Origin of the sequence: Eilatimonas milleporae, from assembly GCF_003688555.1 — a bacterium.
Taxonomy (GTDB): domain Bacteria; phylum Pseudomonadota; class Alphaproteobacteria; order Sphingomonadales; family Kordiimonadaceae; genus Eilatimonas; species Eilatimonas milleporae.
The window spans coordinates 115,343-346,028 of record NZ_REFR01000012.1; the positions used below are offsets into that span (position 1 = coordinate 115,343).

The 230,686-nt window shown below is 58.3% G+C and carries 191 protein-coding genes and 5 tRNA genes (2 of these 196 cut by a window edge); 100 read left to right on the forward strand and 96 right to left on the reverse strand.

Annotated features, from left to right (window positions below; translation table 11 throughout):
- The 4 genes from BXY39_RS11840 to BXY39_RS11855 form a co-directional block, all read right to left on the reverse strand.
- A protein-coding gene (locus tag BXY39_RS11840) for a bifunctional enoyl-CoA hydratase/phosphate acetyltransferase (protein ID WP_121939102.1) crosses the window boundary here: on the reverse strand, positions 1 to 911 show its 5' portion. It extends 502 nt beyond the left edge of the window; only the first 911 of its 1,413 coding nucleotides appear in the window; it begins with the start codon at positions 909 to 911; the stop codon falls past the left edge of the window.
- Between the two features lie 151 nt (positions 912 to 1,062).
- Positions 1,063 to 1,599: a DUF3299 domain-containing protein gene (locus BXY39_RS11845; protein ID WP_121939103.1), complete on the reverse strand. Its 537-nt coding sequence runs from the start codon at positions 1,597 to 1,599 to the stop codon at positions 1,063 to 1,065.
- A gap of 58 nt (positions 1,600 to 1,657) precedes the next feature.
- On the reverse strand, positions 1,658 to 3,145 hold the full coding sequence (locus BXY39_RS11850) for an ABC transporter permease (RefSeq protein ID WP_121939104.1): 1,488 nt from the start codon (positions 3,143 to 3,145) through the stop codon (positions 1,658 to 1,660).
- Positions 3,142 to 3,837: an ABC transporter ATP-binding protein gene (locus BXY39_RS11855; protein WP_211332223.1), complete on the reverse strand. Its 696-nt coding sequence runs from the start codon at positions 3,835 to 3,837 to the stop codon at positions 3,142 to 3,144. The genes BXY39_RS11850 and BXY39_RS11855 overlap by 4 nt, the downstream gene beginning before the upstream one ends.
- Before the next feature lie 161 nt (positions 3,838 to 3,998).
- On the opposite strand from BXY39_RS11855, the gene BXY39_RS11860 reads away from it, so the two are divergent.
- Positions 3,999 to 4,919, forward strand: a complete 921-nt coding sequence (locus BXY39_RS11860; RefSeq protein WP_170163804.1) for a pirin family protein — start codon at positions 3,999 to 4,001, stop codon at positions 4,917 to 4,919.
- Between the two features lie 12 nt (positions 4,920 to 4,931).
- Here BXY39_RS11860 and tenA read toward each other — a convergent pair whose 3' ends face one another.
- The 4 genes from tenA to BXY39_RS11880 form a co-directional block, all read right to left on the reverse strand.
- A complete protein-coding gene (gene tenA / locus BXY39_RS11865) occupies positions 4,932 to 5,603 on the reverse strand; it encodes a thiaminase II (protein WP_121939106.1) in 672 nt (223 codons plus the stop codon).
- Positions 5,604 to 5,782: 179 nt separating this feature from the next.
- Positions 5,783 to 7,678: an alkaline phosphatase D family protein gene (locus BXY39_RS11870; RefSeq protein ID WP_121939107.1), complete on the reverse strand. Its 1,896-nt coding sequence runs from the start codon at positions 7,676 to 7,678 to the stop codon at positions 5,783 to 5,785.
- 85 nt (positions 7,679 to 7,763) lie between these two features.
- Complete coding sequence (locus BXY39_RS11875) at positions 7,764 to 10,124, reverse strand: TonB-dependent receptor (RefSeq protein WP_211332224.1); 2,361 nt, start codon at positions 10,122 to 10,124, stop codon at positions 7,764 to 7,766.
- 167 nt (positions 10,125 to 10,291) lie between these two features.
- On the reverse strand, positions 10,292 to 11,056 hold the full coding sequence (locus BXY39_RS11880) for a substrate-binding periplasmic protein (RefSeq protein WP_121939109.1): 765 nt from the start codon (positions 11,054 to 11,056) through the stop codon (positions 10,292 to 10,294).
- Positions 11,057 to 11,412: 356 nt separating this feature from the next.
- On the opposite strand from BXY39_RS11880, the gene BXY39_RS11885 reads away from it, so the two are divergent.
- Positions 11,413 to 11,880 carry a (2Fe-2S)-binding protein gene (locus BXY39_RS11885; protein WP_211332240.1) on the forward strand — a complete coding sequence of 156 codons (468 nt, stop codon included), beginning with the start codon at positions 11,413 to 11,415 and terminating at the stop codon, positions 11,878 to 11,880.
- On the forward strand, positions 11,873 to 14,059 hold the full coding sequence (locus BXY39_RS11890) for a xanthine dehydrogenase family protein molybdopterin-binding subunit (protein ID WP_121939111.1): 2,187 nt from the start codon (positions 11,873 to 11,875) through the stop codon (positions 14,057 to 14,059). The genes BXY39_RS11885 and BXY39_RS11890 overlap by 8 nt, the downstream gene beginning before the upstream one ends.
- Before the next feature lie 99 nt (positions 14,060 to 14,158).
- Here BXY39_RS11890 and BXY39_RS11895 read toward each other — a convergent pair whose 3' ends face one another.
- The 3 genes from BXY39_RS11895 to BXY39_RS11905 form a co-directional block, all read right to left on the reverse strand.
- The gene (locus tag BXY39_RS11895) at positions 14,159 to 15,199 is read right to left on the reverse strand and encodes a universal stress protein (protein ID WP_121939112.1); all 1,041 of its coding nucleotides are present in this window, start codon (positions 15,197 to 15,199) and stop codon (positions 14,159 to 14,161) included.
- Positions 15,196 to 16,914 (reverse strand): cation:proton antiporter, encoded by a 1,719-nt coding sequence (locus BXY39_RS11900; protein ID WP_121939113.1) that lies wholly within the window; start codon positions 16,912 to 16,914, stop codon positions 15,196 to 15,198. The genes BXY39_RS11895 and BXY39_RS11900 overlap by 4 nt, the downstream gene beginning before the upstream one ends.
- Before the next feature lie 123 nt (positions 16,915 to 17,037).
- The gene (locus BXY39_RS11905) at positions 17,038 to 17,247 is read right to left on the reverse strand and encodes a helix-turn-helix domain-containing protein (protein WP_121939306.1); all 210 of its coding nucleotides are present in this window, start codon (positions 17,245 to 17,247) and stop codon (positions 17,038 to 17,040) included.
- Between the two features lie 236 nt (positions 17,248 to 17,483).
- Here BXY39_RS11905 and BXY39_RS11910 point away from each other — a divergent pair, with 236 nt between their 5' ends.
- Positions 17,484 to 18,002, forward strand: a complete 519-nt coding sequence (locus BXY39_RS11910; RefSeq protein ID WP_121939114.1) for a phosphate-starvation-inducible PsiE family protein — start codon at positions 17,484 to 17,486, stop codon at positions 18,000 to 18,002.
- Positions 17,999 to 18,661, forward strand: a complete 663-nt coding sequence (locus BXY39_RS11915; protein ID WP_121939115.1) for a hypothetical protein — start codon at positions 17,999 to 18,001, stop codon at positions 18,659 to 18,661. Before BXY39_RS11910 ends, BXY39_RS11915 begins: the two co-directional genes overlap by 4 nt.
- Before the next feature lie 47 nt (positions 18,662 to 18,708).
- Here BXY39_RS11915 and BXY39_RS11920 read toward each other — a convergent pair whose 3' ends face one another.
- The 4 genes from BXY39_RS11920 to BXY39_RS11935 form a co-directional block, all read right to left on the reverse strand.
- Positions 18,709 to 19,758 (reverse strand): succinylglutamate desuccinylase/aspartoacylase family protein, encoded by a 1,050-nt coding sequence (locus tag BXY39_RS11920; protein WP_121939116.1) that lies wholly within the window; start codon positions 19,756 to 19,758, stop codon positions 18,709 to 18,711.
- Positions 19,758 to 20,663 carry a 30S ribosomal protein S6--L-glutamate ligase gene (gene rimK / locus BXY39_RS11925; RefSeq protein WP_121939117.1) on the reverse strand — a complete coding sequence of 302 codons (906 nt, stop codon included), beginning with the start codon at positions 20,661 to 20,663 and terminating at the stop codon, positions 19,758 to 19,760. The genes BXY39_RS11920 and rimK overlap by 1 nt, the downstream gene beginning before the upstream one ends.
- 24 nt (positions 20,664 to 20,687) lie before the next feature.
- Positions 20,688 to 21,134, reverse strand: a complete 447-nt coding sequence (locus tag BXY39_RS11930) for an ATP-dependent zinc protease family protein (protein WP_121939118.1) — start codon at positions 21,132 to 21,134, stop codon at positions 20,688 to 20,690.
- A 164-nt stretch (positions 21,135 to 21,298) separates the two neighbouring features.
- Positions 21,299 to 21,853 carry a thioredoxin family protein gene (locus tag BXY39_RS11935; protein ID WP_121939119.1) on the reverse strand — a complete coding sequence of 185 codons (555 nt, stop codon included), beginning with the start codon at positions 21,851 to 21,853 and terminating at the stop codon, positions 21,299 to 21,301.
- Between the two features lie 288 nt (positions 21,854 to 22,141).
- On the opposite strand from BXY39_RS11935, the gene BXY39_RS11940 reads away from it, so the two are divergent.
- Genes BXY39_RS11940 through BXY39_RS11950 form a run of 3 tightly spaced genes read left to right on the forward strand, consistent with a single transcriptional unit; the run spans position 22,142 to position 26,274 of the window.
- Entirely contained in the window at positions 22,142 to 23,341 is a 1,200-nt protein-coding gene (locus tag BXY39_RS11940; protein WP_121939307.1) for an acyl-CoA dehydrogenase, read from the forward strand.
- A 33-nt stretch (positions 23,342 to 23,374) separates the two neighbouring features.
- Positions 23,375 to 25,474, forward strand: coding sequence for a 3-hydroxyacyl-CoA dehydrogenase NAD-binding domain-containing protein (locus BXY39_RS11945; protein ID WP_121939120.1), 2,100 nt, complete (start codon positions 23,375 to 23,377; stop codon positions 25,472 to 25,474).
- 17 nt (positions 25,475 to 25,491) lie between these two features.
- Positions 25,492 to 26,274 carry an SDR family NAD(P)-dependent oxidoreductase gene (locus BXY39_RS11950; RefSeq protein WP_121939121.1) on the forward strand — a complete coding sequence of 261 codons (783 nt, stop codon included), beginning with the start codon at positions 25,492 to 25,494 and terminating at the stop codon, positions 26,272 to 26,274.
- Between the two features lie 106 nt (positions 26,275 to 26,380).
- Here the strand turns inward: BXY39_RS11950 and BXY39_RS11955 are convergent, their stop codons facing one another.
- The gene (locus BXY39_RS11955) at positions 26,381 to 29,545 is read right to left on the reverse strand and encodes a TonB-dependent receptor (RefSeq protein WP_121939122.1); all 3,165 of its coding nucleotides are present in this window, start codon (positions 29,543 to 29,545) and stop codon (positions 26,381 to 26,383) included.
- A gap of 398 nt (positions 29,546 to 29,943) precedes the next feature.
- Between BXY39_RS11955 and sfsA the strand changes: the two genes are divergently transcribed.
- The 4 genes from sfsA (at position 29,944) to BXY39_RS11975 (ending at position 33,069) form a co-directional block, all read left to right on the forward strand.
- Positions 29,944 to 30,663 (forward strand): DNA/RNA nuclease SfsA, encoded by a 720-nt coding sequence (gene sfsA, locus BXY39_RS11960; protein WP_121939123.1) that lies wholly within the window; start codon positions 29,944 to 29,946, stop codon positions 30,661 to 30,663.
- 153 nt (positions 30,664 to 30,816) lie between these two features.
- Positions 30,817 to 31,689, forward strand: a complete 873-nt coding sequence (map, locus tag BXY39_RS11965) for a type I methionyl aminopeptidase (protein ID WP_121939124.1) — start codon at positions 30,817 to 30,819, stop codon at positions 31,687 to 31,689.
- On the forward strand, positions 31,667 to 32,407 hold the full coding sequence (gene radC / locus BXY39_RS11970) for a RadC family protein (RefSeq protein ID WP_121939308.1): 741 nt from the start codon (positions 31,667 to 31,669) through the stop codon (positions 32,405 to 32,407). Before map ends, radC begins: the two co-directional genes overlap by 23 nt.
- Before the next feature lie 89 nt (positions 32,408 to 32,496).
- Positions 32,497 to 33,069, forward strand: a complete 573-nt coding sequence (locus BXY39_RS11975; RefSeq protein WP_121939125.1) for an NUDIX domain-containing protein — start codon at positions 32,497 to 32,499, stop codon at positions 33,067 to 33,069.
- 64 nt (positions 33,070 to 33,133) lie between these two features.
- Here the strand turns inward: BXY39_RS11975 and BXY39_RS11980 are convergent, their stop codons facing one another.
- Positions 33,134 to 34,522, reverse strand: a complete 1,389-nt coding sequence (locus BXY39_RS11980; protein WP_121939126.1) for an amidohydrolase family protein — start codon at positions 34,520 to 34,522, stop codon at positions 33,134 to 33,136.
- A 193-nt stretch (positions 34,523 to 34,715) separates the two neighbouring features.
- Here BXY39_RS11980 and purB point away from each other — a divergent pair, with 193 nt between their 5' ends.
- Both purB and BXY39_RS11990 read left to right on the forward strand, forming a co-directional pair.
- Complete coding sequence (purB, locus tag BXY39_RS11985) at positions 34,716 to 36,017, forward strand: adenylosuccinate lyase (protein ID WP_121939127.1); 1,302 nt, start codon at positions 34,716 to 34,718, stop codon at positions 36,015 to 36,017.
- 47 nt (positions 36,018 to 36,064) lie between these two features.
- On the forward strand, positions 36,065 to 36,820 hold the full coding sequence (locus BXY39_RS11990; protein ID WP_121939309.1) for a competence/damage-inducible protein A: 756 nt from the start codon (positions 36,065 to 36,067) through the stop codon (positions 36,818 to 36,820).
- Here BXY39_RS11990 and BXY39_RS11995 read toward each other — a convergent pair.
- From BXY39_RS11995 to BXY39_RS12005, 3 genes are read right to left on the reverse strand one after another with little or no spacing between them, the layout of a single operon-like run.
- Entirely contained in the window at positions 36,781 to 37,920 is a 1,140-nt protein-coding gene (locus BXY39_RS11995) for an ABC transporter permease (RefSeq protein ID WP_121939128.1), read from the reverse strand. The genes BXY39_RS11990 and BXY39_RS11995 overlap by 40 nt on opposite strands.
- Complete coding sequence (locus tag BXY39_RS12000) at positions 37,917 to 38,855, reverse strand: ABC transporter ATP-binding protein (protein ID WP_170163805.1); 939 nt, start codon at positions 38,853 to 38,855, stop codon at positions 37,917 to 37,919. The genes BXY39_RS11995 and BXY39_RS12000 overlap by 4 nt, the downstream gene beginning before the upstream one ends.
- Positions 38,856 to 38,901: 46 nt before the next feature.
- On the reverse strand, positions 38,902 to 40,155 hold the full coding sequence (locus BXY39_RS12005; protein ID WP_121939130.1) for a 3-oxoacyl-ACP synthase III family protein: 1,254 nt from the start codon (positions 40,153 to 40,155) through the stop codon (positions 38,902 to 38,904).
- Between the two features lie 251 nt (positions 40,156 to 40,406).
- Between BXY39_RS12005 and BXY39_RS12010 the strand changes: the two genes are divergently transcribed.
- Positions 40,407 to 40,493: transfer RNA gene (locus BXY39_RS12010), tRNA-Leu, on the forward strand.
- Positions 40,494 to 40,743: 250 nt separating this feature from the next.
- A complete protein-coding gene (locus BXY39_RS12015; RefSeq protein WP_121939131.1) occupies positions 40,744 to 41,979 on the forward strand; it encodes a M24 family metallopeptidase in 1,236 nt (411 codons plus the stop codon).
- A gap of 209 nt (positions 41,980 to 42,188) precedes the next feature.
- Here BXY39_RS12015 and BXY39_RS12020 read toward each other — a convergent pair whose 3' ends face one another.
- The 7 genes from BXY39_RS12020 to BXY39_RS12050 all read right to left on the reverse strand — a co-directional run bounded on the left by BXY39_RS12020 (position 42,189) and on the right by BXY39_RS12050 (position 46,929).
- Entirely contained in the window at positions 42,189 to 43,298 is a 1,110-nt protein-coding gene (locus BXY39_RS12020) for a DJ-1/PfpI family protein (RefSeq protein WP_170163806.1), read from the reverse strand.
- A gap of 293 nt (positions 43,299 to 43,591) precedes the next feature.
- A complete protein-coding gene (locus tag BXY39_RS12025) occupies positions 43,592 to 43,900 on the reverse strand; it encodes a CcdB family protein (RefSeq protein WP_121939133.1) in 309 nt (102 codons plus the stop codon).
- 1 nt (position 43,901) lies between these two features.
- Positions 43,902 to 44,177 (reverse strand): type II toxin-antitoxin system CcdA family antitoxin, encoded by a 276-nt coding sequence (locus tag BXY39_RS12030; RefSeq protein WP_211332226.1) that lies wholly within the window; start codon positions 44,175 to 44,177, stop codon positions 43,902 to 43,904.
- A 257-nt stretch (positions 44,178 to 44,434) separates the two neighbouring features.
- Positions 44,435 to 44,659, reverse strand: a complete 225-nt coding sequence (locus BXY39_RS12035; RefSeq protein ID WP_121939134.1) for a hypothetical protein — start codon at positions 44,657 to 44,659, stop codon at positions 44,435 to 44,437.
- 134 nt (positions 44,660 to 44,793) lie between these two features.
- Complete coding sequence (locus tag BXY39_RS12040) at positions 44,794 to 45,315, reverse strand: hypothetical protein (RefSeq protein WP_121939135.1); 522 nt, start codon at positions 45,313 to 45,315, stop codon at positions 44,794 to 44,796.
- Between the two features lie 270 nt (positions 45,316 to 45,585).
- Positions 45,586 to 46,335 carry a hypothetical protein gene (locus tag BXY39_RS12045; protein ID WP_121939136.1) on the reverse strand — a complete coding sequence of 250 codons (750 nt, stop codon included), beginning with the start codon at positions 46,333 to 46,335 and terminating at the stop codon, positions 45,586 to 45,588.
- A gap of 81 nt (positions 46,336 to 46,416) precedes the next feature.
- Positions 46,417 to 46,929, reverse strand: coding sequence for a hypothetical protein (locus BXY39_RS12050; protein ID WP_121939137.1), 513 nt, complete (start codon positions 46,927 to 46,929; stop codon positions 46,417 to 46,419).
- Positions 46,930 to 48,008: 1,079 nt separating this feature from the next.
- Here BXY39_RS12050 and BXY39_RS12055 point away from each other — a divergent pair.
- Positions 48,009 to 48,446 carry a hypothetical protein gene (locus tag BXY39_RS12055; protein WP_121939138.1) on the forward strand — a complete coding sequence of 146 codons (438 nt, stop codon included), beginning with the start codon at positions 48,009 to 48,011 and terminating at the stop codon, positions 48,444 to 48,446.
- A 265-nt stretch (positions 48,447 to 48,711) separates the two neighbouring features.
- On the opposite strand, the gene BXY39_RS12060 is transcribed toward BXY39_RS12055, so the two are convergent.
- Together BXY39_RS12060 and BXY39_RS12065 are read right to left on the reverse strand one after the other, a co-directional pair.
- Positions 48,712 to 49,503: a TetR/AcrR family transcriptional regulator gene (locus BXY39_RS12060; RefSeq protein WP_121939139.1), complete on the reverse strand. Its 792-nt coding sequence runs from the start codon at positions 49,501 to 49,503 to the stop codon at positions 48,712 to 48,714.
- 1 nt (position 49,504) lies between these two features.
- Complete coding sequence (locus BXY39_RS12065) at positions 49,505 to 49,957, reverse strand: S24 family peptidase (protein ID WP_245999172.1); 453 nt, start codon at positions 49,955 to 49,957, stop codon at positions 49,505 to 49,507.
- Between the two features lie 581 nt (positions 49,958 to 50,538).
- Between BXY39_RS12065 and flgK the strand changes: the two genes are divergently transcribed.
- From flgK to BXY39_RS12090, 5 genes are all read left to right on the forward strand, one after another.
- Entirely contained in the window at positions 50,539 to 52,662 is a 2,124-nt protein-coding gene (gene flgK, locus BXY39_RS12070) for a flagellar hook-associated protein FlgK (RefSeq protein ID WP_121939141.1), read from the forward strand.
- A 23-nt stretch (positions 52,663 to 52,685) separates the two neighbouring features.
- On the forward strand, positions 52,686 to 53,612 hold the full coding sequence (locus BXY39_RS12075) for a flagellin (RefSeq protein WP_121939142.1): 927 nt from the start codon (positions 52,686 to 52,688) through the stop codon (positions 53,610 to 53,612).
- A 182-nt stretch (positions 53,613 to 53,794) separates the two neighbouring features.
- Entirely contained in the window at positions 53,795 to 54,301 is a 507-nt protein-coding gene (locus tag BXY39_RS12080; protein ID WP_121939143.1) for a flavin reductase family protein, read from the forward strand.
- A gap of 410 nt (positions 54,302 to 54,711) precedes the next feature.
- Positions 54,712 to 55,854, forward strand: coding sequence for a DUF2336 domain-containing protein (locus BXY39_RS12085; RefSeq protein WP_121939144.1), 1,143 nt, complete (start codon positions 54,712 to 54,714; stop codon positions 55,852 to 55,854).
- A gap of 13 nt (positions 55,855 to 55,867) precedes the next feature.
- Positions 55,868 to 57,577: a sensor histidine kinase gene (locus BXY39_RS12090; RefSeq protein WP_121939145.1), complete on the forward strand. Its 1,710-nt coding sequence runs from the start codon at positions 55,868 to 55,870 to the stop codon at positions 57,575 to 57,577.
- Between the two features lie 181 nt (positions 57,578 to 57,758).
- On the opposite strand, the gene BXY39_RS12095 is transcribed toward BXY39_RS12090, so the two are convergent.
- The 4 genes from BXY39_RS12095 to BXY39_RS12115 all read right to left on the reverse strand — a co-directional run bounded on the left by BXY39_RS12095 (position 57,759) and on the right by BXY39_RS12115 (position 62,096).
- On the reverse strand, positions 57,759 to 59,237 hold the full coding sequence (locus BXY39_RS12095) for a S10 family peptidase (protein ID WP_121939311.1): 1,479 nt from the start codon (positions 59,235 to 59,237) through the stop codon (positions 57,759 to 57,761).
- Between the two features lie 209 nt (positions 59,238 to 59,446).
- The gene (locus tag BXY39_RS12100; protein WP_121939146.1) at positions 59,447 to 60,205 is read right to left on the reverse strand and encodes an NAD kinase; all 759 of its coding nucleotides are present in this window, start codon (positions 60,203 to 60,205) and stop codon (positions 59,447 to 59,449) included.
- A 297-nt stretch (positions 60,206 to 60,502) separates the two neighbouring features.
- On the reverse strand, positions 60,503 to 61,492 hold the full coding sequence (moaA, locus tag BXY39_RS12110) for a GTP 3',8-cyclase MoaA (protein WP_211332228.1): 990 nt from the start codon (positions 61,490 to 61,492) through the stop codon (positions 60,503 to 60,505).
- Positions 61,493 to 61,733: 241 nt separating this feature from the next.
- Positions 61,734 to 62,096 carry a hypothetical protein gene (locus BXY39_RS12115; RefSeq protein WP_121939148.1) on the reverse strand — a complete coding sequence of 121 codons (363 nt, stop codon included), beginning with the start codon at positions 62,094 to 62,096 and terminating at the stop codon, positions 61,734 to 61,736.
- A 139-nt stretch (positions 62,097 to 62,235) separates the two neighbouring features.
- Here BXY39_RS12115 and BXY39_RS12120 point away from each other — a divergent pair, with 139 nt between their 5' ends.
- On the forward strand, positions 62,236 to 62,865 hold the full coding sequence (locus tag BXY39_RS12120; protein WP_121939149.1) for a DsbA family oxidoreductase: 630 nt from the start codon (positions 62,236 to 62,238) through the stop codon (positions 62,863 to 62,865).
- A 68-nt stretch (positions 62,866 to 62,933) separates the two neighbouring features.
- On the opposite strand, the gene mfd is transcribed toward BXY39_RS12120, so the two are convergent.
- The gene (mfd, locus tag BXY39_RS12125; protein ID WP_121939150.1) at positions 62,934 to 66,434 is read right to left on the reverse strand and encodes a transcription-repair coupling factor; all 3,501 of its coding nucleotides are present in this window, start codon (positions 66,432 to 66,434) and stop codon (positions 62,934 to 62,936) included.
- 10 nt (positions 66,435 to 66,444) lie between these two features.
- Positions 66,445 to 66,933 carry a succinate dehydrogenase assembly factor 2 gene (locus BXY39_RS12130; protein WP_245999117.1) on the reverse strand — a complete coding sequence of 163 codons (489 nt, stop codon included), beginning with the start codon at positions 66,931 to 66,933 and terminating at the stop codon, positions 66,445 to 66,447.
- Between the two features lie 614 nt (positions 66,934 to 67,547).
- Between BXY39_RS12130 and recG the strand changes: the two genes are divergently transcribed.
- Positions 67,548 to 69,635, forward strand: a complete 2,088-nt coding sequence (recG, locus tag BXY39_RS12135) for an ATP-dependent DNA helicase RecG (RefSeq protein ID WP_121939151.1) — start codon at positions 67,548 to 67,550, stop codon at positions 69,633 to 69,635.
- A gap of 39 nt (positions 69,636 to 69,674) precedes the next feature.
- Here recG and BXY39_RS12140 read toward each other — a convergent pair whose 3' ends face one another.
- From BXY39_RS12140 to lptF, 4 genes are all read right to left on the reverse strand, one after another.
- Positions 69,675 to 70,826: an N-acetyltransferase gene (locus BXY39_RS12140; protein WP_121939152.1), complete on the reverse strand. Its 1,152-nt coding sequence runs from the start codon at positions 70,824 to 70,826 to the stop codon at positions 69,675 to 69,677.
- 93 nt (positions 70,827 to 70,919) lie between these two features.
- Positions 70,920 to 72,455 carry a lipopolysaccharide biosynthesis protein gene (locus tag BXY39_RS12145; protein ID WP_121939153.1) on the reverse strand — a complete coding sequence of 512 codons (1,536 nt, stop codon included), beginning with the start codon at positions 72,453 to 72,455 and terminating at the stop codon, positions 70,920 to 70,922.
- A complete protein-coding gene (gene lptG / locus BXY39_RS12150) occupies positions 72,452 to 73,621 on the reverse strand; it encodes an LPS export ABC transporter permease LptG (protein WP_211332229.1) in 1,170 nt (389 codons plus the stop codon). Before lptG ends, BXY39_RS12145 begins: the two co-directional genes overlap by 4 nt.
- A 62-nt stretch (positions 73,622 to 73,683) precedes the next feature.
- Positions 73,684 to 74,874, reverse strand: a complete 1,191-nt coding sequence (gene lptF, locus BXY39_RS12155) for an LPS export ABC transporter permease LptF (protein WP_121939155.1) — start codon at positions 74,872 to 74,874, stop codon at positions 73,684 to 73,686.
- A gap of 224 nt (positions 74,875 to 75,098) precedes the next feature.
- Between lptF and BXY39_RS12160 the strand changes: the two genes are divergently transcribed.
- The 3 genes from BXY39_RS12160 to BXY39_RS12170 all read left to right on the forward strand — a co-directional run bounded on the left by BXY39_RS12160 (position 75,099) and on the right by BXY39_RS12170 (position 77,713).
- Positions 75,099 to 75,635 (forward strand): DUF2141 domain-containing protein, encoded by a 537-nt coding sequence (locus BXY39_RS12160; RefSeq protein WP_170163809.1) that lies wholly within the window; start codon positions 75,099 to 75,101, stop codon positions 75,633 to 75,635.
- Positions 75,636 to 75,738: 103 nt separating this feature from the next.
- On the forward strand, positions 75,739 to 76,734 hold the full coding sequence (locus tag BXY39_RS12165) for a diacylglycerol kinase family protein (protein WP_121939157.1): 996 nt from the start codon (positions 75,739 to 75,741) through the stop codon (positions 76,732 to 76,734).
- A 28-nt stretch (positions 76,735 to 76,762) separates the two neighbouring features.
- On the forward strand, positions 76,763 to 77,713 hold the full coding sequence (locus tag BXY39_RS12170) for a hypothetical protein (RefSeq protein ID WP_121939314.1): 951 nt from the start codon (positions 76,763 to 76,765) through the stop codon (positions 77,711 to 77,713).
- A gap of 52 nt (positions 77,714 to 77,765) precedes the next feature.
- On the opposite strand, the gene spt is transcribed toward BXY39_RS12170, so the two are convergent.
- From spt to BXY39_RS12190, 4 genes are all read right to left on the reverse strand, one after another.
- On the reverse strand, positions 77,766 to 78,974 hold the full coding sequence (spt, locus tag BXY39_RS12175; RefSeq protein ID WP_211332230.1) for a serine palmitoyltransferase: 1,209 nt from the start codon (positions 78,972 to 78,974) through the stop codon (positions 77,766 to 77,768).
- A gap of 5 nt (positions 78,975 to 78,979) precedes the next feature.
- Positions 78,980 to 79,228 carry an acyl carrier protein gene (locus tag BXY39_RS12180; RefSeq protein ID WP_121939158.1) on the reverse strand — a complete coding sequence of 83 codons (249 nt, stop codon included), beginning with the start codon at positions 79,226 to 79,228 and terminating at the stop codon, positions 78,980 to 78,982.
- Positions 79,229 to 79,293: 65 nt separating this feature from the next.
- Positions 79,294 to 80,361: an NAD-dependent epimerase/dehydratase family protein gene (locus BXY39_RS12185; protein WP_121939159.1), complete on the reverse strand. Its 1,068-nt coding sequence runs from the start codon at positions 80,359 to 80,361 to the stop codon at positions 79,294 to 79,296.
- Positions 80,362 to 80,370: 9 nt separating this feature from the next.
- Entirely contained in the window at positions 80,371 to 82,122 is a 1,752-nt protein-coding gene (locus tag BXY39_RS12190) for a fatty acyl-AMP ligase (protein ID WP_211332231.1), read from the reverse strand.
- Positions 82,123 to 82,566: 444 nt separating this feature from the next.
- On the opposite strand from BXY39_RS12190, the gene BXY39_RS12195 reads away from it, so the two are divergent.
- Complete coding sequence (locus tag BXY39_RS12195) at positions 82,567 to 83,826, forward strand: aminotransferase class V-fold PLP-dependent enzyme (protein WP_121939161.1); 1,260 nt, start codon at positions 82,567 to 82,569, stop codon at positions 83,824 to 83,826.
- A gap of 30 nt (positions 83,827 to 83,856) precedes the next feature.
- A complete protein-coding gene (locus tag BXY39_RS12200; protein WP_121939162.1) occupies positions 83,857 to 84,432 on the forward strand; it encodes a regulatory protein RecX in 576 nt (191 codons plus the stop codon).
- Here the strand turns inward: BXY39_RS12200 and BXY39_RS12205 are convergent.
- Together BXY39_RS12205 and BXY39_RS12210 are read right to left on the reverse strand one after the other, a co-directional pair.
- A complete protein-coding gene (locus BXY39_RS12205) occupies positions 84,429 to 85,061 on the reverse strand; it encodes a nucleotidyltransferase family protein (RefSeq protein ID WP_121939163.1) in 633 nt (210 codons plus the stop codon). The genes BXY39_RS12200 and BXY39_RS12205 overlap by 4 nt on opposite strands.
- Before the next feature lie 13 nt (positions 85,062 to 85,074).
- Positions 85,075 to 86,025, reverse strand: a complete 951-nt coding sequence (locus BXY39_RS12210) for an XdhC family protein (RefSeq protein WP_121939164.1) — start codon at positions 86,023 to 86,025, stop codon at positions 85,075 to 85,077.
- Positions 86,026 to 86,261: 236 nt separating this feature from the next.
- Between BXY39_RS12210 and nhaB the strand changes: the two genes are divergently transcribed.
- From nhaB to BXY39_RS12275, 13 genes are all read left to right on the forward strand, one after another.
- Complete coding sequence (nhaB, locus tag BXY39_RS12215) at positions 86,262 to 87,857, forward strand: sodium/proton antiporter NhaB (protein WP_121939165.1); 1,596 nt, start codon at positions 86,262 to 86,264, stop codon at positions 87,855 to 87,857.
- Positions 87,858 to 88,016: 159 nt separating this feature from the next.
- Entirely contained in the window at positions 88,017 to 88,571 is a 555-nt protein-coding gene (locus BXY39_RS12220; protein ID WP_121939166.1) for a cold-shock protein, read from the forward strand.
- 119 nt (positions 88,572 to 88,690) lie between these two features.
- Positions 88,691 to 89,155 (forward strand): DUF192 domain-containing protein, encoded by a 465-nt coding sequence (locus BXY39_RS12225; RefSeq protein ID WP_121939316.1) that lies wholly within the window; start codon positions 88,691 to 88,693, stop codon positions 89,153 to 89,155.
- Positions 89,145 to 89,705: a PaaI family thioesterase gene (locus tag BXY39_RS12230; RefSeq protein ID WP_170163810.1), complete on the forward strand. Its 561-nt coding sequence runs from the start codon at positions 89,145 to 89,147 to the stop codon at positions 89,703 to 89,705. Before BXY39_RS12225 ends, BXY39_RS12230 begins: the two co-directional genes overlap by 11 nt.
- A gap of 119 nt (positions 89,706 to 89,824) precedes the next feature.
- Positions 89,825 to 89,901 (forward strand) — tRNA-Pro (locus tag BXY39_RS12235).
- An 87-nt stretch (positions 89,902 to 89,988) separates the two neighbouring features.
- Positions 89,989 to 90,267, forward strand: coding sequence for an ETC complex I subunit (locus tag BXY39_RS12240; protein ID WP_121939168.1), 279 nt, complete (start codon positions 89,989 to 89,991; stop codon positions 90,265 to 90,267).
- Positions 90,268 to 90,309: 42 nt separating this feature from the next.
- Positions 90,310 to 90,386: transfer RNA gene (locus BXY39_RS12245), tRNA-Arg, on the forward strand.
- 176 nt (positions 90,387 to 90,562) lie between these two features.
- On the forward strand, positions 90,563 to 90,841 hold the full coding sequence (locus BXY39_RS12250; protein ID WP_121939169.1) for a hypothetical protein: 279 nt from the start codon (positions 90,563 to 90,565) through the stop codon (positions 90,839 to 90,841).
- Between the two features lie 186 nt (positions 90,842 to 91,027).
- Complete coding sequence (locus BXY39_RS12255) at positions 91,028 to 91,744, forward strand: helix-turn-helix transcriptional regulator (protein WP_121939170.1); 717 nt, start codon at positions 91,028 to 91,030, stop codon at positions 91,742 to 91,744.
- Positions 91,745 to 91,884: 140 nt separating this feature from the next.
- Positions 91,885 to 92,556 (forward strand): hypothetical protein, encoded by a 672-nt coding sequence (locus tag BXY39_RS12260; RefSeq protein WP_121939171.1) that lies wholly within the window; start codon positions 91,885 to 91,887, stop codon positions 92,554 to 92,556.
- 290 nt (positions 92,557 to 92,846) lie between these two features.
- Complete coding sequence (locus BXY39_RS12265) at positions 92,847 to 93,581, forward strand: cupredoxin domain-containing protein (RefSeq protein WP_121939172.1); 735 nt, start codon at positions 92,847 to 92,849, stop codon at positions 93,579 to 93,581.
- 124 nt (positions 93,582 to 93,705) lie between these two features.
- Positions 93,706 to 96,051 carry a putative bifunctional diguanylate cyclase/phosphodiesterase gene (locus tag BXY39_RS12270; RefSeq protein ID WP_121939173.1) on the forward strand — a complete coding sequence of 782 codons (2,346 nt, stop codon included), beginning with the start codon at positions 93,706 to 93,708 and terminating at the stop codon, positions 96,049 to 96,051.
- Positions 96,052 to 96,118: 67 nt separating this feature from the next.
- Positions 96,119 to 97,372, forward strand: a complete 1,254-nt coding sequence (locus tag BXY39_RS12275) for a hypothetical protein (RefSeq protein WP_121939174.1) — start codon at positions 96,119 to 96,121, stop codon at positions 97,370 to 97,372.
- A 39-nt stretch (positions 97,373 to 97,411) separates the two neighbouring features.
- Here BXY39_RS12275 and BXY39_RS12280 read toward each other — a convergent pair whose 3' ends face one another.
- The 5 genes from BXY39_RS12280 to hspQ form a co-directional block, all read right to left on the reverse strand.
- Positions 97,412 to 98,626, reverse strand: a complete 1,215-nt coding sequence (locus BXY39_RS12280; RefSeq protein WP_121939175.1) for a molybdenum ABC transporter ATP-binding protein — start codon at positions 98,624 to 98,626, stop codon at positions 97,412 to 97,414.
- Positions 98,627 to 98,629: 3 nt separating this feature from the next.
- Positions 98,630 to 99,313: a molybdate ABC transporter permease subunit gene (gene modB / locus BXY39_RS12285; protein WP_121939176.1), complete on the reverse strand. Its 684-nt coding sequence runs from the start codon at positions 99,311 to 99,313 to the stop codon at positions 98,630 to 98,632.
- Positions 99,314 to 99,323: 10 nt separating this feature from the next.
- Positions 99,324 to 100,523: a cystathionine beta-lyase gene (gene metC, locus BXY39_RS12290; protein WP_121939177.1), complete on the reverse strand. Its 1,200-nt coding sequence runs from the start codon at positions 100,521 to 100,523 to the stop codon at positions 99,324 to 99,326.
- Positions 100,524 to 100,591: 68 nt separating this feature from the next.
- A complete protein-coding gene (gene sseA, locus BXY39_RS12295; RefSeq protein WP_121939178.1) occupies positions 100,592 to 101,428 on the reverse strand; it encodes a 3-mercaptopyruvate sulfurtransferase in 837 nt (278 codons plus the stop codon).
- Between the two features lie 173 nt (positions 101,429 to 101,601).
- The gene (hspQ, locus tag BXY39_RS12300) at positions 101,602 to 101,928 is read right to left on the reverse strand and encodes a heat shock protein HspQ (RefSeq protein WP_121939179.1); all 327 of its coding nucleotides are present in this window, start codon (positions 101,926 to 101,928) and stop codon (positions 101,602 to 101,604) included.
- 340 nt (positions 101,929 to 102,268) lie between these two features.
- Between hspQ and queF the strand changes: the two genes are divergently transcribed.
- Complete coding sequence (gene queF / locus BXY39_RS12305; RefSeq protein ID WP_121939317.1) at positions 102,269 to 102,733, forward strand: preQ(1) synthase; 465 nt, start codon at positions 102,269 to 102,271, stop codon at positions 102,731 to 102,733.
- Between the two features lie 37 nt (positions 102,734 to 102,770).
- Here the strand turns inward: queF and queE are convergent, their stop codons facing one another.
- From queE to BXY39_RS12320, 3 genes are all read right to left on the reverse strand, one after another.
- Positions 102,771 to 103,418, reverse strand: a complete 648-nt coding sequence (gene queE / locus BXY39_RS12310) for a 7-carboxy-7-deazaguanine synthase (protein ID WP_121939180.1) — start codon at positions 103,416 to 103,418, stop codon at positions 102,771 to 102,773.
- A 9-nt stretch (positions 103,419 to 103,427) separates the two neighbouring features.
- Positions 103,428 to 104,147, reverse strand: a complete 720-nt coding sequence (gene queC / locus BXY39_RS12315; RefSeq protein ID WP_121939181.1) for a 7-cyano-7-deazaguanine synthase QueC — start codon at positions 104,145 to 104,147, stop codon at positions 103,428 to 103,430.
- 165 nt (positions 104,148 to 104,312) lie between these two features.
- A complete protein-coding gene (locus BXY39_RS12320) occupies positions 104,313 to 105,569 on the reverse strand; it encodes a dicarboxylate/amino acid:cation symporter (RefSeq protein ID WP_121939182.1) in 1,257 nt (418 codons plus the stop codon).
- A gap of 200 nt (positions 105,570 to 105,769) precedes the next feature.
- Here BXY39_RS12320 and BXY39_RS12325 point away from each other — a divergent pair, with 200 nt between their 5' ends.
- Positions 105,770 to 106,342, forward strand: coding sequence for a hypothetical protein (locus tag BXY39_RS12325; RefSeq protein ID WP_147453560.1), 573 nt, complete (start codon positions 105,770 to 105,772; stop codon positions 106,340 to 106,342).
- A gap of 147 nt (positions 106,343 to 106,489) precedes the next feature.
- Here BXY39_RS12325 and BXY39_RS12330 read toward each other — a convergent pair whose 3' ends face one another.
- Both BXY39_RS12330 and BXY39_RS12335 read right to left on the reverse strand, forming a co-directional pair.
- Positions 106,490 to 107,626 (reverse strand): OmpA family protein, encoded by a 1,137-nt coding sequence (locus BXY39_RS12330; protein WP_121939184.1) that lies wholly within the window; start codon positions 107,624 to 107,626, stop codon positions 106,490 to 106,492.
- Positions 107,627 to 108,114: 488 nt separating this feature from the next.
- Complete coding sequence (locus BXY39_RS12335; RefSeq protein WP_170163811.1) at positions 108,115 to 108,948, reverse strand: LytTR family transcriptional regulator DNA-binding domain-containing protein; 834 nt, start codon at positions 108,946 to 108,948, stop codon at positions 108,115 to 108,117.
- A 118-nt stretch (positions 108,949 to 109,066) separates the two neighbouring features.
- On the opposite strand from BXY39_RS12335, the gene BXY39_RS12340 reads away from it, so the two are divergent.
- Positions 109,067 to 109,525 carry a DUF2141 domain-containing protein gene (locus BXY39_RS12340; RefSeq protein WP_170163812.1) on the forward strand — a complete coding sequence of 153 codons (459 nt, stop codon included), beginning with the start codon at positions 109,067 to 109,069 and terminating at the stop codon, positions 109,523 to 109,525.
- Between the two features lie 14 nt (positions 109,526 to 109,539).
- The gene (locus BXY39_RS12345; RefSeq protein ID WP_121939186.1) at positions 109,540 to 111,054 is read left to right on the forward strand and encodes a carotenoid oxygenase family protein; all 1,515 of its coding nucleotides are present in this window, start codon (positions 109,540 to 109,542) and stop codon (positions 111,052 to 111,054) included.
- Between the two features lie 395 nt (positions 111,055 to 111,449).
- On the opposite strand, the gene BXY39_RS12350 is transcribed toward BXY39_RS12345, so the two are convergent.
- From BXY39_RS12350 to BXY39_RS12385, 8 genes are all read right to left on the reverse strand, one after another.
- Positions 111,450 to 111,722 (reverse strand): transcriptional repressor, encoded by a 273-nt coding sequence (locus BXY39_RS12350; protein ID WP_121939187.1) that lies wholly within the window; start codon positions 111,720 to 111,722, stop codon positions 111,450 to 111,452.
- A gap of 94 nt (positions 111,723 to 111,816) precedes the next feature.
- Positions 111,817 to 112,155, reverse strand: a complete 339-nt coding sequence (locus BXY39_RS12355) for a DUF3325 domain-containing protein (RefSeq protein ID WP_121939188.1) — start codon at positions 112,153 to 112,155, stop codon at positions 111,817 to 111,819.
- A complete protein-coding gene (locus BXY39_RS12360) occupies positions 112,152 to 113,759 on the reverse strand; it encodes a PepSY-associated TM helix domain-containing protein (RefSeq protein WP_121939189.1) in 1,608 nt (535 codons plus the stop codon). The genes BXY39_RS12355 and BXY39_RS12360 overlap by 4 nt, the downstream gene beginning before the upstream one ends.
- 6 nt (positions 113,760 to 113,765) lie before the next feature.
- Positions 113,766 to 114,023, reverse strand: a complete 258-nt coding sequence (locus BXY39_RS12365; protein WP_147453562.1) for a hypothetical protein — start codon at positions 114,021 to 114,023, stop codon at positions 113,766 to 113,768.
- A 146-nt stretch (positions 114,024 to 114,169) separates the two neighbouring features.
- Entirely contained in the window at positions 114,170 to 117,553 is a 3,384-nt protein-coding gene (locus BXY39_RS12370; RefSeq protein WP_147453563.1) for a TonB-dependent receptor, read from the reverse strand.
- A 136-nt stretch (positions 117,554 to 117,689) separates the two neighbouring features.
- Positions 117,690 to 118,757, reverse strand: coding sequence for a FecR family protein (locus BXY39_RS12375; RefSeq protein WP_170163813.1), 1,068 nt, complete (start codon positions 118,755 to 118,757; stop codon positions 117,690 to 117,692).
- Positions 118,758 to 118,761: 4 nt separating this feature from the next.
- Positions 118,762 to 119,367, reverse strand: coding sequence for an RNA polymerase sigma factor (locus BXY39_RS12380; RefSeq protein WP_121939193.1), 606 nt, complete (start codon positions 119,365 to 119,367; stop codon positions 118,762 to 118,764).
- Between the two features lie 704 nt (positions 119,368 to 120,071).
- Positions 120,072 to 120,147 (reverse strand) — tRNA-Asn (locus BXY39_RS12385).
- Between the two features lie 217 nt (positions 120,148 to 120,364).
- Between BXY39_RS12385 and BXY39_RS19510 the strand changes: the two genes are divergently transcribed.
- Positions 120,365 to 120,550 carry a hypothetical protein gene (locus BXY39_RS19510; protein WP_121939194.1) on the forward strand — a complete coding sequence of 62 codons (186 nt, stop codon included), beginning with the start codon at positions 120,365 to 120,367 and terminating at the stop codon, positions 120,548 to 120,550.
- Between the two features lie 63 nt (positions 120,551 to 120,613).
- Here BXY39_RS19510 and BXY39_RS12395 read toward each other — a convergent pair whose 3' ends face one another.
- Positions 120,614 to 122,290, reverse strand: coding sequence for an amidohydrolase family protein (locus tag BXY39_RS12395; protein ID WP_170163814.1), 1,677 nt, complete (start codon positions 122,288 to 122,290; stop codon positions 120,614 to 120,616).
- Positions 122,291 to 122,536: 246 nt separating this feature from the next.
- On the opposite strand from BXY39_RS12395, the gene BXY39_RS12400 reads away from it, so the two are divergent.
- The 7 genes from BXY39_RS12400 to BXY39_RS12430 all read left to right on the forward strand — a co-directional run bounded on the left by BXY39_RS12400 (position 122,537) and on the right by BXY39_RS12430 (position 131,392).
- The gene (locus tag BXY39_RS12400) at positions 122,537 to 123,631 is read left to right on the forward strand and encodes a phosphotransferase (RefSeq protein WP_121939196.1); all 1,095 of its coding nucleotides are present in this window, start codon (positions 122,537 to 122,539) and stop codon (positions 123,629 to 123,631) included.
- A gap of 2 nt (positions 123,632 to 123,633) precedes the next feature.
- Positions 123,634 to 124,959 (forward strand): aspartate aminotransferase family protein, encoded by a 1,326-nt coding sequence (locus BXY39_RS12405; RefSeq protein WP_121939197.1) that lies wholly within the window; start codon positions 123,634 to 123,636, stop codon positions 124,957 to 124,959.
- Positions 124,959 to 126,323 (forward strand): sodium-dependent transporter, encoded by a 1,365-nt coding sequence (locus BXY39_RS12410; protein ID WP_121939198.1) that lies wholly within the window; start codon positions 124,959 to 124,961, stop codon positions 126,321 to 126,323. Before BXY39_RS12405 ends, BXY39_RS12410 begins: the two co-directional genes overlap by 1 nt.
- Positions 126,324 to 126,486: 163 nt before the next feature.
- The gene (locus tag BXY39_RS12415; protein ID WP_170163815.1) at positions 126,487 to 128,004 is read left to right on the forward strand and encodes a peptide MFS transporter; all 1,518 of its coding nucleotides are present in this window, start codon (positions 126,487 to 126,489) and stop codon (positions 128,002 to 128,004) included.
- 44 nt (positions 128,005 to 128,048) lie between these two features.
- Positions 128,049 to 129,233: a serine hydrolase domain-containing protein gene (locus BXY39_RS12420; protein WP_170163816.1), complete on the forward strand. Its 1,185-nt coding sequence runs from the start codon at positions 128,049 to 128,051 to the stop codon at positions 129,231 to 129,233.
- Positions 129,211 to 130,254, forward strand: a complete 1,044-nt coding sequence (locus tag BXY39_RS12425) for an alpha/beta hydrolase family protein (protein ID WP_121939201.1) — start codon at positions 129,211 to 129,213, stop codon at positions 130,252 to 130,254. The genes BXY39_RS12420 and BXY39_RS12425 overlap by 23 nt, the downstream gene beginning before the upstream one ends.
- A gap of 10 nt (positions 130,255 to 130,264) precedes the next feature.
- Positions 130,265 to 131,392, forward strand: a complete 1,128-nt coding sequence (locus BXY39_RS12430; protein ID WP_121939202.1) for a DUF819 family protein — start codon at positions 130,265 to 130,267, stop codon at positions 131,390 to 131,392.
- Here the strand turns inward: BXY39_RS12430 and BXY39_RS12435 are convergent.
- Entirely contained in the window at positions 131,341 to 132,687 is a 1,347-nt protein-coding gene (locus BXY39_RS12435) for a spinster family MFS transporter (RefSeq protein ID WP_170163817.1), read from the reverse strand. The two genes, BXY39_RS12430 and BXY39_RS12435, sit on opposite strands and share 52 nt — an antisense overlap.
- A gap of 507 nt (positions 132,688 to 133,194) precedes the next feature.
- On the reverse strand, positions 133,195 to 134,241 hold the full coding sequence (locus BXY39_RS12440) for a LacI family DNA-binding transcriptional regulator (RefSeq protein WP_121939204.1): 1,047 nt from the start codon (positions 134,239 to 134,241) through the stop codon (positions 133,195 to 133,197).
- Between the two features lie 360 nt (positions 134,242 to 134,601).
- Here BXY39_RS12440 and BXY39_RS12445 point away from each other — a divergent pair, with 360 nt between their 5' ends.
- The 6 genes from BXY39_RS12445 to BXY39_RS12465 all read left to right on the forward strand — a co-directional run bounded on the left by BXY39_RS12445 (position 134,602) and on the right by BXY39_RS12465 (position 144,100).
- Positions 134,602 to 136,941, forward strand: coding sequence for a TonB-dependent receptor (locus BXY39_RS12445; protein WP_170163818.1), 2,340 nt, complete (start codon positions 134,602 to 134,604; stop codon positions 136,939 to 136,941).
- Between the two features lie 185 nt (positions 136,942 to 137,126).
- Positions 137,127 to 137,270 (forward strand): hypothetical protein, encoded by a 144-nt coding sequence (locus BXY39_RS19355; RefSeq protein WP_170163819.1) that lies wholly within the window; start codon positions 137,127 to 137,129, stop codon positions 137,268 to 137,270.
- Entirely contained in the window at positions 137,263 to 138,303 is a 1,041-nt protein-coding gene (locus BXY39_RS12450) for a YVTN family beta-propeller repeat protein (RefSeq protein ID WP_170163820.1), read from the forward strand. Before BXY39_RS19355 ends, BXY39_RS12450 begins: the two co-directional genes overlap by 8 nt.
- An 82-nt stretch (positions 138,304 to 138,385) precedes the next feature.
- Entirely contained in the window at positions 138,386 to 140,317 is a 1,932-nt protein-coding gene (locus tag BXY39_RS12455; RefSeq protein WP_170163821.1) for a CocE/NonD family hydrolase, read from the forward strand.
- 26 nt (positions 140,318 to 140,343) lie between these two features.
- On the forward strand, positions 140,344 to 142,608 hold the full coding sequence (locus BXY39_RS12460; protein ID WP_170163822.1) for a S9 family peptidase: 2,265 nt from the start codon (positions 140,344 to 140,346) through the stop codon (positions 142,606 to 142,608).
- Positions 142,595 to 144,100, forward strand: a complete 1,506-nt coding sequence (locus BXY39_RS12465; RefSeq protein ID WP_121939209.1) for a serine hydrolase domain-containing protein — start codon at positions 142,595 to 142,597, stop codon at positions 144,098 to 144,100. Before BXY39_RS12460 ends, BXY39_RS12465 begins: the two co-directional genes overlap by 14 nt.
- 3 nt (positions 144,101 to 144,103) lie before the next feature.
- Here BXY39_RS12465 and BXY39_RS12470 read toward each other — a convergent pair whose 3' ends face one another.
- Together BXY39_RS12470 and BXY39_RS12475 are read right to left on the reverse strand one after the other, a co-directional pair.
- Positions 144,104 to 145,264 (reverse strand): C45 family autoproteolytic acyltransferase/hydrolase, encoded by a 1,161-nt coding sequence (locus BXY39_RS12470; protein WP_281270012.1) that lies wholly within the window; start codon positions 145,262 to 145,264, stop codon positions 144,104 to 144,106.
- A gap of 6 nt (positions 145,265 to 145,270) precedes the next feature.
- On the reverse strand, positions 145,271 to 146,857 hold the full coding sequence (locus BXY39_RS12475; RefSeq protein ID WP_121939211.1) for an alpha/beta hydrolase: 1,587 nt from the start codon (positions 146,855 to 146,857) through the stop codon (positions 145,271 to 145,273).
- A gap of 362 nt (positions 146,858 to 147,219) precedes the next feature.
- Here BXY39_RS12475 and BXY39_RS12480 point away from each other — a divergent pair, with 362 nt between their 5' ends.
- The 7 genes from BXY39_RS12480 to BXY39_RS19730 all read left to right on the forward strand — a co-directional run bounded on the left by BXY39_RS12480 (position 147,220) and on the right by BXY39_RS19730 (position 155,114).
- The gene (locus BXY39_RS12480) at positions 147,220 to 148,524 is read left to right on the forward strand and encodes a sarcosine oxidase subunit beta family protein (RefSeq protein ID WP_121939319.1); all 1,305 of its coding nucleotides are present in this window, start codon (positions 147,220 to 147,222) and stop codon (positions 148,522 to 148,524) included.
- A 12-nt stretch (positions 148,525 to 148,536) separates the two neighbouring features.
- Complete coding sequence (locus BXY39_RS12485) at positions 148,537 to 148,821, forward strand: sarcosine oxidase subunit delta (protein ID WP_121939212.1); 285 nt, start codon at positions 148,537 to 148,539, stop codon at positions 148,819 to 148,821.
- Entirely contained in the window at positions 148,818 to 151,772 is a 2,955-nt protein-coding gene (locus tag BXY39_RS12490; RefSeq protein ID WP_121939213.1) for a sarcosine oxidase subunit alpha family protein, read from the forward strand. The genes BXY39_RS12485 and BXY39_RS12490 overlap by 4 nt, the downstream gene beginning before the upstream one ends.
- 1 nt (position 151,773) lies before the next feature.
- On the forward strand, positions 151,774 to 152,343 hold the full coding sequence (locus tag BXY39_RS12495; RefSeq protein WP_170163823.1) for a sarcosine oxidase subunit gamma: 570 nt from the start codon (positions 151,774 to 151,776) through the stop codon (positions 152,341 to 152,343).
- A gap of 121 nt (positions 152,344 to 152,464) precedes the next feature.
- Positions 152,465 to 153,427: an ornithine cyclodeaminase family protein gene (locus BXY39_RS12500; RefSeq protein ID WP_121939215.1), complete on the forward strand. Its 963-nt coding sequence runs from the start codon at positions 152,465 to 152,467 to the stop codon at positions 153,425 to 153,427.
- Positions 153,424 to 154,566: an alanine racemase gene (locus tag BXY39_RS12505; protein ID WP_121939216.1), complete on the forward strand. Its 1,143-nt coding sequence runs from the start codon at positions 153,424 to 153,426 to the stop codon at positions 154,564 to 154,566. The genes BXY39_RS12500 and BXY39_RS12505 overlap by 4 nt, the downstream gene beginning before the upstream one ends.
- Positions 154,567 to 154,682: 116 nt before the next feature.
- Entirely contained in the window at positions 154,683 to 155,114 is a 432-nt protein-coding gene (locus tag BXY39_RS19730; protein WP_245999127.1) for a hypothetical protein, read from the forward strand.
- 1,070 nt (positions 155,115 to 156,184) lie between these two features.
- Here BXY39_RS19730 and BXY39_RS12520 read toward each other — a convergent pair.
- From BXY39_RS12520 to BXY39_RS12555, 7 genes are all read right to left on the reverse strand, one after another.
- Positions 156,185 to 157,705, reverse strand: coding sequence for a hypothetical protein (locus BXY39_RS12520; protein ID WP_121939219.1), 1,521 nt, complete (start codon positions 157,703 to 157,705; stop codon positions 156,185 to 156,187).
- 141 nt (positions 157,706 to 157,846) lie between these two features.
- Positions 157,847 to 158,695 carry a hypothetical protein gene (locus BXY39_RS12525; protein ID WP_147453566.1) on the reverse strand — a complete coding sequence of 283 codons (849 nt, stop codon included), beginning with the start codon at positions 158,693 to 158,695 and terminating at the stop codon, positions 157,847 to 157,849.
- Positions 158,696 to 158,762: 67 nt separating this feature from the next.
- The gene (locus tag BXY39_RS12530; protein WP_147453567.1) at positions 158,763 to 161,675 is read right to left on the reverse strand and encodes a hypothetical protein; all 2,913 of its coding nucleotides are present in this window, start codon (positions 161,673 to 161,675) and stop codon (positions 158,763 to 158,765) included.
- A gap of 39 nt (positions 161,676 to 161,714) precedes the next feature.
- Positions 161,715 to 165,503 carry a hypothetical protein gene (locus tag BXY39_RS12535; protein ID WP_147453568.1) on the reverse strand — a complete coding sequence of 1,263 codons (3,789 nt, stop codon included), beginning with the start codon at positions 165,501 to 165,503 and terminating at the stop codon, positions 161,715 to 161,717.
- Complete coding sequence (locus BXY39_RS12540) at positions 165,500 to 167,551, reverse strand: hypothetical protein (protein WP_147453569.1); 2,052 nt, start codon at positions 167,549 to 167,551, stop codon at positions 165,500 to 165,502. Before BXY39_RS12540 ends, BXY39_RS12535 begins: the two co-directional genes overlap by 4 nt.
- On the reverse strand, positions 167,548 to 171,393 hold the full coding sequence (locus BXY39_RS12550) for a DUF6603 domain-containing protein (RefSeq protein WP_121939225.1): 3,846 nt from the start codon (positions 171,391 to 171,393) through the stop codon (positions 167,548 to 167,550). The genes BXY39_RS12540 and BXY39_RS12550 overlap by 4 nt, the downstream gene beginning before the upstream one ends.
- A 574-nt stretch (positions 171,394 to 171,967) precedes the next feature.
- Positions 171,968 to 172,927 carry a T3SS effector IpaJ family cysteine protease gene (locus BXY39_RS12555; RefSeq protein ID WP_147453570.1) on the reverse strand — a complete coding sequence of 320 codons (960 nt, stop codon included), beginning with the start codon at positions 172,925 to 172,927 and terminating at the stop codon, positions 171,968 to 171,970.
- Positions 172,928 to 173,798: 871 nt separating this feature from the next.
- On the opposite strand from BXY39_RS12555, the gene BXY39_RS12560 reads away from it, so the two are divergent.
- The gene (locus tag BXY39_RS12560; protein ID WP_121939320.1) at positions 173,799 to 174,860 is read left to right on the forward strand and encodes a PDDEXK family nuclease; all 1,062 of its coding nucleotides are present in this window, start codon (positions 173,799 to 173,801) and stop codon (positions 174,858 to 174,860) included.
- Between the two features lie 159 nt (positions 174,861 to 175,019).
- Here the strand turns inward: BXY39_RS12560 and BXY39_RS12565 are convergent, their stop codons facing one another.
- The 7 genes from BXY39_RS12565 to BXY39_RS12595 all read right to left on the reverse strand — a co-directional run bounded on the left by BXY39_RS12565 (position 175,020) and on the right by BXY39_RS12595 (position 179,991).
- Complete coding sequence (locus BXY39_RS12565) at positions 175,020 to 176,327, reverse strand: type II toxin-antitoxin system HipA family toxin (RefSeq protein WP_121939227.1); 1,308 nt, start codon at positions 176,325 to 176,327, stop codon at positions 175,020 to 175,022.
- Positions 176,324 to 176,677 (reverse strand): helix-turn-helix domain-containing protein, encoded by a 354-nt coding sequence (locus BXY39_RS12570; protein WP_121939228.1) that lies wholly within the window; start codon positions 176,675 to 176,677, stop codon positions 176,324 to 176,326. Before BXY39_RS12570 ends, BXY39_RS12565 begins: the two co-directional genes overlap by 4 nt.
- Positions 176,678 to 177,000: 323 nt before the next feature.
- Positions 177,001 to 177,234 (reverse strand): glutathione S-transferase C-terminal domain-containing protein, encoded by a 234-nt coding sequence (locus BXY39_RS12575; protein ID WP_121939229.1) that lies wholly within the window; start codon positions 177,232 to 177,234, stop codon positions 177,001 to 177,003.
- A 3-nt stretch (positions 177,235 to 177,237) separates the two neighbouring features.
- Positions 177,238 to 177,648 (reverse strand): glutathione S-transferase, encoded by a 411-nt coding sequence (locus BXY39_RS12580; protein ID WP_121939230.1) that lies wholly within the window; start codon positions 177,646 to 177,648, stop codon positions 177,238 to 177,240.
- A complete protein-coding gene (locus BXY39_RS12585; RefSeq protein WP_121939231.1) occupies positions 177,649 to 178,230 on the reverse strand; it encodes a cysteine hydrolase family protein in 582 nt (193 codons plus the stop codon). It abuts the gene before it with no gap.
- A 279-nt stretch (positions 178,231 to 178,509) separates the two neighbouring features.
- The gene (locus BXY39_RS12590) at positions 178,510 to 179,205 is read right to left on the reverse strand and encodes an FG-GAP repeat protein (protein ID WP_170163824.1); all 696 of its coding nucleotides are present in this window, start codon (positions 179,203 to 179,205) and stop codon (positions 178,510 to 178,512) included.
- Positions 179,206 to 179,409: 204 nt separating this feature from the next.
- Complete coding sequence (locus BXY39_RS12595; RefSeq protein WP_121939233.1) at positions 179,410 to 179,991, reverse strand: FG-GAP repeat protein; 582 nt, start codon at positions 179,989 to 179,991, stop codon at positions 179,410 to 179,412.
- 464 nt (positions 179,992 to 180,455) lie between these two features.
- On the opposite strand from BXY39_RS12595, the gene BXY39_RS20120 reads away from it, so the two are divergent.
- The gene (locus BXY39_RS20120) at positions 180,456 to 180,752 is read left to right on the forward strand and encodes an HNH endonuclease (protein WP_170163825.1); all 297 of its coding nucleotides are present in this window, start codon (positions 180,456 to 180,458) and stop codon (positions 180,750 to 180,752) included.
- Here the strand turns inward: BXY39_RS20120 and BXY39_RS12605 are convergent.
- The 3 genes from BXY39_RS12605 to BXY39_RS12615 form a co-directional block, all read right to left on the reverse strand.
- Positions 180,749 to 181,084, reverse strand: coding sequence for a DUF7673 family protein (locus BXY39_RS12605; RefSeq protein ID WP_121939235.1), 336 nt, complete (start codon positions 181,082 to 181,084; stop codon positions 180,749 to 180,751). The genes BXY39_RS20120 and BXY39_RS12605 overlap by 4 nt on opposite strands.
- 318 nt (positions 181,085 to 181,402) lie before the next feature.
- Entirely contained in the window at positions 181,403 to 181,624 is a 222-nt protein-coding gene (locus BXY39_RS12610) for a hypothetical protein (protein ID WP_121939236.1), read from the reverse strand.
- A gap of 67 nt (positions 181,625 to 181,691) precedes the next feature.
- The gene (locus BXY39_RS12615; RefSeq protein ID WP_121939237.1) at positions 181,692 to 183,785 is read right to left on the reverse strand and encodes a ParB/RepB/Spo0J family partition protein; all 2,094 of its coding nucleotides are present in this window, start codon (positions 183,783 to 183,785) and stop codon (positions 181,692 to 181,694) included.
- A gap of 1,104 nt (positions 183,786 to 184,889) precedes the next feature.
- Here BXY39_RS12615 and BXY39_RS12620 point away from each other — a divergent pair.
- The 4 genes from BXY39_RS12620 (at position 184,890) to BXY39_RS12635 (ending at position 192,066) form a co-directional block, all read left to right on the forward strand.
- Positions 184,890 to 185,402, forward strand: coding sequence for an RNA polymerase sigma factor (locus tag BXY39_RS12620; RefSeq protein ID WP_121939238.1), 513 nt, complete (start codon positions 184,890 to 184,892; stop codon positions 185,400 to 185,402).
- Positions 185,399 to 186,496, forward strand: coding sequence for a FecR family protein (locus BXY39_RS12625; RefSeq protein WP_121939239.1), 1,098 nt, complete (start codon positions 185,399 to 185,401; stop codon positions 186,494 to 186,496). The genes BXY39_RS12620 and BXY39_RS12625 overlap by 4 nt, the downstream gene beginning before the upstream one ends.
- Before the next feature lie 349 nt (positions 186,497 to 186,845).
- The gene (locus BXY39_RS12630) at positions 186,846 to 189,563 is read left to right on the forward strand and encodes a TonB-dependent receptor (protein WP_147453571.1); all 2,718 of its coding nucleotides are present in this window, start codon (positions 186,846 to 186,848) and stop codon (positions 189,561 to 189,563) included.
- Between the two features lie 103 nt (positions 189,564 to 189,666).
- Positions 189,667 to 192,066, forward strand: a complete 2,400-nt coding sequence (locus BXY39_RS12635) for a hypothetical protein (protein ID WP_147453572.1) — start codon at positions 189,667 to 189,669, stop codon at positions 192,064 to 192,066.
- Positions 192,067 to 192,092: 26 nt separating this feature from the next.
- Here the strand turns inward: BXY39_RS12635 and BXY39_RS12640 are convergent, their stop codons facing one another.
- The 3 genes from BXY39_RS12640 to BXY39_RS12650 form a co-directional block, all read right to left on the reverse strand.
- Positions 192,093 to 193,928, reverse strand: a complete 1,836-nt coding sequence (locus BXY39_RS12640) for an asparagine synthase-related protein (RefSeq protein WP_170163826.1) — start codon at positions 193,926 to 193,928, stop codon at positions 192,093 to 192,095.
- A 13-nt stretch (positions 193,929 to 193,941) separates the two neighbouring features.
- On the reverse strand, positions 193,942 to 194,706 hold the full coding sequence (locus BXY39_RS12645) for a lasso peptide biosynthesis B2 protein (protein WP_121939243.1): 765 nt from the start codon (positions 194,704 to 194,706) through the stop codon (positions 193,942 to 193,944).
- A gap of 746 nt (positions 194,707 to 195,452) precedes the next feature.
- A complete protein-coding gene (locus tag BXY39_RS12650; protein ID WP_121939244.1) occupies positions 195,453 to 196,124 on the reverse strand; it encodes a hypothetical protein in 672 nt (223 codons plus the stop codon).
- Positions 196,125 to 196,502: 378 nt separating this feature from the next.
- On the opposite strand from BXY39_RS12650, the gene BXY39_RS12655 reads away from it, so the two are divergent.
- The 4 genes from BXY39_RS12655 (at position 196,503) to BXY39_RS12670 (ending at position 199,263) form a co-directional block, all read left to right on the forward strand.
- Positions 196,503 to 197,114 (forward strand): RNA polymerase sigma factor, encoded by a 612-nt coding sequence (locus BXY39_RS12655; RefSeq protein WP_170163827.1) that lies wholly within the window; start codon positions 196,503 to 196,505, stop codon positions 197,112 to 197,114.
- Between the two features lie 2 nt (positions 197,115 to 197,116).
- Positions 197,117 to 198,199, forward strand: a complete 1,083-nt coding sequence (locus tag BXY39_RS12660) for a FecR family protein (protein WP_121939246.1) — start codon at positions 197,117 to 197,119, stop codon at positions 198,197 to 198,199.
- 7 nt (positions 198,200 to 198,206) lie between these two features.
- Positions 198,207 to 198,566: a hypothetical protein gene (locus tag BXY39_RS12665; RefSeq protein WP_121939247.1), complete on the forward strand. Its 360-nt coding sequence runs from the start codon at positions 198,207 to 198,209 to the stop codon at positions 198,564 to 198,566.
- 391 nt (positions 198,567 to 198,957) lie between these two features.
- On the forward strand, positions 198,958 to 199,263 hold the full coding sequence (locus BXY39_RS12670) for a helix-turn-helix transcriptional regulator (RefSeq protein ID WP_147453574.1): 306 nt from the start codon (positions 198,958 to 198,960) through the stop codon (positions 199,261 to 199,263).
- On the opposite strand, the gene BXY39_RS12675 is transcribed toward BXY39_RS12670, so the two are convergent.
- Together BXY39_RS12675 and BXY39_RS12680 are read right to left on the reverse strand one after the other, a co-directional pair.
- Positions 199,255 to 200,379, reverse strand: a complete 1,125-nt coding sequence (locus BXY39_RS12675) for a tyrosine-type recombinase/integrase (protein ID WP_121939249.1) — start codon at positions 200,377 to 200,379, stop codon at positions 199,255 to 199,257. The genes BXY39_RS12670 and BXY39_RS12675 overlap by 9 nt on opposite strands.
- Before the next feature lie 388 nt (positions 200,380 to 200,767).
- Positions 200,768 to 200,841, reverse strand: a tRNA-Cys gene (locus BXY39_RS12680).
- Between the two features lie 302 nt (positions 200,842 to 201,143).
- Here BXY39_RS12680 and BXY39_RS12685 point away from each other — a divergent pair.
- The 4 genes from BXY39_RS12685 to BXY39_RS12700 all read left to right on the forward strand — a co-directional run bounded on the left by BXY39_RS12685 (position 201,144) and on the right by BXY39_RS12700 (position 207,108).
- Positions 201,144 to 201,800, forward strand: a complete 657-nt coding sequence (locus BXY39_RS12685) for a protein-L-isoaspartate O-methyltransferase family protein (protein ID WP_121939250.1) — start codon at positions 201,144 to 201,146, stop codon at positions 201,798 to 201,800.
- 256 nt (positions 201,801 to 202,056) lie between these two features.
- Positions 202,057 to 203,424: a TolC family outer membrane protein gene (locus tag BXY39_RS12690; RefSeq protein WP_211332233.1), complete on the forward strand. Its 1,368-nt coding sequence runs from the start codon at positions 202,057 to 202,059 to the stop codon at positions 203,422 to 203,424.
- 213 nt (positions 203,425 to 203,637) lie between these two features.
- Positions 203,638 to 204,273, forward strand: coding sequence for a DUF2497 domain-containing protein (locus tag BXY39_RS12695; RefSeq protein ID WP_147453575.1), 636 nt, complete (start codon positions 203,638 to 203,640; stop codon positions 204,271 to 204,273).
- A 198-nt stretch (positions 204,274 to 204,471) separates the two neighbouring features.
- Complete coding sequence (locus BXY39_RS12700) at positions 204,472 to 207,108, forward strand: valine--tRNA ligase (RefSeq protein ID WP_121939252.1); 2,637 nt, start codon at positions 204,472 to 204,474, stop codon at positions 207,106 to 207,108.
- A 45-nt stretch (positions 207,109 to 207,153) separates the two neighbouring features.
- On the opposite strand, the gene BXY39_RS12705 is transcribed toward BXY39_RS12700, so the two are convergent.
- Complete coding sequence (locus tag BXY39_RS12705; RefSeq protein WP_170163828.1) at positions 207,154 to 207,897, reverse strand: transporter substrate-binding domain-containing protein; 744 nt, start codon at positions 207,895 to 207,897, stop codon at positions 207,154 to 207,156.
- Between the two features lie 394 nt (positions 207,898 to 208,291).
- Here BXY39_RS12705 and ilvD point away from each other — a divergent pair, with 394 nt between their 5' ends.
- Positions 208,292 to 210,145 (forward strand): dihydroxy-acid dehydratase, encoded by a 1,854-nt coding sequence (gene ilvD / locus BXY39_RS12710; RefSeq protein ID WP_121939254.1) that lies wholly within the window; start codon positions 208,292 to 208,294, stop codon positions 210,143 to 210,145.
- 80 nt (positions 210,146 to 210,225) lie between these two features.
- Here the strand turns inward: ilvD and BXY39_RS12715 are convergent, their stop codons facing one another.
- The 5 genes from BXY39_RS12715 to erpA form a co-directional block, all read right to left on the reverse strand.
- Positions 210,226 to 210,534 carry a DUF1272 domain-containing protein gene (locus BXY39_RS12715; RefSeq protein ID WP_121939255.1) on the reverse strand — a complete coding sequence of 103 codons (309 nt, stop codon included), beginning with the start codon at positions 210,532 to 210,534 and terminating at the stop codon, positions 210,226 to 210,228.
- Between the two features lie 139 nt (positions 210,535 to 210,673).
- Entirely contained in the window at positions 210,674 to 210,916 is a 243-nt protein-coding gene (locus BXY39_RS12720) for a hypothetical protein (RefSeq protein ID WP_121939256.1), read from the reverse strand.
- Entirely contained in the window at positions 210,913 to 212,160 is a 1,248-nt protein-coding gene (locus BXY39_RS12725; protein WP_121939257.1) for a Y-family DNA polymerase, read from the reverse strand. The genes BXY39_RS12720 and BXY39_RS12725 overlap by 4 nt, the downstream gene beginning before the upstream one ends.
- Positions 212,161 to 212,290: 130 nt before the next feature.
- Positions 212,291 to 213,082 carry an exodeoxyribonuclease III gene (gene xth / locus BXY39_RS12730; RefSeq protein ID WP_211332234.1) on the reverse strand — a complete coding sequence of 264 codons (792 nt, stop codon included), beginning with the start codon at positions 213,080 to 213,082 and terminating at the stop codon, positions 212,291 to 212,293.
- Between the two features lie 28 nt (positions 213,083 to 213,110).
- Complete coding sequence (erpA, locus tag BXY39_RS12735) at positions 213,111 to 213,458, reverse strand: iron-sulfur cluster insertion protein ErpA (protein ID WP_121939322.1); 348 nt, start codon at positions 213,456 to 213,458, stop codon at positions 213,111 to 213,113.
- 252 nt (positions 213,459 to 213,710) lie between these two features.
- Here erpA and BXY39_RS12740 point away from each other — a divergent pair, with 252 nt between their 5' ends.
- The 18 genes from BXY39_RS12740 to BXY39_RS12825 form a co-directional block, all read left to right on the forward strand.
- Complete coding sequence (locus BXY39_RS12740) at positions 213,711 to 214,931, forward strand: deoxyguanosinetriphosphate triphosphohydrolase (RefSeq protein WP_121939259.1); 1,221 nt, start codon at positions 213,711 to 213,713, stop codon at positions 214,929 to 214,931.
- Entirely contained in the window at positions 214,928 to 216,679 is a 1,752-nt protein-coding gene (gene argS, locus BXY39_RS12745; protein WP_121939260.1) for an arginine--tRNA ligase, read from the forward strand. Before BXY39_RS12740 ends, argS begins: the two co-directional genes overlap by 4 nt.
- Positions 216,680 to 217,645 carry an SPOR domain-containing protein gene (locus BXY39_RS12750; protein ID WP_121939261.1) on the forward strand — a complete coding sequence of 322 codons (966 nt, stop codon included), beginning with the start codon at positions 216,680 to 216,682 and terminating at the stop codon, positions 217,643 to 217,645.
- Positions 217,642 to 218,679 carry a beta-N-acetylhexosaminidase gene (nagZ, locus tag BXY39_RS12755; RefSeq protein ID WP_121939262.1) on the forward strand — a complete coding sequence of 346 codons (1,038 nt, stop codon included), beginning with the start codon at positions 217,642 to 217,644 and terminating at the stop codon, positions 218,677 to 218,679. The genes BXY39_RS12750 and nagZ overlap by 4 nt, the downstream gene beginning before the upstream one ends.
- A 44-nt stretch (positions 218,680 to 218,723) precedes the next feature.
- Positions 218,724 to 219,374 carry a site-2 protease family protein gene (locus tag BXY39_RS12760; RefSeq protein WP_121939263.1) on the forward strand — a complete coding sequence of 217 codons (651 nt, stop codon included), beginning with the start codon at positions 218,724 to 218,726 and terminating at the stop codon, positions 219,372 to 219,374.
- 39 nt (positions 219,375 to 219,413) lie between these two features.
- Positions 219,414 to 220,241 (forward strand): segregation and condensation protein A, encoded by an 828-nt coding sequence (locus tag BXY39_RS12765; protein ID WP_425458911.1) that lies wholly within the window; start codon positions 219,414 to 219,416, stop codon positions 220,239 to 220,241.
- Positions 220,238 to 221,047, forward strand: a complete 810-nt coding sequence (scpB, locus tag BXY39_RS12770) for an SMC-Scp complex subunit ScpB (protein WP_121939264.1) — start codon at positions 220,238 to 220,240, stop codon at positions 221,045 to 221,047. Before BXY39_RS12765 ends, scpB begins: the two co-directional genes overlap by 4 nt.
- A 72-nt stretch (positions 221,048 to 221,119) precedes the next feature.
- Positions 221,120 to 221,386, forward strand: a complete 267-nt coding sequence (locus tag BXY39_RS12775; RefSeq protein ID WP_121939265.1) for a twin-arginine translocase TatA/TatE family subunit — start codon at positions 221,120 to 221,122, stop codon at positions 221,384 to 221,386.
- Between the two features lie 86 nt (positions 221,387 to 221,472).
- The gene (gene tatB, locus BXY39_RS12780) at positions 221,473 to 222,009 is read left to right on the forward strand and encodes a Sec-independent protein translocase protein TatB (protein ID WP_121939266.1); all 537 of its coding nucleotides are present in this window, start codon (positions 221,473 to 221,475) and stop codon (positions 222,007 to 222,009) included.
- Entirely contained in the window at positions 221,996 to 222,880 is an 885-nt protein-coding gene (gene tatC, locus BXY39_RS12785) for a twin-arginine translocase subunit TatC (RefSeq protein WP_245999140.1), read from the forward strand. Before tatB ends, tatC begins: the two co-directional genes overlap by 14 nt.
- A gap of 30 nt (positions 222,881 to 222,910) precedes the next feature.
- Positions 222,911 to 224,206: a serine--tRNA ligase gene (gene serS / locus BXY39_RS12790; RefSeq protein ID WP_121939267.1), complete on the forward strand. Its 1,296-nt coding sequence runs from the start codon at positions 222,911 to 222,913 to the stop codon at positions 224,204 to 224,206.
- Positions 224,206 to 224,979 (forward strand): 5'/3'-nucleotidase SurE, encoded by a 774-nt coding sequence (gene surE / locus BXY39_RS12795; protein WP_121939268.1) that lies wholly within the window; start codon positions 224,206 to 224,208, stop codon positions 224,977 to 224,979. The genes serS and surE overlap by 1 nt, the downstream gene beginning before the upstream one ends.
- Positions 224,980 to 225,003: 24 nt before the next feature.
- The gene (locus tag BXY39_RS12800; RefSeq protein ID WP_245999148.1) at positions 225,004 to 226,137 is read left to right on the forward strand and encodes a LysM peptidoglycan-binding domain-containing M23 family metallopeptidase; all 1,134 of its coding nucleotides are present in this window, start codon (positions 225,004 to 225,006) and stop codon (positions 226,135 to 226,137) included.
- Positions 226,138 to 226,554: 417 nt separating this feature from the next.
- On the forward strand, positions 226,555 to 226,887 hold the full coding sequence (gene yajC, locus BXY39_RS12805) for a preprotein translocase subunit YajC (protein ID WP_121939269.1): 333 nt from the start codon (positions 226,555 to 226,557) through the stop codon (positions 226,885 to 226,887).
- Between the two features lie 43 nt (positions 226,888 to 226,930).
- Complete coding sequence (secD, locus tag BXY39_RS12810) at positions 226,931 to 228,532, forward strand: protein translocase subunit SecD (protein WP_121939270.1); 1,602 nt, start codon at positions 226,931 to 226,933, stop codon at positions 228,530 to 228,532.
- Between the two features lie 19 nt (positions 228,533 to 228,551).
- The gene (gene secF / locus BXY39_RS12815; RefSeq protein ID WP_121939271.1) at positions 228,552 to 229,523 is read left to right on the forward strand and encodes a protein translocase subunit SecF; all 972 of its coding nucleotides are present in this window, start codon (positions 228,552 to 228,554) and stop codon (positions 229,521 to 229,523) included.
- A 29-nt stretch (positions 229,524 to 229,552) separates the two neighbouring features.
- Positions 229,553 to 229,960: an Mth938-like domain-containing protein gene (locus BXY39_RS12820; RefSeq protein ID WP_121939272.1), complete on the forward strand. Its 408-nt coding sequence runs from the start codon at positions 229,553 to 229,555 to the stop codon at positions 229,958 to 229,960.
- A gap of 324 nt (positions 229,961 to 230,284) precedes the next feature.
- On the forward strand, positions 230,285 to 230,686 hold the 5' portion of the coding sequence (locus tag BXY39_RS12825) for a hypothetical protein (RefSeq protein WP_147453576.1). It continues 339 nt past the right edge of the window; only the first 402 of its 741 coding nucleotides appear in the window; the start codon lies at positions 230,285 to 230,287; its stop codon lies off the right edge, out of view.

Here is a 230,686-nt window from a genome sequence, read left to right on the forward strand (position 1 = left end):
GCGATGTTGATCGCGGCGTCCGTCATATAGAGCGGTTTGTGATAGCTTGGCGCGTCCAAGGCGAAAACATGGCTCATACGCCGTTCCGTGCGTAGCGCCGGGCGGGTGAGAATGGCATGCATCAGTTCGTCTGTGTGCAGCTTGCCTTTCATCAGGGCTTCAAGCGTACCGTCCGCGGACAGCTCCGCGGCTTTTTCCGCGGCGGCATGTGAATGCGGCACGGCCGCGATTTCATAGGGGCCGAGGTCGATATTTTCAGCCTCTGCCGTGGCTCTGATCTTGTCCTCCGGTCCGATGAGGATAGGGGTTATGATCCCGTCCTCGGCCGCGGCTATGGCACCGCCCAGTGAATTGCCGTCCGTCGGATGGACAACACCCACGCGCAAAGGCGCGAAACCGTCTGTCAGCGCCAGCAGCTGTTCATAGCGGGTGACCCGTGTCTCCTTGATTTCCAGCTCCGGGCGCTTCACCCGTTCCCGGGTGATTTTTTCCGCCGGGGCGATCACGGTGGCCTCACCGGTGATGACCGTTTCGCCTGCTTGATTCTGGCAGACGCAATCGAACAGAATTCGGTTTTTATCCTGTTTTGACGTGACGGTTACGCGGGCAATGATGGTGTCACCGACACCGACAGGGCGGTGAAAATTCAATGTCTGCGCGACATAAATGGTGCCGGGGCCGGGCAGTTCGGTCCCCAGCAGGGTGGAAATCATCGAACCGCCCCACATGCCGTGGGCAATCACCTTGTGAAAACGGCTGTTGGCGGCGTATTCCTCATCCACATGCGCGGGATTTACGTCGCCGGACATTGCGGCGAATATCTGGATATCCTGCTGTGTCAGGATATGGGACAGCTCAGCGCTATCGCCGACGGCGATTTCGTCGAACGTCCGGTTCTCGATCAGGCCCATGGTGCTTCCCCTTTACCGATGCGGCGATCGTACCGTTGGATATATGCCCTGCGATTGAGTCGTGCCGCAGTGCAGCATGGTTATCGGTAATAATGGCGCGGGTCACTTTGATCCAGCGCAAGGGGAGGCGAATTTTTGCGCGGCCAGACGCTCAGCCGGCCACGGCGGAGGCCGCGGAAAGCCGGTAGACGAGGCCGTTGTCCTTATCCGTGATCAGATTGAGCGTTCCTTCGATCAGGATCGGCTCATAGGAAAAGGCCACGCCGAAATCAGCCTTGACCTCAATCAGCTGGCTCGGGCCGATGCTGAAGTGAAACGGACAGGACTGCGGATATGCCATCAGGATGAAATGGGTTTGGGTATCGGCGTTCTGCAGGGGCAGCATGAAGCCATTGACCTTGATCCGCTGACCTTCAAGGGCTTTCACGGCCTCGCTGAAATCGGCTTCGAAGGTCCAGCTGTCGGCATCGAATGTTTCGGTGACCTTCGTGGTTGCAAAGGTGGCCCAGGACACAGCGCCCGGCGGCGTCGGGGCGGGTTGCCAGATGCCGTCCGGGTCCAGCAGATCCGGATCGGCATACCCCTGTTCCTGTGGTGGGGGGAAGGCCGCGCTCTCGCGGTGTGCCGGCTCCATGATGGCCAGGATACAGCACAGAAAAGCGGCCATTTTCAAAACGAATCCCATCATTTGGACCAATCCTTATCTTACGGCATACAGTCACGGTCCTGCGACGGGATGGCGAACGTTATGATGCCTGCGCCAATGTTTGCGCGATATCGACGCGGTAAGCCTGTATGGCCGGCAACAGTGCAGCAAAGCCCCCCAGCACAAGTGCGCCGACTATAATCCAGCCTTCGCCGGGAACAAGCCCCATGGCTGTCAGCCCGAAATCCGACAGCCCGGGAACCAGTGCCGCCGCTGCACCGATCGCACCATGGCCGATGACCAGACCGGCAAGCGCCCCGATGCCCGCCAGCAGCATGCCCTCCGTCACGATCTGGGTAAAGACGGCACGGCGGCTGGCACCCATCGTCCGCATCATGGCGATATCGTATCTCCGTTGTGCCATGGCCGACGAAAGGGCGACAAACACGCCGAGCGCAGCCGTTATCATCAGCAATACCGCAAAGCCGCGCACGGCGTCCAGCCCGACCCCGACCAGCGACAACAGCCGGGTCGTTTCAATAGCGGGGACCGCGGCCTGCAGGGCGCTTGCGTCCTCAATCCATTGCGGCAGGCGCAGGGCGGCCAGCGGCGTTGCATAGCGCACAAGCAGAACAGTCACTTCGCGCGCCGGGCCATCCGACACCACGGTGTTTTCCGCCTCATTGCTTCTCAGGCCATGATGTATGTCGGTATGTTGATCTGCAGGGTGGTTTTCCTCCCCGTGACCATCCTCCCCGTGACCATCCTCCCCGTGGCTCTCTTCTCCATGACCATCTTCTCCATGGCTGTCGCTTTCATGATGGTCATCTGCATGGTTGTCATGGTCTTCATGTTCATGGCTATCATCATGGTCATCATGGTCATCATGGTCATCATGGTCATCATGGTCATCATGGTCATCATGGTCATCATGGTCATCATGGTCATCATGGGACTCTGTGCCGATGCCGTGCATGGTCCATATGCTTTCGATCGATGTCAGAATCAGCCTGTCAACCACACTGCCGGTTGCCGGCAGGATGCCGACGACGGTAAACGGTTTCTGTTCATGCACGTGCAGCCGGTCTTCATCGCCGGCAATACCGTGTGCGCTGGCAAATTTCTGGCCCGGTGCAATGCCGAGACGAGCTGCGGCCTCGGCGCCCATGACGGCTTCGAAAGGGGCGTTCCACAACCGGCCTTGCGCGACATCGGCGGCATATTTCCGGGCATAGGCCGGCACGGTTCCGACCAGCCTGAACCCTCGGAAACTATCGCCCAGTGCCAGGGGAAGGGCCTCGGCCACCATGGGGCTTGCCATGATCGTCTCCGCGTCTTCCCATGGAATGTTCCCGGTCGGCACATCGACATGGTAAATGCCCGACAGGATCAATTGCAGGGGACTGCCCTTGGCGCCGACGACAAGATCTATGCCTTCGGCGTCGCGGGTCAGGCGTTCCTGCATCTGAACGGAAAATTTCAGCAGAACCACGATGGTGGCGGCGCCCAGGGCCAGCAGCAGGATATTCAGAACCGTGTTCAGCAGGCGGTCCCGCAAATAGGCAAGGGCCAGCGTAAAGACCGTCATGATATGTCCCCGGATGATCTGTCGTCTGACGGGTCTGTCGTCATGTCCGTATCGCCCAGGTCGAGCACATGACTGAAACGGGACCGAATGCGGTCGTCATGGGTGGCGACGATCAATGTCGCGCCCGTCCGGTCGGCCACGGTCATCAGCAGATCAATGGCCCGCTCGGCATTGCCCCGGTCCAGTGCGGATGTGGGTTCATCGGCGATCAGGATCGGTGCGTTCTGGGCCGCCGCACGGGCGATTGCCGCCCGCTGTGCCTCTCCCTGGCTGAGGGCCCTTGGCTTGGCATCCGCCCGGTGCGCAATGCCGAGACCCTGTATAAGGTCCTCCAGCAGTTTTTCATCCGCGGAACGTTTGGCAAGCGACCGCGCCAGCCGCAGATTCTGGCGCACCGTCAGGGCTGAAATCAGCCGGATATTTTGAAAGACAATGCCGAACAATTGTCCCCGGGCCTGATCGCGGCGTGCCGGCGGCAGGGTTGATATACAGACGCCGTCCACCATCACCCTGCCTTCGCTTGGCGTGATCAGGCCCGTCAGGATATTCAAAAGAGTGGACTTGCCCGATCCCGAAGGTCCCAGCAAAAGACTGTGCTGGCCTTTTTCCAGCGTCCAGCCGGGCAGGGACAGGACGGTCCGGTCACCATATCTGTGCCTGATGTCGCTCACGTCTATGAGGGGGGCGGACATGGGTTGAATCAGCTCTTCCAGATGTTATAAAATAACAGGATCAAACCCGGCCTTCCCGGAAAAATCAAGATGCAAAATCAGGACGATATGGCACCGCCTTGCGCACGGTCCGGCCAGCCTTTTAAAGTACTTTCAGGCATACCTGTTTCGGAGAGTGGATTGTGACATGGCGTGATACGACCCCCCCGGCCTGTGACATTGCGGATACCGGCGATCCGGTGGCATTGGTGGTCACCCCCAAACCGCGCAGCATCGGTGCATTTGACGTGCGTCGGGCCTTGCCGGCCGCAGAGTGCCGAAGCGTCGGGCCATTCGTCTTTTTCGATGAAATGGGCCCAGCCCTTTTGCCGGCGGGCACGGGGCTGGACGTTGCGCCCCATCCGCATATCGGCCTGTCCACCCTGACATGGATGATTGACGGGGAAATCCGTCACCGTGACAGTTTGGGCACGGATCAGGTGATCCGCCCCGGCGAGGTGAACTGGATGACCGCGGGCAAGGGCATCGTACATTCCGAACGGTCGCCGGACACGGCACGGGGTGTGGAAACGCGCATGCACGGCCTTCAGGTCTGGCTGGCCCTGCCGCGGGAGCGGGAGGAAATCGACCCCGGTTTCCAGCATGTGCCCGCAGCCGATATCCCGCGTTTCACGGTGGAAGATGCCGATATCATGCTGGTGGCCGGTCAGGCATGGGACCGCCGGTCGCCTGTCGCGGTTTATTCCGATACGCTTTATGCCGATGTAAGCCTACCGGATGGCGGAACGCTGACGTTGCCGGGCCGCTCAGTGGAGCGGGCGTTCTATATCCTGTGGGGCACTCTTGAAAGTGAAGGCCGGTGTTTCGGTGCTTCTCAGCTTGTGGTGCTGAAGGAGGGGGCGACACCCTCTGTCAGGGCACATGGCGATTGCCGTTTTGCGCTGATCGGCGGCGCCCCCCTGGACGGGGACCGGCATTTGTACTGGAATTTCGTCTCAAGCAGCCGGGAGCGGATAGACCGCGCCAAGACGGATTGGGCGGCACGGCGGTTCCCAGCCGTGCCGGGGGATGATGGTTATATTCCTCTGCCCGGGGCCGGCTAGGCCGGTCTGCCGTCAGCTGCCGATCGGCCATGTTTCCAGTCGGTAGGCGCTGTCCCAGAACATCCATTCATACTGTGTCGACCGCCTGAAGGCTTTCAGCATGGCGTTCCGGCATGTAGCGGACGCTGTTGCCGCGGCCCGGTTGGTGATCGCGATCACGGCTTCCACCGCATCACCGAAGTCAGCGTCCGAATAGGTGTCTATCCATGCCTGGTAAGGGTTGTCCGGGCCGGTTTTGCCGGCGATATACCTGCCAACGTCCCAGTAAATCCAGAAACAGGGCAGAATGGCGGCGACAAGCTCCTCATAGCTACCGGTATGTGCTGTCGACAGAAGAAAATTGGTATAGCCGTAACAGGTTGGTGAGGGGCTTGCCGCTGCCGCCTCGTCCGCCGTGATCCCGAATGTTTCAAAGAAACCGCCGTGCAGCGCACGCTCGACGACCAGGGCCTCCTGCGACGCAAGGGCAAAGCGTTCCATGGCATCCGGCTCGGGGGCCTTCGCTGCCGCTGTCGCCAGGGCCCGGGCATATTGTTCCAGATACAGCGCATCCTGTATCATGTAAAAACGGAAGCGGTCACCCGTCAGGCTGCCGTCCGCAAGGTCCCGGTTAAAGGGCAGATCGTGAATGGCACGACGCAGCGCGGCCGTATCGTCCCACGCGTCTTCGCTGAAAATTGTCATATGATATTTATCCCGACTGTACTGAAATGGATGCAGGTGTACCTAGAGCGGATCGTCCGCCCGTACAGCATGTTTCCGCCTGACTGCGGATAAATGAAAAGCTGCGGCCGGGGCGTCAACTCCGACCGCAGCGTCAAGACTGTCCTCGAAGGCCACTATCAGGCCTTGAGGGCCGATGATCAGACGATCGGTTTGACCGTCATTTCATGAGCACCCGCTTTTGTCACGGCAATGGCGCCGGGCACCAGCGCATAGCGTTCTTCCTTGACGGTGTTGATGAAAAACCACTGGGTGATCGCCTCTGACGGGGTCAGGGTCATTTCCATCCAGCCGCGATGCGTCGTCTGTGTATAGGCCAGTTCGGGGCTGGCTGCATGCAGCGCATCGCTCATACGTTCACCGCTTACGGGCAGATAGGATTCCAGCCCCGGCGAACTGACGGATGCCGTGCCGAACTCCACCGCAACCGGCGCCCCGTCTTTGTCCTTCATATTGAAGGCCCAGGCATTGTGCGTGTCCCCGGCAAGGACGACGGCATTATTGGCATGTGCCTTGATCAGGTCGAACACCCTTTCCCGGGCCGCCGGATATCCGTCCCAGGCATCCAGGTTGAAGGGCATCTGCGCGCGCGCCAGGAACTGCAGCGTACCCACCAGATCGGGTTTGACGAAACTGGGCCTGGAAAAGTCGAAATCCTCTTCCCGCAGTAAGGGCATGCCAACCTTGCCCATCAGCACCTGCTGGCCCAGAATCTGCCATGGTATGCCCTTGTCACGGGAGGCCTGCAGCGTGTCCGCCAGCCAGTCTTCCTGTGTTTCGCCCAGCATGGTGCGGTTTTCGTCGCCCAGTATGCCCTTGCGGAAGGTATCCGTATCCGGCAGATAGGCGAAGCCTTGCGGCAGGGCCTTCGGGTCAAGTCCCTGCAATGTCGGCCAGTCGGTGACGGGCTTTGGCGTACCGTCCCGCATGTCGAAGGGCACGGTGATCTGTCGTATGGCTGCTGCCGGAAGGTCTGCCAGGGCCGATGGGTCCAATACGGCCTTTGGTGCTTCGGGGTCGGAAAAATCAAACGGAATTTGCCGCATCGGCAGGTCCGTCTGATAATCCAGACCTTTTGTACGGCCGATCAGGCGGGTGTCCAGCATGATCAGGCTGGCCAGTATGCCGATATCGAAACGCCGGTAGATTTGTCCGTCCGGTGCGCCTTCCATGCTCGGCCGGTCATCGCGGATGGGCAGCCATTCCCTGTAGGCCTGAATGGCGGCTTTCTTGCGGGCTTCGAACGGGCCGTCTCCTTCATTGTGGTTTTCGGCACCGTCCACCCAGGTGTCGTTGGCGATTTCGTGATCGTCCCAGACGCAGATGAAAGGATGCGCGGCATGCACGGCCTGAAGATCGGGATCGCTGCGGTACAGACCGTAACGCATACGATAATCTTCAAGCTTGATGATTTCATGCGGCGGTTTGACATTGCGGCCCTTTTTCAGGATGGCTTTGTCCGCATACTTACCCTCTTCATATTCATAGATATAATCGCCCAGATGCAGCACGAGCTGGACGGGCCTTTTGGCGATTTCCTTGTAGATATGGAAATACCCTTGCGGATAATTGGAACATGACACCACCGCCATTTTCACGGCGTCCAGATTTTCGTCGGGCAGGGTCAGGGTGCGGCCGGTGATACTTGTCACTCCTTCCGCGATAAAACGGTAATAATAGCGGGTGCGCGGCTCCAGCCCCCTGGCGTCGATCTTAACGGTAAAATCCCGCTGGCGGTTGGTGAAGGTTGTACCCTCCGCCGCAATTTTGGTGAAGGCGGTGTCCCGGGACACCTGCCAGCGAACATCCAGCCGGTTTGAGGTGCCGTCGCCCGGAATCACCCGTGTCCAGATGACGACACGATCGCTTAATGGGTCGCCGCTGGCCACGCCGTGCGTGAAATGGGCCGGTTCATCCGCTTGTACGCCGTAACCGCGTAGGGCCGTCGCACCCAGCGTGGCACCCATGCCGCCCAGTACCGTGCGCCGGCTGATCCCTGTACCCGTCGCATCGGCCCCGCCTGTGAAGATCGTCATGCCTTTCCTCTCCCTGATCGTCGCAGGGTGCCGCCGGACCGTGGATGGTCCGGCGGCACCCTGCCAATGACAATGTTCGTCTATATCAGAAGCGGCCTGTCAGCTGTACGCCGTAAAAACGCGGCGGCCCGGCAACAAAAGTCGGGGTGCCGAAGGCGCCGCCCGTATTGCCCGCATCGATGATATATTCTCTGTCGAACAGGTTGTTGGCATAGAAGTTGACTTCCCACTGGTCGTCTGTCGCGGCGAAGCCGACGCGCAGATTGACCAGATGCACGTCGTTTTCCGAGATATCGAGTCCGGCGACCTGTTGGTTTTCGATCTCGAAAAAGACATCCGACCGGTATGTCCATGTGGCATTTGTGAAAAACTTCACGTCATCCGTGATCGGATAGGAGAACAGCCCCCCGGCTGCCGTCGACCATTCCGGTTGCAGGCGGAAACGGTTGCCGGCGAAAATACCGTTTTCCGGATCATCGTCGATGCTTGCATCAATATAGGCCACGTTGCCGAATAGCTGAAGAAATTCATTCACTTGGCCGCGCACTTCGGCCTCGACACCGAAATTGCTGGCTGTACCGGCATTGCTGGGGCGTGTCACCCCGTCCGGGTCCAGAATGGTGACCTGAAAATTCTCATAATCCTGATAGAATACCGATGCGGCCAGGTCGACCCGGTTGTCAAGGACCCGTGCCTTGAAGCCGGCTTCGTAGTTCCAGACGATTTCCGCCGGAATGAAGGTCGGATCAGCCACCGCATTGCCGTTTTCATCCAGGGTCGAGGCCACATCGATCACATTGGAGCGCCGTCCCTTGGCGACCGTGGCATAGACGCTGGCATCATCGTTGAGTTCATACCGCAGATTGAAGCGGGGCAGGAAAGCGTCAAAGTCGTCTTCAACCGTCAGAACCTGTCCGCCTGTATCAACATTGCCGAAGGCAATCAGGGGCGCGCCCGTGAGAACCGAGTTGGGCAGCCGGGCAAAGGCACCGCTTTCCCGCTCCTCGTAAATGAAACGCAGGCCTGCCGTCACTTCCAGCCGATCCGTCAGGTTGACGGTGGCATCGGCGAAGGCGGAATAAATATCGAAGCTGCCCGTATTGCCGAATTCGGCATCATAGAAAATCGGCGGCTGGCCCTGGGACAGGGTGACGGAGCCGATCGTGCCGTCGGGCGCGACGCAAGGCAGGCCGGGTATGACACCGGCCGCGCATTGCAGAAAGGTGCCTTCCTCCGTCAGGAAGGGGACGCGCTGCTCACCGTCCTCGGTGAAATAGTTGACACCGAAAAAGGCACTGATCCCGTCACTGTCATAATTGGCACGCAGTTCCTGGCTGAACTGATCACCGGTGGCGTCCTCGGCGAATTCGGCGAAGATTGCCTGGCTGCCGTCGGCATCGAACACCTCGACACTGTCGAATTCGCGGTAACCGGTGACGGATGTCAGCGTCCAGTTATCGTTCAAAGCCCATTGCATGGTCAGATTGGCGTCGTAAACTTCCCGGTCGATGCCCAGTTCGTCGTCGCCCAGTACCTCTTCCGAGCGCGGGCCGGCACCGCCCAGTTCGGCAAAGCTGAACGGGTCGGTCGCGCCGCCCGTGGGGGCGAAGACACCGGATTTGAAGCTTGTGCCCGTATCGTTATTCTCTTCGTAATTCAGCACCAGATCGGCGATGAAATTGTCATTGGGGGTGAAACGCAGGCTGCCGCGTACACCAAGACGTTCAATCCCGTTCAGGTCCGGCTGCACGACACCGCCCTCGGATTGGGATCCGGGATCGCCGGCGATGTTTTCAATGAAACCATCGCGCTTGCGGTAGCTGAAAGCGATACGGCCCTGCACATTCTGATTGCCGCCGGTCAGATAGCCGCGGGCCAGATAATTGTCGAAATTGCCATAGCCGACCTGCACTTCGCCGGACACTTCCTCTTCAGGTTTGCGGCTGATGACCGAGACGGCACCGATGGCGGACGCCGTACCGAACAGGGTGGCCTGCGGCCCCTTTGCGACTTCGACCCGTTCAATGTCGAACAGCTCGAAATGCGACCCGCGTGAGCGGGACACGTCCACACCGTTCAGATAAATGGATACGCGCGGTGCAATCTGGGCCGAGCCGCTGTCCGATGTGATCCCGCGGATGACGAAGGCCGGGTTGTTCGGGCTTTGCTCCTGGATGATCAGGCCCGGTGTGATTTCCGATACTTCGTCGAATTCATCGATGTTGAGGTCTTGGAGAAAACGCCCCGTATAGCTGGTGACCGTCACGGGGACATCCCGCAAATTCTGTTCGCGCTTCTGGGTGGTGACGATGATTTCTTCCACCAGGTCGCCGCCGCTGTCCTGTCCTGCGGCCTGTCCGCCTGTCTGGGCGAGGGCGGGGCCTGCGATGATAACGGATAGTAAACTGGCACTGCCTGATAGGCGTGCAAGGATGCTTTTGGGCATGGTTTCCTCCATATTATGGGACGGCCTGACGCATGCCGTCCGGTATTTTGCGATGCAGCATCCCTCTATAGTCAGGGCGGCGTGACATGCGTGACAGCTTGATGAAATTTTCGTGACGTTTCAGAAGGATACGGTCTTTAATGCACGTCTCTGGCGAAGTCCTGTGCTCACTGGTCGATCTTTAAGCTCATCCCGCGCCTGTTCAGGCGGTCAATGGCGTGCCTGATACGGTCCAGAATGGTCGGGTCCGTTGCGATGTGGGCGGCAATGTAAAGCGGCACGCTGTCGCCCACCGTACCGAGAGAGGCAAAATCGCCTTTGTCGAGGCCGAGTGCCTCGACCTGCTTCGTAAACATGTCCGGCACCGCGATGAAATAGGTAAACCGTCCTATTCTCGCCAGGCGCAGAAAAGGCTGATTTTTCTGGTTTTCCATTTTCACGATGCGTTCTTCCGGAATGCCTGCCGCCATCAACACATCGCACTGGATACTGTTCTTCGAGCAGGCAACGGCGTGACCGGATTTCGTCAGGTCATCCACTGTCCGGACATCGCCCATGCGCGGACGGTAGCCATACACTTCAAAGCGTTCCCGCGACAGCTGGTGCAGCCAGTGAAAGGTTTTCTCCCGTTCCGCCGTGCGGGACAGCATCATGATCAACGTGTTTACACGCCCCATGGCTAGGCCGTAGGCCCGGCTCCACGGCATGGCCTGAATACGATACTCCAGGCCGCTTTCCTGCATGATTGTGACGGCATGATCCGCGACAATCCCTGCCGGCTGTCCCTGGTCGTCGGTATAGATATAGGGCATGATATCGGGCCCGACGAGCAGAACGGGCGTCTGCCGATCCGGATCCGCCTCGGCTGCCATGCCGGCGGTCGCACAGGCCATGGCGCCGAAAATCACGGCCGTTAGAAAAACGATACGCATTCGGCCCCCAGCCGCTTCATAAAGGCGTATCCATTATACGCCGCTGATCCACCGCCGTAAGCCAACTTATTGAGTGTATTGCCGCTCATCTTGAAGTGTATCGGGGCAAAACCTTTGTTGAACACACCCAAAGATGTCACATAGTATGTGTATTTATCTCATATGTTATTGTCAGTGTGGCTGGCCCGCTGCTGCAAGTGTGCGAAAGAATATACCGGAATCATGGGTTGGCTTCCGTCCGGGCCGTCTTATATGATGACTTCGAAATCATGTGACCGGTCCGACCGGCGACTTTTCTTTTCGTTCTGTGTTTCCCTTAGTGAAAAACGTGACAAGCTTTGGAGAGAGCCTTGGCTATTGAATTCCGATTGAATGGCGAGACCGTCACGCTTGACGTCGAGCCGGACATGCCCCTCCTGTGGGCCATCCGTGAAAAAGCCGGTTTGACTGGAACCAAGTTCGGCTGTGGTATCGCCCTGTGCGGTGCCTGCACGGTACATCTTGATGGAACGCCGGTCCGGTCTTGTTCGCTGCCGGTTGAAACCGTGGCAGGAAGTGACGTGACCACGATCGAAGGCGGCAGCGGGACTGCGTTTGCCGCAATTCAGACAGCCTGGCGGGAACTGGATGTCGTACAGTGCGGGTATTGCCAGTCCGGGCAGATTATGTCCGCGGCGGCCCTTCTGACGGAAAACCCCGAACCGTCGGATGCCGATATCGATGACGCCATGAGCGGTAATCTTTGCCGCTGTGCCACATATCACCGTATCCGCAAGGCTATTCACCGGGCCTCGGACCTGATGAAGGAGACGGCCGATGCATGACGGCGCCCATACCCCGGATAATGCCCTGCCTGTTTCCCGTCGCGCTTTTCTGAAGGTGGTGACGCTTGCCGCCGGTGGTTTCGCCGTTGGGTGGCGTTTACCGGCAGGTGTGCTCGCGGATGGTGATGATGGCGCGGATTTGAACCCTTTTGTCCGGATCCAGCCGGACAACACGGTCACCGTTGTCATAAAACATCTGGACAAGGGGCAGGGCATCACCACCGGTCTGACCACCATCGTTGCGGAAGAGCTGGACGCGGACTGGTCGCAGATGCAGTTTGAATTCGCACCGGCCAATGATGAACTGTACAAAAATCTTTTCTTTGGCATCCAGGTTACCGGCGGATCCACGGCGATCGCCAACAGCTGGATGCAGATGCGTCAGGCCGGCGCGGCCGCCAGGGCCATGCTGGTCGCTGCGGCGGCTGAACGTTTCGGTGTTCCTGTCGGTGGTCTGCGGGTTGAAAAGGGGCGTGTGACCGATCCGGAAAGCGGGCGCAGCGCCAGCTTTGGCGATCTGGCGACACTGGCGGCGGATCAGGTGCCGCCTGCCGAACCTGTCCTGAAGGACCCGAAAGACTTTACCCTGATCGGCGCAACATTGCCCCGTCTGGACAGCCCGTCAAAAACTGATGGCACGGCCACCTATACCCTTGATGTGACGCGGCCCGGCATGCTTGTGGCACTGGTGGCCCATCCGCCCCGCTTCGGTGCCGTGCTTGCCGCCTTCAACGCGGATAAGGCAAAGAAAATCAGCGGCGTTCGGCATGTTGTTGCAATTCCACGCGGGGTTGCCGTCGTGGCGGATGGCTTTTGGGCTGCGACCAGGGGCCGGGAGGCTCTTGAGGTCCAGTGGGACTTTACCAATGCCGAAATGCGCGGCAGTGCTGAAATGTTGTCCGATTATAAGGAAACCGCCAAAACAAAGGGGGCAAGTGCCCGTCTCACCGGGGATGCCGAGGCGGCGCTCGCCGATGCCGAAGACGTGATCGAGGCCGAATTCGACTTTCCATTCCTGGCCCATGCGACGATGGAACCCATGGACTGTGTCGTCGATCTTAAAACGGACCGCTGCGATGTCTTTAGCGGTGCGCAGATGCCCACGGTCGACCGGCAGATTGTTGCGGGTATTGTCGGCCTTCCACTTGACAAGGTATATGTCCACACCCACTTCGCCGGGGGCAGTTTTGGCCGCCGCGCCGTTCCTGACAGTGATTATGCGGCAGAAGCCGCCATGGTCGCCAAGGCCATTGGCGGTAAGGCACCGGTGAAACTGATTTGGACGCGTGAGGACGACATGCATGGCGGGCGGTACCGTCCGATGAGCTTTCACCGTCTGCGCGGCGGTCTCGACGTTGACGGCAGACTGGTCGCCTGGGATCACCGTATCGTCATGCAGACCTTTCTCAAGGATACGCCCTTTGAGATTCTGATCGAAGGGGGTGTTGACGGCACCTCTGTCGAGGGGGCGCGGGGCTTGCCCTACGACATTCCCAATGTATCGGTGGACCTGCATCTGGTGGACAATGGTGTGACCACATTGTGGTGGCGGTCCGTCGGACATACCCATAACGGTTACGTGACCGAAGTCTTTTTCGACATGCTGGCGAAAAAGGCGGGGCAGGACCCCGGTGATCTGCGCCGCAGCCTGCTCCGGAATCACCCCCGCCATTTACAGGTTCTGGAAACGGTCTTGGACAAGTCCGGCTGGGGTACGCCGCTTGTGGCACGGGCCGGCGCCAGACGTGGCCGCGGTGTGGCTGTGCATGAAAGTTTCAACAGCTTTGTCGCCCAGGTGGCCGAAGTGACGGTGGATGATAACGGACTGAAAGTGGACCGTATAATCTGTGCCGTTGACTGCGGTATCGCCATCAATCCCGATATTATCGTTGCTCAGATGGAAGGGGGCATCGGCTATGGTTTGTCGGCGGCCTTGCGTGAAGCGATCACCCTGACCGACGGTATCGTCGACCAGGACAATTTTGACACTTACGAACCGCTGCGCATCAACGACATGCCCGATATCGAAGTCCATGTCGTTGCCTCGGGCGAAGCACCGACCGGTGTTGGCGAGCCCGGCGTGCCGCCTGTCGCACCGGCCGTCGCCAATGCGATCGCGGATGCGACCGGCCAGCGTTTTTACCGTCTGCCATTCGGCGATGAAATCGGCACGGCCTGATCCGCCAGTGTGATGACGCGCAGGCGATCTGTCTGTCAGACCAGCCTACAAACGGCGATTTTACAAGACGGCATCCGATAAGGGTGCCGTCTTTCTTGTTCAATCCGGTTCTATGGGGCTGACATAGTGGGGCGGTTTCACTGTTACCACGGAGCAGTCGACACTGTTCAGCACGTCTTCTGCCGTATTACCGATAAAAAACCCCGGAACCCCCGTGCGTGCGATGGTCCCGATCACAAGTGTATCGGCGCCAAGGTCCCGCACATGTTCCGGTATAACGCTCCTGGCGATACCACGTTTCAAATGGGGGATCAGGGCGGTCCGGTGATCTTTTCCACCCTCTGTCCAGACGGCGGCCTCTTCAATCAGCCTGTCGAAGGCATTTTCATGGGCCCTCTGGATGTCCCGGACATAGTCGTCGGCGGCTTTGCTGCCGTCCGGCGCGTCAGACCATAGACGGACGCTGGTCTCCCCCGGCGCGTCCCAGGCATGTAGGACATGCAATGCGGCCCCATGGGTCTGTGCGATACGGCTCGCGGTTTCAAGAATATGACGGTTCAATCCGCTCTGATCATCGGCTTCGTCAGTCATGAAGATATCGAGATCGACGGCAGCCAGCACTGTTTTTACCGGCTGACCGCCATGGTTGACGCGAAGCCAAACGGGGCAGGGACATTTTCGCAAAAGATGCTGGTCCATGCTTGTAAAGAAATACCGGTGCAGCCCCTTCGACTCCTCGGCAGTCTTGATCACCATGTTGGTACCATGGGCAAGCGTGTATTTGATCACTTCAAGGAAAGGCTTGCCGCTTCGGATTTCTATATGGGGGTCCAGACCGTGTGCATGACGGGCGGTCAGCCGGCTCACATGCTTGCGATATTCGGCGGTGAAGCTGTTTTCGATGTCTTTCCGCGAAATGCCGGTGGCACCGGACAGTCGGGCGATTTCCGGCGGGATATCCACCACCGCCATGACTGTCAGTTCCGCGTTATGGGCACGCGCCATGTTTGTCGCTGCTTTCAGGGTCCCTTCGTCATGCGCATCCAGCGTACAGACGGCGACAATTTTTTTCATCGGCAGACCGTGGGTTTTACCATCCGTTCCGACAGTCGCCTTACCTTCGGTCTTAAGGCGGTTCACTGGGCGAACTCCTTCTGGCCTTCCGGGTCGGCAATGGCCGGTGTATGAGGCGGTTTGTTTTGGGTAATCAGCAGGGCAGCCTGCGCCGCGGCATCGCGAAACGGCAGAAGAACAAGGTCGGCCCCGGCGCTTTTCAGCCTGTCGGCGGCTGTGCGGCTGTGGGCCGCCACGGCAACGTGTCCTTCGAAATTCAGTCCGTGCAGAGCTGTGATCAGGGATTGCCGGGGGTCGTCATGGGTCAGACCCGTATCGTGGTCCGGTACGGCTGATACGGCCCAACGGACACCGTCAAGCGGCAGATGCGCCAGAAATTCCGGATCGGTCGCGTCTCCGAAGATGGCATCGAAATCCCGGGCGCGGGCATTGCGTACGGCTATCGGACTGAAATCGATGCCAAGCACCCTGAAGCCGGCATCTTTCAGTTCAAGTGCGATGGCAAGACCGTAGCGTCCCAGACCGAAGACAATGGCGTCATAAGCGCCGTCCCCAGGCGTCCAGGCGTCTTCCTTGCCGCCTGCCGTGCGCCGTTCAAACGTTTTCAGAAGCGGGTCGATCAGATCATACAGCTGATGGGAATAGGTGATCATATAGGTGGACGCGGCGATTGTGATCAGGCCAACCAGCGTCACCAGGCCGAGCGCCTGCTCCGTGACATGACCGATGGAAACCCCCATGGCCATGAAAATTAGTGAGAATTCGCTGATTTGCGCCACTGTCAGGCCGGCTAGAAATCCTGTGCGCCTGCGGTATCCCATCGCCCCCATGATCGCCAACACGATCAGTGGGTTGCCGATCAGGACGAAAAGGGCAAAGACGCTGGCCGCGCTGACGCTGGCCCCGAGGATCGACAGGTCCAGTGACGCGCCCAGCGCAATGAAGAAAAACAGCAGCAGAAAATCCCGGAGAGAGGCCAGCCGGGCGGCGATTGCCTCCCGGAAGGAGGTCGAGGCCAATGACACACCGGCAAGCAGTCCCCCCAGTTCCTTGCCAAAGCCCAGATAATAGCCGATTGCCGCAAGGAGCGCCGCCCAACCGATTGCAAAGGATACCATCAGCTCCGGCGCGCGGGACAGGCGTTCGACAAGCGGATTGGCGATAAAGCGGATAAACAGGCCGACAGCGGCCAGCATCATGGCGCCATATCCGAAGACAAGCAGCACGTCGATCAGCGCGGCATTGCCTGCCGCCCCCACGCCCAGTGCGGACAGCACAATCATCGCCATGACCACCACCAGATCCTGAACGATCAGGAAGCCCAGCGCGATTCGTCCATGGAGGGAATTGATCTCGCGTTTATCGGAGAGCAGTTTGACGATGATGATCGTCGATGAAAACGTCAAAGCCACCGCGATATACAGGCTTGTCACCGTATCGAACCCGAGGGCCAGCCCGATCAGGAAACCGAATATGGTCGTGAACGCCACCTGGCCGAGACCGGTCATCAATGCGACGGGACCCAGGGTGCGCACCAGCTTCAGGTCCAGCTTCAGTCCGACCAGAAACAGCAGAAGCGCTATGCCCAGCTCGGCCAGCAGGTCGATATGTTCCTCGGATTGCGCAATATCCAGAACGGACGGTCCGGCAATAATGCCGACCGCAATGAAACTGACGATCAGCGGTTGACGCAGCAGCAGGCCGACAAAACCAGCGGATGCCGCCAGGACCAGCAGCGCGGCAATCTCATAGAAAATATAGTCGCGTATGGCATCGGTCATCGGACGTTTCCCTGTATGGCATCGGCGGTGAGTGCAGTGCGCCGGACGGGGGCATGGGGCCCGGAAGGACCCGGAGTAAAGAATCACTCCGGCAAAGCAGGCCGCGGTATTTTGACAGTCGTTTCAGCCTGTTTCGCCGTCATCATGTCCGTCTGGCAGACATGTGGCATGCGCGTTCAGAAACACCTCCAGATCCTTTACGGCGATGCGGAATTCCCGTCCGAGTTTGACAGCACGCAGGTCCTGACCGTGAATCCAGGATCGCACCGTTGACTCGCGCACCTTCAGAAGCTTGGCGATCTCCTGGGTGGTCATGAAAGGCTTGCTCAGCATATTCATCCCCCATCCGTGGGACAGATGTTATCCCAACGCCGTTGAAAATATATAAAAAGATGTCAGGATAGCTGAAATTTCTCCAGCCACTTTCATTAATGTTTATAGGCTGATACGGGAAATGACGCTGAGGCTCCGTGCTGCTGTTTGACAGCCTTGGCGGATCGGGATGCTGAACCGCTTGAAAGACGCTAGGCTTGGGGCCCCAAGGGCCGTGGAAAAATTGGAAAGACGGGATGCCGCGATTGCCTGATGATATCTACCGCAGTGACGATCCGCTGATTTTTCAGTTGAAACGCCTGATCCGTGTTGCCGTCAGAATTCTGGCCATCCTGATGACGGTGGTGATTTTCTTTGGCGTCATAGATGTGGGTTGGGTGCTTTACAAGAAATTCACCACCGGTGACAGCTGGATGCTGACGATCGCGGATCTTCTTGCCACTTTCGGCGCTTTCATGGTGGTGCTGATCGCGATTGAGATTTTTGTCAATATCACAGTGTATCTGCGTGATGACGTCATTCATGTGAAGATCGTTATGGCGACGGCCCTTATGGCAATTGCCCGGAAAGTCATCATTCTCGACTATGAAAAAGTCAGCCCGGAATATATCTATGCCACGGCAGCAGTTGTTTTTGCCATGAGCTTGGGGTACTGGCTGATCTGCATTCTACCCGTCCGCGCGCCTGAAGACGGCGTCGCCAGGATAGAATTGCCGCGAATACTAAGACAGAAAACCGACGAGGAGCCGACATGAGCCATCAGCACCATATTTTTCTGCATGTGATCCTGTTCGGGATATGGTTCGGCTCTCTTTTGGCCACTCTGGTCGTGCTGGGCCGGTTATACAGAAATGAGGATATGGCGAGCCGGACGTCTCTGCTCACCAGTCTTCGCCTTGTGGAGCGCGTTCCGAAAACCGCGTTTCTGCTCATGCTGCCCATGGGCCTGCAATTGTCCAGCAATCTCGGCCTGATCACATTGCAGGCGGGGACCACTTTCGGGGCTTGGGCGTTTGCTCTGGTTTGGCTCGCCATCTCATGGAGCGGTGCGCGCCACCAGCATGGCAGTACGGCGCGGGCCGCGCGTGTTGTCACCATCATCCTTCAGGTGTCCTTCGTGTTGGTCGTGGGTGGTGCCGGCATTCTCTCCTTACTCTCGCAAAGCCCGATTCCCCAGCCCTGGCTTGCCGCGAAAATGGTACTTTATGCCAGCACGCTCATTGTGATGATGCTCTATGATGCCGCACTTATGCCGCTGTATCCTCGTGCTCACGGGCCGGAAGGGGTTAGCACCGTCCCTGAAGACACCGCGGTTGTCCGCCGCGCCTGTCTCCTCGGCGGACTGGCCATCTCGGTACTGCTGTTCATTCTGGCACGTGCAAGCTGGGTCGGTTTGACGGCCCCGGCGTCTTAAAAGCTGCGTTGGCCATCCGTGGCCATCAATCTTGGGCCGTCGTGCCGTCAGTCTTCGGGCACATGGGCGGGGTAATCCTCCTCGCCCAGCCCCTCCAGTGACAGGTGAAAAGCGTCCACCGCCACCTCGGCGCGTGCGGGGCTTTTGAACATGGCGATATGAAACAGGGCGTCGCCCTCGTTCACATTGGGCATCTGGTTCATGCCAAGTACCATGCCGTCGTCCTCTGCCAGAACATCCATGTGATCCTCTCCGGTCAGGTCGGAGATACTGGCCAGTCGCTGGCCGCCCAGCACCCTGTCACCGGGTTTGACCGTCGGTGTCACGATACCGGACCGCGATGCCCGCACCCAATGCGATGACAGCGCTTCCAGCGTGGCGTGTGGTTTGGGCTTGCGCCGTTTCGCAATCATCCCCAATTCTGCCAGAACGCCGACCAGTCCGCGCACGCCTGCCTTTGTGGCGGTCGGGTCGAAGCGAAAGGCTTCGCCTGCTTCATACAGCAGCACGGGCTTGCCGGCTTCCAGCGCATACTGACGCAGCGACCCATCCCGCAAATTGGCGTTGACGATCACCGCCGTGTTGAAGGCATGGGCCAGTTTTTTTGTTTCAGGATCATTCAGATTGGCCCGGATATGGGGGAAATTGGTTCGGTGATTGGCGCCTGTGTGCAAATCGACCCCGTAATCCGATCTGTCGATGATTTCCGTGCGCAGGACATGCGCGACCCTGGCCGCCAGCGAGCCTTGTTCCCGGCCTGGAAAAGACCGGTTCAGATCGCGGCGGTCGGGCAGATACCGCATATGCTGCAAAAAGCCGTACATATTGACGACCGGTACGGCAATCAATGTCCCCTTCAAACGCTTCAGGGCGGTATGGCGCAGCAGACGCCGTACAATGTCGATGCCGCCGATTTCATCGCCGTGAATGGCGGCGGTGACGAACAGCGTCGGCCCGTTGCGCTTGCCATGCACGATATGCACCGGCATCAGCGTGGGGGTGAAGCGCGATTGACCGGGCAGGGGGACGGGAACGGTGGCACGGCTGCCGGCAGGGATCGCTTGTCCCTGAAAAGAAAAAGCCCCGCGAAGCGGCATCAGCCGCGTCCCTTGGTGCCGGTGCGGTTGGGGCGGGCATTCTTTTCAAGGAACATGATGATTTTCTCCGCCACATCTGTGCCTGTTGCGCTTTCAACGCCTTCCAGCCCGGGTGAGGAATTGACCTCCATGATCACCGAGCCGTGGTTGGACCGCAGCATGTCGACACCCGCCACATTCAATCCCATCACCTTGGCGGCACGCACGGCGGTGGAGCGTTCCTCGGGCGTGATCCGCACGGCGGTTGCCTGACCGCCCCGGTGCAGGTTCGAGCGGAAATCGCCTTCCGCGCCCTTGCGTTTCATTGCGGCAACGACCTTGCCGCCGACAACGAGGCAGCGAATATCTTCTCCGTGGGCTTCCTTGATGAACTCCTGTACCAGAATATGGGCATTCAGCCCGCCAAAGGCCTGAATCATGCTGCGCGCTGCGCCACGCGTGTCTGCCAGCACCACACCGACACCCTGTGTGCCTTCCAGCAGTTTGATGATCACCGGCGGCCCGCCGACCTGATCGATCACATCGTCCGCTTCCGTCGTGGCTGAGGCGAAGGCCGTTACCGGCAGTCCCAAACCCCGCCGTGACAGCAGTTGAAGACTGCGCAGCTTGTCGCGGGACCGCGATATGGCAACCGACTCGTTCAGAGGATATACCCCCTGAACTTCGAACTGGCGCAGGACGGCCGTACCGTAAAAGGTGATGGACGCGCCGATCCTCGGGATGACGGCATCAAACCCTTCCAGAATTTCCCCCTTGTAGCGGATTTGCGGCCGGTGTGACGCAATATTGATATACACTTTCAGCGTGTCGATAATCTGCGTTTCATGTCCGCGTTTTTCCGCGGCCTCGACAAGCCGTTTATGGGAGTACAGATTAGGGTTGCGTGCAAGAATGGCGATTTTCATGCTGCGGTTCTCCCTGCAATGGGGTCATCCGTTGTCCAGGTCTTCATGGTTCAGGCTATAGGAATGCGCGCTGTTCACCACATACCGGTCTCGCAGCGCTTCACGTCCGATCAACATTCGGAATGTCATTTCATCCCGGTTCGTCAGCGTCAGCAATATGGGGCGTGTATAAGGCCCCAGGGTCAAGCCGGTTTTCACAACAATACGCTGTTCAGACTGGCCGTTGGAACTGCGGACGGTGCGGATGTCGTGGACCGGGGCGCTGCACAGGATTTCCGGCCTGCGCCGCCTTATGCGCGGGTGGACGCAAAAATGCGCAACCGTGCCCTCGGGGTTTTCCTCTATACGGATTTTATAGGCGTGCAATGCCGATGTGGCGGCGCCGGTGTCGATTTTGGCTTTAATGGCTCCTATGCCCAAATCGGGTAGGGCGACCCATTCACGCCAGCCGATAATCAAACATGCTTTCATGGGACGCTCTGCGGAAAAGCCTGCGGCATATTCTGTCGGAGATATGGTCTATCCGGCCATGGACTAACAGGCCATGGTCTTCATTATTGGCAGCCTTGCCATGAAGCCTGCGCCTGCGCAAAGACATTTTCAGGTCCTGCGGTAAAACGCAGGCGCACCCGGGGTCATCCACTGCGCCATTTAATGGAGCAGCCCATGCTCGGAACCTGTTCACCGGGGCCCACACCCGTGTCTGCAATCAGGCGCATGGCGGCAAGCAAATCGCGCCGGGTCACATTTCCGGCATCCATCGGGCTATCGTCGATACGCCCGCGATACTGAAGCTCCAGATCGCTGTTATAGCCGAAAAAATCCGGCGTACAGACAGCGCCGTATGCGCGGGCGACAGATTGGTCTTCGTCCAGCAGATAGGGAAAATCAATTCCATGTTCCGTGGCAAAGGCCCGCATGCGGTCGGGTGCATCCTCGGGATGAGTGGAATAATCGTTGGACATGATCGCGGCTATGCCGATACCGGCGGTGCGCAGGTCCCGCACATCCCGGACCAGCCGCTCTATGATGGCCTGTACATAAGGGCAGTGGTTGCACATGAAAATGATCAGCGTCCCGCTGACCCCCCTTACATCCTGCAATGAGACCTTCATCCCGCTCAGGTCGGGCAAGGTGAAATCGGCCGCCAGGGCACCGAAATCGCAAATGGGAGTTTCCTTCAATGCCACCTCGCCGTCCTTTCCAATATCTGCTCGGTATCTGAATGCAGGTGTATGTCCTGTCGATCATGATGACGCTATTATGCGTATATTTCTAGCGTATGGTGCGCTGTGTAGGCCAGACCGCCGTAAGACGGACATTCGGCCACTGCGGACGAATCCAAAGAGGACATGTCCGTTTCGGTTCGACAGGCCGGCTTCTAGGTTTTAAGCTGCCGGCAGTTGTAAGGACTTCGTGAGGGTAGTGGGATGAACATGAATGCGCGTATGGCGTCAGATGATCGCCAGGACAGGGATATGAACTACAAAAAGGGTCTGACTGCCTTTCAGTGGGATGATCCCTTTTTCCTGAACGATCAACTGTCCGGTGAAGAGCGGTTGATCCGGGACAGTGCCAGGTCCTACGCGCAGGACAGGCTGATGCCGCGCATTCTCGAAGCCAACAGGCATGAGACTTTCGACCGCGCCATTATCTCCGAATTGGGGCAACAGGGTTTGCTCGGCATGACGCTGCCGGAAGTCTATGGCGGTTCTGATGCCGGATATGTCGCCTACGGGCTCGTCGCGCGGGAAATAGAGCGTGTGGACAGTGGTTACCGTTCCGTCATGTCAGTGCAAAGCTCTCTCGTCATGCATCCGATTTATGCCTATGGCAGTGAGGAACAGCGCCGCAAGTACCTGCCCAGACTGGCCACCGGCGAATGGGTCGGCAGTTTCGGTCTGACCGAACCCGACCACGGTTCCGACGCGGGCGGTCTGAAGACGCGGGCCGAGAAGATTGACGGCGGTTATCGCCTGACCGGTTCAAAAATGTGGATCACCAACAGCCCGATCGCCGACGTTTTTGTCATCTGGGCCAAGTCCGACGCCCATGGCGGTAAAATCCGTGGCTTTATTCTGGAACGCGATGTGGACGGCCTGTCCACACCCAAGATCGAGGGTAAATTTTCGCTGCGGGCCTCCTTCACGGGCGAAGTCGTGATGGACGGTGTCGAAGTCGGCGAGGATGCTCTCCTGCCCTATGCCGAGGGACTTGGCGGACCTTTTGGTTGTCTGAACCGGGCGCGTTACGGCATTTGCTGGGGCTCCATGGGCTCTGCGGAATTCTGCTTCAATGCCGCCCGGCAATACACATTGGACCGGGCACAGTTTGAACGCCCCCTGGCAGCCAATCAGTTGATCCAGTTTAAGCTGGCCACGATGGAAACCGATATCGCCCTTGGCCTGCAGGGCGCCCTGCGTCTGGGCCGTCTGATGGACGAAGACCGCTTTGCCCCTGAAATGATTTCGATGATGAAGCGCAATAACTGCGGCAAGGCTTTGGATGTCGCCCGCACAGCCCGTGATATGCACGGTGGTAACGGCGTATCGGATGAATATCACGTCATCCGCCATGTGATGAATATGGAAGCTGTGAACACATATGAAGGGACCAGTGACGTACACGCCCTGATTTTGGGGCGTGCCATCACCGGTCTTCAGGCGTTCACCGGTTAGAATCAGCAGCGTTTCCTAAGAGGGAGAGAACTCATGAGCGTGTCTTATGGGGTGACGGATCGTGTCGCCGTATTGACAGTGAACAACCCGCCGGTCAATGCTCTGTCTTTGGCCGTGCGGCAGGGCTTAAGCGATGGTGCCGCCAGGGCCGCCGCCGATGATGCGGTCGATGCGGTGGTCATCATGGCAACCGGCCGGACCTTCATGGCCGGTGCGGACATCCGCGAATTCGGCAAGCCGCCCGTGGCTCCGCACCTTCCGGAAGTGATCGATACCATAGAGGCATTGGAAAAACCCGTCGTCGCCGCCATTCACGGTACGGCGCTAGGCGGCGGCCTCGAAGTTGCTTTGGGGTGTCATTACCGCATCGCGCTTGAAAGTGCCAAAATCGGCCTGCCTGAGGTCAAACTCGGCATACTGCCGGGCGCGGGCGGGACACAGCGCCTGCCGCGCGTCGGCGGGGTGGACAATGCTTTGCAGGCCATGCTGACCGGCAGGCATATTCCGGCGTCGACTGCCGCGACATGGGGGGCTGTCGACAAGGTCCTGTCTGCGGATGCTGATCTGCAAGCCGAGGCCGTTGCATTTGCAAAGGACAGAATTTCCGATGGTGTGCGGCGGACACGCGATATGGTCCTGGACGGGGCAGAATACGGCGCCGCCTTTTTTGAGGGCGTGCGAGCGTCCATTGCCAAACAATCGCGCGGTTATTTCGCGCCGGAGCGGATCATCCGGTGTGTCGAGGCAGCCGTCAGTCTGCCGTTCGACGACGGCATGGCCCGCGAGCGGGAGCTGTTTGCCGAATGCCAGGCCAACCCGCAGGCCCGTGCCCTTCAGCATTTGTTCTTCGCCGAACGCCAGGTGGCGCGTGTCCCTGGCGTGACAAAGGAAACGCCGCGACGCGATATCCGCCTTGTCGGTATTCTGGGGGCCGGCACCATGGGTGGTGGCATTGCATTGGCCATGGCCAATGCCGGTATTGCCGTCACGTTGCTTGACACCGGTCAGGATGCACTGGACCGAGGCCTCGGTGTCATGCGGGGCAATTGGGAGCGTACTGCCAAAAAGGGCAGAATGACGATGGATGATGTGGACCGGCGCATGGGGCTCATCACTCCGACCCTGTCTTATGATGATTTGGCGGACTGTGATCTGATTATTGAAGCCGTTTTTGAAAAGATGGACATCAAACGCGAAGTCTTTGCCAGGTTGGACGCCGTGGCGAAGCCTGGCGCCATTCTCGCCACCAATACGTCCTATCTGGATGTGAACGACATCGCCGCCATGACTGCTCGGCCTGACGATGTACTGGGCCTGCATTTCTTTTCCCCGGCCAATGTGATGCGTCTCCTGGAAATTGTGCGTGCCGAAAAAACGGCTGATTCCGTACTGGCCACCGCACTTGATCTGGCGAAGCGGATCGGAAAGATCGGTGTGGTATCCGGTGTGTGCCACGGTTTTATCGGCAACCGGATGCTGGGCCCCTACGGCCGCGAGGCGATGCTGGCCGTGATCGGCGGTACCGAACCGCAGGCCGTCGATAAAGCCCTGTTCGACTTCGGCATGCCGATGGGCCCCAATGCCATGTCGGATATGGCCGGCCTCGATGTCGGATATTTCAACCGTCAAAGTGTTGGCCGCGAGAATTACGAGACCAGCGCCTATGACTGGGTCGACCGTTTGGTGGAAATGGGGCGCAAAGGCCAGAAAACCGGAGAGGGTATTTATAAATACCCTCAGGACGGTCGTACACCGGAACCGGATCCGGTGGTCGCGGATGTTCTGGACGCGGAACGGGAAAAGCTGCGCATCGTGGCCAAACCCTGGAGCGCGGAACAGGTTGTCGAGCGTTGCATGCTGGCCCTTATCAATGAAGGTGCGAAAATTCTCGGCGAGGGCATTGCCCTGCGCGCCAGCGATATCGATGTCGTCTATATCAACGGATATGGTTTCCCGCCCTATCGCGGTGGACCGATGCATTATGCCGATGCAATGGGTCTGCCGGCCGTGCTTTCCAGGATCAAGGCGCTCGCCGTGGAAAACGGCCCCCGTTGGTGGATGCCGGCACCGCTTCTGGAACGACTGGTGGACGAAGGCAAAAGTTTCGCCGATTTTGACCGTGAAAACGCATAAATCAGGGAATCCCATTCATGAGTGATTATTTGAAGGATCTGTTCAGTCTTGAAGGCCGTGTGGCGCTGGTTGCCGGTGCGTCTTCGGGTATCGGGGCGAATTTTGCCCGCGCACTCGCACGGGCCGGGGCCGATGTGGTACTGGGTGCCCGCCGGGTGGAGCGGATCAAAGCGCTGTCGGACGATATTGCCGACGATACGGGACAGCGTACATTGGCCGTCCAGCTCGACGTTACGGACGGAGACAGCGTGAAAGCCGCCTTCGACCAGGCTGCTGAAAACCTGGGAGTGCCCACGATTGTCTGCAACAATGCCGGCATCGCCGATCCCATGTGGGCCATCGATGTCACCGAGGAGAGTTGGGACAAGGTTATGGATACCAACCTCAAGGGAATGTGGCGCGTCGCAACCGAAGCGGCATCACGCATGCGCGATGCCGGCCGTGGTGGGTCCATCGTCAATACGGCGTCCATTCTCGGTCTCGGTGTTGGACCGACACACACCACTTATTCCACATCCAAGGCGGGTGTCGTGCAAATGACCCGCAACATGGCGATTGAGTTTCAGCGTTTCGGTGTACGGGTCAACGCTCTGTGTCCCGGTTATTTCAAAACGGAAATCAACGAAAGCTATCTGGAAAGCGAGCCCGGGCGTACCCATGTGGCCATGACACCGGCAAAGCGTGTCGGTGACCTGAAAGAGCTGGAAGCGCCTCTGTTGATGCTGGTCGGCGCCGGCGGCAGTTTCGTCAGCGGTGTTGCCTTGCCCGTGGATGGCGCGCACAGCGTACTCATCGTCTGACAACGGGGTACCGCCTGCATCCGCATATTGGCACCACAACTTGGTCAAATATGAAAAGGGCGGCCCGAGTAGCCGCCCTTTTCGGTTTCAGGCTCGCGATACCGCCTTAGAAGCGGTAGCGCAGACCGAATTGAATGCGATAGGCTGACGCCCTGTCATTGATGGTCGGTTGGGCAATGCCGTTGAAGTCATAGACATACTGGCTGCCGTCATCCGTCAGCCCCACATTGACCAGTGGCACATTGGCCGGTGCCAGGAAGCTTTCCGCGCGTCCCCAGCTGCTGTCGATCAGATTGCCCAGATTTTCGATATCCAGAATCAGTTCAACCGCATGACCGTTGAAAAGATTCACCTCCTGGCTCAGGCGCATGTTTACGCGATTGACCCACGGTGTGCGGCAGGATGCGCGTTCGGCGATCTGGCCGCGGAACTCATTCAGACAGTCCTCTCCATCGATAAAGGCATCAAGCGCTTCCAGCCCGCTGCTGCCGGCCGCATTGATCAGCGGATCGTTCAGACCCGTCGGGATATAGGCGAGCAACCCGCCCGGGTTCACGCCTTCATTGCCGAAGTCCGTCAGGAAGGCGCCGCCGAACGCTGTGGTCGAGCCGAACGTATACGAGAAATTGCGGCCCGACCGGCCGGTCCAGAACAGGTTCAGGCGTGTCGTGTTGTCACCGAACAGTTCCTCTTCCCAGGTGAAGTTCACCGTGAAGCGGTGGGGGATTTCAAACCGCGATGTGCCAAGCTCCCGGTTGTTCCGGTCGATCGTGGCATCGAAGTCAAAGCCTTCAAAGGCGGTGAAGCGGTTACCGGAATTGACCTCGGTGATATTCTGATGGGTATAGCCGAGCGACAGGGCGAAGCGGCCGACGTCCGTCTCCCAGTCCTTGTCCACCGTCACGGTGTAAACCTGGCTGTCGCCTTGTCCGGTATTGGTCAGAATAAGATCGAAACCGGATGTCAGGTCGTAAATGGGACGGCCGTCGGGGGCCGTATCAATCTGGGTGCGTCGTGTTTCCACATAATCGATGGCGTCCTGCACCTCCGAGAAAATACCCTCAACGCTGATATCCCAGCCGTCACCCAGGCCAATAAAGGACAGATCGGCCGTATAATCGGCAGCCAGGCTGTATTTCCAGGTGGAAAACAGGTCGAAATCAGGATCGATGGCATTGGTGTCGGCAGTGGGGGGCGGCGCCGACAGGAATTGCTGAAGGTTTTCGCGGGCGGTGTCCGCATTCGGGTTGTCGGCCAGTACGGCCTGAACTGCAGCTAGCTGTTCAGGCGCGAAGAAACCGAACTGTGTTGAAGACAGAACACCGGTGTTGGAATAGCTGTTGGACAGCCAGACATTCGGTGTTCCGCCGCCGAACAGGCCGATGCCACCGCGAAACGTCAACCGATCGGTCGGTGTCCAGTTGAAGCCCAGGCGCGGCAGAAATAGGTTTTTGCCGTCCAGGTTTTCCTGGTTGGTAAAACCGTTACGCTCGGTGAACGCCTGGTTCAGCTCGGGCAGGTCGTTGTTTTCCAGAATGTCGAAACGGATGCCGGCGGTGATCGTCAGCTCCGGTGTTGGTGTCCATTCATCCTGAATATAGAAACTGTGTGTCGCGAAATTGAAATTCGCGGCCGCATCCAGCGGGTCACCGGTCAGCGAATTGCCGTAAATGGCGAAACCGGCATTTCGGTTTTCAAAATCGTCAATGCTGTTGAAGCTGAATTCGCCGCGCGACCACGGTACGAACAGGTTCTGGATATCAATCGCTTCCTGCTCATAGCCGAATGTCAGTGTGTGATTGCCGAGATACCAGTCGCCCTTGATACGGAAGAACTGGGTGTTGTTGTCCAGATCGTTCGAATGGCGGAACTGGTCCGGACCCAGACGGATGGTGCCGCCGCCCTCGGTTGCCACGGTAAAGGCCGGGGCATCGCCGAAGAAGGAGCTTTGATCTGAGTTGACGTCCTTCAGACCCAGGCGGATTTCGGTCGAGAAATTGTCCGTCCAGTCTGAAAACAGCTGGAAGGAAAACGTCTGCAAACGGTCATTGAAATCATACCGGTTGGACTGCAGCGCTGCCGTATTGGTGACGATATTGGTGAAATCGTCCAGCAGAATATTGGACTCCGCCCGCTGATAGGTGGCGGCGAAGCGGTGGTCTTCATTGATGTTCCAGTCCAGTTTGACCAGCCACTTCTCGTCATCTTCCTCAATCGGTTCATCAAAGCCCAGGGGGTCGAAGCCGTAGACGTCCTGAGTCACCTGGCGGACCCGGTTGATGTCCTGTTGCGTGACGCCGGGAATTTCGTCAATCCCGATGGGAAAACTACGCTCGCTATCGAACCGTTCGTAGGACGCGAAGAAGAACAGCTTGTCCTTGACGATGGGACCGCCGAGCGAGGCGCCGTAAACGGTTTCCTCGAAATCGCCGATATTCAGGGGCTGGTCACCGCTGTTGTCGCCGGTCAGACTGTCGTCCGTGTAAAAGCCGAAAGCTGCCCCGTGAAATTCATTGGTGCCGGATTTGGTGACGATGTTGATATTGCCGCCCAGAAACTGTCCGAATGTGACGGAATAGGGAGCAATGTTCACATCCACCTGGCCTATGGCATCCGGCGAGATCGGTGACCGTTTGGTTGGGAAACCGCCGGAATTCAGGCCGAAATTGTCATTCTGCGCGACACCGTCCACCGTCAGGCTGTTGAACCGGAAATTGGAACCGGCGATCTGAATGCCGGGCCCCCGGTCAATGGTGTTGTCCAGCAGGATTTTGGGGTCGGTTTCGAGCGCACTGCGGAAATCCCGCGAAATCGCCGCCACCTCGTAAATATCCCCTTCGGTAAAGGTCTCGGACGATCCCAGCCGCAATTGCTGGGTAACCCGGCTTGCCGTCACCGTCACTTCCTCAATCTGTTCCGGCGAGGACGCGATGATAAGGTCGACGGCCTCTGTCTGGCCAAGTTGCAGGAACAGATCATTGATGGTTTGCGCCGCATATGCGGTGCCGTCGGCAAGCCGAACGATGTAGGGCCCTCCGACCGGCAGACCACGCGCGAACAAAAGGCCGCTGCTGTTGGTGGTGATAGTCCGTTTGCGCCCCGTGGGGACATGTGTGATTTCCACCGATACATTGGCCACCGCCGTGCCGCTCTGATCGATAACGCGCACGCGCACGCCGGACGTTGTGTCCTGCGCGCCTGCATGTGTGCCGATCATAACCGCTGTGGAGGCAACGCCCGCCAGGAGCGCGAGACTCCGAAGTGCCTTCATAGGACTACCCTTCCCGTTATTTTGGTATGTTGAACCCGCGAGATTTTTGAAACCTTCCAAATCCCGATTGTCACAAAAGTTCAAGAAATGCGAGATGATTGCACCCGTTGAGAGGAGGCGGGAGAGTGTCAAGCACCCGTAATGTTGCAAGCATGCAACGGCACTGCGGCAATAATTCTGACCAAATGGTCAAATTACAATGAGTTGTATTTCGGTTCTGTCGACGATTTCATTCTGTTTATTGCCTGAAAAGGCATGTTTCCCGTCTTGCAGCCGTGTAAACGGTTTGCAACGGCATCTTGCCGTTTGCTTCCAAAGGGCTTAGGTGCTGATGGAACAGGCGTGTGCCGGTCTATGCGAGCGGGCCTTGCGCGGGCGCACACTATTGGGATGCTATTATGAAATTCGACGATACCTTGCAGGAAGGCCGGCTGGAGCGGCGCTACAAACGCTTTCTCGCAGATGTTACCCTCATGACCGGTGAGACTGTCGTGGCACACTGTGCCAACTCCGGGGCTATGGCGGGGGTGGTGGATCCGGGCAACCGTGTCTGGCTTCTGCCCAATCGCAATCCCAAGGCCAAGCTGGACTGGCGCTGGGAACTGGTCGAGGCCGAGGGCACACTGATCGGTATCAATACATCCCGCCCCAATGCCCTCGCGGAAGAAGCCGTGGCGGCGGACCTAATTGACGGCTTGACAGGCTATGACCGTATCCGGCGTGAAGTGCGATATGGCCGTAACAGCCGCATCGACCTGTTGTTGGAAAGGGGGGCGGCGGATACCCCGTCCGAGACCTGCTTTGTCGAGGTTAAAAATGTCCACTGGCGTATGGACGGCGGCGCGATCTTTCCCGATGCGGTCACAGTGCGTGGTGCCAAACATCTGGACGAGCTGGTCGCGATGGTTCACGCCGGCCACCGTGCTGTGATGCTCTACGTTATACAACGCGCCGATTGCGGCTGGTTCGCTCCGGCCTGGAAAAAGGATCCGGTCTATGCCGAAAAGCTGGTTTGGGCGGCGGGAGAGGGGGTTGAGCTTATGGCCTATGCCTGCGATGTCAGCCTGGAGGGTATTGCCATTGCCCAGCCCCTTCCCATATCGCTGACAGCCCCCTAATATGTGGGGTCGCATGGACCAGACGGCCATGAGGGACACCCTCTGTGCTGATGCGGGATGTCACCTGCTTCGGCAGCCGGTATCTGACATGGTGCACCATGCTGAAAAGGCCCAGGATGTCGAAAAGGCCCGGGATGTCGAAAAGGAACGACCATGAATTACGTCAATGCCCTTGAAGCCCCCGAAGTGCGCACGGGCGCCATAAAGGTCCACGGACCCGAGGCATTCGAGGGCATGCGTGCCGCCGGGCGCCTTGCGGCTCAGGTTCTCGATTACATAGCGCCTTTCGTTGTTGAGGGGGTATCGACCGGGCATCTCGATACCCTGTGCCATGATTTCATCCGCGACAACGGCGCGGTTCCGGCGCCGCTCAACTATCGGGGCTTTCCAAAGTCCATCTGCACGTCGGTTAATCATGTGATCTGTCATGGTATTCCCGGCGAGAAAACCCTGAAGAAGGGCGATACGCTGAATATCGACGTCACTGTCATTCTGGACGGCTGGTACGGCGATACCAGCCGCATGTTTTTTGTCGGCGAGCCGAAAATTCTGGCCAGGCGCCTTTGTGACGTCACCTTTCAGGCCATGTGGCGCGGGATCGAGGCGGTGCGGCCCGGCGCGTTTCTCGGTGATATCGGCCATGCCATCCAGATCTTTGTCGAGGCCAATCGTTTCTCCGTTGTCCGCGATTTCTGCGGGCACGGCATCGGTCGTGTGTTCCATGACGAGCCCAGCGTGATGCATTTCGGTCTGCCCGGCCGCGGGCCGGAACTGAAGCCCGGCATGTTTTTCACCATTGAACCCATGGTCAATGCCGGCAAACCCCACTCGAAAATCCTGTCCGACGGGTGGACCGCCGTGACTCGCGACAAATCCCTGTCCATGCAGTTTGAACACACACTGGCGGTGACCGAGGACGGGTATGAGGTCTTCACCCGTTCGCCCAAGGGGTGGGACCATCCGCCCTATCCGTTGGACGGGACACCAGACGCGGCCGGCAGGGATACGGCGGGTGCCCCCGTCTGAGCGTCCCATATCTCCGTCCGACCAGGCTGTGGCCGGCGGTGTGGCCGTTCCCCATCACAAGGGGCACCGTGCCCGTCTGCGCCAGCGTTTTTTGCAGGCCGGGCCTGACAGTCTGGCCGATTATGAACTTCTTGAACTGGTGCTGTTTCTGGCCATTCCGCGCCGCGACGTCAAACCCCTGGCCAAGGATTTGCTGACCCGTTTCGGGTCGCTGGCCGGGGTACTCGGCGCCGACATCCCGGCCCTAAGCGCCGTGGACGGGTTGAGCGAGACGGCCGCCGTGGCCCTGAAGACCGTGCATGCCGCCGCCGTGCGTGTCACGCGTGAGGCTGTAAGCGACGCGCCCGTCCTGTCCGGGTGGCAGGCCTTGAACGATTACGTCCGCACCGCGCTCGCCCATGAAAAGCGCGAACAATTCCGCGTTCTGTTCCTGGATCGCAAAAACCGCCTGATCGTGGATGAGGCCATGGCCACCGGCACCATCGACCGCGTGGCCGTTTACCCGCGGGAGGTCGTGCGGCGTGCCCTGGAACTGGACGCCAGCGCTGTCATCTTGGTGCACAATCACCCCTCTGGAGACCCCAGGCCCAGCAAGGGCGATATCGCCATGACCCGTATGGTCAGCGACGCCTGCGACAAGCTGGACATCACCGTTCATGACCATCTGGTCGTCGGTCGGTCCGGCAATGCCAGCTTCAAGACGCTGGGACTGTTGTAGATGACCGGGCAGGACCGGATATGGATGGATCGGCGATGCCCTGACCGTGGGTCGACGGGCCTTTCACGCTTGTCCGCGCCGGGGAGGGTATGATCCCGCCTTTGCCGGTGCCTGCGCGGCCGCGCCAGCGTCCCAATCTGTGGACGCTTGCCGGGCGCCAGATGCAAACGCCCGGTCTGCCAGTCAGTGCCAAGGCGCTTATCATGACGCCGCGTGGCCGGGTGCTGATCCTGCGCAAGACCAACGGTCTGTTCGACCTGCCCGGCGGCAAGCTTGAAATGGGCGAGGGCGTCTTTGATGCCCTAAGCCGAGAGGTGGACGAGGAAACCGGTCTGCGGGTGGATATGATGGCTTTGGTCGCCGCCGGCCTGAAACGCCGTCCCGGTCTGGGGCCACGGCTGGTGCGCGTCTATGCCGGTCGGCTGACGGGCCAAGGGGATCGGATGGACCCGGGGCAGGGCGTCAGGGACGGCGGCCGGTCCGGTCCGGGCGCGGTGCCCGCTGCCCCCCGCCTGTCGTCGGAACATGACTGGGGCGCGTTCTTGACCCCTGCGGCGGCTCTGCGTCTTGATCTGGCACCGCCCTATGCGCTGGCACTGGCGCGGGTGTTCCGTCTGCGCATACCGGCGCGAGCACGCGCCCGGGTGCATCCGCTTCTGTAAGGGCGGTTTATCATAACGTATCCATAATGATTACGGGCCAGTGGGTCGCCGGGCATCGTATGCCCTAGTGCGCGTGGCGGGCGGCGATGGCTGCCAGCTTGGTGTCGATGGCGGCGCGGCCGAACCAGCGCCCGGCGGCCATGACGCTCCGGGGGCGGGCCAGCACCCCCATATCTGCGAGAGGATTGCCGGCCACCAGCAGCAGGTCGGCGCGGTGTCCCCGTGCGATCAGGCCGAAACGGTCCTTGCCGGCGAAATATGTGCCTGGGGCGCGGGTGCCGGCGATCAGGATTTGCGCCGGTGTCAGCCCGGCTTCCAGCATGATCTGGATTTCCCGCCAGATGGAAAAGCCAGGGACCGAAAACACCTGCGGCGCGTCGCTGCCCAGCGCAAGGAGCACGCCGCCGTCGGCCATGGCTTTCAGCAGACGCTGGCGGTTTTCGGCGATGCGCGGATTGGCGGCCAGGGTGACGCGCCGGGCGGTTCGGGTCCAGGTGTCGACGGTATCGGTGGGCATGTAGCGGTTTTCCGGCCGTGCCGTTAAGGCCGCGACATCCGCGCCGCTGCGGAACATGTTGAACAGGGCCTGCGTCGGCACGATCCATGTGCCACTTGTCCGGGTCATGTCCACCGCTCTGGCCAGATCCGCGTCCGTCAGGGCGCGGGCATGGCCTTTCAGCCATGCCATATAGCCGTCCATATGGTCGATGGAAATCTGGCCGGCCTCAAGGGCGCGCGGCACCCCCACCGCCTGCGGCACATGGCCGGCAAAGGGGATACCCTGCCGCGCGGCTTCATCGGCGATGGCGTCATATTCCGCCCGTGTCAGGCCGGGGTGGATTTTCAGCAGGTCCCAGCCGGCGGCGGCGTGGCGCCGCACCTGGGCGCGCCCGTCCTCGGGCGAGGAGACGCTGTTGCCGTTCAGGCTGGGCGCGGCCAGATACAGGCTCGGCCCCGCCAGCCCGCCGGCGGCGATTTCATCACGCAGGCGCATCTGCACCGGGTCGCCGAGCATGCCGCGCACCGTCGTCACCCCGCCGGCCAGATAGAGAAACAGGGTCTCCGCAGTGCGTTCCCGGCTCCAGCCGGTGCCGGGCAGGTGGCCGTGCATTTCCGTCAGGCCCGGCAGCAGCCAGCCGCCGGCCCCATCGATCACCGTGGCACCCGCCGGTATCGGGGTGTCCGTGGCCGCGCCGGCGGCGGCAATCCGCCCGTCCGCCACCACGACCCGGCCCTGTGCGATCACACTGTCCGCCACCGGGTCCGCCGTCATGGTCAAAAGGGTGACATTGTCGATGACGGTTCGGGTGACAGTCTCCCCGGTGGTCTGATCGCTGGTCTGGTCGTCAGTCTGGGCGAGGGCCGCCGGTGCCGTGCACAGGAGGGCATGGCCCAAAACGGCATATCCCAGCATGACCGCGAAAAGCTTTGAGAATATGGTGGCGCGGTTCATGGCCAAAGCCTCTTTCCCTGTTCGACCTCCGAGTGCCTGCGCTTCAGCGTCTGCCCTCGGCCGATTTCTGTCAAGCCATCCCTGTCAGGCCACCCTCTGGCAGGCGTGCCGGCCAAGAAAGTCTTGAAGCGGACCCTGCGGACTGCTAGGCGCTGTCTGCGTTCGTCATGCCCTCGCAAGGAGACAGAAACCGATGATCCCCCGTTACAGCCGCCCGGAGATGACGGCCATCTGGTCGCCCGAGGCCAAATTCCGCATCTGGTTCGAGATCGAGGCCCATGCCTGCGACGCCCAGGCCGATCTGGGTGTGATCCCGCCGGCGGCGGCGGCGGCCGTGTGGGAGCGCGGTGCCTGGGATATCGCCCGCATCGACGAGATCGAGCGCGAGGTCAAGCATGACGTGATCGCCTTTCTCACCAGTCTGGCGGAAAATGTCGGCGACGAGGCGCGCTTCGTCCATCAGGGGATGACATCGTCCGACGTCCTCGACACCTGTTTCAACGTGCAGCTGGCGCGCGCCGCCGACATTCTGATCGCCGATCTGGACGGTTTGCTCGCTGTCCTCAAGCGCCGGGCGGAGGAGCATAAATACACCCTGACCATCGGCCGCAGCCACGGCATCCATGCCGAGCCCACCACCTTCGGTCTGAAACTGGCCCAGGCCTATGCCGAATTTGATCGTTCACGCACACGTATGATCACCGCCCGCGATGAAATCGCCACCTGTGCCATTTCCGGCGCGGTCGGCACCTTCGCCAATATCGACCCCCGGATCGAGGCCCACGTGGCCGAAAAAATGGGCCTTGCGGTCGAGCCCGTCTCGACCCAGGTGATCCCGCGCGACCGTCACGCCATGTTCTTCGCCACCCTCGGCGTCGTCGCCAGTTCGGTTGAACGGCTGGCCACCGAGGTCCGCCACCTGCAAAGAACCGAGGTGCTGGAGGCCGAGGAATATTTCTCCCCCGGTCAGAAAGGGTCCAGCGCCATGCCGCACAAGCGCAACCCGGTGCTGACGGAAAATCTGACCGGTCTGGCCCGCCTGGTGCGCGGCTATGCCCTGCCGGCCATGGAAAATGTCGCCCTGTGGCATGAGCGGGACATCAGCCATTCCTCGGTCGAGCGCAACATCGGCCCCGACGCCACTGTCACGCTGGACTTCGCGCTTGCCCGGCTGACCGCTGTGATGGACAAGCTGGTCATCTACCCCGAGACCATGCAGGCCAATCTCGACCGTCTCGGCGGGTTGGTGAACAGCCAGCGCGTTCTCCTCGCCCTGACCCAGGCCGGTCTCAGCCGGGAGGAAGCCTACGCCCTTGTTCAGCGCCATGCCATGGCCGTGTGGCAGTCCGGCGGCCAGACCGGCCTGATGGACCTGCTGCTGGACGATGCCGCGGTGACGGACCGGCTGGACCCGGCCGCCGTGCGCGCCATGTTCGACATGGACTATCACACCAAACATGTGGACACCATTTTCGCTCGTGTGTTCCCTGATTGACTTCTTGTCCCTGGCAGATCTCCTGAAAGGCAGGCTCCATGACCGGCATGGATGAAACCGCTCCCGTCACCGCCGCATTGCTGATCATCGGCGATGAAATCCTGTCCGGCCGCACCCAGGACAAAAATCTTGCCTATCTTGCCGCCTGGTTGAACGAAGCCGGCATCGACATGGCCGAGGCCCGGGTCGTGCCCGATGTGGAGGCCGTGGTGGTCGAGGCCGTGCGGGCGCTGAGGGGGCGCTATACCTATGTCTTCACCACAGGCGGTATCGGCCCCACCCATGACGACATCACCGCCGAGTGTCTGGCCAAGGCCTTCGAGGTACCGCTTCAGGTCCACCCTGAGGCCCATGCCCGCCTGCTCGCCCATTACGGCGAGGCCGATTTCACCCCGGCGCGTCAGCGCATGGCCCGCGTGCCCGAAGGCGCTGTACTCATCGACAATCCGGTGTCCATCGCGCCGGGTTTTCAGATCGGCAATGTCTTTGTCATGGCCGGCGTGCCGAAAATCATGCAGGCCATGCTGGAAGGTTTGCGCGCACGGTTGAAGGGCGGTGTCACCGTCCTGTCGAAGGCGGTCACCATCCGCGCGCCGGAAAGCGCCATCGCCGGCGATCTCGGCGAGATTCAGGCGGCACATACGGGGGTGTCCATCGGCAGCTACCCCTTTTTCCGCGACGCCACGGGGCAAAGCGGCGCGCAGATTGTCGTCCGCTCCCGCGATGCGGCGGCGCTGGAGGCGGCCTGCGCTGCCGTCATTGCCTATTGCCGGCGGGAAAACCTGCCGTTCGAGGAAAACTGACCCATCAGGCACAGGCCGGTGAACACACCTGCGAACAGGGCGACCGGCCATATATGGCCCGACAGCACGTCCCATCCGTCCCCGCGCAGGAACAACCCGCGCATGGCCCGCACCATATGCGTCAGGGGAAAAACCTCGCCCAGCCCGCGCGCCCATGCAGGCATGCCCTCATACGGGAACAGGACCCCGGACAGCAGAATGGCCGGCAGGTAAAAGGCAACCGCGCCCTGCACCGCCTGTAACTGGCTCCGCGCTCGGTCCGACAGCCAGAAGCCCAGCGCCAGATGCGCCAGCGCAAAGACCGGCACCATGATCGCCAGAAACAGAACCGGCCCGCGCAACGGCAGCTCGAACAGCGTCACGGCAATCCCGGTGATCGCCCCGGCCTGAAACATCGCCGTCGCCACATGGGGCAGGGCCTTGCCCGCCAGCAGGTCCAGCCGCCCGACAGGCGTGGTCTCCAGGGTTTCGAGCGCGCCGCTTTCCCGCTCGCGCAACAGGGACAGGCTGCCCAGCATCAGCATGCTGATCATCAGCACCAAGCCCATCAGGCCGGGGATCATGCTCCAGCTGCTCAGCCGCTCGGGATTGTACAGCCAGACGATATCGGGCGGCGGCGGCCTCAGCCCGGTACGGGCCGCCTGCCGCCAGGCCGTGCGCGCCAGCGCGCCGAGGGCCGGCGTCACGGCCGCCGGGTTGGAGGCGTCGGCGAAAATACGTGCCGGGCCAGCAGCGTCGGCCTCGGCTCCCGTCTCTGTTTCCGCCCTCGCTTCCTCCTCCAGCTCGAATGGGTCGCCGGGGTCGGGCAGGCGGATGCCGATCAGGGCGTCGCCGCGCCGCACCGCCTCCAGTGCATCTGACGTTTGCTGTGCCGGTCGGAAATAACCGCTTTGCGCCAGAACCTTTTCCACCCGCGCCCTGTCCGCCGGTCGGCCCCCCTCGATCACGGCCGTGACAGTGCGCGGGTCTGGGTTGACCGCGAAACCGAACAGGAGGATCTGCAACAGCGGCACGCTCATCAGCAGCGCCAGGCTGGTCCGGTCCCGGGCAAGATACAGGCCCTCCACCCAGGCCACCGCATGGATACGCCTGAGGCTCATGCCATGCCCTTGTCGTGGGTTTTCTCTGGTTGCCGGGCCATCTCCGGCTGCTGCTTGCTCTCATGCGTCGCCACCGTCAGATAGGCGGCATCGGCCAGGCTGGGCGCGCGTCGCGTCAGGCCGGGGTGGTGCCCGATGATCCGTTCGGCCGCACCGTCCCGGACATACAGGCGGACGTCCGTCCCGTCCCGTCTGCCGCCCAGCACGCCGGTCAGGGCCGTCAGTGTGTCGATGGACGCCGCCACCGGCCCCTGTAGCACGACGCCGGGCGCCGCGGCCGCCATATCCGCCGGGCGGCCCGACAGGGCGGTCACGCCGTCGATCAGGAATAGACCCCGCCTGGCCCAGGCGGCTTCATGATGGTCATGGGTGGCAATGACAACGGCGGCGCCCGCGTCGGCAAGGCGGCCGATTTCCAGCCACAACTGCTGGCGCGCCACCGCGTCCAGCCCCGTGGTCGGTTCGTCCAGCAGCACCACGCTCGGCCCGTGCAAGAGGCAGCAGGCCATGTGCAGCCGCCGCGCCCAGCCACCTGACAGGGCGGCGACCCGCGTGTCCGTATGGGGGCCGAGGCCGAACCGGTCGATCATGCGGGCAATACGCCCCCCGCTGTCGTCCAGATGGTAGAGCGCCGCCCGGAAGCGCAGGGTCTCCGCCACGTTCAGATGCGGCGCCAGCGCCAGCCCCTGCGCCATATACCCGATGCGGGCGCGCACGGCCCGGCTGTCCCGTAAGGGCAGGTCGAGAATACACCCCGTGCCCCTGTCCGGTTGCAGCATACCGGCCATGATTTTCAGCGCCGTCGTCTTGCCCCCGCCATTGGCGCCCAGCAGCGCGAACACCTCGCCCGGCCCCACCGTCAGGCTCAGGCCCGCCAGCGCCGGCCGTCCGGCATAGGCATGGTGGATATCGTCAAGTGCGATGGCGGCCGTCACTGTCTGACCGCCTTTGTCGGCGCGCCCTGTTGATGAGGGACCGTCATCATACGGCCGTCTTGTCCGCGTGCGGCCCCCGCCGGAAGACAAAGCCGCCATACATGTATTTCGTCGCCTCGGCCCCCAGGATCAGTGCGGTTTCGCCCGGTGCCATGCCCGGTGCCAGGCTGGACAGCGCCAGCCAGATCGCTGCCGAGCCCGTATTGCCGCGCCGGTCGGCTTCCACATGGATCCTGTCGCGGGGCAGGCCGAAAAACTGTTCGATCAAGCCGTCCATGATGCCATTGGCCTGATGCGGCACGATGTGCGTGACCCCGTCAATGTCCACGCCCAGGTCCGCCGCCGCCTTCAACCCCGCCTGAAACAGGTCGGCGCCGTTTGCCCGCACATCGGCAAAGGCATGGTCGAAGGCCAGCACCGCCCCGCGCGGCGCCGGACGGGCCGAGCCCCCGTCCGCCAATTGAAAGCCGGGCGTCCGACCCACCCCGATCTGCCCGAAAAAGCTGCTCTCCACCATTCCGAGGACAGGGCCGGGGCCAGAGTCGGAGCCGAGAGCAGGGCCATTGACAGAGCCCGGCTGTCCGTCCACCCGGTCCAGCACCACGGCCGCCGCGCCGTCGCCCATCTGCACCATGTTGACAAGCTGGCCCCGGTCCTCATCCAGCGCCCCGGGATCGAAAAAGCTGGACCCGGTTTCCGACCCGACAATGACCACCGGGCCGATCCCTTGCTCTGGCCCCGGCTCTGCTCCCGGCCCCGGTCCCTGTAACAGACCGTGGGCGATCACCAGGGCATTGGCGAAGCCGGTACAGGCCTGGCGCAGTTCCATATGCGGCCCGTGAAAATCCAGCAGGTCGGCGACAAAGGCGATATTGCCCGGCACGGGCTGTGCCGGTGTCGCGGTATGGCCGATCAGATAGCCGATGTCCCCGACATCAAGCCCGGCACTGTCCAGCGCCGCCCGCACCGCGCGCGCGGCCAGGTCCGGGTTGCTGTCCCCGGCGCGCGGGCCTTCCCGGCGGGTTTGGAAATCCCGCGCCAGATGACGGGCCCGTATGCCCAGCTTGTCGGCATAGACCCGGGCGCGGCCGGCGATGTCCGGGGCAAACCCGTCCGCGATACGGGCGATCAGCGTGTCCGTCGTCACCGGCTCACCCGGCAGGGCGGCGCCGATGCCCCTCAGGGCCAGGGGGGTCCGGCTGGACCACGGCGCGCGCCCGTCATTTGTGCCTTGCCGACTGCCCGGAAATTGGCCCGGAAACTGAACTGTAACCGGGCCTTGCGTGCCATGCTGCGCCATGTCCGTCCCTCCCGATAACCGTTTTCCCCAAGCGGGTCTTTCTTCGGCGGTCGCCGTGCCTCTCGCACCGCCGAACGGCAATAGACCCGGCCCCATGGCCGAAGGCAATCAACACCTATTTCCCATTTTCGCGAGGGGTCCGTGAGAATATGTGTGGAGGAAACCGGGGCCGTTGTCGGATACCGCGTGCAAGCCCCTTGATCCCGACCGTGCCCCTGTGGTCTAGTCCGCCCGACCGACCGACCATGCAGGCCCGCGTGGCGAAATTGGTAGACGCAAGGGACTTAAAATCCCTCGGCCGTAAGGCCGTGCCGGTTCGAGTCCGGCCGCGGGCACCATTTCACAACAGAGTTGCGCACGGATTTGGACACGGATCTGGACACTGGGGTTTTGGTGTTTTCAAAGCCGGCGGCCTGTTCGGCGGGCGCGCCCCGTCTTCGCTGAAACCGGACTGGACACTCCCGCCCATGGACGCCGGCCTGGGCGCATGAAGTTGACATAAGCCTTCCACTCCAGAAGGGTGAGAGCCGAGGCGGCTGGACCGTACCGGATGCTTTGGTCTCTTCGGCAAATAAAGGGAGATACCCCATGATCACCAAGCGCGACTTTCTGAAATCGGCAGCCATCGGGACGGCCATGGCGGGGGTTGGGACGTCTTGGACCCATGCGGACGCGGCCACGTCGCCCGCTCTGCCCGGCCCGATTTCAGCCGATGAACGCCGCGTGCGTATTGCCAGGGCGCAGGCGCTGATGGGCCGGCAGGGGCTGTCGGGCATCCTGCTCGAGCCGGGTGCGTCCATGCTGTATTTTACCGGGCTTGGCTGGTGGCGGTCCGAACGGCTCGTGGCGGCGATACTCCCCGCCAAGGGGGATATGGCGATCGTTGCCCCGGCCTTTGAGGAGCCGTCGATCCGGGAACAGATGGAGCTCGACGCGGAACTCCGGGTCTGGAATGAGGATGAAAGCCCTTTCGCGCTGGTCAAGGGCGTGCTTGAGGATCGCGGTGTCGCCGGACCATTGGGGCTGGAAGCGAGTGTCCGCTATTTCGTGGTCGATGGCCTCAAAAAGGATATGAGCGGCCGTGAAACGACGTCAGCGGACGGCGTTGTCTACGGCTGCCGGATGATCAAGTCCGAGCATGAGTTACAGCTCATGCAGGCGGCCAATGACATCACAATGGCAGCCTATCGCGACATTTATCCGAAGGTCGAGGCGGGCATGACGGGCCCGGATATTGCGGCGATGATGCGCGCGGCGACCCGCAGGCATGGCGCCGAGCCGACCTTTGCACTTGCCCTTGTCGGAGAGGCAAGCGCCTATCCACACGGTTCAAGGAAGGTCCACACGGTCGGGCAAGGCCAGGTCATCCTGATGGATTGCGGCTGTGACGTGCATGGCTACAAATCCGATATCTCTCGGACCTGGGTGCATGGTGAGGCGAATGCGGAGCAGATACGCGTCTGGAACACTGTTCGCAAAGGTCAGGAAATCGCGCTTGAGACGGCAAAAGTCGGACGGCCCGCGCGCAAGGTGGATGCGGCTGTCCGCAAATTCTATGAGGCCGAAGGCTTTGGTCCCGGCTATCAGCTGCCGGGTCTGTCTCACCGCCTGGGGCATGGCATCGGGATGGAAGGGCATGAACCGATCAATTTCGTCGGCAATGAGGATACGGCCCTGGCGCCGGGCATGTGTTTCTCGAACGAGCCGGGGATCTATCTGCCCGGAAAATTCGGTGTACGGCATGAAGACTGCCTTTACATGACCGAGGAAGGCCCGAAGCTGTTCACGGGCCTCAGCCCGTCAATCGACAACCCGATGGGGTAAGTCCCGTCTTCCGGTCCACAAAAGGAAAACGCCTGAAAGCTCAACCCTCTCGTTCTCCATCAGATGTGGGGTTGAGCGGCCGGGCGGCACGGTCGGCGGTGAATTCCGGGTCAGACATCACAGCGCCGTAATGACGGCATGCGTGCGCCCCCGCACGGTATCCCGGGAACGGGGGACGCACACAGAGTAGGGGGTATGTCCCCGGCGCTTCAGAGCTGATCCAGCAGTGCCCTGGCCTGCGCGAAGTCCGGTTTCCTGTCCAGCAAGGCCTGGAGAAGCGCCCGTGCCTTTGCCGTGTCGTCCAGTTGTTTGTACGCCCTGGCCATCTGTAACTGCAATTGTGCGTGTTCCTGCATGGCCGGCACCAGTTCCATAAGGGCGATCGCCTGACGGGTGGCCTCGGGCGACGTGGCCCCTTGCGCGAAATAATAGCCGTAGAGTGCGAGCAGGGCCCCGTTATAGTCGTCGGGCGCCTGCTCATACGCCGTCAGCGCGCCCGCGTCGCCGTCCAGGAATCGGGCGATCAGGTCATATGTGGTCTCATCGCGGAACGGTTCCCGTGCCGCCGGCGTCAGGCCCAGCGCCCGCACCAGCGCCTCGGCCACCGCCGGGGTCGAGGCCGGGTTCTGCCCGGTGATCAACCGGCCGTCCCGCGCCACATGGCTCAGCATCATCGGCGCCGCCTCGAAACGCGCGCCGCGTTCCTTCAGCCTGTCCTCCAGCAGGAAGTCGAATTTGGACGCCCAGCCCTTGCTGAACAGGGTTTCCTCCTGATTGGTGAAGCCGTTGACCGACTTGCCGTCGACCAGATACCGCCCGTCGCTGAGGGTCACATTCACCAGGGCGGCCGGGCCATGGCACACCGCGCTGACCACACCGCCGCTGTCATAAATATCGGCGATCAGCCTTTGCAGCGGCTGGTGATCCGGCAGGTCGAACATCGCCCCCTTGCCGCCGACGATGAAGACCGCGTCATAAGCCGACGGGTCGACCGCCGCCAGCGGCCGGGTATCGTCCAGCTTGGACAGGATCGCCTTGTCCCCGGCGATGGCAAGGGCATAGGCGGCCTGTGGATCATGCTTGTCCGGCTCGGCCTTCCCGCCCATGGGGCTCGCCACATCGACTGTGATATTGTTCTGTTTGAAGATCAGATAGGCATGCGCGAACTCTTCCAGTTCATAGCCGGGCTGCGTCTCGCCGCCGTCGACGCCGTTGCTGCTGATCACCATCAGAACCCGCTTCGGCGCTTCTGCGGCGGCCGGCACCATCAGCCCGGCGGCAAGCAGCACTATGCTCGCTGCAAGGTGTATGAATTTCATCTTTGTGTCCTCCACTGTCATCGAACGAGGTCAGGCCTCACGGGCGACGGTGGCAGAGCCGATGTGAAATGAATGTGAAATCGAACGGGAGAAACCGCCGGCGTCAAAGGGATGCTGGCCTTGAGTGCTCGAATTAGTACTCGAATTGCGGTTGCGGCAATCCGCCCGGCCAGAGCGTTTTCAGAGCGTTTTCAGAGCGTTTTCGCTGGCTCCGGGCTCGCCGAAAGCACCCTGGACTTTTAGGTTTAGGCGCTTTCGGGTGGCAATCCGCCCAAACAGCGCCTGGAATCGCTCTAAAATCCCTGAAACAGGAAATCCAGCGCGCCGATAATATCCTCGCGGTAATGCGCTTCGAGATTGGCAACACATTGACCGAGGCTGCGTTCGGGCAGGGCGGCGATATCGGTGGTCATCAGGATATAGGCCTGGCCGTCAATCTCGAGAACGGGCTTAAGACGGGGCAGGGCCTCGTTCGCTGCCTGTGCGTGCGGCACCAGCGGTACCACGACACGGGTGTTCAGATCGCTGAGCAGATCGGCCTGCACATCCACAACCATTGGCGCGGTCTTGCCGGGATAGCGATGGACATCGAAGCGCGCCACCTCAGTCCGCCGCCCAGTCCGGGGTCAGCAGCGTGCCGTCCTTGTCCACCCGGGCATTATGGGCTTCTATGGCGGCTTTGTTGCCGCGCAGCCATTCCCGTGCCTGCACCTCCCGGATTGCCCGGATGATCCCGGCTTCCGCCGCGCGCGAGGTGTTCACATGCAGTGCTCTTGCAAGCTCCAGGACATCCGTGCGTATGGTCAGATTGGCGGCGCGGCGTTTGAGCGGTTGACCGTCGGTGTCGGTTTGCATCTCGACGCGTCCCTTTGTATGCATGGCCATAGTGTCCTGTATGATGACTATACATACAGTATGCGCATTAAAGATGCATATTTCAATATATGCCCACCTTTTGCCTGGGTGGGTGGCAGTCCTTGGAGCTCAACCACCACGCCGGCCCTAGCCGCCCCGCCGTCGCCTTCGACCCCTACCGCATCGGCCAGGACACTGACGGCGGGGCGGCGCCGGACGGGGGATAGGGGGGATCAGGAAAACGGCCGGGTCCATGCGCCGCCTGAAACAGGCTGTGCCGATCAGTCTGTCAGGCGTTTCTCCAATCTCTGTAGCATGGCGATCTGGGTCTTGTAGCGCTCGATTATCTCATCGGTCTGGCGACGCAGGTCTTCCTCATCGATGGTCTTGCCATCGGCCAGCTCGCCGACAACATTGCCGGGATGAGACAGAAATGCGATCGAATCTTCCAATCTCTCGATGTCTCTCCTGATCCATTCCAGCAGGGCGGGATCGGAATCCGTCATGGGCTTACTCCTTGAGATCACGCAGATCGGCACTATCGCCAAAGCTGTAAAATGATGTCAACGCCATGATTTGAAGACCGATCCCGGTACAGGCGAAACGACCGCCACGGACGGTTTCCGGTTGGGCCTGGCCTTTAACCTTTTGGATCGGCAGGTGCGGGTGTGGCCAGGGTGGATCTTTCTAGCTCGGCGTGATCTGTGTGCTGTTTGGGTTTGACCCGAATCATATAAGGTTTGTCGCGATGGGTTGTTTGCACACCGACATAGAGAATGCCTTTCTGCCTGTCTGCGGTCATGCGCTCATTATAAACCACGCTTCCCGTCCATGTTTTATTAACTCCTATCTCGACAGGCGGTTCTTTCCCGACTGGTTGGCGCATGACGACAGCCGTCATCGCCCACTTCCCTCTGATGCGGTGCCAACATGGGCCTGCGGTATGGACAAGCAAATTTGTGACAGTGGTCGGTACCCTGCCAATGTTGGTCGCCCTCAGGGCAAGTTTGGGCCTGCCATCGTCATCATATACCATCGCCATATCCTCTATGAGATCCAGTCTCAGGCGCGGTTTGTCCTCGAACCAGCGCCGCACTTCAAGCGCCAGTGCCGCGCCGGATAGCATCAGAGCAAGGATAACCCCCCAATCCTGTAGGCCCATGCGATTAACTCCCGTCCTTGTGTGATGAAGATCCGTAACGGCCGTGGTGGTTCACGGGCCGGCGTCCGGTGTTGTCATCGGGCCAGCATGAAACCAGCACCGTTTCCGCTCAAGCCGGACGCGCGTATCCCGCGAACATATACATTCCACTGTTCCAGGCAAACAGGCATCGGGCACCATGCCCTGTCCATGGCACGCCATGCGCGGGCTCGGTGTCACAGACACACCAAGTAGGGGCAGGACCAAGGCCCGCGAGGTCATTGCCAACCGTTAAGGGTTTGCCTCTTCAGGCGTGACCGTGTCATCCAAAGCGGAAGCGCTGTCGCCAGTCTGGCTTTCTGGCTGTAATTCGGCGGACCGCATGCATTTCAACCGGTCTGTCAGGCTTTTATCCGTAGCATCCCGGTACAGGGAGGCCCATTCGAAAATAGCCCCTAGGATTTCAAAATTATCGATGCTCCAAGTGCCTTCATCGCTGCGGCATATTTCTACGCGCCTGCGGATCGGAAGCGACGGTACGTCCGACTGACGCGGAAGCGTATCGTAATAGTTCTTCAAATGTGTTCTCAGGGACATCAGATTCGTGAAATCCAGCAAGCCGCTTAATCTGGGTGGATACCTAAGCAGGCCGTTAAACCGTTTTGTCAGCTCAGTTTTGTCGGAAGTCGAGGGCTCCTGAGGCAAGTTTGCGTGGATCGTGCATAATTCCAGGGCTTCGACACTGAGATCGGCGAGCAAGGTGGCCAAAGTCCTTTCATTATCCTCTTTGCGGCGTGTTTCCTCGATCTCCTTCGCCGCCTGGATTTGTTGGCGCACGGCAAAAAAGGCAACGCCTGCCCCGACCAGCGCCAAAAGTCCGGCGATCAGGCTCTGCCACTCATAGAAGGGTCGCCACCACAGCGAGCCCAACAGCATGGAATAGGCGAATGCCGTTCCGCCCCCGGCGCCGACCAGCAGCCCGGCCCACAGATAGGGGCTGGTCAGGGCTTTGATGAACCAGTTTCGGTCTTTCACACGCATGGGCCGGTTGTACCCGTTCGCGATCAGCTTGTCAGCCTATGGCATGCCGGCCCGTGTATACTGTAAATGCCTTCCAGACAGTCAAGCGGACTGGAGCTTTGATTTGTGCTTTGCGGTTATTTCCCGAATTTTCTTTTTCGCTTTTTCGCTGATGCTCACATTGTTCCATTTGATCGACCGGTTTCCGGGGTCGAATTCAAAAACCTTTCCCCGGTTGGACTGCCGGATATCATCCCGCCGCAAAACCCATGATTGGTCGTTGTGGGACTGCCATGATGCCAGGTTGCCATTTTCCAGATTAAGAACGAAAATATCGCTGTACTGGGCTTGGCCGGCCAGATAGTTGAACCAAACGCCGGTTTCACCGCCGCCTTTCTTTCCATCGGGAATGACCCCTCGGCCTGAGTCAAGATTGACCTCATTCAACCTGTTCACGATGTCGTCTATCAACCATCTTTCCAGCAGGCCGAAGACCGCATCAAGTGCCATCTCCACATGTGCCATGTCACCGCTAGCACCTGCATTGCGTTTCGACAGGATCGAGTAAAAAACATATCCACCGGTATCGTTGCCGAGCCAGATGTGGTGTGCCATTGCAGATATCCTTTTTCGAAGAGTTCATAACGACAGGGCGCAATTCATCATTGCTTGGATCGTGTTCGAAAGAGGCTTTTTGACGCGTTGGTCCAAGCCGTGACGGCGCCGCTATTTCATAAAAGCCCCTTACCTTTGGGGCGCATTGGTCAGGCTTTCACCCAGGGCCTTGTTTGAATGTCATGGCGGCCCTCCTCGCTTGGTTGTGTGAAAAAGTCACTCCCAAATACCATCATTGGATGATTTTGAAAACTTAAAAGTTCGTGTAAATAGTGCTGCTGCACTCTTTCAAGGCGATAAATGAGCGTCGCATATGGTTGCTAAATACGATGCGCGCTATGCGATAATGTTTTAAATCACTGAAAAATATTGTGAAAATATCAGATTGCCCTTGGGGTGTCATAAACGATGGGGGCGTGTTGCTCTTTTATTTTTATGATAAAAAATACAATTATTACGGTATATTCAGAACTTAAAAGTTTATATGGCCGATGCCGCCCCATATGGCCGGTTGAAAATGTCGTGGGACATGGATGCGGCCGCGAGGGTGTCACGCCTGATTGACTGGTCAGTCAGTGGTTTTCTTTAATGGAAGTAACAGGAATGGGAGCAATAGGCCGTATCCGTAAGGGCCTTTGTTCCAGTCCTCTCTGGCCCGTACCGTTGGCGGAACAGCCATACTCCTTGAACGTGGCCCGGACGGGCAGTGCCCTCGACGCACAGCGGATCGGGTGCATGGCCTGACGACGGCTTGTTCTGGCCCCTGACAGGTCGCCTGTTGCTTGTTCAGGTGGTATATGCGCGCCATGTGTGCAATATTTCCGTATAAAGACAACTTATCCGATACAGATATACAGCACCGGGCATCGGTGCGAGGACAGATCGGATATTAAAAAGGAGATGCATATCAATGGCTTATGAGAAGGGCATGAGCTTCGTTTATAACCGGCGGGACAGATCGGTCACTGGATACTTCAGGGGGCAAAAGTTCGAGATGAGAGGTCCTTTCAACGGCCGGGAGGCCGCCAGGGCGGCTTACGAGCGGCGGTGCCGTCAAATGGGCTGGCGGGACTAGACATATGGCGACGCAAGGCATGCAACATATTGTCAATTACCGCTGGGCCGTTCTCAATGTTTTCACCGATGGCGGCCGGTGGGCCTTTCCCGATACGGAGATAGATTATCTCAGGATTTATGAAGATCCCCTGGAAGCCCTGACGGCTTTTTTCGATTTGCAGGATGCGCGGGGGCGGGACGACATTGCCGCGATCGCCCTTGTCCGCGATGAAATCAGCATGGCGGACAACAGTCTTTTGAAGCGGGGCTGGTGTCTGGCGTTTCGCAGTGGCTGGGGCAGGCGAGACCTCAGCATGTTTGAAAGGCTGACCTTGACCCCTTTCAGCAACACGCCCGAGGACAGCGGTGTGCGGAAACGCATCCCCGAAACGGTCAGAAGGGCGTTTTTCGACGCGTGGCAGAATATCGCCGAGCACCACGGCGTGGCCCAAAAGGTATGAGACGGCAGGGAATGCCTGGGCATGTCCGGCAATGTCCCGGCGATGAGGCGCGCGAGCGCGGAGGGCGGTTTTGCCGCTGCCCTATGCGGTCCGGTTGAATGTGCGGCCCGGTTGAAAATGTCGTGGGGCATGGGGGCGGCCGCGAGGGTGCCACATCTGATTGACTGGTCAGTCAGCGGGTTTCTTTTAGGCGGGGTATAAGGCCGCACCCTCGGATGGCCTTCGGCCCGAACGTCCCTTATGCGGATGATTAGGGGGCGGGCGGTCAGGCGTGCAGGCCGTGCCAGAAAATCTCGAAACCCAGGCGGATATGCCGGTCCAGCGCCGGGCCTTGATAATCCCGGTCCTGGGCATGGGCGATGGCGGCGTCCATCTGGGCCCGCGCCAGGCCGTGCAGATAGGCGTCCGCCGGACCGTCGCGGCCACGGGCCGGGTCCATGCCGGTGGTCAGGGTGTCGTTCAGGACGGCGCTCACTGTATCATGGACCGGGCGGAACCGGTCTTTTGCCTCGTCCATGGCTGTCCGGCTCACCATCAGGGCGGCGCTCAGCACGCGGGCGGCCCGGTGGTCGGCCATATTGTCCAGCCCCCACCGCACCTGCCCGTCCCAATAGCGCAGCAGCCTGTCTTTGACCGGGCCGGTCGGGCGCAGGCTCGTTTGCGCCGTGTCGGCCATGGCCTGGACAATGGCCAGATAGACATGATCCACCAGCGCCTGCTTGCTGCGGTAATGGTTGAACAGCGTGCCGTTGGACACGCCCGCGGTATGCGCGATGCGGGCCGTGGTGACGGACGTGCCCTGACGCGCGAACAGGTCGATGGCGGCCCGGACGATGGGCTCCCCTGGGGCAATCCCTGTCAGGGTTATGTCTGTCCCGGCCCCTTTGCGGTCGACCCGGCCGTGGTTAACCCGGTCGGATGCCGCTTGGCCGGGTGCGGTCTTGTCGATGACGGGCGGCGCCCCGGTTCCGGGGCGTTCACTGCGGTGGACACGTTTTTTGCGCCCATGCCCGGTGACGGGCCGGTCGGTCGACGCCCGTGCCGCTGCGGCGGACATGTCAGCAATCCATGCTGCCGATGATCATCATCACCCGCAGCACCTGATCGCGCGGGAAGGACAGGGTTTTGCCCGGGTTCAACTGCCGCAGAAGCAGTGTGTCGCCCTTCCATTTGACGAATTGTTTGACCAGGCCGCGATGATCCGGCGTTTCCATCAGCACAAAGCGCCCGTGCCGGGGTTTCAGCGCCGGGTTGACATAGACCAGATCGCCGTCCCGGTATTTCGGCAGCATGGAATCCCCCGTGACATAAACGGCAAAAGCGTCTCTCACCCCGTGCAGGCTGGCCGGACGGAAGGTCCAGTCTATGGCGCCGTCCTCGATGACCAGATTGCCCTCATCGCCCCCCTGCGCCCGGCCCAGAATGGGCAAATCCTTCAACCTGTGGGCCGCATGGGACGGCAGATGCCGCATGATGGGGCCGGGGCCCGTGCCTGTGGGCGGGGTGGTCATGGGGCGCACGCTTGCTCTCCTTTGCATGGTCATGTGGGGTGTGTGATCCGGCCCCAAGCCTGAGACGGGACCTGGTATGGGGCCTGGGACGGGGCCTGAGGTGGGGCTGTCGGCGATTGTGCCGGCCGCCTTGCCGGTGATGCCGTGGGACGGTCCCGGAAATCTCTCGCGCATGGTCGCGCCGTCTCCGGCGAAAATCCTGTTGCGGCGGTGTGGCCGCGCGGTCCGTATGGCAACCTTTGGCATATATTTGTTCCTCTTTTGTTCTATTAAACAGCACGGGCTGGTAATCGTCAAGCGGGTAGGGCGGGCCTTTTTGTCCTGTTCAGGTGGTGCCTGTCGCCAATATCGGCCCTTTTGCCGGAACCCTTGTCTCCCCCCTTGTCCTGCGTCCGGCTGATCGGTGGGAGCGGAGGGTATTCGGCGCGGATGCCTCTCTTGGCATGTGCCTTGCTTATTCATCGGGCGCCGGACAGGCCCTTAGCCGATATATGGCGGTTTCAGCCCTCGGGTCGGCATGTTTTGCCCGGTGACGCGGGGCCTGTCATCGGCGGGGCCCGGACCCGGACCTGGAGAACGCAATGGCGCTGAACAACATCATCGATACTTCCCTGTCGGGGCTGTTTCTCAATCAGAGCGCCTTGCGCGTCACCTCAAGCAATATCGCCAATGTCAACACGCCGGGCTACAGCCGCCTTCAGGTCAGCCAGGAGGCCCGCGTCCTGTCCGGTCAGGCCGCCGGCGTGCAGTTGTCCGGGATCGACCGCGTGGTTGACCGCTTTCTCGACAGCGCCCTGCGCACATCCATTTCCAATGTGGAGGAATATTCCGTTCAGTCCCGTTTCCACGATGCCCTTCAGGGGTTTCTGGGGCGGCCGGATTCCGACAGTTCCCTGTCCTCCCAGTTCGACCAGGTGTTCGGCTCCATCGCCGCCCTGTCGCTCAGCCCGTCCGAAAGCCTGCGCCGTCAGGAAGTGCTGAACGAAACCCAGGATTTCCTCAACCAGATGAACCGCATACAGGGTCAGATTCAGGACCTGCGCGCCGACACCGGCCGCCAGATCGACGAAACCCTGCGCGGCCTGAACGAGAATCTCGCCCGCGTTTTCGAATTGAACAATCTCATCCTCAGCCAGTCGGCGCGCGGCGGTGAAATCGGCGGTCTGGAAGGCCAGCTTGATGATGCCCTGCGCAATATTTCGGAAGTCATCGACATCAATATCACGCGGGAATCCAACAACACCGCCCGTGTCACCACCGCGTCGGGCCTGCCTCTCGTGGATTTCAGCCTGCGCCAGCTCACCTTTGACGCGCCGGGCGTGGTCGGCGCCGAAACCCAGTTTCCGCCCATTGAAATCGCCGTTGTCGATCCCGTGACATTGCAGCCCATCACCGCGCCCACCGACATGGCACCCCATATCCGGTCCGGCAGCCTGCGGGGGTTGCTGGATATACGGGACAATCAACTGGTCGACCTGTCCCAGACCCTTGGCGAACTGGGCGCCCGCGTGGCGGACGAATTCAATGCCGTGCACAATGGTTTCAGCGCCACGCCGGCGCCGGGCACGCTGACGGGCAAACAGACCTTCGTCACCGGTACGCAGCCCACCAATTTTACCGGCACGGTCGAATTTGCCGTCGTTGACGCCGACAATCAGCTTGTCGCCAAATCGACGATCGACCTGACGGCCTTCGCCAACATGAACGCGGTGATCGCCCAGGTGAACACCGATCTGGGCGGTGCCGGTACCCTCGGCCTGACGGACGGCGTGCTGTCGCTGGACGCCGCCACGGCCGGCAACGGCGTGGTCATCGCCGACGTGGCCGGCCAGGAAACCGACAGGGGCGGGCGCTCCTTCTCCCATTTCTTCGGCATGAACGATCTGATCCAGACCGACAATGCCGGCATTTACGAGACCGGTTTCGCCGCCACCGACAGTCTTGAACTGGGCGGCGCCGGCACCATCGATTTCCGTGTCCGCGACGCGAACGGCGTTGAACTGACCACCGTGACGGTGGACATATCGGCCCTGCCCATCAATACGGTCAATGACCTGATCGGGACCTCCGGACTGTCGTCCCCATCGGGGCTCGGCGCCTTTTTCTCCTTCGGCTATGACGCCAACGGCCAGATCACGGCCGAACCGCTCAGCACCCGTCCCGGCGTCACGCTGGAAGTGATCTCGGACAGCACCGATATCGGCGGCACCGGCATCAATCTGAACCTGGCCTTCGGTCTGGACCCGTCCCAGCGGGGCAATGCCGCCCGCAATCTGACCGTGCGCGAGGATGTGCTGTCCAATCCCAACCTGTTGTCCATGAGCGTCTTTGACAATACCGCCGCCGTCGGCGCCACCGCGATGACATCCGGGGACCAGCGCGGTGCGCGCGCCCTGCAGGAATTGCAGACCAGCACGGTCAATTTCGGGTCCGCCGGCGAACTGGCGTCCACCTCCCTGTCCCTGACGCAGTATCTCGGCCGGTTTCTCGACAATGCCGGCCTTCAGGCCCGCCGTGCCGCCAGCCTCGAGGAAGACAACCGCGCCCTCAATCTCGAACTGGAACAGCGACGGGCCGATGTCTCCGGCGTCAATCTGGATGAGGAACTGTCCAATCTCGTGGTGTTCCAGAACGCCTACAATGCCGCGGCGCGCATTCTGTCCACCGTGCAGGAACTGTATGACGAGCTTCTGGCCACGGTCTGAGGCGGCAGGGAAAGGAATAAGTCATGGCATTTCGCGTTTCGACAGCCGGCCAGCAACAGGTGATCCTGACCGGCCTGTTCCAGAACCAGGCCCGCGTCTTCGAGGGCCAGCGCCAGATCAACACCGGCAAGATTTCGGATGATTATGCCGGTCTGGCCGGCAACGCCAGCACCATCCTCGACAGCCGGGCTTTCCAGGCACGGGTCGAAACCTATCGCTCCTCCATCGATACCGTGCGCGGCAATCTCGAGGCCAACGACAATCAGCTCCAGGGCATGATCAGCGCCATGGAGGAATTGCAGGACCAGATCCGCGCGGCCATCGCCAACAACGAGGCCCAGGGCTTCAGCGAGCTGCTCGACCAGACATTCAGCTTCGTCACCAGCACCCTGAACACCAGTTTCAACGGCGCCTTCCTGTTCGCCGGCGCCGATACCGGGACACGGCCGGTCAATGTCAATACACTGCCGGACCTGGCGGCCTTGGGCACCGTGGCCGATGCCTTCGACAATTCCGATGTGGGTTTTCAGGCCCGGATCGCCGATGATGTCGACATACAGTTCGGCCTGCTGGCCGACGATATCGCCACGGACTCCCTTCAGGTCATGCTGGACCTGTACAATTTCGACACCGGTGCCGGCGGCCCCTTCGACGGCGAACTGACGGCGGCCCAGGTGACCGAGCTTCAGGCCCGCCTCGGCGATATCGACAACGCCATCGGCACCCTGCGGACCCAGCAGGCCAACAATGGTCTTGTCTTCGGACGCCTTGAGGTGGTCGACGATCAGCATGCCGAAACCAGGGACTTTTTAAGGATTTTCATCGATGAATTGGAAGGCGTCGACGTCGCCGAGGCCATCACCAATCTGGACCTTGACCGTGTGGCCCTTCAGGCCTCCTACCAGGCCGTGGCCTCGCTGAACCAGCTCACGCTGTTGAACTTCATCTGATCGCTCGGACAATCCGGAAAATGATCCTTGCGGCCCCCTTTGGCGGGTGCTGCCGCCGGCTTGCCTGCGGCCTGTTTTGCCTATGCCCGCCGTGACACGGTCTCCTTTGCGGTCCGCTCTTGGAAACCGGCGGTGTATGCGCTACCTACCGTCTCAGCGTCGGTTGCGGTGAAAGGGCGGTTATGGCGGTCACGGATGATGTCTTCAGGGCGGGCATGCGCCGGCTGGGTGGTGCCGTTACCATTGTCACCACGACCGACGGCGTCCAGCGCGCCGGTCTGACGGCGACGGCGGTCACATCCCTGTCGGCGGCGCCGCCGCGCCTGCTTGCCTGCATCAACCGTCAGGGCGCCACATATGAAACCCTGTCGCGCGGCCGGGCCTTGTGCGTCAATGTCCTGTCCACGGCCCATCAGGATCTGGCCCGGCGCTTCGCCGGTCTCGACGGCTGTGCCGAAACCGAACGCTTCAATGACGGCGCCCTGTGGGCGACCGGGGCCACCGGGGCACCGCGCCTGATCGATGCGCTGGTCAGTTTTGACTGCCGTGTGGACAGCATTCTCGATACCGGCAGCCACGGCGTCGTCATCGGTGAGATCGAGACCATTACCGTCGACGCTGAAGAAAGTGCGCCGTTATTCTACCGTGACGGGCATTGGGCCACACTGTCCGCCATCGCCGCATTGTAAGCGTGTGGGGCTTTTGTCCTGCCTGTTCCTCTGTTCCGGTGGGTCCTCGCGCCGGCGCTTTCCTGTCCCATGGCCGCCGGGCAGGGCGGTCGCTTGCCCCTGTCTGGGGCCGTTTGGGGCTGTGGTGTGTCTGTGACACCCCTGTCCGCCTTGTGGCGGTCATGCATCAGTGGTGAATTTTTTAAAATGCGAATCGCTATATCTTGACTCTTGGAATCAATATGATTCGATATCTGGTGGTTGCGGCCCGATTGCGCTTCCCGCGACCGGGCCGGTGCCATGGAATGTCTTGAATCTTATTGATGAGTCAGGCATTTTCATATTTATCCACAGGGCTCTCCCCGGCGATCGCGTCGCGGGGGCGTGGTCCGGGGCACGCTTGATGCAGCGTTGGGGGAAACGAGGTGGGCATGGCGGCGACGCCTGTGACGGAATTGCTGAAACTGGCCCGGACGAAATCGTCCGAGGCCCGCAGCCGTCTTATGGAGAACATCACCGACCTGTTCCTGTCCGAGTCCGGTCGCCTGAGCGAACATGAACGCGCCCTCATGTCCGATATTCTCGGCAAGCTGATCGGTCAGGTTGAGCAGGAGGTCCGCAGGGAACTGGCCGATGCTCTGTCCCGCAGCGGCATCGACCTGCCCGATATCGCCCGCCTGCTCGCCAATGACGAGATTGAAATCGCCCGGCCGCTTCTGGAACGCAGCGGCCTTCTGCGCGATCCGGACCTGGTCGAAATCATCCGTATGCGCACCGACGAACACCGCATGGCCATCACCCTGCGTGAGGACCTGTCCGAACAGGTGACCGACGCGCTGGTCGAATACGGCGGCGAGGATGTCATCGAAAGCCTGTTGAACAATCACGATGCCCAGCTGTCCAAGCGGGCGATGGAATATCTGGTCGCGGAATCCCGCCGGGCCGACCGGTTTCAGGAACCGCTGGTCATGCGCGGCGATCTGCCGGGCGATCTGGCCTACCGGATGTTCTGGTGGGTCTCGGCGGCCCTGCGCAAGCGTATTCTCACCGAATGCGAAATCGATCCGGTCAGGCTGGAACACGCCATGCGGCGGGCCGCCGGCGCCGTCATCGTCGATCAGGACAGCGAACAAAGCGCCTATGTCCGCGCCCAGAAACTGGTGCGCCGCATGGCGGAAAACGGCGAACTGACGGTGCAGTTTCTCGTCAACGCCCTCAGACAGCAGCGCATCGCCATTTATGTGGCCGGGCTTGCTGAACTGGGCGGCATCAATTTCCGTACCGCGTGGCGTATCTTTTCCGACCCCGGCGGCGAAAGCTTCGCCATCCTCGCCCGGGCGGTCGGCGTCGAGCGCAATCAGTTTACCAACATGTTTCTTCTGGCCGTCCAGGCGCGCGAGGGGGCCAGCGCCAAGTCCCCCGGCGTGCTGAACAGTATTCTATCCCTGTTCGACGCGGTCAGCGAGGAAAACGCGAAAGGCGCGCTGCTCGTCTGGCAACGGGACAGCGCCTATCAGACCGCGATCGAAAATCTGGACCGCGTGGAGACCGCCGATCAAGGCGGCGCGGGCTAAAAGGGCAGGACCAATGGCAAAGGCAAAGTCGGGCAAGGCAGGCAATATCGTATCGCTCAGACGCGGACGCAAGGCGGACACGGACACCGGCGACCAACCCTTCGGCGCCAGCATCCGCCGCGCCGACCTCAGCGATCTGCCCGCCAACGAACAGTTGCCGGGCCTTGTCGATCGTCTGATCTTTGACGACAGCCTGCCGGTCTATCTGGCCGCCCTTGACGGCACCATCATTCACCTGAACGAGGCCTATCGCACCCTCGACACCGCGCTTGGCGATTTCGCGCTGGCCCCCGGCCCGGTCACCGCCGCCGGCGGCGTGCGCGTGCCCAGCCTGCGGCCGCTGATCGAGGATGTGCTGGCCACCGCCCGGACCGTCCGCGCCGAGGAAAAGGTCATGGTCGCCGGGCGGGAGCGTATTTTCATGGGACGGCATATTCCCGTCACCAACGACATGGACGAAATCATCGCCGTCGCCGGTTATTACGAGGACGTAACGTCCCAGGTGCGCAGCCTGGAGGAAGCGGGCCGGTCGCAAACCCGCTTTCAGGATTTCGCCCGCGCCAGCTCCGACTGGTTTTTCGAACTGGACGGCGCCTTGCGCATCAAGACACTGTCCGAACGCTTTACCGCCATTGTCGGCCAGCCGGCGTCCCTGTTTCTGCGCTCCCGGTTCGAACAGTTCGGCGAGTTTTCCGGCGATGCGGCGGAAAGCGGGCAGGGTCTGGCCGCCATGACCATGCGCAAACCCTTCCGCAACCAGCTTTTCACCGTGGCTTCGGCCGGCGGCGAGCCCCTGAAATTCCATCTGTCCGGCGTGCCGGTGTTTGACCGGGCCTCGGGCGATTTTCAGGGCTATCGCGGTGTCGGCATGGATGTGACGGAACGCTACCGCCAGGATGATGAAGCCCTTCAGGTCCGGCAGAATCTCGAAACCGCGCTGGCCGAACTGACCCGCAAGAACCTCGCCCTCGACGAGGCGACCGAACAGGCCCGCACCGCCCTGCGCGCCAAGTCGGAATTTCTGGCCGCCATGAGCCACGAGCTTCGCACCCCGCTCAATGCCATCATCGGTTTCGCCGACACGTTCGAATCCCAGACCTTCGGTCCCTTGCACGGCACCTATCTCGAATATGCGCAGGATATCGGCCGGTCGGGCCGTCACCTTCTGGGGCTGATCAACGATATCCTCGATGTGGCCGTGATCGAAAGCGGCGGCCTGTCCCTGAAACTGGACGAACTGCCCATTGCCGACATTGTCCGCAAGGCCACGCATATGATTGCCGACAGTGCCCACAAAAAGGGGCTGACGACCGACGGGTTCGATCCGGAAAGTGACGTGCTCATCAAGGCGGATGACCGGCGGGTGACGCAGATTTTCGTCAATCTTCTGTCCAACGCCATCAAATTCACGCCCGAAGGCGGCAGCGTCGGTATTCAGGTGGACGCTGACGAGGCCGGCGGTATGGCCCGCATGACCGTGTGGGATACCGGTGTCGGCATCAAACCGGCGGACCAGGGCCGGGTCTTCGAAAAATTCCACCAGGTCACCGATCATATCTATTCCCGGCGGCAGGAAGGCACCGGCCTCGGCCTGCATATCTCGCGCGAACTGGCGCGGCGCATGGGCGGGGACATCACCCTTGACAGCACACCGGACAAGGGCAGTCGTTTCACCGTGACCCTGCCGCTTGCCGACGGGACGGCGGACACCGATTTCATATAAGCCGGGTCGGAAAAACCGGCATATCACCCGGGCGGTCCAATGGGGACAGGTTTGGGACGGGACAGGCCCTGAACCATATGGTTCAGGGCCTGTATGTTTTGCATCCCGTATTTTCTCCGGACTGTTTTTTCAGATCCGTTTTCAGGTCTGTTTTTCAGGCCTTGATCAGGGCTCCCGGGCCTCAGCGCCCGGCGATAAACGCCCGGATATCGCGCACCAGCGCCTCCAGCGACGGTTCGTGCACATACATCATGTGACCGGCCGGGTAATAGGTAAAGGTCACGCGCCCCGTATCGATGCCATTGGCGTTAAAGGTGTTCTCGCTGGCGAAAAAGGGCGTGGCCAGGTCGTAATAGCCGCTGGCCACCATGACGCGGAAATCGCTGTTTTCACGCATGGCACGGCCGATATGCGGCGCCACATTGACATATCCGGACGAATAGCGCCCGTATTCCGGCGCGGTCCAGTGCCGGCCCACACCCGATAACACTTCATACCGGCGGGTGATGTCGACGCCAAGCCGGGATTGCAGATAATGATTGATCGCGGCGGTATAGGCCGCGTCGATGCCGTAGGCCGACGGGTCCGCGTCGAACCGTTCGCCGACGCCGTCATAATCCCGTCCCTTGTAACGCGCGTCCAGCCGGCCGACGCTGACCCCTTCGTCCCGCAGCAATTCCTTCATGAACCGCATGTTGCTGACCCGCAGGTTCGCATTGACGACATAGCTTTTGCGCAATCCCGTATAGGCGGACATGCGCGCCGCTACCCGGTCGAACTCCGCCGGGTCCAGACGGTTGCCCTGCAACAGTGCGCTCGCATAGTCGCCCAGGGTGAAGACCCGCACCTCGGCCAGATAATCCTGCAGGCTGTGGTCGCCGATATCGACCTTGCCGTGATGGACGGCGGCCGCCGCCATGGTCGGCAGATAGGACAGATAGGGCGTGTCGTTGCCCGGCTGGTAGCGCGCCGTCTGGAAATCCAGGATGCTGGAAATCAGCACCAGTCCGTTGATGGCGATATCCGTCCAGCCGCCCTGTAATTCCTTCATCAGGGCCGCGGCACGGGTGGTGCCGTAGCTCTCGCCGGACAGATATTTCGGCGAATTCCAGCGTTGATGTTTCACCAGCCACAGGCGGATGAATTCCGCGATCGACCGCGCATCCTTTTCAACGCCCCAGAAATCCTTGCCCTTGCCGGTGCCGATGGCGCGGCTGTAGCCGGTGCCGACCGGGTCGATGAACACCATGTCGGCCACATCCAGGATCGATGCCGGGTTGTCGATGATGCGGAAGGGCGCGGCGCCGTCATCCTCGGCGTTGCTGGGCACGGCGACACGCACCGGCCCGTACACCCCCAGATGCAGCCACAGGGACGATGATCCCGGCCCCCCGTTAAAGATGAAAAAGACCGGACGTTCGGACGTGTCCTGCACATCCGTGCGCAGATATGTGGTGGAAAAAATGGCGGCCACGGGGGCGCCCGTCTTGTCGCTCAGATGGGTTTCCCCGGCAATGGCGCGGTAGCGCACGCGGGTTCCGCCGAAGACGCCGCTGTGCGCCGTTTCATGCAGGACGGGCGGCTCCACCGGCGGCGCGGTCTTCCCGGCCTTTTTGTCGGCCGCGCTCGCGGCCATGGCCGTCATCAGCGCAACCGTCATCAGGACCGCCTTTCGTCCTGTTTTTCGTCCTGTTTTTCCGGGCGTTTTCCGGGCCGTTTGCGACAGCCGCCCGCCTGTTGTGAACATCCTCCGTACCTCCCTCATGTCGGTGTTGGGCCTGACCCGCGCCCCGGCCCTTGCCGGTGCCGCGCATGTGTGATGGGCCGTATCCCCGGCCTGCCGGCCCTTTTGCGAAAGCCGCGCCGGTCTCAGTAGGCAAACTGTTCCGTGAAAATCCGTTCTTCCAGATTGTGGTCGCTGTCGAACAGCAGGGTGAATTTATGGTCGCTGGCCTCCTCGACGGTCACGCGGCTGACGTCGCGGATCTCATACATGTCGGCAACCGCCAGAACCGGGCGTTTTTCCGCCTCCAGCATGCTCAATTCCACCGTAACCGTGTGTGGCAGCAGGGCACCGCGCCAGCGCCTGGGGCGAAAGGCGGCAAGCGGTGTCAGGGCCAACAGGTTGGCGCCCAGCGGTATGATGGGACCGTGCGCGGACAGGTTATAGGCCGTGCTGCCGGCAGGCGTCGCCACCATGACACCGTCACCCACCAGCTCGGGCAAGCGCACCTTGCCGTCAATTGCCACGCGGATTTTCGCCGTCTGACGGGTTTCCCGCAGCAGCGACACCTCATTGACCGCCAGATGCTCGATGGTGTCGCCGGTGGTGGTCGACGCCTTCATGCGCAACGGATGCAGGGTGAAACTGTCGGCCCGGCCGATCCGCTCGACCAGATCGTCCTCGCGGTTCTCATTCATCAAAAACCCGACCGTGCCGCAATTCATGCCGAAAATGGGTTTTTCACTGGTCATATAGGTATGGATGGTTTGCAGCATGAAGCCGTCGCCGCCCAGGACGACAATCACATCGGCATCCTTGACGCCCACGGTTTTATACCGGTTCTGCAGCGCCTTTGCCGTCTTGCGGGCCTCTCCGAACGCGCTGGCGACCACGGCGATCTTCATCGTCAGCTTTCCCCCCTCTGGCCGCCCGCGGGGGCGGGCGGTCCCTCGAAATGTCATGCCGAATGGATATCATCATCCGGCCGGCGGCCCGCAGTATAGGCCGTCAATCCGCCATGACCAGCCGCAATCATACCGCACATGCCGTACCATTGCCTGGCACGGGGCTCACCATAATATCCGGCCCGCTGCCCAACCCCGTATCCGGCACACTGTCGGTCAAGGGGGCGGTCCGGTCTTGGCATGGTTTCGGGGCCTGACGTTGGCCCGGTTTCGGGGCAGGGGGCGTTCCTCGTATTTCTAGCCGCCGGTCACGCTCATATGCCGGTCGACCGTCCCGGTCATGCGGCCGGACGACACGGCGAAATCATGGCCTTCCGGCTTGGCGCCGATGGCCTTGTCCAGAAGGGCGTCCAGTTGCCCGCGCCAGTCTTCCGACCGCAGGGCGGCCCTGAGGTCCACGTGATCGCCCTGGCCGAGGCACATGTAAATCCGCCCCGTACAGGTCACGCGCACCCGGTTGCAGCCGGCGCAGAAATTATTGGTCAGCGGCGTGATCAGACCCAGCCGGCTTGCGCCCCCGTTCACATCCCAGTAGCGGGCGGGGCCGCCCGTGCGGTGCAGGCTGGGGATCAGGGAAAACCGCTCCTCCAGCATGGGCAGGACGCCGCTCAACGGCAGATATCGATCTTCCCGGGCGTCGTCGATGCTGCCCATGGGCATGGTCTCGATCAGGGTCAGGTCATGGCCTTCGTCCGCGCACCAGGCCAGCATGTCCGGAATTTCGTGATCGTTCAGGCCTTTCAGGGCCACCATATTGATCTTGACGGTAATGCCGGCGTCCTTTGCCGCCGCCACACCCGCCAGCACCCTGTCCAGCCGGTCGCGCCGCGTCACCTCGGCGAATGTCTCGCGGTCCCGCGTGTCCAGCGATACATTGATGCGCCGGACGCCGGCGGCCGCCAGGTCATGCGCCATATGGGGCAATTGCGTACCGTTGGTGGTCAGGGTGATTTCCCTCAGGCGGCCGTCCCTGACACGCGCGCCCAGGGCCCGGATCAGCCACAGGATATTTTTGCGCACCAGCGGTTCGCCGCCGGTCAGGCGGATACGGTCGACCCCGCGCGCAATGAAGGCGTCGCTCAGGCTCAGCATTTCCTCAAGCGTCAGGACCTCGGGCTTGGGCAGGAAAACCATGTCTTCCGCCATGCAGTAACGGCAGCGCAGGTCGCAGCGGTCCGTCACCGACAGCCGGACATAGGTGATACGCCGCCCAAATGGATCGACCATGGACGCCGTTTTGTTCGGGGACGCATCGCCCCCGGCCCCGGATGATGTGTTGCAGCCGCTCACGGTCGCCATCATATGGGCCGGCGTACCGGGGGCGTCAAGCGCTTCACGCTCACAAGGATTTGATCCTGGCGGCGGGGCCGGTCCGGTCTGACAGATAGTCTTCGAATTGGTCCAAGGCTGGTTTAGGGATTGGTTTAGGGGCCGGTTTGCCGTCTGATCGGCGGGGCGGGGGCTTCCGTCAGCCTTCGTCGTCCAGCAGGCGGCCCAGTTCCTCGTCCACCTCCGATGCCGCGCGGAAAACGGCGGCATTGGCGCTGAACGCGGTTTCCGCGCGGATCAGGTCGACGGTGGCGGTGATGGTGGGGTCGGCGGTGACGGCCGCACTCAATGGGCGGCCCGATCCACCGCCGGGACCGTTATCGGGTCCGCCGGCGGGTGTTCCCTCGCCACCCGGTGTGGTCGTCGCCGGGGCTGGTCCTGATGCATCCGGGGGTGCCGACAGACTTTCGGACGTCGCCCGGATGATCCGGCGGGCGGCATCCTCGGCGTCACGCTCTGCCCTCAGCAATCCGTTTGCCGCAATGTCGGTGGCGGTGGTCACAAATCCGTCTTCCCACAGTCTTCGCTCATCGGATCAGGTCGTATCATGCGGGCTGACGGGTAAACATTTTCTTACCCGCAGCCCGTGGTGCTTTGCCCGCCGTCTGCTATGCTGTCGCCTTGCAAGCGGGAGAAGGCGCATGGAAATCGACGTTGTCATCGATGTGGTCTGTCCCTGGTGTTTCATCGGAAAACGCCAGCTGGACGCGGCCTTGAAGGAACGCGGCGACCGGGTCGGCGCGGTGCGCTACCGCCCCTATCAGCTCAACCCCGACACCCCGGCGGCGGGTGTCGACCGGGCTGACTATTACGCCCGCAAATTCGGGGACAGCCCTCAGTACAAGGCCGCGCGGGACCATATGGAAACGCTCGGCCCGTCCCTCGGCATCGCCTTTGATTTCGACCGGCCGGCGCGTATCGCCAACACGCTGGATGCCCACCGGGTCATCCGCTGGGCTTTCAATACCGGCCGGCAGGCCGACGCCGCCGATGCCCTGATGAAGGCCTATTTCGAGGACGGGCGCTTCCTCGGCGACCATGATCTGCTGGTATCTGTGGCCGAAGGCGTCGGCCTTGACGCAAACATCGTCCGCGACCTGCTCGCGGGCGACAGTGACAGCGACGTCATCAGGGGCGAAATCGACAATGCCCGCACGATCGGCATCACCGGGGTGCCGTTCTTCATCTTCGACGGCCGGCACGGCGTGCCCGGCGCCCAGGATGCCGCCAAACTGATCAAGGTAATGGACGAACTGTCCCCGGCAGCCTGAGTGGCGGCCTGACGGCGGTCTGGTCGGGCCTGCCGGCCTGGTCCGGTGACAGGCCGGTTCACCGGGGGTCAGGCGGCCCGGTCCGTCGTCTCCGCCAGCGTGGCCAGTTTGCGGGCAATGGCGGCCACCGTCTTCAGGCGCTGGCCGATCTTGTCCATGCGCGCATAATAGACCAGCGTGTGATCGGGGCGGATTTTTGCCGTCTGGCCGGTTTTGGCGATGAAATCGACCAGCCCGCTCGGATTGGCGAAAATGTTGTCGCGGAAGGAAAGGGTCAGGCCCTTGGGGCCGGCTTCCAGTTTTTCGATGCCGGCGCGCTTGGCATGGCCCTTGATGATCATCACCGCGCCCAGCTGTTTCACCTCCCCCGGCAGGGGGCCGAACCGGTCGATCAGCTCCGCCATGAAGGCATCCACATCCTCACGGCTTTCCAGGCCGCCCAGGCGGCGGTACAGGGCCATGCGCTGGCTCAGGTCGGCGACATAGCCGTCCGGGATCATCACTGTTGCCCCCAGATTGATCTGCGGCGACCAGTCGCTTTCCACCATCTCGCCGCTGCCGGCGCGGGCCTCGGCAACCGCGTCCTCCAGCATTTTCTGATACAGCTCGACCCCGACCTCGCGCACATGGCCCGACTGCTCTTCGCCCAGCAGATTGCCCGCACCCCGGATGTCCATGTCGTGGCTGGCGATGGTGAAACCGGCGCCCAGCGTGTCCAGCGTTTGCAGAACTTCCAGCCGCTTGTCCGCCGTGCTGGTCAGCAGGCGGCCGGCCGGCACCGTCAGATAGGCATAGGCCCGTGCTTTCGAACGGCCGACGCGGCCCCTGATCTGATACAGTTGCGCCAGCCCGAACATGTCGGCCCGGTGGACGACAAGGGTGTTGGCCGACGGCACGTCGATGCCGGATTCGATAATGGTGGTCGACAGCAGCACGTCGAAGCGCCCGTCGTAAAATCCGGTCATCACCTCTTCAATTTCGCCGGGGCTCATCTGGCCGTGGGCGACGGCGAATTTCACCTCCGGCACCTGTTCCTTTAAAAAGGTTCCGGCCTCTTCCAGGTCGGCGATGCGCGGGCAGATGTAAAAACTCTGGCCGCCCCGGTAATGCTCCCGCAACAGGGCCTCGCGTACCACCACCGGGTCAAAGGGCAGGACGAACGTCCTGACCGCCAGCCGGTCCACCGGCGGGGTGGCGATGATGGACAGGTCGCGGATACCGCTCATCGCCATTTGCAGGGTGCGCGGGATCGGCGTGGCCGTCAGGGTCAGCACATGCACATCCGCTTTCAGCGCTTTCAGCTTCTCCTTGTGGCCGACGCCGAAACGCTGTTCCTCGTCCACCACCAGCAGGCCCAGACGCTTGAACGCCACCCCGCGTCCGAGCAGGGCATGGGTGCCGACGACAATGTCCAGCGTGCCGTCCTCAAGGGCTTTTTTGGTGGCGGTGGCCTCCTTCTGGCGCACCAGGCGTGATAGGTGGCCGATCCGAACCGGCAGGTCCTTGAACCGCTCGCGGAAGGTCAGGAAGTGCTGGCGCGCCAACAGGGTGGTCGGCGCGACCACGGCCACCTGATGACCCGCCATCACCGCCATGAAGGCGGCGCGCAACGCCACTTCCGTCTTGCCGAAGCCCACATCCCCGCACACCAGCCGGTCCATGGGGCGTCCCCGGGACAGATCCTGCGTCACATCGCCGATGGCGCGCAGCTGGTCGTCGGTCTCGCTGAAGGGGAACCGCGCACAGAATTCGTCATACGCCCCGGCGGGCGGCAGGATTTTTTCACCCGGTTTCAACTCGCGCGCCGCCGCCAGCTTGATCAGGCCGTCGGCGATCTCGCGGATGCGCTGCTTCATGCGCGCCTTGCGGGCCTGCCAGGCCACTCCGCCCAGCTTGTCCAGTTGCGCGCCCGCGTCCTCGCTGCCGTACCGGGTCAGGACCTCGATATTCTCTACCGGCACGAACAGGGTGTCCCCGCCCTGATAGGTCAGGCGCAGGCAGTCATGCGCCGCGCCGGACACCGTGACGGTTTCCAGTCCTTCGAACCGGCCGATGCCGTGGCTCGCATGCACCACCATATCGCCGGCGGTCAGGACGGCTGCGTCGGTCAGGAAATTCTCGGCCTTTTTCTGCCGCCGCGCCCGGCGGATCAGCCTGTCGCCCAGAATGTCCTGTTCTGTGATGACGGCCAGCGTTTCCGTCTCGAAGCCCGTCTCGATGGGCAGGACGGTGACGGCGACGGTTTGGACCGGGCTGCGGCGGATGTCCGCCCAGCCTTCCGCCCGGCCCAGCGGCATTACCCCATGATCTTCCAGCACCCCTTGCAGGCGGTCGGCGGCGCCGGCGGTATAACTGGCGAAAACGGCGCGTTTGCCCGCACGGCGCACCGCATCCGCATGGGCGGCCACCGCGTCATAGACATTGGTGTCGCGCTGCTGGCGTTCGGGCGCGAAATCCCGGCCCGGCCGGGCGCCGTAGTGCAGCGAGGCCAGCGGGTCGGGGCCGTCGAAAACCGCCAGCCGGTGGGCGTGTTCCAGCAGGGCGTCCCATTCTCCGGCGTCCAGATACAGGCTGGTGACGGGCACCGGCTTGTAGGGCGGGGCGGTGCCGCCCTTGCCGTCCTTCACCAGCTCCCAGGAGGTCGCGCGGGCGCCGTAATAATCGGCGATGGCCTCGATCCGTTCCTTGGCCGCGTCGTCCGCCTGCGGGTCCAGGGTGATCAGGGCGTCCGGCAGATAGTCGGTCAGCCGTTCCAGGCTGTCATGAAACAGCGGTAGCCAGTGTTCCGCCCCTTGGGCCTTGCGGCCCGTGCTGATCGCCTCATAAAGGATATCGTCGCCCTTGGCCGGGCCGAACCCGGCCACATAGGCCCGGCGGAAACGGGTGATGCTGTCCTGGCCGAGGGACAGTTCGCTCGCCGGTGTCAGTGACAGGGTACCGACCGTGTGTACGGTTCGCTGGTTCAGGGGGTCGAAGGCCCGGATGCTGTCCAGCTCATCGCCGAAGAAATCCAACCTCAGGGGCTTGTCGGCGCCGGGCGGGAACAGGTCCACCAGCCCGCCCCGCACGGCATAATCGCCCGGCTCCATCACCTGCCCGGCTCGGGTGTAGCCGTTCGCGGCCAGAAAATCGGTCAGACGCGCCGGATCCAGGGCGTCGCCGGGCGCGGCTTTCAGCGTACCCTGTTTGACCGCCGCGCGCGGGCAGACGCGTTGCAGCAGCGCGTTGACGGTGGTCAGGACCAGTCGGGGTTTGCCCGGCGCGCCGCCGGCAAGGGTTGCCAGGCTCGCCATGCGTTCGGCCACGATGTCGGCGTGCGGGCTGACCCTGTCATAGGGCAGGCAGTCCCACGCCGGAATGCGGATGATCTCCAGCCCGGGGTCGAAAAACCGCGCTGATATCTCGGTCGCGGCCAGGCGGGCGTCATCGCGCGCAACGTGCAGAACCGGGCGCCGTCCGTCGGCGAAGGCACGCGCCGCCAGCGTGGCCAGAAGGTCGCCTTCCACACCCGCCGGCACGCCGCCCACATGCGCCGCGCCGTCTCTTTCCAATAGGGTCTCGATCACCATAGGGGGCGGCTTATCGGGCCTTCAGCGTCATGAAGTCAAGCCTTTGCAGACGTGTCATCATAGGTGTTTGAAACTGCGGCGGAATTGGCTCGTCGCCGCCGGTGACCCAGTTGAGGACGCTGTGGTCCTGTTCCTCGAACAGGGCCTCGAACCAGGCGCAGTCGTCATGGTTGAAGCTGTCCAGGTGTTTTTCCACGAAGTTGCCCATGATCAGATCCAGTTCCTTGATGCCCCGGTGCCAAGCCCGGAACAGCAGTCGCCGCCGCCGCACGGTCAGGGCCCCGGGTGTGTCATCGGAGGTATCATCGGGGGTGTCATCGGAAACGCCATCGGACACGTTGCCCGAAACATCATCGCCTGCCTCATCGGTCATGGTATTTGCCACTTCATCGGCCACCTCATCACTCTGGCTGCCGGGCCGGGTGTCCCTCTTGTCGTCAGATTGATCGTCAGGGCCGGATGCGGCGGAATCATGGCGGTTTGACGGCGTTTGTGTCATCTGGGTCGGGCTTTCGCTCTGCCGCGCGTGCCTCTGACGGGCGGTGCGCGGCCTGGATGGATCGGGCGATATTATCACGGGTCGGTACGGGTACCGCACGATAGATAGGACAGGCGCGGCCCCGGCGAAAGCCCGCACCGTCCCATGCGACCATGTGCCCCCGGCCTGCCATCCGTATCGCCCCATGCCCATGTTGCTCCATGCCCGTGTTGCCCTGGACCCTTGTGACCCCGCGCCCCGTCGCTCTACGCCCGCGCCGCCCTACGTCCATGTTGCCCCACGCTCATGCCGCTCTGTGTCCATGACGTCCTGCATCCATGTTGCCATGTGCCTGTGCGGTCATGTACCCGTATATCCATATGTGCCTGTTGCCAGGAACCCTTATGGCCCTTTACCTGTGTCACCCCGTTCCCGTGTAACCGGGCGCGCGGATGCCGGCGGCTCAGCAGGCGCGGCGCGGGTCGGCGGCGTTGTCAGGCGGACGGTGCCGGGGGCAGGGGCCATGACACGGGGCCATGACACTGGGCCATGACACTGGGCTATGACACGGGGCCGTGACATACAGGCGGTGACGACAGGCTCATAGGGCCCAGGAAGGGGGAGTAGACGGATCGATGGCGCGCCCGGACGAACTTTTTGCCTATTTCGGCGATATCGGCGGCCTGCCGGGCATCGGCCCCCGCAACAGGGTTCTGGTCGAGCGGGTCGCGGGCGCGCGTCTGAAGGACCTGCTGTTTCATCTGCCCGCCGGCGTGATCGACCGGCGCTACCGTCCCCATGCGGCGGTGGCCGAACCCGGGCGCATCGCCACCCTCGCCCTGACCATCCTCAAACATGTGGCGCCGGCGAACCGGCGCACGCCCTACCGTGTGCTCGCCCGTGACGACAGCGGCTTCATGACGCTGGTATTCTTTCACGCGCGCGCCGATTTTTTGCTGCGCCAGATGCCGGTGGGCAGCGTGCGCCTTGTCAGCGGCCGGGTGGAGCTGTTTCAGGGCGACCGGCAGATCACCCATCCCGACTATATCCTCGCGGCCGAGGACGAAGACAGCCTGCCGCGGATCGAACCCGTCTATCCCCTGACGCAAGGCCTGTCCCTGAAGACCCTTGAAAAGGCCGTGCGGGCGGCGCTCGACCGGGTGCCGGCGCTGGCGGAATGGCAGGACGGGCCGCTCCTCGCGCGGGAGGGATGGCCGTCTTTCCACGACGCCCTGCGCGCCCTGCACGCGCCCGTCGATGCCGCCACGCTCAACCCCGACAGCCCGGTCCGCCGGCGTCTCGCCATGGACGAACTGCTCGCCAGTCAGCTGGCGCTGGCGCTGGTCCGCCATGCCGCGCGGCGCAAGCGCGGGCGCAGCCTCAAGGGCGGCGGGGCCGTGCGCGGGGCCATCCGCCGCGCCTTGCCCTATGCCCTGACGGCGGATCAGGACGCGGCGGTCCGGGACATTCTCTGCGACATGGCCGCGCCCGAGGCGATGCTGCGCCTGTTGCAGGGCGATGTCGGCAGCGGCAAGACGGTGGTCGCGCTCCTCGCCATGGCGGCGGCGGCCGAGGCGGGCGCCCAGTCCGCCCTCATCGCGCCGACGGAAATTCTCGCCCTCCAGCATCTGGACGGCATCCGGCCGCTGGCCGTGGCCGGCGGGCTCGAGGTCGCCGTGCTGACCGGCCGCCACAAGGGCAGGGCGCGCACGGAAAAGCTGCGCGCGCTCGCCGACGGCGACATCCACATCCTGATCGGCACCCACGCCCTGCTCGAGGACGATGTGGTCTTCCGCGATCTCGGCTTCGCCGTCATCGACGAACAGCACCGCTTCGGCGTCGCCCAGCGCGCCCGCCTCGCCGCCAAGGCGGACAGGGGTCTCGACATCCTCGGCATGACCGCGACCCCCATCCCCCGCACCCTCAGACTGGCGGCCTACGGTGACATGGATGTCTCGCGAATCCGCGAAAAACCGCCGGGCCGCAAGCCGGTGACGACCCGCGTCGTACCGCTGTCGCGCCTGGACGAAGTGGTCCCGGCCCTGTCGCGTGCTGTCGCGCAGGGCGCCCGCGCCTACTGGGTCTGTCCCTATGTGGAAGATTCCGCTGGCGACGATGTCGCCGCGGCCGAAGACCGCTTCCAGATGCTTGACGGTCTGTTCGCCGGGCAGGTCGGCCTGATCCACGGCCGCATGAAAGCAGCGGACAAGGACGCCGTCATGACCCGTTTCCAGGCGGGCGAGATCGCCATCCTGGTTGCGACCACGGTGATCGAGGTCGGCGTCAACGTGCCCGAGGCGACGATCATGGTGATCGAACAGGCCGAGCGTTTCGGGCTGGCGCAACTGCATCAGTTGCGCGGGCGTGTGGGGCGCGGGGCGGCGGCGTCCACCTGCCTGCTGCTGCGCGCCGACGAGATCGGCGAGACGGCGCGCCGGCGCCTGAATATCATGCGTGAGACCGAAGACGGCTTCGTCATCGCCGAGGAAGACCTGAAACTGCGGGGCGGCGGCGATCTGCTCGGCACGCGCCAGTCCGGTCTGCCGGGGTTTCGTCTCGTGGACATGGAGGCGCACGGCGACCTTCTCGACATCGCCCAGGACGATGCACGCCGGATCGTCGCCACCGATCCCACACTGGAAGGCAGACGGGGGCAGGCGCTCAGGCTGATGCTGTATCTGTTTGAGCGGGACGAGGGTGTACGCTGGATGCTGTCAGGCTGAGGTCTGATACCGATGACGGGACAGTGTTTTCGCCGTCCGTCAGCCGGCCAGCGGTTTCTCATAGACGCGGTAGGTTTTATAGACCCGGCAGCCGATATCGACGAGAATTTTGTTCATGCCGTCATTGTCTTCGAGAATCCAGCTCAGCTCGCCGAAATAGGCCCCGCGATCGACGACATTCCTGCGGCTGACCTCTATCATCCACAGGGCCATGGCCGCGCCCGCCGGTTTGCGCTGAAAGCTCTTGCGGACACCCATCAGCGGTACGCGCATCCGGTCCTCTTTCCTGGAAAGCATCCGGGCCAGCAGCTTGACAATCCCGAAGGGGAACAGACGGCCGTTCAGGTCGCGGATTTTATGGTTGATGTCCGGGATGGTCAGCATGAAGGCCACGGGTTCGCCGTCATACTCGCAGATCATGGTCCGGTGGGGTTTGACCACGGGTTTCAGCGCGGCGGCGGCGTGTTTCATTTCCGCCTCGGTCATTGGAACATAGCCCCAGTTTTCGCCCCAGGCGTCGTTAAAGATGTCGAGGACGACGGCCAGTTCCTGGTCAAAGCGCTTCATGTCGATTTCGCGCATATGGATGCGGCTGTTGCGCTTGGCCGCGGCGACGATGCGTTTCGTGCGGTCGTGCGCCTCGCCGGTGATATCCAGTTCGTAGGCGAACAGGTCCTTGGCCTTTGCAAAGCCAAGTTCTTTCAGCCATCCGTCATAGCCCGGGCGGCCATGGGGCATCATCACGGCAGGCGGTGTGTCAAAGCCGTCCACCAGCAGCCCGACCTCCATATTTGCGGAAAGCGACCAGGGGCCTTGCAGGCGGGTCATACCACGGCTGCGGGCCCAGTCTTCCACCGTGGCGACGAGTGCGGCCGCCACCTCGGCATCCTCTGCCTCGAAAAGACCGAAATGTGCCAGTTTCGGTCCCCAACTGTCCTGTGCCAGGTCATCGATCTGGGCGGAAATACGGCCCACGGGCCGTCCGCCGCGTTCCGCCAGCCACATGGTCACTTCCGCATGGTTGAAAAAGGGATTTTTGTCGGGACTGAGGGCGTCGAGCCTTTCCACCATCAGGGGCTGAACCCAGTTTGGATCGTCGCGGTAGATTTGCTCCGTGACGCGGATGAAGGTCTTCAGGTCCGCCTTGCCCGTGACAGGTCTGACGGAAACCGACTGGTTGCGTGCGCTCATAAAATCCGATGTGCCGTTATGCCATGGAGAGTGTGTCGTGCCGCCACAGTAAGGCGGTCGGTGCCCAAAGGCCATAGTCTTGATCACGGGGCGTTATGCGGGGCTGCCCCGTTTGCCTTGAAGGATGGGCAGGGGCAGGGCGGCCCTGTCGTCTGCCGGCAAGACAAAACGTATGATGCCGGCCACCGAAAGCGCGAAGGAGACAAGGGCCCATGCCAGCCCCCAGGGCGGGCCATACGGTCTGAGGAGAAGACCGCCGGCGAGAATAGCCGCACCGGCAATGATGGCCGCAAGGATCACCGGCAGGCCGCTCCGCGTCAGAGGGCTGAGACGGAACAACAGACGCAGTTCCATAAAGGCCAGGAGGGCCGTGATATTCAACCCGGCGGCTGCGGCCAGCGCCCCGCCTGCCACACCAAAAGACGGGATGAGGGCATAGCTGAGCGCGGCCAGCGTTCCAAGGCCGGCCAAACCGTTTATGGCGGGCAGGCTGCGATGGGCGAGCATTTCCACCAGTGCCGGCGACGGGCCTGCAAAGGTCTCGCTGATACGGCCTGCCGACAGAATGACGATGGCCGCGTAAGCGGCCTGATATTCCGGCCGCATCAGGGCCAGAATATCGTTGCCGGCGGCAATCAGGGCCGTCGCCAGTGGCAGCACAAGAGCAAGCGACAGACGCGTCGCGAAGGCAAACAGATCGGCAAGCTGTGCACTGTCCCCTTTTGCCGCAGTCTCGGAAGCGATCGGCGCAATCACGTAATCGAACGGCAGACGCACGAGTTGCAGCACGCTGGCGACTTTACGTGCCACGGCATAGATACCGCCCGCAGCGGCGCCCGCGGCGCCTGCGAGAAGAAAATTCAGGAAAATCACCGGCAGTTCGCTGACCAGTTTTTTGACAAAGCCGGCCGGCATCACGCTGAGACCGTAAAGAAGGACGGTGCGCGGCATATCGCCCGTCATCGGGGCGGAAGCCAGTTTCCGTAGATCATAGTGGCGAGCCACAAGTCTGAGTGCCAGAATTGCGGCCAGAGCCGTGCTGACCAGATGCGCCAGAAAAAGCCCGTAAACCTGCCAGCCCAGTCCGGCGAAGGCCAGTGCCGCCAGAAGGCGCAGCCCCTGTTCATAAAAAATACGCACACGGATTTCCGGACCGAAGGTGCGGCGTGCGCGGATGGCCGCTGTTGCCACCTCGATCAATGTCCAGAATGGCAGCACCCAGACATACAACCGCACAATATCGGTCATATGGCCGGCGCTGGCGTCACCCGTATTGATATGCGGCGCGATGTATGGCGCGGCGGCAGTCACCGCAAGAGCGATGACCACCGCCGCCGCAACGCTGATTTTCATGGCAAAGCCTGCCGCCGCATGCGCGCCGGTCTCGTCTGCCTGCGGGACGAAGCGCTGCTGCGCTGTCGGCATGGCCAGTTCGGCCACGGCCGTGCCGATTTTCACAAAGCTCCACAAGACGGCGAACAGGCCGAAACCGACCGTGCCATAGGCCCAGGTGAAAACAAGAATGGATGCGACCTCAATCACGGCGCCAAGCCGGCCGAGAAAAGCGGCACCGGCCCCGCCTGCAAGCCGGCGGCGCTGATCGGTGTCCCGGTTCTGCGCAGACATCATGATTGCGGACCTGACAGGGGTTTTCCCGTCCCAGCGGCTGTATCTTCTGGCGGTCTGTACGCCGGGGAGCGTCCCTCTTCGCTTAGGAAAAGAACGGCATAGCCGAGTATGAGAAACAGGAAAAACGGCGCCCACGCGGCCAGCAGCGGCGGTGCGACACCAAATTCGCCCATGGCCAGCATGAAATTGTCGGCGACAAAAAAGGCAAAACCCAGCGCCATGCCAAAAATGACGCGCAGAACAAGGCCGCCCCGTCGATGCGCGCCAAAGGCCGCAACCCCTGCCAGAAGCGGCATGAGGATGGTGGCCGCCGGTCCGGCGATTTTCTGGTAAAGACTGGCCATCAGCCTGTCGGTGGGAAGACCTTCATCCTGTAATTCCTCCATGGCGTGCCAAAGGGTCGCCAGCGTCACATGATCCGGATTGATCTTCAGGGCGAGAAAGCGGTCCGGTGGTGTCGAGATGCCCCAGTCGATGCTGGCGGCTGACGACAGCAGATGGTCACCGGCATCAAAACGGCGAACTTCATGCAGTGTCCAGCGGCCGTTCTGATGCCATGCGAAATCGGCACGGACGACGGCAACAAGGCGCCCTCTTGCATCCCGTTCAAATAATGTCACCCCGTCCAGGATCACCCGTCCGCCGGAGCTGCGAGACGCCCTGTCCACAAGGATGAGGGTGCTGTCCTCATTCATCCACAAACGGCGCACCGTCTCGGAGCTTAACGGCAAGTCGACGGCGAAGTCGTTATCAGCCCAATAATCCAGCGTTGCCCGTGCCGGACTGACAATACGGTCGGCAAACAGGAAATGGCTGACAGCGATGAAAAAACAGGCAAATCCGAGCGGAGAGAGGATCCGGTGCGCCGACAGGCCGGTTGCCTTCATCACCACCACTTCGCTGTGCTGGTTCAGGGTCGCGAGCGTCAGCAGGCTGGCCAGCAAGGCAACGAACGGTGTGAACTGGTCGGCCAGTTGTGGCAGGCGCAGCGCCACATAGCTGGCAATGGACGACCAGGTCGCCCCGTCCGCCGCCATGACATCGTCCGCCGTGGCGAGAAGGTCGAGAATCTGGAGAATGGCCGTCAGTCCGATCAGAATACCGAGAAACCGGCTTAAAAAAAGGCGGACCATATACCGGCTGAGGGTCCTGGACGGTATAATCATCCGCCGCATCCGTCGCCAGCGGCCAATTCTGTCCACGGGCCCGGTTATCGTTTGCCCGTCTGTCATGACCGTATGCCCAGAATTGTTTTCATCAGCCGGGTCAGGGGTGTGGACAGCCTGGACCATAGACTGTCGATCCAGCCCAGCGGTTCACCGCCCGCCTTGAGCGATGCGGTCCTGAAGAAGACAAGACTGAGCCCTAGGAACATGGCAAACAGGGCCCAGATCGTCAAAAACGGTGACCTGCCATCCGCGACAAGACTTTCCATCACTTCCATCAGTTCATTATAGACGATGAGCAGACTGACACCGACAACAATACCGGTGCCGCGCCCGGTTCGCTTGTTGGTCAATCCAAGCGGCGCGGCGAGCAGGGGCAGGACGAGAAATGTCAGGCTGTGCATGACCCGCCAGTGGAGGCTACCGGTATAGGCGTCGCGCACCGCCCTCGTATTCCGAGGGTTTGCCTGCTCGCGGTACAGTTCCGGCAGGGTCATTTCCCGTTCTTCGCCGCCACGGTCCCGGAAAGGGGCGCTTTCGGGCAGGGTGATGGCGATGTCCTGACGGTCGAATTGCAGCACGCGGGGCTTATTCTGGCGTTCGTTCACATCAATCAGAACCCCATCATAAAGCCTGAGCAAAACGGATTGCTCGTCCCCGGTATTGAAAAAACCGCCACGGGCCGCCGAGATTGCCACACTGCCGTCTTCCTTCAGGCGTTCAAGGAATATTCCCTCCAACTCGGCACCGTCCTTGTTTGACACTTCAATACGCAGGACCATGTCATCACCGATTTCGACAAACTCGCCGACCCTGACACTGGCACCGAGCGCGCCGCTGCGCAGGTCAAAAACCAGTCCCCGATAGGCATAGCGGCTATAGGGCTGCACCCAGCCAACCAGCAATGTGTTAATCACCATCAGGATGAGGGAAAGCATCAGAATGGGCCGCATCATTCGTGGCAGTCCGATGCCAGCGGTTTGCAGCGCATCGTATTCGCTGGACAGGCTCAGTTTTCGGAAAGCCATCAGCACCCCTAGAAACAGCCCGACAGGAAGCGCCAATCCCATATAATGCGGCGTCAAATTTGCCAGCATGCGGAAAACAACGCCGACCGGCCCCCCCTGGTTGATGACGAAATCGAACAGCCGCAGCATTCTTTCCAGAATCAACAGCAGGGCCGCGATACCCAATGTCATGAAAAGGGGACCCAGTATCTGGCGCAGGACGTAACGGTCGATGCGGGTGAACATACGGGCTGGGGCCTTGACGCTGATAGGTTTCAGTTTTTCCGACAGGTCACGCCCTTATACCGAAAATGAGGGTTTATCGACATAATTTCGCCATTTAATGGGGATTTATCTTGAACTGGATCAATTAATTTCGAACTGCATATGAGATAAGGGTTGCGCCGGCCCGGATGCTGATTCTGACTATGTGGCAGGCCGTTGGCAAACGCCATGGGGCACGTATACGCATGACAATGGAAAAACAATCCTTTGTGGGCACTGTCGCGGCCATAGCCGCATTCGTGTCGCTGACCGGCATGTTCGTCGGCGGATTGAGTGCCACAGCGGCCTGTCCGATAGAGGAACAAGCGGATGCGGCAGCCCCCGTTCTTCTGGTGCATGTGAGCGGCGTGAAAAAGATCGAAGGCAATCTGCGCGCCCAAATATACAGTGATAACGCCGAGGAGTGGTTGGAAAAGGGCAAGAAACTGGTCAGGGTCGAAGTTCCTGTCCGTGACCACAGTCAGGATATGTGTGTTCCGCTGCCGCATCAGGGTAGTTTTGCGCTGGTGGTGCTGCATGACCGTAACGCAAACGGCAAGGCAGATGTTTTTTCCGAAGGCTTCGGCTTTTCCAACAACCCCGAACTGGGTTTGGGCAAACCCGATCATGAAAAAGTGATCTTTGCGGCCGGTTCGGGTACAACGACAATGGATGTCAGTATGAATTATCTGCTGAGCGGGTCCGATGAAAAGAAAAAGCATCATCGTGCCCGGCGTCGCTAGTGTTGCATTTTTTTTAAATCGCTTTTACATAAAAGCGCGTGATAGTTTTCAAGTGTCGGGGTCTGAAAACCCCGGCGCTTTTTTGTGAAAAAGGCCAATATCGATGGAGTTGGATCAAAGACGCCTGCAAAGCGGGGCCATTGTCCCAATTGTGGCAGTATTGTCGAACCCGAAAAGTACGACCAATGTTGAGGGTATCGATAAAGTCCGCAAGGTTGTCAGTGATAGTGCCAATGTCGTTCATTTCGAGATGGACGGCCTTGATTCCATTGATGAAGCGTTGAGCCTTTTTGCCAAGGCCAGCCCGGCCCTGCTGGTCATCAATGGTGGTGATGGCACCACCGGCCTTGTCCTGTCGTCGCTGCTTTACCGCAACCCCTTTTCCGTTATTCCGCCGATCGCCATTTTGCCCGGTGGAAAGACCAATATGACCGCAGCCGATCTGGGAGCCAGAGGATGCCCCGAGAAAATGCTGCGCCGGTTGCTGAAAATCGTGAAGGAAGGGGCTTTGCAGGATCGGATGACCATCCGTAACCTGATCGAGCTTGACATCGGCGACGGGAGTGAAGCCAAGGTCGGCACCTTTTTCGGAACCGCCGGTATCGTCAAGGGCATTCACTGGTGCCGGGAGCATGCCTATTCCAAAGGCATGCCCAACACGCTGGCGCATATCTGGTCGTTACTGACATTGCTTGGTGCCGCACTGGGTGTTGGTGCGCAGCGTGACCTTCTGGCCTCGGCGCCGATGACGCTGTCGCCCAAAGGAGAGGCCACCATTGATGGTCGCTATACGGTTGTTATCGCTACCACGCTTGAAAAATTATTGTTTGGTCTCAGGCCTTATGGTCGGGCTGGTGCCGGTGGGCTCGGTTTTTCCGCAGTGGGGACCGGCCGCAAAACGGTCATCAAGGCTTTCGCCGGTCTGTTGACCGGGGCATTCGGTGCAAAAGATATTGGTGGTGTTGCACATGGCCGGGGGGATGAAATTCTGATAGACGGCTCCGATCCCGTCACTCTTGACGGTGAGATGTTCTCGCCCCTGCCTGGCAAACCGATGCGGTTGAAAGCAAATCGTTCCCTGACCTTTGTCCGTCTGTAAAGGCGGCTTTATGGAGGGGCAGGCCGGGATGGCGCTTACGGACTTTGTCCTGGACGAATGGCGGCGAAACGTTCCGACCCCCGTCCTGGCAGCCGCCCGCGCCATCGCAGCCCGCTATGGTGACAGCGTACTTGGTGTGCTGTTTTACGGATCCTGTTTGCGTACGGGCGAAATCGATGACCGGATCCTCGATTTCTATGTCATTGTCGATGACTATGGGCATGCTTATGACAAGCAATGGCTGGTGATTGCCAACGCGCTGTTACCGCCCAATGTCTTCTATCACGAGCTGCATGTGGAGGACCCGGAAAAGCCCGGCGGCGTTACAGTCCGTAGTAAATACGCGGTGCTCACGCTGGAGGCTTTTGAGCGCCGAGTGCGGCCTTCCTGCCTGAATGTGTCCCTCTGGGCACGGTTTTGTCAGCCCTGTCAGCTATTGCTGGCCCGCGATCAGGATATGAGGCGTCGCATGGCCGCCGCCGTGGGTCGGGCGGCCATGACCATGTTGCAGTCCGTCATAGACCTACTGCCGCCGTTTGTAACGCCGCGCCTGCTGTGGGAAACCGCCTTTAGCCGTACATATGGTGCTGAACTGCGTTCTGAAAGAGGGAACAAGGGGGCTGAGATCTTTGCCCTTGACCGCAAGCGGTATGAAGATATGACGCCCTTGGTCCTGGGTGCGCTTGGACAGGCGGATATCCTCGGTGCCGGCAGTGCCGTGTCCAGTCAGCCGCCACGGGGGCCCTATTATCGTGCGTCACTGCTGTGGGTTTTGCGTACGCTGGACGGTAAAATCGTCAGTCTGTTGCGCCTGATCAAGGCTTCCATGACGTTTGATGGCGGTATCGATTATCTGGCCTGGAAAATCCACCGCCATTCCGGGGTTGAGATCACGATAACGGACGCCATGAGACGGCGCCCTGTTCTGTCGGGGTTGCGGATGTTTCTGTCCTTAAGAAAAAAAGGCGCATTCAAGTAAGCGCCTTCTCCCGGGTCGGTTCAAATTTCGTCAGATGCAGGCCGCTTTGGTCTCAGGCGGCTTTTTCCAGTGACAGTCCGACGCTTGCCGCTGTGTGCTTGAAGCGTTCAATGATCATGTCGACCTGTTCGGTCGTGTGCTGGGCGCAGAGACTGGCGCGCATCAGATTCAGTCCGCCGGGGGTTGCCGGCGACAATGCCATATTGACATAAACCCCTTCCATCAGAAGGGTTTCCCAAAAACGGGTGGCGATCAGCGGGTCCGGCAGACAAACGGCGATGATTGGACTTTCCGCCTGCTGTGTTGCCAGTGTGAAACCCGCTGCTTTCAGGCCAGCGTGCAGACGGCGCGCGTTTTCCCAAAGGTGGGCACGGCGATTTCCGGCGCGGGCGATGGCTTCAATGGCCTTGGTCGCCGAGGCAACGACACTGGGTGGCAGCGATGCGGTAAACATGTAAGGCCGGCAAACCAGGCGCAGCACATCAAACTCGGGGTGATTGGAAACACAGAAGCCGCCAATCGTACCGACCGATTTTGAGAAAGTACCGACAATGAAGTCGCAAAGATGTTCAACACCGAGGTCTTCGGCGACACCGCGCCCTGTTGAACCGCAGAACCCCATTGAATGGGCTTCATCCACGAGTGTCATGGCGTCGTAGCGCTTCGACACCTCCAACAATTCCTTGAGTGGCGCCGCGTCGCCAAGCATGGAATAGATACCTTCGACGACCACAAGCTTGCCGGCATTTTCCGGAAGGCGTTTCAGGCGTTTTTCCAGGCTGTCCGCGTCGTTATGCTTGAAACGGACGACCGTGGCATCGCCCATGGAAGCGCCGTCATAAATGGAGGCGTGGCTGTCGCCGTCGATGATCAGGTAATCCTCCCGGCCCGCCAGTGTTGATATCAGGCCCAGATTGGCCTGATACCCGGTGGAGAACACCATGCAGCTCTTCATGCCGTAAAAATCCGCGATGGTCTTTTCAAGCTGTTTGTGGCCGCCGTAGGTTCCGTTCAGCACTCGGGATCCCGTGGTGCCGGTGCCAAACATATCCAGGGCCTGCTTGGCGGCTTCCAGAGCATCCGGCTGGAAGGTCATGCCCATATAATTGTTAGTGCCGGCCAGAATGGTATGGCGGCCTTCAATCAGGGCTTCCGTCTCGGATATGACCTTGTCCATGACGACCTTGAACGGGTCGGTGTTGTCAAAGGGCAGGCTGTTCCTTTGCGCGATAACGGGTGCGAATTTTTCCAGAAGGTCCACGGCTTTTACTCACTGTCTGCGATAATTTTCTCAACCGCATCCGCCACCTGGCCGATGGTTTCCAGGTCCGGCAGCATGTTGAGCGGCATGATGATGTCAAAACTGTCTTCGATTTCAGCAACCAGATCCATCACGGTCAGGGAGTCGAGTTCCAGGTCGGCTGCGAATGTCGTCTCGGGCGTAAGCGATATCCCTTTGCGATTGATGGGAGTAATCAGGTCGTAAAGGGTTTTCAGCGTATCAGCCTCAGCCATGGTGTTTCCCTGTATCCGTTGTTTTTTACGCCGTTATATCCGGCACTAAAGCGCGACGGACCGTATCATAAAAGATCCCGGGCGCGATACCATTCTATGGTTTCCGCCAGGCCCTGCGGCAGGGCGTATTTCGGTTGCCATCCTTCCAGGCGGGGCCGCAATGCGTGGCGAACGGTCCAGTCCGCATGGCAAAGATAACGGGCGGATGAACCCGTCAGTGTGACAGGCCGCCTGACAAGGCGTGCGACAGCCCCGTTGACCAGTCCCAGCGTGACAAGAAGGGGTTTGGGAACGGACAGGATAATGGGAGGTTTTCGCCGTTTCCCTCCCGTGCCGCCGAAGGGAGCGGGCAGGGCGGCGGCAACATCGGCCAGTGTATATCCGCCGGTATGCCCGTCATCTATTTCAACCGTCTGTCCGGCATTGCCGCCATGGCACAACAGAGTGAGCGCATCCGCGAGGTCGCGCGCATGCATCATGGAAAACCGGTTGTTACGGCTGCCCGGTGCCGGGAGGAAGCCGTATCTCAAAGCCTGAAGGAGTTTCAGTATCTCCCGGTCCCCGGGGCCATAAACAGCCGGTGGACGCACATTGACCCACCGAAACGGCCACTTCCTGGCGGTCAGCAGCAGTTCGGCGGCCGCTTTGCTGGCACCGTAATGCGACAGGCGCGGTTCCCGTGCCGCGAGGCTGGACACCTGTATCACATGTCCAATACCCGCTGCGGCGGCGGCCTCGAAAACCTTGCGCGATCCGGTCACATTGACATCAAAAAAGATATCACGCGTCAGGGCCTTGGTCAGTGCAGCGCCGTGGATGAGGACGTCTGCCCCCCGGCACAGGTCCATCAGGCTTTCAGTATTGTCAAGGTCGCCCCTGATCCAGCTGACACCGGCCCGTTCTGTCTGTGGACGGCGGGTGAGAGCACGCACCGTATGACCGGCCTCGGTGAGGGAATCCAGCAAATGTCCGCCAAGGAAACCGGTTGCACCCGTGACCGCTACAATCAGCCGGTGCTTTGGGGGCCGGCCCTTTTGATCCGTTTCACCGGATACGGGGGCACGCGGCGTATCGGCTCCCGGCGCAACAAAGGAAACAGGCCCCGTATCGGTGCCGGTTTGCGTCATCGACATGTCGGTTAATCAGCTTGCCAGGGCCTGCAACCCGCCGGACAGGTATTCATTGCGGGCTTTGACGCGGCTGAGTTTGCCTGATGAGGTGCGGGGCAAGGATCGCGGCGGGACCAGTTCGATCATGCAGTTGACGCCGGTAACCTTGTGGACATGCCGCTTCATGGCGTCGATGAATTTTGCCCGCTCCGCCGGGTCGGAATGGCGGCATTGTACCAGTATCATCGGGACTTCTTCAGAGTTTTCACCGGGGACCGAAATGGCGGCCGCATCACCGGTTTTTACACCGTCGATCTGTTCCGCCGCCCATTCGATATCCTGCGGCCAGTGATTACGGCCATTGACGATAATCATGTCCTTGGCGCGTCCCACGATATAGATATCGCCGTTTTTCATATATCCCATGTCACCGGTATCGAGCCAGCCTTCCGGGCTGAGCACCGCACGCGTTGTTTCGGGATCATTGTAATATTCGCGCATCACAGACGTTCCGCGGATAAAAATCCGTCCGACGTGATTTTCCGCGAGCGGTGTTTCATCCTCATCACGGATATCAATTTCATATTCGGGAAGAGGACGGCCGCAGTTAACAACCTCCCGCATGCGGACATTGCCATCCTTGCCGTTCACAAGCACATGACGGTCTCCGGCAAGGCGGGCTTCCTCCACGAGGTCGATTTCAATACCCTTTCCGGGCTCGGCAAAGCTGACGCCGAGGGTGCACTCGGCAAGGCCGTAGCTTGGCAGGAACGCTTTTTCGCTGAACCCAATGGGACCGAAAGTTTCTATGAAGCCACGCAGCACTTCAGGGCGGATCATTTCCGCTCCCACGCCGGCGACACGCCATGTGGACAGGTCCAGACCTTCCAGTGCGTTCTTGCGCAAGGCGGCGCGGCGGGTGCAGATGTCAAAACCGAAAGTCGGGCTGTAGGAAATCGTTCCCTTGTTGGCGGACATGACGCGCAGCCAACTGAGCGGACGGCGGGCAAATTCTTCCGTGGGGATAAAATCAACGGACATTTGGCACGTCAATGTCGTCAACAGCGTACCGACCAGCCCCATGTCATGGTAAAAGGGTAACCAGCTGACACAGCGGTCTTCGTCCCGCAGCATGACGCCGTGATAGCCCATGCCGCGTGTGTTGGAGAGCAGTGAGCGGTGCGTGACGGCGACACCATGCGGAAAGCGGGTGCTGCCCGAACTGTACTGGAGGTAGGCCAGATCATCCGCCGAGGGCAGTGTGGGGTCTTTGTCCTTACCGCTGTCCATATAGTCGGCCATGCTACCGGCAAAGCGCAGCGACGTGCCTTCGGCGGCCTGGGCAATCATATCGTCCATGAAGCCCGGTGCCATCACACCATTGGCCATGCAGCTTTCAAGCTGAAGCCGCAACTGGCCGACATATCCATTTTTCCCGCCAAAGGATGTGGGCAGGGGCAGCGGGACAGGCAGGACGCTGGCATACTGGCACCCAAGGAAAAAGCACACAAAATCCGCGCTTGTTTCGGCAATAAGGGCGATGCGCTCGCCCGGCTGAAAACCGATCCCTGCCAGAATGCGGCCGATTTTTTGGGCGCGCTTCTGGGCCTCTGTCCATGTCAGCGTGGATATCAGGTCGCCCTTGGCATTGTAGAAATTGGCGCCGCGCAAGCCTTTGGCGGCGTATTCCAGTGCCTCGACAAGGGTATCAAAATCCGCAAAGCGGCGCGGTAGGCTGGGATCCAACGTGGGCGTTACAGCATTCATTGCGTTTGCTTCAACCATTTCCACCCGTCTCGCTCTTTTTATTCGGCGATCCGGCCATTATACACAAATTGCGGGCTAAACCTATGGCAGCCCTGAAAAACTCAGACCAGCCGCCGTAGCGGCCTGTTTTCCCGACCCGGATCTGTTGTTTTTACCGGTCTCCGGGGTTTCGACAATCCTGCACCGCATCGCGCCAGCTTTACGAAATCTTCAGTCGCGATCGAACCAAAACCACAAAACACCGAGAGTGCCATTTTTATATTGCGCGGGGCCTGCTTTCTCTACTTTCATGGACAAGTTACGCGCTTGAAAAAGCGTGTCTAAACCCGCTTGAGAAAATGCACACCACGTCTAAATGTTACGGCTGAATTACAGTTTGTAGGCCAAAGACGCAAGAGAATTCTGGCGGATCTCCTTATCAGGGCCTCCAAAAACCTTGCGCATCGCCGGAGAATAAAGGGCATGAGCATTGCCGAAAATGTTGAGACCGAGCCTCTGTCGCAAACCCACGCCGTGTCGCTGGACATAGACTGTTTGCGTAATGAAACCCCGGGCGTGGAAGATCATGTCCATCTGGATAACGCCGGTGCTTCCCTGATGCCATGGCCGGTTGTGCAGGCACAGATCGACCATATCGGCCTTGAGGCAAGGCTGGGAGGATATGTGGCCGAAGCTGAAAGAGAGCCTGAAAAGGAAAAACTCTATCGCAGGCTGGCCGGTGTTTTTGGCGGCGCGAAGGAGAATTACGCCTTTGCCGCCAGTGCGGTCGACGCCTGGAACAAGGCATTTTACAGCGTGCCCTTTTCTTCCGGCGACAATCTTGTCACGGCGTTCAATGAATATTGCAGCAATTATGTCGCCTATCTGCATATGGCGGAAAGGCATGATATAGAAATCAGGGTCGCCCCCGCGGGCGTGGACGGTCGTCTGGATGCCGGAAGTGTCGCGGCATTGGTGGATGACCGGACACGGCTGGTCAGTCTCAGCCATGTTCCGTCATCAAGCGGTCAGATCAACCCGGTGTCCGAGGTCGGGCGCATGCTTAAGGGGAGCGATGTTCTTTATCTGGTCGATGCCTGCCAGTCTGTCGGCCAGTTAGCGGTTCATGTGGATGAAATCGGCTGCGATATGATGACAGCGACGGGCCGTAAATTTCTGCGGGGACCTCGGGGAACGGGATTTCTTTATGCCGGGCCACGTGCGCTTGCGAAGCTGAAACCCGCCATGCTGACCAACCAGGCGGCGTCCTGGACAACAGCGCACCAGTATGACCTGCGCACCGATGCCCGTGTTTTTGAAGCATGGGAACGCGGTATCGCCGGGCAGTTGGGGCTGGCGGCGGCATTGGGCTATCTGCGGGATCTTGGTGTGGAACGGGCAACGGCGCGGACGCAGATGCTCGCACAACGGTTGCGCGATGGTTTGGCTGCGGTCAAGGGGGTGCGTCCGACCTGTCCCGACGGGGCATCGGCGGCGATCATTACGTTTCAGCTGGACGGTCTGCGTCCTGAAGATATCAAGCGGTCAATGGCCGGACGCGGTTTTGCCGTGCAGGTTTCCAGTGTGTTTCATACGCGTTTGGATATGGAAGCGAGGGGGATTGAAACAACGGTAAGAGTCTCGCCGCATTATTATAACAGCGATGGCGATATTGATGCTTTTCTGACCGTGGTTGAAGATATGACCTATGGGCATGGGATGCCAGCCCTGAGGACATCGTAAGTAAGCACCATATGGCAATGGGCGCAGTGAATGAATGACCGCAACATCCAACCCCGCCCGGTGACGAAAGCGTATCTGGAACGTGCGGCCCTGCATTATCTGAGCCGTTATTCAGCAACCGAAGCGCGGCTGGCGGAAGTGTTGGCGCGGAAAGTCCTGCGTCGCTGCGCAGGCCTGGAGGTTCCGACGGATGAACAGTCGGAGTGGATAGTCGAGGTTGTCGCACGGTGCGTCAACCTCGGATATGTGAATGATGCGACGTATGCCCGTCGCCGTGCGGCGAGGATGATCGCGCGCGGCAGACCGCCGCATCAGATCGCGCAGGATTTGCGCAGCAAAGGCGTGGATAGGGTCCTTGTTGAAAGCATTCTGGCAGACATGTCCGCAGAGTTTGGCGAAGGGAGGCTGGCTCTGGAAGCCGGGATTGCCTATGCACGTCGCCGGCGATTTGGGCCCTTTCGTCGTCAGGACAGTCCGGTACCGCCGGACAAGGCCCGCAAGGAAAGGGACGCGATGCTGCGTTCTGGATTTTCCCCTGACGTGGTGCGCCGGGTTCTGGAGGCTGACGACGAAGAGGATTTCCTGCCTTGGGCGGATTGTTCCTAAGTCCGTATCAGTCCCAGTCGTGTTGCATCGGCCGCTGTGTCCACATCCATATGAATGCCGGGATCATTACAGTCTTTCATCAGAACCTGGTCCGCATGGTCGGTCATCAGTGACCGTCCGCCCCTGTCGCCTTCCAGTGCCGCCAGTTTGCTGAAATAACGCCTGTGCCACAGAACCGGATTGCCGCGACGGTTCCCGTAAGAGGGGACGATAATCCCCTGATCTGTGTGACGATACGCTACCGCGATCAGGGTGCCGATGGTGGCCGCCCGCACATAAGGCATGTCGGCAAGCGCGATTAAAACATGGGTGGCGTCATTGGTTCCGGTGGCCGATGCCAGTTGCCGAAGACCCGCCCTGATCGAACCGGCCATGCCGTTTTCCGGATCCGCATTGACGGCAAAGGTCACGGCAAGTCCCGACAGGGCGGCCCGAATGTCACCGGCACCGGGACCGGTGACCGCTATGAGCGGAGAAACGCCCGCGCTCAAAAGGGTGTCGGCCGTCCGCCTGACCATCGCTGTACCGTCGACGGGTAGCAGCAGTTTATTGATGTCGCCCATGCGCCGGGACAGGCCTGCGGCCAGCAGCAGGCCGGGCAGAGCCGGTGTTTTCCTGGTGCAGGTCAATCCGCAACGGCCCTTAAAGGGAGGCACCGCGCCGTATGGCGGTGATTTGCGACAGGATGGATAAGGCGATCTCGGCCGGTGTGCGTGCACCGATCGGCAGTCCGATCGGACCGAAGATCCGGTCAAGGGCGTTTGTATCGAAACCCAGTGCGGTCAAACGTTCGCAGCGTTTTGCATGGCTTTTCCGGCTGCCGAGGGCACCAATGTAATAGGCCGGGCTGTCAAGCGCCGCTGACAGGGCCGCATCGTCCAGTTTCGGATCGTGGGTCAGAGCGGCCACGGCTGTATGGGCATCAGGCGGGTTGGCAGCCAATGCGTCATCGGGCCAGTCCTCTATCATGCGGGCTGCCTCAAAAGGGCGGGCCTCGGTAAATGCGGATCGCGGGTCGATAATTTCCACATCATGTCCGGCGGCGGATGCCATGGCGCCGAGCAGGGAACTGATATGGACCGCGCCGATCAGCACAAGACGTGGCCGCGGCCTGACGCGCAGGACAAACAGATTGTCGCTCAAGCCGGGCTGGTCGTGTTGAATCCCGGCGCGGTCGGGTACATGCATGCCGAAAATACCGGTGCCGATATCGATATGGATATCCAGTACGCCGCGCCTGTTCAACGCATCCGCCGCATGCGCCAATACCGCAAGCCGTTCGGATGTGACATCCATCAGCAGAAGGCTGATCTGTCCGCCACAGGCAAGCCCGGCACCGATGGCCGTTTCGTCAGTGACACCGTACTCCAGCTGTTTCATTCCGCCATGGTCGATCAGTGCAAGGCTTTCGGCGATGACCTCGCCTTCAACGCACCCGCCGGAGACCGATCCCGTCATGGCGCCGTCCTGGCGTACCACGAGAAGGCTTCCGGCCTGGCGCGGCGCCGACCCCCATGTCTTCATCACCAGACACAAGGCGCAGCCCATTCCCTCCGCTTTCCAGTCCAGCAATTTGTCGATTTCTTCTTTCATTTACGATGCGTCCGATGTGCGGGAATGTCGGCAGTTCCGATATTTGGCGGCTTTGCCGCTCAGCATGCCGTAAACAGGTCCGGCATATATAGCGTTCTGGATATTACAGTACGGCTCCGAGGGAAAGGCCCTGACTTTGGCTTGATTTGCGGCTCCGTGGCTTATAAAGGTGACGCTCGATTTCCTGCGCCGTCCGCATATGGGCGTAAAAAAACTTTTGAGAGAGGGGATTTTGCATGTCCTTGCTGACGAGCCCGGCTGGCCGCAATTTTCTGGGTAACTCGGCGGAGTGGTACAAGCTGACCATCTTTGCCTTTCTTGTGATCAACCCGATCCTGTATTTCGGCGTTGACAGTTATCTGGCCGGTTGGGTGCTGGTTCTTGAGTTTATCTTCACGCTGGCGATGGCGCTGAAATGTTACCCTTTGCAGCCGGGGGGTCTCCTCGCCATTCAGGGTGTCCTGATGGGCATGACCTCGCCCTACACGGTCTGGCATGAGATACAGGAAGGCTTGCAGGTAATTCTGCTGCTGGTCTTCATGGTGGCCGGCATTTATTTCATGAAAAGCATGTTGCTGTTCGTTTTCACCAAACTGCTGGTGAAAGTGCGCAGCAAAGTCTTGCTCTCATTGCTGTTTTCCATTGCGGCAGCCGTGTTGTCGGCTTTTCTCGACGCACTGACGGTGACTGCGGTGGTGATCAGCGTGTCGGTCGGGTTTTACTCGATTTACCATAAGGTTGCCTCCGGTAAGGAGTTCCACCACGAACATGATCACCTTCAGGATGGAAGTGTGCAGGAATCCCGCCGTCAGGATCTGGAGGATTTCCGGGCCTTTTTGCGCAGTCTGATCATGCATGCCGTGGTCGGCACCGCACTTGGCGGCGTCACGACGCTTGTTGGTGAGCCGCAAAACCTGTTGATCGCGGATCGTGCCAATTGGGAGTTTGTGGAATTTTTCCTGCGTATGTCGCCTGTGACCATGCCTGTCCTGGCGATCGGGTTGACGACGGTCATTGTTCTGGAGACGACCGGCTGGTTCGGTTATGGCGCTAAATTGCCGGAGCGGGTGCGCACCATCCTTGAAGATTACGACAAGTATGAAAACGAGCGCCGTACCCCGGCTGACAAGGCGGCCCTGTGGGCCCAGGCCCTGGTTGCGGTGTGGCTGGTGGTCGGGCTGATGCTGCATCTGGCGGAAGTGGGATTGATCGGCCTGTCGGTTATCGTTCTGGCGTCCGCATTGACCGGGGTGACGGAGGAACACCAAATCGGACATGCCTTTGAAGAGGCGCTGCCTTTTACGGCACTTCTGGTCGTTTTCTTCGGCGTTGTTGCGGTGATCAAGGATCTGAACCTGTTTCAGCCGGTGACGGATTTCGTTCTCAGCCTTGAGGGCAGCGGTCAGATCACCACCCTGTTTCTGGCCAACGGGTTGTTGTCCGCCATATCCGACAATGTGTTCGTGGCGACCGTTTATGTCGGGGAGACATCCAAGGCGCTGATTGATGGCGTCATCAATCGGGATACTTTCGATCTGATGGCCGTTGCTATCAATACGGGTACAAACATACCTTCGGTCGCTACGCCGAACGGTCAGGCCGCTTTCCTGTTTCTGTTGACCAGTGCGCTGGCGCCATTGATCCGCCTGAGCTATCTGCGGATGGTCTGGATGGCATTGCCCTACACCATCACCATGTCGATCGTCGGCTTTCTGTCCGTTGCCTATCTGTTGGCGCCGGCAACCGAGTATCTGTACGATGCCCACCTGATCCAGCATCATACCGAGTTGCCGGGACAGGAAAACAGCGCTGGTGGCGAGGGGCACCATTAGTTTCGGCCCGGCAGGGCGTGACATCCCTGCCACAAGCCGCTGAAAATAAAAGCGTCCGGTTGCAAAATCGGGCGCTTTTCCGTTTGTCGGACTTGCTAAGGTGTTAACGGATGCTTAATATCGTCTTTTGTTGTGCATAATAGTGTAAAAGGGGTCAGCATGGACGACCACAGCAAAGTTGACGCTGAGGCACTTCCAGCGGGCTCAGAGGCCCAGACGTTGGTTGGACGCGTCAAGTGGTTCGATGCGGTGAAGGGGTACGGATTCGTTGTGCCGGAAGATGGCGACGGCGATATTCTTCTGCATTTTTCGGTTTTACGCGAGGTTGGACGCCGCTCGGTGCCCGAGGGGACAACCGTCACGTGTGAAGCGGCGGCGCGTGATCGCGGGCGTCAGGCAACACGTGTTGTTTCGCTGGATTTGTCCACCGCTGTTTCACCGGAAGATCTGGGACGTTCTTCCTTTTCCCATCCCGGTATGGACATCGAAGTTTCCAAGGATTTCGAGGATGTGCTGGTGAAATGGTTCAACCGCACCAAGGGATACGGCTTTGTCTCCCGCGGTGAGGGATCACAGGATATCTTCGTCCATATTGAGACATTGCGCAGGGCCGGCCTGACAGATCTGGAGCCGGGGCAAGAGGTTCGTGTCCGTGTCGGTACGGGAGACCGTGGGCCACTGGTAGCCCAGATAGCCCTGCCTGGCGATGCCTGAGCCGGCAGGTGACGGGTTTGAGATTTGACACCAATGCTCCGCCGCATCCTCTGCGGCGGAAAAATCCTTGCAGTTTTTTTAACATAGTTTTTGTGTCCGTCGGTGTCCTGGCGGCTCTGATGCTGAACACTACCACGTCATGGGCGCAGATGCCGGTTCCCGGTTGCGGCGTGCAGGATTTTACGCTGTCATCGCTGTACGTACAGCCGTCGGGCGGTCAGCAAACCCTTATCCTAGTGGAAACGGCCCTGACGCCGGAACAGCAGCAGTGCGGCATGATGTTCCGTACATCAGTGGCGCCCGATCAGGGAATGATATTTGTTTTTCCCGAAGCAAAGCAGGCGTCTTTCTGGATGCGGAACACGCTTATTCCGCTGGACATCATTTTCGTTCGTCGCAATGGACGAATCGCAAATATTATTGAGAACGCCGAGCCGGAGACATTGTCTTCCCGGCCTTCCAAGGGCAGGGTGATTGCGGTTCTGGAATTGGCCGGTGGCCAGGCGGCTGAATTGGGGTTGAAACCAGGAGACATGGTGCGTCACCATCTGCTTGGTAATCTTGCGGATGATCATGACAACTGACGGGATAAGCGGCCCCGGGGCGGACGCCGGTCAGGCCGTGCCGGATAAAGCGGTGCCCCCGACTGCCAACAATGCCCTGATACGGCAGGGTCGGCGGGCCACGCCGGATATGGTGGCCGCAGCCCGTCCGCCATCCGGTTTTGAGCCAATTGTGTCCAATTCCCCCTTCGGTTGGGAGAACGGGCCGCTTTTCGAACGCGTTCCTGAAGGCGGCGGGTTTGAAGATGGCGGATTGGAGCGTGGTTTCCGTGTCGACGAAAAGCATATCAACGCCGGCGGGTTCTGCCATGGCGGCATGATCATGACTTTTGCCGATATCGTGCTGGCAAGCGCTGTGATGACGGTGGCCGATCCGCCTTTTGTCACGGTTCGCCTGACGACCGATTTCATAGCCTCGGCAAAGCTGGATGACTGGGTTACAGGACGGGGCAGGGTTACCGGTCAGCGGGATGGGCTGGTGATGCTGTCAGGCGAGGTTCTGGTGGAGGATACGATTATCGCCGGGCTGAGCGGTGCTTTCAAGCTGCTGCGGGCGCGCGCGGCTAAATGAGACGATTGACCGTAAAACCGCTTGCCAAAAGCGAGGCCGGACCATAGATAGCGACATGGTCGCCTCATTTCTGTGACAGGACCGGTTTGTTACAGGAACAGGGGAGACCATGGCCCGGACGGGGAGTGGCGCAGCCTGGTAGCGCATCTGCTTTGGGAGCAGAGGGTCGCTGGTTCGAATCCAGTCTCCCCGACCATGGCCATCTTCTGGTCCTGCCGGTCGATTGTACCGACGGGGACAGATATTCGCCGTTCAGACGGACACGATTAAAGGACGCGCACCCATGAAGGCACGGATTTACCGTCCCGCGAAAACCGCCATGCAGTCGGGCACCGCCAATACCCGCCAATGGGTACTGGAATATGAACCCGAGCACCGCCGCACCATCGATCCGCTGATGGGCTGGATCAGTTCGGACGACATGCGGTCACAGGTCAGGTTGCGTTTCGATAGTCGCGATGAGGCTGTCGCATATGCGACGCGTCAGGGCATTGCCTACGACATACAGCCCGAACACCACCGCAAACGCCATATTCGCGCATATGCCGACAACTTCAAATAATCAGGTGCCGTGCTTGCAGGCATAAACACCGGTTTCCTTTCCGGCCCCGTAGCTCAACTGGATAGAGCACCGGACTTCTAATCCGACGGTTGTAGGTTCGAGTCCTACCGGGGTCGCCACTTCCAGTCCTGACCGCTTGCATACCTGTTCGCCGCATATGACCGGACACGATCGTGTCCATTCTGTGCCAATGGAGCGGAGGCCGCAGCGGATATTTGCAATTTGCAAGCCCCAATTGTGACATTAATATTTCATTAGCATTACATGTGCATGCTTCTACCGAAGGGGACGAAGTATGCAGAAAAGCATCTATGATTTTATCAGCGGCCTGATCAATGATCGGCGTTTTCCGGTAAAGGATCAGGACATCTGGGCTTTGTATGCCGCGCTGGGTGTGGTGGTCATCAAACGCCAGCATGCAGAACAGGGTATGGACTATCCTTCGGTTGAAGATGATCTGAAGCGTGTTTTTGCACGCGGTAACTTTTCCGCCGACCTGAAACGCGATATTGCGGATCTTGCCTACACTGAAGATGACACATCCCCATACCGGCATCGTTTGGCGGCGGAGTAAAATATGACCGATGCCGGAACCGGGTATCGGTTTCGCTGTAAGCCCATGTTGGTCCGAGCTTATCCTATTCCACAGGTCTCGACCCATAAATAAGTCAACCCGTCAAACCGGCTAGGCAGTTCCATAGCCTTTCCATTGCAATTGCAGATTTGCTACGATGCAGAAAGATCTATTGGGGGATATGCTGTGTATCTGCCCGGAATGGTTTTCGATTTTGCTAAAGAGCTGGAGTGTGTTGAAAGCGTCGCGGCGCTTACGGAATTGTTTGCACTAAAAGTGGGTGATCTGGGGGTCGATTTTTTTCATTGTGGCAGTTTTTTGGGACCGGACGGGATGCTTCAGCTTCTGCCGACATTTGGCATGGCTGACCATGATTGGATGGTGCGTTATCGCCAGCAGCGTTACTTCAATGAAGATCCCGCCGCCCGTTGGGGATTGAGAACATTCAATCCTTTTACATGGGACGAAATGATGGCTCGCTCCAGATTGACGCCGGCTGAGGCCAAGGTCATGCAGGACGCCCATGATCATGGTTTGCGTTGGGGTCTCAGCATACCTTTGCATGGCCTTGATGGCAGGGTTTCGTTTTTCATGGCGGCAGGAAGACATAACCCTGTCGATGATGACAAACGATTGGCCATTCAACTGATGGCAACTGTTGCCCAGATGCGCGCGGAGATTCTTCTTAAGCGTTCGCCTTTGCCGCAATGTCCTTTAACACCCCGCCAGGTCGATGTTCTGTCGTGGGTTTCCGAAGGCAAGACAGATTCTGAAATCGGTCATATCCTGTCTATCAGCTCGGAAACGGCTCACAAGCATGTTGAGCGGGCAAAAGCAAAACTGGGTGTGACGACACGCACTCAGGCGGTCGCGGTTGCTCTACGCTCCGGTTATATTCGTTAATACGTGCAGTTGGTTGCAGCACTTCCCGCAAAATATATAAGGGTAGGGTGTACCTGATTGGGCCATATCCATGCTGTGTCGTTCCAGTCTTTATGTTGGCTCGTTTGTTGTCGACAGGGCCACCCCGGAGAACAGGCACAGTGATTTACGTGATTGATGCCAAAAATCGCCGCGATTATGCCGGTTATCTGAAATATCTATGGGAAACCGATAAGATGGCGCATGCAAGTCGTCATATGGAAATATCCAGCCAAATTCACGCCAGTTCTCGTGCGCTGGATTTGATTTGCTTTGATGAAGACCAGAATTTTATCGGTGGAGCCCGTGTCACCCCAACCTATCACCCTGATTTTGAGATGGCGGGGCAAACCATGCTGAAAGAAACCGGAGACGCCTCCCGAGCCATGTATCGGACATGCCGGCGTACCTGGGTAACAAGTCATTTTTATGCGAAACACAGTGTCTGGTGTGACAGGAGCCATGTGCCCGCACGTCATGAAATTTTTTCGGCTATTCTACAGATTGTTGAGGAGCGCGGCGGGGAGGAACTGACCTTTACCTGTGATGCAGATATTTTACCGGCCATTACGAAATTACCATGGGTCCTGCGTATCGAACCGATTGAGGGTGACGGCGCTGAGGAAAGCCGTTGCAATATTACACTCGCCTTGAATTTTGCGGTTGTTGCTTGTGTCAGTGCCGCTTTCGGCATGGAAAGAGCTGTCATCCGTGAAGCTGCTGCTGAATTGATTCCACTGCCTCTTGCTATGCACTCTCCTGATTGCTCCTTGGTGCCATTCATAACTAAATAGGAAACCATCCCGATAAAGTCTTTTCGCAGGTTTTGAGCGAACAGGCCAAAGGAGACATCATGCCCTTTTGGCATGAAAACCAGTTCAAGATAACCAATTCCTTGTCAAAAAGCGTGGCCGGCGGTCAATCTATCAAGACATTTTAAACCTTGCTAAACGTAAAGTGACCACAAGGTGACTGGCGGATGGCTGTGTTCTGGTTTTAAGTCTGATATCCGTATGTGGGGGTACCCATAACGGCGGCGGCAAGAAGTCGGTTTCAGACAGACGGCCGGTTTTGGAGATGAACAATGGCCAGGACAGATTTGCGGACAAAGAATGGTTTGGTGATCGTTCCGGCTTTTTCCGTTTCCACCGTTGCCGGATATGTCAAAGCCCTGAGGTCATTGTTCTGTCTGATCGGGATGGTTTGCGGCTTGTCCGCCACGGTCCTCGCCGCCGGGCTGGGTGTAACAGTGACCGACCCGAAGGACAGGCCATTATCCGATGCGGTTGTCACGCTGACCCCTTTGTTCGAGACGAATGGTCTTCCGCCTGTATCCGTCAAGGCTGAGATGGTGCAGGAAGGGACCATATTCGTCCCCTTTGTTCTGCCGGTCAAAGTGGGGAGTGTCGTGGACTTTCCCAATCGCGACCCCTTCCGTCATCATGTCTATTCCTTCTCCAAAACCAAAACTTTTGAATTGCGGCTTTACAGTCAGGCGCAGGAGAACAGCGTGGTCTTTGACACCGCGGGTGTCGCGGCTCTTGGATGCAACATCCACGATAACATGCTGGCCTATGTCTTTGTGACCGAAGCGCCTGTTTTTGGAACGACGGATGCGGACGGTCGACTGACGTTCATGGATTTGCCTGAAGGCGACTATACGCTTGAGATATGGCATCCGGATCTGAAGAAAAAAGCAAATGGTGCAACACAGCGGATTACCATCACGGAACCGGAGGCAGTGATATTGCGCGTGCCCGTCGACGTGCGGTCTTTCCGGCGGCGGCAGCGCGGTCCGGACGGTACAGAGGATTATTGACGAAAGCATATCCGGCTTCATCCGGGCACAGCGCTTAGGCAGGGCATTTTTTGGGTGGAGCCACGGTCCGGGTACCATGAAACCGGCACCATGAAGACAGTGATGACAGAGGTATAACGGCTTAATGTCCCTTCGTTTCGGCACTAAACTGGCGTTGATTTTCATGGCTCTGTTCCTGGGCGGGCAGGCGGCGCTTTATCTGGTGATTTACCAAACGACAAATCGTAACGTCGAAGGCCAGATCGCTGACCAGTTGCGTGCCAGCGGGCGTGTCCTGCAAAGGGTGTTGAGCGAACGGGACGCGCAATTCACCCAATCCGTCAGTTTGCTGTCCCGAGATTTCGGTTTTCGGCAGGCCATTGCAACCGGCGACCAGCCAACCGTGCTTTCGGCATTGGCCAATCTGGAGGCACGGTCAAGTCTGGACACGGCTGTCGTCGTGGACCTGGACGGCGAGCTTCTGGCGCATGTCGGCAATGTGGAGCAGGCTTATGCCGGTGCGCTGCTACCGGAGAGTTTAAGGGAACAAACACTTGACGCCGGTGCAATTTCGGCGATTGAGCAGGTGGGAAACCGGCTTTTTACCGTTGTCATCGCGCCTGTTCTGGCGCCGGCCCCGGTAGGGTGGATTGCTTTCGGCACGGAACTCGACGAGCGCGCGGCGGCTGAAATTCAGCGTCTTTCGCCGATCGAACTGGATATTGCCTTCGTATCGAGCCGCGTGGGCGCGGGCTGGCAACTGGCGGCGGCCACTGACCACGAGGCTGAACTGCGCGCTCTTGTCGCCGAAGGGACGCTTCGGGCAAGTGCGGATCAGGACGGAGAGGTCGTTCGCGGCGATGTGGCCGGCGAGGAGCATCTGATCTGGCGCCAGTCCGTTGGCCAGTTGGCCGGGGGCGGCGAGGTCGATGTGCTGCTGTTCTATTCCCTGAATGTCGCACTGGGGCCTTACCGCGATCTGGCGATTACATTGCTTGGCATCGCTGGTGCCGGCTTTCTGGCATTGATCCTGGGCAGTGTGGCGGTTTCACGCAGCGTGACAAAACCGCTGAGACGGCTCGCCAGCGTCGCCGACCGTATCGCCAGGGGGGATTATGAGGATATGCCCCCGGCCCCTGCCAGCCGGGACGAGGTTGCCACCCTGTCGCGCAGTTTTGCCAGCATGGTTGGCGCGGTCAGGGAACGGGAAGACCGTATTCTTCACCAGGCGCTGCACGATCCTGAAACCGGCCTGCCCAACCGTATTGGATTTGAACGGCATCTGGACTCGCTGGTGCGCAAAGGCAAGCCTTTCGCGGTTTTGGTGGCCGGTGTCGCTGATGTTTCCGAACTGCGCAGTACGCTGAACCATCAGTATACAACCGAACTCATGGCCGATATCGGTCAGCGTATCAAGCATGTGGGCAACTGTCAGGTTACCCGCCTTTCCACGGAATCCTTCGCATTGTGCGTTTCAGATCCTGACCGCGCCGGTGATGTCGCCGCGTCCGTCATCAATGCTTTTTCCGTTCCCTTGCCCGTGGCCGATGTACAGGTCGATGTGACAATCCGTATCGGGTATGTGCGGTTTCCCAAAGACGGCGAGGATACAGCCACATTGCTGCGAAGGGCCAGTGTGGCACTGGATCTGGCGCGTCATGACCCGACGCGCTCAGCGGCTTTCGATCCTGAAAAGGACAGTACGGCCAAAGAACGCCTGTCCCTGATGAGCGCGCTGCGCCATGGCATTGAACACGGGGAGGTTACCTTTGCCTACCAGCCCAAATACGATCTTCGTGCGGGGCGGGTGACGGCGGTGGAGGCCCTGGTGCGCTGGATCAGCCCCGAGCGGGGCTTCATCCCGCCGGACGATTTCATTCCGATGGCCGAGAAAACCGGCGATATCAGACATTTGACGCGCTGGGGTATCAATGAAGCGGCGGCACAGTGCGCCGCATGGCGCAAGAAGGGCTGTATGCTTACCGTTTCGGTCAACCTGTCGGCATCGGACCTTATGAACCCGGACCTTCCGGCGGAAGCCCTGCGGGCACAGAAGGAATATGATCTGCCGACAGGTGCCCTGCATTTCGAGGTTACGGAAAGCGCCATCATGCAGGATATGGACAGGGCGCTTGAGGTTCTGTCCGGCCTGTTCAGCATGGGCTTTCCCATGTCCATCGACGATTATGGAACCGGTTACAGTTCTCTCAGTTATCTGAAGCGATTGCCGGTGGGAGAGTTGAAGATCGACAAATCCTTTGTCCTCAAACTGGCACAAAGCGAGGAAGACCAGATTCTTGTCCGTTCGACGGTGGATCTGGCGCATAACCTCGGCCTGAAGGTGACCGCGGAAGGCGTTGAAGACGAGGCCTCAGTCGATCTGCTGAAACGCTATGGCTGCGACGTCATTCAGGGGTATCACATCGCCCGTCCCATGCCGGCGGATGAAGCCCTGGACTTTATCATGCGGAGCCGTGTCAGTGCCGAGTAATTTATTGTCCGGCAAGGGGAAATCCTTTTTTCCAATACAGGCACGCCGGTTTGGCGGTGTGAGGGGCATGGCAGCCGGGCTGATCGCGCTTTGCGCCGGCGGCGGTGCGACCGCAGGCGACAGCGGTTTGCCTCGGATCGATTGGGAATTCTGGGGCGACCTGCGTTTGTCCGCCACATCGGGTGAACCCGGCTGGCTTGACGGCGGTTTCGGCAAGGGGCGATACGGTGGCCGGTTGAACGGCGACAGGGATGACGGCATTGTCCGCGGCGAGGTGGCGCAGGCCTCCATTCTGGCAAAACCTGTTTTGGCCTGGGGGCTGACCGGACTGGTCCATGTGAAATATGATCAGGTTCAGGATAAACCCGCCGATCTGGTTGAGGCCTTTTTACGCTACCGCCCGGCCCCGTCATCCAATCTGTCCTGGTCCGCGAAGGCGGGGCTATATTTTCTGCCGGTTTCGCGGGAAAATACCGGCCCGGCATGGTCCAGCCCCTATACGATCAGCTTCAGTGCGCTGAACAGCTGGATCGGCGAGGAGGGAAAGGTTGTCGGTGCCGAGCTGCGTGGTACATGGCGCAGCGGCGGCCATCGTCTGTCCGCCACGGGGGGTGTTTTCGGCTTCAACGATCCCATAGGGTCTCTTATCGCCTGGCGCGGCTGGGCGCTGCACGACCATATTCCGGGGGCGTTTTCCACAGTGCCGTTGCCACCGGTGCCGTCCATTTCCGAGGGCGGCTTTTTTGAAATCCAGCCCGATTATGTCAATCCGGTGAAGGAAGTGGACAACCGGCCCGGTTACTATGTTGCCTTGGACTATGATTTTGACCGGCGGTTCCGTCTGGGCTTTTTCTACCATGACAATCGCGGCGAACCGACCACCTTCCGCGATGGTCAATATTCCTGGGACACCCGTTTCTGGGTGGCAACGGCTGAAGCCAATCTGCCCGGCGATGTGCGTGTCATCGCCCAGCATTCTCAGGGCAACACCCAGATGGGGAAACCGTATTTTGGGCGGCAGCCGTTGGATACGGATTTCGGGGCCGGGTATGTGCTGGTGACCAGGTCTTTCGGCGCGGCACGCATCTCGGGCCGTGTCGACTGGTTCGATACCGATGACCGTATCCTGATCGTCCGCGACAATAATGAAGAGGTCGGTTATGCGGCAACACTTGCCGCCGGCATACCGGTGACACGCCATGTCGGTGTCATGGCCGAATGGCTTTATATCAACAGCGACCGCCATGGCCGGCGGTATCTGGGCCTTGCGGAAGAGCAGGATCAGCACCTGGTGCAGGTGAGCCTGCGGCTGCATTTTTGAACCGATACGACCAAATCGCCATTGGGCCGGGGCGAAGGGTCAGTCTTCCGGAGGCAGGTCCACGGCCGCGATGATGGCGCCCCGGGCCGCGACCGCCTTGATCATGGCATGACAGGTCATGCCCGGCGCCAGGCCAAGCCGTTCGACGGATGCATGTGTCAGACGCGCTTTCAGGGTCAGCTCCGTGCCCGTAAGGGACAGTATGACATCCGTTTCGCTGGTGCGTTCCGGGTCCGTGCCCTCTCCACCGGTATTGCCATGGTTGATGCCCTGCCGGCTGGTCAGCCTTTTCACTTTCGCGGGCAGGCAGTTCAGGATGCTGAGACCATCGGTGGACCCGGTTGTGATACCGACGTCGCGCGCCCGGATACGCAGGCGCATTTCCTGACCGAGCGGATCGCCGTGATCGGGCAGCCGCAGGCGCGCACCGCCAAGATTGACCGAGATCAGCCCGGCTCCGCGCTCCGTGACCGTTCCGCTCATCAGTGTGCCGGCATCGTCAAGGCCCAGCACTTCCGGTGTCACCGGATCATCCAGAACGCTGTCGAGGGTGTCGCTGCGCAGAATTTGCAGGTCTGACATCAGGATCGCCCTGTCGGCAATACTGAGCATGTCGTCCAGGGCATGGGTGACAAAGAGTGTGGGGACCGCCGTGACACGGGCAAGTGTGGCAACCAATTGCAGCATCTGCCGGCGTTTCAGGGCATCCAGCCCGGCCGTCGGTTCATCCAGAATCAGCAATGCGGGGTCCGAGGCTAGGGCCCGTGCCAGGGCGACACGTCTGGCTTCTCCGCCCGATAGCCGTGCGGGCCGTCGGTTCAGCATGCCTTTCAGGTCCAGTTCCGTCAAAAGGTGGCCGAGCCTTGCTTCGCTCAGCTTTAAACCGAAACGAATATTCTGCTCAACACTCATATGCGGGAACAATGTGGGGTCTTGCGGGACATATCCGATCCGTCGTTTGCGGGCCGGCACCCAAAGCTTTTGCTGACTGTCGAAAACCGTTTTTCCGCCGATGCGGATCTGGCCTGAGTCCGGCTTTTCGATCCCCGCGATAAAACGTGCCAGACTGGTTTTTCCGCCACCCGACGGGCCGATCAAGGCAGTGACCCCTGGCATAAGCCGGCATTGTCCGGCCCCGCGCCGCCCTTCGGCGCGCCACCGCACCATGATATCGGCAACGGGCGGCGTGTCATGGTCGCCCACCGTTTTCCCGTTTTGGGCCGGTTTGTCCGCCGCTGCGATGTTTGCGCTCATGCCTCAACCTCCCAGACGCTTGCGGGCCCGCCCGGCAAGCCATTCCGCCAGAACCAGGCTCAGCAGGGCCGGTATCAGGCTGATAACGGCCAGACGCAGCGCCGCCCCTTCACCGCCGGGACTTTGCGCGGCTGTGTAGAGAGCAAGCGGCAGGGTTTGTGTCATGCCCGGAATGTTTGCGGCAAAGGTGATGGTGGCACCGAATTCGCCGATGGCACGGGCAAAACCAAGAACCAGCGCCGTGGCGAGGCCCGGCCAGGCCAGCGGCAGGCTGATGGTTAGAAACCGCTTCATCGGTCCTGCGCCCAGGGTATCGGCCACGTGTCGCAGGGCTGGGGCCTGGACCTCGAAACTTTGCCTGACGGCGCGCACCATCAGGGGGAAAGCCATGATGCCGCTTGCCAGTGCCGCGCCCTGCCACCGAAACGAGGGGTTGAGACCCAGATCGGCCAGAAACCGTCCGGTGGGCGTGGCCGGTGCCAAAAGGATCAGCAGCACATAGCCGACGACCACCGGCGGCACCACCAGAGGCGCGTGTATGACCGCGTCCAGAACCGTTTTCCCGGGAAAGGAAAAGCGTGCCAGCACCAGTGCGAGGCCGATGGCCGCCGGCAAGCCGATCAGTGTGGCACTGAAGGCCACTTTCAAGCTCAGCGTCAGAGCGGCAAGTTCGAAGTCCGATAGCATTTCAAATCCCTTAAAAGCCGCTTTGACCGTTTAAATGTCTGCCATAGCGGGTCAATCCGTCGGACAGGTCGCTGATCAGGTCTTCAGGGTCTTCCAATCCTATGTGCAGCCTGACAAGAGGGCCGTCCGCCGACCAGCGTGTGGCGGTTCTGACCGGTGTCGGGTCGCTGGGGACCATCAGACTTTCATATCCGCCCCAGCTGAAACCCATTTTGAACAGCCGCATTCCGTCCGTCATGGCAGCGGTATCGGCATAGTCACCGCCTTTCAGGATGATGGAAAACAGGCCGCTGGCCCCGCTGAAGTCGCGTTGCCACAGGGCATGTCCCGGATGGCTGTCCAGGGCAGGGTACAGGACATCGGCCACGGCTTCGTGGCCTCGCAGCCACCGTGCCACTTTGAGCGCGCTGTCCTCATGCTGGCGCAGGCGGGCCGACAGACTGCGCAATCCGCGCAGCGCCAGAAACGCATCATCGGGGGACACGGTCTGGCCCATGTGTCCGGCCCCGCGTTTCAGTGCGGCAAGAGTCCGTTCCCCCGCCGTCGCGCTGCCCATCATCAAATCCGAATGGCCGCCGATATATTTCGTGACGGCTTCTATGACCACATCCACACCGTGGGCAAGCGGCTGGTGGAACAGCGGCGTCGCCCAGGTGTTATCAACCACCACAAGGGCATCGTGGACTTGCGCGGCGGCGACGATATCCCGGATATCCTGCATTTCAAAGGTGAGCGAGCCGGGCGACTCCGTGAAAATCATCCGTGTCCTGTCCGTCATCAGGGGGCGTATGGGAGCGAGCGGGTCGAAATATGTCACCCCGATGCCCATCCGTTTCAGCAGTCCGCCTGCCATGCCGCGTGTGGGTTCATAGGCATTATCGGTGATCAGCACATGATCCCCGGCCTGTAAAAGCGACAGAAACACACCGGCGATCGCCGCGACGCCCGACGGATACAACAGGGTGCCGGCACCCCCATGCAGGTCGCTCAGCGCATCGTCGAGCGCCCACTGCGTGGGGGTTCCCTTGCGGGCGTAGAACAGTTTTTTCTCATTCGGGGCGGCGGTACGGGCGCGCATCTCGGCATAGGTCTCGAAAACACAGGTGCTGGCCCGGTAGACCGGCGGGTTGACCACCCCGTGCGTCCACTCCTTATGGCGGCCTCCGACCACAAGCCTGGTGTTTTGCCCCGTTTTTTTCGTATCGGACATGGGTGCTGCCGTCTTTCCGTTTCGCCGGGTCCGGAAGGATGCCGGGATTTTGCCGCAGTGCGTGGGTGTCAGGTGACAGGCGTGTCGGGCTGTGCGCCCCACTCCGCCCACGATCCGTCATAAACGGGAACATCCCATCTGCCAAGAAGGGCAAGCGCGAGACTGAGCGCCGCCGCTGTAACCCCGGAACCGCATGTGGTCACAAGAGGGCGGTCGAGATCGACGCCCGCGTCTTTCAGGGTTTGCCTTAAGGCGTCGGGTGATTTGAAGTGACCGCTCTCTTCATACAGTGCCGCATAAGGCAGATTGCAGGCCCCCGGCATATGTCCGCTCCTGAGGCCGGCACGCGGTTCGGGTGCTTTGCCGCTGAAACGGGGGGCCGAGCGTGCATCGATGATCTGTGCAGTCTGCTTGGAGACGATTTCACGCATCTGATCGAGGGTGCGGACCAGGCCGGCGGGCTCCTCTGCCTCATAAGATCCCCTGGCGGGCGCGGGCGCTCCGGTGTCGAGGGGCGCGCCCGCCGTTTTCCAGGCCGCGAGTCCCCCGTCCAGTACATGGACCCGGTCCCGTGCATGGCCGAATGCACGAAACATCCACCACATCCGCGCGGCGGAACGGACAGGGCTGTCATCATAGATGACAAGGCGTTTGGATCTGTCCAGGCCAAGTGCGCTCATGGCGGCGGCAAAATCCGCTGCTGCGGGCAGCATGTGCGGCAGTGGATTGCCGGTATCGGCAATGACGTCGATATCGGCGAACACCGCCCCCGGAATATGTGCATTCAGAAAGTCGCTGTGCGGCGTGCGGCCACTGTCCGGCATATCCCAGGTGGCGTCGATAACGGCCAGGTCCGCATCGGTGAGATGCCGTTGCAGCCATTCGGTGCTGATGAGTGGGGTCATGGTTTTCCTTCATGTCCGATGACCGGAAGAAGGCAAACACTACTTGGTGCATTGCGGCAATAACAAGCGTCTGTCGGTGATTCACCGTGAAAAAAATGACATGCCCTGACAGCCCGTCATAGCGGGCCGGGAGTATTTAAGGGGCTAGTGTGTTCGGCGCTGTCAGGGCGCGATCAGTTGATGCTGTAACGGGCCTCGAAGATACCGTTGTCACAGGTGCCGCCATGAAACAGATGTCCGAAAAGCGGATGTTCGAACGGCGTTTCCTCGGTACAGAGCTGGAGGTTTTCCTCCGCCACATATGTGGTGTGCACTTCGCCGTCGACGAGAACATGATACCATGGTCTGTTCTTGGCTGGTTCCGACTTGGCCATGCTTTCATACCATTCCGCAGATTGGCTGTAGCAGGCATCCACATCGAAAATCAGGCCGCGATATCCGAAACGGGCGTGACGGACCAACTGACCGGGAGCGAAGCTGGCTGTTTTTAGTTTTGCCATTTTTTGACCCTCCTAACCATCTCTCATGTATATGGTTCCGAAAACCCGCTTATCTTGCCGTGCAGTGTCGTACTGACGGCGTATTGGAACCACAAATCGACCTTTTAGACAGAAACGGATTATTATAGTTGATGGAAAAACAGTTTCTGCCACTGGCTTTTTCTGACTTATTACAAATATACGGAGGCAGATATGAAAAAGATCTAAATATACCCTTCAGGTCGCTTTCATATTTGCGTTATGCAACTATGGGGATAAATGCCCGACAGCCTTTTGACAGGATTCTGTGATTATAATTAATGAATCTCAGTTTCAGGGGAGTGAATAAAAGAGATTAATGATGACAGACTCGGTATATGACGACCTTGAACAACTGGGTGGGATGGCAAAGGCGCCCGACCGTCCGGAAGATGCGATCCTGGAAACCGTGCGCAACCCGCGTCCGGACAGTTTGTATCTCGTACGCTTTACCTGTCCTGAATTCACCAGTCTGTGTCCGGTGACCGGGCAGCCCGATTTTGCCCATCTGGTCCTTGATTATGTTCCGGACGGCTTGCTTGTCGAAAGCAAGTCCTTGAAGCTGTATCTTCAGTCTTTCCGCAATCACCGGGCTTTTCACGAGGATTGCACGGTCGGTATTGCCGAACGCCTGGTCGGTATCCTGAAACCTGTCTGGTTGCGTCTTGGCGGATATTGGTATCCGCGTGGCGGTATTCCGATCGATGTTTTCTATCAGACCGGCCAACCGCCACAGTCTGTCTGGGTGCCGCCGCAGGATGTTCAGCCATATCGCGGACGCGGATAGGGCAGGGTATCGGGCTGGCAATCCGGCCGGTTTGTTTTCAGGGAATCCCGATGACCTTGTGTGTTTGGACACTCAGCCGCCATTTCGGATGACTTTTACAGTAATCCACGGCCGATGCGGTGTTCGCGGGCAGGTCCGGGCCATCCATCGGCTGCAAAAAGAAGTGTGAAAAGTCGAGGATCTCGTAGCGATCCGGCATGCCCCCGTGCTGCGGGTAAACCAGCTTCAACTCCTGGCCGTGGTCCACAAGCAGATCTGCCCCTGCCTTGGGGCTGACGCACAGCCAATCGATACCGGCAGGCGGCTGGATGGTGCCGTTGGTTTCCACGGCGATCTCGAACCCGGCGTCATGAAAGGCATCGATCAAGGGCTTGTCCAGTTGCAGCAGGGGCTCGCCGCCGGTGCAGACGAGGAAAGGCCGCCCCTGCCGTGGGCCACCCGGTGTTTCCGGCCACAGGCTGCGTGCAGCCGTCGCCAGTGCCTGGGGTGTCTTGAATTTACCGCCGCCGGGGCCGTCCGTGCCTATGAAGTCCGTGTCACAAAAACGGCAGACGGCGCTGGCGCGGTCCTCTTCGCGCCCTGTCCAAAGATTGCAGCCCGAAAAGCGGCAGAAAACCGCGGGACGGCCTGCGTTCGCGCCTTCTCCTTGCAGGGTGTAGAACAGTTCCTTGACCGAGTAGGTCATGTGTCCGCCTTACCTTTGAAAAGAGTCATGCCGTTTCTGATAGCGGGTCGGGTCGTCGACCCCGGCTTCGCGGAAGCCTTTTTTGCGTAACAGACAGCTGTCGCAATGACCGCAGGCGCGGCCTGCATCATCCGGATCATAGCAGGAAATCGTCAGGCCGTAATCGACACCCAGAGCCGTGCCGGTCTTGATGATATCGGCCTTGGTCATATCGATGAGCGGCGCCTGAATTCTCAGCGGCCGTTCACCGCTGACGCCGGCCTTGGTGGCAAGGTTGGCCATGGTTTCATATGCCCGAATATACTCCGCCCGGCAGTCGGGATAGCCGCTGTAATCCAGTGCATTGACACCGATGAAGATATCCCCCGCACCGCTGACCTCGGCGTAAGCCAGGGCAAAGGACAGAAAAATGGTGTTGCGTGCCGGTACATAGGTGATCGGGATATCAGCCGTCATCGCATCTTCCGTCCTGTCTTTCGGAACAGCGATATCCGCGGTCAGGGCGCTGCCGCCGAACAGGCGCAGATCAAGTTCGGCGATCTTGTGTTCCGCCACACCCAGCTGTTTTGCAACGGCCTCGGCGGCGGTCAGTTCGACACTGTGACGCTGGCCGTATCTGAAACTGAGGGCATGGACATGATAACCCTGATCGTGCGCCATGGCCACGACAGTGGCTGAATCCAGCCCGCCGGACAGAAGAACGACGGCCTTTTTTCCTGATTGCTTCATTGGTACCGACGGATTGACCCGACCCTTTTTGTAAGGCGAAACAGGGCGCGGCTATACCACCGGGACCGGCCCCCATACAAGAGGATCTCCACGATGAAACCCGGCTTTTACCCGCCGTGCCTTACAAACACAGGACTGCCACTCGTGATTATGGGCCGAACCGGTTCAGTCAACCGGTTCGGCACGGAAGACATCGGTATCGATTTCGTCTTCCCATGTGGCAACCGCAGTGGCAACGGACAGGTCCCCGGTGACATTGACAACTGTCCGCATCATATCCAGCGGACGGTCAAAGGGCAGCAGAAAGCCAACAACGATGGCGGTTTGTTCGGCATTGATGCCGATTACATCCAGAACCGCAGCCAGAAGAAACAGTGACGCCGATGGCACGGCCGCTGTTCCGACCGACACCAGCGTTGTCGTCAGGGCGATCAGGGCATATTCAGCCAAGCCCAGATCAACCCCGAAGGCCTGTGCGGCGAAGACTGCGACGATGCCGACATAAATCGCGGTTCCGTCCATATTTATGGTCGCCCCGAGGGGCAGAACGGAGGCGGCCACCGCTGGTTTGATGCCCATATTTTCCTCGGCAACGGTCAGGGTCACCGGCAGGGTCGCCGATGAAGACGACGTGGAAAAGGCAACCATCTGTGCGTCCACGACACTGCGGAAAAACATGACAGGCGGCAGGCGCAGCAGAAATTTCATGATGCTGCCGTGAACGATCGCCATATGGGCGATGCAGCCCAGAACCACGGCCAGGGCCAGCGTGATGACATCCAGCAGAGCCGCCGCGCCCTTGGTGCCTGAAACCCATGCAATCAGGGCAAAAACGCCGAATGGCGCAACTTCCATGACGATATGGGTGACCTTGAGCATGACTTCGGCACCGGCCTCGATCACGTCCGAGACCGACCGGCCCTTGTCTCCGGTCATGAGAATGCCGGACCCGAACAGGATGGCAAAAAAGATGACGCCCAGGACATCGCCGCGCGCGAGGGCCCCGATCGGGTTGACGGGTATGATGCTCATCAGGCGTTCCTGCAGGGACTGGGTGTCTGCCAGTGTCTGCGGTGTCGCACTGCTGAGATCCACACCGACGCCCGGCTGGATGATGGTGGCAAGGGTCAGGCCAATGGTGATCGCCATGGCCGTGGTGCCGATATACATCGCCAGTGTCTTGATGCCGATGGAGCCCAGTTTTTTCGGGTCTCCCATGGCGACGACCCCGCTCACCAACGTGGTGAAGATCAGCGGAATGACGATCATGCGGATAAGACGGATAAAGATGTCGCCGATCCATTTAATACTTTCCGCACCCTCACCCCAGACGGCACCAACGATAAGCCCCAGCACGAGCGCTATCAGGATACGTTTCCAAAGTGTGGTGGCGAACCATTTTGCCGCCCATTGCCTGATCATAATCCCCCCAATTTCTAAGCCGTTCGGCGTGGCGGTAAAGCCGTCACACCGTTTTAAAACGGCTGTTCATGACAGTAGCCATGGGCAAGAGGGTCGACTTTGGCAAGCATTTTTCCGAAATCCTAACAAGTCCGTTACATGAAACGCCCAAAGTGATATTTATGGTTTGCGAACAAACGACCGGAGCGAAAAGACCAATCATGCGGTGTCACAAAACACTGGGTATCGGACGTGCGGCGATACTTGCCCTGTTGATGGGCGTGAGCGGTCAAACCGCTGTTGGCAATGACACCCCTTGCCTGTCCCGCGATGAAGCGGATGCCCATGAATTGCGTTTCGTACAGATGCATCTGATGGTCGCTGCCTTGGTATGCCGGCGATCCGGACTGCATTTTGCCGAACAGGCCTATAACCGTTTTGTCATGGAACATGAGACGTCGCTTAAGGCCAGTACACCGGTTTTGCGATCTTATCTCCGGCGTACCGGCGGCCCCGACATTGATGCCTTTATGACGGCTCAGGCCAATGAACTGGCTCTTGAAGCCGCGCTGATCCCCGGTTTCTGCGGCAAGATGCATGCCGCGCTGAAGGCCCGGGTGGATAAAATCACCTCGACGGATTTTGTCGATGCCTCCGGACTGCCGATTGCCTATAGCCAGCCGGTGCGGTCCTGCGCCGTACAGCATATTGCCAAAAGCATCGCCGGCGGTTCGGTTGGTTCCGATGTGCCGTCAACCGGGGGGGAGACATCGGATGCGGCGGGCAATCAGTAGGCTTGGGTGATCCACTGAATCGGCCAGATGCGGATTTTCCACTGCATCACTGCGGTACATTTTTTAGCGGGAAAGAAAAAAGGCGGGGATTATGTCCCCGCCTTTTTCGGCTTTGTTTGCCGGTGACTATGCCACCGGTGCCCGTCCTCAGCGTGTGAGGATAATTTCCGCGCGGCGGTTTTGCGGCTCGCGAACGCCGTCTTCCGTCGGGACCAGGGGATCGCTTTCCCCCTTATAATCGATCGTGATCTGATCGGCCGATACCCCGGCCCGTATCAGGGCAGCCTGAACGGCCTCGGCGCGCCGTCGTGACAGGCCGAGATTGTAGGCGGTCGGTCCTGAACGGTCCGCGTGCCCTGTCGTTTGCAGGCGGACAACACGGTTCTCACGGAAGGCTCTCGCGGCTGCGCTGATGATCCGCTGCGCTTCCGAAGTGATTTCTGTGCTGTCCCAATCGAAGAAAACCAGGAAAGGGCCGGGCAGGGGCGCAGGCTCCGGCTCAGGTTCCGGTTCCGCCGTTACCTGGGGCTGTGGGGTCGGAGCAGGGCGTGGAGCCGGTTCAGGCTCCGGCTGCGCGATGGGTGTGGGGGCCGGTGCGGCTTGCCGCTTTTTCTTTTGCCCGCCCAGCTTGAATGTCAGTTGGGCGAAGACATCATGGGAGGAGAACCCAAATTCGGCTGAACCGTCCTCGGTCAGAAAACCGCCGGGATATGTGCGGAAATAGCGGTACCCAACGCCAAATTCGGCTCTGTCCGAAATCGGCTTCATGAAGGTCAGCATGGCTTGACCGGCACCGCGCCAGTCGCTGTCGTCAATGATAAGCGTTCCGCCGGAACGGAAGCGGCCGGTATCAATATGACTGAGACCGATACCAAGGCCGGCCCAGATTGACCAGTCATCATTGCTGCCAAGCAGCCTGTGGTGCAGATTGACGAGCAGGCTTTGGGATTTCTGTTGACCGCCGGCCTCGCTTTCACCGAGGGGAAGGTCCAGCCCCGCCGGATTGGCCACGTCGACACGGTTATAGGTGTTCCAGCGCATGGAATAGTTCAGTTCCACCCGCCAGTTGTTATGGAGACGGCCAAAAACCAGATCGCCGACCGGCCCGAGCTTTTTGTTGTCGGACAGGCTGAGGCCGCTGAACTCACTGTCGATTTCATGCGTGCCGGCCTGGCTCAGACCCAGACGAGCGCCAGCGTAGAACCAATCGTCTTCTTCATCCTGGCCCAAACTGGCGCCACTGACAGTTAATACTGCAAAGAGGGCAGTAAAAATGGATTTCATGGTTGTCTCCCTGAATTGATTTGCCCCTTGACGTGGCTGTATGCCGGATATCTCACTTCAATTGCATGCTTTTCAAGCACACCGAAGGCTCCGTGCGTAAAATGTGACGGCATCCCGGATGCCTGAATGCTGTCTGAAGCGGCCATATATATGAAGGGTGGCGGACGCTGCATTCCCGCCACAAACTGCTGTTTTCTGTCATTCGACCCTCTGTTTCTCACCCTCGCAGGATTTTCACGATACCCCTAAAGAGGGTGAAACGAAATTACCGAGGTTGAATCAGCCGCCTTTATCGGCCTTACCCACTGTTCCGTACGGCGACGGAGAAAGCTTCTGCCAGTAATATGTCAACGCTGTGACAAAAGATGTCCTTGATCAGGCGCAAGATTTCCATGTGGAGAGGTGTTGCCTGTTTGCAATTATGATTGTGAAGGCGAGCACTTTTTAGGATTTTGGAGCGGTTGTTTCCGCAGTTTTTCTTAGCTCGATCATACCCTTTTATGGGTTTCGAACCAGCCTTGTGCCTGAATGGCGGGTATGCGGCTTCTGGCGACAGGAGCCTTGACGCCGTTTTTCAGAACAATAACGCTGCCTTGCGTGCGCCGCTGAGCCGTGTCAATGCCGGATTGGGCAACCCACCAGGATCTGTGGGTGCGCAGGCCCTCAACCCCCGCCATTTCATCAATGGCATCGGTAAGCCGAATCAATACAAGGTCATCCCCCTTTGATGTGTAAACCCGCACATAGTGATCTTCCGCCGATAAAGCCCATATGGTGGCACCCCGCAATTTTGGCGGCAGCCTGCGTGCAAAGCGGGGTGGCACGGTACCGGTTATATCTTCGGTAATGGCGCCAGTCGGGGCAAGTTCGGTCATCACTTCCCTATCCGAGACCGGCAGTGTCCCGATGGCAAGCAAGCGGGTACCCGTCACCCCCAGAACCACCACGAATACCTTAAAGGCAAAGTTGGCCAGCATTTCCGGTGAAACGGGGAACCCTATCGCCGTCTGGGCAAGGGCAACAAGCCCTGTCATGGGAACAGTGAGTGTAAGGGATACGGCCAGCCAGTGTACGGCCCAGGGCGTTCGCCGGGGCAGTGCGGATATCAGTTGCTGCCGAATGCCCATTCCAAACCATACGCCGAGTGAAAGGAGTACGACCCAGTATAACCAGACGAGCGGCCAGCCGAGGCTGTCGGTTCCATAAAGGCCCGACATGGCAAGGAGCGTACCGGCTGCGACGGGGAAAAATGCCAATCGTGTGATCCGGCGATATTTCAGGCTGTCCATATGTTCCGTCACTGGCGTATCGCGAACGGTCAATACAGTTTTTCACGAAGCGTTACAATGTGTTCGCGCATTCAGGCTCGTACATGCCCTTCGGCTTCCGATACCTCTCTCAGGGTCTGTTGGAACCATATCTCAATTTTTGGAGGGTTACATGAAATCGTTGACATGTTTGATGATGGCGGCAGCCATTTTTTCCTTTTCCGATAACGCCGTGACGGCAAACGATCACGTGGAACAGAATACGGAACCGGCGAAGACCATCCTGACGGTCACTTTCACTGTAGAGCGTCGGGAGGGGGCTGTCATGGCTGCCTTGTTCGACAATGCCGCAGCCTATAAAGCGGGAGAAGCCGCCAATGCCGTCACGATTGCCGTCGATGGACCAACCGCGACAGCCGTGTTTCACGACCTGCTGCCAGGACGTGTCGCCCTGAAAGTGTTTCAGGACCTGAACGGCGACGCCGTGATGAATGTAAATCCGTTCGGTATGCCTGTTGAACCCTTCGCCTTTTCGAACGATGCCATGGTGCGTTTTGGGCCGCTGGAGTGGGAGGCCGCCGCTTTTCCCGTTAAAGCGGGGCGTAATGTCCACACGATTGTTATCGATTGAGGTGGAGACGGATAATGACGACGGTATCCAAAAACATCGGATATTCAGGGCCGCATATGACGCGCAGAGCTCTGTTGACGGGCCTGATAGCTGCTGCCGGTGCCGGTCTGTCTTTGCAACGTGTTCATGCCTTTGCCGGGCAGGAGTACGACTGGCATCTGGGGTTTCGCAATGCGCCGCCGTCTGTGGATCCTGTCCGGCTGTCACGATTGCACGGATATGTCCCTGTGGGGTTGAAGGGCGTGTTGTATCGCAATGGTCCGGCCCAGTTCACGCGCGGTGGTGATACGATTGGTCATTGGTTCGATGGCGATGGCATGATCCGGGCCTTTCGGATCGCGGACAATGAGGCGACGCTGGCGGCGCAATTTGTCGCGACGCGAAAGCGGTCAATCGATGCTGCGGCGGGTAGCTTTGCGGTGCCCGGTTTCGGTACTGCCGGTCATCACGGCGCGCCGGTTGCCAATGCCGACGATGTCAATGCGGCCAATACATCCCTTCTGGATGTTGAGGGGCAGCTCTGGGCCTTATGGGAAGCCGGAAGCCCCTATGCCGTTGACCCGGTGACACTGGCCACCAAAGGACCCGTCACATTACGGCAGGACCTTCGTTTCATGCCCTTTTCCGCACACCCCAAAATCGAGCCCGGGGGCCGTATCTGGAATTTCGGCCTTGGTTTTGGTGGGGCGGCCGCTTTTATCTGGTCATTGTCGCCGGGGTGCAGGGTGGAAAAAGCCGTTTCCATCCTCTTGCCACGACGGGCATATCTTCACGATTGGGCGGTAACACGCACAAAACTGATCCTGCCGCTACAGCCCTGGATTTCAACCACTCGGCTATCCCCTTTCGCCGCAAGTCTTGAATGGCGACCGCAGGAGGGTATGCAGGTTCTGGTCATCGACAAGGACGATTTCAGCTCCCAGTGCATATATGATTTGCCGGCGGCGGCTTTTCTTCATACCGGGGGTGCGTGGGAAGAAAAGGACGGTAGCATCCGTTTCGATGTCTGTTTGGCAAACCGTCCCACTCTTGATGCGGAAACCGGTGCCAGGATTGTGCGCGGTCAGCCCTATGAACGCACTATTCCAAGGCTTGCCATGGCCGTTCTGAAGCCGGATGGAAAGGCGGATATCACGCGATGCACTCATGCCGCGGAATTTCCCAAAACGGACCCCCGCCGTCAGGGTGAGGAACGCCGGTCCGTCTGGTCTGTCACAATTGCCGGTGATGAAAACAGCCGGTCTGTCGGTTTTGATGCCGTGGCAAGGACGGACTGGGACACCGGGCATGTCGACCGCCATGTATTTGGTAACCATCAGATGGTCGAAGAATTCATATTCGTACCCCGGCAGGGCGAAGATGGGGAAACGGACGGCTGGTTGATAGGAACAACGTTGAATCTGAAGGCCCAGGCCACGGAACTGCACATTCTGGATACAGGTGATCTTGATAAAGGGCCCCTGGTCAGTTGGCGGGCACCACTTGCACTGCCGCTTGGATTTCACGGTGTCTGGCGTGGCGGGGCCTGAATGCAAGCGAAGCCTGCCGGTAAAGCTGGTCATGATAAAAGAGAAATGGTCGAGAAGCATGTCTCGACCATTTCATCTTCGAATAAATTGGCTTACCTTCGTGAATGCATATCGAACCCTGTGCCAGGCCCGATATAGCGCCTTCAGAATTGTATTGGAGGAGGCTGGACGGTCATGCGTGGCCCCGGAGGTATCAAGAAGACTGTTAGCCGCAGGTCGGCAACAGCTTTGAGGGCTTAGTAGTGCGGTGGCGTGGAGGGGCAGGTACAAGCGCAAAGCGATCACGGTAATCGCGGCGTTTCAAAATCTCACGTGGCGTCTTCGCCTGCTTCCTACTCAGCTTTCGCCTGCCCACAAAGCGCGCAGCCCTGATATTTGAGCTCGTAGCCGAGTTCCTAGGCGATGGAGGTGGCCAGCGCTTCGAGCTTGTAATTGTGGAACCCGGCGATATTGCCGGTCTCCAGATCGATCAGGCAGTCATGATGGCCGCTGCACCTGACCTCAAACCGTATGCGACCTTTGCCGAAATCGTGTCGTATGATGAGGTTCCCATCCTCCGGAATGCGGAACATGCGGTAAACGCGCGCCACGGCGATCGCCGGATCGATTTTGCGGGTGTGCTGATGAAGTTGCTCGGCATCGGGATGATCTTTCGACCGGTCGAGCATTTTGCAGACCGGCTCCACGCTGCGCGGTTGTCTTGATGCCTTTATGGCGGGACTTCTCAACCAGCGAGGATGCGGACGTGACGTTCATCCCGTGTCAGCTTTCGGCATTGCGGTGGGCGCGCGCACCGAACGGGAAGAGCACGCGAAGCGCGGCCGGCCTGTAAGTAAGCATCATGGCAATTGTCATCGCGCTGACAGCAAAAATGAGCGGCCAGAGCAGTGCTGCAAAGCTCCAGCCGTCTCGCAAAACGCATGGGACGAGGGAGGTGAAAACAAGCAGCCAGCCTATTTTGGCAACCTTCGGCGGGTCGGCCCTTCGATTATTGCGCACGGTACGCCAATGGCGGGTCTGGCTAAGCGCCAACAACGCACAGCCCAGCAGGCAGATCGTGTAGGCCAGCACCAGCAAGGCTATGGCGACGATTGGGTTCATTCCGTATGACTTTTCTCAAGCATGTCGGCGCCGATTTCGCGCTGGGCCTTCTTGATCTCCTCGGCTTTGACTTTCGTTTTTGCAGCGGCGAACAGCGCGACGCCCGCCCCGGCAAGCAGGGTCAGGTCCATGCTCCAGATTTGTGTGAGTCCTTGCAAGGCGGCCGCGATAGGATGATCGCCGGTTGTAATCCAGTTGAGGAGGACGGCCAGGACCGCGACCGGTGCGATGGCGAGGCACTGCTCGCGCCAGGCGAACCGACCGCGGAACCCTGCATGGATGAATGCGCCAATCCAAACGATGTAGAAGATCAGCACTTCGAAGTTGGCGCGGCCTATGCCGAAGCCATCGGACGCGGCCGGGATCAGGCGGTTGGCAACGAGATAGCCGCCGCTTGCGAGGATGATCCCGGTAACCGAACCGGCGGTGAGCGCGCGCACCATACGCACGCTGCGCGGTTCTATCGCGCCTTTGCGGATACGTGCGTGGATCCAGAACATAAGGCCGGAGGCGACCATCAGGCTACCGAGGAGGCCGCCAGCAAAGTAGAGCCAGCGCAGCGTCCAGTTATCAAAACCGATGTAGTGCGCCCCAGCGAGCCATGAGAAAGTCGAACGTGCATTTCCGGGTTCCGCATCCGCGATCACCTCACCGGTCACGATTGACACCGTCGTGCGATACTTGTTCATGGAAACCGCGCGTGAGTTAAAGTAATCAACCACTTCGAGAGCAGCATTGGTATCGCTTTGATCCCACAATCTGACCGTATCGGCTTTGGGGTGACCACCGGAACTGCGCGTTGCCCAGGCCTCTTCAACCTGACGAACGATACCCTCGACATCGACGTATCCTGATCGCGGTCGACCGTGCGGGTCCGACTTGACAGAGCCGTATACTGCTTCATTCCTTTTGAGTTCATTCCCGTGGAACAAAACAAGTGATGACCATGGAAGATAGACAGAAAAGAAAATCATAAGCCCTGTCAGGGGAAACAGGATGTGCAACGGAAGCGCCATCAAGCTCGACATGTTGTGAAGGTCAAGCGTCGAACGACGCAGCGCTTTCTTCGGTCGAAAGGTGAAAAAATCAGCGACAATCTTGCGATGGATAAAGATGCCCGAGACGATCAGGACCAGCGTTGCCATGGCGCAAAATCCGACGACCCAATACCCGATCCCTAACGGGTGAATGTGAAGCATGTAATGGAACGGGTAGAAGAAGCGGGTGCCCGCGTAGCTCTCGGTCACGCCGACAGGTGCGTTCGTCGCCGCGTTGAAATAGACATCGATATTATCGCCTCCTTTTTCTCTCCAATAGTAGAAACCGAGCGGCATGCGTTCACTGGGCGCTGCGACCGCAAGCGTTGAAGCATTGCGCGCTTCGCCGGCAAGCAGCTCATCAAACTTCGCCTGGAACGAAAACGAACCTTGCGGCGCTTCGACGCGCATCTCCGGTTTCATCCAGAGGTCGATTTCCTTGTCGAACACCGTGAGCGAACCCGTCCAGAAGATCACGAACAGGAGACACGAAACGCCGATCCCAACCCAGGTATGGACCCAGGTCATCGAAGCGCGGAAGTCGTTGGAGATGTTAAGTTTGAACATCAGCTATCACTGCCCAAGCTGCGCTGCGAGAATGGGCGCGACGCCAATCATCGCGGCCCCACCGCCGACGATGATCGCCGACGTAATCCATGGACGGGGGGTTGCCGCAGCCCAGATGGCCACCAGCGTGTAGATTAGAAAGCTCGACAGCACGGCCCAAAACATGGCTTCCACCGGGCTCTCGCCGAGAAGGGCAAGTAAGACCGAGAAAAAGGCGAAAAACCCGACCGTAAACGCATAACCGCCGAAGGTCGCCAAGAGCACCCGATATGTCCGGCTGAACGCCGCTCGCTCTATTCGTTGTTTCAAGTTCTTGGGAGCCATGTGTCTATGATCAATGTATCGAGAACCGTTTTGCCTGAATGAGCGCGGGCCCCCGTTTTCCGAAACTATGCTGTCCTAAGGAAACTTTAGAATCTGCCCCGAATACCGAACTGGATAACACGGCCAAGCGGACCGACCGGCCGGACTGATGATGAGTCGACGCGCCGGTCAAATGGTTCACGATCGAATAGGTTGTTGACTTGCACACTGAGTTCGGCTGAATCGTTAAGCCTATAGCTTCCTCCCAGATTGTGCACGAATGCATCGCCCGTTTCGGTTACATTTGAGAAAAACGGGTCGGCGAGGGCTTCTGGATTGTCAGCACCAGGAAGAATAAACGTACTCAGCAGTACGCTCGACAGGTATGTAAACCCATAATTCGCTGAAAAGTCGTTTTTATTCCAAACAAGAGAGGCATTTATGGCGTGCCTTGGGAAGTATCTTCCGCCTGCGTCTCCTATCTCCCTGGTCTGGATATCGACCGACTCAGGTATGGCGCTATATACTTGTTCCTCGCGTTCGATCAGATAATTCCCCCCGATCTCGGCGGTAAAATTACCAGTCGAGCCACCGAACCATTCGTCAAGGTTGAAAGCATAACGCACCTGGTAATCAATGCCGCGGGCTGTCGAGGAAGACAGATTGAGGGCCGTCAATAGAATTGATTCTACGCTGCCGTCCGGGCGCCTCTGAATCGCATCGCATGCCGCATTGTTAATCGTCGGCGCATCGGCGCAAGACCTGAGAACAAGATCTATCTCCGGAAACTGTGTAATCGCATCATCAATCTGGATGTTATAGTAATCGGCGACTATAGACAGGCCAGGCAGAAACTGCGGCGTGAAGGCGAAACCGACGGTAAAGGTATCTGCAGTCTCTTCGTTGAGATTGGGGTTTCCGCCACTGGTCAGTGCCGTGGCGGGCTGAAACCCAACCGGGAAATTCGGGAAGTTGGCTGGCACGAGCAACGCGCAATTGTCTGCTCTGGTATCACTGCCATCATCTAGATTGGCCGGATTACACGGGTCAACGAGAACCTCAACGCCGCCGTTGCTTACGCGTTGCGGCGTGAACAATTCAGCAATGTTGGGCGCACGCACAGCCCGGTTAAACGCTGTCCTAATCCTGACGTCTTCCGTTGGTTGCCATACACCGCCAACCGCAAAAGAGGTGGCGCCTCCAATTGTGCTGTAGTCAGCAACGCGCACCGATGCATCCAAATCCAGCCGCTTTGCAAACGGCAGATCGGCAAGAATTGGAATGTTGACTTCAACAAAGCCTTCGAAAACATCGAAGCTGCCACTGACGGTTTCAGGAAGGTCTCCCTGGAAACCCCGTTCGCCAAGACCCGCGGTTTCAAGTGAATCCGGTTCAAAGCGACTGCTTTCATCCCTGTATTCAAAGCCAGCCGCATAATTGATCCCACCTGCCGGAAGTTCGAAAAAGCTCGAACTGTTGCCGGTAACCGTTGCGTTGATCACGAATTGCTCGATCTTGAAGCGCTGTGTGATTGACGTTCGGAAGAAATCCACCTGCTCCTGCGTAAAAGGTGCGAAAAGGTTGATCGGAACGCAGGCGCCGCCTGCAGCATCAAAGGTCGCAACCCCAGGCGTTGCCGGTCGTGGAAACGTAAATGGAAGGAAGTTGAGCGGCGCGGATGGATCAAGCGTGGACCGGCATACGACCTCACCATTGCTTTCCACAGCGTCAATGCCTGCGAAAAAACGATCAAGTAATATCTCATCATTGGTCGTCGATGTGGTGTTTGTCTGCCCATAATTTGCGGACACGTCATATTGCAGTGCGGGCGAGATGTCTCCGCGTACACCGCCAACAATGCGATAGGTGTCCCGATCATTTTCGAACGGTTGGTTCACCAGAGGGTCCGAGACCTGAAAATTGGCAATGACAGGGGGGGCAAATCCTATAGCGGTTTCAAGACTATCGAGTTGCCCTGCCACTTCCGCAGGCAGAAATGCATTGTCGCGCGCTATCGGAACAATGGTTGGTCGAACCGGTATTGGCGGATTGCCGGTTGACTTATTGCTCGCATATTTCGCTTCCATATAGACATTTAATTCCGGCAAAACATCATAATCGGCAAATCCATTGATAATGACGCGCTCCACATTGGGAATCGCGGCGCCATCAAGGTTGCCAACGCCAAAGGGTGCACCATCACCACCAAAACTTAGGGACGAAAATTGTGTTTGCGGGCCAACATTGAATGGCCGCAATTCACCAGTCTCCCGGTTGAAAAATTGGAGGCCGGGGACGCCAGAGATTGTACGATCATCAGCATCTAGGAGGGCAAACGGATCGCCGAAAGCGAGCTGAAGACCAGGAGGTTGCGCTATCCCAGAACCTCTCAAATCTGGAATGAAAACGTTCTGAAATCGCGGATCAATGCCAAGCGCAGCGGCCAGTTCCGGCGTACTCGGCCAGACTTGACCTGCAGTTTGCAGAAAGTCTCGGTCGCGCGTTCGCAATTGGGTCTGCCGATTGTATTCGACGCTGATCACCGCGTTGCCGCGATCATCGGCGAAATTGCCGCCCATCGCCAGCGACCCGGCATAGGATTCGCCTTGGCCGCGCGTCGGTTGACCATAATTCAAACGATATTCAATACCCTCAAAATCATTCCGGAGGATGTAGTTGACAACACCGGATACGGCATCGGCGCCGTAGATGGACGAGCCGCCACCGGTCAGCACCTCAACGCGCTCGATCAAAGCCTGCGGTATTGTGCCGACGTCAACCGCGGCCGATCCCGGGGCTCCAGCCACATGCCGCCGACCATTGACAAGAACCAGGGTCCTTTCGGCTCCGAGCCCGCGCAGGTCGAGCGTAGAAATGCCAATCGCGCCAAATTCCGTATCGTCAATTCCGTCATTGCCGCTTGAAAACGCTTGGGACGAAAGAAGAGCGGGGGAGGCGAAGCGCAATGCCTCAGTGACTTCATTCAGGCCGAACCGGTCAACATCTTCCGTCGTTACGATATCGATCGGGCTTGGCGCGTTCACCGCGGTTCGTTGGATGCGGCTGCCTGTGACGACAACTGTCTCTACTTCAAGCGGCTCCGAATCCCCTGGCCGGTTGCCAGCATCACCCATGGCTGAATTAATCTCAGATATCCGTTGCGCGACAACGAACGTTCCGGGCTCCGATTGCTCGGCTTCGAGGCCCGTTTCAGCCAGGATGGCTTCAAGTGCACTTTCGAGGGTCTGCCGCCCCGAGACTGCCGGCGCTGTTTGCCCGTTCACCAAACTCTCATCGACAAGGATCGTGACGCCGAGCTGCATTGATAGCGCGATCAGCGCATCGCCGAGTGGCTGCTCCGCCAACTGAACTTGCTGAGTGCTGTTTGTCGTCCCGGTCTGAGCAAGCGCTTGTGGTGCGGCGATGCAGATGGCGGCGGCGGACGCCATGCAGACCAAAGTTGACTTTATAGCTGTTCGAGATTCAGACACTTTCGGCCCCCTCAGATTAATTTCTGCGAGTGCGCCTCAATTGCACTCTCATTAACATGAAGAGTGACCCCTCGAAAGTGTCACCGATTTTGCGAAAAAAAATCAGAAATCTGAAAGTTCTATGTATTTCATGCAGTTATTGCTGCGCTTTTTTGCGCACAACGATCTGCGTATCGTTCGAGCGATCAATCTCGACATCATGGATCAAGGTCACCGTGGACAAGAGCCGATCGATATCGGTTCCCTGGAAGACGCCGCGCAGTTGAAGCTGGCCAACCGCTTCCGATCCAGGTGCTATGATGATCGGCATTGCCGAATATCGATTTGCATCGGCGAACACCTCATCCAGCGTCGCGCCCTTATAGACAAGCTGGTCTTTTCTCCAGGAACCAATGTCCTCAACGTTTACATTGGTAACCGAGCGCATCCCTTCGGCCTCGGCCGCTGCGACGGCTTGCCCCGTATCCAACTTCTCGCGACTTAGCAATCCGCTTGGCGCTTCGTTCAAAATGATCGGGAAAGACACCTCAACCTGACCTTCCGCCACAGCCACGCGGTGAATGTTTGATCCCTGGCGCACATCGAAAGCTGTGCCCAGCGCGGTTGCTGTCAGATTTCCGGACTTCACCGAAAACGGCCGGGTCTCGTCGCGCTCAACGTCAACGAAAACCGCGCCTGCGATGAGTTCCACTATGCGTTTGTCTTCCGAGTAGACGGACCTGGCCAGCGATGCGGCGCCCAAGGTCATTTCCGTACCATCAGCCAAAGTAAAACTTTCCGTCTGGCCGATCTCGGTTTGATAGCTTTCGCTGACCGGATCGGAGAGTGGAGCCGTAGCCCTATTCGGCGCCAGAATTTGAGGCGCGATGACAAGTGCTGCGGCAACAGCCGCCACCGCGCCTGCCGCAATGCGAAACCTTGTTTCAGAAAAAGCCGTAGAAAGGCTATCGGTAAAAGCCGTTAGCCTCTCCGCAATTGTCGGCATATGGTTGTCGCCATCGAAATCATCGTCTGCCAGGCTGACGAATGCTTCGCGGAAGGTAATCGCCTGATCGTAGATATCGCGGTTTCTGGCGCTGGCATTCAGCCACTCGACAAAATGCTCCCGCGTCTCCTGCGTAACATGGGGATCTTCAAGTTTCAGAATCCATCCATGGGCGATTTCCAGAATGCGTTGGGTGTCGGGCTTCACTCTTTTGCTCATCGTCTCAGCCCTCAACGTCATCCACAAACAGTGCGTTAATCTCGGCAGACGCCGTTGCGAGATGCTTACTGACCATGGTCCGGCTGATTTTAAGCCGGCGCGCAATCTCCGCCTGGGTCAGACGCTCTACGCGGTAAAGCATGATCGCACGTCGCCGATTTGCTGGCATGGTTCGCAGCAGTTCATTGATCGCCTTTAATTGTTCTCTCGCTATCATGACGGTTTCAGGTGAAGAAATGTCACTCTTCAGCGGAAAAAAGATCTGTTCGATTTCAAAATCATATTTTGAACGTGAGTTTTCAGACTTCAGCGCATCGAAAACGAGATTGCGCGCCGTGCGCCACAAAAAGGCTTTCAGATTTCGAATTGAGGACGGATCGTCTTTTTCAAGAACGCGGCGATAGGCCTCCTGGGCGATATCGTCAGGATCGGGCGGGCCGTTTCCGAAGCGATCGCGCAGACCGATCGAGAGGTCCTTCAACTCATTCGCCGAAATGCTCGTCAGGCGTGGATCGGTCGGGGCCTCGATGACCTTCGAAGCGGAAGCGTCAGATCCATCGTCCACTTCATTGGTCTTTAGGGCCTTACCGCCATATGCCGCTCGGTCCATGTCACACCATCCAGGCGCACGCACGATGCCGACTGCGTGTCACATCGCTACAAATCTCTGGTGCACGGTACATACCGAGCGTCTCCTTGCCGGGCAGCCCGGTGAATGCAAACTGTTCTCAACAACTATCGATTATGCATGTTTTATCAAGCGGTTTGCTGATCCACTGTGCCTCCGCTTATCAATAAAAACTTTAGATTGCGTTCTTTCTCGCTTTTTTGGTGACATTTCCGGCCCCTCACTCTTCATGTCTATGGAGGCATGTCGTTTCGTCTCCGCAGTCGCTGCAGGTCGCCAGCTTTGTCCGAACTTCAGCGGGGTACGCAAAGTCTATCGAGGAAGGCGAACGCCGAAACAGGCCTTAATCCAGAGACTCGGGACAGCCGGTGCGGCCGTAACACCGCAGCGCTCGGAGCGTTTGAATTTGCGCTGTCAGTCCTATGTCGTTGTCAATGCCACCAGCTTGCGGACAACAGCTATACGGATGAAGGAAGCGAATTGCTCAAACTGGCGAAGATTGCGCGCCGCATCTTCGTGCTGCAGGCCCTCGGTGTGAAGCAATTTCCTGGTTTCGAACCGTTCCTAGACGAACGGAGAACTGTCCGTGGATCTCAGGCAACCTTTTAAATTTATTAGCGGAAACGGTGGCCATGGACACACATGCACAAACGGCCGGGATCGTGGATCCCGGCCGTTTTGAAAAATGGCTCCCCAGGCCGGACTCGAACCAGCGACCCAGCGGTTAACAGCCGCTTGCTCTACCAACTGAGCTACTGGGGATCAGTTTTCAGACGACGCAACTCTTAAGGATCCGTACGTCGGTGGCAGCGTTTATACTCCAAAATTCGCTGCTGCCAAGTCCCAATTTACATTTTTCTGACAACCAGTATCGCAGTCCTGTTCCAGACAGGCAAGGTTTGCATATGTACGACAAGCAACATCCGTCCATGCCTTCATGGAGCGTCGCACATGATACAGAGCCTGAAATAATTGCTGAATGAAGGTGCGGACCGGAATCGTATTCCTTGTCGCCGATCAGTGTCGCGTCGCTGTGTTCCGGCAGTGCCGGGTGAAGAAGTTTCGCGCCGGCATGGTCTGGAATTTTTACCTTGCCGTCGGACACATGGAGGCGGGGCTGTCCGCGACGTCCGGTCAGGCGACAGAAGAAACAGTTTGGATATGACAAAGCTCCTGTGCCGCCGTGAATCACGGTTCGCGCCTCAGCACAAATCAATGGGAGCTGAGCCTAGTTAGTTGAATCCCCAGAGGTTTTAGAGACTTCTGCCTGTTTGGCCTGTGCGACCATCTCTCTCACGTTTTTCAACAACTCCGCCGGAATGTATATGTGCCCGTCCTTGACGACATATTTGATCGCGGTTGTCTGGCGCGGGCTTGCGTCTTCGGATCGGGAGGCGGGAACGCCCATCGCACCCAGTATTTTAAAATTCTCCAGCGGATTGCCGTCAATAACGAGGAGGTCGGCGAGATATCCCTCCCTGATCAATCCGAACTCCGCCGGTTTGCCCGTCGGGCCCGCAATCACCTGCGCACCGTGCCATGTGGCCGCGCGAATGACTTCAAGCGGTGTGAAGCCGGCATGCTGCAGAAGCTCCATTTCACGGATGTAGGAAAAGCCGTAAAGTGCGAAAAACACACCTGCGTCCGTCCCCAGCGTAACCCGCCCCCCTAAATTTTTGTATGCATTGAGAAACGTGAACCACTTGTGAAAAGCGGCATAGGTCGCGGCCTCGTGGCTGGAGGTCCATTGGTCTAAAAATCCGCCATGCTTTTCCGGATTGGGTTCGAAGGCTTTCAATACATTCGGGTGGGCATAGTGCCTGAACCAGGGTTTGTTGGCGGCGCGCAGTGTGTCGCGCATGCTTTCGGAGATGGCAAGCGTCGGATTCAGAGTGACGTTCGTTTCAAGCAGGGATGCCAAAACGGCCTCCCATTTCGGTGATCCGGGATGTACCGTTTTTTCCCAGATGCCCACCCAGTCCGAAAAGCGGGCGATTTCGTCAAAGAAATTATAGTCCGGCGTGTACGGCTGGAGGTCCGACCCGCTCAGGAGCGCTTCAGGCACGCCGTACCAGTGTTCGATGGAATCAACGCCCAGTTCAGCGGCCTCTACCGCGTTGGTTTCTCCATTCCAAAGCTGCATAAGGTGGGTGGCGATCCCCAGTTTCTGCTTGTGCGCCTCATCGACCAGGGCGGCAAAGACGGGTCGCGGCAGCCCATAGGTCTTGAAACCGTCCACGCCTTGGGACCGCGCGTACCGCACATAGGCGCGCGCCATCTCCGCCGTCGTCAGGGCGTGACCCTTGCTCCAGCCATATCCGGGGCGTTCGGCCAGACCCAGAAGGTCGAGATTTGTATGAACATAGGGAAAGAAACGCGGCATCGGCGCGGCGTTCTTCCGGCTGCGGTCCTTCTGTTCGACACAGAAGACGATGCCCCGATGGCAGCCGGGATCTCTGACCGACGTGATGCCGTGCGCGAGCCACAACATGTGAATATAGTCTGCCGGGACGCGGGTCCGCAAATGGCCGTGAAGGTCCACAAATCCTGGCAGCACATAATGATTGGCCGCGTCGATAACGCGGGTGTCAGGCGGCGGTTTACCGCCGTCAGGGGCCCCGAAACGGCGCCAGACGACCCTGTCGATCCGGTTGTCTCTGATGTGAATGTCGACAGGTCCGATCGGTGGTGCGCCGCTGCCGTCGATTAGAATGCCGCCGCGTATGAGGGTGTTGCGGGCTTGTCCGCCCGCCTCGAATCCGGCGCGGCCCGCACCGGTGAAGCCAAGGACCCAGATGCCGGCGCAGATCAATGCAGCCACCGCCCAGGTCCTCCTCCTTGCCGGGGACGGGGGCGTTTGCGGGGCGCTGGCGATCCGTGCCCGCAGGTTTTTACGCTCGCTCAAATGCCCACTCCTGTCCGTTTCCTGCCACATACCGGCGCCATGGCACTGTGCGGTCCCCCAAGGGTCCCCGCCTGCAACAAACCAAATGCGCCGCCGCGACAGGCCCTGGTTCATATTTCTCCTTTTCATGCCACATTCCAGTGTGCAATGATAGCGCTATCATATTTTCTCCGGTTTTGTCCGTGTTGCCTTTGAGGGGCGGTCGCTTTTCATGGTTTTGAATTTCACATCCACTTCAGGCGAGGCGTGTGGCTTGTGGCCACGGCGGCGCAGGATATGAGTGGTGCCGCAAGCCTACCGTTGGATAGGGACCTGTTCGTATCGCCGCCGCCGCGCCTGAGCTTCGAACAGGTGGCCGCGTTACTGGAGCGTGCATACGGTATTCATCCACACGACATCACCGCCCTTGCCTCGGAGCGTGACGCGAACTTCCGGATCGATACGGATGGCGGCCGTTTTACATTGAAGGTGTCAAATGCCGCCGAACCGCCTGCCGCCGTCGATCTCAACAGCTGCGTTCTGAATCATATCAATGAACGGGCTCCCGATTTTCCCGCGCCCAAAATCGTGCGAACCGTCGGGGGCGGGTTCAATACCATTGTGACCGATGGGACTGGTAAGCCGAGCAATGTGAGGCTCCTGACCTATCTGGACGGACTGCCGCTTGGCGATGCGGAGATTTCATCTCCGCTCGTTCGGTCGATCGGGTCTGCCCTCGGACGACTGTCTTGCATACTGGATGACTTCGACCACCCTCATAAAAATATACCCATACTGTGGGATTCCACCAACGTTCATCGACTGGCGCCGCTTTTGGACAATGTGCCTGACAAGGGGCGCCGCGATGTCCTGAAACGTCATCTGAGACATTTTGAAACGCATGTGCGGCCAACGCTTGGGAAGCGCCGGCGGCATATCATTCACAATGATGCGAATCCGGGCAATGTGCTCGTCAATGTCAGGGGCACCGCCTCTTTCGCGGGCATATTTGACTTCGGCGATATTGTTTATGCGCCCGCGATTAACGAGCTTGCCGTTGCCGCCACGTATCTTTTGGCGCGCTGCGACGATGTCGTATCGCTGATCTCGGATCTCGTGTCCGGCTATGCCGGGCACGCCGCTTGTACGTCCGAAGACCTGTGTATCGTGCCTGACCTTATGACGGCGCGGTTTCTGACGACAATTCTCATCACCCATTGGCGCGCCGATCTGTTTCCCGGCAACGCGGATTATATCCTGCGGAACAACCCCGGTGCCTGGGCCGGGCTGGAGCGCATGGACCGTATGGACAGGGCCGGACTGACGCCGCAAGGCATCCAGCAATTGACAGGGCAGTCATAGGCATGAAAAGCGATACCACACCCAACAGTTTCGTCCCCGGTGCCGTTGAATTGCCCGCTGAGATGCAGACGGCTATTGCACGGCGCGGCGATGCGATGGGGCCCGCGTATCGGCTATCATATGCCAGGCCGGTCGCGTTTGTGCGCGGGCAAGGGGTCTGGCTGTATGACAGAGACGGCAACGGCTATCTCGATTTTTACAACAATGTCGTCTCCCTTGGTCACTGCCACCCCCGCGTGGTCGAGGCCATGCACCGTCAGGCAGCGCTTCTGTGCACCAACACCCGCTATCTGCATGACAGTGTTATCCAATATTCCGAGCGCTTGACGCGGTTGTTCCCGGCGGAGATGTCCCAGGTCATGTTTTGCTGCAGCGGCAGCGAAGCAAATGACCTGGCCTTTAGAATCGCCCGTCATCATACCGGCGGCGAAGGGATCATCGTTACGGAACATGCCTATCACGGGACGACCCATGTGGCGTCCGGCATGTCTCCAAATCTTGGTGTGTCCGTTCCGCTGAACCCCAATGTTCGGACCGTACAGGCGCCCGCGGATTGCATGAATATCAGCGGCCGGGAGCAGGTGGGCCGGATTTTTGCGCGGGACGTTCAAAACGCCGCCGCCGACCTGCGGCGTCAAGGTATCAGGCCCGCAGCCCTTATTGTCGATACGTTGTTTTCAAGCGACGGTGTGTTTCCTGATCCGTCCGGCTTTCTCGCCGAAGCCGTTGACGCGATCCGTGCCGCCGGCGGTCTTTTCATTGCCGATGAAGTGCAGCCGGGCTTTGCCCGCACCGGGGACGCCATGTGGGGGTTCGAGCGTCATGGGGTGGTGCCGGATATCGCGACCCTGGGCAAGCCCATGGGCAACGGGTATCCCATGGCGGGCCTGGTCGTGCGCCCCGATGTGGTTGAAAGTTTCGGCAAAGGCGCGCGTTACTTCAACACTTTTGCCGGCAACAGTGTGGCGGCGGAAAACGGTCTGGCTGTGCTGGATGTCATTCGCGACGAGGCGTTGCTTGAAAACAGCGCAACCGTGGGCGCGTATCTGAAATCCGTCCTGACCGATATCGCCGACGACCGGATCGCGAGCGTCCGGGGGGCGGGGCTCTTTGTCGGGGTTGAGATGCGGGTGCCCGGCGGTGATGCCGGCGAAAGCCGCGACCTGGCATTGGGGATCGTCAATGCCCTGCGCGATCGACGCGTATTGATCAGCACGACGGGCAAATATGAGACCGTCCTAAAGATCAGGCCGCCCCTTGTCACGACATCTGTCCATGTGGACCGGTTTATGGAAGCCTTTGCCGCCGTCTTGAAAGAGACCGGCTAGTGGCGGGGGCCGTAACCTGGTCTTCGCGCGTCAGATTTATTCTGGCGACCACCGGCTTTTCCGTTGGCCTGGGGAATATCTGGCGCTTTCCCTATTTGGCCGGCGAGAATGGTGGCGGCGCCTTTGTCGTGATTTATGTTCTCTGCGTTGCCGCCATAGGCGGCCCGATTGTAGTGGCGGAGCTTGCGCTTGGTCGTCAGGGCCGTGGTACACCGGTGGCGGCCTTCGCGCGCCTGGCCAGCCGGGAGAAGGCGTCCCGGCCTTTTTGGTCCCTGGCGGGCGGCCTTGCGATGCTCACGGCCTTCATGATCCTGTCCTTTTATTGCGTGATCGGGGGGTGGATTCTCCACTATATCTATCTTGCCCTTTCCGGCGCATTGACCGGCATCGATCACAGGCAGGCAGAGGCGGTTTTTTCCCGCCTGCTGGCCAGCCCCGTCACGCTTGTGTTTTGGCAGGGCGTTTTCTTGCTGATCAACATGGGCATTATCTGGCGCGGGCTTCACAATGGCATCGAGCGTGTGGTGTCTTTTTTAATGCCATTGTTGTTCGCGCTGCTGTTCGCGCTTGCCGTTTACGGCGTCTGGATTGGAGAGGGCCGTCAGGCATTCGGGTTTTTATTTCAGCCTGATTTTTCCGCCTTGAACGGACAGACAGTTGTCGACGCGCTGGGGCAGGCTTTCTTCTCCGTCGGCGTCGGTATGGCTGCCATGTTGACCTATGGCTCATATCTGCCATCGTCGGTTTCGATACCGCGCACCGCATACATCATCGTTTTTGCCGATACCATCATTGCCCTTGTCGCGGGACTGGCAATTTTTCCCTTTGTCTTCGCCTATGGTATTGCCCCTTCACAGGGACCCGGACTCGTTTTTGTGGCGCTGCCCGCGGCCCTGGCAAGTTTTGGCGGTGTCCTGGCGCTTGGCGGCTTTTTTTGCCTGTTGGCTGTCGCTGCGATCACCTCGTCGATCGCGCTGCTGGAAGTGCAGGTGGCCTGGGGCCGCGAGAAGGGGCTGCCGAGAGGTGTCTGCGCGTTTGGAGCGGCTTTGTTGTGTTGGGCGGTCGGTCTGGCGACCGTTTTTTCATTCAACCACGCGGCGCATATATATCCGCTTAAAATGCTCCCGGGGTATGAAACAGCGACGTTTTTCGATGTTTTCGACAGACTGACATCCGGTATTGGCCTGCCTGTCGGCGGTTTTTTGGTTGCGGTGTTCGCGGGCCGGGTGCTGTCCGCCGAGAAGATGGCGGACGAACTGGGATGGCCTTATCAGGGGCGTGCCTACATTGTTTGGCGCTTTCTCATGCGGTGGGTTCTGCCACTCGTCATCGCCGTGCTGCTGGTCAACGGTGTTCGCGAATGATCGTACCTTCAGTGACGGCCGTTCCGGTTGCCGGGGATGCGGTTTGGTCCGGCGATACAATTCTGTTGCTATATGATAGCGCTATCATATAGCGTCCTTTCGACGATGAAAGCTTTGTGGGTTTGGAAAAAAGGGGCGGATTTCGATGGCGGCGGGGCAAGACATGGCAGGCCAAAAAAACATGTCCCTGCGCCGGACTTTTTTAGGCCACCCCGGCGGGGTTTATCTTATCGCCGCCGTGGAGGTGTGGGAGAGATTCAGCTTCTACGGGATGCGGGGGCTGCTTGTCCTGTTTCTCATCGCCCCGGCAACCCAAGGGGGGTTCGGTTGGGGCGAGGGGCAGGCCCTTCGCTTTTACGGCGCTTATATCGGTTTGGCCTATGCGGCCCCTATTATCGGAGGATATTTGGCGGACCATCACCTTGGGCCGCGCCGCGCTTTGTTTTGGGGAGCAATGCTGATGTGCGCCGGTCATTTCCTGATGACCGGGCCGGTGTTGTTCCCCTGGCTCATCGGTCAGCTTCACGGGGTGCCGCTGCATGCCCTGCTTCACAGTTCGCCGGACCTTGCCATGGGCGCTCTCGCCACAACCGGGGAGGTCGCGGCGAGGCTTGCTGCAATGGCCCGGACCGCCGGTGTCTCGGCCTCCGCACTCGGTGCCGCGTATCTCAGTGCGAGTTACAGCTTCTATCTGGCGGTCGGCCTGATCGTCCTTGGGACCGGGTTCTTTAAACCGAGCACATATGCGGCGCTGGGCAGATTATATGCCGGTGATGACCCCCACCGCGAAAACGGTGTTTTTCTATACCAGATCGCGGTGAATTTGGGCGCCATGTTCTCCGCGCTGATCGCCGGCACATTGGGTGAAAAATATGGCTGGCATTACGGGTTTTCAGCCGCCGGTGTCGGCATGGTCATTGGCGCCTTGATCTACAACTGGAAGCAAAATGCCTATCTGGGTCGGATCCCGCATATGCCGCCCGCGCGTGCCCATCGCGCGCGGCATGGCCGCCGTGCTGACTTAAGCCCCGCTGAACGTCGCCGGCTCCTGACGATTGCCGTCATGGGGATATTCAGCGGCCTGTATTGGCTCGCAGCCGAGCAATCGGGCGGTTCGATCAATATCTATGCGGCGCAGCATACGGATCGCGCCGTGCTTGGGTTTGAGATCCCGGCCACATGGTTCCAATCTCTCAACCCATTTTTTATCGTCGTGTTGACACCGCCGGCCATGATTGTCTGGCTCAGACTGGGCCGGCGCGTCAATCAGGCGCAGAAATTTGGAATTGGTTTCGTCCTGACGGCCGTCGGTTTCGGATTGATGGTCGGGGCCTTTTTTGAAGGGCTGTATGCCGTGGACGGCAGAAGTGCCGCTCTGTGGCTTGTGGGGGCCTATCTTTTTGTCACGCTGGGGGAGCTTTGCATCAACTCTGTCGGTCTTAATTTCGTCAATACATATGCGCCCCTGCGCATGGTCGGCATTGTTCTCTCCTTCTGGTTTCTGTGCACGGCCGTTGCGAATTACGGCAGCGGTCTTGTGGGCTCGCTTACCCAGTCCGTGCCGGATGGCGCCGTCTTCGGCGGGATAGCTTTCGGCTGTCTGTGCGCCGCCGCGCTTTTGTTCATCATGTCAAAGTCATTTTCCAGTTGGCTCGAAGCGCCAGACGGGGGCGTAAAATGACGCTGCGGGTCCGGGCTGTGCAAATATGCTTATGCGCGGCATCCATGGCCGCCGCCTGCGCGGCGAAAAGCGACCCTCATGCAATCGTTCCGGACGCCTGGATTGACGAGACCGTCGAGCAGGCGCGCGCCGATTTCAAAAGTCCATCGATCGTGATCGCCGTCCTGCGACGCGGCCGGCCGGCACTGTTGAAGGGGTACGGCGTGACGGATCGTGTCTCCGGGCAGCCCGCGACGCCTGAAACGCTGTACCAGATTGCCTCGGTCACCAAGACATTTGTCGGCCTTCTGGCTGCAAAGCTGGCGGCGCGGGGCAAGGTGGATCTGGACGCACCGGTCACCGACTATGCCCCCGATCTGTGCTTTCAAGGCGTGAAGGGGACCGCGCGTATCACCCTGCGCCATCTGCTGACCCATCGTTCCGGACTGCCATCCAACCCTGCCAACCGAAAGAACATTCCGGTTCCGGGGCTGCCGGATGGCTTCGATCCGACCATCGCCGAGCCCTACACGCTTGAACAGCTCCATGACGGCCTGGCGCAAACGCCGCCGCTGTTTGCTCCCGGCGAGCGCTACTATTACTCCAATCTTGGAATGCACCTTGCCGGCTATATCCTGGCGCGGGCGGTTGGACAGAGAACATTTGCCGACGCGCTGCACGCGCACATTCTGGGCCCGTTGCACATGGCGGACAGTTTCGTTCGCACCTCGCCGGCGCGCGATGCCGGCATGGCAACCCCTTATGCCTATGGCGACGATGAATATTACAAGGTCTTTCCGCTTGGAAGCAGGACCTATTACCGGATTCCCCCCTGGACGTTCGGCGAGGTGACCGGCGGACTTGGCCTGTCATCCAATGTGAAAGACCTCGCCCGGTATGTCGCGGCCCTGCTGGAGGCGGGGCGGCCCGGTGCCGCTCTGTCACAGGACGTCATCGACCTTCTGCTCACGCGGCATGCGGCTTTTGTGGCGAAGGGTGAGTTCATTTACGAAATGGGGCTTGGCTGGCGCATAGGCGCTTTCGGCCCCTTCGGCACTGTCTACACCCATGGCGGGCACAATGACGGCCATCACGCCTATGTCGTCTTCTCGCGTGACCATGGTCTGGCTGTGATCGCGCTGACAAATGGAGCGCATGCCGCCAACCGGGCCTTGGCGACGAAAATCATGCTGAAGCTGATGCGGCAGGCATCAAAGGAGCAGGGCAATGTCCACGCATCAAAACGATGAACTACACCGGATTCTCGGACCGGGGCTTGAGCCGTTCGCGGATGTTATCCCCACGATGCTGAGGCAGGAGCTGCTGCTCGATGATCGCGGGTTTCTGGCACGCTACCAGCTGTGCGAGGCCCTGTTGTCGCAAATAACGCCGGAGATGAAAAATTGGGCCACGCCGGATGTCTTGCGCCATATTTTGCCCGAGACGGTCTTTCACAAAACCCGCATGCAGCCGATTGCGGGGGCACTGGGCGCGGTCAGCTGCCAGGCCCATCCACAGCTGAGTTATTATCCCTATATCCCGGTTCGATTCATGGCGGAAAAACGCACATCCGCTCCATTAATCGTCGCCGTCCACGGGTCCAGCCGAAATCCCAAGGATTTCCGCGATCTGTATTGTGAATTCGCCGAGCGGCACGGTTGTTTCGTTATCGCACCGCTTTTCCCCATGGACACGGCAACGGACGTTCCCGACGAGGAGTACAAATATCTGCGTGGCGATAACGTTCGCTATGACCACGCGCTTTTTGCAATGATTGCCGAGTTTGCAGGCCATGTGGGCGTCGATTTTAGCGGGCTTGTGTTTTTCGGATTTTCCGGCGGCGCGCAATTCGGCCACCGGCTGCTGTATCTCTGGCCCCAAAAATTCCGTGCCATGAGCTTTGCCGCACCCGGCTTTGTGACGTTACCGTCCGATCAATATGACTGGTGGGTCGGAACGCGGGATATTCACGGTCTTTTCGATGTCACGCTTGAGCCGGACGTGCTGTCACGCACGGCTGTCCAGCTCATTTGCGGCGAGGCTGACAATTTTCCCTATGAGATTTACAGCCGCCATGAAATGGGTATGGGCGACGCCGCGTACAGCGCTTATGGCGCGACGCGGCTGGAACGCATCAAAACCCTCAAATCAGAGTATGGCGCGCTGGGTCTATCCGCGGACCTGACGATTGTTCCGAACTGCGCCCATGACCTGCCACCGCTTTTGGAAGCCTCGAAAGCCTTCCTCTCGTCCCATATAAAGACAGGGTAGGAGACAAGGCGTGTCGCTCATTGCGCCGGAAGACGATTATCTCGTCTTTGCCTGTGTCGCCGTTCTGGCGTGGATCGGCTTTGCCGCCGAACGGACCCGGTTCGGGCGTCTGTTGACGGGGGTCGTGTGGACGGGCGGTCTTGCGATCCTTATGTCCAACCTGGACATTATTCCGAAACACGCACCGGCTTACGATTACGTCAAGCGCTATCTGGTCCCGCTTGCCATCCCGCTGTTTCTCATGCGCGTGAACCTGTTTGAGATTTTCTCGGAAACGGGAAAAACGCTCGCCGCCTTTGCCGTCGGTGCCGTGACAACGGTCCTGGGTGTTCTGGTTGGGGTGCTATGGTTCGATCTCGGGCCGCTGGAAGCGGATCTGGCGGGTATTTTCGCGGCAACCTATATCGGTGGTACGCTGAATTTCGCGGCGGCGTCCGAAGCGCTGGCGTTCCCGGACAGCGTGTTGTTGTCCGCCGCGCTTGCGGCTGACTCCTTGGTGGGCAAGTCATATCTCCTCGTGCTGGCGGCCCTGCCGGCCCTTTCCGTGATGCGCCGTGTCTTTGGCGGGTCTGGGCCGGAAGGCGACTTGCAGGGGCCGGCGTCGGCGGACGGAGAAGATCGGCCCACCCTTTTTTCACTGGCAACCGCACTTTGCACGAGTGCGGTCATTGTCGGTGCGGGGTATTGGCTGGCCGGTGTCTTGGGCATGAAGGCCTTTGGTATTTTGTTCGTGTCCGGGCTCGCGCTTCTGCCGGGTTTGTTCGCGCGGTTCCTCGGTCGGTACACGCAGGGCGCCCATGCCATTGGAATGATTTGTGCCTATTTGTTTTTCGCGGCGGTCGGGGCGGGCGCGGATGCGTCAACTCTGTTCAGCGTTTCCGGCCAGGTGATGCTGTTTGCCCTTATCGTCGTGGTGATTCATGCGGCCCTGTTGTTTCCATTGGCGCGCCTTATGGGGCTTAGCCTCGCCGAGACGATTACGGCTTCGAACGCCTGCATCCTCGGTCCGACGACGGCAGCGGCGCTTGCGGCCGCACGCGGCTGGAACGCGCTTGTGACGCCGGGGCTGCTGGCCGGGCTGCTGGGCTACGGTGCCGGCACGTTCGTCGGGGTTCTGGTCGCGCGGCTACTCGTTTGAGCAAGCGCATCCTGACGGGTCATATCCCCGCTTAGGGTCTTTCTCAGGGTCCACAGGAACATAACGGGCGCGAGCGTAAAAATGCTGACGCCGGATAAGGCGTATCGCAGGCTTTCATCGCCATGGGCCGGCGTTAGAAAATCGCTGAGCAGGCCGATAACGAACGGTCCGACACCCATGCCCAGGATGCTGGCGGCAAACATGATGGACGCCGTGGCAGTGGCGCGGACACGAGGGGGAACCACGCCCTGAACCATTGCGATCGCAGGCCCGCTTGGCAAGGTGGTGACGATCGTGGCGGCAAGGTTGAAACACAGTGACAGCCCGGCCCATGGGGACAGGGTCATGCCGAGCCAGCAGGGAAAGGCAACAAGGGATGCAAAGATACAAAGCGTGACGACCTTTTTCGGGTCGTTCCGCATGAGGCGGTTCCCCAGATACCCGCCTGCCAGTATGCCCACCGTTGAGCCCAGGCCGAAAACCAGACCGAAGAGAATGCCTATCTCGCTTTGGCTCAATTGAAAGGACCGGCTGTAAAATGATGGAATCCACTGGCTGAAGCCGGACACGGCCAAAGACATGACGGCGAAATACCAGAGCAGGTTCCGAAAGGATTTTCGCGCCCACAGCAGCAGGACGGCTTTTTTCATGGACGGGGCGGTGGGAGACGCCTGAAAACCGTCCGCATGGCCGTGTGGCGGCTCGGTCAATGTGAAGAAGATAACGATGCTCAAAAGAATGCCGGGCGCGCCCAAAACCACAAATGTCAGCCGCCAGCCAATGCTGCCCGACAACAATCCGCCAAGTGCCAGCCCCGCGATGACACCGACCGTCGCGCCCGCCGAATATATGGCAAAGGCGCCCGGGCGTCTCGAGGGAGAAAAATAATCGCTGAGCAGGGAATGCGACGCCGGGATGCAGCCCGCCTCGCCGATGCCGAGCCCTATTCTTGCCAGCACAAGATGGAGAAAATTCTGTGCCGCGCCAGTGAGGCTGGCCATCACACTCCACACGATCAACGATCCGGCGATGATATTGCGACGGCTCCATGTGTCGGCCAGCCTGGCCAGGGGCAGGCCAAAAGACGCATAAAATACGGCAAAGGCGAAGCCGGTTATGAGGCCCAACTGTTTGTCATTGAGCGCGATGTCTTTTTTGATTTCAGGTAACAGGACCGGCAGCAAAAGGCGGTCCATATAATTCAATACATTTGCCGCCGCCAAGAGCAGGAGCACATAGCCAAGGTATTTCGGGGAGAATGCGTGTTTTCCACCATCACCTGTTTTTTCCGCCATCAGCCTGTGCACGCTCTCCATAGTCGGGCTTCAACGGTTCCCGGAAATCATATAAACTGATGTGTAAGTCTCTGATGTTGCACGGTAAATCAGTAGTGCAACGCATTCATCGCGCAAGCTTTCCTGCCGCCGTAAACCGGATACATCCAGTCACGGTGGCACAATAATCCCATATGTTATTTTAAGCCCTGAACAGGGGTATGCCAAGATGTAAACAGATGCATTGAAGGCCTTGATATGAAAAAGCCATGAACAATACCAATCATAACATAAATGCGCGCATATATTGCGGCCGTTTTATGACAATACTGCTTCTGTATATTCTGACCGGAGGGTTTTACACCCTTGAGGTTTTGGATGTTGTCAGTAGAGCTTGTTTTGAAATTCGCCCAAAAGCAAATTACTGGTGATGGCCGACGCAAAAACTCCAACCTCCACCACTTCCAGCCGAAGAGAGCGCTGTCAGAGCCAATGGTTTCGCGCTGGCAGGGCAGGGGGAAACAGCTGTCAAACGCTTTCGCGCTGGATGAGCTCATAGCCAACGTCCCAGACACTCTGGGCGATGTCTTCGCCGCTTAATTTGCGCAGGAACAGATTTGCGATGGTGCTGCCAATCTCATAGCCCTTCAGCCGAATGGTCGTGAGGCTGGGATGCAGTTGTGAAGCAATGTCGGTGTCCCCGAAACCGGCAATCGCGACGCGTTGGGGGACAGCCCAGTCGTTGCGCGAGCAGGCGAGCGTGGCACCAATCGCAAACATATCCGCGCTGCAAAAAACCGCTTGGGTTTCGGGGTGTTGCGCAAGCAGTTGTTCCAAAGCCCGGCCGCCGGCGTCAATGCTGAGTTCCCCGGCTTCCACTTGCCGTCCCTCAATGCCGGGCAGGCCCGCTTCTTTGAGACCTTCGACAAACCCCTTGAGGCGCGGGTCGACGCGTGCATCAAAGGCCTTGGGCGGCGTGATGAGACCTATTTTCCGGTAGCCTTTGTCTGCCATGTGTCGCGCCATGTCCGCTGCCGCGCGAAAGGTTGAGCATCCGACAGCCATGTCGATGGGCGCATCGGTCAGCTCAAGGGTTTCAACAACCGCCACATCGGCGCCTTCCAGCATCTTGCGCGTATTCTGGGTGTGGGCAAATCCTGTGAGAACGATACCGTCCGCGCGCCGGCTTAAAAACGCACGCACCAGCCGTTCCTCCCTTTCGATGGAGTAGGACGTGCTGCCAATGAGCAACTGATAGCCTTCATCTTCCAGCGTGTCCGACATGCCCTGCAAAATATCCGAAAACGTCGACGTTTTGATGAGCGGCGCCAGGACCGCGATGATTTTGCTTCTGTTCGATGCCAGACTTCCGGCCATGAGGTTCGGGACATAGCCGGTCTCCAGGATGGCGGCCTCTATGGCCTTGCGCTTTGCGTCCGATACGGCTTGCGGATTGTTGATGGCCCGTGAAACGGTCATGGCCCCCACGCCGGCTAAACGCGCCACATCTTCAATCCGCACGCGACCGCTTTTGCGTCTTGTCGTATTTTTCGGGTTCTTGTTTTTCCCGGTCATGTCAAAACGCCCCCGGCCTGCGTGACTGTTTCCATCCTGTCAGCTGCCAACCCCCTCCAGTGTCTTGAAAAATAAAGCGACTTAGCACGCTTGAGACTGAAATGTGATGCCATCTTTGTAAGCGGTTCCGCAAGGCGCATTTTCTTCCGGTCCCGTGTCCACAGTGTGCAAGCCCCGCTGTTATCTTCAAAAACCAGTGATTTCATCTGTGTGATTTTTGCTACAAATCAGGCAATTCGCATGGTGCGATTTCAAAAAATGATAGCGCTCCCATAAAATTATGTTAACGCTATCAATTAATGATTCGAAATAGGTCATATTTGTATTTGGGGAGATAAAAATATGATGGAGGGGGCCAGGATGACCTTGGGTGAGGAAAAGGCTTCGTGGATGCGTGCCGTGAAATTGGCGGCGCGGGCCGGAGTATGCGCGGCCGCAATTTGCGCGGGTATGGACGGCGCATACGCGCAATCGGCGGATCAGACTGGCGACCAGGCTGATGACCGGGGCGATGAAGAGGCCGACGCTTTTGTGCTGGAAACCATTATGGTGACGGCAACACGCCGGGTTCAGCGATTGCAGGATATTCCCTTGAGCGTTACCGCGTTTGACGAGGCAACGCTTGAACGGCTTGGCGTCAATACATTCGAGGATTTCGCCCAGCGTACGCCCTCTCTGCTCTTCAGCAATGACGGGGGGCCGTCCAATCAGACACTCAGCATTCGCGGCGTGGGTGTGTTGTCAGGCGGGCAGGCCGGTGCGGGTTCTGCCTCCACGGTTGCCGTTTACTTTGACGAAACACCCGTCATTGCGCCGTTTTCACGCAACGCCTCGATCCAGCCGCCCGTTTTCGATCTCAACCGTGTCGAGGTCATTCGCGGGCCTTCCGGAACCCTGTTTGGTGCCAGTTCCATGGGCGGCACGATCCGCTATATTCAGAACAAGCCCGACACGCGTGAGTTCGCGGCCAAGTTTCTGGCGGAAGTCAACACAGTCGAGGGGGGCGGTACAGGCTATGGCGTGAACGCCATGGTCAATATACCGCTTATTCAAGACCAGTTGGCCGCGCGTATCGTCGTCTCACAGCGCGAAGATGCCGGCTTTATTGACCGTCTTCCCGAGACATTTTTTCAAGACCCGGACGTTGAACGTACCGAGGAGAATGTAAACAGTATCGAGACGACAAGCGTGCGTTTGGCGCTGCGCTGGACGCCGACGGAAAACCTGACGGTATCTCCGACATTCTACTATCAGGACATTACCGCAAACAGCAGTGGTACGGCGGACGTCGTGGCGGGCGATTTTCTTCAGGTGCGACCGGGCGATGAGCCGCAATCGGCAGAGGATAAATACGCGAACCTGCTGATCGAGTATGACTTCGGCTTTGCCGATCTTGTCTCCTCGACCACCTATCTGGATCGTCATGTTCAACGAACGGATGAAGCCGGGGCCTTTTTATCATCCGTGCTGAGCCTGCCGTTGCCGGTTCTGGTGGCCAATACCAATGAAGACAACCAGAATTTCGTGGACAGTCCAAACGAGGTGTTCGTCCAGGAAATAAGGCTCCAGTCCAATGACGAGGCGCCGCTTCAGTGGCTTGCCGGTGCCTTCTACTTTAACCAGGACGGGGGCGAACAACAGAGCCTGCCAGCGGAAAGTCTGGGTGTGTTCCTGAAGGGCCTCGGGGCTATCCCGGCCGCAGCGCCCGATTTTTTGTTCGATGAGGATACGCGGACGAACGAGGAGCGTTTCGCGCTGTTTGGCGAGCTGTCCTATACCTTCTGGGATCAACTGGAACTGTCGGTCGGTCTGCGTTGGACCGATGTCCGGCGCGAGACATTCAGCCAGACCGACGGTTTTCTCTTCGGTGCGGACCTAACGGATATTTCCGAAAATTTCAAAGATGAGATAACGCCGCGTTTTTATGCGGCTTGGACGCCAGATGATGATCATTTGATCTATGCGTCCGCCTCGCGGGGTTTTCGTGTCGGGCGAGAGCAGACCCCCATTACCGACGGGCCCTGTGTTCCCTCGCTGATTGAACTGGGGATCGATCCCAACAGTTCCGGCCGGGTCGACGGCGACAGTCTCTGGAACTACGAGCTTGGCAGCAAGTCGTCCCTGTTCGGCAATCGTCTCACGGCTAATGTCGCCGCGTATTATATCGATTGGCAGAACATTCAGCAGACGGTCAATCTGTCTTGCGGTTCGGGTTTCGTCACCAATGCCGGCAGTGCGACGATCAAGGGGGCCGAACTGGAGCTCAGTGGCCGCCCAACGGAGAATTTGGAATTTAATCTGGCGCTTAGCTACAATGACGCGGAAACGAATTCCGAAGGTCAGTTCGATATTCCGGGTCAGGAGCCCGGCGACCCGTTGCCGGAGGTTCCGAAATGGGTCGTATCCGCCGGGGCCCAGTATTCTTACGATATTACGGAGAGCGCGCGTGGTTATGTGCGGGGGGATGTGACCTGGCGCAACGAGGTCTTCCAGGACTTCGCGCGCACGGACTTATTCCGCCGTCCGGATTTTTACCTGGGCAGTGTTCGCCTGGGCGTCGAATTCGAGGACTTCGATGCGTCTTTTTTCATCGACAACATCTTCGATGAATACATCGTCTTCTCAATCGACTCCACGGGGCAGTCGACGCGTCCCGGGCGACCGCGTACCTTTGGCGTTCGCGTCTCAAGCCGCTTTTAGGCGGGGTGCCCGTGGTTCGGTGGGTCAGGGGCGTTTCGCCACGGCGATATCCGATTGTCACGGCGCTTAGGCGGTGTGCGGGTTTGCCCGGGGTCATTGACAGTTTCCGAGCACGCTGTGATGATAGCGCTATCAATATGAACATGGGGCGGGCTACGGTGTCGGATCCATTTCGGGCAGTGTTCTTGACGGCGGTTTCAGCGCCCGCCCCGGTGAACGTCACCGGCGCGGCGCGGGACAAGACCTTCGTTATTCCAAAGCGCGATGCGGTGAATGCGGCCAGGCCGTATTCGTCCATCCGCCACCTTCGGGAGCTTGGCTATGTTTAAGGTAAATTCCATACGTGCCCTCATCCTGTCGTTCACCATGGCGGCTGTTGGTGCCGCCCATGCGCAGAACGTCCCTGAATACCTTTACGTGGAAAACACAAAAGGCGGGGATGTCACGGTCATCTCCATACCGGACCACGAAGTGATCGGCCGGATTCCCGAAAGCCGGATTGGCGGTCATCCCGACGATGTGATCGCCTCCAAAAACGGTGAGGTCATTTACGTCAACCGTGAAACCAACGAGGATGTGCTTGCCATCAGCACGAAGACGGAGGAGGTGCTGTTCCGTGTGCCGGTCACGGGCATTCCGCATCATATGACATTGTCGGCCGATGAGCGTTATCTCTTTGTGCCGATTTTCAATTATCCGCGCCTGGATGTCATCGACCTGAGAGAACGAAAGGTCATCAAATCCGTCGATGTGGGCTGGGGCGCCCATGGCACACGTCTGTCGCCGGATGGGAAACGGCTCTATGTCGGCCATATCTTCCATGAGGCCTTTGTCATTATCGATGTGGAAAGTCTGGAGGTCGAACGCGCGATCTACATGCCGGAAGGCGTTCGTCCGTTCGAAATATCGCCGGATGAAAAACTGATCTATGTCCAGCTCTCGAATGTGCACGGCATTGCCGTCGTGGACGTCGAATCCGGCGAGATTTTACAGACTGTCCATATGCCACCGGAGATAACGCCGGACCAGCTCAAACAACCGTTTCCCTTTACCGTCAACCACGGCCTCGCCATCACCAGGGATGGCGGGATGCTGCTTTCCGCCGGTTCGATCACCGACAATGTGGTGGTCTACAGTTTGCCGGACTTCACGCGGCTTGCGGACATCCCGGTGGGCCGTGAGCCCAACTGGATTATCTTCAACAATGATGAGCGCTTTGCTTATGTGACCAATCGCCGGGACGATACTCTGTCCGTGATTTCCATGACGGAGCTGAAAGAAATCAAACGCATCAAGGATGTGGGAGATTATCCGCAGCGGCTGGACACGGCTTATGTCCCGAACCGTGAGGTCAAAAAATAGCGCCGGCTCTTTTGTCCGGTCCCTTCAACACGTTCCTCGTGAAGTTCTTATGTCGACTTCGATCAGCCAAGGTACTGCCCACATGCTCAAAACAAAAATTTTCGTTTGGCTTGTTTTGCTCGCACTGGCCGGGTACGGCCATCAACCTTCAGTGGCCGTTCTGAAAACCGATGGACCTTCAGCCGATGACAGGGCATCGTCATTCGGCGTTTATCGCGGCTATTCACAGGCGAAATACGATCAATGGACGAGAACGTCGCGCTATGTCGAGGTGCGTGACGGCACGGCCCTGGCGGTCGACATTGTCCGTCCATCCTTGAATGGCGCGGCGGTTTCAACGCCCTTGCCGGTGATCTACACCATGCAGCGCTACGGCAGGTCGCATATCTATCCGGGCCGTGACGGTGTTTTGACGCCGGTGGATACGACCTCTTACATTCGCAGTCTTGTGCAGCACGGCTACATTTATGTCAGCGTGGGTTTGCGTGGTTCCGGTGCATCGTTTGGCTCGGTCACGGGCGTTCAGGCCGCCAGCGAAGCCAGGGATGCGTTCGATGTCGCGCAATGGATCGTCGACCAGCCCTGGAGCAACGGCCGGCTTGGAATGATGGGCAATTCCTATCGGGCCAATGCATCCCTGATGGCCATATCGGCGCCGCACCCAGCGGTCCAGGCTATTTTCCCGTCCATGATGGACTTCGACAACTATCTCACGGCGCGGCCAGGCGGCGTGCTGAACGCAGGCCTTTTGACGAGTTGGAGCCAGGTGACCGCCATTCTGGACGGGATGGTGCCCGCGCCGGAAGGCTTGCCCGTCCCGCAAATCCCACCTGTCGATGATGACCCCGAGGGAACGCGTATGGCAGCGGCGATGCTGGAGCATAAGCGTAACTCTAACGCGTTGGCCCGCGCCAGCGCGCCCGTACGGCGCTACCGCGACGGATATTCCTATGCCGCGGAGCCCGCGGAGGATGAGAACGTACTGGCCGCCATGCTACCCAGGATAAACAGGCACAAGGTACCGGTTTATCTTTGGTCCGGCTGGCAAGATCTTTGGCCGAAACAGCCGTTTTTGTGGATGGCCAATCTTGAGGGGCCGAAGAAGCTTGCCATGGGCCCCTGGTCGCACGACCCCGATGAGCGGGACGCGCAAGGCCAGCGGCAGCCGAATGAGGTTGAACGCAGCCGTTTGCAGTCCGTTGAGATGCTGCGGTGGTTTGATTATTGGCTCAAGGACGCGGACAACGGGATCATGGACGAGCCGTCCTATGCCGTGTCCATCATGGAAGATGCAGGCAATTGGCGTTGGGTCTTCGCAGACAGCTGGCCCCTCACGGACGGTGTGCAGGAGGTGCCCTATTACCTGTCCGGCGGCGCGGACGGTGACGGTGTCTTGTCCACCGCCGCGCCAAAGTCGCAATCGTCGAAAGACAGCTTCAAAGTGGATTACACGGCAACCACCGGCCCACAGTCCCGCTGGATTGATGGTACGTCCTTTTTCCCGTTGAGCTACCCTGACCTCACGGACAATGCCAGGAAAGGCGTGTCCTTTCTGACGCCGCCGGCAGAAGAGCCGTTTTCCCTGGTCGGCCATCCGGTGGCCGAGCTCTATGTCACCTCGACCGCGCCGGATGCCGATGTGTTTGCCTATGTGGAAATCGTCAAGGCAAACGGTGAAGCGCGGTATCTCACCGAAGGGGTGCTGCGCGCGTCTCACCGGACCCTTGGGGACGCGCCCTATGATACACTCGACCTTCCCTGGCCGACGCATCGCAAGGCCGATGTTGAAGCCGCCGGCCCGTTATCGGGCAATATTGTCAAGCTTCGGTTCGCATTGCTTCCGTTCTCTCAGGCGTTCGCGGCGGGGGATCGTATTCGCTTCACCATCACCGGCGCGGACAAGGATAATTTTGAACCTTTCATGCAGGAGCAATCCCCCACGCTCACGATCATGCGCTCCGAACGCTATCCATCTCACGTTCGGTTCCCGGTCCGCGAAGAGACAAGCCGCTAATGTCATTTGCGCGATGGCGGATAGGTATGGGGCTGCTTGTCGGCGGCATGGTCCAGCTTGGCTATGTTTCAGCCTTGAGTGCCAACCCGGTGGCCGTGACGGAGCCGTCAGGCATTGCCGAAGATGTCGCGGCCCTGCGGCAGCAGATTGGTTTGGCCGATCATGTGCGGGGTGGGGAAATCCGTCACTTTTGGAGCAGGGACGGGGCGTATCTATATTATTCCGAAAAGAACGCGGCGCCTGAAGACATTTGGCGCGTGGACCTGAAGACCTATGACCGCATGTCGGTATTCGCCGGGGCCGATGCACCGCATGGCAGTGCGCGAACGTCGCTCTATGCAGGCACGTTAGAGCCCGAGACGGCCAAACTTTACCTTGAGCGTGACGGTGCGCTTCACTCTCTCGACGTCCGAACCGGACAATTCGATGCACTGTCCGAAGCGCAGGCTGAAAAGTACCGGGCACGCCGTCCTAAAGTATATGGATCGCGCTTCCCGCAGGCCCCTGATGGGGTTTTGCGGGAAAGTCCTTCACCCGACGGATCGGCCTTCGTCTCAATCGGGGAGACTGAACTTATGCTGCGCGCGGAAAGCGGTGCAGCGCATGCCCTCAGCCGGGACACACTCGGCGGACATGTCTGGAACCCCTATAGTTTCCGCTGGTCGTCGGGGGGGCGTTTTTTGGCGGCTGTTCTGGATGATTTCAGCCAGTCGCAGCGTATCGCCCTGGTGGCCCACCGGCAGGACGGCGACCATATCGACCATGCCTACTATCCCCCCGTGGGCAGCCGGTTTCCGCAAGGCCGGGTTCACATCCTGGACGTTAAGGCGGGCAAACCCCTTTCAGTGCTGGAGACAGGCGGCGACGATCATTATCTGCGCCTTCACCGTTTTTCGGCGGATGAAAAGACGCTCTATTACTTTACACTTTCCCGTACCGGCAACGTCCTGGAATATTGGGAAGCCGATGTGGAAAGCGGGCGCAGGACGAGGGTTTTCGCTGAGCGCTCCGAGCTGCCGTTCGCTTATCCATATGCCTTTTCATTGGCGCCCAACGGCGCGCCGATTTTCCCGCTTGCCAATGAAACGGGGTTTTTGTGGCTCTCCGAGCGCAGCGGTGCGCGAGAGCTGTACCTTTATCGGCCGGACGGCAAGCCGGCCAGGCAACTGACCAACGGCCTTGGCCGGATACATTCGATCATTGGCTATGATGAGGCCGGGAAGATTGCGTATGTCCTGGTGCAAAGCGACCGGGGGCGGCCCTATGATACGCATCTCTTTGCTATTGATGTCGCCGGTGTAGGGGCCCGTAAGCTTACCACCGGACCGGGCCGCAGATCCGTTCAGATTGATCCGCGCTATACACATGTGCTTGAGACGGTTTCGACGCCGCAGACACCAACGCGCACCTATCTTTGGTCCTTGAAAAGCGAAGTGAGAAGCGAGCTCAGTCGCGCTGAATTCGATGAGGACGGTCTGTGGCGAGCACCGGAAGAGTTTTCCGCTTTGGCTGCGGACGGTCGCACAAAACTCCATGGCCTGCTCTACAAGCCGGATGGGTTTGATCCGTCAAAACGCTATCCCATGCTGGAGTATATCTATGCCGGCCCGCAGGCGGTATGGACGCCCAAGACCTTTCTCATAGGGGGGCACTACCCCCGCGCTTTGGCCAAAGCGGGTTTTCTGGTCATGGTTGTCGACGGGCGCGGAACGCCGGAACGCGGTCCTGCCTTCCAGGGCCATACATATGGCCGTCTCGGACAGGTGGAGATCGCCGATCATGTCGCGGTCATAGACGCCCTGGTGCGGGAGCGGCGATATATCGACCCTGGGCGCATTGGCGTTTTTGGAACGTCTTTTGGCGGTTACTACTCGATGCGGGCCATGCTGGACGCGCCCGGGACCTACCGTGCCGGGGTGTCTTCGGCCCCGGCGATGCTGTCGCGGGCGCATATTTTCGCGCCGGTTGAAGCGTTTATGCGCCTGCCCCGCGACAATCCGGAGGGGTATCGCCTGACTTCGCTCGATCCGCTGGCCGACAGGTTGGCCGGTCCACTGCTGATTATGACCGGGACCTGGGATGTGAACACGCCCTTCGCGCATGCACTGGCCTTTTCCGAAATGTTTACCGCTGCGCGCAAACCGGTGCGGATGATCGTCATGCCGGAACGCAATCACCACTTCATGCGTCGCGGTGAGACCGTACGGGATATCGCCTGGACGCTGGCTATCCGCGATTTCTTCCGAGAAGCCTTTCATATCCAGTCGGGGGGTATGCATGAGACGCCTTAACACACTTGTCCTGTCCAGCGGTCTTTCGGTGCTTGCCGCCTGCGGTGCCGCGCCAGACAGTCAAGATTACAGTCAAGATTACAGTCAAGATTACAGCCAGGACTACAGCCAGGACTACAGCCGAGAGTTCGATGCCAATGTCGCTGGCCTGCAGGCCAAGGTGCTGTGTTCGGAGACATTCGTAGCCGGCCGTGACCCGGCGGACGTTCAAGCGGCAGAATTATCGTCCCCGAACCTCCATCCGGCTGTCGAGCGTGTCACGGCTGAAATCCTTGAAGAGACCGGGGTGAAGGGTGCTCAAGCGTCGGCCGGTGGTACAACGCGTTTCGCCGTTTTCCGCGGCCAATATGGTTGCAGCATCGTTCCCGAGGCCTATGACCTGTCCGCCCTGGTTCGCGGCGATCTGCATGACCCCGCGCTGTACCGGCAGAAGGATGCCTGGGGGGCACCGGAAAACACCGCAAACGCCCGGCATGCCGCATTGCAGGGCCTTGCAGAGGCCACGCTGGAAAATCCAAACGCACTTGCCTCGGGGCGAACCCGTGCTTTGCTGATCATGCGGAATGGGGCGCTTTTGGCCGAAGCGTATGCGCCGGGCTTTGGCCCCGAGCGCCCCATGGCAAGTTATTCCATGGGCAAGGCCCTCACCAATGCCCTTGTCGGAATTTTGGTGCAAAAAGAAATGATCGACCTGAAGGCGCCCGTCCCTGTCGACGCCTGGCAAGGCGCGCATGATCCCCGTCGCGAGATTACCGTCGAGCATCTTTTGCATATGTCAGCCGGGTTGGACACGGAATATGCGGGCCGCAGCGACATGGGCAGCCCCGCCATGTCAGCCTTGTTCGGGTCCCTTGACCCGGAGCATTACGCGCTTTCCAGTCGGCTGCGCCAGCCCCCCGGTACGCTGTCATGGTATTCAAACGCCAATACATTTGCCCTCATGCACATTGTTCGGACCCGGGTTGGCGGCGGCATGGCGGACCTCCAGCGCTTTATCATGGAGGAGCTGTTCAAGCCGCTGGGCATGCAGCATTCCATGATCGAGTTCAATGCGTACGGGACCCCAATGACAACCTCCTTCAATTATGTGTCCGCGCGGGATTGGGCCCGTTTCGGGCAGCTCTACCTGAATGACGGCGTTGTAAACAACCGCCGTATTCTGCCCGCGGGGTGGGCGCGTTATACACGCACGCCGCTGGCGTCCTCGAAGGACCGCACCTTTGGCGCCCACTGGCATGTGAATGCGGGCAGGTCTGCCGGGCATGCAGACCCGGAGCACCAGGGCAAAAACGATCGTCCCCCGATAAAATCGGTGCCGGAAGACGCACTTTTTGCTTTGGGGGACAGCGGGCAAAGCCTGATGGTGGTGCCGTCCATGAACCTGATCGTCGTCCGGCTCGGTCAGCTCCGCCCGCCGGGTGAGGGCTGGAACTATACGGCATTCCTGGACGACCTTATGGACAGTCTTCTGTCGCAGGAGGCCGGTGGATAAAGATTATTCGGCGACCGGTTGAAAGCGGCCGCCCGATTTCAGTTCCGCTGCCGGCCTGTAGCGCATCCGGGATGGCGGGCCATTGCTCACGAAAACGCGCGCCGGGTCGCCGAGATCGAAAACAATCGAAGCGAAGGTGTAGTTTATTTGACTGTCGCCGCTGTCTTCCGCCGTCAGTTCGCGCGAAACAGGCTGATCAGGGTCGTCGCGGGACGACAGGGCCCTGCCTATAAGGTCAAGGGCGGAGGCGCGATCGGAAAAACCTTCACCGGCGTATTTCCGCACGGCGGCGAGGCGCGCATATGTACTTGGCGACGCGGGCGCCGTTGCCGTGGTCTCGTAATGCCCGAACCATAGCGGGTGGTTGGTGTGTAAACACAGCTGTTTCCGGGCCATGGTGCCCGGCCAGACTTCCGTCCGGGCGCCGCTTGCCTCGACGCTGACAAGCGATTGCCCGGTCGCCAATGTGTAACACTGGCCGGAGGCGTGAGTCGTCTTTTGTAGGGTATGAAGCGCTTCCTCCGGGGAGCCGGCCTCCATGATGCGCCTGACAATGCAGGAAACGGGCACGCCCGCATCATCATAGGGAAGGTCCATGAGCGCATTGCATGTGACAGCCAGACCCGCGCCGTTCATACCGCACAGCCCAAGATAACCGGGGAATGTGAGAACGAACCTGTCGAGGCCGCCGGGGTGCGCATGGTGCAGCAGTGTTTGTCCGCCAGCGCTCCAACTGCCGATATCCATGTTCTGCGCGAGAATGGCGTGGCCCAAATGCTTCGGACCGATCCCGAAAACACTGCACCGTCCCGCGGTGTCGCCTTTGACGGAACCGTTGCCGGCCCGCCGTGCGAAATTCCATTCTTCGTCCATGAGCTGAAAAGCGAAGATCAGATCAAATGCGATGTCCGCTCCACTGCTAAGACCCTTCAATTCTTCAAGCATGTGCGGATAAAGGCGGCTGACGGTGTCCAGATGCCCGGTGGCCCGTGTGAGCGTCCTCGCATAGCCGGTCACATCACCGTCAGGCGGATCAAGGCTGGCAAGCCAGCGCTTCAGATACTCTGCCACTTCCCGCCCATGGCGTTGGCCGTAGGCTTTCCCGCGCTTGAACGGTTCGGCGCAGTCTGTTTCGTGAACACGCGGTTTTGGCGATTGAAACACTTGTGCTCACATCATTCCCAATATGAAGTTGCCGAGCCCCATGCGAAACCCAAGGCGTGCGATCCACGGCGGGACATCAAATTCCATGATTGGCAGGTCGATCTCTTCAGGCACATCGTTAAGCGCCTTGCCGGCCAGGAAGCGCTTTTTCAGCGGCAGAAAATCATCCCAAAGTGCTTCTATTTCGCGGTGCCGGTGGCCGCCGCCATTGACGAGGATTTCATGGCGGTTGGGAAACTTGCGTAAAGCGCGCCGTGCGCCGTCCGGCGGCGTGTTCCCGTCGAATGAGCCGATGACGGCGAAAACGGGCACGGGCGACGTAAACGGATCGGCCCAGCTTTTGTCCAGGCGGGGAATGTCAAGCTCATCACAACCAAAGAGCGTGGAATAGGGAACGGCAAAGCTGCCCGTCCAGTGTGCCTCCATCGGCTTGGCCTTTTCCGCATTGAAACGCGTCATGAAGGCGTCGCTGTTGACCTCGTTACAAATGGTGGCGATTGACGACACATTGACCTCTGGCGTTTCAGCTTTCAGCCCGGCTTCCAGTTGTTTGGTGAGCAAGTCGGCAACGCCCTGATAGGCGCCTCGGTCAAGGGCAAAGATCAGACCGGGCAGTTTCGCGGCGCCTTGACGGTGCTGCGTTGCACCCGCCAGATACAAGAGGAAGGTTAGCGTTTCCGGGTCAAAACGCAGCGTTTCTTCCCGTCCGTTAAAGCGCACGGTGACGTCCCTCGGAGACTGTTGGAGCCGGCGCATAAGCCCGTCCACGACATCGACGAATTTGCGTTGTCCGAACAGTTTCTCGGCGTCGGGGTTCGCATCAATGCGCGCGCCCAGATCCTCAAAGGCGGCTTGCATTTCGCTTGGCAGGTCAATGGCGCCGTCGAGACCAAAAACACCGCTCAGGGCCGCGCGGTAAACATGTGCGCCATGGCGTTTGATGATCGACATGGCCCAATAACTTGCGAAGCTGTTGCCGGTCAGGGAATATTTCTCATAGCCCAGAGCCGTTGCCAGTTCATGCACATCGTCGGCATATTCCCTGGGATTGTAGCCGCGTAAATCCATGCCTTGCCCCTTGTGTCGCGCTATACATTTCGCGGCTGCGGCGATGAGCGTGTTCCGATACCGCGTAAAGTCATACACGAAGACATCGGGTCTGACAGGGCAGGACAGGCGGGGCTCGGATGTGCCCAGTCCGCGACCGTCAACGAGGATATAATCGGCAACGTCTTGCATTTCTGTCAGGACGTTGAGTCGTTTTGACCGCGATTCAATGATGGCATCCCCGCTTGGGCCGCCATGCAGCAGAAACACCGGCGGTGCGGGTGTCGGCGTGGTGGCCGGTATGCGGATGAAAGCGACTTTGATCCAGCGGCTGTCCGGGTCGCCCCGCACTTCGGGAACCGTGATATATCCTTTTTCGCCGGTCAGTGTGTTGCCTTCGGTGTCATTAAAAACATGCTCGCCAACACTGATTTTTCGTGCGCTGTCCACGGAAGCCAACGATTGGGGACCGGCGTGGGCGCCTGCACTGAAAGCGAGCGCAACCACAAAAACAGTATCGGACAGCCGCGTCGGCAATCGCAACATGGGGCGGTTTCGTTTGGGCCGCATAAGCACATTCACTCCGCTGAAACACAAGTGTTGATAACGCTACCATTTTACCTTAGGATCGCGGGACCTGTCCAGATTTATATGCCCGGGTTTAGAGGCGTCTCATACGCGCGCGGCTGCATGAAAGGACTGAGTGGGGCTGTGGTGAAACTCGTATTGTATAGCGGTGGCATATCAAATCGCCGTCTTTGGCGGCGCTGGTTTGACGTCCGTGTTTTTGCCCTGGCGCCTTGCGGCCCGTCTGCAATGACATCCCGGCATGATCCTGCGTCTTTCGCTGGCGCGGGGCGCTGTTCCGGATATGCCATGGCGCCATCGGGACAGCCCTCATGCCGCGCATGGCCATACCCGGACGATGCCGCCAGCCGGTCCGCGACCATGATGGGACCCCGACATTGAAATACTCCGCCTTAAATCTTCTGCGGCAGGGGATCGCCGGTCATAAGGGCTGGCCGGCCGCCTGGGCGTCGCCGGAGCCGAAAAAGTCCTATGATGTCATCATCATCGGCGGCGGCGGGCACGGCCTGGCAACGGCACACTATCTTGCAAGGAATCACGGGATTGCCAGCGTCGCGGTGCTGGAGCGTGCCTGGATCGGCGGCGGGAATACGGGCCGCAACACAACCGTCGTGCGTTCAAACTATTTCTTCCCCGAAAGTGCCGCCTTCTATGATTTTTCCCTGAAATTATATGAAGGCCTGTCCGACGAGTTGAATTTCAACATCATGCTGAGCCAGCGCGGCATGATGACATTGGCGCATAGCCATCATGACCTTGAGATGATGAACCGGTCCTGTAACGCCATGCTGATCAATGGCGTGCCCGCGCAGATGCTGACACCGGATGAGATCGGGAAACGTGCGCCGGCGCTGGATATGTCGGCTGATGCACGCCATCCGGTTTTGGGTGCGCTGATGCAGGAGCGCGCCGGCGTTGCCCGTCACGATGCCGTGGCCTGGGGATATGCCCGGCAGGCCAGTGCCATGGGGGTTGACATCATTCAAAACTGTGAGGTGACGGGCTTCGAGACCGTCTCTGGCCGGGTAACGGGCGTGCGCACCAGTCGCGGTGATATCGCCTGCGAACGGGTTGGTATCGCCGTTGCCGGTCACTCATCGGTCATGGCCAATATGGTCGGCGCACGTTTGCCGCTGCGCAGTTTTGCCCTGCAGGCATTTGTCTCCGAACCCCTGAAGCCCGTTCTGGATACGGTTGTCCTCTCGCCGGCAACCGGGGTGTATGTAAGCCAGTCCGACAAGGGGGAACTGGTGATAGGGGCCGGGCTGGACCTTTATACATCGTATGCGCAGCGCGGTAATTTGCCGATGATTGAGGATGCCGTGGCCGGTCTCATCGCGATGTTTCCGGGTTTCAGCAGACTGCGCCTTCTGCGTCAATGGGCCGGGATCGTCGATGTGGTGCAGGATTCGACCGCGATCATGGACCGGCTGATGTATGACGGCCTTTATATCAATTGTGGATGGGGCACCGGCGGTTTCAAGGCCATACCGGCGGGCGGATACACGTTTGCCCACATGATCGCGCATAATGCCGCGCATCCTCTCACGGAGGGTTTCGGCCTGGACAGATTTGCCTCCGGCGCCTTGATTGACGAAGCCGCCGCATCGGGCATCGCGCACTAGGGAAACCGGACAATGATGCTTATTCCTTGCCCTTTTTGCGGGCCGCGAGACGAAGCGGAATTTCACTGCGCGGACGAAAGCCATATTGCCCGTCCCGAGCCGTTCCGCGACGTGCCGGAAGAAGACTGGGCGCACTATTTGTTCTACCGGGAGAATCCGAAAGGAATTGTCGCGGAACGCTGGCACCACCGCTTCGGCTGCGGCCTTTGGTTCAATATCGCGCGCGATACCCGCACCCATGAGATCACGCGCGTCTATGAAATGACCGATCCCAGACCTGATCCGGAGGCCTCATGAGCGGGTATCGTCTGAACGGCGGCGGATTGATCGACCGTGACAGTCCTGTGAACTTTACCTTCAACGGCAGGGCGTATCGGGGATTTGAGGGCGACACGCTGGCCTCGGCGCTCATCGCCAACGGCGTGGACGTGGTGGGACGCAGCTTTAAATATCATCGTCCGCGCGGTTTCCTCGCCGCCGGGGTCGAGGAGTCGAACGGTCTCGTGCAACTGGGCACCGGTGCACGCAGCACGCCAAATCTGAAAGCGACAATGGTACCGCTGTTCGAGGGCCTTGGCGCCAACAGCGTGAATGCCTGGCCCAGTTTGCGCTTTGACCTTGGCAGCGTGAACGGCCTGATCAGCTGTTTCTTGCCGGCGGGCTTCTATTACAAAACCTTCATGCGGCCCGGCTGGCGTTTTTTTGAGCCCTTTATCCGCCGCGCCGCCGGCCTTGGCATCGCGCCGACAGGCCCGGACCCGGACCATTATGATACCCGTCATGCGGCCTGCGATGTTCTGATCGTGGGAGGAGGGCCCGCCGGGCTGGCCGCGGCGGTCAGTGCCGCCCGCGGTGGCCTTGACGTGATCATCGCCGATGACGGTCCGGAGCTTGGCGGCAGTTTATTATGGAACGGCGAGGAGGCGGCGTTGGCGTTCGCGCGTCGGGCTGACGCGGAGTTGAGGGCGTTCGGTAATGTCACCCGGCTGTGCCTGACATCGGTGTTTGGATATTATGATCACAATTCCCTGGCGGCACGGCAATATCTGAAAGCCCCGTCGTCCGGGACGGCGGAGGGCGGTGTCGCTGAGAGAGTGTGGAAAATCCGTGCAACGCACGTGATCCTGGCGACAGGTGCTATCGAACGCCCGCTTGTCTTTGCCGATAACGATCGTCCGGGCATCATGCTGAGCGCGGCCGCGCAGGAGTATGCCGTCAGGTACGGTGTCGGCGCCGGCCGCGCGGCGGTCCTGTTCACCAATAATGACGACGCCTATAAAGCGGCCCTGTCCTTACGCAAAGCAGGCATCGACATGCGCGCGGTCGTCGATGTCCGTGCGTCGCCGGGCGGTATCTGGTCTGAACGTGTGCGCGCCGCCGGATTGGAGATTTACACCGCCAGCGGAATTGTTGCCGTGCATGGCGGGAAACGTGTGCATGGTTTGGACGTTGCCGCCCTTGACGGTACAGCGCGACGGACACTCCGCTGCGATCTGCTGCTGATGTCCGGCGGCTGGGTGCCACGGGTTCAGCTTTTCGCGCAGTCTGGCGGCAGGCTGCGTTTTGACGACAGGTTACAGGCTTTTTGTCCCGGCAGCGGTGTTCAGCGGCAGACCAGCGTAGGGGCCTGCAATGGTGTGTTTGGGCTGTCGCGGATCTGGCGGGACGCGGTCGGCGCGGTTCAGGCCATTTGCGATCGGCATGGCCGCGATGTCTGTCCGCCCCCAAATCCGTTTTCGGAGGACACCGGGGCAACGGCCACCGCGCCGGGTCCCTGCCGTGTTCCGGCAGACCTTGCGCCCGGTAAAGCCTGGATCGACTATCAAAACGATGTGACAGCGTCCGATGTCGAACTTGCCGCGCGCGAAAACTATGTCTCGGTCGAACACCTCAAGCGTTACACCACCCTCGGTATGGCGAGCGACCAGGGCAAAACCAGCAACCTGAACGGCTTTGCCGTCATGGCGGCAGCGCGCGGCGTGGGTGTTGCGGATGTCGGGACGACGAAATTCCGGCCCCCTTACGATCCCGTCACATTCGGTGCGCTTGCAGGCCGCCGCGTTGGCGACCTGTATCACCCTCTGCGCCGCTTGCCGACACATGCGTTGCAGATTGGCCTGAACGCCCGGATGGAGGATTGGGGCGGCTGGTCGCGGCCAAGTCATTACGCGCGAAACGGTGAGACCCGTCAGGACGCTGTTTTCCGCGAAGCCCTCACGGTTCGAACCGCGGTTGGAGTATTTGAAGGCTCCCCCCTGGGCAAGATAGAGGTCAAAGGGCCCGATGCCGCCACCTTCCTTGACAGGATCTACGTCAATACGGCGTCAACCCTGAAACCGGGCAAGGCCCGTTATGGCCTAATGGCGAATGAAAATGGCGTGGTGTTTGACGACGGTGTGTTCTTCCGCCTGTCTGACGATCACTTCTTGTGCAGCACAACCAGCGGCGGCGCACAACGGGTGTATGACTGGATGCAGGAGTGGTTGCAGTGTGAATGGGTGAATTTGGAGGTGCTGGTTGCCAATGTCACCTCCTCATGGGCGACATTTGCTGTCGCCGGTCCGTTGGCGCGGGATGTTCTTGCAAGGCTCTGCGGCGATACCGATTTGAACGCGCGGGCCTTGGCGCATATGTCCTGCACACAAGGCGTGATCTGCGGCGTTCCCATGCGTCTACACCGTGTCAGCTTTACCGGCGAGCTCTCCTATGAAGTCAATGTGCCGGCTGGCTTTGGACCGCAGGTCTGGACCGCCCTGACGGAAGCGGGAGCGCGGTACGGTATCGCGCCCTATGGTATCGAAGCCAATCTGCTGCTGCGCACGGAAAAGGGGTATTTACATGTGGGTGCCGATACGGACGGCACCACCCTGCCACAGGATATCGGTTTTGGCGGACCGGTCGCAAGAAAGACATCGGATTTCATCGGCCGGCGCTCGATGCTGCGCAGGGACGCCGTGCGCGCGGACAGGTTCCAGTTTGTCGGCTTGCAGGCGTTTGATGCCAAAGAAGTTTTGCCCGTAGGCGCCCATATCGTCAGACACGATGACGGGCGGCGTAAAACCGACGGCTATGTCACCTCCAGTCACTGGAGCCCCACATTGCTGCACGGTGTGGCGCTGGGCCGTGTGCGGGCCGGCCGCGACCGGTTCGGGGAGGTGGTCGAGGTCTATGACAACGGCAACAGTTACAGAGCGAAAATCGTCAGCCCGGTATTCTATGATGCGAAAGGAGAGCGCCTTGCAGCCTGATATGCAGGCACAGCTTGGCCTGGGGGCTTTGAGCATGACGGACGGCTGTGTCAGCAAAAAGCCGGGATGCCTGCTGAGGCAGCGTCCTGATCTTGGCCTTCTGGCTGTGCAGGGTGATGCCGGCGATGCCGGTTTTCAGGCATCGTTTGAACGTCTCTTTGCAGTTATGCCGCCGGACGCCGGTCAAGTCGCCGACAGCGGCCCGCTTTCAATTGCCCGGGTCGCCAGGTGCGAGTACCTCATTTGTGGCCGACACGCGCACATCGCGGACTTGAAAGCGCGCGAGCATACGTCACGGGGTGATGTGTCATGCTGGATCCTGGACATCACCCACGGACAGGCAATATTCGATCTCGAAGGCCACAGGGCGCATGATATTCTTGCCGCATCCTGTGGGCTGGATATGAGGCTCGGAGCCTTTCCCGTGGCATCGGCGACCCGAACCCGCTTCGCGCACATCCCCGCTTATATTGAGCGTCGCGGACTTGAAGGTTTTCGTCTCGTTGTCGAGCGTCCTCTGGCTGTTTACATCAGGGATTGGATTGAAACCGGTATGGACGCATTGCGCTGACCGGCGATGTTTTCGCTCCGCCTTTACGGCGTGAGGACGGCGCTGTCATGACTTCATCCACGGGAGCGGAATATGTCTCTTTCGGTCAACGGTTTCGGGACTTCAGCAGGAAGGCGGTTGCATGTTGTACGTTTCTGAACAGATGGTCAGGGATCTGGTGCGTCAGGCGGACGTGACGGCCGCGGTGTCGGAGGCCTTCGTCGCGCTCGCTGATGAAAAGGCGGTCTGCTGGCCCATCGTGCGGGAAACGCTTGGCCATGCGGATGCTGTTTTTGGCTTCAAGTCCGGCTTTGATAAGTCTTTGCCGGCCATGGGTGTGAAGGCAGGTGGTTTGTGGCCGGGCAATGCCGCCAGGGGTGTGCCCAATCATCAATCAACCGTCGTGCTGTTTGATGAGGACTCCGGCGCCCCCAAGGCGCTGGTGCGCGCGACCTATCTGACCGCGCTGCGCACCGCGGCCGCGAGCGCCTTGTCAATCCGTCACCTGGCCCGCGCGGATGCGCGGGTGTTGGGTCTCATGGGCGCCGGCGGACAGGGCGCTTTTCAGCTGGAGGCCGCGCTTGCCGAGCGCCGGTTCACGAAAGTGCTGATCCATGACCCAAACGCGGCCAACGTCGAAGCGCTTGCCGACTATGCCCGCGCAAAGGGCGTAAGCGCCGCCACCGGGGATCCGCGATATGTGGTCGCCGAGGCGGATGTGCTGATCACTGTCACGCCGTCGCGGCAAGCAATCGTGAAAGAGGCCTGGGTCCGTCCGGGCACGCATATCGCCGCCATGGGTGCCGATACGGTGGGCAAACAGGAATTGGAGGCAGGCATTCTGGCCAGCGCGACTTTATTCGGCGATGTCGCGGGCCAGGCTGTCCGCCTGGGCGAAAGTCAGCACGCCTTCGGACAAGGACTTATCGGCGAAGAGACGGTGAGGTGCCTTGGGGATGTGATTTCAAAGCGCCACCCCGGCCGTACGGATGATAAGGAGATCACGGTGTTCGACAGTACAGGCATGGCGTTACAGGATCTGTCATCCTGCATGGTTGCACTCAAGGCCGCGGTTGACGCGGGTCAGGCGATTGAACTGCCATGACCTTGACCTTTCACGCTCTTCCAACGCCATCCCTGCTTCTGGACCGCGCGCGCATGCGGGCAAATATTCGCCGCATGGCCCGTCACATACAGGCGCTTGGCCCGACACTGCGGCCGCATGTGAAAACCCATAAGTCCCGCGATGTTCTGGCGGATGTGAAGGCACTGTCCGGCAATCAGGGCATCACCGTCTCAACGCTCCAGGAGGCGCGGTATTTCTTCGAAGGCGGAGAAAGAGACATCCTGTATGCCGTGGGGATGACGCCGGGAAAGGTCGGGGATGCCGCCGCGCTGATCCATCAGGGGTGTCGCTTGAAGGTCATCACCGACAATCCGGCCATGGCAGGGCTGCTCGACGAGGCGGCGGGCCGGCACAGGGTCTCCCTGCCGGTTCTGATCGAGCTGGATGTGGATGGCCACCGCTCCGGTGCCGATCCGGAAAGCGATATGCTGGTCCGGCTTGCGCAGCGGATTCACCAGGGGTCCGCGTTGACGCTTGAAGGGGTTATGACCCACGCGGGCGGGTCCTATGACCTGCGGTCAACCGATGCGATCCACGCCCATGCGGAACAGGAACGGGCATTGACGGTGAAGGCAGCTGCAAGGCTGAAGGATGCAGGATTGCCATGTCCGGTGGTTTCCGTCGGATCGACGCCCACGGCTGTCATGGCGCGGGATATGACCGGCGTGACCGAGGTACGCCCCGGCGTCTATACTTTTTTCGACCTGTTTCAGGTTGGCCTGGGCGTGGCCGCGCTTGAGGATATTGCTGTGAGCGTCCTGACCACCGTGATTGGTCACCAGCCGGACAAGGGCTGGGTGATCGTGGACGCCGGCTGGATGGCGATGAGCCGGGACCGGGGGACGGCAGGGCAGGCGGTCGATCAAGGCTATGGGCTTGTTTGCCATGAAAACGGGACCCCGCAAGACGATGTCATCATGGGAAGCGCCAATCAGGAGCACGGTATTCTCATGGCCCGCGACGGCACACCGCGCCTGGACATTACACGCTTTCCCGTCGGGTCCAGATGGCGCATCCTGCCCAATCATGCCTGTGCAACGGCGGGTCAATACAGCGGGTATCATGTGCTTGAAAACAAGACCATCACAACCCGATGGCCCCGCACGCGCGGCTGGTGATCATATGGGCCCTCGATGTCTACGGCGTTTGGAAGAGCACTGTAGGAGTCCAGCAATTGAGGGCGACGACCCCTACATTGCATCTCTTTTCCCTATATTGTCATGCAGTACGCTCTATGCCGACCTTAGTCTGGAACCGACTGCTGCTGCATATTTCTGAAGTGCTTTCATGGAGATGGGTTTACGCGCCCACTTTCCAGTTTCACTATGTAGAGCTGAGAGGTTTGTATTTTTTCAGCAACTTTTTCCTGTGTCATGTCGGCTTGGGCTCCAGCATGGATGAGCGTTTCAGCGACGGAGTCTTGTGCTTGCTGTCAGATTTAGTTCTATCGCCACAGGAAGGCGCCATTGCATCTGACGACTGGATACAATCCGTTTCCATCAAAAACTTTATAATCTTTTTCCTTGGGGGTGAGGGCACGGATGGCGCGGTCTGTCAGGGGCATGGTGGTCGTCTCAGCCGTTCATGGTCATTCGCATGGTATCGGTTTTTACTGCATGGTAACGGCATTCTCGGGGAGCGCCGTTACCATGCGGTATTACCATGAAATGGCCTGGATTGGGAGGGGTGCACACGGACAGCTATGGACGGTCGGTTTTGAATTTCCGATATTTTTCAATCGGTTATGGATGATTATGGACCATCCTGGACAGGTCGTTGGAGGGCGGACCGGAATGGAAAATTCCACGTAACTATATGATATCAATAGACGTTTTTTTCTGAAAAAAATTTGTTGTCATGATCGTTACCATGGATGCGATGGAATCATGAGAATGATCGGATAATCTTTTTTAAAACAACATATTAACTATTTCCTGAATGGGTGTTGATTTTGAAAGCGGTAAATTTTTTTGTTCATATCCTAAAGTCATGTCCTCCATTTTTTGCGAGCGTATGCGCAGTCGTAATGATGCACCGGTTATCGTGCGGGGAACGGTCCGCGCACTGCTTGAATGGCATCGAGTATGCGTTGATGGGTTACTTTATTGGGCTTGTGCTGCCCTTCGGTCATGTGCACGCGCGACGGCGAAATCGGTCACCGGATGATTCCCTGAAATACAAACGACCCAGCCCCGGCAGGCGGCCACAGGCGTGGTGAGCGCTATACACTGCACACTGCCAGGATACTGCACAGAGCAAGAGCACTTCACAGCGCCGCTCACCTGGTGAAAATTCTTTGTAGGCTGGTTGCGGTTTTGCTATTGCGCGGATATCCCAAAGAGCACGGTGACGCAGCGGATTCCAGGGTCCAGGTACGACTTTCCGACTCCGGCCCACCGTCTCCGACAGCCTATCCAAGATGATCCGCAATCGCCCACAACTGGTTGAAAAAATTGAGAATTCGAAGCGAACTGTCTACAGCTTTCCGTGCCCTTCCCAACCCAAGCCTTTATCACAGTATATCATATAGTGATGGACACTCCCCTAGAACGCCGTTACGCCAATCATCTGTTAATAACCATTACGGCATGAGACTATCTGTCTCATAAACTTATATTTACCTCGCAATGTGATGCACGCTAGGGGCCAAGCAACTCCGTGCTGAGCCGGTCGATGCGAAATCACTCCACACCCGGAAGCACCGGCCCAAACAATCTTGCCCTTTCCAACAGCCTGTTATTGAGCAGACCAGCGATGATCCAATGTATTGATTAGACAGTTGGAAAACTGCGCCAGCTCAGTGCCGTCTCCCAGTAACCTGTTTCTCATAGGCCGACTGATCTCGATATGGAGAAACTCGGACCGTCCTTCTTCCTGTCGCAGATACTGCCCTACGGGATTACTGGTCGCGCCAAGCGTGTTAAACACATCTCGCCCAAATAACAAATTGTTAGAGCCAAACTTCAACCGAATGCACTGCGTAAATCGCTGTGCGTATGTTCCCTGATAATCTGCAGAGCCGGTGCTCACAATAAAGTCTGCAGTGGACCGGGCTCGCTTCTGTTCCTCTATTATTTTGCATGCTTTGGAGTCCTTGGGCTGGGTTCGCTTCTGCCCCTCTATTGCTTTGCACTCTTTGAAGCCCTTGATGTTTTTAGGAACCTCAACACCAAATCCATGCAACTGGACGATGGCCGTTACCTGGTGGTCTATTCCGGATCCAAGGTATTCTTCAGAAAATGCTTTGCTGATAGCCAAAAAATGGCTGTCATTTCGCCTTGCAAAATCTGCGCTATGTTTTCCCGAACCGCGGCAAGAGGTCTTCTGCTTAGTACAGTTGAAACGTCTTGTAGTGTTTGCGCCAATGGCCGCGTAAGGATGAATTTTAATCAGTCTTTCTAGAATGCGTAATGTACCTAAGTCGTGGTACCGATGGGGTGCCTGCAGAAAAATTGGGATGATGCCTGGTCGCGGTTCCCGAAGCATGTAAACTCCTCGGCCTTCTTTCCTGTGAGGATGCTCGATCAGGCCCCAAAGGCCCTCTGTCGGCCGGTCGAGACGGACCCAGCGCCACTGCGCACCCGATGAGAGGCGCGACATGCGCTTTCTCATGGGGACATTGAGGAACCTTTCGTCATGTGTTGCCAAGTCAATCGCCATGGCACCATCGACTGTCGCTGCTTCGCTGGTGGGTACATCCATGCTCATGGGGACCAAAGGTTTGGTATTATTTGCGATCATGCCAACGGTAAGGGCTTGGGACACCGCCGTTGCTTGGTCATCATTGGGTACCCCCGTCTCAATCGGGATTGAATGATCCTCGGGGATCGATCTAGCGCTCATCCTCTGGAACCAATATGCGAAAAAGCTGCGGAAGTCCGAGACCTCACGGCTGTCGGGGGCGGGAAATACCAGATCAGGCGTCGCCGAGTGATCCAGGAATTCCCGCAGGGCCTTTTCAACAGACCTGCCTGTTCGGGCATACCAGTCCTCAAACTGCAACTCTTGAGGGTCGGGGAACGGCGTAGAATCCCCATAGGATGGATACGAATTACTATTTTCATCCACAAAAGATTGTGTTTTTGCTCCCGTTTCATGCTCTAATTGTGTCCTGTGATCATCCGGCCTTGCGGTCGTGATATCAGCCAACGTTGTCTGGCCAACTGCTGAAGGGGACAGTGTGGACAGCCCAATTGCAATCATCGTCAAGGCAAAGAGTGCCAGGCAACTGACCGGTGGTAACCTATTGCGGATCATCTTCAGCCGGTTCCTTTTGTTTAATTTCCGTGTAAGCAGGTAACGCTACTTGAATAGTGGCTTAGGGCTGTATCAACCGGTCATAAAAAATGACTGGCAAAGGCTGGTTTCGCAGCACGGATATCAACGCATGTGCGGAAGTTAGTCTTCTCCAAGCTTTCTTCTCACAGATTCCAATCTGGGTTTCTTAGCGTTTTTACTCACAAGCAGGTAGCTGGACCTGCCACTCAAGCCGAGCGGAAACCACCGGATCCGTATCATTTTAGATATTGTCTCTTTGTTAAGAAAATTTCTAACGATCGGTATATCCAAGTCGATGTTAACCATAAAACGGTGTTCGCTCCTGACAGGGGCGATAAGTGTGTTACCTGACCCCATGAGAAATGCTGTATCTAGTATTTGATTGGCATTTAGAAAAGATGTATGAAAAACATTAAAATTCTCCGGGATGGTGCTCTGTTTTTCTTGCCGTTCCCAAGTGGAAACCCAGAGAAAAGGCATATATCCCCTTCGGAAATGCATATCATTGATATAAAAAATTTCAGATTCATGAATTTTTATTTGGTGCATATATATCGGCTTACATTCAACAAAAAGAAATCCGTCCGTGTTAGCTCGCCGAATTCTTGTTTCATTATAATCTAATACAAATGGTATATTGACAGGCTCATTGAGCATATACATCGGAACACCGGATACAAAGGAACCAGTGGTGTCAGCCAATAAGCCATTATTCGTATCCTGTGCTTCGCCTTTTAAAACTATACTTTCCGCTTTCAGCTTTTTCGCAATTTCTGCGCTGGTGGCATGCAAGGACCCTCTCTCTTTGGCCACATCACGGCCGGCATCGCCTAGTGCAAGATTTTCGCCCAGCCGTACCTCACCGGAGTCCGTCATCTCCAACCCCCGATCGGCTTGGCCCTCGGGATGGACTCGATAGACATTTCCCGTCAGGTCCATGGATACGGCAGAGGATTTGAATCTGGTCATGATTGGGTCCTTTCTGTTGACAAGTGTGGCACCAAAGCACTCAGAAACATGCAAAGATTGAAAAAGATCATCGCACGATGGAAATCACATCCTGCCCCTCGGTCACGCGTACCTCGCCACCGATAATGTCAATTTGCGCGATTTTCGTCTGAGCCGTCCTCCTTTTCTCCCACAGGATGACAACGGAATTGGCATTTGGAATGTACTCCATCGTTATTTCGCGATCTTCTGATCCTTTCTGACCGTTAATTGAAACGATCATGGGAGTCGTGGCAAACCACCCGAGTTGAGCAGATGACTTCACACGGAATGTCCTGATTTCACTAAGGCTCCCCAAAACAGAGGCGGAGTCAGATGGATAGTACGAGGGAGCGAACAGCCTTGGGCCATTGACGCTCAAGGTGTATCCGGTTTTCTCATCTACATCTATTGCCCAAAGACGCGGCGAGGCACCCGACCGGTAAACGATTACGTCATCGGCACCGAGGGAAAGGTCATGCCCACTCTGGACCCAGAAATTTCTCTTGCTGGTATATACCGAATCTCCCCGACAAAGCATCTCCTCGGTGTCCGGTTCTTGAGATTCGGTACAACCACCACTACCAATAAGGGCAATGACACCGTCAATACTCACCATGGCTCCTGAGCCGGCCAATTCTGCCTGCAGCGTACGCGCCACCTTCGGAAACGCGATATGGCCAAGGTCATCCGGCTTTTCCCGTAGAGAAAAACGGTATAATTGACCGGCGGTACCAAGCGCGACCAACTCATCCGTCTGCTCAAAAACAGGGGCAGACGGTTGGCCAAGAGCGTCCAACGGCTTGGCTGCCGGTACCTTGGCATTAGCCCAGGAAGCACCATCCTGATCTACCGATTGTTCTGGGCGCGGGTCTCTGGTGCGTATCAAAGTGTATATTGAATGCGACAGTAATCTCCAGTCATTGGTCCCTAGAATGGGGCCGACAATGCGCTCAGGCACCCAGGTTGCTTCACCGGTCACGGAGAGCTTTGGATCGATCGAAAACACATGCGTTTCAATGGGAGCCGATGACCGTCCGTCTCGCCGATAGTCGGAAACACGCAATACAAGCCGGTTGCCAACGCCATTCAACTGATAAGATGATATCACACCTGCCCGGCCAGTTTGCTCCAGCGCCAACGGCATCGAGAGTGGGATGCTCGGGATTACGCCATCTTTTTCAATGTGCAGGATCACTATCTGATGCCGCTGACGCTCTGAGAGCGCCGGCCCGTCCGGCAAATCAACGACTGCTGCGATCCCATTGTCGCCCGAGGCAGTGATTGCGTGGCACGGTGTCTCTACCAGGCGCTGCAACCGTTTTTCAGCGCGTTCTCTTACCGCGTCGGCACCAGAATCAGAACCAGCGGCATTGGCCCGAGACCTTACAGCAGCCTTCCAGTTCCTATTGAATGGCGGGAAATGGGGATTAACTGCAACGGCTGCTGCAGCCGCCTCATCATTAGCCCCGACAGTTGACTGCCACAAACCGGTTTGTGTGCACGCAATCAACTTACCGGCGGCATAGGATAAGCCCCGAACGTCACCGACATGCGGCCTCGGCCAGTCTTTGCGCTTGGCCCACCGGGCAATATCATAGGTTCGACGGATACGGTCTTGTCCCTCAAATCGGCCAACCGCGAGTTCGCTATCTGATGAATGGACTCTTTCGAGATCAACATGGCCCACCAAATCAGCATTCCTGCTCTGCCCAAGCCCATCAAGAGCAGGCCTCGTAGGCACTCTAATTTCCATCGGGTTTTTAGAACCATCATGCAGGTTCAATCTCATTACATCGCCGGCTCCGGGATGGTTCAAGACCAGCCGCAAGCTTTTTGTGGAAATACCTCTCTGTCTCCACCAGTAAGCGTGAATACGGCTCCCTGGAAGCACCCATGACCGCCCCAGAGACAACCCTAAATCATTCTCTGGCCTCTCAACATCGATTGCAATGATCCTTATGATGTTCTGATTGCGTTCTCCTGTCCCTCTTACTTCAACGTTCAGCACATAGACAGCACTGGCTAAGGCTCTGACCGTTAAACGCCCCTCACTGATTCCCAAACGATAGTCACGATCCACTCGCGTATCCGAATTGTCACCGCTTTCGCATTCCGGCCCGGTTCCAGAAGGAAAGTCACCGTCCACTCGCGTATCTGAATTGTCACTGCTTTCGCATTTCGACCCGGTCTGTGTATTTACGTCCGACAATGTTACCATGGTCTGACCGTCACCAATCGGTCCCGATAGGGTCCCCGAAATCCCCCCGGTCACGTTCCATTCCAGTGTTACCGGTGTTCCCAACGGAAGTGCGGTCGGATTTTCCGATACCACACGGAAACTGACCAAGACCGGATTCGGGTCATCATTCGCACTTTTGACGGTCACCTTTCCCGGATGCTTCTGATCTTGGAATCCCATCTCGTTCTCAGCGACGTCGTACAACACGTTAAAATCATTCTTCACCACGCCCGAAAGAGGAATGTGGATCACCAAGTCCTGTTCCGGTGATAGCGCGCTGAATGGAGGAAGCGGCTTCCTCAAATTGTCACCCGAAAAGTTAACCAGGAATAACTCTGTTAAACCCGTTTCAGTGGTTTGACCTCTGCGCACTCTCCAGAGATCATTGCCGGTGTCGACAACGATACCAAATCGGTCCGTCACATCCGGGTGTTGCCCAAAATCTGGTTTACGGTCTCGGAGTTTATCTTCGAGCAGGCCATTGGGAACCCGAAGTCGGACCAATAGTGAGCCATCCATCTCAAGGGTTGCTGACCGCTCAACAGATCCCTGCTTCATGGACCTGACTGAGATTTGTAAACTATCTTTCTTTTCGCTGCTGACAATCTTTGCCTGCACATCAATCAGTGATGTTGCAGAGGCCGATAAACGGGCGGGCCCCATAATGAACAAAGTAAGGATGATGTACAGCAGCGTTCTGTAGCAAACTGCGGTGCGCATTAGCTCAACCTCCACTTCTAGGGTGACTCGCCCGCCTATTTACCGCCCGTTTCCATGCTTCAGGATAAGGCGCCCCTCCGTGGCCAAGGGCAGGGCCCCTGTAAACTTAGGCGAAGGTGAGAACGCCGCCACGGGCAAAGGCGGATGACCTTCACGTTCAAACACCCACTCACCCCGCTCTCCGGTCGCAACAGGGACCGGCCAGTAGTCCGGCTGCCCTAAGATTGGCCCAATGGTGATAGACTGATCCAACCGGGAAGCCTGGCGCTGAACCTCGTCGGGCGGCAGCCGCTCGGACTGGGCGGGGAGAATGCCTGTTGTCAGGCGCACTGATGCGAACGGATCCATCAACACAACCAGTGGGGTTTGCTCCATGAATCCGATCTTAGTGGAATGCCCACCGGCGCCGCCCTGGACGAAGTAGTCACTTGGATATTGGCTAGGTTCTGACTTTTCGCGTTCAATAGGCACCAATCGATCCAGGCGCTGCGTCTCATAGAACCCGACCACACCGTCACTTCGGTTTCCAGGATCGCCAAGCCACAATCTGAAGACTTGTTGATCGACGATTGTGCTTCCGCTACCGGATGGCGGAACGGAATTTGGATCCACACCACTCCATGCCCGACCAAACAGTTCCAGCTTGGCCGCCAAGCAAACAAGTGCGAGCGGTCTTCCCGTGAATACGGAGAAACCGGTTTGGTCCGCTACGTCTATGTTCCTCAAGGACCGCTGTATCAGGGTCATCAAATCCCTCAACCGCGGTCGGCTCACGCCGGTCTCCAGCAAGGGGGTGAGAATGGCTGCCAAAACAGGGTCGTCAAATGGAGAACGAACAACGTCATCGTCCTCACCACCGATGGGAAGCCATAGGGCGTTCGAACGGTCATTGTTCTCCCGATCCAGCCTCAGTGCACCCATCAGCCGCCCACCCGGCTCACAAAGTCCAAGCGTGGAGTCCATTTGGTTGTACTGTAGCCAACAGAGAACAGGATCTTGAGCACGCCCATCGGTTGACGCGAACTCAGCCCTCAAACGTGCTGGCTGTAAAACTCTGGGCGGCATCGATATCGCCGGCTGCTGGCTGTTGATCCCGCGCCCTGGAATAGGATGCCGACATCGCGGATGGACCCAAATTCCGGATGACAGATCATTCAGGACGTCAACCCACTGTCCGAAATCATCGATCACCCACAGATGATCGACACTGAACCAACCGGACCGCCGGGGCTCAGCGTGACGCCGTTCCGCCGTGTGATCCGTGTCGGGAGGTGCCAGATCTGGCACTGCCATGTGGTCGGCCACCCCAATGGCCTTGCAGGCAGTCTGAGCCAACGTTTCCGCAGTCTCCAAAGCCGTTGCAATCAGCCGTTCCACATCCGCATCATCCGTCCAAGGGGCGGACGGCCGCGGCAGAATGCGTGGCGCCAGAGTGTTCCGGCCTGCCAGTCTTTGGTTGAAACCCGTGAGAGCTTGGCCCACCAACCCCTGGCCCAGCAAATCAGACACACGTTCTGCTTGGCTCACATCCTTCTCTCTCAGTTCCTCCAGGGCCGCCTTTATGGAACCGCCAGCCATTGAAACCAAGAGGCTACGTCCCCGCAGTGAAACCGGGTGGTCTTGGGGCACGGTTTGATGAGGCTTGGGGCGGTAGTCGAAACCCCAACGGCCATTCGGACCGGGACTGAGCTGCCAGGCTTGTTCCAGGTCTCCATCCGACAAGTCATCTGGGCACCAACTAACTTGCCAATCCAGGTGTCGTGGAGACCAGGGTTGCTCTCCCCAGAGCGAGGCCAATTGGTTCGGCTTGATAGTGTGCAACTGGCCGGTTTTGAGTTCAAGCCTCCGCTGCGTTGGTGGATTGGGTGAAAAGATCTCGGCGAGATTATTCTTCCATCGGTCCCACCGATCGCGCCAAGCATTGCCATCACGGCTTCTTTGCGGCCTGTCACGGACCACCAAGGCCGCCACAGCCTGTTCAACCAGAGCGCCTTCACGGATCAATGCGTTTAGGACACCTGCGTGCGGAAACAATCCGTCAACAAGCCGCATCACATCCTCGGCGGCATCATCTGCCAGTCTGACCTGATTTCCGTCAACTTCTGCCTGCTTGACAATCTGATCTTCAAACCGGCAGTAAAGCGGGTCAGGGAAGCTGTGATTGTGCGAAGGTCCCATGTTTTGGATCATGACAACGGGATCAGATGCTCCCCAAAACGGAGGCGACGCCTCGGCTTCCAGCCTCCAATCAGACCCCAACGCTTCAGCCAAATCTAAGCGGCGCTTGCGAATTCGGTCGACTAAGGCAGTGACCTCGGCTTCTCGACGTTTGACGTCTTTGGCCAGCACGATGCAGCGCGCCTTGAATGTCTCAGCGATGCCAAACCGAAGAGAATTCCAGAGATAAAACCACCACTGATCATACAAAAGCTGATGAAGCGAACAAACTTCCCGCAGATTATGATCAAGGTCATTTTGAGCTTGATTCAGTTCTTCAAGTTTTGACCGTTGTTCTGGCGTGGGCAATCCGTCATGCTCGCTCTGGCCATCATTGTGGTCCGGCTCATTTTTGCGGACCACTGTCCATTTTGCCCCCGCCCCGGACGCGATAAACCCCAAGCCGTGAGCAGTTGAACCAAGCACTGCGGCATCAGCAGCATGGCCGGCCGGAGTTTGTGCCGGGCGCAGCAAGTGATCCTCAAATTTCTCCCATAGAGTTGACGGGGTACCCGTCTGGTGATGGTCCACGCCATCTTCACCCGCAAGGAGTGCTGTCAGCGCCTCTTCAGGCGTTGGGCCAATGCCGACACTCAACGGGGGGCGTCCTTGACTGGTTCCGGCATGCACAAACGAAGCACCCGGATACCCCAGCATGGTTCCGCCAAAGACCTCAAAATTCCAATAATTCACATGAGCCACCAGCCCATGGAAAATACATGACTGCTCTTGGTTCACAGCGGCGGATTGTGCATCCGACCGCTCCATCGACCAGGACAGCCGTTGCAAAAATGCGTCCAATGTCCAAGGCTGTCCTGCGCAAAAGTGATGAAGCGGATCGTTGTGACGATCTCGATACCACCCCACCACCAGATAACTTAACGTCAAGTTACTGGGAATCCGTCCATTTTGCCTGAAGCCGTCCAGCGGGTCGTGCCAAGACAGGATATTGCGGTTCTCGGCAAGCGAGGCCGCAAACGTGGCCGACCCCGTTGTCTCATTCCCCAAGGCATTGATGACCGTACGGTCGGCACCAGCGAACCCATCGGGCGAATGGTCGGCAAGGGGGACCACTTTACCAACCCGCCTTGATCGCCATGCACCCTCATGGCTATCCGACAAAAGCAAACTTGCCGAGTTGGGGTCATCGCCAACAACGCCCCCGTCTAGAAACCACGATGATGCAGCTGTTGCACCGGTATCGGATGTCCGTGCAAAACGAACCAGAAGCCACTGATCAGGAAGTGGTGGGAAATCAAGCGTGTTGGGGCGTTCTGCCTGCCGGAGACCGGAAGGAACGGTCCACCGGACGAAGACACCCCGGTCCGTGCCGACAGGCCGATTGGATACAGCCGGCCACAAAAACGTGCTGGCCTGTCGCGATGTCAGCGACTGATGCGGATCATCCCCCAAAAAGATGGGAGGTCCTGCCGAAGACAATCTGCCGGTTACATTGCTATAATCGCTTCTCAGAGGCGACCATTTCAGGTTGCCGCCCCTCTCATCCGATGGGTTTGCCTGATCAAGAATGCCTCGCGGCCCCGGTACGCCATCAATAACAAGGGCTTCCACATGGATTGGAACCAATATATACCTATGCACGGCGATCACAGTCCGTCATCCCGTGTCCAGCGAATTGTCTGGCTAGCGCCGCTTGCCATCATCTTTGACGCAAGGCTTGAAGAATCAAACCGTCCCTGGTCGCCGTGCTGTCCGGCATAAGCTTCAATATCCAAAACGCCATGACGCACTTGGTCAGTGCGATATTTCATTTGTTCAGGTGCCCACTGCACAATACCTTCTGGGGGTTGAAGTAAAGACACAGACTGTATGTCACCAAGAACAATACAAAATAGAACCCCCTCGCCAATTCTCTCAATTTTCAGCGGCTTTTTAACTTTATTGTCTGTCGTTGTTATCTCAATCTCCAGGCCGGGCCACCCTGAAACCAATGCCGAGCGAAGAACAAAGCCTGTCTTGATTTCTTCAAGAAAAGTTGATTTTGGGATGCTTGTTGACGTCCTGGCATCCCGCCAATCCAAGTATCGCTCGACCACTCTCGACAGATTTGTCTGTAGAGAATCGGCTGATGGATCCGCGCCGGCGCCGCTTAATGATAAGGCTCCGGAACCCAGAGCAACCAACCAGTTGTTGTCTATTTCAAAAAACCGGATGGATTCTTTTGGAAGTAGGTTTTCAATAATCACGAGATAATGAAAGGGCACGCGATCCAAAAGCAGGAGTTCTGCCAGCCACCGCGTTATTCCAATCACAGCGTCGATACGCCAGAACCCAGAGCCATCCTCAATCTTTGCAAGCAACAAAGGATCATAGGCCGCCTTCTGTTCAGGCTGTTCGCCCGCCGCCCGAAGCGCATCGCGATATGTTTGCCAAAACCGTTCCAGGCGTTGAGCCGTGGCAGCCGGATCCACCCCATCAGCCCGACCAGCCCCTTCTTGAATGAAGCGGCGAACGGCATCCACATAAGATGGCGCGGACAAAGCCAACAGCCGACCCATCTCCCAAGCCGCAGCATAAGACAGGATCGCCATCCCTGTTTCAGATTCAATCATGAGCGCGGCATCGGATGAGTTGAAACAATCATGAGGCAACACAGATGTCCCGCCTGGCGTCAATGGCCCGCGATACCATGCGACGGTGGGGGAACTGTCCTGCCGGGCATAGTCCATCGGGACAAACCCCGCACGGATCATCGCCTTACTCCATTCGTCCAACGGCGGTCCCGTCTCACCGCCCTCTGTCGGCGTCTCGGTACCCGGCATTCCAGCTCCGAACGTGCCAACATTCAGATCAGCAGCCAACCTGCTGAAACTGAAGTCCCTGCGCCGATCATTCTCGAAGTGCCAAAGGTGGAGAACAACAATTTGAATGCGGCCAACCTCTATGGTGCGCTTACGCTGTAAAAGGGATTCCCATCCTTCCAATGATACCAAAAGCCCGATATTTGATCCGGGGGATGGCGTTCTGTTGGATGTTATGATGGAAAACGCCCCTTCGGCATGCATGCCCAGATCTGCTTTGCGGTCATGGCCGACCATGCGGACATGGGCCAGCAAAGGTATCTCCGTCGGCCGCGGCGCCACCGCCATAAACATGTCGGCAGGCATCTCAAACACTCGAATAAGAGCGTCATCGTCCGCGTTCTCATCCGACGTGATGGCTAGTTCCGGTGATGCAGCATGAGCCCCATTTTGATCAGCCTGGATAAGTTCTTGCAGTTTTATCTCTGACAGAGATTGATCGCCACCGGCTTCTTCATACTCCTGGCGAGACAGAATGAGCAAAGCCAACCAAGGACAGGGTCGCGGCACATTTTCAAACCAGATAGAGCGGTCCCACGGTAAAGACCGTTTACGAAAAACAACGTACGGCAGAATGGACTCAAATTCACCAACCGCTCCGTTCGGTGGAAAACTGGCGTGTACGTCCTCCTCTGCAAGGAAAAAGCGTGGTCCCTGCACAATAAAAGGCTGATCATGATAATAATGATATGCCTCTGGCGACCCTTTATGAATGAACTGAACGGATTGCTGCAGGGCAAGGCGATAATGACCTCCGGCCAGCGCCGGCTCATAGGCCTTATGCAAGGTTACCGCCTCGGCTGCTTTGGATAGTGTGTTGTCAGCATCACTGGTCATGCGGCAATTCGCGTATCAGCTTCAACCATCAAAGGCGGCTCCCGGAAAGGACGGGTCGCCTCGGGCCCAGTATCGGCCGTAACGGTCACCGCGTAACCCAGGCTGGCCAAGCCATCGATTATTGATCGCCGCCGCTGTTGATCGGCGTCCACTTTTGCGCCGGTCTCACGCGCTGCGGCAAAGGTCAACGGGTCCTTAAGTCTCTGACGTTCTCCGCATTTCACCCGTGAAGCTCTCAGTGACGGAACGACAAAGACCGGATCACCATGCAGGTGCCCATCACACGGAGCCAAACGCGCCAAACCGCCTATGAATGGCCCAACCATCTTGGCGGCAGGGGTGTTGGACGGCCTGTCTCTGTCCCACAAGGCGCCGGGCACGCGAACAATATCGGGATCGACTTCCCATGACGACAGATCGACGCCTATCTTATTCGCGCGTCCTGCCGGATCATATCGCACGATCATGACGAAAAGGCGGGAGGTCACGCTTGATACACCAAGGGGCGCTATACCGAGTGTGGTATCAGTCCGTTGAAGCGGTGTTTGGTCCTTCGGTGAAAGCGGGGTGTGTATCGTCAGGTGACGGCCGTGCCGTTCCTCTGGGTTGAACCGGACTGCTGCGAAGGTTGCGTCTGCGATATAGAGTTCTGTTGCCGGGATGACGCTGCCGACGGTGAAGACGGCCTCATCTCCGCGAACCATCCATGGAGCGTTTTCATCACGTTCCTTGGCGCGCGGATACACGAGCAGACCACGCGCGAGCGTTGTGCGCAACAGGGTTGGTCCGTCAACGGCTTGATCTGGATTTGGGCGTGTTGTCCATTGATCCGAGGATTTGTCTAAAAACAGCTTTCCAAATTGACTCCACCCTTCAATTCTCTCCAAGCGCTGCTGATTGCCGAATTCAATCTCAAAAGTAATTACTGAGATCTGTATTGCAGCTTTTCCCGAGAAGGGCGGACCGCGCAGTGTTAATGCCACTGCAACGGAAACGTCCAAGGTAATGAGCAGCTTTGCTCTAACGCGTATGGAAATGCCGACGCTCAGCTCATACTGAAGCGGAGCCCACTGCATCAGGAAATCGACATGGGCCACGAATGTCGCGGTGATCTGCCCACTCCTAAACACAGCCTCCAACCGCCCACCGGCCATCAGATGCGATGGTGTCAACGCGAAATAGAGCTCACCCCTTATAAAGAGCTCGTCACTTACAACCCAACTGATGCCGACCCTTGGCACCACGGGATAATGCGCCGGTGGATTGAGCTTTGGATGGAAGCCCCCAAGAGATAGGATAAAATCGCCCTGGTTAGGGCCACCAAACCAGACACAAAGCGCAAATCCTCCGGTTAAGCGGCAGCGCTCATCCAAAACCCAGGACCTCGGCGTCAGCTGAGCCTGCATCATGAACACGCCGTCGTCCGGTTTGACTGCGAGCTTTAACGCCAACTCGATGCGGCAGAACCCAGTCGTGCCGACAGACCTTTCAAAGCGGGCCAATCCAACAACAGAGAGTTCGAAAGATTTACCGAATTGAACTACGGCGAGAGCAAAGCAGTCAATCGTTTCGGCTATGGTAAAACGCAATCCAAGGCAAGCGAACACCTGCTTGGACGCATGAGGCATGATCCGGCTTAGTTCCGTTATTATTGCGTTCGGCGTGGAGTCGGTTTCGCCGCGACGGTTTTGCCCGCCGTCGCCCATCACGGAACGAACCAATGGAAACAAGGCAATGCCACCGATATCGGGAACGTCAACTCGCCGGTTTAGCCCAAAACCCAAGGCCAGTCCGGTGATGGTGATTGCGCCCAGCTTAAGACCGGCGCCACCCCCCAGCGACAAACTCCCATAGATGACCAGAGAGGTCTCCGGCCCGCCCTCACTGGTCTCGAACTGGCCGTAGATACCAAGCACACTGATGGTACAGCCCGGTAGCTCCACCCTTAATTCTCCGACGTACTCGGACTCCGAGACGCGGAGAAAACCGCCCTTTACCGAAATCTCGCCTTGTTCGAAGGAAAGATGCATCCCTTTGAGCGCCGGCACCATTTCCGATGGACGTTTCAGTGGCAAACGCAACGATGCGTCCAGGAGTTCGAGAGTGAGAGAGCCAACTGAAAAACGGCCGGACAGTAGGATCGCCAACTCCCACGACCGTTTCTCCTGCTTGAGTCCAACCCCGAGCTTCTCAATCGTGAGTGGCCCTAAATCTTTCTGAAGAGGCAGCCAGATCACATCTGTTGGCCTGCCATATTCATCAAACAATGTTATATCAAAAATAGATCTGTTCTTTTGGTTTTTTTGAGAATGGGCGCTTCTGCTCCAGAAGTATATTACTTCAATGGAGAACTCCGCTCGGTTGTCCTCAATCGGCCCGGATGAAGCGTCAGCAGCTTTTCGAGTATTGGAGAGGATCTCCGCAGCGGGGCCTTCCCCCGTAGTGCTGCGGCCACCTAAGGGAATGGCAATTCGCCTCAGTTGCGTGCCGACGCCAAACGCCCCTGTCAAGGAGTCCCAGTAGAAACGTCCGCGAACACCGTCCAAGGAAAAAACACTTCCACTGATCAGCGGATTTTTCTTGCCTCCCTCGACATCAAACCCTATGGCTGACAGACGGACCGACGGCGTGTCACTCAATCGCAGGCCATCCCGCTCGGAATACTGAAGAAGAACCATCTCCAAGCCAGGTTCTACGTTTGCCCGCCCCTCCCAAGCATTCTTATCCTTACCGCTTGGCAACCAGTCTCCCAACTGGGCCGATACGTTGATTGCTGTGTCTTCATCACCTAATGATACGCCGAACGATGGGATGGTGGCACGCACCCCAAAACCGTTGGGCCGCTTGGTCAAAAACGGGACGGACCCCGCCTCGATTATTGATGTGATCCACGAAGCAATTGTTGGCGGCTCTTGGTTTTCTTCGCCGCCCGCCATGGATTCCACCAAAGATCGGCCGAACGCCGTCAAGGTATACTGTTGAATGGACCCGTCCGTGCCGTCGGTCTGCGCCTCCTGTTTCGTGAAGATATTGGCTGTCTCAAAAAGCGAGCCGAACGTGAACGACAAACCGGAGATGGGTGGACTGGTGAAAAACTGCGTTGCAATTCGAACGATATCATTAATGGCGTCAACAAACTCGTCTGGCTGTAGTTCGCGTTCTTCGAACGCGTTACCGTCCGGCTTCTCCAACAGGCGCCCAACGTACCGTATCCGCGTGTTCTTAAACTGCAGTCCGTTGAGCGCCAAAGTCCCATTAAGCGAGATCAGATTAGGTGTCTGATGGAGAAGTTGTTTGAGTGGATACAGATCAAAGCACCAATCAATACCGAGACCATCACCCTCTGCATCAAGAAGCAACTCCGGCATCTGCTTTTCACGGAGCTCCAGCAGAGGAAGAGAAAATCTGAAAGACCCAACGATCTGATCGCCGGAAAACACCTCCATCAAGCCGATCGAAATCGTCGTGGCCATCTGGTCTTCCGCTGGCCTTGAAGTCACGACACACAAACCGCTTTCAATCCCCTCTTCCAGACTGATGGCATAGCACCGCTGTTGATCGTTGGATTTGGAAAGACGCCATTTCGGCACGACGAATCCAGCGCCGCGGGCTGGCTTCATCAAGATGTCCAAGACCGAGACTACATTGGCGGCACGAGTGGGAAGCTGACGGATCCGGCTGAACGGTTCCTTGAACCAGTCCATATCGATCAAAACGTCGGTGTCACCACCCGTGGAACGATCTGATTTTGTCAATAGACCGATCAGGACACCAAGAAGGACACCCACTTTCGGAATCTCAGCCGTGTCAATCCGAATGTGTGTTTCCTGCCCCTGGTCCATAGTCGGTAACCGTCCTTGGAGACGCTAGCCAGCACACAGCACAAGCATGCCTGACAGTGCCTTCGGCTATAGCGTCAAACCAATCCTGTGAAGGTTCCACCATATAGGCAGCAGAATACACTAATAAATTAAAAATACAACTTTTGATCTTAATTAAAAAAACCGTGCCAAGAAACATGTTTCATGTGGCTGTCGGCGACAATAGTTACATTCAGACTGATCGCCCCAGATTGATCGTTCACACAATCTATTGATTTTACTAAGAAGTGATCTTTTCGTCTGACTGAAATGCTGACTGCGCAGAACCGTCTTCGGCAATTTTCATCTCAAAGTGCATCGTGTGGTATCGGTTAGCGAACAGGTAAGACAGTGCAATGCATCCGATGTTCTGACAACTGTAGGACCAGAAAAATATACCCCCTATACGATTATTATTGCAGGCTGTTTGCAATTGCCATCGGCGATCCAATAGCCAAGCGGGCTAAACGAGGCTTGTGCCTAAATATTGATCCACATACAGCTATGGGCTCCCAGGCTCGACTCCTTTATTACACCTATCATAGGGAGAGCGCCTCTAGCGTTTTGAAAGTATTATTGATACGCCGGTGCCCCTCATCCCGACCTTATTTTTTGCGTCCACCAGTCCAGAATGGTTACGTCCGTCACTTGGATCCATTGCCCTTGGAAACGCTGGACGCACCATTATGTAGTGTAGCGCACCAACATTATATGCATCACGGTATTCAGGATTAGAGACAAACCTGAAAAATTGCATAACATTACTTAAGAAATTGCCGGTATCATGAATGCATCGATGCCCCATAAGTATTTTTAGCTCTCTCCTTTTAATGTTATCTTGATTTTGCATGTCTTCTAAATCATGCGTGCTTCTGGGGTCATCGTATTCTGTAAAGACAACCTCATTATTTCTATGCATTGTCTCTAGAGTTTCGATCTCCCTTAAGTAAAGAAGCCGCAGGAGCCTTCTTGCATATGTCCGATATACTCGTACCTCAACATTCAAATCCAGCATGCCTCGTGCGCATCGCGCAATATTCGACGGCATACTATATTGCCGATCATGATAATTGTAATTCATATAGGGAATAGTCGACACATCATTATTGGCGATATTCTTGATATCTTCACTCGCAGTCCGCGCCTTTTGTATCGCCCATTCCGTTGCTAGGCTTGTTCTATCGTTGGGTGCACCTCGTGCAAGGGCTGTCACATTATATAAAAGATACTCAAAAGCATCCAAAATATTATAAAGGCGAAGCTTACCGTCTTTTTGATCAATAGGCCCGGGGTCTGCCAAGCTTGCTTGCTGCTGATTATCCTTATTTGTTGCGGCTGTCCTAGGGTATTTGAGCGAAGACATGATAAGAGGATGAAGCGGAATGGGGGTACGGTTGATACCAGTTTCCGTCAAATAATTTGGCAGTTGGATATGAGTGACGCCAAGCTCAATCGCGGCGGTCAGCAATGATGCCGCGCCGCAAGAATTGTCGGTGATCTGCTGTTTTTCCATCATGCTCTCCTCCCACATGATAGGAATGAGGTTGTATCACCCAATTTTCACGCACATCATATCTTAGCAATCAAGGCGGGATATAAATAAACTTTTGGATTACTAACATATGAGGGACGGATCCACAAACCACTATTCAACAGATCACAGCCGGACAGTACGGCCTTTGTGCTTAACCTAGTTTCCGAACGCCTTGGTTGCAAACGGAGTCGTTCAGTCACGTGTATATTACGCGTTTCCAATATTGGACATATCGCGTTTTTGAATCGCTCGGATTGCTCATTTAAGCAACCTTTCTTTCAATTGCCGAGCATCAGGGCATGGCTCAAAAGGTATGAGGTGGCAGGGAATGTCTGGGGCATAGGATTCTGACGGTTTCCAGGAATGAACGCAGCCATGATGACGGCGAAACCGTGTTGCTTTACGGTAAAATGGCGCAGACAGGACCGGCACGGGCTGGAGGAGGAGAGGGGTTGGGACATGCCGGTCTGGACGCGGTCCTGCGTGCGGAGCCCATGGACGACGCGCCGTCGCGCCGTCCCTTTGCATACCGCCAGCACCTCACCCTCCGCGTTCTCATCCGCAACTGCCGCCGATCATGTCGGCCGTCAGGGTCTTCGACTGGATGCCGGCGACAGATGGCGGGCGGCGCCATCGTCCAAGGGGCATGTGTCAGCAGTCGGCGTAAAAGGGGAACTTATAAGGAAGGTTCTGGTCGATGCCGCTGCGGCTTTAAGAGTAAAATTCCCGTCCTCGCTGCCGGTCAGGGCAAGGCCTGAAGGGCGGGAATTTTACTCTTAAAGCACCTGTTGATTGGGGTGAGGGCGCTGATCTTGATGAGTGCGTAAGGTTTGAACTATGCGGGAGTATGGATATGCCTGTCAGTCACGCTGTCTGGACGGTTTCAGACAATCCTTTGGAGGTGCCTCAGGGAGTGTTGCCTTCAGAGCAGTTGCTCGAAGAAATGATTATCGCGCAGCCGCGCATACTTTCATCGGAATGGATGCTGATCGGTAGACAAATCGACACAGGGTTCGGCGGACGGGTTGACCTTCTCGCTATAGCTCCGGACGGATCGCTCGTTCTCGTGGAATTGAAGCGAGATCGCACCCCGCGCGAGGTTGTGGCACAGGCGCTGGATTATGCAGCCTGGGTCGAGGGGTTGGCTGCTGAGGATGTTGCTGAAGTCTATGCGCGCTATTGCCCAGGGCAGAGTCTTTCCGAAGGTTTCCGCAGGCAATTCGGTCAGTCTCTTGATGAAGACACAATCAATGAGACACATCAAATTGTAATAGTCGCAGCTGAGCTTGATCCCAGTAGCGAGAGGATCGTGAATTATCTGAACGAGCGTGGCTTGGCGATCAATGTCCTGTTCTTTCAGGTGTTTGAACACAATGACACCCAATTGCTAAGCCGTGCTTGGCTCATCGACCCCGGTGACGTTCAGGCACAAGCAGCCAATACGGGGCGGCGTGGTGAAAAAGAGCCTTGGAATGGAGAATATTACGTCAGTTTCGGCGCCAATCAGCACCGTAAATGGGATGACGCGATACGCTATGGCTTCGTTTCCGGCGGAGGGGGCACCTGGTACAGCAATTCACTCCGAATGTTGAATAAGGGAGACCGTATTTGGGTCAAGATTCCAGGCAAAGGCTTCGTTGGAGTTGGACGCGTGGCGGGGAGCCGGGTTGCAGCGAAGGACTTTCGCATCGCTGAGAAGCCTGCGTTGGAGGTGTTACAGGCTGAATATCACCGAGAATTCGAGCATGACCCCGAGAGATCGGAATATTTCGTACCGGTCGAATGGGAGCATACCGTTCCCGCCACTCAAGCCATCCATGAACTGGGTATGTTCGGCAATCAGAATACCGTCTGCAGACCCGTAACGCCCTCGTGGCGAACAACTGTTGAAAGGCTGAAGGTTGCACTGACTTGATCGGCTTTGCGCTTTTAACGGTCTGCCTCAGGCCTTCAAGGAGCGTCCGACGACAGAGCGGGGCCCGTTGCACTGGGCCAATGCCAGTCCTCGATGTTCTGACGGGCGTGGGTCATTTTCGCGGAGGAAAATGTAAGACGGTTTCAGGAAGGGGCTGTTCTACAGGAACAGTTCCTTGCGGTGGGTGCGTTCTATTCTGCCGATATCGGATTTGGGGATGCCGGCTTCATCCGCGAAAGACCGCCAGTCCCTGATTGCCGCGGATACGTCAGCGAGCAGGGTCTTGGCTCTTGCTGTCTTGATGTCCCCCAGGCCGGCAAACTCAATAAGGTCGTCGATGCTGAAACCATCGCGTTTGCCGGCCAGACTCATCTGATGTCGGCTTGTCCATGCGCCTGACGGATTGTAGGAATAGGCGACGTCAAAGGCAGGCGACAAACGCCATGCGCCTTTTCGGTCCATGAGAAACGCGATGTTTTTCACATGATCATCCTGGTTGCGCGCCAGAATATTAAAATAAGTCCGGCGCACCTGCTGCTCCAAATCGCTCATGGGCAATGAGAGACGCCGGATTGTTTGCAGGACCTGCTCATAGGCATAAGCGCCAGCGTCGTTGAAATCATAATGCATCATGGCCCCGAGCGATTGCATATGCCGTTTCTCGCCATCGTCCGTGCGGTCAAACCGCTTTGTCATGAAATGCGCCCGCCCGCCTTCCTCATGCAGGCGGCAGTCCTGCATGTCGATGCCCGCTGCCCGCGCCATGCGGTGGTATGCATATTCGATGCGTCCAAAGCCTTGAGGGTCGGCGACCTCCCTGTCCCGATTGCCGGCAACGCCGTCGAATTTCATAATCCAATGACTGAACCCGTCTGCGGCCGGCGCCTGTCCGGAACGGAACTCTCCTGTTGCCCGGTTCCACGCCAAAACCGCTTTCGCACGTGCTCCGCCGGCCGACGTGCCGACACGCAGAATATCCTCTATCACCTTATGGTCGTCGCCTCCGGTCAATTTGCCTTCAAGGGTTATGCGGTCGTCAAGCACCCGGTTGGCAAGGGCCACGAGAGCGTCAATCTCGACCTTGCGTGCGGCCTGTGGCGTCTCTTGCAAGGCTGGTTTAAATTCAAGTGCGCCCATGCCCCGTGTGCCGGTATAGCAAAGCCGTTCCAAAGGGGTGAAGCTGTCGGGCGGTCGGTTTTCGCGGGACAGCCAGGCATCAATCAGCGCATTGCCGAATTTGTCCGGCAAACTATCGGCCAGCATGCCGGGCAGACCTTTGAATGTTTCCCTGGACAAAGACGGAAATTCATAAGGGGCATCGTTCAGCGGCATCATGAGCGGCGCCACTTCGATGCCGGATCGCGCGAATTCGGGCGTGTATTGAAACACGCCGATGGCGCGGTCCGGCAGCCATGTGACGGCGCCGATATCACGACCCCAAAGAATGACGCGTGCCGTATCGGTCATGCCTCTTCATCGCCCCATGACCATTGTGAGTTTTCGTGTCTTTTCCTGCTCGCTCTTCGACGTTCTGCGCCTTCAAACCGGAGGCGCTCCACAGGACGAACGCCCGGGTCTGGAAGCAGAGCCGCGAGATGATCCGTGAGCTGCAAGGCCCTCATAACGCGCACAAATGAATCCAGTGAGACCTTTTGACCGTCCGCGAGGCGCGTCATCGTGCTGCGGGAGATGCCCGCTTCTTCGGCAAGGTCTGTTTGGCTGATGTTGCGGCTCAGCCGTATCTCCTCAAGGCGCTTGCACAACGCTTGGATGATGGCTTCTGTCGAGGCGGCAGAGAAGTTGATGTTATGCATCATTTTTGGCGCAAAGGCTCCTATTTTTGATGTTAATGATCCACTTATGACACATTATCTTGAAAATTGAAAGAGGGGTTTATGCGTCTATCTTGACGCATAAAGTCGATTATGATCTATTTATGTCTCAAAAATGATGCATTAAAAATAAAGCAGCACGGAAAAAGTCTCGTGTCGGCGCTGCCATATCTGCCTAAACGTTCCCGGTTTGCGGTCAGGCTATATGGACGTAAAACAGCCTGACCGTTGGAGTAGGGCCATGCATACCAACACCATTGCAGCAACGTCCGGGCCGAAAATGGGATGGCAGTGCCTCTGACCAGATGTCAATCGGGGATGATGCGCTGGTCCATGTCCCGGTCTTTCGCCCGGTCGCTCTCAATCAATTGACGGATGAGAGGGCGGTTCAGGACACGCTGCCGGTAGTCGTTCAGATGTCCGTATGACGACGGGTCAAGTCGGGCATTGTCGGACAACACGAAAAACCACGTAAGATACGCATCGGCGGCGGAGAAACTGTCCCCAAGCAGATAGGGACGATCCGCAAGATGATCGTTCAGGACCTAGAAACGCAGGGGCGCCAGATCCCTGATGCGGTCTTTCATCGTGTCGCTTGCCTCCGGATAAAAGACGATGCGGAAAATCTGTTTGTGCAGTTCGGTCGCGCAGAAGGCGATCCAGCGCGCCAGCTGGAAAAACGCCGGATCGAATGGATCGCGCCGGAACCATGCCACCGGAGACCGTGACTGTATCCACAACAGGGCCGTCGATGTTTCGGTGAGGATCCCGCCATCCTCCAGCCTCAGCACCGAGACCTGGCCGAGCGGGTTGATGTCATACAGCGACCCGCCGGTCTCAAGCGTCTTGGTGCGCAGGTTGAGATAGGCGATGTCCAGCGGGACATGTCCCTCCGCCGCCGCCATGCGGACGGCCAGCGAACAGGCCAGCGGTGCATGATACAAGGTCGCCGTCATTTACAGACTCCCTCCATTGAGACACGGAAACATTCGTGCTTTCAGATAGCGCTCGGTCGTGGTCACCTTCGCGAATGCGAACTCGAGGGCCGACATATAGGCATTGTGTACCTCCTGTGCCGGTATTGTCATGTCCTGAAACACCAGATCGCGGGACGCGCAGGCGTCCGCGACCACCGTGACGTTGAACCCGTAATCAGACGCGGACCGGGCAGCGGAGTCGATGCACATATGGCTCATCGCGCCGATGATCGTCACATCCGTGATATCGTCCGTGTCCAGAAGCGCTTTCAGTTCCGTTTTGTGGAAGGCGTTCACTTCCGTCTTCAATACCGCCCATTCGCCGTCCTGCGGCGCGCCGCTTGGATGGATTTGCGCGCCATGCGTATCCGGCGCGAAGAAGGGCGGGTTCTCCGTCGCGAACTCGTGGTACACATGGATGACCGGGTCGCCGGCCTCCCGTGCCGCCCACAGGAGTGTGACGGCGTTAAAGGTGACGGTTCCGATATTGTGAAGAGGCCATTTCCCCGACGGGTAATAATCATTCTGCAAGTCGATCACGATCAGTGCCTGTTTTTTCATGGCCCAGTTTTCCTCATTGTCTGGTCCTTTGCATTACCAGATCCTCCGTTCAAAAATTTTCGCCGGTGTTGTGGGGCATCGCCAACGCGGTATGCGGACGATCACGTTTAGCCAACCGGTGGACAGACGGTTCCTGTCCCCGGTGTGGGGCGCCGAGACGTCCGGCCGGACGTTTTGTTTGGTATCGCACCCGGGCGAGCGGCGGCAGGGAGTGGGTTTTTCCTTTCCGCAATGATCCCTGTCTCGCCGCCTTACTCTTTCCGCTACAAGCTCTGCGTCTCAGGAGAAGAGAAAATCGCCCGTATCGACAGATGCCGTGGCATCGAAGAAGATGAACTGCCGGACACCATTGTTGATGAACTCGGCGAAGTCCTTGATTCCGCTGGGGAAATTTGTGAAAGAGACATCGCTTGCCGAAATGTCGATATTGCGTGCATCGATGATGTCCTCGCCGGGGTTGAAGTTGTTGATGGTGAAACTTCCGGCATGGGCCCGGTCCAGAAAGAAACGTTCGCGTACGCCGTCCACGCCGGTGACGATCGGGGCGCCGGTCAACACCGAGATGAAAGCGGGCGTGCCGAGATCGATGACGCCGTCTTCTGCACCGTCCGCGGCATCGGTAAAGGCCAGATCCGCCGCTAGCAACAGTGTCGCCTCGCCGGCATCGGCACTCGCTCCGTTCGCGCCGATGAGCAGGTCATCGCGGCCGTCGCCGTCGACATCGCCGGCGGACGCCACGCTGATGCCTGCCCGGTCTCCGGCTTCCGTACCGATGAACTGGTAGGACCTGGTCTGTTCGTTGGCATTGTCGAGATCAATGATGCTGTCGGTGGTCCCGTCCGCTGCGTCTGCTGCCAGCGCCATAGCTGTGACGAGATAAGCCTCGCCGGAGTCCATACCGCCTCTGTTTGCCAAATCTGCGCCGATGATCAGGTCGGCGCGTCCGTCGCCGTCGATATCGCCGGCGGACGCCACGCTAACGCCCGCTTTATCTACGGGTTCTGCCCCATTGAAGCGGTAGTATGTAAAGAAAGGCTGTGGGCTGTTTTGGGTGGCTTGGGTCATCATATTCTCTCTATATCTGGGTTCATGTTGTAAGCATGACGGTGTAAAATACCTTGACCGTTGGGGCAGGGGCTCTCTTCACTTGGCCATGCACTGCCACGTGTTCCCCAGGTCTCAGGCGAAGAGGAAATCGTCTGTATCGACAGAGGCTGTGGCATCGAAGAAAATGAACTGATTGGTTCCGTTGTTGGGGAACTCTGCGAAGCCTGTATTCCCGTTGGATGCATTAGCGAAAAGGACCGCACTTGCCGGCACATTGATATCGCGGGCATCAATGATGTCTTCGCCGGGGTTGAAGTTATTGATGGTGAAATTTCCGGTATGAGTCCGGTCCAGGAGGAAACGCTCGCGCACGCCGTCCGCGCCGGTGACAGTGGTGGCACCGGTCAGTATCTCGGCAAAGTTCGAACCAGGGGCGATGGCCGCATTGTCGAGATCAATGACACCGTCAGTGGTACCGTCTGCCGCGTCCGCTATCTCCAGTAAAGAGGACGCCATCAAATATACTTCGCCGGAACGTGTGCCGCCGCCATCGGCGCCGGCTGCTCCGATGATCAGATCATTGCGGCCGTCACCATCGACATCGCCGGCCGAGGCCACGCTAATGCCAGCATTGTCCAAGGCCTCGGTACCGATGAATTGATAAGACCCAGTCTGTTCATTGACATTGTCGAGATCGATGATGCCGTTTGGCAAAACTTCGTGAGTGGTTCAGCTCGTCGATTAATTCGTCCTTGTTTTTGTCATATGATAATATCTCTCCATTGAAATGTTGGGTAATGATTGCCGAAAGGGTTTTGTAGACATGGAGCGTTGAGCGTTTCTCCTCATTCCATTCGGCAGCGAGAAAGGGCAGGGGCCGTTTGTCGTCCGTTTTAGAGAAGAAATCACCATCCTCACTTACGATGTGAATGTCCTGTCCCTCGGGCACTTGATCCAGTAGGATAAGCCAGTTTACGGCCTAGAGTGGTTGGAATTGGTAGTATTGCCATTCTAATGGTTGTGATCGGTAGCCTGCTGTGCACCGTTCAAGGCATCTCATCGATGTAAGCAACTCCCTCTGGACCCTCGATCCGGTTTTGGTGCTTGTTCCAAACACAGCATATGTCGATATATGTTCGATGCACCACGATTCTCCAAAGACCAAACCGTCAAAAAGCATGCGACGTGCCATCCGGCTTCTGATCCTTCAAGATGGGAAGTGCATCCTATGCGGCAAGCCTGTTGCCGTCAGGGATTTAAGTATCCACCACTTTATCCCCAGAGATAGCGGGGGCCATGGCAGCAACCTGTACAACCAGACAGCAGCCCATGTTCGTTGCAATCATGTCCAATCCGCCAAAGCCCCCAAGCTTATGCATTGGTGGCGATACAGGCGCCTCGTCAAACGGATTCTTGAAGGAGATTACCAGCGAGCGGATTGGACCATCTATCGAAGAGAACTGGACGGTCTCTAGCGGTCATACCATGCCTTGTACCTTTGGGGTACGGACAGAGCTTCCCACTGATCCCAAAGCTTGGCGAAAACCGCGTCCCCATTATCAATGACATTATGGGGCTCGTGGGATAGTTGGACACGGCATCGCAGGACTGTAAGGGCCGCATCCAGATGTTTGCTATCCAAAAGGCATAGATCGGTCAGATTCATATGCCATTCGACGCCATTATAGACGCCGAGCAGCACTTGCGCTGCCGCACGGGCGCCATGGGTATCGCCGCGCGCAAGGCGGACAAGACTTTCGACGGCTTCCCGATACGATCTGAAATCGTCTGATGGTGCGGTATCCATGGGCGTTTCCTGAACTTGGGGGTGAGCTTATTATTGACTGGACCTTCTCGCCGCGACCAGCCGCTTTTTGGGCAGACGGCGCTTATAGTCTTTTCCGGTCTTTCTCTCACGTTCGATTATCCAGATCGATTTTTCAGTCTCTCGGACAATTCGGGTTATGGTGCATGCGTCCGGGGCATTATTCCAAGACAGTATATCTCCCACTTTAAGGTCGCCAGCAGGGATGGCGGGTAGCTTTCCGATCCCTTGCGGGTGAATGGTTTTGTCCGGGTGTCTGTATCTCATGGTGGTACCTCTTGTGAGATTGGTGATAGGCGGTCACGCATCCCATAAGGGTTTGTGTCGGGTAGTGCGCAGCCGTGCGTTGGTGCTCGGGGCCATACGCACGATCTCAATTCCGGGCAGGGTAATGAGAAGGTCTTGCCAGACTTGGCCCGGATTGGCCGCGAAAACGTAAAGCTGTTCGTGGTCGCCGTCCGCGTCGCGAACAAGAGCCGTATAGCCTGTCAGGGCAGGGCGGTGGGTAGGAGCGTCGGCCATGGGTCGATATCCTTTCGGCCATGGAGAGGTGGGGGAAGCGGTGCATCGCTTCCCCTGTCGGGACTGATTAGGCTGCTTTTTTCACTGGCGCGGTCTTGGCCGATGCGGGCCTGCGTCCGCCCTTGGCGGTCCGGGGTGCCGGTTTGCGTACCGGGGCCTTTTGCGCGGGCTTGGAGGTGGGAAAATCCATATGGTCGGGCGTCCATGTCCGGGCTTTTTTGATCACGTCCTTGCCATAGACTTGTGCGGAGCCGTCAAAAACCCCTGCCAGCGCGGTGACCAACTCAGCTTTTTTGAGACTGCCGAGGTCAAGCCGGAACTGCTTACCGCCGATTTTGTCGGCAATGTCCAAAAGCTGGTCTTTGGTCAGGCGATTGAGGAAAGCACCATCGGGTTTGAAAGTCGTCCGTATAACGACCTTGAACCTAGAGCCCAAGATATCATGATCATCATGCTTGCCTTGTGTCCAGGCACTGGCTCTTGTGACTTGCCGGGACAGAATGGCGGCAGCCCACTTGTCTTTTTTGGCATTGGATAAAGCGCGGAAAACCGCGTATCCGTCCCAAAACGGTTTATCGAGGAACGACCGGTCCAATTCGGCCATGAACTCGGTGATCTTTTCCTCCGCTTGGATTTTGTATTCGGCAGATGTTCGGTTGTCGATAAAGCCTATAGGCATTGAAATAGGCTCATTACTTGTTGACCGGTGATTGAAATTCCGGGCCAAGCTGTAGAGCATGAGATCAGGCGCTTCCGCATAGTTTCTTAAGACACCGTATCGTAAGGCGGCGGTTCGTTCTGCGGTCAGATCGCCTTGTAGCTTTCCGCTATAGTATTTGGGACCGGAGGTCTTGGCTTTCTTGGCGGGCGATGGCTGGCCCGTATTACGCAGGACCTTCAAGGCGGGCACGTCTTCGTCACGCACCAGACCCCGCACCGTCTGAACATCACCATTGGAGTCCAGATAAACTTTGACCCCGGCCACGGCTTTTTCGGCGGGATTGAAGTCGGTCCGTGCATTGTGCATGACGCTTAACCGGTCATTCAGTGCGCGAATGTCGTTTTCGGTTTTTTGATCCGCTTCCGCTTCCGCTTTTTCCGTCAAGATGTCGATTTTGGAGAGGATACGGGTTTCTTCGGCCTTTTCCGGCTCGGTCATGGGCCGCGTGGTCCGGGTGATCTTGGTGCTTCCATAGGTGGGGATATGGGATTTCAGCGACGTTTCTGCCCACTTGAAGCCTTCGCCAGTTCCGATCTTATCAGCTTCGGCTTGCAGCTTTGCCTGTGCAAGGTTTTCCAGTAGTGCGCCGTCCACAAGGCGACTACCCTTCTGGAAAAGGTCTTCCACGATCCGGCCCCCTTTGGCCCTGTAGGCGTCAAGCCCCACAAAGACTGCCAGCCGGTGGTCTTCCGCATAGCTGTTTTCGCGAATGGCTTCACTGACTGTGTAAGCCGTGAAGTGTCCCCGATTTTTCAGGGCTTGCCATACCTGCAATTGACGCTCTGTGTCGGGCTCACCGCCGAAAGCTTTGGCAATGTCCAGTGTGATTTCATCCTCGCGTAAAGCTTCGCGGATGGGTTCTGCCAGCGAGCCAAGACGAATGCGCTGTTTGATATGACGTGCCGTGGCTGAAAATTGTTTGGCGAGGTCGCCCACGCTCGCTCCGGCCTCCAAAAGCTCTGCATAAGCTTCATATTCGTCAACCGGGTTCATGGCCTGACGCATGGTGTTTTCGGTAAGCTGCTGGACCGCCTCGGGCACCATGGGCGGTACATTGTCCACGATGCATGCCACCGGATGAGTGGGCAGAATTTTTTTCTGCTTTATAAGCAGCTTGAAGGCGGCCAAGCGGCGGCTGCCCGCAATCACCTCAAAGCGTCCGTTATCAAAGGCACGAACTTTCAGGCTTTGCTGTTGTCCTGTGGCAAACAGGCTTTTTGCCAATACATCAATGCCTGTGAGAGGGCCTTTGCGGACATTGCTGGTGGCCGGGTCCAGCCTATCAAGAGGGATCATAAACGCGTCGGCTGGTTGCTCCGTGACTGTGCCGGTTTCCGTCTCTGCTGTCGCGATGATTGTCTCTGCGGCGTCCGCCTCCGTCGCTTTCGCCGGAGTGGCCTGTGTGGTCTGCGGTGTGGGGGCTTTATTTACTTTGGTCATGTTTCAGTCCTTTGGGGGGTGAGGTGCTGATTACTTTATAAGTTTACTGTATTTATCCAAAAAAATCAAATAAACATTGAGATATTTAAATAATACTTCTATATATACAGTTTTTTTATTTTCAATATATGTCAATATTTATGAGATTAAATGAATAGTGCTTTTCATATATTACTATGAGTATTTCCATCCATAATTTTGAGGTAGGAAGCGGGGGCTGCTGGCGCAGAATGGTCCGGTGAGCGCCACACCCCGTCCGAAGGCCATGGCGGCGGGATTTTTGGACAGCGCGGGACGGGGTCAAGGGCCGCGTCAAGCGGCCTTGGGCACCCTTGGCCCCGTCCCGCGCTGGCCTTACAATCGCGCGCCGCCTGTAGGGCGGGAGACGCCTTGCGGAGGACCCTCTCCCCCTGGATCTTGGTGCGGGGCCAGTGGTCCGCAGGATGGCTAGGATGGTGGTGCGAGAAAGAAGCCCCTATTTGTCAACCGGACCGGGAGTGTGGTTGAAGTGTGCATGATGGATCAATTCCTGATCCGCAGGCCGGGACTCATACACCATGCCCAGGCAAAAGCCTTGCTATATCAAGACTAGAGGCCGTTCTCAGATTTAGGGCATGTTGTATGTCCTAAATTGTATGCAATCTAGTCAAGCTGATCAGACAAAGGGACATATCTAGTTACCGGATTCTGCGATAGACTCAGCAAAGAAGCATTAGTGGATAAGTACAAATTTAGCAAAAAAGAATTTAATAAGATGAAAGCTTCATTATTCTGAATAGAATCGATAAATATGATTATTTATCAATGATTATATTTTATACATTTTATATAACAAATAAATATATACAATCAAAGCATATATATTCAATCTATGATTACAAAGATATTTGTTATTTAACCGAGGGTGCCTATTTGCGATCTACAGGATTCTATTATTGATATTTGCAACTTGTCCGATGTTCTCTGCTTGTCCAATTTATAGACTGGAACGTGGATTGCCCATGCTGCACACCCGCAGGGCGCAACGGCCTTTGGATCTGACTCTTGACCCAGCAACAAAGCCAATTCGCTTGTACGGAGCGTACCCCAACGACAAATTCGCACATGGTTTTGGTGGAAGAATTGTATAGAATCCACGTCGAAAACCTGCACGCCTATATCCGATCGAGATATCATGACGTGGAGCCCGCCGAGACGATCCAAGCCGTTTTCCTGAAGCTTCTCAAAATGACCAATCCGCCCACCAATGGCAATTTGGGGGCGTACCTGTGCCGCATGGCCGACAGTGAGGTCATGAACCGATACAGACGCAAATCCAATAGACAGGTGTTGGAGGGGGCCGATGAGCAGGCGGACGATCATCCAGCCTTGTGGGAGACCATCACGCCGGAACAGATCGCGGCCGACAGACATGAGCTGACGCTTGCGATCATGGCGCTTGAGAAAATGCCCAAATACCAACGCAAACTGGTTTTGATGTATGGCTATGGCGATTTGACCTGTGCGGAGATCGCAAGACGGCTGGGGGCGCCGGAAAGGAAGGTGCGCCGGCATGTCAGCAAGGCCATGGCCGATTTGCAGAGACTGATTTCCGAATTGAAGACAGAAGACGCATGACCGAAAGCCGTACCCATAGTGACCGCGCAGTGAAGGATGCGTCTGACTGGCTGGTCGAATTGTCCGAGACCCCTCTGGATGCCGACAAGCAGGCCCGTTTCAAGGCGTGGTGTGATGCCGACCCAGGCAACCGGGCCCTTTACGAGGAAATGGCAAACCGCCGCCGGCTGCTGCCGCAAATGACCGCCTCGGATCTTTCCGGTCTGCTTGACCCTGAAGATGTGAGCCTTTTGGACGCGCAGTTTGTCCCACCGAAACGGTCACCCTTGGCGGCTCTTTGGGCCTCGATCGGCCAATGGTCGGCAAATCCCGTCCCACAAGTGGCGGGTGGACTGGCGGCACTGGTGGCTGTGGCCTTTGTGGTTGCCGTCATGCTGCAAGAACCGACGTCACGGGAATATGGGACCAGTGTGGCCGAAGTTGACGATGTGCGTTTGCCTGACGGCAGTGTGGTGACTTTGGGCGCCAGGTCCCGCATGACGGTGGCTTATTCGGACAGCCGAAGGGTCGTCCGCCTCTTGGAGGGTGAAGCCTTCTTTGATGTGGAAAAGGATGCGTCCCGGCCTTTCATCGTTGTAGGCGAGGGGGCACAGGTGCGGGTTTTGGGTACAAAGTTCGGCGTGCGCCGGGGGGCTGGCGGCCTGCATGTGGCCGTTGAAGAAGGCACGGTAGAGGTCAGCCGCACCATGGCGCCGAGATTGGCCGACGAATCTCCAACGCAGGACGCCGGCGATAAAGCAGAAAACGAAGTGCAGACAAGGGCCGTACTTCAGGCCGGGCAAAGTATTGTCGCCGGCCATGTCGGCGCTATCAGTCCCGCCAAGGTGGCGCCTGTCAGCGCCCCGCCCGGCGCGTGGCGCGAGGGCAGGCTGATCTATATGGATGTTCCCTTCTCGGAAGTGGTGGCGGATATCAACCGCTATCACGCTCGCCCGTTAAAACTGGCATCCGCCGATGTGGGAGACATGCGGGTCACTGGTGTTTTCCTAACTGACAGGATCGACGTTTTTGTGGAGGGGCTGCCCCGCTTGTTGCCCGTAGTGTTGAAGGCGCGCGCTGACGGGTCGATCCTGGTAAGCCATAACCGGGAATAGCCGTCCGGCATGTTTAGATCTACACCTAATGGGCTGTATTAAATCATAGATAGTGTATTACTACTCATAATATAGTCTCTCAAGACAGGGTGGCTATGGCGTCTACATATACGCGCATCTGAATAAAATTGAAAAAATAGACAATCCATAGAGTAAATATACACCCTTAACGCGCTTTATATTCGTTTTTTAGGCAATTCTCAAAAAAATTTGCACCACTGGTGTCCGTTTCTGCTTTGGCGGTGGTTATATTCACGAGGTGAGTGAATTTCACGAATGCATTGGAAATGAGGTGAAATCACTTCCTCTGGTGAATCTAAAGAGCCATGTTTTTTGCTAGGGGGAATAAGTGGGCAGTACAATTTTTACAAAGGGTTTTGTGAAGCTGGGAATGGTTTCACTGGCGGCGGTGACGGTAGGGCTGGCCGCCCAGGCACAAGGGGAAACTCAGCGTTTCAGGATAAGCCAAGGGTCTCTGCAACAGGCCCTGGTGGAATTTACGGTCCAGTCACAATATCAGTTCATGGCCACCGAGGGTCTGTTATCGGGTAAAACCGTGACGCCGGTGATCGGCGTGATGTCCCGTGAAGAGGCCCTACAGCGCCTTCTTGAAGGTACGGGTCTTACCTACGAGATCGATCGGCAAGGCCGGGTTATTCTGGAAGAAGACAGGGAAAAGCATGGGGCTAGTGGACCCAGCAATAGCACTTCCTTGGTTCAATATGCGGCTGTTTCTGATGCTGAGATCGCACGGCAGAGCAATGGGGCCGCAGTGACCAATGCCAGAAATGGCGGTGATGTCGATGAGACGGATGGTGATGGATTGGAAGATGGTGCTGTCGAGGAAATCACGGTCACCGGGTCCAATATCCGGGGAACGGAGCCCGCGTCTCAGGTCTTTAAATATGAACGGGAAGAGATTGAACGTACCGGCTTGACGACGCTACCGCAGTTTCTGAGGACTTTGCCGCAAGTTTTTGGCGGGGGTGCACAAGACGGCAATGGGGGTGGTAACTTCGTTGCGCCTGGTAGTGGTGCAGGATCGAATGTTGGCTTCGGTTCCGGCGTGAACCTTCGCGGCCTTGGCAACCGGTCAACACTGGTTCTGCTCAATGGCCGGCGTATGGCGCCTGCCGGCTTTGGGGAGGTCGTTGATATATCCCTTATTCCTCTGCCGGCGATTGACAGCGTTGAGGTTCTGCCGGATGGGGCGTCGGCCTTGTATGGCTCAGACGCCGTTGGTGGTGTCGTCAATTTTGTCCTCCGGGACGATTATGAAGGTGCCCAGACACAGGCTCGGTATGGCTTCGTAACGGAAGGGGGGCTGGATGAACTTCAGCTTTCCCAGACCTTTGGCAAGTCTTGGAACAGTGGTCATGCCATGCTCAGCTACGAGTTTTTTGACCGGTCTTTTTTGGACTCAGAGGACCGAGATTTTAGCGTGAACTCGCCAGACCCCACCTACCTTTTACCAGAGCAGACCCGCCATAGCGTGTTTGCGGACGTTGGCCAGAGCCTGTCCGATCAGGTCGAAGTGTTCGCCACCGCCTTCTACAGTGACAGAGAATTTGAAACTTTTACGGCACTGACAACCTCTCCACTGACATCCCTGTTAACCGGAAGCACGGAACAATTTGGAGGGACTGTTGGTGGGAACGTGAATGTCGGCAATGATTGGCTTTTGGAAGTCGCCGGAACCTATAACGAGACCACAAGCTTGTTGGTTAATAATACTTTTTTTATACCGTTCGACCCAATGTCTTCTCCACTATTCACTTCAATTAATGAAACCACCTCAGAAGCCTTGGTGATCGATGCAATACTGGATGGGCCTCTGTTCCAAATGTCCGGTGGGCAGGCGAAAGCGGCAATCGGCGGCCAGTTTCGCGGCGAAACTTTTCAACGCAGGATAGGGGACGTCGTGAGAACTGACGAGGATCGGGATGTCTATGCCGTGTTCGCAGAGTTGAACTTTCCTTTCATCAGTGCCGAGAATCGCTCGCCGGGTTTTGAGCGTTTGGAACTGAACATTGCGGCCCGGTATGAAGATTATAATGATTTTGGCTCATCCACAGATCCTAGGATCGGCTTGGTCTGGTCACCTGTGGTTGGCCTGAAATTCCGTGGGACATGGGGTACATCCTTTAAAGCACCTTTGTTGTCCGAGTTGGATGAAACAGGCAATCAGGCTTTTCTGCTGGATATCGAGAATCCGGACAATCCCTCAGAGATCATCCCTGGTATGATATGGATCGGAAACAATTCGGATCTCGGGACGGAATCGGCAACTACGTGGACGGCAGGGGTCGATATTACGCCGGTGTCAGTACCGGGTCTGTCGATAGAATTCACTTACTACGATATTGATTTTGAGGACAGAATTACAACTATACGCGCCTTTCTGGACGGTTTTTCAGATCCAAGGTTTGCATCTCTACTGACGCGCAATCCTAATGCGGAGTTGATCAATTCTCTCTCCAGCCTGCGGCTTTTTGAGAATTTCTCCACGATGTTTCAGCCGGAAGACACACAGATCATCTTTGATCGTCGGCTTCGCAACCTTGCAACGGTTCAAACCAATGGGCTCGACTTTGCCGCTTCATATGGCTTTGACAGCGATATCGGGACTTGGAACGTTTCCATTGGCGGGTCATACATTTTAGAATTCACGGAGCAGATTTTCGAAGCGGACCAGCCTGTCGATATCGTTGATACAGTTTTCAATCCCTCAGATTTGCGGCTGAATGGGGCGGTTTCGTGGGAAAAAGATGGCTTTGCGTCCAATGTTCAAATCCGCCATACCGGCGCCTACAGGGATGTGCGCGAGACCCCGGCCGCGAATGTGGACTCCTGGACAACGGTCGATCTGAATCTTAGCTATAATACGTCGGGTAACACGGACAGCCCGTGGTTGCGCGATACCGTCTTTAGCATCAGTGTTCAGAATCTGTTTGACCAGAACCCGCCCTTTGTCGTGGGCAATGCCGGTGCAGAGCGGAATTTTGATCCTGAGAACGCCACTTCATTGAACCGCTTTATCGCGTTTCAGATATCGCGGAGCTGGTAAGCCGTTTTTTGCTGGCTGTGGTGCTCTGCGTCATGGCCAGCAAGCTTTTTCCGTGCCGTTCGCATCATTTTCTATGCTCCAAGTCTTCGAGGAGAATCCAGTCATGGATTTGCGGCTATTTGTATTTTTGTGGTCCTTTTGGGTAGGGTATAGCGGGGCTGTTGAGGCACAGGCTGACACGAGGCGTCCCTTCAATGTTGAAGATTCCATCCGTATGGTCCGCATTGTGGAGCCGAATGCTGCGAATTCAGTATTTATGCCCACCAAAGTCGAATTATCGCCGGATGGACGATTTTTTGCTGTTGTGACTCAAAAGGGAAATCTGAAAACGCTGAAAAATGAGTATGAGCTGATCCTGTATAAAACCCAGGACGTGCTTGACTATGTGAATGTTTCTATACGGACCGACCGGGAGTTGCCTGAAGCTCGTGTTCTTACTAGAGGAGCAACAGATTTCAATGAGGTCGCGTTTCAAAGTCTGAAATGGTCTGGCGACAGCAAGTCCCTTTCCTTCATCGGTTATCTCGAAGATGACGCCAAAGTGCCGGGACAGGTCTATGAGATCGCCATCGAGACGGGAAAGCGCGTAAGGCTGACCAATCATCCGCGCCCCATAACCCAATTCGCCTATCGGCCAATCTCTGACAAGCTGCTTTTTGCGTCCACATTGTCGTCTAACAACCCCGATGCCGCTAAACCGAGCTATCTTGTCGGGGTCAGGAATGTAAACGAGACTTTCATGCCGGAGGAAGATGCACCTCCGCCCGCGATACAGTACTACGTTCAGGATGTGCAACGGCGGCAGGCAAACCCTTCCGACGCCCGTCGTGTTGGTGATGTGTACCCGGGATCATATTGGCCCTTTATCTGGTTATCGCCGGATAGCCGCTACGCCGTGGTTTTAGTGACGAACAAAATTGGTCCGGCCCATTGGATGGCCGGGTATGACTACCTTCAAAGCAGTTTTCTTCAGATGAGCCTGGCGGAGTTCGACGAAAATACCATGCGCCGCCGTGAAGACATGCTGACACAATTCAGCCTGATCGATCTGAAAGATGAAACGCTGCGTCCCGTTTTCGATGCGCCCACAGGTCTGTATAAGGGCGGTGACCGGGTGGAGGCGCATTGGCTACCGGACAGCAAAAGCGTTGTGTTGTTGAACACGGCCCTGCCGCTTGTCTCTGACAGTCCGGATGACCTGGCGAAGCGGAAGCAATTTTTTGCGGCAGCGGAATACACCATTGCCACGGATGCGATCCGCGTCATGGACTATTTCACCTTGTTCAAGTCGTTGAGAAATCCTGATGCTCCATCCTTCCCGGATGTGCCCGGCGGCCACTTTACCGATTTTTCGCTGTTGGCCGACGGGACAGCCAGATTGGAAGTGGTGGACGATAGGAGAGATGCTCTTCCCACGCGGTATTTTCGCAAAGTTGACGGGGTTTGGCGTGCTATTGCCTCCGTGGATGATGCTGAGACCATCTCTGCTGACCTTTTGACTGTCTCCGTACATCAGGATGTCAATACGCCCCCCGAGCTGGCTGCCCATGATGGTTTGACCGGCGCCCGTAAAGTCTTTACCGACTTCAATCCCGAGCTACGCGATTTGAGCATGGCCAAGACGGAAGTCGTGACTTGGTACGACGGTCATGTAAGGGACTGGCGCGGTGGACTTATGCGGCCCGTGGGTTATGAAGAAGGCATCAAATACCCTCTGGTCATTCAAACCCATGGATTTTTTCCTAAGGAATATCTTGTCGATGGACCGTTTGGGGTTTCCAGCGCCTATGCGGCTCAGGCGCTTGCCGGTAAAGGATTCGTGGTTTTCCAGTTGGAGGACCCTGTTGGGTATTCTCAAGATCTGGAACAGTTTATGGCTTACAGGCATGGCCTTGAGTCCCTTATCGATCTGCTGAGTGAACAGGGGCTCATCGACAGGGAGAAAGTCGGGCTGATTGCCTGGAGTGCGACCGGCGCTCCGGTCCAGAATATGATGATCAATTCTGATTATCCCATTGCTGCGGCCGTGGTGGCCGACAGTTATAATTACGGTCTGCTCGGTTATGTTGGGCAGTTCGGCTATAAGGCACCCGCCATGGCCTATATGGAGAAAATGATCGGCGCGGAGCCCTGGGGAGAGCGTCTACCCCTTTGGGTTGCACGGAACCCTGAGCTACATTTGGACAAGGTTAAAACACCGTTGCGTTACGAGCAGTATGAAAAGGGCTTGTCTGGCTGGTGGAGCATTTACACGCTTTTGAAGCGGCAACAGAAGCCGGTCGAATACTATGTCTTCAATGATGCGGCTCATGGACTGGTGAAGCCGTCACACCGGCTGACATCACAGCAGGGTACCGTTGACTGGTTTTCGTTCTGGCTTAAAGGGGAGGAAGATCCTAACTCTGACAAAGCAGACCAATATGTCCGTTGGCGCAAATTCAAGGAACAGCAGAAGGCATCTGTTCTGAATGCCCTGAAGGCACGCGGTCGTGCCGCTCATTGATCCAATAGTACTTTGGATATTCAGTGCTAGGCGGCGACTTTATAGCTGGCCTGCATGGCCTTGCGCAGCCAGATTTCGGTACAGGCATGTCTTAGCAGCGTTCCGGCATCAACGTCACTCTCAATGGTGTCGGTGTCGCTGAGTGCCCTTTCAAGCGCCTCTTTGTTGAGCATTTTCTGTTGCACAAGAATGCCGTTGAGAAGGAGGTCTTTGATAAAGCTATGGTTGGTGTCGTAGATTTCCTGAGCATAAATCTCGATACCGCCTTTTGAATGACGTCTGAGAATCTGAGCCGGCAGATCGTCCTTGAACGCAAGGCGGGTCAGACCACGGTCTTTGCCGCTATGGGTCAGCAGATAAGTCGGTATCTTCACATAGAGTTCTATGAGTGGCTGAGAAAGCAGTGGATAGCAAAGCTCCAGGAAATCAGCGAAACGTTGGGTATGATGGTACTGATTGACGAACGATAGGACCATCAGGTGCATGAGTTTGCCTTTCGGCAGAGACTTATCGCTATGCGCTTTCTGGAGCAGGGGCGGCATGGACGACACGAAGTTGATTTTTTCCATGTAAGCTGGATTAAGCAGCTCTCTTGCCTGTATGGACCAGTCTATAAACTCATCTCCCTCACGTTGAATGAATTGGTCCTTCAATGCGGAACCGAGGATGGACCAGATGGATTTTTTTGATAGGCGGGCCGTATCCATCGCGACATGGAACAGCCGTCTGTTGAGGCCGTGTCGTTCAAGATAATCACTGGTGATGTAATGCGTGTTGTACTGAAAGAAGAGGGGATCACCGCCTTCGCCTCCGAAAGCGCCTGTCGCGCCCAGTTTCTCTGAAAGATCAGCTTCAAAACCACATCGATCCAGGGCCGTCAGATACCATTCTGGGCCCGCAAGCGGTGCAATCTCAAACAGGTTTTCCATCTTAAGGCTCTTGGCGTCCTGTTCTCTTTCAATAAGCTCGACCCCAAAATGACCGGCTGCAATGCGCGCGAAGTATCGCTCATCACCTGATTTGTCCGATGAGGGGTGATAGTTCACACAGACAATGTCCTTGGCTTCTTTACATTGCCGCAGGCATGCCAGAACGATGGTGGAGTCCAAACCGCCAGACAATTTGTGAAGAATTGTGGAATGACAGGAAGCCCATGCGGAAACGCATGACAGGGCTTTTTCGCGTATCAGCTGTGCGGCCTCATGCGTATCTTCAATCAGCTCATCATGAAGTAACTGTGTTGGATTCCACAATGAGAGGGACCGAATATCCCTTCCTTCATGCTGGCGGCAATCACCGGATTGCAGCTTTCCCATTTCGTGAAAAGCCGTGTCATGCTTGTCCATGTTAAAATATGCAAGATGGTTGGCGATATGGTGCCAGTTTATGCTGAAGCTCAGAAAATCCAGCTTGGTTATGTCGTCCGGAAAAGAGAAATATATGCTGACACTTTTGTACTCAGTAAAGTAGCAGCGGAAGCCTTCTATGGGGCTTTTCACGACGGATTTTGTCCCGCGTTTTGTGTCATGAATGAATGCCACATAGCGGCCCCAGAAATCGTCGATAAGGTGCTGGCCGGATGACGCAACGATAGCATGGGATGTCCGGTCTTCGATAGTATCCCCTACTGTTTTGCCGTGTGTTGTAAAGAGTTTGCCCACGACTACACCGCCTGAGGTCGTCAAACGGGACGCCTGCATGCGGCCCTTGCTTTCCCCGGTATGATAAACAGTCATGCCTTCACTCTCGAATGCGGCCGACCAATGTCCACCGGTCTGGGTCAATCGTGTCTTGATGAAAGCGGCTGTCGCGTTGGATTGAGGGTCTTGCTCATTCCAGATCAGGGCGATGTATCTGTACATGTGGATTTGCTCTTTAGGCTGACATAATCGGGCTGAATGCGCGGACATGCTGAAGGGAATCATTGTAGACAAAGTCGTTATCCTGGACCCAGCAATGTGCTCCAAAGGGACGGAGTTTCACGCCGAAAACCCAGTTAGGATAAACGCCGTGCAGTTCCATGAATTTGAGCAGCGATAGGGAGTCAAAAAAGCAATGGTTTTGGCTGGTGAAAAACAAAGGTCTGAGTATCTTGAATATTTCCATCAGGTCGCGGGCGTCGCTCTGACTTCCGGTAGATTTTTTTCTGCTTTGCTTTCGTCTTTGGGAGACACTGGTGACGACTTTTTTCGTACTCATGAAGCGCAGTGCGGCATAGGCGGAAATTGTCGCTCTGAAGAAGTTAAAAACATGACCGGCTCTTATCTTCGGTGTGCGGTCAAAATCATATCCCGACAGATCTTCACTAGGCATCGGCAGGCTTATGGGCCTTGCTGGCTTACCAGTCGGGTTCGAGGTTAAAAGACCCTCATCAACTAGGTGATGGGCAAGAGCTTCGCCGTCCTGTGTTTGCGCGTTTCCTGCCATAAGCGGTGTCACTCTTGCTTTGCGCAAGGCGCTGACTGCCGATGGATGGAGGACATCTTTGTGAACGGATAGGAATGGTAGAATGGACGCTGTTTCGGGTGGTGTTAGAGCTGAGTATCTGTCTTTGTTCAGGTCTAAGAATATGACCATGTTTTCAAAGAGGCTGATATATACGCCATCAGATAAATGGTACGTTATCTTATTATGGCTCATTTAAAATTCCTGACCAAAATTATTCCACGTTTTTCTCTTTACAATCAGTGAAGTGAAAAAGAGGTATGCGGCTTGGGGCGCATACTTCTAAATGCTTGTTAGAGCCAGAAATTGTGACTTTCGCCGCCTGGGCTTTTGGTGACTTCATACATTTTTCCTAAATCAAGCATTGGGCTTCCTCTGAAAGAAACGATTCTGTTGAGATCACGGTGCTAACCCTGATCATAAAGGCACGTAACAGACTGTTTACTGAACATGTCGGCCGGTACTGTTATTCTCCAAAAGGGGCCCTACCGTGCCTTTGGTTGCTGTTTTTATCTTACCCAGTTTGACCATTTTTCCCCTCGTTAAGGCTGTAATAAGGAAGAGGTATGCGGCCGGAGCCGCATACCTCCAATCGTCCGTATTTCAGGACTCCAGGAACTCCGTAACACCACCGGGGTCCAAACGGTTGCCGATGGGGCCTTTGGTGACTTCGGAGACTTTACCAATGTCAAGCATGGGTCTTCCTTTCAAATGTTGGGTTTCGACTGTATCGATCGATTCGACAATGTAAGAATACAACTTATAGAACATTAAAGTCAAAGTATTGTTTTAATTATATTTTCTGAAACAATAAACGCATATAATTATAAATTATGCTATCTGAAATAGCATTCTTTGCAGCATCGTTTGCGTAACCTTCCTCACCACGCCTTTACGCTCGGTTTTGGACGCAAGTGAACGTGAGAGAGGGGGTTGTGATTTCAAACTTTGCCGATGGAGCCGGCCAGATTGTCTATCCTTCGGTCGTGGTATTTTGAGAGCGCTTCCTGAAGCAACACCCAGTTCCTGCTTGCGTATAGTTGTTGGAGATCATCCAGCTCATTCGCGATCCGATCCGCGCCCAGCCATTTTGGTTCCTGTTCACGAAACCATTGAAGACGGTCATTCAGGAGATCGATTCTCCGGGCGAGGTCTTCAATCTGGCTAAGCATGGCGATGCGGTTGAAGAGTTCGGCTGTGCGGTCCGCCAGCCCTATCTGACCCTCAAGAGCTTCCAGGGTATCATCGTCGCCTTGCTGTCCTGGCTCGATGGTCAGCAGCGCGGCTGCAAGGAGAACGTCATTCTGGCGGTATAGGTCATAAACCTCTCCGCGTTGCAGAATCTTGGTGCAGAAGCTGCCCAAGCCTGCATCGATGAGTCCCTGTTTGGCGAGATAGGTTAGATGGTCTGTAACTTCCGCCTTATCGATCCACCCAAGGTCATCGGCAAGGGCTTTCGCGGAAATGGGTGTACCTGGCTTGAGCCCGGTTCGGATCAGGGTGTGCCTGATGGTTTTATACGCAGCGGTTTGCTCGCGCGTCTGCATGCTCTGTCCATAAGGACGGACATTGGTATAAGCGTCGAAGCTGCTGAGCGAGATGATATCACCCATGATGCCTCACATGGTTGTGGTCTTGAGTTGTCTAGGATGTGGCTTTGAGGCGCACTGAGACAATCCCGCAAAACTACGGGGGTTTCAAAAGTATAATTTTATCAATCAGTTATAGATTCCAAGGCTGCGTTGTAGGCATTATTGTTCTAAGGATCACGTCATCTGATCTTCCCCTTGCTGGCCTAATTTCTGAAAGCCGGATTTTTCTCCTTCGTGGATGACCAGTTCTGTCTTCAGTTTGAAAAATGGCGTTGTCGGTAGCGATTTGTTTAGCCGGCGCGTCTTAGTCATTAGAGATTCGCTTATAAGATGAACACGCATGCCTTCCAGAGTGGTTGAGTGGTATGGAGGGACAAAGCCGAGTGGGAACCTGACGCTGTGCGTTCAGCACTGAAAACAGGATCGATTCTGGTCGCCGATCAGGATCTGGAGAACCAGGAGGTATCGGATAAAACCGAGCGTCTTGGTCAAGGCTATTCTCTGGACGAGTTATATAGGCGGTATAGGAACTTCCTGATCTCTTACATCGGATACCAATTCGGCGGCCGCGAGAATGATGTTGAAGAGACGATTCAACAAGTGTTCGCGAACATCGCGGCCTCGCATGATCCGGGCACCATAGAAAACCCAAAAGCATTCCTGCGCCGTGCCGCTATGAATGTCATTGTGTCACGCCGGCGCAAGGAGCAGTCACTCAGCGCCTGTAAAGCGCATGTAGGATATCTACAGTCTGATGGGGAGAAATGTCACATTACGCCGGAACGTCATGCGCGAAACCGCGAGCTTTTGAACCAGGTTTGGCAGATTTTAAGGCAGATGCCTCAGAAACGCCGGCAGGTTTTCATTCTGCATCGTATCGATGGCATCCCCTGTGCTGCCATTGGCAGAAGATTGAACATATCTCCGTCTGCGGCCAAGAAGCACCTCTACAAAGCAATTCGGGATCTGGATGAGGGCCTCGCATCGCTTGAATCTGATGCGGAAGAGTGATCATGACGACACGTAAAGATAACCGCATCCGGTCCGAAGCTTATGACTGGATTGTTGAACTGGCGGACGGGAATACCACGCAAGAAAAGCGCGTTGCTTTTGAGCACTGGTACGCGGTCAAGGCCCATGCCGAGGTATTCGATCAGGTGCAGGCGCGTCTCGATATCGCAGGCGCGCTCGACACAGACGTGTTGGAAAAACTCAGGCAGCCTCTCACCGCCTGGGAAAGGATGCGTCATGGCATCGGCCACTGGCACGGGCCACTGGCTCGATGGCCTTTGGCGGTGGCTGCTGTGGCCGCTGTCTTCTTAGCAGCAGTGGTCATGGGATTATTGGTGTTTCAGGCACCGCGTGCGCACATCCATGAAACAGACATCGCGGAAATCCGCGACATCGTGCTTAAAGACGGTAGCAAGGTCACACTTGGGGGTGGGTCCCGCATCTCGGTGATCTATTCACGCCGGGACCGGCAAGTGATGCTGTTGGCGGGGGAAGCCTTCTTTGATGTGACAGAGGACTCAACGTGGCCTTTCATCGTTCAAGCTGATGGCACGCGGGTCCGCGTTGTGGGTACACGGTTCGGCGTGCGCAGGGGACCGTCCGGCTTGCGGGTGGCGGTCGAACAGGGCGTAGTGGAAGTCAGCCGTGAGGTATCGCCGGCGCGGGAGACTGCCCCTATTAAGTCGGACGGACCGGAAGAGACAGAGGAGCCACAAAAGGCGATCCTGACGGCGGGCGAGAAGATTGTCTCGGGTGATGCGGACCCTCTCAGCCAAGAACAGATTGAGAAAGTGTCCTCGCCGCCAAGCGCATGGCGCGAGGGTCGCCTCATATATAGCGACGCCAGCTTTTCCGACATAATCGCGGACATCAACCGCTATTACGCCGGCCAATTGGTTATCATCTCAGATGATCTGAGGGTGATGCGTTTCACGTCTATTCTGCGAATTGATCAACTGGATCAGTTCATTGAGGATTTGCCGTCCTACCTGCCGGTCGAGTTGATCCGTCAGGGCAAGAACAGAATTCTGATCCGCAGCCTTTCCAGAAAATCCGATACTAACACCGGCCCCAAAAGCGATTGAGCACGTCATGGGAACCGGCCCGGCCATTGAAGAACAAAATATCCTTATGTCTGATAGTCCGAACGGTCTTCCTTCGCCGGAAGACGCCGCCATTATCATCCTTTGCTGTTATGACGGGCCTGTTGCCGAAGTGAAGCGGCGGATAGATATGGATCACCATAATGCCGCTGTGCAGGCTTTATGGACGTCGGCGTCGCAGATCATCGAGGATCAGATGGCCATTCTGGCCGAGCATGGGGTGACAAGCAACCGTTGGGTCTGGCACGCGCTGTCCCCATGTTTTCCTATGCGGCGGGATGAGGATCAGATCGCTTCAATCTTATCGGCTGTTAAGTGTCTGAGGCGGCGCCGGCCACGATCTGTTTGAGCCTTATGGCGTGGCCGCCTTGGGGCATTGTGTTTGAATATCTGGGCCTTTGTCCGCTGCGTGCAATCCTCGGCGCGCAGGCCCATGCAAGAGATCACCAGACCCCGATATTGAGGATGACTTTTTCGATGGGTGAACGGTTGAGGTCCGAAGTGCATTGGCGGTATTTGCGTGAGGCGCACAAGCCACTGTTTTCAATGGTGTAAACGGATCAAGGGTTCTGCTTGGAAAGGCTGCTAATGGGGAGGCATGCCACCCTTGAGAAAAAAATATATTGCTACGATTTTGAGGGGCTGGTTCCATAGCGATCCAGACGGCAGGAAGTCTTGAGACCGCTGCCAAACACCTTTGGGGGGTGCTGCCAGATTTGCGTGAATTAAGGGAACGCGTGTTGGGTTTGTTTGAGAAGGCTGGCGCAGGGCTTATTGAGAAGAACCCGAAGGAGCCGGCAATGCCAGGATATTCCGAGCCACCCAATCGCCTCACAGACCCTTATGGACGCTTTATGCGCATGTCTGATGTGGAGGAGACTGTCGGGCTGAAGCGCTCCAAGATTTATGAACTGATGAATGATCCCGTCGATCCGTTTCCGTCCCCCATCCATATCGGAAAGGTGTCGCGCTGGGTCGAACGTGAAATCATCGCGTGGAAAGAAAAGCGTTTGCAGATGGCCCGCCGTTATGCCCTGTCAGAGTGACGCATTCTGTTCTCTCACCGTTTTCCTCAGCCAGTCCGGGGCGCCCATGCTCTTTAAGGAGGTGGCTGTGGAGGGTTTTCCCATCCTCGGATCGTGTCCTGCATCCTTCTTGAGCTTGTCCAGATAGTCCGCCCACCACTGCGTCATCTTAACGCGCTCGTCCCAATACTGGCTCCGGTTATAGACGCCGCGCACTTTATTCCTGTCCAAATGGGCGAGCTGACGTTCGATGGCGTCGGGATTGAACAGACCGCTTTCATTCAGCAGGGTTGAGGCGGTGGCCCGGAAGCCATGGGGCACGACCTCATCCGGTGTATAGCCAAGGCGTTTCAAGACCGAGTTCAGCGTGCCGTCGGAGATGGGCCGTTCGATGGATTTCACCGACGGAAAGGCATAGTCGCTATGGCCGGTGAACACTCTGATCTCGTTCAGAATATCGACGGCTTGAGACGGCAGGGGCAGCATATGGGGTCGGCGCATTTTCATGACCTCGTCAGGGATGGTCCAGATGCGGTTTTCCAGGTCAAAGTTTTCCCACTTGGCCTGCCGTAGTTCACCGGGTCTTTGAAACAGCATGGGCAGAAGCTGCATGGCGGCCTGAATCCATATCTGCCCGTCGAAGCTGTCAATGGCGCGCAGGAGGCCGCCAAGTTTCTCCGGATCGGTAATGGCGGGTCTCGGCGTTGATTGCCGCGAGGGTAGGGCTTCTTTCAGGGCATCGGCGGGATTGGTTTCCGCCCGACCCGTGACAATCGCCAAACGGAAGATCCTGCTGATGAGAGCACGCAGCCTGTATGCGGAATCGACTGTGCCGCGTTTGACGACGCCCTGGAGAACATCATTGATCTCCATGGCCGTGATCTCCGAGATCGGACGCCACCCCAATGATGGACGGGCTTTTTCCAGGAGGCTCTTATCGCGCGTTATGGTCTTCGGGGAGAGGTTTTCGTCCTCCTCCTGCCGTTTGAGTAACTCATCGGCAAGTGCGTTGAACGTGCTGTTCTCACGAAGACGTCTTTCGAGATCTTTCCTTTTGGCTTCAGCGATCGGGTCTTTCCCCACGCTCTGGGTTTCCTGAGCCTCCTCGTGAATTTTCCTGGCCTGTTTCAGCGACAGTTTCGGGAAAGTACCGTAGGAGAGGGTCTTTTGCTTGCCGTCAAATTTATAGTTCCACCGTCACAGGAGACCACCATTGCATCTGACGAGCAAGTGCAGCCCGTTTCCATCGGAAACTTTATAGTCTTTTTCCCTGAAGGGTGAGGGCGCGGATGGCGCGGTCTGTCAGGGGCATGTCGGTAGTCTCAGCCTTTCAGGGTATTTCGCATGGCATCGGTTTCTACTGCATGGTAACGGCATTCTCGGGGAGCGCCGTTACCATTCGATATTACCATGAAATGGCCTGGATTGGGAGGGGTGCACACGGACAGCTATGGACGGTCGGTTTTGAATTTCCGATATTTTTCAATCGGTTATGGATGATTGCGGATCATCCTGGACAGACTGTTGGAGGCGCGGACCGGAATCGAACCGGTGTACACGGATTTGCAGTCCGCTGCGTAGCCACTCCGCCACCGCGCCGTATTATGACGTGCCGGAAAGCTATAGAAGCCATGGGGGCAGGGGGTCAAGCGGCTTTTTCCGCAACCGGTTTTGGCCCGGCAGGCTGCCATGGTGCCCGTGTTATGGGAAGATAGCGGTCTTGCCGCTAAGATAACAATTGTAACGCAGTGGTGCGCTTATTATAAAACTGGCCCGTATGAAGACAGCCATAAATCCGGGTTTCGCCGCTCCTTTCCAGTTTATAAAAGGGGCTGATCGCCAAGGCACTTTGGCCACACCGGGTTTGCCCAAATGAAATTCGAGAAACGAGGATAGTCGCCGTGACCGATTTTGCCACCGCGCGCACCCACATGATCGACGGCCAGTTGCGCCCGAACGAAGTAAATGACGAGCGTGTCCTGGATGCCATACGGTCCGTGCCACGCGAACATTTCGTTCCCAAGGCCAAGCGTGCCGTTGCCTATGTTGACGAAGATCTTGACCTGGGCGGCGGACGCTTTCTGATGGAGCCGATGATCTTCGCCAAACTGATTGTTGCCGCCGATATCCGTGCCGGTGACCTGATCCTCGATATCGGTTGCGCCAGCGGGTATTCCAGCGCCGTTTTGGCACATCTGGGCGATGCGGTCGTGGCTCTGGAAGAAGAGACAGAGCTGGCCGGTCTGGCCGAAAAGAAACTGGCCGAGCTTGAAGTGATGAACGCTGCTGTCGTGACCGGCACCCTGACCGCCGGTGTGGCCAAACAGGGGCCTTACGATGTGATTTTTATCGAGGGCGCCGTTGAACAGGTGCCCCTGGCGCTGATCAGGCAGCTAAAGGATGGCGGCCGTCTGGTTTGCGTGCACCGCGAATACGGGCCGGTGGCGCGTGGTCATCTGATCACCATGGAGGACGGTGTGGCGGCACCACAGGACCTGTTCGATGCCAACGTACCGGTGTTGCCCGGATTTACAAAAGAGCAGGGGTTCGTTTTTTAGACAGGTGTTGCCTCCAGGCCATTGCAGCGGCTTGTCGTTATCCGGTATATGCAAAGCGTGGCTGACGTGAAAACAGGTTCTGAGACCATATCCCGTATATAATAATCCGGGGCGTTAACCGCGCCGTAGTCTTCGAGGACATCAAAAGGCAGTACCTGCCATAGACTTCTGACAGCGAGGATAAAGAGGAGAAACTCCCATGAGAAACGGGTCCATACATCGCGACGACAGACGAAAATATGATACCAGGCATCCCTTGAAACGACATTGGATATCGGCCCTGGCGCTCGGCATTGCGCTGTCCGGTGGTCAGCCCGTTTCAGCGGAAACACTGAAAGATGCTCTCGCCGCTGCCTATATGGGCAATCCGCAGCTTGAAGCACAGAGGGCGGCCCTGCGCGCTATCGATGAAAATGTGCGGCAGGCCAATGCCAACTATCTGCCAACTGTTGATGGGAACTACACTCATACTGAAAGGGGCCTGACCATTGGTGTCGAGGGCCAACCCTCCGAGCCGCGTACCGACTTCAATACGGAAAACTACCGGGCGCAATTGGACCAGAATCTGTTTCGCGGGTTCCGCACCCTGAATGCGGTCAAGGGAGCAAAAAGCCAGGTGATGGCCGGCCGCGCGCAATTGACCGATGTGGAACAACAGGTCCTGCAGGATGCCGTGACCGCTTATATGGATGTGGTGCGGGACCAGGCGGTCCTGGCCCTTAATCAGAACAATGTTCAGGTTTTGGAACGCCAGCTCGAGGCCAGTCAGGACCGGTTCCGGGTCGGCGAGGTGACGCGGACCGATGTGGCGCAGTCGGAAGCCCGTCTTGAAGGCGCGCGCTCGCAGGTTTTGAATGCGGAGGCGCAGCTGGCCACTGCCCGTGCCGCTTATGAGCGGGTGATCGGCCGGCCACCGTCCAGCCTGAAGACGCCGGATGAAAGACCGGTTTTGCCGCCTTCGTTGGAAGATGCCATTTCACTGGCCACGGCCCAGTCACCGGGCATTTTGCAGGCCATGAGCAATGAGCAGGCGGCCCGTTATAGTGTGCGGGAGGCTGAAGGGGCCTTATTGCCCACAGTGACGGCGCAGGCATCCCTGCAGCGTTTTGAAGGCATTCAGTTCTTCGGTGAGGGGTTCGTTGGGTTTACCCAGGAAACACGTGAAGTCCTGTTAAATGTGGCGGTTCCGCTTTATGCCGGTGGAGGACGGTATTCCGATATCCGCCGCGCCAAGCAGACCCGCAGCCAGCGGATGCTGGAGATCCGCCAGGCCGAGCGGCTGGCGCAGGAACGGGCACGTGTTGCATGGGATAATTACCGCGCTGCACGCGGTCAGATCATTTCGTCCGAGGCACAGGTCCGCGCCAATGAAATCGCCCTCGACGGCGTACGGCAGGAAGCGGCCGTGGGATCGCGGACAACGCTGGACGTTCTGGATGCCGAGCAGGAATTGCTGGATTCCCGTGTCAGTCTGGTGCGGGCGCAGAGGGATGAACAGGTTGCAGCATACACATTGCTGTCGGCGATGGGGCAGTTGACGGCAAATGGTCTGGGCCTAGAGGTGGAAACCTATGACCCGATTGCGAATTATGACAAGGTGAAATGGCAGTTGTTCGGATGGTGATGGTTTTAACCGTCTTGCCGACCTGATTTCAGTGAAAAGGACCCAACCGGGTCCTTTTCCATTTGTTGCCATATGCTTTGCCTTTTGCCCACTTTCGCAAGGATTTGTCTAAATGCCTTTGATTTCTATACAATAAATGACGCACACAATTGACAGGTCACGGTTGGGGCGGTACCTGTTTTTGTATAAGGGGCGTGCAGTGCTGGCAGGGAAATGAGCGACAATACGGCTGAAGACGAACCGACAATGGAAGAAATCCTGGCGTCCATTCGCCGGATTATTTCTGATGAATCCGAAGAAGATCAGTCGGTTGACCTTGAAGATGAGGCCGATGTCAGCGCGGAGCAGGAGCCTGAACCTGCTCCGGAACCGGATCCTGTTGCGGAGCCTGAGCCTGAGCCCGTCCCTGAACCACAACCCGAACCAGAGCCTGAGCCCGAACCGGTACCGGAGCCGTTGCCCGAACCTGTTGCCGAGCCGGAACCTGAACCGGAGCCCGAGCCTGTCTTTGAGCCTGAGCCCGAGCCTGTTCCCCAGCCTGAGCCCGAGCCGGCCGACCTCATTGCCGCCGAAGAAGAAGATGTCCTGGAACTGACCGAGGTGGTGCCTCCGGCAGGTCGGCAAGCCAGCGGAATCGTCTCCCAACCGGTGGAAAACATCGCCGCGCAAAGTTTTGCCCATCTCAGCCATTTGATGGTCACGGGATATAACGGTGCGGACAATACGCTAGAGGCCGTTGTCCGGGAAATGCTGCGTCCCATGTTGCAGGCCTGGCTGGATGAAAATCTGCCGTCCATCGTACAGGACGCAGTGGAGCGGGAAGTGGCGCGCATTTCGCGTCGCAAGTAATCTTAACCCCCATATTGACATTTTCGCGCCAAGGGTAGCATCTGCCCTTTTGTTTTGTCGCCGGATTGGGCATGGTTCGCCGCGTTCCCGACTTTTGGCGCAAACTCTGTTTCGGATCTTGAACGATGCGTGTTTCGGCACACAGGGAAAATCCGGCGACAGCGGCGCCATGACGACCTCAATTTAAGAGCAGAGACAATGAATACCACCTATGCCCCCGCCGATATTGAAGAAAAATGGTATCTGCATTGGGAAAAAAGCGGTTTGTTCGCCGCGGATGAACAGTCGAATGCCGTTCCATATGCCATTGTGATGCCGCCGCCGAACGTGACGGGAAATCTGCATATGGGGCATGCGCTGGACAATACACTGCAGGATGTTCTTGTCCGTTTTGAAAGGCTGCGCGGCAAGAATGTCCTTTGGCAGCCGGGCACGGACCATGCGGGTATCGCTACACAGATGGTGGTGGAGCGTATGCTGGATAAGGAGGGCGTCAAGCGCGCGGAATTGGGCCGCGAGGCATTTCTGGAGCGTGTCTGGGAGTGGAAACAGGAATCCGGTGGTGCCATTACCGGTCAGTTGCGGCGGCTGGGGGCAAGCTGTGACTGGTCGCGTGAAGCGTTCACCATGGATGATCCGCGCCAGGAGGCCGTGACGCAGAAATTTGTCCAGCTTTATCGCGATGGTCTGATTTATCGCGACAAGCGGCTGGTCAACTGGGATCCCAAGCTGAAAACCGCCATTTCCGATCTGGAGGTGGAACAAAAAGAAGTGGACGGCCACTTCTGGCATTTCCGCTATCCGATCGACGAGGAAGGGGGGCGGTTTATCGTGATCGCCACCACACGTCCGGAAACCATGCTGGGCGATACGGCCGTGGCGGTGCACCCCGATGATGAGCGGTACCGTGATCTGGTGGGAAAACAGGTTCGTCTGCCCCTGACGGATCGCCTGATCCCGATTGTCGCCGATGACTGGGCCGATCCGGAACAGGGGTCCGGGGCGGTGAAAATCACACCGGCGCATGATTTCAATGATTTTGCTGTCGGCCAGCGACACGATTTGCCGATGATCAATATTTTTGACTCTGAGGCCTGTCTGTCGGATGCCGTGCCGGAAAAATACTGCGGCATGGATCGTTTCGAGGCCCGCAAGGCCGTTGTTGCCGATATGGAAACACTCGGCCTTGTCGAGAAGATCGAAGCACACACCCATATGGTGCCGTACGGTGATCGCAGCGGTGTGGTGGTCGAGCCCTGGTTGACGGATCAGTGGTATGTGGATGCCGCGACATTGGCCGGGCCTGCCATAGAGGCGGTTGAAGACGGGCGTACCCGCTTTGTACCGAAAACCTGGGAAAAGACCTATTTCGAATGGATGCGCAATATCCAGCCCTGGTGTGTGTCGCGGCAATTGTGGTGGGGACACAGGATTCCCGCATGGTATGCCGGTGACGGCAGTGTTTTCGTCGCCGAAACCGAGGCGGATGCGTACCGTGAGGCCCGTAAAAAGCTGGGCGACGATGTACGGCTGGAACGTGACGGGGATGTACTGGACACATGGTTTTCATCCGCCATGTGGCCTTACAGCACCCTCGGCTGGCCCGAGAAAACACCGGCGCTTGAAACATTCTATCCCGGCGCAACCCTTGTGACCGGTTTTGACATCATCTTTTTCTGGGTGGCCAGAATGATGATGTCGGGCCTGTATTTCATGGGCGATGTGCCGTTTAAAACCGTTTATATTCATGCCCTTGTCCGGGACGCCAAGGGCCAGAAAATGTCCAAGTCCAAAGGCAATGTCATCGACCCGATCAATTTCATCGACAAATACGGGGCGGATGCGCTGCGTTTTACCCTTGCCGCGATGGAGGCCCAGGGCCGGGATATCAAACTGGATGAAAAACGGGTCGAGGGATACCGCAATTTCGGCACCAAATTATGGAATGCCGCCCGTTTCTGCCAGATGAACGGTGTTGTGGGCGGGGCGGATGGTATGCCGCCGCCCGCGACCAGTGCCATAAACAAGTGGATCATCGCAGAAGTCGCAGGCGCGGCGCGGACTGTGACCAAAGGCCTTGATGCTTTTCGTTTTAATGATGCGGCCGGGACGATCTATCATTTTGTCTGGGGCACATTCTGCGACTGGTATCTGGAGTTGATCAAGCCGGTTTTCTACGGTGACGATGAAGCGTTGAAGGCGGAAACCCGGGCTGTGACAGGCTGGATTCTGGACAGGATATTGATCCTTTTGCATCCTTTCATGCCTTTCATTACCGAAGAGTTGTGGCATGGGATGTCAGAGACACGGCCCTGTGACCTCATTCGTGCGGAATGGCCTGTCCTGGAGCAGGAAGACGATGCGGCGGGTGAAGAGGTCAACTGGCTGATCCGCTTCATTTCGGAAATCCGTTCAACCCGTTCGGAAATGAATGTGCCGGCAGGCGCCAAGCCGGCTGCGCTTATCGTCGGTGCATCGCAAGAGACAACGCGCCGGCTTCGTGACTGGCAAACCACGCTGTGCCGCCTTGCACGGCTGGACAGGGCGGACAGTGTCGCCATGGCGGATGCCAAAGATGCTGCCCAGCTTGTGGTGGATGAGGCCACCGTCTATCTGCCACTCGCCGGTGTTATGGATCTTGACGCCGAAAAGGCGCGTCTTGCGAAAGTCCTCGACAAGCTTAACAAGGATGCGGGCGCCTTGCGGGGGCGACTGTCAAACGAGAAGTTTTTGGCGAAAGCGCCCGCAGATGTCGTCGCCGATGCCAAAGAGCAGCTTTCCGGCCTGGAGGAACAGGGCGCAAAGATAAAGGCGGCCCTGGAACGCCTGGGATGAGACCATGGCCGGGATGTCATGCCTGTCCCGGCCATGTCCGCTCTCTTATTCCCGTTCTGTATCGGGCCAGCTGATCGGGGCGCCGGCGCCCTCAAGGCCCATGTTCAACCGTGCGATGCTATGATGTCCGATGCTTTTCGAGCACAGGATATGAAAGGGCTGCAACGGTTTCAGGTCTGGCGGTGAAAAGATGAAGATAAGGCGTCCGGGATGGGCATGGCGGCTGTAATAGTCGGCCTCCAGGCTTGTAATGAACGTATACTCCCCCCGGCCCGATGCGATCAGCGCCATGCTGTGCTGTGGGGCAAGCACATCCTGAATGACAGGGGGCCGGTATCGGGCGAGCCATGCTTCTATCTGGGCCCCGTAATGCCAGGGTCTTTTGCGGATCATACGCATCGACGTATCGGCAACCGTATCTTCGGCGTGCCTGCGTTTTGCGATGCGTTTGGCGCTGAGGCGATTGGCCACCATCACAACCGGGACCGGGTCGCTGATGGCCGTGGTGAAGAGCAGGCTTCCTTCCCGCTCCGTGACCTTGAACCAGCCGATGGAGCACCCCTTTACTCTGTCTTCCGTTAAAATGTGAATGCTGCGTGTGGCCGGGGCCTGTTGCCAGTCGATTTCAAACCCGGCCCCCCGCGCGGCCTCGGATGTAATGTCCACCAGAAAGCCGGTGGTTTTACCCTTCTTCTGATAGGCCAGCGGGGGCCTGTCCTCGAAAAAGACGGTCAGTGTTTCCGTATCTGTTTCGGCGTGCGCGGGAAAGGCGGTGGAAAAACAGTACAAGATCAGAAACAGTAAAAAAGAAATCAGGCCAGTATGTCCGGGAAGGAATTTTCGGCCTTTGAAAAAAACAGGGTATGTCAATTTTACTCCTCTACCAGTATTTTCGACCCCCTTGTCATTTTCCTTCAGCATCTGGATGGCATGGCTTTGACACGTCAAAGGACTTGTTCGTCCGTGTCAGCCGGTGAAAAGCCGTGAGCGTTCACCGGTGCGCATACACTCCCAAGGATTGCGAAAGGAAATTTCACATTGTGTGATAAATTTTTCCAAATGTTATCGACACTGTCTGTGCAGATCGCTAAAGTCTGCCCCGCTTAGCGTGTAAACGCTGGCGGAAAACGACCCACGCAAGAACGACCGAAGCAAGTCCGGCATTTGTCAGGAGGAATATGTCATGCCAGCCTATCGTTCCCGCACCACCACACATGGCCGCAACATGGCCGGAGCCCGTGCCCTTTGGCGTGCGACCGGTATGAAAGAGGGCGATTTCGGTAAACCGATCATCGCCATTTCCAACAGTTTTACCCAGTTCGTTCCCGGTCACGTCCATCTGAAGGATTTGGGGCAACTGGTCGCGCGGGAGGTGGAAGCGGCCGGCGGGGTTGCGAAGGAGTTCAATACCATTGCCGTGGATGATGGAATTGCCATGGGCCATGACGGCATGCTGTACAGTCTGCCGAGCCGCGAGGTGATCGCCGACAGTGTGGAATATATGGCCAATGCCCACTGCGCGGATGCGCTTGTGTGTATCTCCAACTGCGACAAGATCACGCCCGGCATGCTGATGGCAGCCATGCGGTTGAATATCCCGGCGGTTTTCGTGTCCGGCGGTCCAATGGAGGCGGGCGAAATCCAGACGGAAGACGGCGACACCAAATATCTTGATCTGGTCAGTCCCATGGTTGCCGGTGCCGATCCGAATGCAAGCGATGCCGAGGTGCAACTGGCCGAGGAAGAGGCCTGCCCCACATGTGGCTCCTGTAGCGGCATGTTTACCGCGAACAGTATGAACTGCCTGACGGAAGCGTTGGGGCTGTCACTTCCCGGCAACGGATCGACCCTGGCGACCCACGCGGACAGAAAGCAACTTTTCATGACGGCTGGACGGCTGATCGTGAAACTGGCCGAACGTTATTACAAACATGGTGATGAAAGGGCTTCGCCGCGGGGAATTGCCACGTTTGAGGCCTTTGAAAATGCCATGACGCTGGATATCGCCATGGGCGGATCCACCAACACGGTATTGCACCTTTTGGCCGCCGCGATCGAAGGGGAGGTCGATTTTACCATGGCCGATATCGACCGCCTGTCGCGAAAAATCCCAAATCTTTGCAAGGTGGCGCCCGCGCATGACCGGTATCATATGCAGGATGTGCACCGGGCCGGCGGTATTTATGCCATTCTGGGCGAGTTGGAACGTGGTGGCCTGCTGCACCGTGATGTGGCCACGGTCCATACGCCGACACTGGGTGAGGCGATTGACCGCTTCGATGTGTGCCGTACCGACGATGCCGAGGTCCATCAGTTTTTCCGGGCGGCGCCGGGCGGTGTCCGCACAACCCAGGCATTCAGCCAGTCCAAACGCTACACGGATCTGGATCTGGACCGTGAAGGCGGCTGTATTCGCACTATTGAGCATGCCTATAGCCAGGATGGCGGGCTGGCTGTGTTGTTCGGCAATATCGCGAAAGATGGCTGTATCGTCAAAACGGCCGGTGTGGATGAAAGTATTCTTACCTTTTCCGGGGCGGCCAGGATTTTTGAAAGCCAGGATGCCGCCTGTGAGGGCATTCTGGGCGGCCGTATCAAACCCGGTGATGTGGTTCTGATCCGCTATGAGGGGCCGAAGGGCGGTCCCGGCATGCAGGAAATGCTGTATCCGACCACCTATCTGAAATCCATGGGGCTGGGCGCGGCCTGCGCCCTGGTCACCGATGGACGGTTTTCGGGTGGTACATCGGGTTTGTCCATTGGCCATGTTAGCCCGGAGGCGGCCGAAGGGGGCGCCATTGCCCTGGTGGAGGATGGCGATATTATCGATATCGATATCCCGAACCGGTCCATTGATGTGCGCCTTTCAGAAGCGGAGCTGGCCGCGCGCCGTGCCGACAAGGACGCGCGCGACGCGATGCCCTGGAAACCGGCAGAGCCGCGCCCCCGCAAACTGACGAAAGCCTTGAAAGCCTATGCCATGCTGACCACGAGTGCTTCCAAGGGGGCGATCCGCCAGTTGCCTGACGGTGTCTGACGGAAAAGCCGTTTGCCGTCCCTGCCGCCGTGTGTGGCCGTGATGTGGTCTCGGCCCTGCGGCGGCAACCCCCACGCGGCTTAGCGATCGCGTGGCGGGATATGCCGGACACCGTGACAGAACCGCAGCGCACTTTCACGGTCATATTTCAGGGATACACGCTTATCCGAGGCCGGCTGGTGTTGCCGGCTGATGCCCGGACGGCGTGCCGTTGCGGGCCGGATGGGGCGGGGGCAGAAACCGCCCCCGCAATTCGGGCAGACATTGTGTAGATGGGTTTCCACACAGTCCTTGCAGAAGGTGCATTCATACGTACAGATCATCGCATCGACCGCATCGGCGGGCAGGTCCTTGTTGCACCATTCGCAGTTGGGTCTGATCTCAAGCATGTGGTTTGCCCTGGTTTGTCTTGGTTGTCCTGGCCCGGTGTCGGTGGTGTATCTGCGTATCGGCGTAAACTGGCCGCTTTGTATCCCGCCATTGCCTTGATGAAACACCATCGGTGCCTTTATGCGCAACTGCCCTGGTTTAGGGCATGCCGGCGATGAAATGATGCACCGGCGTCAGGCGATGAAGATGCAACCGGACCGCCCTGGTCTTGCAATAAGGGCAGGTCAGGCGTTCGGAGACATCTTCCAATGTCAGGCGGCCATGAACATCCGGGCGTGTACACAGGCTGGTATGACTTTCACGGGCCTGGTGCCCGCAGGTGCGGCAGCGGGTCTCGAAACCGTAACCGCTGGCATAATCATCAAGGTACAGGTGGTTCACCAGAAATCCTCCATATCGGGAATGCGGGCAAAGGCGATTTTGCCGCCGGCATATCCGCCGGGCGGCGGAGTCCATGGTCCCAGACTGACAAGCGTTCGGGCATATTTGCCGTTCAGCCCGTCCATGATGCGTGACAGGGTCGACCATTTCTGACGGTTTGCCGATGTGTCCCCAAACAGACTGAACTGCCGCTGTTCCGCTGGTCTGAGCCTGTACAGCGCCACATGCAGTTTTTTCACCCGGACAGCGTCAGGCAGATTAGCGCGGGCTTGTTCCCACAGGTCGGCCAGGCCTTGCACACAACTGCGGTCGTCATTCACATCGTCGAGCGGATGTTCACCGCCCCAGCGGCCTTCTTTCGCCGACAGCCACAACCCCAGACGTCCGGCGACAAAACCGTCGCGGCGCAGGCGCCGGCATGCCTTGACCGTCAGCAGGCGCGCGCAGTGCCATGCCTTGTCCATGTTGCGCCAGTCCGGGGGCAGTATGCGACCGTGACCATACATGCTGCGGGCGGTCTGTTTCGCGGCGATATCATACCCATGCAGCGCGTACCAGAAGCGTTCTCCGTTGACAGTCCCCCACAGCGCCCGCAACTGGCGCGGCTGACTGTTCCACAGATCCGCAATGTCATGGATGCCGGCCTGTGCCAGCCTGTGACGCATGCGGCTGCCGATGCCGGGCAGGTCGCTCATCCGCAGATCAAGAAGCCGTCCCGGCAGGTCATCGGGATGCAGGATGGTCGCACCGTCCGGTTTTTCGATTTCCGAGGCGATCTTGGCAAGCAGCCGGTTCGGCCCCATGCCGATGGAGCACGTGATATAGGGCCCGACCGTTTTCCGCAGATGCTCCTTGATCGCCGCCGCCAGTCCGGCGGGGTCCTTCTGCCAGTCGCTGTCCACCGGGCAGGTCAGTTCGTCGATGGAACAGACGGTGCCGACAGGCAGGATATGCTCAATCTCCATCACCAGCTTGCGGTGCGCCCTTACATACAAATCGGGAGATTGCGGCTGCAGCACCAGGTCCGGACACTGGATACGGGCTTCCCTCACGGCCATGCCGGTTGTGACACCGCATGCTTTGGCGATTTTATTGGCGGCAATGATGCAGGTGCCGGCCGCCGTGTGAAAGGGGATAACCCCCACCGGTTTGCCGCGCAGGTGCGGTCGCGCCTGCTCTTCGACAGTGGCGAAGAAACTGTCGAAATCGATATATGCGACCCTCAGGCCGTCCGGTTTCCGCATCTTTGTGCCCCTTTGTCCTTATTAGAACAAAATAAGAACATTTTGTCCATACCTAATAAGAACGGGGCGTGTGTGACACACACGAGGCACGCGTATCGCAGATATGATGGGAAAAATCGTGAGGCCGAGTTCAGGCGGCCAGGTCAATCCATACGGGCGTATGGTCGCTGGCCTTTTCCTGGGCGCGCGGGATACGGTCCACATCGGCGCCTTTGAGACGGTCAGCGGCTTCCGGGGACAGCATCAGGTGATCGATGCGGATACCGTGATCCTTGGCCCAGGCACCACGCTGATAATCCCAGAAACTGTATTTCGGCCCTGCGGGGTGGATTTGCCGCAATGCATCCAGATACCCCAGATGGGTCAGGGCGCGCAAACGGGCCCGGCTTTCCGGTTGGGTCAGGGCATCGTCGACCCAGGCTGCAGGGTCGTGGCAGTCATCCGTGTCATCCTGTGGAATGACATTGTAATCACCGGCCAGAACGACGGGCCTTTCCACGGTCAGCAGACGGCTGGCATGGGCCACCAGCCTGTCCATCCAGGCAAGTTTGTAATCGAATTTCGGACCCGGCCTGGGATTGCCGTTCGGCAGGTAAAGGCTGGCGACACGCACGTTCATGACCGTCGCTTCGATATACCGGGACTGATCGTCGCCGTCCGCGACGCCTCCGTCAACGGCAGGCAGGCCGCGTACAATATCGGTCACGGGATGACGGCTGATCAGGGCGACACCGTTGAACCCCTTCTGGCCGTGGGTTTCCACATGCCAGCCCTTGTCCTCGATTTCCATCCGGGGAAAGGTCTCATCAACGCTTTTGATTTCCTGCAGGCAGGCAACGTCGGGCTGGAATGTGTCCAGCCATTCCAGAAGACGGGGCAGGCGTGCCTTCACGCCGTTGATGTTGAAGGTGGCGATTTTCAACGCATGATTTCCGAGGACTGATAAAGCGTCAGACGGCGAACGAGGACCCGCAGCCGCAGGATGACGTTGCGTTCGGGTTTTTAACCTGGAAGGAGGCACCGACCAGATCTTCGACAAAGTCGACCTCTGAACCGGCCACATACAGCAGGGACATCGAGTCGACCAGCAGGGTCACCCCGTCACGGGTGACGACGATATCGTCTTTTTTCTGTTCGGCGTCAAAGGCAAAACCGTACTGAAAGCCGCTGCATCCGCCACCGGAAACGGTCAGGCGCAGTTTAAGATCCGGGTTGCCCTGCTGTTCGATCAGGGCGGCCACACGGTGGGCGGCCTTTTCACTGAGGCCGACGGGGGCTTCCTGTGCCATGTCTTTCATTCCCATACTCGCGGATATGCCTGTGTTTCGCGGGAAACAGGCTGTACATGCTTTTATGTAAGGGCATCGCGCTGCAAAATCAAACAAGGAGCCATGCATCTTCGGACAAGCTGCCCTTGCGGCACAGCGGGGACCACACGCTGTCGGCAGCATATTATTAGAGGATTGCGCCGCTTGTGAAGCGGTGACCCGGTCGATATGGTGCACATCCCTGTTACCTGCTGCGTCCGAAAAATAAGGATTACGTCCCTGATGAGTATCCGCGACAGCGACCGTCCGCGCTATGCCGATACGCTTGCGCCTTATGCCTGCCTGCCTGATGCCAGCAGGGGGCGTCTGCACAATGAGCCGGAAAGCATCAACCGCAGTCCCTACCAGCGGGACCGGGATCGGGTGATCCATTCCTCCAGTTTCCGCCGGCTGAAGCATAAGACACAGGTGTTCGTCTATCACGAGGGTGATCATTTCCGGACACGTCTGACACATTCCCTGGAGGTGGCGCAGATAACGCGGTCTATCTGTCGCGACATGGGGCTGAACGAGGACCTGGGCGAGGTTCTGGCACTGGCGCACGATCTCGGGCATCCGCCCTTCGGGCATGCGGGCGAAGCGGTGCTGAACACCTGCATGGAGCGCTATGGCGGGTTTGACCACAATGCCCAGACCATCCGTCTGGTCACCGGTCTGGAACGGCGCTATGCGTCTTTCGACGGGTTGAACCTGACATGGGAGAGCCTGGAAGGTCTTGCCAAGCATAACGGCCCGCTGGTGGAAGGGGCTGTGGATCCGCTGTCATTACCAGAAAATCTGCCGTTCGGTCTGCGTGATTATCTGAAGGTGCAGGATCTGGAGCTGCATACGTTTGCCAGTGCCGAGGCCCAGGTAGCGGCCATCGCCGATGATATCGCCTATTCCAGCCACGATCTGGATGACGGTCTGCGCGCCCGCCTGTTCGAGTTTGAGGAAATTCGTGACATTCCCATCGTTGCCCAGTTGATAGACGAGGTGACGTGGACTTATCCCGATGCGGACCGCGCGGTGATGGTGCACGAACTGGTGCGGCGTCTTATCAATCGTATGGTCACCGACCTGACGGTGGAAACCGGCAGGCGGATCGATGCCCTGTCGCCTGCGGGCGTCGACGATATCCGCACCGCAGGCACCGCTGTGGTCGCTTTCAGTCCCGACATGGCGGTCGCGGTAAGGGCGCTGAAGGATTTCCTGCATGCGCGCATGTATCGCCATTATCTGGTGAACCGTATGACCAGCAAAGCAAAAAGGGTGGTGCGCGATCTGTTTCAGCTTTATATCGCTGAACCCGAGTGTCTGCCCGATGAGTGGCGCGACCGGGCCGGTGCACCGGAAAGCGTTGAAACAGCCCGTGTCGTGGCGGACTTCATCGCCGGTATGACGGACCGTTTTGCTTTTCGCGAGCACGCCAAACTCTTTGATTTAAGCGATGTAAAATTATGAATGTTTTTAAATACTTTCGCGCACTTCTTGAAAAAGAACTTGAGACTTTGGCGGCGTCCGGAAATCTGCCTGTGGGGTTGAAAACCGATGCCATCACGGTGGAGCCGCCACGCGATGCCGCCCACGGCGATATGGCCACCAATGCGGCCCTTGTCCTGGCGAAACAGGCCGCGATAAAACCACGTGACCTCGCGACAAAGCTGGTGCCCGGACTGCTGGCCCTTGATGAAGTCGATGACGTGGAGATTGCCGGTCCGGGTTTCATCAATATCCGTTTGGCACCGTCCTTCTGGCAAGGCTGCGTATCGGGGATTGTTGCCTCGGGTCTCTCTTACGGTGACAGCACGCTGGGCGGTAACGAGGCCGTCAATGTGGAATATGTCTCGGCCAATCCGACCGGGCCGCTGCATGTGGGCCATACGCGCGGTGCCGTTTTCGGCGATGCGCTCGCCAATCTGCTGACCAAGGCGGGATACAGGGTCACCAAGGAATATTACATCAATGACGCCGGCAGTCAGATCGACACGCTGGCGCGGTCCGCCTATCTGCGTTACTGCGAGGTCCACGGACGCCATATCGGCGACATTCCGGAAGGGCTTTATCCCGGTGATTACCTGATACCGGTCGGGCAGGCGCTCAAGGAAAAATACGGGGATCGTTTCCTGGACGAGGAGGAGGGCGCCTGGCTGTCAGTGGTCCGGGAAGACGCCACTGCCGCGATGATGTCCCTTATCCGCAGCGACCTGGAAGCTCTTGGTATTACACAGGAAATATTCCATTCTGAAAAGGCATTGCATGCGTCGGGCGAGATTGAGGCCGCCATCGAGGATCTGCGAGCCGCCGGCCATATTTACGAAGGTGTGCTGGAGCCGCCCAAGGGCAAAAAACCGGACGACTGGGAGCCGCGTGAACAAACCTTGTTCCGGGCGACCGATTTTGGCGACGATGTGGATCGTCCACTGAAAAAATCGGATGGCACCTATACCTATTTTGCCGCCGACATCGCCTATCACCATGACAAAATCAAGCGGGGCTTCCATGCGATGATCGACGTCTGGGGCGCGGACCACGGTGGATATGTCAAGCGTATGCAGGCCGCTGTCAGGGCCCTGGATGACAAGGCAGATCTGGATGTGAAATTGTGCCAGCTTGTCCGCCTGTTCCGCGCCGGTGAGCCTGTCAAAATGTCCAAGCGGGCCGGTACGTTCATCACCATGCGTGATGTTGTGGATGAAGTGGGGCGCGATGTGACGCGTTTCATCATGCTCACCAGGAAGAACGACGCGCCGCTTGATTTCGACTTCACCAAGGTGACGGAGCAATCGCGCGACAATCCGGTCTTTTACGTGCAGTATGCCCATGCAAGGGTCTGTTCCGTGCTGCGCAAGGCGCAAGAGCTATTCCCCCATATGGACACTGATGACAGCGCCTTGGCGGGCGCTGATCTGTCACGGTTGACCCGCGACGGCGAACTGGCGCTGATCCGTCACATGGCGGCCTGGCCGCGTTTGGTCGAAAGTGCGGCGGAAGCGCATGAACCTCACAGGGTGGCGTTTTTTCTTTATGATCTGGCATCCGAGTTTCATACTCTGTGGAACAGGGGCAATGATGATCCTTCGGACCGTTTCCTGATCGAGGAAGATGCCGGGCTGACACAGGCCCGCCTTGCTCTTCTGAGGGCGGCGGCGCTTGTCATTGCAAGCGGTCTTTCGGTTCTGGGCGTCGTGCCGGTGAAGGAAATGCGTTAAATGAGCGATACCAACAATACCGATCAAAACGCCGATACCCTGCTGGGGGCGGCGCAAGGCGATACCGATCCGGAAACGCCACCCTGGCTGCAGCCCGTATCCGACGATGAGGAAGAGGATGCCGGTTTTCTAAAGGGTAACAAGGTTTTCCTGATGGGAGGCTTGGCTCTTCTTGTCGTGGGTCTGTTCGTTGCCGGCCTGCTGTTTTTATACAATGGCGAAGAAGACGGCCCTCCGCGCTATGTTGCCGCGCCGGAGGAGCCGGGCCGCACCCGGCCGGATAATCCCGGCGGCATGGATGTTCCGCACCGTGACAAAGAGGTTCTGGAACGGGCGGCAGGTCAGCCTGTGCGCACGGATACCGGCCTGGGCGAACAGCCCGAACAGCCGATCGAGGATATTGTCAGGGCCCTGGAAGAAAGCGTGGCGGCAGACCGCGCCCGTGACCAGCAGTCCGCCGGGCAATCCACCCCGCCGGCAGACGCGCAGTCCGCACTGACAGAACAGGCCGCAGACGACCGCTGGAATGATCGACAGAACGACCGGCAGACGGGCCGGAATGGGCAATCCGGTACGGTTGCGGACGCCAGCCGCACCGCTGAACAGCAGTCGGTAACCTCCGCACAGCGTCCAAAGGCAGTCAGCGGCGACAGTTCCGCCGCGTCGTCCACGGGTGAGAGCAGTGGCCCCGTATCAGCGGCGCCCGACGGTCCGCCGTCTTCGGGGTACCGCCTGCAACTGGGGGCTTTCGGCAGCCGCGCGGGGGCGGAGCGCGCCTGGAGCCGACTGCGCCGCCAGCATTCCACCCTTCTGGAGGGACTGAGTGCGGATTACGAACCGGTCAATACCGGCGACCGGACATTGTACCGTCTGCGGGTCGGGCCGCTGCAGGACCGGGCGGCGGCCGATGCTTTGTGTGTGTCCCTGCGTGCCGAGAATGTGGCCTGCATGGTGATCAATCCGTGATTCCGGTTCTTTTCGGTCTGGCCGGGCCGGAATTGCTTTTCGAGGAACGGCGCCTGTTTCAGGACTGTGTGCCGGCGGGCTTCATCCTCTTCAAACGCAATGTGGAAAACCCGGCCCAGCTCCGCCGTCTGACGGACAGTCTGCGGCATATGACCGGGCGCGAACATTTGCCCATACTGATCGACCAGGAAGGGGGCCGGGTCCAGCGCATGGGGCCGCCGCGCTGGCGTGCGTATCCTGCCATGGGGGTGTTCGGGCACATGGCGCGGCAGGACCCGGCAAAGGCGGCGGGCGCGGCCAGCGCCCTCAGACTGCATACGCGTCTGATCGCTGATGATTTGAGGCGTGTCGGCATCACGGTGAACTGCCTGCCGCTTATCGACGTGCCGCAACCGGATGCGGATGGGGTGATCGGTGACCGTGCTTTCGACGATGATCCGTCGCGTGTCGCCGCGCTGGGCCGGATCGTCGCCGATGCGTTGACCGCAGGCGGTGTGCTGCCCGTGATCAAGCATATTCCCGGCCACGGGCGTGCCATGGTGGACAGCCATGAGGCTCTGCCCAGGGTCGAGGCAGCGCTGGAAACCCTGGAAAAGATCGATTTTCCGCCTTTCCGTGCTCTGAGAGACGCCCCGTTCGCCATGACGGCACATGTTGTTTACACGGCGCTCGATGCGGCTGTCCCCGCGACCCTGTCCCGCGTGGTCATCCGTGACTGGATACGCGGGCACATGGGCTATCGCGGTCTTTTGATGAGCGATGACATTGGCATGAACGCCCTGTCGGGCACGATGGCGGACAGGGCACGCGGCTGCATTGCCGCGGGCTGCGATCTGGTCCTGCACTGTGACGGGGACCTGGACGCCATGCGGAGCATCGCCGATGCATTGCCGCAGGCGGAGCCGATTTTGAATACGCGCCTGTCGTGTCTTGTCGGTGGTCTTTCCGAGGCCGGTGACGGCCTGTCGCACAGTGACCGGCTTGATCTGGAACAGCGTTACGACCACCTGATGAAAGATCTGTTGCCGGCCTGACCGAGGCGGCCGGTCCGTATTCCTGTCATGAACGGAGACCCGTTGTGCCCGATATCGGCGCCAGCCTTCATCTGATCAGCGTCATGGCGCTGCCTTTTCTTCTGGCCGTGACCCTGCATGAGGCCGGGCACGCCCTTGCCGCATACCGGTTGGGTGACCGGACGGCCCAGGCGGCGGGCCGTCTGTCTCTCAATCCGCTGGTCCATGTTGACCCGTTCGGCACAGTGGCGATTCCGCTGATCGCCATTTTCACCGGATTTCCGTTTCTGATCGGATATGCCAAGCCGGTTCCCGTCGATCCGCGCAATTTCAAAAAAACGCGCCGGGATATCGTTCTGGTGGCATTGGCCGGGCCCTTTGGCAATGTGGTGGTGGCGGTTTTCTTCGCTTATGTCTTGCGTTTTGCTCTGGGGGCGGGGTTCACTCAGGACGACTGGGTCACCAATGTCGCCGTCTTCGGCATTTTCCTCAATTGTCTGTTCATGGTGTTCAATCTGCTGCCCATTCCGCCACTGGACGGAGGTGCCGTGGTGGCGCAGTTCTTGCCGTCCGACTTGGCGATACGCTATCAATCCATTGCGCCTTTCGGGTTTCTGATCCTGATGGGCATCATCATCGTGGCCCGCGATGTGATCATTGCGCCCACGATGTTTTTCGCCGGTCTGATCGCGGCTTTGGTTGGCGTGCCGCTTTAATCGGCCGCGAGGGGCGGGAAAGCCCTGCGGGTGGATGATGTGAACACAGACGACAGCGATTTCGAGGAAGATCCGTATCCCCGGCCCGGCGCGCCGGGAGACGGTGCCGGCGCTCTTGCGGATGCAGGGGATGACGACGCTCTGGTCCTGCATATCGATGGTTTCGAGGGACCGCTTGATGTGCTGCTGATGCTGGCACGGGCGCAGAAGGTTGACCTGACACAGATTTCCATCCTGGAACTGGTGGAACAGTATCTGGCCTTTATCGCGGAAGCCCGCCGCATGAAGCTGGAGATCGCCGCCGACTATCTGGTGATGGCGGCCTGGCTGGCATATCTGAAGTCACGGTTGCTTCTGCCGCGTGAAGAGGACGATGAAGAGCCCAGCGCCGAGGAGATGGCCCTGCGGCTGCAGTTGCGGCTGCAACGGCTGGAAGCCATGCGCGAGGCGGGCGCGAGGCTTATGGCGCGCAACCGGTTGGGGCGCGACATGTTTGCCCGTGGTGCCCCCGAGGGCGTCGTGATCGACAGACATGGCCGCTACGACATCACGCTTTATGAGTTGCTGAAGGCCTACGCCTATCAGCAAAGCAAGCAGGCGGCAGGCCCGATTCATATTGCCCGTCGCCCCGTCTATGCCCTTGAAGAGGCGCTGGAGCGTCTTTCCGGCCTGATTGGCGAGATATTTTCCTGGTCCGACCTGGTGCAGTTTCTGCCCCAGGAGCTGTCAGATCCCCGCCTGCGCCGGTCAGCGGTGGCCAGTATGTTCGCGGCCAGCCTGGAACTGGCGCGTCAGGGCGTGGCCGACATCCGGCAGATGGAAACCTACGGTCCCCTTTATGTCCGCAGGAAGGAGGATGAAGCATGACCGACGACAAGATCGTCCCCCTTCAGACCGGCCAGCAGGCGACTGACGGCGAAACCGCCGATGCCGCGCCCCCGCAAGGCGTGCGCACCGATACGGAACGTATGCTGGAGGCGCTGTTGTTCGCAGCCGAAGCCCCACTTTCGGAGGCCGATCTGGCGGGCCGTTTGCCGGACGGGGCGGATGTGGCCGGGGCACTGGAAACGCTGCGGGCACGGTATCTTGGTGCAGGGGTCGAACTGGCCGAGGTGGCCGGCAAATATATGTTTCGCACGGCCGGGGATCTGGCTTTTCTTCTGCGCCAGGAGGTCGAAGAGACCCGTAAATTGTCCAGAGCGGCGGTGGAAACCCTGTCCATTATCGCCTTTCACCAGCCTGTTACGCGGGCGGAGGTTGAGGATATCCGCGGTGTCGGCCTGTCAAAAGGCACGCTGGACGTTCTGATGGAGGCCGGTTGGGTCCGCATGCGCGGCCGGCGTAAGACGCCGGGCCGGCCGGTGACATACGGTACGACCGAGGATTTTCTGGTGCATTTCGGCCTGGACAGTATCGAGGACCTGCCGGGGCTGGAAGACCTCAAAGCCGCCGGCCTTTTGGACAGTGTGGACGATGCGCTGGACGCGCTGGGCCGCTTTGGCGGCCCCGACGACACGGATGAAGACGATGCACAGATCGATCTTGAGGATGCGATTGAACAATCCGCACGCGCAGCGGGCGAGGACAGGCGCCGTTCGCCTTTGCAGGCCGGCCATAAAGCTGTAACACAAGAAGAGGAGAGTGCGCCGGATCATGAGGGCGGCGGGAAATGACGGTCAGGTCCGTCAAACGCAAGTCCCTTGAACGGTGCCGGCGCACCGAACTGTCGGAAGGAGTAAAAGGCCATGTTTCCGGGCTGGTTACAAATCGCGCTTGTCGTCTTGCTGATTGTCCTCCTGTTCGGACGCGGCAAGATTTCCGAACTGATGGGTGATGTCGCCAAAGGCGTCACCAGTTTCCGCAAAGGGCTGAAGGATGTGGCGGAGACGCCTGAGGCGTCCGAGCCGCCGCAGACCAAAACGGTCGAGCACAAGCAGACGATCGAGGGCGAGGCCGTTTCTGAGGGTGTCTCGGCCGCCGCCGAGGACGCCGAGACGGCGAAGCGTCAATAACCCGCTTTTTGGGCAAGGCACCCCAGGCCGCATCTGTCATCTCTGTCAGGTCCGCCGGGGCGCGTCAGTCGGGATAGCCTTATCCGATGTTTGATATCGGCAGTATGGAACTTTTCATCGTTGCGGTGGTGGCTCTTGTCGTCGTCGGCCCGCGCGAATTGCCGCGTCTGCTGCGCACAATCGGCGGTATGATGCGCCAGGTTCGCTCGCTGGCGGGCGAATTTCGCCGTGGTCTTGACGCCCTGGCGGAAGAGGTGGAGCAGGAAGCGGACCCGTTTTCCGATCTGCGCAAGGCCGAAGGGCTGAAACCCGGCATGAGCCCGGATGAGATCACGGAAACCATCATGAAAAACCGTGCCGCTGAAAAAGGTGTGGATCAGGCCGCAGCGCCCTCCGGTGCCGATACACCGCCAGTACAGCCGGCCCCGAAAAAGGGCGTCCCCAATTTCAAGCCGAAAACGGTCGAGGACCGGGGGGAAACCGGCCAGACGGATGCCGTGCAGCAGGACGAAAAAGCGGAAACCCCGTCGGCCACGGCCGTCGAGGCGGCGTTGGAAAAAACCCCCGTAACCCCAGGCGGGGCTGCAGAGCGAAAAGGTGGAGCCGGCAATGATGCCACCTAAGGAATATGCAGGCGGCGATGTGCCGAAAGCCCCCGACCTGATCGACGGTCCCTCTGAAGACCCGAGGGAGGGCGCCGATACGGTGGAAGCCAGCCGCGCGCCCATTCTCGATCATCTGCTGGAGCTGCGCACCAGGCTGATCAAGGTGATCGTCGGCATGCTGATCTTCTTTGTCATCGGTCTCTATTTCGCCGACGAGATTTTTCAGATTCTGGCCAAACCGTATGCCGATGCGGTCTCCGACCGGGAAGATGCCCGCATGATCTTTACCGGGCTGATGGAAAAATTCGTCGTCGACATCAAAGTGGCGCTCTATGCGGCCTTTCTTGTGACCTTTCCCTGGGCGGCCCTTCAGATCTGGAAATTTGTCGCTCCCGGCTTGTACCGGAACGAGCAGCAGGCCTTTCTGCCCTTTCTTTTCGCGACGCCCATTCTGTTCACGCTGGGGGCATGTCTGGCTTATTTCGTTGTGATTCCGTGGGCGTGGGAGTTTTTGCTCAGCTTTGAAAATCCCGGCGGTGACGGCACCCTGAAAATTGCCGCCGAGGCCAAGGTGAATGAATATCTGTCGCTGATCATGCAGATGATTTTTGCCTTCGGGCTGGCGTTTCTGCTGCCGGTCGGCCTGACCCTGATGGGACGCGCCGGGCTGGTCACGGCGGACAGTCTGCGCTCAAAGCGCCGCTATGCCATTGTCATCACATTTGTCGCGGCCGCGTTTCTGACCCCGCCGGACCCGATCAGCCAAGTCGCCCTTGGCATTCCCATCCTGCTTCTTTATGAACTGTCGATCCTGTTGATCGCTACTTTCGAAAAACGCCGTGCCCTGGACGAGGACGGCGGCGAGGATGCAAGCGGCAGCACCGTCTAAATCATAACGCAAAGAAGCGCAGTCACTGTCATGTTCGATCTAAAAGCGATTCGTGAAAACCCGGACGCATTCGATGCCGGGCTGGCCCGGCGCGGTCTGGAGGCGGAAGCCGGAAGCCTTTTGGCGCTGGATGAAAAACGCCGTGCCCTGCAAACCGAGGCCCAGACCGCACAGGCCCGCCGGAATGAAGCGTCAAAACAGATCGGCCTTGCCAAGCGTGAGGGCCGCGAGGACGAGGCGCGGGCCCTGATGGCGGAAGTCGGTGATCTGAAAGCCCGTCTTGCCGTCCTCGAAGAGGAAGAACAGGACCTCGCAAGCGCACTGGATGCCATGCTGCTGGCCATTCCCAATCTGCCCTATGACGATGTGCCGGCGGGTGAAGACGAAAACGGCAACGTGGAATGCCGCACGGTCGGCACACCGCCGCAGCTCGATTTCGCGCCGAAGGAACATTTCGAGCTGGGTGAGGCCCTCGGCCTGATGGATTTTGAACGGGCCGTCAAGCTGTCCGGATCGCGCTTTGTCGTGCTGAAGGGGGCACTGGCCCGGCTGGAACGGGCCCTTGGCCAGTTCATGCTGGATGTGCACACGACCGATTTCGGCTATGAGGAAACGGTGACGCCGACACTTGTCCGCAGTGACGCGTTGCTGGGCACCGGCCAGCTGCCGAAATTCGCCGACGATCAGTTTCGCACCACCACCGACCACTGGCTGATCCCGACCGCCGAGGTCACGCTGACCAATCTGCACGCCGGTGAAATCCTGGATGAGGCTGAACTGCCGAAACGTTCGACCGCCCTGACCCAGTGTTTCCGGGCCGAGGCCGGCGCGGCGGGCCGTGATACCCGTGGCATGATCCGGCAGCACCAGTTCGCCAAGGTTGAACTGGTGTCCGTCGTGGCACCGGAGGATTCCGATGCTGAGCATCAGCGGATGACGGAGGCGGCGGAAACCGTTCTCAAACGTCTTGACCTGCCTTACCGCGTTATGGAGCTTTGCGACGGCGATATGGGCTTCAGCGCCCGCCGGACGTTCGATATCGAGGTCTGGCTGCCGGGGCAGGGGCGCTACCGTGAAATTTCAAGCTGTTCCGTCTGCGGTGACTTTCAGGCCCGGCGGATGAAACTGCGATGCCGGGCCAAGGGGGAAAAGAAAACCCGTTTTCCGCATACCCTGAACGGCTCGGGCGTGGCGGTCGGGCGGGCCCTGATCGCCGTAATGGAAAACTACCAGCGTGCCGATGGCGGGATTGATGTGCCCGTTGCCCTTCGGCCCTATATGGCGGGGCTGACCCATATTTCCGGCAATGGCGGGGGAGAAAACTGATGGCGCCCATTTCAACGGCACGGATTCTGGTCTCGAACGATGACGGGATCAACGCCCCCGGTATCGCCGTTCTGGAGCAGGTGGCCCGCGCGCTGAGTGACGATGTCTGGATCGTGGCGCCGGAAACGGAGCAGTCCGGTGCCGGTCATTCCCTGACACTGACACGCCCGCTGCGTATCCGCCGGCTGGAGGACAAGCGCTGGGCGGTCCAGGGCACGCCGACAGACTGTATCATGATGGCGGTCAACAAGATCATGGCCGATCATCCGCCGACGCTGATCCTGTCCGGGATCAACCGGGGCGGCAATCTGGCCGAGGATGTTACCTATTCCGGCACTGTGTCGGTGGCGATGGAGGGGACGCTGTGCGGGATTCCGTCCGTCGCGCTGTCACAATGTATCCGTCCGGGTGAACGTGCGCAGTGGGACACGGCAGAAGCCTTCGCGCCCAAGGTTCTCGGCCCGTTGCTTGAGACCGGCTGGCCCAAGGATGTGCTGATCAATGTAAACTTTCCGGCGATCCCGACGGGCAGTGTGCAAGGCATTCGCGTGACCGAACAGGGTCGGCGCGAAATGATGGGCAACAATATTGATGAGCGCGTCGATCCGCGCGGGTTTACCTACTATTGGTTCGGACTTGGCCGCGAAGTGGGACTGCCCGGTCACACAACGGATCTGAAAAGTGTGCGCACCGGCTATGTGTCGGTCACGCCGCTGCATCTGGACCTGACACACCGCGATACCCTGAAAACCCTTGAACGGGCTTTTTTCTGAACGTTTCCCGCAAGGGAGAAAAACATGGCCGCCGGGTCTTTCATCCGCTTGCCCGCACCCGGAGGCGCCGGTATCGTCGGCGCTATGATGCATGTGGTGATTTCCGGTATCAGGCCATGTCTCAGCCGCGCCGTCAGGGTGGCGGCGGTTGGCGCCCTGATTTTTCTGACGGCATGCGGCAGCGCGCCGGGGCGCGTGAACCCGGCCGATATCAAGCCCGTCTATCAGGTTCGCAATGCGCCCGTGCCGGTGCCGTATCCGGCGGTCAAGCCGAAGGTCAGCGCCGTCCAGGCCCGTGCCCGCAAGGCCAGTGGCGGGCGAATCACGGTGGCGCGGGGCGATACGCTTTACAGCCTGTCACGCCGGTACGGTGTGCCCTTGCGCGGTGTCGTCGCCGCCAACGGCCTGGCGCCCCCATATCGCCTGGCGGTGGGGCAGCGCCTGCGCCTGCCGGCCCCTGCGGTTCATACGGTCCGCAAGGGGGAAACCGGATACAGCATTTCCCGCCGCTACGGGGTGACCGTGTCCAGCCTGATGCGGGAAAACAGTATCCGCCCGCCTTATACACTGGCGATTGGGCAGACGCTCCGCCTGCCCGGTGGGGCCGGAACGGCATCGAAGACGGTCAAAACGGTGGCCACACCGAGTGCGTCCCCCAGTGCGTCTTCCGGGCCTTCCAGATCGAAGCCTGCGAGTACCACGCCCCCCACCCGTACAGAGAGCCAGCGCGTGCCCGGTGTCAAGGCCACGCCGCCGCCACGCGCCGGGGCCCGTTTCGGTTGGCCGGTGAAAGGACGGATTGCTTCTCGCTTCGGGCCGCGTGCCGGCGGTATTCATAATGACGGTATCAATATTCTGGCCCGTCAGGGCAGTCCGGTCCGCGCGGCGGAAAGCGGTGTTGTCGTCTATGCCTCCAATGCCCTTCAGGGATATGGCAATTTGCTGCTTTTGAAACATGATGGCGGCTGGATCACGGCCTATGCCCATAATGAACGCCTTTTGGTGCAGGCCGGTCAACAGGTGACACGCGGCGATGTGATCGCTCGTGTCGGGCGGACCGGCGGCGTTAGCGAACCCCAGCTTCACTTCGAAATCCGCAAGGGCCGCCGCGCGCTCGACCCTCTGGGCTATATGGAAGCAGGCGGGCAGGCCGGTTAGAGGCAGGTTTTATGCGGGCGTGAATTTTATCCACGCATATACCCATACAAACCCCGCCTGACTGACCAGTCAGTCAGGCGGGGCTTTTTGGGCAGGGCGGAACGGCAAGTCTTCGACGGATATTTTGAAATTCCGCTGCTGGTAGTTCTCGACATATGAGCCTGATGGGGTGATCCGGCCCGCAGTCGTTTCCGGTTTGGTGTGCGTCTGGCGCGACCATGTCTTATTTTCACTGGCCCTTGCAGGGGGCGTTATGTCTGCCCATTTAAGCGGCATCTGATTTCCACGGCGATATTCGCGGCTGGACTGCCGTATCGTCTATCGTCCAGCAGCGATTGCATTTGGCTGGTCTGCCGCTATAGTCCGGCCAAAATACTGTCAGGGCCCGTGTCCGACCAAGTTTAAGGAAGCTATGCCATGTTTTCGACGCCCGCTTTTGCCCAGGCCGCCACTGCCGCCGAGCCGAGCCTGATTGCCCAGTTCCTGCCGTTCATCCTGATCATTGTGATTTTCTGGTTTCTGGTTCTGCGGCCCCAGGCAAAACGCGCCAAGGAACACAAGGAAATGGTCAGCAATGTGCGGCGCGGGGACACGGTGGTGACAGCCGGCGGCCTGGTCGGCAAGGTCGCCAAGGTCCGCGAGGATGACGAGATCGAAGTGGAAATCGCCGAGGGCGTGCGGGTGCGTGTGGTCAAGGCGACATTGTCCACCGTCCGTGCCAAGGGCGAACCGGCTAAGACCGACGGCTAAAGCCGCTGCTGTCTGCCCGCCCGCGTTTTGAGAGAGGCCCGCCATGCTGCAGTTCAGCCGTATCAAGATCGGCTTTATCGTCTTTGTCTGCCTGTTCGGCCTGGCGGCGGCGATCCCGAATTTTCTGAGTGAGGACCAGCGCAACGCCTTGCCCGGCTTTTTGCCGTCGGACACGTTGAGCCTGGGGCTGGATCTGCGCGGCGGCGTCCATCTGTTGCTGGAAGCTAAGACCGAGGACGTGATCGCGGTTCGGCTGGAAAATCTGGCGGGTCAGGTGCAGGACCTGCGCCGCAGCGTGCGGGCGTTGAATTTCCGCAATATCCAGGTCGATGACCGCTCCGTCAGTTTTGAGGTGACGCGCGAGGATATGGTGGAACGCGCGCGTGAGGAACTGCTGCCATTGACCCAGCCGACACCCGGCGTCAATCCGTTGTTGAGCGGGGGCGTACAGGAAGTGGACCTGGCACGCGATGGTACGCGGTTCACCCTGACGCTGACGGACCAGGGCATCCAGAGCCAGAAGCGCGATGCCATTCAGCGTTCCATGCAGGTGATCCGTGACCGGGTGGACCCGTCGGGAACGCGTGAAATCACACTGCAGCCGCAAGGCGACGACCGGATCATCCTGCAGGTGCCGGGCGCCGACGATCCCGCGGCTTTGCTGCGTCTCATCCAGACCACGGCCAAACTGACGTTTCACGATGTGGATACCAGCATATCGCCGGAAGACATCGCCCGTGGGCGGTTGCGCCCGAGCCAGCTTCTATTGCCCTTGAAGGATGGCGGCAGTGTTGTGATCAAGAAACGGGTCATCGTTGCCGGCGAGGACCTGATCAAGGCCAACCCGTCCTATGACGAAAACGGCCGGCCGGCTGTCGCCTTCACCTTCAACAACAGGGGGGCCCGGCGGTTCGGCAATCATACGCGGGAAAATGTCGGCAGGCCCTTCGCCATCGTGCTTGATGATATCGTGATCAGTGCCCCGCGCATCATCAGTCCCATACTGGGCGGGCAGGGGCAGATCACGGGTGTCGGCAATGTCGAAGACGCCACGGAACTTGCCACCCTGCTTGAGGCCGGAGCGCTTCCGGTGGAACTGACGGTGATGGAGCAACGCACTGTCGGTCCCGATCTGGGTGCGGATTCCATTGAAGCCGGAAAACTGGCGGCGATCGTCGGTTTTGTCGCCGTGATCATCTACATGCTTCTCAGCTATGGGCGGTTCGGTCTGGCGGCGAATGTGGCCCTGATCGTCAATCTGATCCTGATCATGGGCGCCTTGAGTATTTTCCAGGCAACATTGACCTTACCCGGCATTGCCGGGATCGTCCTGACGATCGGTATGGCCGTGGATGCCAATGTGTTGATTTTCGAACGCATCCGGGAAGAGCAGGGCGCCGGACGCAAACCGTTCGCGGCGATGGAGCAGGGCTACTCGCAGGCATTTTCGACAATCCTGGATGCCAACATCACCACCTTTATCGCGGCGGCGATACTGTATCTGCTCGGCTCCGGCCCGGTACAGGGTTTTGCCGTCACGCTTGGTATCGGCATCGTCACGTCCATGTTCACCGCCGTCGTTCTGACCCGTCTGCTGCTGGCCACCTGGGTCAGGCGGGCGCGGCCACAAGTGCTGCCCATTTAACGTCAAAGAGGGTCCTGATATGCTGCTGCGTCTTCTGCCGAAAGAGACCGCCTTTGATTTTCTGGGGCTGCGAAAGGTGGCTTTCGTCGTCTCCGCCGTGCTGATCATGGCATCCATCGCGCTTTTTTCCGTCAACAGCCTGAACTACGGAATTGATTTCAAGGGCGGTATCGCGATCGAAGTGGGTCTCGATGACCGGCCCATCCCCCTGGCCACGGTCCGGTCCGCCGTATCCGGGCTGGGACTTGGCGATGTATCTGTGCAGGAATATGGCCGCGATACCGAGGCGCTGATCCGAGTCGAACGCCAGTCGGGCGGCGATGAAGAACAGAAAGCCGCGATGGACCGTGTCAAGGCCGCGCTGGTCGAGGCGGTGCCCGATCTGGATTTCCGCCAGGAAAATATCATCGGTCCGAAAGTGTCCGGTGAACTGAAGCGGGACGGCACGCTGGCCGTCTCCATCGCGGTTATCGGTGTTCTGATCTATATCTGGTTCCGTTTTGAGTGGCAGTTCGGCCTGGGTGCCGTCATCGCGCTGGTGCATGACGTATTGCTGACCATCGGATTCTTTTCGCTGACGCGTCTGGAATTCAACCTGTCCATCATCGCGGCGCTTTTGACGATTGTCGGCTACTCATTGAACGATACGGTGGTGGTGTATGACCGGGTGCGGGAAAACATCCGCAAATACCGGAAAATGCCGATGCTGGACCTTTTGAACCTGTCGCTCAACAAAACGCTGAACCGTACGGTGATGACCTCGCTGACAACACTTCTGGCGCTGGGGGCGCTGTTTTTCCTGGGCGGCGAAGTGATCCGTGGTTTTACCGCCGCCATGATTTGGGGCGTGGTCATCGGCACTTACAGCTCCATCTTTGTCGCCGCGCCCATGCTGTTGCTGTTCAATATCCGCCGGGACGCTTTTTTCCTGAACGAGGAAAAAGACCCCACGGTGGACAAATCACGCCCCGCACCCGGTGAGCCGGTGTAGAGGCGCACTTTCCAGGCAAGGACGTATCCATGAGTAACGGCCGGATTGAAAGCGGCGGCATCATTTTGCAGGCACAAGGGGCTGAAGACCGGCTTCTTGTCGAAGGGTATGGCGATGGCGGGTTCCGCCTGCTCGGTCGTCGCTTCGATGGCGGCGTGATCGTTCTGCCGTCCGGTGTGTATCCTGTGACCGCCAAAACCGTGACGGAACTGGACATATCTGATTTCGGGCGCCTTCTGTCGGCGGACCCAAAGCCGGAACTGGTCCTGATCGGCACGGGGACGGCAATGGCCCTGGTGCCGTCCGCCGTCCGCGACGCCTTGGGGCAGGCCGGTGTCGGCTGTGACATGATGGATACGGGGGCCGCGGCGCGGACCTATAATGTTCTGCTGATGGAAGACCGCCATGTGGCGGCGCTTCTGCTGCCGGTCGATTGACGGCTGTCCGTCTTTCCGTGCCGTGATCGCACGACGGTTTTCAGGCTGAACCGTTCGTCGCAGGCGAAACACCGCTTACCGCTTGCCTGTTTTATTGCGTTCATGTGCACTGCACTGTGGTCTTGACGATAAGGGTCAGGCAAGGCCCGGTCACGACAGACGAGCGCACTGCGGTATTGAAAAGGTGTTTGCGACATGAACGGTACAGCCAGAACACTTCATCAAACCGACCGGAAGCCGACCAAGGCCATGCGGTCCGTGAGGGTATATCCGCTAACCGGTATTATGCTGATCGCTGGCGCGTTGCTGATGGGCGCGCCAGCCATGGCTGGCGAAAATATGACGGCTTTGCAGGAAAAATCCGAAAGCGAGACGGCTGATAAGGAAAAAACCAAAGACAGCAAAAAAGGACGGCCGATTGTTGTCCGCGACAAGGGCGGTGCCTCCATCGTTCTCGACAGCAGGAGCGTGCCGGCGAACATCGTCATCTACGAACTTCAGGAACAAAAAAAAGCCCTGCTGACCATCGAACGCGCGCTTGAGGATATTCGCCGCAAGGAAAAGAAGGCCGAGACGGAGCGCGAAAAGCTTGCTCTGGAAAGCGCACGGGAAGGGTTGGAAGCCGCGCGCGAAGCCGTGCAGGAACGGGCTGAACATATTGTCGAGCTGAGAACCCATCATGCCGAGCTGCGCGCCGATTTCAGTGACGACCTGCGCGGTGCGATC

What these genes read in the sequence shown, in the direction of transcription:
- BXY39_RS12585 (WP_121939231.1), bottom strand. Translation starts at nt 178,230, where the DNA reads ATGAAAAAACAGGCACTGATCGTGATCGACTTGCAGAATGATTATTAC.
- purB (WP_121939127.1), top strand. Translation starts at nt 34,716, where the DNA reads ATGATCCCCCGTTACAGCCGCCCGGAGATGACGGCCATCTGGTCGCCC.
- BXY39_RS12615 (WP_121939237.1), bottom strand. Translation starts at nt 183,785, where the DNA reads ATGACCAAAGTAAATAAAGCCCCCACACCGCAGACCACACAGGCCACT.
- BXY39_RS12270 (WP_121939173.1), top strand. Translation starts at nt 93,706, where the DNA reads ATGTCCCTTCGTTTCGGCACTAAACTGGCGTTGATTTTCATGGCTCTG.
- BXY39_RS12190 (WP_211332231.1), bottom strand. Translation starts at nt 82,122, where the DNA reads ATGGTTGAAGCAAACGCAATGAATGCTGTAACGCCCACGTTGGATCCC.
- BXY39_RS12280 (WP_121939175.1), bottom strand. Translation starts at nt 98,626, where the DNA reads ATGAGCGCAAACATCGCAGCGGCGGACAAACCGGCCCAAAACGGGAAA.
- BXY39_RS12560 (WP_121939320.1), top strand. Translation starts at nt 173,799, where the DNA reads ATGCCTGTCAGTCACGCTGTCTGGACGGTTTCAGACAATCCTTTGGAG.
- BXY39_RS12085 (WP_121939144.1), top strand. Translation starts at nt 54,712, where the DNA reads ATGGCGGCGACGCCTGTGACGGAATTGCTGAAACTGGCCCGGACGAAA.
- BXY39_RS12045 (WP_121939136.1), bottom strand. Translation starts at nt 46,335, where the DNA reads ATGCGTGTGAAAGACCGAAACTGGTTCATCAAAGCCCTGACCAGCCCC.
- BXY39_RS12360 (WP_121939189.1), bottom strand. Translation starts at nt 113,759, where the DNA reads ATGTTCAAACTTAACATCTCCAACGACTTCCGCGCTTCGATGACCTGG.
- BXY39_RS12620 (WP_121939238.1), top strand. Translation starts at nt 184,890, where the DNA reads ATGGTTTTGGTGGAAGAATTGTATAGAATCCACGTCGAAAACCTGCAC.
- BXY39_RS12625 (WP_121939239.1), top strand. Translation starts at nt 185,399, where the DNA reads ATGACCGAAAGCCGTACCCATAGTGACCGCGCAGTGAAGGATGCGTCT.
- BXY39_RS12050 (WP_121939137.1), bottom strand. Translation starts at nt 46,929, where the DNA reads ATGGCACACCACATCTGGCTCGGCAACGATACCGGTGGATATGTTTTT.
- BXY39_RS11910 (WP_121939114.1), top strand. Translation starts at nt 17,484, where the DNA reads ATGCCGCGATTGCCTGATGATATCTACCGCAGTGACGATCCGCTGATT.
- BXY39_RS12525 (WP_147453566.1), bottom strand. Translation starts at nt 158,695, where the DNA reads ATGACCAGATTCAAATCCTCTGCCGTATCCATGGACCTGACGGGAAAT.
- ilvD (WP_121939254.1), top strand. Translation starts at nt 208,292, where the DNA reads ATGCCAGCCTATCGTTCCCGCACCACCACACATGGCCGCAACATGGCC.
- BXY39_RS12185 (WP_121939159.1), bottom strand. Translation starts at nt 80,361, where the DNA reads ATGTCGATGACGCAAACCGGCACCGATACGGGGCCTGTTTCCTTTGTT.
- BXY39_RS12275 (WP_121939174.1), top strand. Translation starts at nt 96,119, where the DNA reads ATGGCAGCCGGGCTGATCGCGCTTTGCGCCGGCGGCGGTGCGACCGCA.
- BXY39_RS12055 (WP_121939138.1), top strand. Translation starts at nt 48,009, where the DNA reads ATGGCGACGCAAGGCATGCAACATATTGTCAATTACCGCTGGGCCGTT.
- tatB (WP_121939266.1), top strand. Translation starts at nt 221,473, where the DNA reads ATGTTTGATATCGGCAGTATGGAACTTTTCATCGTTGCGGTGGTGGCT.
- BXY39_RS11875 (WP_211332224.1), bottom strand. Translation starts at nt 10,124, where the DNA reads ATGCCCAAAAGCATCCTTGCACGCCTATCAGGCAGTGCCAGTTTACTA.
- BXY39_RS12035 (WP_121939134.1), bottom strand. Translation starts at nt 44,659, where the DNA reads ATGACGGATTCCGATCCCGCCCTGCTGGAATGGATCAGGAGAGACATC.
- secF (WP_121939271.1), top strand. Translation starts at nt 228,552, where the DNA reads ATGCTGCTGCGTCTTCTGCCGAAAGAGACCGCCTTTGATTTTCTGGGG.
- BXY39_RS12375 (WP_170163813.1), bottom strand. Translation starts at nt 118,757, where the DNA reads ATGAGCAAAAGAGTGAAGCCCGACACCCAACGCATTCTGGAAATCGCC.
- BXY39_RS12060 (WP_121939139.1), bottom strand. Translation starts at nt 49,503, where the DNA reads ATGTCCGCCGCAGCGGCACGGGCGTCGACCGACCGGCCCGTCACCGGG.
- map (WP_121939124.1), top strand. Translation starts at nt 30,817, where the DNA reads ATGAATTACGTCAATGCCCTTGAAGCCCCCGAAGTGCGCACGGGCGCC.
- BXY39_RS12645 (WP_121939243.1), bottom strand. Translation starts at nt 194,706, where the DNA reads ATGAGCCATAATAAGATAACGTACCATTTATCTGATGGCGTATATATC.
- BXY39_RS12120 (WP_121939149.1), top strand. Translation starts at nt 62,236, where the DNA reads ATGGAAATCGACGTTGTCATCGATGTGGTCTGTCCCTGGTGTTTCATC.
- BXY39_RS12715 (WP_121939255.1), bottom strand. Translation starts at nt 210,534, where the DNA reads ATGCTTGAGATCAGACCCAACTGCGAATGGTGCAACAAGGACCTGCCC.
- BXY39_RS12140 (WP_121939152.1), bottom strand. Translation starts at nt 70,826, where the DNA reads ATGAGCGCACGCAACCAGTCGGTTTCCGTCAGACCTGTCACGGGCAAG.
- sseA (WP_121939178.1), bottom strand. Translation starts at nt 101,428, where the DNA reads ATGACCCCACTCATCAGCACCGAATGGCTGCAACGGCATCTCACCGAT.
- metC (WP_121939177.1), bottom strand. Translation starts at nt 100,523, where the DNA reads ATGTCCGATACGAAAAAAACGGGGCAAAACACCAGGCTTGTGGTCGGA.
- BXY39_RS12080 (WP_121939143.1), top strand. Translation starts at nt 53,795, where the DNA reads ATGGCGGTCACGGATGATGTCTTCAGGGCGGGCATGCGCCGGCTGGGT.
- queF (WP_121939317.1), top strand. Translation starts at nt 102,269, where the DNA reads ATGACAGACTCGGTATATGACGACCTTGAACAACTGGGTGGGATGGCA.
- BXY39_RS12095 (WP_121939311.1), bottom strand. Translation starts at nt 59,237, where the DNA reads ATGACGGTTGCGCTGATGACGGCCATGGCCGCGAGCGCGGCCGACAAA.
- tenA (WP_121939106.1), bottom strand. Translation starts at nt 5,603, where the DNA reads ATGACAATTTTCAGCGAAGACGCGTGGGACGATACGGCCGCGCTGCGT.
- BXY39_RS12605 (WP_121939235.1), bottom strand. Translation starts at nt 181,084, where the DNA reads ATGGATACCGCACCATCAGACGATTTCAGATCGTATCGGGAAGCCGTC.
- BXY39_RS11955 (WP_121939122.1), bottom strand. Translation starts at nt 29,545, where the DNA reads ATGAAGGCACTTCGGAGTCTCGCGCTCCTGGCGGGCGTTGCCTCCACA.
- BXY39_RS12030 (WP_211332226.1), bottom strand. Translation starts at nt 44,177, where the DNA reads ATGCATACAAAGGGACGCGTCGAGATGCAAACCGACACCGACGGTCAA.
- BXY39_RS12750 (WP_121939261.1), top strand. Translation starts at nt 216,680, where the DNA reads ATGAGCGATACCAACAATACCGATCAAAACGCCGATACCCTGCTGGGG.
- BXY39_RS12075 (WP_121939142.1), top strand. Translation starts at nt 52,686, where the DNA reads ATGGCATTTCGCGTTTCGACAGCCGGCCAGCAACAGGTGATCCTGACC.
- BXY39_RS11900 (WP_121939113.1), bottom strand. Translation starts at nt 16,914, where the DNA reads ATGACCGATGCCATACGCGACTATATTTTCTATGAGATTGCCGCGCTG.
- BXY39_RS12440 (WP_121939204.1), bottom strand. Translation starts at nt 134,241, where the DNA reads ATGACCGGGAAAAACAAGAACCCGAAAAATACGACAAGACGCAAAAGC.
- rimK (WP_121939117.1), bottom strand. Translation starts at nt 20,663, where the DNA reads ATGAAAATCGCCATTCTTGCACGCAACCCTAATCTGTACTCCCATAAA.
- BXY39_RS12775 (WP_121939265.1), top strand. Translation starts at nt 221,120, where the DNA reads ATGTTTCCGGGCTGGTTACAAATCGCGCTTGTCGTCTTGCTGATTGTC.
- BXY39_RS11855 (WP_211332223.1), bottom strand. Translation starts at nt 3,837, where the DNA reads ATGTCCGCCCCCCTCATAGACGTGAGCGACATCAGGCACAGATATGGT.
- BXY39_RS12635 (WP_147453572.1), top strand. Translation starts at nt 189,667, where the DNA reads ATGGATTTGCGGCTATTTGTATTTTTGTGGTCCTTTTGGGTAGGGTAT.
- mfd (WP_121939150.1), bottom strand. Translation starts at nt 66,434, where the DNA reads ATGGTGATCGAGACCCTATTGGAAAGAGACGGCGCGGCGCATGTGGGC.
- argS (WP_121939260.1), top strand. Translation starts at nt 214,928, where the DNA reads ATGAATGTTTTTAAATACTTTCGCGCACTTCTTGAAAAAGAACTTGAG.
- BXY39_RS12005 (WP_121939130.1), bottom strand. Translation starts at nt 40,155, where the DNA reads ATGGCGCAGCATGGCACGCAAGGCCCGGTTACAGTTCAGTTTCCGGGC.
- queE (WP_121939180.1), bottom strand. Translation starts at nt 103,418, where the DNA reads ATGACCTACTCGGTCAAGGAACTGTTCTACACCCTGCAAGGAGAAGGC.
- BXY39_RS12530 (WP_147453567.1), bottom strand. Translation starts at nt 161,675, where the DNA reads ATGCGCACCGCAGTTTGCTACAGAACGCTGCTGTACATCATCCTTACT.
- BXY39_RS12065 (WP_245999172.1), bottom strand. Translation starts at nt 49,957, where the DNA reads ATGACCACCCCGCCCACAGGCACGGGCCCCGGCCCCATCATGCGGCAT.
- BXY39_RS12820 (WP_121939272.1), top strand. Translation starts at nt 229,553, where the DNA reads ATGAGTAACGGCCGGATTGAAAGCGGCGGCATCATTTTGCAGGCACAA.
- BXY39_RS12015 (WP_121939131.1), top strand. Translation starts at nt 40,744, where the DNA reads ATGATCACCAAGCGCGACTTTCTGAAATCGGCAGCCATCGGGACGGCC.
- BXY39_RS12090 (WP_121939145.1), top strand. Translation starts at nt 55,868, where the DNA reads ATGGCAAAGGCAAAGTCGGGCAAGGCAGGCAATATCGTATCGCTCAGA.
- BXY39_RS12455 (WP_170163821.1), top strand. Translation starts at nt 138,386, where the DNA reads ATGCTCAAAACAAAAATTTTCGTTTGGCTTGTTTTGCTCGCACTGGCC.
- BXY39_RS12550 (WP_121939225.1), bottom strand. Translation starts at nt 171,393, where the DNA reads ATGGACCAGGGGCAGGAAACACACATTCGGATTGACACGGCTGAGATT.
- BXY39_RS12555 (WP_147453570.1), bottom strand. Translation starts at nt 172,927, where the DNA reads ATGATGGAAAAACAGCAGATCACCGACAATTCTTGCGGCGCGGCATCA.
- BXY39_RS12355 (WP_121939188.1), bottom strand. Translation starts at nt 112,155, where the DNA reads ATGAACCCAATCGTCGCCATAGCCTTGCTGGTGCTGGCCTACACGATC.
- BXY39_RS12145 (WP_121939153.1), bottom strand. Translation starts at nt 72,455, where the DNA reads ATGATGTCTGCGCAGAACCGGGACACCGATCAGCGCCGCCGGCTTGCA.
- BXY39_RS12740 (WP_121939259.1), top strand. Translation starts at nt 213,711, where the DNA reads ATGAGTATCCGCGACAGCGACCGTCCGCGCTATGCCGATACGCTTGCG.
- queC (WP_121939181.1), bottom strand. Translation starts at nt 104,147, where the DNA reads ATGAAGCAATCAGGAAAAAAGGCCGTCGTTCTTCTGTCCGGCGGGCTG.
- BXY39_RS12695 (WP_147453575.1), top strand. Translation starts at nt 203,638, where the DNA reads ATGAGCGACAATACGGCTGAAGACGAACCGACAATGGAAGAAATCCTG.
- erpA (WP_121939322.1), bottom strand. Translation starts at nt 213,458, where the DNA reads ATGAAAGACATGGCACAGGAAGCCCCCGTCGGCCTCAGTGAAAAGGCC.
- BXY39_RS12610 (WP_121939236.1), bottom strand. Translation starts at nt 181,624, where the DNA reads ATGGCCGACGCTCCTACCCACCGCCCTGCCCTGACAGGCTATACGGCT.
- BXY39_RS12020 (WP_170163806.1), bottom strand. Translation starts at nt 43,298, where the DNA reads ATGAAATTCATACACCTTGCAGCGAGCATAGTGCTGCTTGCCGCCGGG.
- BXY39_RS12700 (WP_121939252.1), top strand. Translation starts at nt 204,472, where the DNA reads ATGAATACCACCTATGCCCCCGCCGATATTGAAGAAAAATGGTATCTG.
- BXY39_RS12170 (WP_121939314.1), top strand. Translation starts at nt 76,763, where the DNA reads ATGGCGCTTACGGACTTTGTCCTGGACGAATGGCGGCGAAACGTTCCG.
- BXY39_RS11950 (WP_121939121.1), top strand. Translation starts at nt 25,492, where the DNA reads ATGAGTGATTATTTGAAGGATCTGTTCAGTCTTGAAGGCCGTGTGGCG.
- BXY39_RS12040 (WP_121939135.1), bottom strand. Translation starts at nt 45,315, where the DNA reads ATGGGCCTACAGGATTGGGGGGTTATCCTTGCTCTGATGCTATCCGGC.
- BXY39_RS12725 (WP_121939257.1), bottom strand. Translation starts at nt 212,160, where the DNA reads ATGCGGAAACCGGACGGCCTGAGGGTCGCATATATCGATTTCGACAGT.
- BXY39_RS12495 (WP_170163823.1), top strand. Translation starts at nt 151,774, where the DNA reads ATGCAGGCACAGCTTGGCCTGGGGGCTTTGAGCATGACGGACGGCTGT.
- serS (WP_121939267.1), top strand. Translation starts at nt 222,911, where the DNA reads ATGTTCGATCTAAAAGCGATTCGTGAAAACCCGGACGCATTCGATGCC.
- BXY39_RS12350 (WP_121939187.1), bottom strand. Translation starts at nt 111,722, where the DNA reads ATGCTCGACCGGTCGAAAGATCATCCCGATGCCGAGCAACTTCATCAG.
- scpB (WP_121939264.1), top strand. Translation starts at nt 220,238, where the DNA reads ATGACCGACGACAAGATCGTCCCCCTTCAGACCGGCCAGCAGGCGACT.
- BXY39_RS12570 (WP_121939228.1), bottom strand. Translation starts at nt 176,677, where the DNA reads ATGATGCATAACATCAACTTCTCTGCCGCCTCGACAGAAGCCATCATC.
- BXY39_RS12665 (WP_121939247.1), top strand. Translation starts at nt 198,207, where the DNA reads ATGGGAACCGGCCCGGCCATTGAAGAACAAAATATCCTTATGTCTGAT.
- BXY39_RS11995 (WP_121939128.1), bottom strand. Translation starts at nt 37,920, where the DNA reads ATGAGCCTCAGGCGTATCCATGCGGTGGCCTGGGTGGAGGGCCTGTAT.
- BXY39_RS12250 (WP_121939169.1), top strand. Translation starts at nt 90,563, where the DNA reads ATGCAGAAAAGCATCTATGATTTTATCAGCGGCCTGATCAATGATCGG.
- BXY39_RS12650 (WP_121939244.1), bottom strand. Translation starts at nt 196,124, where the DNA reads ATGGGTGATATCATCTCGCTCAGCAGCTTCGACGCTTATACCAATGTC.
- BXY39_RS12420 (WP_170163816.1), top strand. Translation starts at nt 128,049, where the DNA reads ATGGCCGCCGCCTGCGCGGCGAAAAGCGACCCTCATGCAATCGTTCCG.
- BXY39_RS20120 (WP_170163825.1), top strand. Translation starts at nt 180,456, where the DNA reads ATGCGACGTGCCATCCGGCTTCTGATCCTTCAAGATGGGAAGTGCATC.
- BXY39_RS12565 (WP_121939227.1), bottom strand. Translation starts at nt 176,327, where the DNA reads ATGACCGATACGGCACGCGTCATTCTTTGGGGTCGTGATATCGGCGCC.
- flgK (WP_121939141.1), top strand. Translation starts at nt 50,539, where the DNA reads ATGGCGCTGAACAACATCATCGATACTTCCCTGTCGGGGCTGTTTCTC.
- tatC (WP_245999140.1), top strand. Translation starts at nt 221,996, where the DNA reads ATGATGCCACCTAAGGAATATGCAGGCGGCGATGTGCCGAAAGCCCCC.
- BXY39_RS12540 (WP_147453569.1), bottom strand. Translation starts at nt 167,551, where the DNA reads ATGACCAGTGATGCTGACAACACACTATCCAAAGCAGCCGAGGCGGTA.
- BXY39_RS12445 (WP_170163818.1), top strand. Translation starts at nt 134,602, where the DNA reads ATGACCTTGGGTGAGGAAAAGGCTTCGTGGATGCGTGCCGTGAAATTG.
- BXY39_RS12165 (WP_121939157.1), top strand. Translation starts at nt 75,739, where the DNA reads ATGGAGTTGGATCAAAGACGCCTGCAAAGCGGGGCCATTGTCCCAATT.
- BXY39_RS12425 (WP_121939201.1), top strand. Translation starts at nt 129,211, where the DNA reads ATGTCCACGCATCAAAACGATGAACTACACCGGATTCTCGGACCGGGG.
- hspQ (WP_121939179.1), bottom strand. Translation starts at nt 101,928, where the DNA reads ATGGCAAAACTAAAAACAGCCAGCTTCGCTCCCGGTCAGTTGGTCCGT.
- BXY39_RS19510 (WP_121939194.1), top strand. Translation starts at nt 120,365, where the DNA reads ATGAAGGTGCGGACCGGAATCGTATTCCTTGTCGCCGATCAGTGTCGC.
- BXY39_RS11850 (WP_121939104.1), bottom strand. Translation starts at nt 3,145, where the DNA reads ATGACGGTCTTTACGCTGGCCCTTGCCTATTTGCGGGACCGCCTGCTG.
- BXY39_RS11980 (WP_121939126.1), bottom strand. Translation starts at nt 34,522, where the DNA reads ATGAACCGCGCCACCATATTCTCAAAGCTTTTCGCGGTCATGCTGGGA.
- BXY39_RS12210 (WP_121939164.1), bottom strand. Translation starts at nt 86,025, where the DNA reads ATGAAAGAAGAAATCGACAAATTGCTGGACTGGAAAGCGGAGGGAATG.
- BXY39_RS12200 (WP_121939162.1), top strand. Translation starts at nt 83,857, where the DNA reads ATGAATGACCGCAACATCCAACCCCGCCCGGTGACGAAAGCGTATCTG.
- BXY39_RS11905 (WP_121939306.1), bottom strand. Translation starts at nt 17,247, where the DNA reads ATGCTGAGCAAGCCTTTCATGACCACCCAGGAGATCGCCAAGCTTCTG.
- BXY39_RS12435 (WP_170163817.1), bottom strand. Translation starts at nt 132,687, where the DNA reads ATGGCGGAAAAAACAGGTGATGGTGGAAAACACGCATTCTCCCCGAAA.
- BXY39_RS12330 (WP_121939184.1), bottom strand. Translation starts at nt 107,626, where the DNA reads ATGAAATCCATTTTTACTGCCCTCTTTGCAGTATTAACTGTCAGTGGC.
- BXY39_RS12415 (WP_170163815.1), top strand. Translation starts at nt 126,487, where the DNA reads ATGGCAGGCCAAAAAAACATGTCCCTGCGCCGGACTTTTTTAGGCCAC.
- BXY39_RS12345 (WP_121939186.1), top strand. Translation starts at nt 109,540, where the DNA reads ATGACGACGGTATCCAAAAACATCGGATATTCAGGGCCGCATATGACG.
- BXY39_RS12230 (WP_170163810.1), top strand. Translation starts at nt 89,145, where the DNA reads ATGACAACTGACGGGATAAGCGGCCCCGGGGCGGACGCCGGTCAGGCC.
- BXY39_RS19730 (WP_245999127.1), top strand. Translation starts at nt 154,683, where the DNA reads ATGCCGACCTTAGTCTGGAACCGACTGCTGCTGCATATTTCTGAAGTG.
- BXY39_RS12640 (WP_170163826.1), bottom strand. Translation starts at nt 193,928, where the DNA reads ATGTACAGATACATCGCCCTGATCTGGAATGAGCAAGACCCTCAATCC.
- nhaB (WP_121939165.1), top strand. Translation starts at nt 86,262, where the DNA reads ATGTCCTTGCTGACGAGCCCGGCTGGCCGCAATTTTCTGGGTAACTCG.
- BXY39_RS12320 (WP_121939182.1), bottom strand. Translation starts at nt 105,569, where the DNA reads ATGATCAGGCAATGGGCGGCAAAATGGTTCGCCACCACACTTTGGAAA.
- BXY39_RS12240 (WP_121939168.1), top strand. Translation starts at nt 89,989, where the DNA reads ATGAAGGCACGGATTTACCGTCCCGCGAAAACCGCCATGCAGTCGGGC.
- BXY39_RS11940 (WP_121939307.1), top strand. Translation starts at nt 22,142, where the DNA reads ATGAACTACAAAAAGGGTCTGACTGCCTTTCAGTGGGATGATCCCTTT.
- BXY39_RS12160 (WP_170163809.1), top strand. Translation starts at nt 75,099, where the DNA reads ATGACAATGGAAAAACAATCCTTTGTGGGCACTGTCGCGGCCATAGCC.
- BXY39_RS12485 (WP_121939212.1), top strand. Translation starts at nt 148,537, where the DNA reads ATGATGCTTATTCCTTGCCCTTTTTGCGGGCCGCGAGACGAAGCGGAA.
- BXY39_RS12100 (WP_121939146.1), bottom strand. Translation starts at nt 60,205, where the DNA reads ATGAAGATCGCCGTGGTCGCCAGCGCGTTCGGAGAGGCCCGCAAGACG.
- BXY39_RS11920 (WP_121939116.1), bottom strand. Translation starts at nt 19,758, where the DNA reads ATGCCGCTTCGCGGGGCTTTTTCTTTTCAGGGACAAGCGATCCCTGCC.
- BXY39_RS11870 (WP_121939107.1), bottom strand. Translation starts at nt 7,678, where the DNA reads ATGACGATCTTCACAGGCGGGGCCGATGCGACGGGTACAGGGATCAGC.
- BXY39_RS11890 (WP_121939111.1), top strand. Translation starts at nt 11,873, where the DNA reads ATGCATGACGGCGCCCATACCCCGGATAATGCCCTGCCTGTTTCCCGT.
- BXY39_RS12490 (WP_121939213.1), top strand. Translation starts at nt 148,818, where the DNA reads ATGAGCGGGTATCGTCTGAACGGCGGCGGATTGATCGACCGTGACAGT.
- modB (WP_121939176.1), bottom strand. Translation starts at nt 99,313, where the DNA reads ATGCTATCGGACTTCGAACTTGCCGCTCTGACGCTGAGCTTGAAAGTG.
- BXY39_RS12475 (WP_121939211.1), bottom strand. Translation starts at nt 146,857, where the DNA reads ATGTTGCGATTGCCGACGCGGCTGTCCGATACTGTTTTTGTGGTTGCG.
- lptF (WP_121939155.1), bottom strand. Translation starts at nt 74,874, where the DNA reads ATGTTCACCCGCATCGACCGTTACGTCCTGCGCCAGATACTGGGTCCC.
- BXY39_RS12500 (WP_121939215.1), top strand. Translation starts at nt 152,465, where the DNA reads ATGTTGTACGTTTCTGAACAGATGGTCAGGGATCTGGTGCGTCAGGCG.
- BXY39_RS12450 (WP_170163820.1), top strand. Translation starts at nt 137,263, where the DNA reads ATGTTTAAGGTAAATTCCATACGTGCCCTCATCCTGTCGTTCACCATG.
- BXY39_RS12265 (WP_121939172.1), top strand. Translation starts at nt 92,847, where the DNA reads ATGGCCAGGACAGATTTGCGGACAAAGAATGGTTTGGTGATCGTTCCG.
- surE (WP_121939268.1), top strand. Translation starts at nt 224,206, where the DNA reads ATGGCGCCCATTTCAACGGCACGGATTCTGGTCTCGAACGATGACGGG.
- recG (WP_121939151.1), top strand. Translation starts at nt 67,548, where the DNA reads ATGGCGCGCCCGGACGAACTTTTTGCCTATTTCGGCGATATCGGCGGC.
- BXY39_RS11845 (WP_121939103.1), bottom strand. Translation starts at nt 1,599, where the DNA reads ATGATGGGATTCGTTTTGAAAATGGCCGCTTTTCTGTGCTGTATCCTG.
- BXY39_RS11945 (WP_121939120.1), top strand. Translation starts at nt 23,375, where the DNA reads ATGAGCGTGTCTTATGGGGTGACGGATCGTGTCGCCGTATTGACAGTG.
- BXY39_RS12180 (WP_121939158.1), bottom strand. Translation starts at nt 79,228, where the DNA reads ATGGCTGAGGCTGATACGCTGAAAACCCTTTACGACCTGATTACTCCC.
- BXY39_RS12220 (WP_121939166.1), top strand. Translation starts at nt 88,017, where the DNA reads ATGGACGACCACAGCAAAGTTGACGCTGAGGCACTTCCAGCGGGCTCA.
- BXY39_RS11975 (WP_121939125.1), top strand. Translation starts at nt 32,497, where the DNA reads ATGATCCCGCCTTTGCCGGTGCCTGCGCGGCCGCGCCAGCGTCCCAAT.
- secD (WP_121939270.1), top strand. Translation starts at nt 226,931, where the DNA reads ATGCTGCAGTTCAGCCGTATCAAGATCGGCTTTATCGTCTTTGTCTGC.
- BXY39_RS12520 (WP_121939219.1), bottom strand. Translation starts at nt 157,705, where the DNA reads ATGATCCGCAATAGGTTACCACCGGTCAGTTGCCTGGCACTCTTTGCC.
- sfsA (WP_121939123.1), top strand. Translation starts at nt 29,944, where the DNA reads ATGAAATTCGACGATACCTTGCAGGAAGGCCGGCTGGAGCGGCGCTAC.
- BXY39_RS11930 (WP_121939118.1), bottom strand. Translation starts at nt 21,134, where the DNA reads ATGAAAGCATGTTTGATTATCGGCTGGCGTGAATGGGTCGCCCTACCC.
- BXY39_RS12505 (WP_121939216.1), top strand. Translation starts at nt 153,424, where the DNA reads ATGACCTTGACCTTTCACGCTCTTCCAACGCCATCCCTGCTTCTGGAC.
- BXY39_RS12660 (WP_121939246.1), top strand. Translation starts at nt 197,117, where the DNA reads ATGACGACACGTAAAGATAACCGCATCCGGTCCGAAGCTTATGACTGG.
- BXY39_RS12225 (WP_121939316.1), top strand. Translation starts at nt 88,691, where the DNA reads ATGCTGAACACTACCACGTCATGGGCGCAGATGCCGGTTCCCGGTTGC.
- BXY39_RS12480 (WP_121939319.1), top strand. Translation starts at nt 147,220, where the DNA reads ATGGCCATACCCGGACGATGCCGCCAGCCGGTCCGCGACCATGATGGG.
- moaA (WP_211332228.1), bottom strand. Translation starts at nt 61,492, where the DNA reads ATGGTCGATCCATTTGGGCGGCGTATCACCTATGTCCGGCTGTCGGTG.
- BXY39_RS11990 (WP_121939309.1), top strand. Translation starts at nt 36,065, where the DNA reads ATGGATGAAACCGCTCCCGTCACCGCCGCATTGCTGATCATCGGCGAT.
- BXY39_RS12460 (WP_170163822.1), top strand. Translation starts at nt 140,344, where the DNA reads ATGGGGCTGCTTGTCGGCGGCATGGTCCAGCTTGGCTATGTTTCAGCC.
- BXY39_RS12195 (WP_121939161.1), top strand. Translation starts at nt 82,567, where the DNA reads ATGAGCATTGCCGAAAATGTTGAGACCGAGCCTCTGTCGCAAACCCAC.
- lptG (WP_211332229.1), bottom strand. Translation starts at nt 73,621, where the DNA reads ATGATTATACCGTCCAGGACCCTCAGCCGGTATATGGTCCGCCTTTTT.
- BXY39_RS12325 (WP_147453560.1), top strand. Translation starts at nt 105,770, where the DNA reads ATGCGGTGTCACAAAACACTGGGTATCGGACGTGCGGCGATACTTGCC.
- BXY39_RS12380 (WP_121939193.1), bottom strand. Translation starts at nt 119,367, where the DNA reads ATGGACCGAGCGGCATATGGCGGTAAGGCCCTAAAGACCAATGAAGTG.
- BXY39_RS12130 (WP_245999117.1), bottom strand. Translation starts at nt 66,933, where the DNA reads ATGACACAAACGCCGTCAAACCGCCATGATTCCGCCGCATCCGGCCCT.
- BXY39_RS12465 (WP_121939209.1), top strand. Translation starts at nt 142,595, where the DNA reads ATGAGACGCCTTAACACACTTGTCCTGTCCAGCGGTCTTTCGGTGCTT.
- BXY39_RS12340 (WP_170163812.1), top strand. Translation starts at nt 109,067, where the DNA reads ATGAAATCGTTGACATGTTTGATGATGGCGGCAGCCATTTTTTCCTTT.
- BXY39_RS11880 (WP_121939109.1), bottom strand. Translation starts at nt 11,056, where the DNA reads ATGCGTATCGTTTTTCTAACGGCCGTGATTTTCGGCGCCATGGCCTGT.
- yajC (WP_121939269.1), top strand. Translation starts at nt 226,555, where the DNA reads ATGTTTTCGACGCCCGCTTTTGCCCAGGCCGCCACTGCCGCCGAGCCG.
- BXY39_RS12800 (WP_245999148.1), top strand. Translation starts at nt 225,004, where the DNA reads ATGGCCGCCGGGTCTTTCATCCGCTTGCCCGCACCCGGAGGCGCCGGT.
- BXY39_RS11915 (WP_121939115.1), top strand. Translation starts at nt 17,999, where the DNA reads ATGAGCCATCAGCACCATATTTTTCTGCATGTGATCCTGTTCGGGATA.
- BXY39_RS12405 (WP_121939197.1), top strand. Translation starts at nt 123,634, where the DNA reads ATGAAAAGCGATACCACACCCAACAGTTTCGTCCCCGGTGCCGTTGAA.
- BXY39_RS12580 (WP_121939230.1), bottom strand. Translation starts at nt 177,648, where the DNA reads ATGACGGCGACCTTGTATCATGCACCGCTGGCCTGTTCGCTGGCCGTC.